Annotated in this window: 204 protein-coding genes and 2 pseudogenes (2 of these 206 running past the window's edge); 115 read left to right on the forward strand and 91 right to left on the reverse strand. The window is 64.1% G+C overall.

The features are described from left to right. The 3 genes from ABC729_RS18325 to ABC729_RS18335 form a co-directional block, all read right to left on the reverse strand. Positions 1-83, reverse strand: the beginning of a protein-coding gene (locus ABC729_RS18325) for a CpsD/CapB family tyrosine-protein kinase (RefSeq protein ID WP_495609045.1). Its footprint begins 904 nt before the window's first position; 83 of the gene's 987 nt are visible here — the first part of the coding sequence; the start codon lies at positions 81-83; its stop codon lies beyond the left edge, outside the window. 235 nt (positions 84-318) lie between these two features. Next, positions 319-1,863 (reverse strand): sensor histidine kinase, encoded by a 1,545-nt coding sequence (locus ABC729_RS18330; RefSeq protein WP_495609046.1) that lies wholly within the window; start codon positions 1,861-1,863, stop codon positions 319-321. Then, the gene (locus tag ABC729_RS18335) at positions 1,826-2,581 is read right to left on the reverse strand and encodes a response regulator transcription factor (protein ID WP_495609047.1); all 756 of its coding nucleotides are present in this window, start codon (positions 2,579-2,581) and stop codon (positions 1,826-1,828) included. The genes ABC729_RS18330 and ABC729_RS18335 overlap by 38 nt, the downstream gene beginning before the upstream one ends. A 1,040-nt stretch (positions 2,582-3,621) precedes the next feature. Here ABC729_RS18335 and ABC729_RS18340 point away from each other — a divergent pair. The 3 genes and pseudogenes from ABC729_RS18340 to ABC729_RS18350 all read left to right on the forward strand — a co-directional run. Continuing rightward, positions 3,622-3,750 (forward strand): annotated as a pseudogene (locus tag ABC729_RS18340) (CBS domain-containing protein); the annotation flags it as partial. A gap of 63 nt (positions 3,751-3,813) precedes the next feature. Then, positions 3,814-4,032 carry a CBS domain-containing protein gene (locus ABC729_RS18345; protein WP_495609524.1) on the forward strand — a complete coding sequence of 73 codons (219 nt, stop codon included), beginning with the start codon at positions 3,814-3,816 and terminating at the stop codon, positions 4,030-4,032. A gap of 30 nt (positions 4,033-4,062) precedes the next feature. Then, positions 4,063-4,389, forward strand: a complete 327-nt coding sequence (locus ABC729_RS18350) for a DUF6496 domain-containing protein (protein ID WP_495609048.1) — start codon at positions 4,063-4,065, stop codon at positions 4,387-4,389. Between the two features lie 138 nt (positions 4,390-4,527). Here the strand turns inward: ABC729_RS18350 and ABC729_RS18355 are convergent, their stop codons facing one another. Beyond that, positions 4,528-5,496, reverse strand: coding sequence for an ABC transporter substrate-binding protein (locus ABC729_RS18355; protein ID WP_495609049.1), 969 nt, complete (start codon positions 5,494-5,496; stop codon positions 4,528-4,530). A gap of 177 nt (positions 5,497-5,673) precedes the next feature. Here ABC729_RS18355 and ABC729_RS18360 point away from each other — a divergent pair, with 177 nt between their 5' ends. Further along, entirely contained in the window at positions 5,674-8,481 is a 2,808-nt protein-coding gene (locus tag ABC729_RS18360) for a TonB-dependent receptor (protein WP_495609050.1), read from the forward strand. Positions 8,482-8,538: 57 nt separating this feature from the next. Here ABC729_RS18360 and ABC729_RS18365 read toward each other — a convergent pair whose 3' ends face one another. Then, positions 8,539-9,267 carry an SDR family oxidoreductase gene (locus ABC729_RS18365; protein ID WP_495609051.1) on the reverse strand — a complete coding sequence of 243 codons (729 nt, stop codon included), beginning with the start codon at positions 9,265-9,267 and terminating at the stop codon, positions 8,539-8,541. A 102-nt stretch (positions 9,268-9,369) separates the two neighbouring features. Between ABC729_RS18365 and ABC729_RS18370 the strand changes: the two genes are divergently transcribed. After that, complete coding sequence (locus tag ABC729_RS18370; protein ID WP_495609052.1) at positions 9,370-9,837, forward strand: YkgJ family cysteine cluster protein; 468 nt, start codon at positions 9,370-9,372, stop codon at positions 9,835-9,837. Here ABC729_RS18370 and ABC729_RS18375 read toward each other — a convergent pair. From ABC729_RS18375 to ABC729_RS18395, 5 genes are all read right to left on the reverse strand, one after another. Continuing rightward, positions 9,834-11,243, reverse strand: a complete 1,410-nt coding sequence (locus tag ABC729_RS18375; RefSeq protein ID WP_495609053.1) for an aldehyde dehydrogenase family protein — start codon at positions 11,241-11,243, stop codon at positions 9,834-9,836. The genes ABC729_RS18370 and ABC729_RS18375 overlap by 4 nt on opposite strands. 178 nt (positions 11,244-11,421) lie before the next feature. Beyond that, positions 11,422-11,763, reverse strand: a complete 342-nt coding sequence (locus tag ABC729_RS18380; protein WP_495609054.1) for a carboxymuconolactone decarboxylase family protein — start codon at positions 11,761-11,763, stop codon at positions 11,422-11,424. Between the two features lie 14 nt (positions 11,764-11,777). After that, positions 11,778-12,632 (reverse strand): p-hydroxycinnamoyl CoA hydratase/lyase, encoded by an 855-nt coding sequence (locus ABC729_RS18385; protein ID WP_495609055.1) that lies wholly within the window; start codon positions 12,630-12,632, stop codon positions 11,778-11,780. Between the two features lie 14 nt (positions 12,633-12,646). Next, positions 12,647-14,779, reverse strand: a complete 2,133-nt coding sequence (locus tag ABC729_RS18390) for an acetate--CoA ligase family protein (RefSeq protein WP_495609056.1) — start codon at positions 14,777-14,779, stop codon at positions 12,647-12,649. 1 nt (position 14,780) lies between these two features. Beyond that, positions 14,781-15,569 (reverse strand): HpcH/HpaI aldolase family protein, encoded by a 789-nt coding sequence (locus tag ABC729_RS18395; protein ID WP_495609057.1) that lies wholly within the window; start codon positions 15,567-15,569, stop codon positions 14,781-14,783. Positions 15,570-15,848: 279 nt separating this feature from the next. On the opposite strand from ABC729_RS18395, the gene ABC729_RS18400 reads away from it, so the two are divergent. From ABC729_RS18400 to ABC729_RS18425, 6 genes are all read left to right on the forward strand, one after another. Beyond that, the gene (locus tag ABC729_RS18400) at positions 15,849-16,733 is read left to right on the forward strand and encodes a hypothetical protein (protein ID WP_495609058.1); all 885 of its coding nucleotides are present in this window, start codon (positions 15,849-15,851) and stop codon (positions 16,731-16,733) included. 52 nt (positions 16,734-16,785) lie between these two features. Further along, the gene (locus ABC729_RS18405; protein ID WP_495609059.1) at positions 16,786-17,700 is read left to right on the forward strand and encodes a DUF6282 family protein; all 915 of its coding nucleotides are present in this window, start codon (positions 16,786-16,788) and stop codon (positions 17,698-17,700) included. A gap of 47 nt (positions 17,701-17,747) precedes the next feature. Next, the gene (locus ABC729_RS18410; RefSeq protein WP_495609060.1) at positions 17,748-19,076 is read left to right on the forward strand and encodes an MFS transporter; all 1,329 of its coding nucleotides are present in this window, start codon (positions 17,748-17,750) and stop codon (positions 19,074-19,076) included. A gap of 38 nt (positions 19,077-19,114) precedes the next feature. Next, on the forward strand, positions 19,115-19,987 hold the full coding sequence (locus ABC729_RS18415) for an amidohydrolase family protein (RefSeq protein ID WP_495609061.1): 873 nt from the start codon (positions 19,115-19,117) through the stop codon (positions 19,985-19,987). Positions 19,988-19,989: 2 nt separating this feature from the next. Next, entirely contained in the window at positions 19,990-20,787 is a 798-nt protein-coding gene (locus ABC729_RS18420; RefSeq protein ID WP_495609062.1) for an amidohydrolase family protein, read from the forward strand. 154 nt (positions 20,788-20,941) lie between these two features. Continuing rightward, a complete protein-coding gene (locus ABC729_RS18425) occupies positions 20,942-23,785 on the forward strand; it encodes a TonB-dependent receptor plug domain-containing protein (RefSeq protein WP_495609063.1) in 2,844 nt (947 codons plus the stop codon). 105 nt (positions 23,786-23,890) lie between these two features. Here the strand turns inward: ABC729_RS18425 and ABC729_RS18430 are convergent, their stop codons facing one another. Next, positions 23,891-25,489 (reverse strand): GMC family oxidoreductase, encoded by a 1,599-nt coding sequence (locus ABC729_RS18430; protein ID WP_495609064.1) that lies wholly within the window; start codon positions 25,487-25,489, stop codon positions 23,891-23,893. A gap of 142 nt (positions 25,490-25,631) precedes the next feature. On the opposite strand from ABC729_RS18430, the gene ABC729_RS18435 reads away from it, so the two are divergent. Beyond that, positions 25,632-27,125 carry an aldehyde dehydrogenase family protein gene (locus ABC729_RS18435; protein WP_495609065.1) on the forward strand — a complete coding sequence of 498 codons (1,494 nt, stop codon included), beginning with the start codon at positions 25,632-25,634 and terminating at the stop codon, positions 27,123-27,125. On the opposite strand, the gene ABC729_RS18440 is transcribed toward ABC729_RS18435, so the two are convergent. Continuing rightward, positions 27,122-27,880 carry an IclR family transcriptional regulator gene (locus ABC729_RS18440; RefSeq protein ID WP_495609066.1) on the reverse strand — a complete coding sequence of 253 codons (759 nt, stop codon included), beginning with the start codon at positions 27,878-27,880 and terminating at the stop codon, positions 27,122-27,124. The genes ABC729_RS18435 and ABC729_RS18440 overlap by 4 nt on opposite strands. Before the next feature lie 131 nt (positions 27,881-28,011). Here ABC729_RS18440 and ABC729_RS18445 point away from each other — a divergent pair, with 131 nt between their 5' ends. Together ABC729_RS18445 and ABC729_RS18450 are read left to right on the forward strand one after the other, a co-directional pair. Continuing rightward, positions 28,012-29,220: an FAD-dependent monooxygenase gene (locus ABC729_RS18445; protein WP_495609067.1), complete on the forward strand. Its 1,209-nt coding sequence runs from the start codon at positions 28,012-28,014 to the stop codon at positions 29,218-29,220. A gap of 92 nt (positions 29,221-29,312) precedes the next feature. Beyond that, the gene (locus ABC729_RS18450; RefSeq protein ID WP_495609068.1) at positions 29,313-30,452 is read left to right on the forward strand and encodes an alpha/beta hydrolase; all 1,140 of its coding nucleotides are present in this window, start codon (positions 29,313-29,315) and stop codon (positions 30,450-30,452) included. Positions 30,453-30,539: 87 nt separating this feature from the next. Here ABC729_RS18450 and ABC729_RS18455 read toward each other — a convergent pair whose 3' ends face one another. Beyond that, complete coding sequence (locus tag ABC729_RS18455; RefSeq protein ID WP_495609069.1) at positions 30,540-31,067, reverse strand: VOC family protein; 528 nt, start codon at positions 31,065-31,067, stop codon at positions 30,540-30,542. Between the two features lie 78 nt (positions 31,068-31,145). Here ABC729_RS18455 and ABC729_RS18460 point away from each other — a divergent pair, with 78 nt between their 5' ends. Then, positions 31,146-31,922 (forward strand): helix-turn-helix transcriptional regulator, encoded by a 777-nt coding sequence (locus ABC729_RS18460; RefSeq protein WP_495609070.1) that lies wholly within the window; start codon positions 31,146-31,148, stop codon positions 31,920-31,922. Here ABC729_RS18460 and ABC729_RS18465 read toward each other — a convergent pair. Continuing rightward, positions 31,906-32,784 carry a LysR family transcriptional regulator gene (locus ABC729_RS18465; protein WP_495609071.1) on the reverse strand — a complete coding sequence of 293 codons (879 nt, stop codon included), beginning with the start codon at positions 32,782-32,784 and terminating at the stop codon, positions 31,906-31,908. The genes ABC729_RS18460 and ABC729_RS18465 overlap by 17 nt on opposite strands. Before the next feature lie 124 nt (positions 32,785-32,908). Here ABC729_RS18465 and ABC729_RS18470 point away from each other — a divergent pair, with 124 nt between their 5' ends. The 5 genes from ABC729_RS18470 to ABC729_RS18490 are packed head-to-tail and all read left to right on the forward strand — an operon-like array spanning position 32,909 to position 36,806. Continuing rightward, the gene (locus tag ABC729_RS18470) at positions 32,909-33,730 is read left to right on the forward strand and encodes an alpha/beta fold hydrolase (protein WP_495609072.1); all 822 of its coding nucleotides are present in this window, start codon (positions 32,909-32,911) and stop codon (positions 33,728-33,730) included. Between the two features lie 12 nt (positions 33,731-33,742). Then, positions 33,743-34,933, forward strand: coding sequence for an LLM class flavin-dependent oxidoreductase (locus ABC729_RS18475; RefSeq protein ID WP_495609073.1), 1,191 nt, complete (start codon positions 33,743-33,745; stop codon positions 34,931-34,933). A gap of 13 nt (positions 34,934-34,946) precedes the next feature. Then, complete coding sequence (locus ABC729_RS18480) at positions 34,947-35,909, forward strand: alpha/beta hydrolase (protein ID WP_495609074.1); 963 nt, start codon at positions 34,947-34,949, stop codon at positions 35,907-35,909. Further along, positions 35,906-36,295, forward strand: a complete 390-nt coding sequence (locus ABC729_RS18485) for a carboxymuconolactone decarboxylase family protein (RefSeq protein WP_495609075.1) — start codon at positions 35,906-35,908, stop codon at positions 36,293-36,295. The genes ABC729_RS18480 and ABC729_RS18485 overlap by 4 nt, the downstream gene beginning before the upstream one ends. Continuing rightward, complete coding sequence (locus ABC729_RS18490; RefSeq protein WP_495609076.1) at positions 36,285-36,806, forward strand: flavin reductase family protein; 522 nt, start codon at positions 36,285-36,287, stop codon at positions 36,804-36,806. The genes ABC729_RS18485 and ABC729_RS18490 overlap by 11 nt, the downstream gene beginning before the upstream one ends. A gap of 314 nt (positions 36,807-37,120) precedes the next feature. On the opposite strand, the gene ABC729_RS18495 is transcribed toward ABC729_RS18490, so the two are convergent. Next, positions 37,121-38,122 carry an ornithine cyclodeaminase family protein gene (locus tag ABC729_RS18495; protein ID WP_495609077.1) on the reverse strand — a complete coding sequence of 334 codons (1,002 nt, stop codon included), beginning with the start codon at positions 38,120-38,122 and terminating at the stop codon, positions 37,121-37,123. A 148-nt stretch (positions 38,123-38,270) separates the two neighbouring features. On the opposite strand from ABC729_RS18495, the gene ABC729_RS18500 reads away from it, so the two are divergent. Further along, entirely contained in the window at positions 38,271-38,972 is a 702-nt protein-coding gene (locus ABC729_RS18500; RefSeq protein ID WP_495609078.1) for a TetR/AcrR family transcriptional regulator, read from the forward strand. A gap of 179 nt (positions 38,973-39,151) precedes the next feature. Beyond that, positions 39,152-39,853, forward strand: a complete 702-nt coding sequence (locus tag ABC729_RS18505; protein ID WP_495609079.1) for a TetR/AcrR family transcriptional regulator — start codon at positions 39,152-39,154, stop codon at positions 39,851-39,853. A 2-nt stretch (positions 39,854-39,855) separates the two neighbouring features. Here the strand turns inward: ABC729_RS18505 and ABC729_RS18510 are convergent, their stop codons facing one another. Further along, positions 39,856-40,680 (reverse strand): M55 family metallopeptidase, encoded by an 825-nt coding sequence (locus tag ABC729_RS18510; RefSeq protein WP_495609080.1) that lies wholly within the window; start codon positions 40,678-40,680, stop codon positions 39,856-39,858. 105 nt (positions 40,681-40,785) lie between these two features. Here ABC729_RS18510 and ABC729_RS18515 point away from each other — a divergent pair, with 105 nt between their 5' ends. After that, entirely contained in the window at positions 40,786-42,024 is a 1,239-nt protein-coding gene (locus ABC729_RS18515; protein WP_495609081.1) for an MFS transporter, read from the forward strand. A gap of 98 nt (positions 42,025-42,122) precedes the next feature. Here the strand turns inward: ABC729_RS18515 and ABC729_RS18520 are convergent, their stop codons facing one another. Beyond that, the gene (locus ABC729_RS18520; protein WP_495609082.1) at positions 42,123-43,943 is read right to left on the reverse strand and encodes a CocE/NonD family hydrolase; all 1,821 of its coding nucleotides are present in this window, start codon (positions 43,941-43,943) and stop codon (positions 42,123-42,125) included. Beyond that, entirely contained in the window at positions 43,943-46,150 is a 2,208-nt protein-coding gene (locus ABC729_RS18525) for a TonB-dependent receptor (RefSeq protein WP_495609083.1), read from the reverse strand. Before ABC729_RS18525 ends, ABC729_RS18520 begins: the two co-directional genes overlap by 1 nt. A gap of 142 nt (positions 46,151-46,292) precedes the next feature. On the opposite strand from ABC729_RS18525, the gene ABC729_RS18530 reads away from it, so the two are divergent. Further along, positions 46,293-47,864 (forward strand): peptide ABC transporter substrate-binding protein, encoded by a 1,572-nt coding sequence (locus ABC729_RS18530; protein WP_495609084.1) that lies wholly within the window; start codon positions 46,293-46,295, stop codon positions 47,862-47,864. 90 nt (positions 47,865-47,954) lie between these two features. Here ABC729_RS18530 and ABC729_RS18535 read toward each other — a convergent pair whose 3' ends face one another. The 6 genes from ABC729_RS18535 to ABC729_RS18560 all read right to left on the reverse strand — a co-directional run bounded on the left by ABC729_RS18535 (position 47,955) and on the right by ABC729_RS18560 (position 55,862). After that, on the reverse strand, positions 47,955-48,422 hold the full coding sequence (locus ABC729_RS18535) for a MaoC family dehydratase (RefSeq protein WP_495609085.1): 468 nt from the start codon (positions 48,420-48,422) through the stop codon (positions 47,955-47,957). A 17-nt stretch (positions 48,423-48,439) separates the two neighbouring features. Further along, the gene (locus tag ABC729_RS18540) at positions 48,440-49,558 is read right to left on the reverse strand and encodes an alanine racemase (RefSeq protein WP_495609086.1); all 1,119 of its coding nucleotides are present in this window, start codon (positions 49,556-49,558) and stop codon (positions 48,440-48,442) included. After that, a complete protein-coding gene (locus ABC729_RS18545) occupies positions 49,558-51,789 on the reverse strand; it encodes a TonB-dependent receptor (RefSeq protein WP_495609087.1) in 2,232 nt (743 codons plus the stop codon). Before ABC729_RS18545 ends, ABC729_RS18540 begins: the two co-directional genes overlap by 1 nt. A 124-nt stretch (positions 51,790-51,913) precedes the next feature. Further along, positions 51,914-53,509: a class I adenylate-forming enzyme family protein gene (locus tag ABC729_RS18550; protein ID WP_495609088.1), complete on the reverse strand. Its 1,596-nt coding sequence runs from the start codon at positions 53,507-53,509 to the stop codon at positions 51,914-51,916. Between the two features lie 5 nt (positions 53,510-53,514). After that, entirely contained in the window at positions 53,515-54,591 is a 1,077-nt protein-coding gene (locus tag ABC729_RS18555) for a serine hydrolase domain-containing protein (RefSeq protein WP_495609089.1), read from the reverse strand. Positions 54,592-54,602: 11 nt separating this feature from the next. Beyond that, positions 54,603-55,862 (reverse strand): D-amino acid dehydrogenase, encoded by a 1,260-nt coding sequence (locus tag ABC729_RS18560; protein WP_495609090.1) that lies wholly within the window; start codon positions 55,860-55,862, stop codon positions 54,603-54,605. 108 nt (positions 55,863-55,970) lie between these two features. Between ABC729_RS18560 and ABC729_RS18565 the strand changes: the two genes are divergently transcribed. Genes ABC729_RS18565 through ABC729_RS18600 form a run of 8 tightly spaced genes read left to right on the forward strand, consistent with a single transcriptional unit; the run spans position 55,971 to position 65,508 of the window. Then, positions 55,971-57,875, forward strand: coding sequence for a serine hydrolase domain-containing protein (locus tag ABC729_RS18565; RefSeq protein ID WP_495609091.1), 1,905 nt, complete (start codon positions 55,971-55,973; stop codon positions 57,873-57,875). 27 nt (positions 57,876-57,902) lie between these two features. Further along, the gene (locus ABC729_RS18570) at positions 57,903-59,357 is read left to right on the forward strand and encodes a M81 family metallopeptidase (RefSeq protein WP_495609092.1); all 1,455 of its coding nucleotides are present in this window, start codon (positions 57,903-57,905) and stop codon (positions 59,355-59,357) included. Beyond that, complete coding sequence (locus ABC729_RS18575) at positions 59,354-60,355, forward strand: ornithine cyclodeaminase family protein (protein ID WP_495609093.1); 1,002 nt, start codon at positions 59,354-59,356, stop codon at positions 60,353-60,355. The genes ABC729_RS18570 and ABC729_RS18575 overlap by 4 nt, the downstream gene beginning before the upstream one ends. An 18-nt stretch (positions 60,356-60,373) precedes the next feature. Then, positions 60,374-61,663: an amino acid deaminase gene (locus ABC729_RS18580; protein ID WP_495609094.1), complete on the forward strand. Its 1,290-nt coding sequence runs from the start codon at positions 60,374-60,376 to the stop codon at positions 61,661-61,663. Between the two features lie 15 nt (positions 61,664-61,678). Further along, positions 61,679-62,602, forward strand: coding sequence for an oligopeptide ABC transporter permease OppB (gene oppB, locus ABC729_RS18585; RefSeq protein WP_495609095.1), 924 nt, complete (start codon positions 61,679-61,681; stop codon positions 62,600-62,602). After that, on the forward strand, positions 62,595-63,464 hold the full coding sequence (locus ABC729_RS18590) for an ABC transporter permease subunit (RefSeq protein WP_495609096.1): 870 nt from the start codon (positions 62,595-62,597) through the stop codon (positions 63,462-63,464). The genes oppB and ABC729_RS18590 overlap by 8 nt, the downstream gene beginning before the upstream one ends. A gap of 13 nt (positions 63,465-63,477) precedes the next feature. Continuing rightward, positions 63,478-64,488 (forward strand): ABC transporter ATP-binding protein, encoded by a 1,011-nt coding sequence (locus ABC729_RS18595; RefSeq protein ID WP_495609097.1) that lies wholly within the window; start codon positions 63,478-63,480, stop codon positions 64,486-64,488. Positions 64,489-64,506: 18 nt separating this feature from the next. Beyond that, positions 64,507-65,508, forward strand: coding sequence for an ABC transporter ATP-binding protein (locus ABC729_RS18600; RefSeq protein WP_495605627.1), 1,002 nt, complete (start codon positions 64,507-64,509; stop codon positions 65,506-65,508). A gap of 33 nt (positions 65,509-65,541) precedes the next feature. On the opposite strand, the gene ABC729_RS18605 is transcribed toward ABC729_RS18600, so the two are convergent. Continuing rightward, on the reverse strand, positions 65,542-66,327 hold the full coding sequence (locus tag ABC729_RS18605; RefSeq protein WP_495609098.1) for an enoyl-CoA hydratase-related protein: 786 nt from the start codon (positions 66,325-66,327) through the stop codon (positions 65,542-65,544). Between the two features lie 232 nt (positions 66,328-66,559). On the opposite strand from ABC729_RS18605, the gene ABC729_RS18610 reads away from it, so the two are divergent. The 10 genes and pseudogenes from ABC729_RS18610 (at position 66,560) to ABC729_RS18655 (ending at position 80,985) form a co-directional block, all read left to right on the forward strand. Continuing rightward, positions 66,560-67,129, forward strand: coding sequence for an RNA polymerase sigma factor (locus tag ABC729_RS18610; protein ID WP_495609099.1), 570 nt, complete (start codon positions 66,560-66,562; stop codon positions 67,127-67,129). Continuing rightward, on the forward strand, positions 67,126-68,109 hold the full coding sequence (locus ABC729_RS18615) for a FecR family protein (RefSeq protein ID WP_495609100.1): 984 nt from the start codon (positions 67,126-67,128) through the stop codon (positions 68,107-68,109). Before ABC729_RS18610 ends, ABC729_RS18615 begins: the two co-directional genes overlap by 4 nt. A gap of 125 nt (positions 68,110-68,234) precedes the next feature. Beyond that, entirely contained in the window at positions 68,235-71,078 is a 2,844-nt protein-coding gene (locus tag ABC729_RS18620) for a TonB-dependent siderophore receptor (RefSeq protein ID WP_495609101.1), read from the forward strand. A 112-nt stretch (positions 71,079-71,190) separates the two neighbouring features. Continuing rightward, entirely contained in the window at positions 71,191-72,696 is a 1,506-nt protein-coding gene (locus ABC729_RS18625; RefSeq protein ID WP_495609102.1) for a tryptophan halogenase family protein, read from the forward strand. Between the two features lie 47 nt (positions 72,697-72,743). Beyond that, positions 72,744-74,777 carry a hypothetical protein gene (locus ABC729_RS18630; RefSeq protein WP_495609103.1) on the forward strand — a complete coding sequence of 678 codons (2,034 nt, stop codon included), beginning with the start codon at positions 72,744-72,746 and terminating at the stop codon, positions 74,775-74,777. A gap of 6 nt (positions 74,778-74,783) precedes the next feature. Continuing rightward, positions 74,784-74,915: pseudogene (locus ABC729_RS18635) on the forward strand (IS3 family transposase); the annotation flags it as partial. A gap of 149 nt (positions 74,916-75,064) precedes the next feature. Then, complete coding sequence (locus ABC729_RS18640; RefSeq protein ID WP_495609104.1) at positions 75,065-76,015, forward strand: LysR family transcriptional regulator; 951 nt, start codon at positions 75,065-75,067, stop codon at positions 76,013-76,015. A gap of 64 nt (positions 76,016-76,079) precedes the next feature. Then, positions 76,080-76,247: a hypothetical protein gene (locus ABC729_RS18645; protein WP_495609105.1), complete on the forward strand. Its 168-nt coding sequence runs from the start codon at positions 76,080-76,082 to the stop codon at positions 76,245-76,247. Positions 76,248-76,440: 193 nt separating this feature from the next. Beyond that, positions 76,441-77,610 carry an efflux RND transporter periplasmic adaptor subunit gene (locus ABC729_RS18650; protein WP_495609106.1) on the forward strand — a complete coding sequence of 390 codons (1,170 nt, stop codon included), beginning with the start codon at positions 76,441-76,443 and terminating at the stop codon, positions 77,608-77,610. A gap of 195 nt (positions 77,611-77,805) precedes the next feature. Then, on the forward strand, positions 77,806-80,985 hold the full coding sequence (locus ABC729_RS18655) for an efflux RND transporter permease subunit (protein WP_495609107.1): 3,180 nt from the start codon (positions 77,806-77,808) through the stop codon (positions 80,983-80,985). Positions 80,986-81,037: 52 nt separating this feature from the next. Here ABC729_RS18655 and ABC729_RS18660 read toward each other — a convergent pair whose 3' ends face one another. Continuing rightward, the gene (locus tag ABC729_RS18660; protein ID WP_495609108.1) at positions 81,038-81,664 is read right to left on the reverse strand and encodes a DedA family protein; all 627 of its coding nucleotides are present in this window, start codon (positions 81,662-81,664) and stop codon (positions 81,038-81,040) included. Between the two features lie 369 nt (positions 81,665-82,033). On the opposite strand from ABC729_RS18660, the gene ABC729_RS18665 reads away from it, so the two are divergent. Next, complete coding sequence (locus ABC729_RS18665) at positions 82,034-83,479, forward strand: methyl-accepting chemotaxis protein (protein ID WP_495609109.1); 1,446 nt, start codon at positions 82,034-82,036, stop codon at positions 83,477-83,479. A 14-nt stretch (positions 83,480-83,493) separates the two neighbouring features. Here ABC729_RS18665 and ABC729_RS18670 read toward each other — a convergent pair whose 3' ends face one another. The 6 genes from ABC729_RS18670 to ABC729_RS18695 all read right to left on the reverse strand — a co-directional run bounded on the left by ABC729_RS18670 (position 83,494) and on the right by ABC729_RS18695 (position 88,290). Next, positions 83,494-84,768 (reverse strand): MFS transporter, encoded by a 1,275-nt coding sequence (locus ABC729_RS18670; protein ID WP_495609110.1) that lies wholly within the window; start codon positions 84,766-84,768, stop codon positions 83,494-83,496. Between the two features lie 104 nt (positions 84,769-84,872). Further along, positions 84,873-85,229, reverse strand: a complete 357-nt coding sequence (locus tag ABC729_RS18675) for a group III truncated hemoglobin (protein WP_495609111.1) — start codon at positions 85,227-85,229, stop codon at positions 84,873-84,875. A 101-nt stretch (positions 85,230-85,330) separates the two neighbouring features. Then, positions 85,331-86,455, reverse strand: coding sequence for a glycoside hydrolase family 130 protein (locus ABC729_RS18680; RefSeq protein ID WP_495609112.1), 1,125 nt, complete (start codon positions 86,453-86,455; stop codon positions 85,331-85,333). 4 nt (positions 86,456-86,459) lie between these two features. Next, a complete protein-coding gene (locus ABC729_RS18685) occupies positions 86,460-87,212 on the reverse strand; it encodes an SDR family oxidoreductase (RefSeq protein ID WP_495609113.1) in 753 nt (250 codons plus the stop codon). Between the two features lie 26 nt (positions 87,213-87,238). Beyond that, positions 87,239-88,057, reverse strand: a complete 819-nt coding sequence (locus ABC729_RS18690; RefSeq protein ID WP_495609114.1) for a mechanosensitive ion channel family protein — start codon at positions 88,055-88,057, stop codon at positions 87,239-87,241. A gap of 5 nt (positions 88,058-88,062) precedes the next feature. Next, positions 88,063-88,290, reverse strand: a complete 228-nt coding sequence (locus tag ABC729_RS18695) for a hypothetical protein (RefSeq protein ID WP_495609115.1) — start codon at positions 88,288-88,290, stop codon at positions 88,063-88,065. Positions 88,291-88,475: 185 nt separating this feature from the next. Between ABC729_RS18695 and ABC729_RS18700 the strand changes: the two genes are divergently transcribed. Beyond that, positions 88,476-89,384 (forward strand): hypothetical protein, encoded by a 909-nt coding sequence (locus ABC729_RS18700; protein ID WP_495609116.1) that lies wholly within the window; start codon positions 88,476-88,478, stop codon positions 89,382-89,384. Beyond that, positions 89,365-89,874, forward strand: coding sequence for a YciE/YciF ferroxidase family protein (locus ABC729_RS18705; protein ID WP_495609117.1), 510 nt, complete (start codon positions 89,365-89,367; stop codon positions 89,872-89,874). Before ABC729_RS18700 ends, ABC729_RS18705 begins: the two co-directional genes overlap by 20 nt. A 54-nt stretch (positions 89,875-89,928) precedes the next feature. Here ABC729_RS18705 and ABC729_RS18710 read toward each other — a convergent pair whose 3' ends face one another. The 4 genes from ABC729_RS18710 to ABC729_RS18725 form a co-directional block, all read right to left on the reverse strand. After that, a complete protein-coding gene (locus tag ABC729_RS18710) occupies positions 89,929-91,227 on the reverse strand; it encodes a glycoside hydrolase family 130 protein (protein WP_495609118.1) in 1,299 nt (432 codons plus the stop codon). Between the two features lie 101 nt (positions 91,228-91,328). Next, entirely contained in the window at positions 91,329-93,521 is a 2,193-nt protein-coding gene (locus tag ABC729_RS18715) for a glycosyltransferase family 4 protein (protein WP_495609119.1), read from the reverse strand. A 90-nt stretch (positions 93,522-93,611) separates the two neighbouring features. After that, positions 93,612-94,430, reverse strand: a complete 819-nt coding sequence (locus ABC729_RS18720) for a sugar phosphate isomerase/epimerase family protein (RefSeq protein ID WP_495609120.1) — start codon at positions 94,428-94,430, stop codon at positions 93,612-93,614. A gap of 87 nt (positions 94,431-94,517) precedes the next feature. Next, positions 94,518-95,417, reverse strand: coding sequence for a LysR substrate-binding domain-containing protein (locus ABC729_RS18725; RefSeq protein WP_495609121.1), 900 nt, complete (start codon positions 95,415-95,417; stop codon positions 94,518-94,520). A gap of 105 nt (positions 95,418-95,522) precedes the next feature. Here ABC729_RS18725 and ABC729_RS18730 point away from each other — a divergent pair, with 105 nt between their 5' ends. Both ABC729_RS18730 and ABC729_RS18735 read left to right on the forward strand, forming a co-directional pair. Continuing rightward, positions 95,523-96,287: a phytanoyl-CoA dioxygenase family protein gene (locus tag ABC729_RS18730; RefSeq protein WP_495609122.1), complete on the forward strand. Its 765-nt coding sequence runs from the start codon at positions 95,523-95,525 to the stop codon at positions 96,285-96,287. Positions 96,288-96,475: 188 nt separating this feature from the next. After that, positions 96,476-97,627 (forward strand): iron-containing alcohol dehydrogenase, encoded by a 1,152-nt coding sequence (locus ABC729_RS18735; RefSeq protein ID WP_495609123.1) that lies wholly within the window; start codon positions 96,476-96,478, stop codon positions 97,625-97,627. Position 97,628: 1 nt separating this feature from the next. Here the strand turns inward: ABC729_RS18735 and ABC729_RS18740 are convergent, their stop codons facing one another. Beyond that, on the reverse strand, positions 97,629-98,540 hold the full coding sequence (locus tag ABC729_RS18740; protein ID WP_495609124.1) for a LysR family transcriptional regulator: 912 nt from the start codon (positions 98,538-98,540) through the stop codon (positions 97,629-97,631). Then, positions 98,537-99,937, reverse strand: coding sequence for a coniferyl aldehyde dehydrogenase (locus tag ABC729_RS18745; RefSeq protein ID WP_495609125.1), 1,401 nt, complete (start codon positions 99,935-99,937; stop codon positions 98,537-98,539). Before ABC729_RS18745 ends, ABC729_RS18740 begins: the two co-directional genes overlap by 4 nt. Before the next feature lie 156 nt (positions 99,938-100,093). Between ABC729_RS18745 and ABC729_RS18750 the strand changes: the two genes are divergently transcribed. Genes ABC729_RS18750 through ABC729_RS18760 form a run of 3 tightly spaced genes read left to right on the forward strand, consistent with a single transcriptional unit; the run spans position 100,094 to position 102,114 of the window. Continuing rightward, complete coding sequence (locus tag ABC729_RS18750) at positions 100,094-100,510, forward strand: hypothetical protein (RefSeq protein ID WP_495609126.1); 417 nt, start codon at positions 100,094-100,096, stop codon at positions 100,508-100,510. Between the two features lie 22 nt (positions 100,511-100,532). Further along, a complete protein-coding gene (locus ABC729_RS18755) occupies positions 100,533-101,537 on the forward strand; it encodes a sterol desaturase family protein (protein WP_495609127.1) in 1,005 nt (334 codons plus the stop codon). After that, complete coding sequence (locus ABC729_RS18760; RefSeq protein WP_495609128.1) at positions 101,518-102,114, forward strand: hypothetical protein; 597 nt, start codon at positions 101,518-101,520, stop codon at positions 102,112-102,114. The genes ABC729_RS18755 and ABC729_RS18760 overlap by 20 nt, the downstream gene beginning before the upstream one ends. On the opposite strand, the gene ABC729_RS18765 is transcribed toward ABC729_RS18760, so the two are convergent. Both ABC729_RS18765 and ABC729_RS18770 read right to left on the reverse strand, forming a co-directional pair. Further along, on the reverse strand, positions 102,066-102,368 hold the full coding sequence (locus ABC729_RS18765) for a type II toxin-antitoxin system RelE/ParE family toxin (protein WP_495609129.1): 303 nt from the start codon (positions 102,366-102,368) through the stop codon (positions 102,066-102,068). The two genes, ABC729_RS18760 and ABC729_RS18765, sit on opposite strands and share 49 nt — an antisense overlap. Then, a complete protein-coding gene (locus ABC729_RS18770; RefSeq protein WP_495609130.1) occupies positions 102,365-102,700 on the reverse strand; it encodes a type II toxin-antitoxin system ParD family antitoxin in 336 nt (111 codons plus the stop codon). Before ABC729_RS18770 ends, ABC729_RS18765 begins: the two co-directional genes overlap by 4 nt. A gap of 17 nt (positions 102,701-102,717) precedes the next feature. On the opposite strand from ABC729_RS18770, the gene ABC729_RS18775 reads away from it, so the two are divergent. Genes ABC729_RS18775 through ABC729_RS18790 form a run of 4 tightly spaced genes read left to right on the forward strand, consistent with a single transcriptional unit; the run spans position 102,718 to position 107,557 of the window. Beyond that, the gene (locus tag ABC729_RS18775; protein ID WP_495609131.1) at positions 102,718-103,110 is read left to right on the forward strand and encodes a hypothetical protein; all 393 of its coding nucleotides are present in this window, start codon (positions 102,718-102,720) and stop codon (positions 103,108-103,110) included. A gap of 37 nt (positions 103,111-103,147) precedes the next feature. Further along, the gene (locus ABC729_RS18780) at positions 103,148-104,716 is read left to right on the forward strand and encodes a glycerol-3-phosphate dehydrogenase/oxidase (RefSeq protein WP_495609132.1); all 1,569 of its coding nucleotides are present in this window, start codon (positions 103,148-103,150) and stop codon (positions 104,714-104,716) included. 2 nt (positions 104,717-104,718) lie between these two features. After that, positions 104,719-106,119 (forward strand): FAD-binding oxidoreductase, encoded by a 1,401-nt coding sequence (locus ABC729_RS18785; RefSeq protein ID WP_495609133.1) that lies wholly within the window; start codon positions 104,719-104,721, stop codon positions 106,117-106,119. Further along, on the forward strand, positions 106,112-107,557 hold the full coding sequence (locus ABC729_RS18790) for an FGGY family carbohydrate kinase (RefSeq protein WP_495609134.1): 1,446 nt from the start codon (positions 106,112-106,114) through the stop codon (positions 107,555-107,557). Before ABC729_RS18785 ends, ABC729_RS18790 begins: the two co-directional genes overlap by 8 nt. A gap of 4 nt (positions 107,558-107,561) precedes the next feature. Here ABC729_RS18790 and ABC729_RS18795 read toward each other — a convergent pair whose 3' ends face one another. Together ABC729_RS18795 and ABC729_RS18800 are read right to left on the reverse strand one after the other, a co-directional pair. Continuing rightward, positions 107,562-108,785, reverse strand: coding sequence for an MFS transporter (locus tag ABC729_RS18795; RefSeq protein ID WP_495609135.1), 1,224 nt, complete (start codon positions 108,783-108,785; stop codon positions 107,562-107,564). Positions 108,786-108,907: 122 nt separating this feature from the next. Continuing rightward, complete coding sequence (locus ABC729_RS18800; RefSeq protein WP_495609136.1) at positions 108,908-110,932, reverse strand: alpha-glucosidase; 2,025 nt, start codon at positions 110,930-110,932, stop codon at positions 108,908-108,910. A gap of 163 nt (positions 110,933-111,095) precedes the next feature. Here ABC729_RS18800 and ABC729_RS18805 point away from each other — a divergent pair, with 163 nt between their 5' ends. Continuing rightward, complete coding sequence (locus tag ABC729_RS18805; protein WP_495609137.1) at positions 111,096-112,721, forward strand: long-chain fatty acid--CoA ligase; 1,626 nt, start codon at positions 111,096-111,098, stop codon at positions 112,719-112,721. A gap of 68 nt (positions 112,722-112,789) precedes the next feature. Here ABC729_RS18805 and ABC729_RS18810 read toward each other — a convergent pair whose 3' ends face one another. Then, positions 112,790-115,090, reverse strand: a complete 2,301-nt coding sequence (locus ABC729_RS18810; protein WP_495609138.1) for a TonB-dependent receptor — start codon at positions 115,088-115,090, stop codon at positions 112,790-112,792. A 176-nt stretch (positions 115,091-115,266) separates the two neighbouring features. Here ABC729_RS18810 and ABC729_RS18815 point away from each other — a divergent pair, with 176 nt between their 5' ends. After that, positions 115,267-116,718 carry an NAD-dependent succinate-semialdehyde dehydrogenase gene (locus ABC729_RS18815; protein WP_495609139.1) on the forward strand — a complete coding sequence of 484 codons (1,452 nt, stop codon included), beginning with the start codon at positions 115,267-115,269 and terminating at the stop codon, positions 116,716-116,718. A 129-nt stretch (positions 116,719-116,847) separates the two neighbouring features. Then, positions 116,848-117,564 (forward strand): GntR family transcriptional regulator, encoded by a 717-nt coding sequence (locus ABC729_RS18820; RefSeq protein WP_495609140.1) that lies wholly within the window; start codon positions 116,848-116,850, stop codon positions 117,562-117,564. Here the strand turns inward: ABC729_RS18820 and ABC729_RS18825 are convergent. The 8 genes from ABC729_RS18825 to ABC729_RS18860 all read right to left on the reverse strand — a co-directional run bounded on the left by ABC729_RS18825 (position 117,551) and on the right by ABC729_RS18860 (position 126,587). Beyond that, on the reverse strand, positions 117,551-119,137 hold the full coding sequence (locus ABC729_RS18825; RefSeq protein ID WP_495609141.1) for a glycerol-3-phosphate dehydrogenase/oxidase: 1,587 nt from the start codon (positions 119,135-119,137) through the stop codon (positions 117,551-117,553). The genes ABC729_RS18820 and ABC729_RS18825 overlap by 14 nt on opposite strands. Beyond that, a complete protein-coding gene (gene glpK / locus ABC729_RS18830; protein ID WP_495609142.1) occupies positions 119,134-120,636 on the reverse strand; it encodes a glycerol kinase GlpK in 1,503 nt (500 codons plus the stop codon). The genes ABC729_RS18825 and glpK overlap by 4 nt, the downstream gene beginning before the upstream one ends. A gap of 35 nt (positions 120,637-120,671) precedes the next feature. Continuing rightward, positions 120,672-122,003 (reverse strand): spinster family MFS transporter, encoded by a 1,332-nt coding sequence (locus ABC729_RS18835; protein WP_495609143.1) that lies wholly within the window; start codon positions 122,001-122,003, stop codon positions 120,672-120,674. A 45-nt stretch (positions 122,004-122,048) separates the two neighbouring features. After that, a complete protein-coding gene (locus tag ABC729_RS18840) occupies positions 122,049-123,068 on the reverse strand; it encodes a YeiH family protein (protein ID WP_495609144.1) in 1,020 nt (339 codons plus the stop codon). Next, positions 123,065-123,991, reverse strand: coding sequence for a hydroxyacid dehydrogenase (locus ABC729_RS18845; RefSeq protein WP_495609145.1), 927 nt, complete (start codon positions 123,989-123,991; stop codon positions 123,065-123,067). The genes ABC729_RS18840 and ABC729_RS18845 overlap by 4 nt, the downstream gene beginning before the upstream one ends. A gap of 121 nt (positions 123,992-124,112) precedes the next feature. After that, complete coding sequence (locus tag ABC729_RS18850; RefSeq protein WP_495609146.1) at positions 124,113-125,114, reverse strand: Ldh family oxidoreductase; 1,002 nt, start codon at positions 125,112-125,114, stop codon at positions 124,113-124,115. Beyond that, complete coding sequence (locus tag ABC729_RS18855; protein ID WP_495609147.1) at positions 125,111-126,286, reverse strand: UxaA family hydrolase; 1,176 nt, start codon at positions 126,284-126,286, stop codon at positions 125,111-125,113. Before ABC729_RS18855 ends, ABC729_RS18850 begins: the two co-directional genes overlap by 4 nt. 13 nt (positions 126,287-126,299) lie before the next feature. After that, positions 126,300-126,587, reverse strand: coding sequence for a UxaA family hydrolase (locus ABC729_RS18860; protein WP_495609148.1), 288 nt, complete (start codon positions 126,585-126,587; stop codon positions 126,300-126,302). Between the two features lie 187 nt (positions 126,588-126,774). On the opposite strand from ABC729_RS18860, the gene araD reads away from it, so the two are divergent. The 8 genes from araD (at position 126,775) to ABC729_RS18900 (ending at position 137,589) form a co-directional block, all read left to right on the forward strand. Beyond that, positions 126,775-128,517 (forward strand): L-arabinonate dehydratase, encoded by a 1,743-nt coding sequence (gene araD, locus ABC729_RS18865; RefSeq protein ID WP_495609149.1) that lies wholly within the window; start codon positions 126,775-126,777, stop codon positions 128,515-128,517. Between the two features lie 8 nt (positions 128,518-128,525). Continuing rightward, positions 128,526-129,329: an HpcH/HpaI aldolase family protein gene (locus tag ABC729_RS18870; protein WP_495609150.1), complete on the forward strand. Its 804-nt coding sequence runs from the start codon at positions 128,526-128,528 to the stop codon at positions 129,327-129,329. A 2-nt stretch (positions 129,330-129,331) separates the two neighbouring features. After that, complete coding sequence (locus ABC729_RS18875; RefSeq protein WP_495609151.1) at positions 129,332-130,219, forward strand: aldose 1-epimerase; 888 nt, start codon at positions 129,332-129,334, stop codon at positions 130,217-130,219. Then, complete coding sequence (locus ABC729_RS18880) at positions 130,216-131,088, forward strand: SMP-30/gluconolactonase/LRE family protein (RefSeq protein ID WP_495609152.1); 873 nt, start codon at positions 130,216-130,218, stop codon at positions 131,086-131,088. The genes ABC729_RS18875 and ABC729_RS18880 overlap by 4 nt, the downstream gene beginning before the upstream one ends. Next, positions 131,085-131,834 carry an SDR family NAD(P)-dependent oxidoreductase gene (locus ABC729_RS18885; protein ID WP_495609153.1) on the forward strand — a complete coding sequence of 250 codons (750 nt, stop codon included), beginning with the start codon at positions 131,085-131,087 and terminating at the stop codon, positions 131,832-131,834. Before ABC729_RS18880 ends, ABC729_RS18885 begins: the two co-directional genes overlap by 4 nt. 231 nt (positions 131,835-132,065) lie before the next feature. Further along, positions 132,066-134,693, forward strand: coding sequence for a glycosyl hydrolase 115 family protein (locus ABC729_RS18890; protein ID WP_495609154.1), 2,628 nt, complete (start codon positions 132,066-132,068; stop codon positions 134,691-134,693). Between the two features lie 22 nt (positions 134,694-134,715). Further along, positions 134,716-135,960 carry an MFS transporter gene (locus tag ABC729_RS18895; RefSeq protein WP_495609155.1) on the forward strand — a complete coding sequence of 415 codons (1,245 nt, stop codon included), beginning with the start codon at positions 134,716-134,718 and terminating at the stop codon, positions 135,958-135,960. 3 nt (positions 135,961-135,963) lie between these two features. Further along, on the forward strand, positions 135,964-137,589 hold the full coding sequence (locus ABC729_RS18900) for a glycoside hydrolase family 43 protein (RefSeq protein WP_495609156.1): 1,626 nt from the start codon (positions 135,964-135,966) through the stop codon (positions 137,587-137,589). A 48-nt stretch (positions 137,590-137,637) separates the two neighbouring features. On the opposite strand, the gene ABC729_RS18905 is transcribed toward ABC729_RS18900, so the two are convergent. Then, positions 137,638-139,050 carry an amino acid permease gene (locus ABC729_RS18905; RefSeq protein WP_495609157.1) on the reverse strand — a complete coding sequence of 471 codons (1,413 nt, stop codon included), beginning with the start codon at positions 139,048-139,050 and terminating at the stop codon, positions 137,638-137,640. A 227-nt stretch (positions 139,051-139,277) separates the two neighbouring features. Here ABC729_RS18905 and ABC729_RS18910 point away from each other — a divergent pair, with 227 nt between their 5' ends. Next, entirely contained in the window at positions 139,278-139,988 is a 711-nt protein-coding gene (locus ABC729_RS18910; RefSeq protein ID WP_495609158.1) for a cyclic nucleotide-binding domain-containing protein, read from the forward strand. A 2-nt stretch (positions 139,989-139,990) separates the two neighbouring features. On the opposite strand, the gene ABC729_RS18915 is transcribed toward ABC729_RS18910, so the two are convergent. Next, positions 139,991-140,896, reverse strand: a complete 906-nt coding sequence (locus tag ABC729_RS18915) for a LysR family transcriptional regulator (protein WP_495609159.1) — start codon at positions 140,894-140,896, stop codon at positions 139,991-139,993. A 102-nt stretch (positions 140,897-140,998) separates the two neighbouring features. Here ABC729_RS18915 and ABC729_RS18920 point away from each other — a divergent pair, with 102 nt between their 5' ends. Together ABC729_RS18920 and ABC729_RS18925 are read left to right on the forward strand one after the other, a co-directional pair. Continuing rightward, complete coding sequence (locus ABC729_RS18920; RefSeq protein WP_495609160.1) at positions 140,999-141,655, forward strand: type 1 glutamine amidotransferase domain-containing protein; 657 nt, start codon at positions 140,999-141,001, stop codon at positions 141,653-141,655. 33 nt (positions 141,656-141,688) lie between these two features. Beyond that, positions 141,689-142,702 (forward strand): aldo/keto reductase, encoded by a 1,014-nt coding sequence (locus tag ABC729_RS18925; RefSeq protein WP_495609161.1) that lies wholly within the window; start codon positions 141,689-141,691, stop codon positions 142,700-142,702. Positions 142,703-142,709: 7 nt separating this feature from the next. Here ABC729_RS18925 and ABC729_RS18930 read toward each other — a convergent pair whose 3' ends face one another. Continuing rightward, entirely contained in the window at positions 142,710-143,381 is a 672-nt protein-coding gene (locus ABC729_RS18930; RefSeq protein WP_495609162.1) for a helix-turn-helix domain-containing protein, read from the reverse strand. A 157-nt stretch (positions 143,382-143,538) separates the two neighbouring features. Continuing rightward, a complete protein-coding gene (locus ABC729_RS18935) occupies positions 143,539-145,758 on the reverse strand; it encodes a TonB-dependent receptor (RefSeq protein WP_495609163.1) in 2,220 nt (739 codons plus the stop codon). Between the two features lie 360 nt (positions 145,759-146,118). Here ABC729_RS18935 and ABC729_RS18940 point away from each other — a divergent pair, with 360 nt between their 5' ends. Next, complete coding sequence (locus ABC729_RS18940) at positions 146,119-147,258, forward strand: NAD(P)/FAD-dependent oxidoreductase (RefSeq protein WP_495609164.1); 1,140 nt, start codon at positions 146,119-146,121, stop codon at positions 147,256-147,258. Positions 147,259-147,261: 3 nt separating this feature from the next. Next, positions 147,262-148,740 carry a M81 family metallopeptidase gene (locus tag ABC729_RS18945; RefSeq protein WP_495609165.1) on the forward strand — a complete coding sequence of 493 codons (1,479 nt, stop codon included), beginning with the start codon at positions 147,262-147,264 and terminating at the stop codon, positions 148,738-148,740. A gap of 324 nt (positions 148,741-149,064) precedes the next feature. On the opposite strand, the gene ABC729_RS18950 is transcribed toward ABC729_RS18945, so the two are convergent. The 6 genes from ABC729_RS18950 to ABC729_RS18975 all read right to left on the reverse strand — a co-directional run bounded on the left by ABC729_RS18950 (position 149,065) and on the right by ABC729_RS18975 (position 157,084). After that, positions 149,065-149,415 carry a RidA family protein gene (locus tag ABC729_RS18950; RefSeq protein ID WP_495609166.1) on the reverse strand — a complete coding sequence of 117 codons (351 nt, stop codon included), beginning with the start codon at positions 149,413-149,415 and terminating at the stop codon, positions 149,065-149,067. Between the two features lie 77 nt (positions 149,416-149,492). Further along, on the reverse strand, positions 149,493-151,475 hold the full coding sequence (locus ABC729_RS18955; RefSeq protein WP_495609167.1) for a serine hydrolase domain-containing protein: 1,983 nt from the start codon (positions 151,473-151,475) through the stop codon (positions 149,493-149,495). Positions 151,476-151,510: 35 nt separating this feature from the next. Then, the gene (locus ABC729_RS18960) at positions 151,511-152,851 is read right to left on the reverse strand and encodes an MFS transporter (RefSeq protein ID WP_495609168.1); all 1,341 of its coding nucleotides are present in this window, start codon (positions 152,849-152,851) and stop codon (positions 151,511-151,513) included. A 205-nt stretch (positions 152,852-153,056) separates the two neighbouring features. Continuing rightward, the gene (locus ABC729_RS18965) at positions 153,057-155,438 is read right to left on the reverse strand and encodes a TonB-dependent receptor (protein WP_495609169.1); all 2,382 of its coding nucleotides are present in this window, start codon (positions 155,436-155,438) and stop codon (positions 153,057-153,059) included. Between the two features lie 12 nt (positions 155,439-155,450). After that, positions 155,451-156,440, reverse strand: a complete 990-nt coding sequence (locus tag ABC729_RS18970; protein WP_495609170.1) for a FecR family protein — start codon at positions 156,438-156,440, stop codon at positions 155,451-155,453. Between the two features lie 80 nt (positions 156,441-156,520). After that, complete coding sequence (locus tag ABC729_RS18975) at positions 156,521-157,084, reverse strand: RNA polymerase sigma factor (RefSeq protein WP_495609171.1); 564 nt, start codon at positions 157,082-157,084, stop codon at positions 156,521-156,523. Positions 157,085-157,251: 167 nt separating this feature from the next. Here ABC729_RS18975 and ABC729_RS18980 point away from each other — a divergent pair, with 167 nt between their 5' ends. The 4 genes from ABC729_RS18980 to ABC729_RS18995 are packed head-to-tail and all read left to right on the forward strand — an operon-like array spanning position 157,252 to position 161,560. After that, positions 157,252-157,968 (forward strand): thermostable hemolysin, encoded by a 717-nt coding sequence (locus ABC729_RS18980; RefSeq protein WP_495609172.1) that lies wholly within the window; start codon positions 157,252-157,254, stop codon positions 157,966-157,968. Further along, on the forward strand, positions 157,965-160,094 hold the full coding sequence (locus ABC729_RS18985; protein ID WP_495609173.1) for an AMP-binding protein: 2,130 nt from the start codon (positions 157,965-157,967) through the stop codon (positions 160,092-160,094). Before ABC729_RS18980 ends, ABC729_RS18985 begins: the two co-directional genes overlap by 4 nt. Continuing rightward, entirely contained in the window at positions 160,084-160,905 is an 822-nt protein-coding gene (locus ABC729_RS18990; protein ID WP_495609174.1) for an SDR family NAD(P)-dependent oxidoreductase, read from the forward strand. Before ABC729_RS18985 ends, ABC729_RS18990 begins: the two co-directional genes overlap by 11 nt. After that, positions 160,895-161,560: a tetratricopeptide repeat protein gene (locus tag ABC729_RS18995; RefSeq protein WP_495609175.1), complete on the forward strand. Its 666-nt coding sequence runs from the start codon at positions 160,895-160,897 to the stop codon at positions 161,558-161,560. Before ABC729_RS18990 ends, ABC729_RS18995 begins: the two co-directional genes overlap by 11 nt. Positions 161,561-161,645: 85 nt before the next feature. Here ABC729_RS18995 and ABC729_RS19000 read toward each other — a convergent pair whose 3' ends face one another. Both ABC729_RS19000 and ABC729_RS19005 read right to left on the reverse strand, forming a co-directional pair. Then, entirely contained in the window at positions 161,646-162,125 is a 480-nt protein-coding gene (locus ABC729_RS19000) for a peptidylprolyl isomerase (protein WP_495609176.1), read from the reverse strand. 109 nt (positions 162,126-162,234) lie between these two features. Then, complete coding sequence (locus tag ABC729_RS19005; protein WP_495609177.1) at positions 162,235-162,846, reverse strand: peptidylprolyl isomerase; 612 nt, start codon at positions 162,844-162,846, stop codon at positions 162,235-162,237. Between the two features lie 101 nt (positions 162,847-162,947). Here ABC729_RS19005 and ABC729_RS19010 point away from each other — a divergent pair, with 101 nt between their 5' ends. Together ABC729_RS19010 and ABC729_RS19015 are read left to right on the forward strand one after the other, a co-directional pair. Beyond that, positions 162,948-165,134, forward strand: coding sequence for an intermembrane phospholipid transport protein YdbH family protein (locus ABC729_RS19010; RefSeq protein WP_495609178.1), 2,187 nt, complete (start codon positions 162,948-162,950; stop codon positions 165,132-165,134). 36 nt (positions 165,135-165,170) lie between these two features. Beyond that, positions 165,171-166,028: an exonuclease domain-containing protein gene (locus ABC729_RS19015; protein WP_495609179.1), complete on the forward strand. Its 858-nt coding sequence runs from the start codon at positions 165,171-165,173 to the stop codon at positions 166,026-166,028. Here the strand turns inward: ABC729_RS19015 and ABC729_RS19020 are convergent, their stop codons facing one another. The 12 genes from ABC729_RS19020 to ABC729_RS19075 form a co-directional block, all read right to left on the reverse strand. Beyond that, complete coding sequence (locus ABC729_RS19020; protein ID WP_495609180.1) at positions 166,029-168,491, reverse strand: MGH1-like glycoside hydrolase domain-containing protein; 2,463 nt, start codon at positions 168,489-168,491, stop codon at positions 166,029-166,031. It lies immediately after the preceding gene. Positions 168,492-168,579: 88 nt separating this feature from the next. Continuing rightward, positions 168,580-169,602 (reverse strand): LacI family DNA-binding transcriptional regulator, encoded by a 1,023-nt coding sequence (locus tag ABC729_RS19025; RefSeq protein WP_495609181.1) that lies wholly within the window; start codon positions 169,600-169,602, stop codon positions 168,580-168,582. Between the two features lie 83 nt (positions 169,603-169,685). Further along, complete coding sequence (locus ABC729_RS19030; RefSeq protein WP_495609182.1) at positions 169,686-170,657, reverse strand: PDR/VanB family oxidoreductase; 972 nt, start codon at positions 170,655-170,657, stop codon at positions 169,686-169,688. Positions 170,658-170,675: 18 nt separating this feature from the next. Continuing rightward, positions 170,676-171,407 carry a GntR family transcriptional regulator gene (locus ABC729_RS19035; protein ID WP_495609183.1) on the reverse strand — a complete coding sequence of 244 codons (732 nt, stop codon included), beginning with the start codon at positions 171,405-171,407 and terminating at the stop codon, positions 170,676-170,678. Between the two features lie 9 nt (positions 171,408-171,416). Next, positions 171,417-172,460 carry an aromatic ring-hydroxylating dioxygenase subunit alpha gene (locus ABC729_RS19040; protein ID WP_495609184.1) on the reverse strand — a complete coding sequence of 348 codons (1,044 nt, stop codon included), beginning with the start codon at positions 172,458-172,460 and terminating at the stop codon, positions 171,417-171,419. Between the two features lie 127 nt (positions 172,461-172,587). After that, the gene (locus ABC729_RS19045) at positions 172,588-173,118 is read right to left on the reverse strand and encodes a MerR family transcriptional regulator (RefSeq protein ID WP_495609185.1); all 531 of its coding nucleotides are present in this window, start codon (positions 173,116-173,118) and stop codon (positions 172,588-172,590) included. Between the two features lie 8 nt (positions 173,119-173,126). Next, positions 173,127-173,438 (reverse strand): integration host factor subunit alpha, encoded by a 312-nt coding sequence (locus tag ABC729_RS19050; RefSeq protein ID WP_495609186.1) that lies wholly within the window; start codon positions 173,436-173,438, stop codon positions 173,127-173,129. 115 nt (positions 173,439-173,553) lie between these two features. Next, positions 173,554-174,528: a beta-ketoacyl-ACP synthase III gene (locus ABC729_RS19055; RefSeq protein WP_495609187.1), complete on the reverse strand. Its 975-nt coding sequence runs from the start codon at positions 174,526-174,528 to the stop codon at positions 173,554-173,556. Further along, on the reverse strand, positions 174,528-175,616 hold the full coding sequence (gene plsX / locus ABC729_RS19060) for a phosphate acyltransferase PlsX (RefSeq protein ID WP_495609188.1): 1,089 nt from the start codon (positions 175,614-175,616) through the stop codon (positions 174,528-174,530). The genes ABC729_RS19055 and plsX overlap by 1 nt, the downstream gene beginning before the upstream one ends. 49 nt (positions 175,617-175,665) lie before the next feature. Next, the gene (rpmF, locus tag ABC729_RS19065) at positions 175,666-175,854 is read right to left on the reverse strand and encodes a 50S ribosomal protein L32 (RefSeq protein WP_054166525.1); all 189 of its coding nucleotides are present in this window, start codon (positions 175,852-175,854) and stop codon (positions 175,666-175,668) included. A gap of 98 nt (positions 175,855-175,952) precedes the next feature. Next, entirely contained in the window at positions 175,953-176,537 is a 585-nt protein-coding gene (locus ABC729_RS19070) for a YceD family protein (RefSeq protein ID WP_495609189.1), read from the reverse strand. Positions 176,538-176,587: 50 nt separating this feature from the next. Continuing rightward, positions 176,588-177,370, reverse strand: coding sequence for a ubiquinol-cytochrome C chaperone family protein (locus ABC729_RS19075; RefSeq protein WP_495609190.1), 783 nt, complete (start codon positions 177,368-177,370; stop codon positions 176,588-176,590). Between ABC729_RS19075 and ABC729_RS19080 the strand changes: the two genes are divergently transcribed. Beyond that, on the forward strand, positions 177,356-177,826 hold the full coding sequence (locus ABC729_RS19080; protein ID WP_495609191.1) for an outer membrane protein assembly factor BamE: 471 nt from the start codon (positions 177,356-177,358) through the stop codon (positions 177,824-177,826). The genes ABC729_RS19075 and ABC729_RS19080 overlap by 15 nt on opposite strands. Before the next feature lie 72 nt (positions 177,827-177,898). Here the strand turns inward: ABC729_RS19080 and ABC729_RS19085 are convergent, their stop codons facing one another. The 3 genes from ABC729_RS19085 to ABC729_RS19095 form a co-directional block, all read right to left on the reverse strand. Beyond that, positions 177,899-179,242 carry a glutamine synthetase family protein gene (locus tag ABC729_RS19085; protein ID WP_495609192.1) on the reverse strand — a complete coding sequence of 448 codons (1,344 nt, stop codon included), beginning with the start codon at positions 179,240-179,242 and terminating at the stop codon, positions 177,899-177,901. 165 nt (positions 179,243-179,407) lie between these two features. Then, positions 179,408-180,166: an SDR family oxidoreductase gene (locus ABC729_RS19090; RefSeq protein WP_495609193.1), complete on the reverse strand. Its 759-nt coding sequence runs from the start codon at positions 180,164-180,166 to the stop codon at positions 179,408-179,410. Continuing rightward, entirely contained in the window at positions 180,166-180,522 is a 357-nt protein-coding gene (locus ABC729_RS19095) for a hypothetical protein (RefSeq protein WP_495609194.1), read from the reverse strand. Before ABC729_RS19095 ends, ABC729_RS19090 begins: the two co-directional genes overlap by 1 nt. A gap of 110 nt (positions 180,523-180,632) precedes the next feature. On the opposite strand from ABC729_RS19095, the gene ABC729_RS19100 reads away from it, so the two are divergent. The 9 genes from ABC729_RS19100 (at position 180,633) to spbR (ending at position 189,109) form a co-directional block, all read left to right on the forward strand. Continuing rightward, entirely contained in the window at positions 180,633-181,391 is a 759-nt protein-coding gene (locus ABC729_RS19100; RefSeq protein ID WP_495609195.1) for an ABC transporter ATP-binding protein, read from the forward strand. Further along, positions 181,388-182,167 (forward strand): ABC transporter permease, encoded by a 780-nt coding sequence (locus ABC729_RS19105; protein WP_495609196.1) that lies wholly within the window; start codon positions 181,388-181,390, stop codon positions 182,165-182,167. The genes ABC729_RS19100 and ABC729_RS19105 overlap by 4 nt, the downstream gene beginning before the upstream one ends. 135 nt (positions 182,168-182,302) lie before the next feature. Further along, positions 182,303-183,100, forward strand: coding sequence for a hypothetical protein (locus tag ABC729_RS19110; RefSeq protein ID WP_495609197.1), 798 nt, complete (start codon positions 182,303-182,305; stop codon positions 183,098-183,100). A 108-nt stretch (positions 183,101-183,208) separates the two neighbouring features. Continuing rightward, positions 183,209-184,348, forward strand: coding sequence for an ABC transporter permease (locus ABC729_RS19115; RefSeq protein WP_495609198.1), 1,140 nt, complete (start codon positions 183,209-183,211; stop codon positions 184,346-184,348). Between the two features lies 1 nt (position 184,349). Further along, entirely contained in the window at positions 184,350-185,117 is a 768-nt protein-coding gene (locus ABC729_RS19120) for an ABC transporter ATP-binding protein (RefSeq protein ID WP_495609199.1), read from the forward strand. A 3-nt stretch (positions 185,118-185,120) separates the two neighbouring features. Continuing rightward, entirely contained in the window at positions 185,121-186,059 is a 939-nt protein-coding gene (locus ABC729_RS19125; protein WP_495609200.1) for an MlaD family protein, read from the forward strand. Further along, complete coding sequence (locus tag ABC729_RS19130) at positions 186,056-186,745, forward strand: ABC-type transport auxiliary lipoprotein family protein (protein ID WP_495609201.1); 690 nt, start codon at positions 186,056-186,058, stop codon at positions 186,743-186,745. The genes ABC729_RS19125 and ABC729_RS19130 overlap by 4 nt, the downstream gene beginning before the upstream one ends. A gap of 16 nt (positions 186,746-186,761) precedes the next feature. Continuing rightward, entirely contained in the window at positions 186,762-187,733 is a 972-nt protein-coding gene (locus ABC729_RS19135; RefSeq protein WP_495609202.1) for a TAXI family TRAP transporter solute-binding subunit, read from the forward strand. A 269-nt stretch (positions 187,734-188,002) separates the two neighbouring features. Next, positions 188,003-189,109, forward strand: coding sequence for a SpbR family protein (spbR, locus tag ABC729_RS19140; RefSeq protein ID WP_495609203.1), 1,107 nt, complete (start codon positions 188,003-188,005; stop codon positions 189,107-189,109). Between the two features lie 21 nt (positions 189,110-189,130). Here the strand turns inward: spbR and ABC729_RS19145 are convergent, their stop codons facing one another. After that, positions 189,131-190,501, reverse strand: a complete 1,371-nt coding sequence (locus tag ABC729_RS19145) for a glutamine synthetase family protein (protein ID WP_495609204.1) — start codon at positions 190,499-190,501, stop codon at positions 189,131-189,133. Between the two features lie 190 nt (positions 190,502-190,691). On the opposite strand from ABC729_RS19145, the gene ABC729_RS19150 reads away from it, so the two are divergent. The 5 genes from ABC729_RS19150 (at position 190,692) to ABC729_RS19170 (ending at position 195,175) form a co-directional block, all read left to right on the forward strand. Next, positions 190,692-193,085: an ATP-binding protein gene (locus tag ABC729_RS19150; protein ID WP_495609205.1), complete on the forward strand. Its 2,394-nt coding sequence runs from the start codon at positions 190,692-190,694 to the stop codon at positions 193,083-193,085. After that, positions 193,085-193,477, forward strand: coding sequence for a response regulator (locus ABC729_RS19155; protein ID WP_495609206.1), 393 nt, complete (start codon positions 193,085-193,087; stop codon positions 193,475-193,477). The genes ABC729_RS19150 and ABC729_RS19155 overlap by 1 nt, the downstream gene beginning before the upstream one ends. Before the next feature lie 12 nt (positions 193,478-193,489). After that, positions 193,490-193,897: a response regulator gene (locus ABC729_RS19160; protein ID WP_495609207.1), complete on the forward strand. Its 408-nt coding sequence runs from the start codon at positions 193,490-193,492 to the stop codon at positions 193,895-193,897. A gap of 96 nt (positions 193,898-193,993) precedes the next feature. Continuing rightward, positions 193,994-194,785: a DUF4394 domain-containing protein gene (locus ABC729_RS19165; RefSeq protein WP_495609208.1), complete on the forward strand. Its 792-nt coding sequence runs from the start codon at positions 193,994-193,996 to the stop codon at positions 194,783-194,785. A 39-nt stretch (positions 194,786-194,824) separates the two neighbouring features. Beyond that, complete coding sequence (locus ABC729_RS19170) at positions 194,825-195,175, forward strand: plastocyanin/azurin family copper-binding protein (protein ID WP_495609209.1); 351 nt, start codon at positions 194,825-194,827, stop codon at positions 195,173-195,175. Here the strand turns inward: ABC729_RS19170 and ABC729_RS19175 are convergent, their stop codons facing one another. Further along, positions 195,176-196,051 carry an EamA family transporter gene (locus tag ABC729_RS19175; protein WP_495609210.1) on the reverse strand — a complete coding sequence of 292 codons (876 nt, stop codon included), beginning with the start codon at positions 196,049-196,051 and terminating at the stop codon, positions 195,176-195,178. 183 nt (positions 196,052-196,234) lie between these two features. On the opposite strand from ABC729_RS19175, the gene ABC729_RS19180 reads away from it, so the two are divergent. The 3 genes from ABC729_RS19180 (at position 196,235) to ABC729_RS19190 (ending at position 199,129) form a co-directional block, all read left to right on the forward strand. Next, positions 196,235-197,731: an aldehyde dehydrogenase gene (locus ABC729_RS19180; protein ID WP_495609211.1), complete on the forward strand. Its 1,497-nt coding sequence runs from the start codon at positions 196,235-196,237 to the stop codon at positions 197,729-197,731. 89 nt (positions 197,732-197,820) lie between these two features. Continuing rightward, positions 197,821-198,435, forward strand: coding sequence for an ATP-dependent Clp protease proteolytic subunit (locus ABC729_RS19185; protein WP_495609212.1), 615 nt, complete (start codon positions 197,821-197,823; stop codon positions 198,433-198,435). A gap of 70 nt (positions 198,436-198,505) precedes the next feature. Beyond that, positions 198,506-199,129, forward strand: a complete 624-nt coding sequence (locus ABC729_RS19190; RefSeq protein WP_495609213.1) for an MOSC domain-containing protein — start codon at positions 198,506-198,508, stop codon at positions 199,127-199,129. A gap of 6 nt (positions 199,130-199,135) precedes the next feature. Here the strand turns inward: ABC729_RS19190 and ABC729_RS19195 are convergent, their stop codons facing one another. After that, a complete protein-coding gene (locus ABC729_RS19195; protein ID WP_495609214.1) occupies positions 199,136-199,519 on the reverse strand; it encodes a Crp/Fnr family transcriptional regulator in 384 nt (127 codons plus the stop codon). 124 nt (positions 199,520-199,643) lie between these two features. Between ABC729_RS19195 and ABC729_RS19200 the strand changes: the two genes are divergently transcribed. The 6 genes from ABC729_RS19200 to ABC729_RS19225 all read left to right on the forward strand — a co-directional run bounded on the left by ABC729_RS19200 (position 199,644) and on the right by ABC729_RS19225 (position 205,950). Further along, positions 199,644-200,240, forward strand: a complete 597-nt coding sequence (locus tag ABC729_RS19200; protein ID WP_495609215.1) for a TetR/AcrR family transcriptional regulator — start codon at positions 199,644-199,646, stop codon at positions 200,238-200,240. Between the two features lie 94 nt (positions 200,241-200,334). After that, complete coding sequence (locus ABC729_RS19205; RefSeq protein WP_495609216.1) at positions 200,335-201,219, forward strand: alpha/beta fold hydrolase; 885 nt, start codon at positions 200,335-200,337, stop codon at positions 201,217-201,219. 56 nt (positions 201,220-201,275) lie between these two features. Next, positions 201,276-201,668 (forward strand): MAPEG family protein, encoded by a 393-nt coding sequence (locus ABC729_RS19210; RefSeq protein ID WP_495609217.1) that lies wholly within the window; start codon positions 201,276-201,278, stop codon positions 201,666-201,668. A gap of 110 nt (positions 201,669-201,778) precedes the next feature. Further along, positions 201,779-202,189, forward strand: coding sequence for a DUF2946 family protein (locus ABC729_RS19215; RefSeq protein WP_495609218.1), 411 nt, complete (start codon positions 201,779-201,781; stop codon positions 202,187-202,189). A gap of 88 nt (positions 202,190-202,277) precedes the next feature. Then, positions 202,278-204,569, forward strand: coding sequence for a TonB-dependent receptor (locus tag ABC729_RS19220; protein ID WP_495609219.1), 2,292 nt, complete (start codon positions 202,278-202,280; stop codon positions 204,567-204,569). Positions 204,570-204,573: 4 nt separating this feature from the next. Further along, positions 204,574-205,950: a PepSY-associated TM helix domain-containing protein gene (locus ABC729_RS19225; RefSeq protein WP_495609220.1), complete on the forward strand. Its 1,377-nt coding sequence runs from the start codon at positions 204,574-204,576 to the stop codon at positions 205,948-205,950. Between the two features lie 18 nt (positions 205,951-205,968). Here ABC729_RS19225 and ABC729_RS19230 read toward each other — a convergent pair whose 3' ends face one another. After that, positions 205,969-206,850 (reverse strand): helix-turn-helix domain-containing protein, encoded by an 882-nt coding sequence (locus ABC729_RS19230; RefSeq protein ID WP_495609221.1) that lies wholly within the window; start codon positions 206,848-206,850, stop codon positions 205,969-205,971. Between the two features lie 125 nt (positions 206,851-206,975). Here ABC729_RS19230 and pobA point away from each other — a divergent pair, with 125 nt between their 5' ends. The 10 genes from pobA to ABC729_RS19280 all read left to right on the forward strand — a co-directional run bounded on the left by pobA (position 206,976) and on the right by ABC729_RS19280 (position 216,421). After that, positions 206,976-208,145: a 4-hydroxybenzoate 3-monooxygenase gene (gene pobA / locus ABC729_RS19235; protein ID WP_495609222.1), complete on the forward strand. Its 1,170-nt coding sequence runs from the start codon at positions 206,976-206,978 to the stop codon at positions 208,143-208,145. 25 nt (positions 208,146-208,170) lie between these two features. Beyond that, a complete protein-coding gene (locus ABC729_RS19240) occupies positions 208,171-208,893 on the forward strand; it encodes a CoA transferase subunit A (protein WP_495609223.1) in 723 nt (240 codons plus the stop codon). 3 nt (positions 208,894-208,896) lie between these two features. Beyond that, on the forward strand, positions 208,897-209,547 hold the full coding sequence (locus ABC729_RS19245) for a 3-oxoacid CoA-transferase subunit B (protein WP_495609224.1): 651 nt from the start codon (positions 208,897-208,899) through the stop codon (positions 209,545-209,547). Beyond that, a complete protein-coding gene (gene pcaF / locus ABC729_RS19250) occupies positions 209,544-210,749 on the forward strand; it encodes a 3-oxoadipyl-CoA thiolase (protein ID WP_495609225.1) in 1,206 nt (401 codons plus the stop codon). The genes ABC729_RS19245 and pcaF overlap by 4 nt, the downstream gene beginning before the upstream one ends. 14 nt (positions 210,750-210,763) lie before the next feature. After that, positions 210,764-211,468: a protocatechuate 3,4-dioxygenase subunit beta gene (pcaH, locus tag ABC729_RS19255; RefSeq protein ID WP_495609226.1), complete on the forward strand. Its 705-nt coding sequence runs from the start codon at positions 210,764-210,766 to the stop codon at positions 211,466-211,468. A gap of 3 nt (positions 211,469-211,471) precedes the next feature. Next, on the forward strand, positions 211,472-212,113 hold the full coding sequence (pcaG, locus tag ABC729_RS19260; protein ID WP_495609227.1) for a protocatechuate 3,4-dioxygenase subunit alpha: 642 nt from the start codon (positions 211,472-211,474) through the stop codon (positions 212,111-212,113). Positions 212,114-212,275: 162 nt separating this feature from the next. Next, positions 212,276-213,628, forward strand: coding sequence for a 3-carboxy-cis,cis-muconate cycloisomerase (gene pcaB / locus ABC729_RS19265; RefSeq protein ID WP_495609228.1), 1,353 nt, complete (start codon positions 212,276-212,278; stop codon positions 213,626-213,628). Beyond that, entirely contained in the window at positions 213,628-214,413 is a 786-nt protein-coding gene (gene pcaD / locus ABC729_RS19270; protein ID WP_495609229.1) for a 3-oxoadipate enol-lactonase, read from the forward strand. Before pcaB ends, pcaD begins: the two co-directional genes overlap by 1 nt. 4 nt (positions 214,414-214,417) lie before the next feature. Next, on the forward strand, positions 214,418-214,810 hold the full coding sequence (gene pcaC, locus ABC729_RS19275) for a 4-carboxymuconolactone decarboxylase (RefSeq protein ID WP_495609230.1): 393 nt from the start codon (positions 214,418-214,420) through the stop codon (positions 214,808-214,810). A gap of 72 nt (positions 214,811-214,882) precedes the next feature. Further along, complete coding sequence (locus ABC729_RS19280; protein WP_495609231.1) at positions 214,883-216,421, forward strand: ribonuclease J; 1,539 nt, start codon at positions 214,883-214,885, stop codon at positions 216,419-216,421. Between the two features lie 45 nt (positions 216,422-216,466). Here ABC729_RS19280 and ABC729_RS19285 read toward each other — a convergent pair whose 3' ends face one another. Beyond that, positions 216,467-217,357, reverse strand: coding sequence for a DMT family transporter (locus tag ABC729_RS19285; protein WP_495609232.1), 891 nt, complete (start codon positions 217,355-217,357; stop codon positions 216,467-216,469). Positions 217,358-217,448: 91 nt separating this feature from the next. Between ABC729_RS19285 and ABC729_RS19290 the strand changes: the two genes are divergently transcribed. Beyond that, on the forward strand, positions 217,449-218,363 hold the full coding sequence (locus ABC729_RS19290; RefSeq protein ID WP_495609233.1) for a LysR substrate-binding domain-containing protein: 915 nt from the start codon (positions 217,449-217,451) through the stop codon (positions 218,361-218,363). On the opposite strand, the gene ABC729_RS19295 is transcribed toward ABC729_RS19290, so the two are convergent. From ABC729_RS19295 to ABC729_RS19315, 5 genes are all read right to left on the reverse strand, one after another. Then, the gene (locus ABC729_RS19295) at positions 218,332-219,141 is read right to left on the reverse strand and encodes an isocitrate lyase/PEP mutase family protein (RefSeq protein WP_495609234.1); all 810 of its coding nucleotides are present in this window, start codon (positions 219,139-219,141) and stop codon (positions 218,332-218,334) included. The two genes, ABC729_RS19290 and ABC729_RS19295, sit on opposite strands and share 32 nt — an antisense overlap. Continuing rightward, entirely contained in the window at positions 219,138-220,199 is a 1,062-nt protein-coding gene (locus tag ABC729_RS19300) for a bifunctional transcriptional activator/DNA repair enzyme AdaA (protein ID WP_495609235.1), read from the reverse strand. The genes ABC729_RS19295 and ABC729_RS19300 overlap by 4 nt, the downstream gene beginning before the upstream one ends. Before the next feature lie 73 nt (positions 220,200-220,272). Then, entirely contained in the window at positions 220,273-220,998 is a 726-nt protein-coding gene (locus tag ABC729_RS19305) for a hypothetical protein (RefSeq protein ID WP_495609236.1), read from the reverse strand. A gap of 107 nt (positions 220,999-221,105) precedes the next feature. Continuing rightward, positions 221,106-221,681, reverse strand: coding sequence for a glutathione peroxidase (locus ABC729_RS19310; protein WP_495609237.1), 576 nt, complete (start codon positions 221,679-221,681; stop codon positions 221,106-221,108). Positions 221,682-221,747: 66 nt separating this feature from the next. Further along, on the reverse strand, positions 221,748-221,981 hold the full coding sequence (locus tag ABC729_RS19315) for a hypothetical protein (RefSeq protein ID WP_495609238.1): 234 nt from the start codon (positions 221,979-221,981) through the stop codon (positions 221,748-221,750). A gap of 114 nt (positions 221,982-222,095) precedes the next feature. On the opposite strand from ABC729_RS19315, the gene ABC729_RS19320 reads away from it, so the two are divergent. After that, positions 222,096-222,647: an isochorismatase family protein gene (locus ABC729_RS19320; RefSeq protein ID WP_495609239.1), complete on the forward strand. Its 552-nt coding sequence runs from the start codon at positions 222,096-222,098 to the stop codon at positions 222,645-222,647. A 49-nt stretch (positions 222,648-222,696) separates the two neighbouring features. Here the strand turns inward: ABC729_RS19320 and ABC729_RS19325 are convergent, their stop codons facing one another. Further along, on the reverse strand, positions 222,697-224,868 hold the full coding sequence (locus ABC729_RS19325; protein WP_495609240.1) for a malate synthase G: 2,172 nt from the start codon (positions 224,866-224,868) through the stop codon (positions 222,697-222,699). Between the two features lie 138 nt (positions 224,869-225,006). Here ABC729_RS19325 and ABC729_RS19330 point away from each other — a divergent pair, with 138 nt between their 5' ends. The 3 genes from ABC729_RS19330 to ABC729_RS19340 all read left to right on the forward strand — a co-directional run bounded on the left by ABC729_RS19330 (position 225,007) and on the right by ABC729_RS19340 (position 228,214). After that, on the forward strand, positions 225,007-225,804 hold the full coding sequence (locus ABC729_RS19330; protein WP_495609241.1) for an IclR family transcriptional regulator: 798 nt from the start codon (positions 225,007-225,009) through the stop codon (positions 225,802-225,804). A 132-nt stretch (positions 225,805-225,936) separates the two neighbouring features. Then, positions 225,937-226,323: a response regulator gene (locus ABC729_RS19335; RefSeq protein ID WP_495609242.1), complete on the forward strand. Its 387-nt coding sequence runs from the start codon at positions 225,937-225,939 to the stop codon at positions 226,321-226,323. Further along, entirely contained in the window at positions 226,313-228,214 is a 1,902-nt protein-coding gene (locus tag ABC729_RS19340) for a response regulator (RefSeq protein WP_495609243.1), read from the forward strand. The genes ABC729_RS19335 and ABC729_RS19340 overlap by 11 nt, the downstream gene beginning before the upstream one ends. A gap of 119 nt (positions 228,215-228,333) precedes the next feature. Here the strand turns inward: ABC729_RS19340 and ABC729_RS19345 are convergent, their stop codons facing one another. Further along, complete coding sequence (locus ABC729_RS19345) at positions 228,334-229,218, reverse strand: heme-dependent oxidative N-demethylase family protein (RefSeq protein ID WP_495609244.1); 885 nt, start codon at positions 229,216-229,218, stop codon at positions 228,334-228,336. Positions 229,219-229,277: 59 nt separating this feature from the next. After that, positions 229,278-229,802, reverse strand: partial view of a TonB-dependent receptor gene (locus ABC729_RS19350; protein ID WP_495609245.1) — the 3' portion only. It continues 1,614 nt past the right edge of the window; only the last 525 of its 2,139 coding nucleotides appear in the window; its start codon lies beyond the right edge, outside the window — the gene reads right to left on this strand; it ends in the stop codon at positions 229,278-229,280.

The raw sequence follows: 229,802 nt of genomic DNA on the forward strand, positions 1-229,802 counted from the left end.
GACATAAGGCTGGGCGACAGCAGGGTGAGGATGACCAGACCGACGAAGGGGGGGAACAGCAGCACGCCCGCCAGGATCAGCATGCTCCTCCGCCAGAACGGTTTGGGTGACCGCGTTGGCGATATGGTGGTGCGGGACGGCGTTTCGCCGCCGCGCAGGGGAAGGGCGATTCTGCTCATGCGGGTCGAGCGGGGAGGTTGAGAAGGCACCTCTTCGACGGGCGCACGTGGCAATGACGGACCTCCCTTGTCACATCATTGCAATGAACCTTGCGTTGCCGGGGTCCTGGATGCCAGTGACCATGCGGTGACGCCGGGCCTACCAGTCGATGCGCGGGAACCTGACATGAATGCGCAGGCCACCTTCCGCACGGTTGCAGGCCGTCACCCGACCCCCCAATGCTTCCACATGGTGGCGGACGATCCACAGGCCCAGGCCAGCATGGGCAGGTTCGCCCTTCTTGCCGTGGGCACCATTCGGGCGGAATGAATAATGCCGGTCGAAAACCTGATCGATGCGGCTGGGATCGATACCCGGTCCTTCATCATCGATGGTCAGGTCGATCCCCTGGGCGGACCCGGTCAGGCGGGTGCTGATCGTCCCGCCGGGCCGGCAAAAGCCGATGCCATTGTCCAGGATGTTTTCGACGATGATGTCCAGGATGCCGTCCGGTGCCTGAACCTGGACATCCTCATCCAGATGCCGGACGAAGCGGATTTGCTTCTCCATCGAGATGTCGCGGGCATTGTTCAGAACATCGGCCACGACATGGGTCAGGTTGATGCGCAGCTTCGGCGCCTCTATGAAATCCGCCGTATCATTGCCAAGGCTCTGAGCGGCGGAAATCAGCGCGGAAAGGCGACCCAGCGCCGTTTCGATCAGTTGCGTGGCACGGCGAGATCGCTGATCCTCTGCCGGCACGGCCGCCTTCAGCGGCTGCAACGCCGAGCGGATGACCGCCAGCGGTGTCTTGACGGCATGGGCATTCTCCTGCGCGGTACGCCGGATATTGGCGGCGGCCCGATGCAGGTCTTCCACCAGCCGGTCGAAATCCGCCGCCACGCTGGCCAGTTCCGGTAGGGTGTTGCGATCTGCGAAGGTGGCGGCACCGGCGCCGCCGCTGCGGATTTCCCGTGCCACCTTGCGGAAATGGCGCAGAGCACCCCTGATCCGCCAGGCCACCAGCAGCGCCAGGGCGGCGAAGGCCAGATAGATCAGCGCCGCCATCCGTACATTTCCGGTCTGCCAGTAAGGGCGGCCAAAGGCGGAGTTCAACAGCGCGGAGCTGTCATCGGCTGATACCAGCACCCAGCATCCCTGCCGTCCTTGAATGGGAATGATGGAGGTGATGATCTCCTCCGCCCCATCCATCTGGCGATGGCGGATTTCCACGGGCTTGTCCCAGGTACAGGTTTGCGACAGCGATTGCAGGATGCCGCGCTGGGCCAGCATATCCAGGTCGTGGCTTGTCTGATCCGTCGGCACGCGTGGAGAGGCCGCGATGAAGTAGAAGCCGCCAGCCGCGGCACCGGCCTTGGGCTGGAACATCAGCTTCAGGATGGTGCCGTCGCGGGCAAAGAGATCCAGTGCGGCGTTCAACTCGGCCGCCGACATGGTCTCCCGATCCTCCAGCTTCGCCGCCAGCGCCTGGCTCACCAGCCATCCGTTACGGCGCAGGCTTTCCGCCACCAGATTGCGGCTTTGTCCGTCGGCGCGTTCGAATTGCCCGTACAGGATGATCGGTAAGGCCGTGAAAATGCCGATTAGCAACAGCAGCTTGATGGTCAGCGACGATGCGAACCGGATGACCAGCCATCTGATCCGGTCAAATCGCAGCCGGCGGCTTGCGCCAGCAATATCCAAAAGCGGCGAAATTTTCGATTTCCTGGAAATCGGCGTCGATGGCGCGGAACTTGTTGCGTATGCGCTTGACCGAGGATCGGACATTTGTTCGATACCCATCTTCCCCGCTCCCCGCGATAAAGCCGCAATGATGCACGCAGTCGTAAATGGCGCGGTAGGTGACGTGGTCCCCCGCATTTTCAACCAGCTTCTTGACGATGTTGAACTCCGTCACCGTCAGATCCACATCGGCACCACGCCAATAGGCGCGGCTGAGGCGCTGGCGCAGCGTCAGGGGACCAAGTTCGATCTGCTCCTCCTTCGGGGTGCCGGGGGGCTGCCTGGCGGCTTCAGCGATCAGTTGCGCGCGCCGGGCTAGCACGGGGACGCCGCGCGATTTGTCGATGAAATCCAGGGCGCCGCGGTCAAGGGCGGCCATTTCGAAGCTGGTGCCGGAGAGGGCCGTCAGAATGATGACGGGGATGGCAACCCCTTGCCGACGTAGTTGCGGCAACACATCGATGCCGTTCGTGGTGGGCAGGTTCCAGTCCAGAATGATGACATCCACCTCATTTCCCGCCGCGAAATAGGTCAGCAGCGGCGGCCCGTCGGTGAAGGTGGTGACGGAGAAGCCATGGTCCTCCAGTTCGGCGCTCACCACCTCCCGGAAATCATCATCATCATCCACCAGGGCCAACCGCAGCGGCCCGTCGCTGGTCCGGTTGCTTGTCTGCGGCATTGACTGGATCGCCGTCGGGGACAAGGCCGAACCGGGCGTGGCAGAGTGCTGTTGACTGGACGTCGTGATCATCGCTGGTCACCTCGTAGGACAGGGTTCGGAAGACCCGGGTTTCAACGTCTGGATAAAGGGTAAGGTTCAGCACGCACGCGCTGCGGCGGAAGGAAAGCAGCCTTCCCGGCGCTTCGTCCCGGCTGGTGCTGGGTGCACCCAGCAAGGCCCGCAGCCGTCCCTCATCCATACCAATGGGTTGAAGGGGGGGCGGTTGCGGCGGGGCTTCCCTGGCCTGGGGGGCCGGTGGTGCTGGCGGTTTCTGCCGTTTTTTGGATGCCGGTTGTGGTGCGGGTGCTGGACGGGCGGGGGCCTGGACCGTTGGCGGGGCGGGGGCGGGGTCCTTGCGATGTGCCTCGGCCACGGGCGGCGTCACGCTTGCGCATCCCGATAATAACAACAAGACCAGCATTCCCACCCACAAATCGGCACGGGACATATCCGCTTCCTTCATCGTGGCACGCCGCCGGAACGGGCTTGCTGCACGGTGTATGGTGGGGGCCGGGAAAGGCGATACTGGCCTGACAACCAGGAAGTGCCACCCCCATCCGTCAGTGCGACTATCCCTGGATCATTTGCATCGAAATGGTAAACGCGCACGGGCGAATAAGGATTATCCGCCGTAATGGTGTCGGGCCGGACCATTCCCTTCAATGCGTTAATCAGCATGAGCTACCACGCTGACCGATTGCCGGATTGGCTTCACGGAACTCTGTTTTCTGGGCCAGAGTGGCCATGAACCTTCACCATGTTTGTGCATATCCGTCGTCCTGGGCCGGTAACGGCAGGAACGGCGGGGGGTTCCGGGCCAGGAAACCCAGAACCCGGAGGGAACGCGGGGCATGTTGCCCGCGTTGACCTTGTACGACCCCCGCAAGCCTTCGGTTTGCGGGGGCGTTTCTCCAGAGAGTGGTTGGTGTGTGGAGGGGGCACAGGTCTTGCCCCGGTCCAGAAGATCGATGGAGGTCGATATGAAAGTCAGCGAGGCGATGTCACGGGACGTTCGGATCGCAAACCCTACTGAAACTATCGAAGATGCCGCCAGAATGATGGTGGATCAGGATCTGGGGTCGCTTCCGGTCGGTGAGGGGGATCGACTGGTGGGAATGGTAACGGATCGCGACATTGTGGTCCGGGCCGTTGCGAGCGGTCGGGGGCCCGGTACCAAAGTCCGGGACGTGATGAGCACCCGGGTCAAATATTGCTATGAGGATGAGGAGATCGACATCGTCTCCCGCAATATGGGTAATATCCAGGTGCGCCGCCTGCCGGTTCTGAGCCGCGAAAAGCGGTTGGTTGGCATCCTGTCGCTGGGCGACATGGCCGTGAACGATCCCCATGCCGCCGGTCGTGCGCTGGGTGGTGTCTCCAGGCCCGCTGGCGGCCATAATCAGCGCTGATCCGAAGCCACGGCAGGGAAGGAGCAGGCCATGGCCAAACAGTCGGGAGAACAGAAAGAAATAATTCGGGAGATAATGCACGAATACAAGCATGGAGAACTGAAAAGCTCCAGCGGTGCCCACGTGAAGAACCGAAAGCAGGCTGTCGCCATTGCTCTGCATGAAGCAGGTGCTTCTCAAGAGGAAAGCCCAGCTAAGAACCGTGAGAACATGCGTCGGACCAGCCAGCGCAAACGGGGAAAGTCGGATGAGGCCGGTCTTACACGCCACGAGCTTTATAATGAAGCGCAGCGGAAAGGCGTCAAAGGCCGGTCGCGCATGTCAAAGGCGGAACTTTGCCAGGCACTCGGCCATTGAGCCGCCGATATTGTTCTTCCCCTCGGGTACCGAAACTGGGCGGTGGCCATTCGTAGGTCACCGGCTTTTTGCTTCACAGTGTCGGACGTAGAGACGGGTGCCATGCCTCGTTGCTCCTTTGCCCCACAATTGACTGCGTCAAGGCGCCAAAACCTCGCGCAGCACCGACCGGTCGATCAGTTTTTCCAGCTGTGCAGCGTCGCGGGGTGGGCGGTTGGCCTGGGCTGCCAGCCAGGTTTCCTCTGCGACCATCACCCCCAGAAGATCGTCGGGCAGGCCGGCGGGGAACCGATGGTGATGCCAGGAGGCACCCACCAGATCCGCCGGATAGCCGCTGGAACGGGCCACCAGGGGCCATATTTGGGCCGGGTCGTCCGTCGCGACCTTGGCCGCCGCGATCAGACGGCGCACGAAATCCACGATCTGCGCCCGGCGTGCGGGATCGGCCAGGGCCTGCGCCGTGGTGTTCAGGTTGTAGAGTTCGCGATAGACAGACGGGTCAGACAGGCTGACCGCGTCATCGCCCAGCGCCATCAGGCTGCGCTGACTTTCCGGTTCCCAGATGGCCACGGCATCGACGGTGCGCGCCGTCAGGGCCGGTTCCATTTCCCGCGGGCGCAGGGGCACCAGCACCACCTCCTGCGGGGTGATGCCGGCCTTTGCCAGCAGCCGGTCCAGGAAATAGGCGGCGGAGGTGCGTTCGAAAACCCCGATGCGCTTTCCCCGCAAATCCGACGCTTGGGTGATCCCGGCTGACCGGCGGGCGACGACGCGGTACAGCCCCTCCGTCACGGTCAGGATGATGCGCAGGTCGGGATTGGCGACGGAGGCGCGCAGGGCCTGGGTTTCCGCCTGGGCCGCCAGATCGGCCCGGCCCGGCGCATGGTCGAAGCCGCCCGTGGGGGCCGCCCCCTCTACCTTGAACAGATTATCCACACCGCCACTGGTGAATTGGGCGATGCCCGGCCCGGCCTGCTGGATCGCGAACAGCACCGGCCCCACCTCCATCACATCATGGCGGCCCACGACGCGCAGGGGTTCATCAGCCCGCACGGTGCCGGATGCGGCCAAGATGGCGGCCAGGATCAGGCCCTTGATCACCCGCATGAGTTCCCCTGTTTCCAACGATCAACATTAGTCAATGTATAATGTCATTTGCTATCATGCCGCAAGAGTATCGGTTCGGTCCAATTAAACGATTGGACGCCCCCCATACCCTTCATGGGAAGGTGCTGCAAAAGCAAGGTCCGGCAAACGGTTCGCGACCAGAACGGGAGGGCAGAAATGCATTTCAATAAAAACACCCTGATTGCGTCTGTCGCCGGTCGCCGGCGGTTGGGAATGACGGTCGCGCTGTCGGCCGGCCTGCTGGTCCCGACCGGCGTTTTCGCACAGGAAACTCCGGCGGAAGAACCGGAACTGCTGGAAATCATCGTCACCGGCACGCGCGTCAGCGGGTTCATGGCGCCGACGCCGGTGACGTCCATCGGGCAGGCGGACCTGGAATCCCGCGCCATCCGCAATCTGGCCGATATCATGTTCGACACGCCGACCCTGAAGCCGGCGCAGAATACCGGGCAGTCGAGCCAGCCCATCGGCGCCAGCAATTTCGACCTGCGCGGCCTGGGGCCGAACCGCACGCTGGTGCTGGTCGACGGGCGGCGTTTTGCGGCCACCGATCCGACGGGCGGCATCGACGTCAATGTCATCCCGGCAGCGCTGATCAAGCGGCTGGAGATTGTGACGGGCGGCGCGTCCGCCGCCTATGGTTCCGACGCGGTGTCGGGCGTGGTCAATATCTTCCTGGATGACCGGTTCGAGGGCGTGAAGGGCTCCGCCCAGTACAGCCAGTCCAAATATGATGACCACCATAAGCCGGCGGCATCAGTGGCCGTGGGCAAGGCGTTCGGTCAGTTCCACCTTGTCGTCTCCGGCGATTATTTCAAGGATGACGGGCAACTGGCGCAATCGTCCCGCCCCTGGGCGCGCGGCAATTATGCCGTGATGACCAACCCGGCCTATCCGGCGACGGCGGGGCAAACGCGTCTGGTCGTCGCGCCGGACGCGCGCTTTTCCCAGATGACGCTGGGCGGTGTGACGGCATCCAACAGCATCGCGGCGCTGCGCAACCTGCAGTTCGGGCCGGGTGGCACGGTCCTGCCCTTTACCCGTGGCACCTATGTCGGCAGCACCTTCATGTCGGGTGGCGACGGGGCCAGCCTGTCGGAAACCTCTAACATCTCGCCGGAGATCGAGCGCGGCACGGGCTTCGCCAAGCTCAGCTTCGATGCGACGGAGGATATCAGCTTCTATGCCGACGCCCTTTATTCGCGCGCCGACATTTTCTCCGACGGTACGACATCGACGGATAATGGCAATATCACCATCCAGCGCGACAATGCCTTCCTGCCCAACCAGATCCGCAGCATCCTGGTCGCCAATAACCTGACCCGCTTCTCCATCGGCCGTGTCGGCGCGGAGGAGGGGGCGTTCTTCAATACCGTGGAGAACGAGGTGCAGCGCTACGGGCTGGGCGTCAGCGGCCGGTTCGGCGAGGGTTGGCGCTGGGACGCGTCGGGGCAGTTCAGCCGCGTGCGTTATTACCGTGAGGATGGCAATAACCGCAATAATGCCCGTTTCAGCCTGGGCGTGGACAGCGTCATCAACCCGGCCACGGGGCAGCCCATCTGCCGCGCGCTGCTGACCAATCCCAACCCGACGGCGGCACAGGACCCCTATGGCGATATCCGCGCCTGTGTGCCCATCAACCTGTTCGGCGCGGGCTCCGTCTCGCAGGCAGCACTGGATTATATCGGCGGCACCGCCTTCCTGGACAGCCGGCAGGAGCAGGATGTCTATGCCGTGAATATCGAAGGCTCGCCCTTTGCCACCTGGGCCGGCGATGTCTCCATCGCGGCGGGTGCGGAATATCGCCGGGAGAAGGTGCGCGCCACAAATGACGATGTCTCCAAACGGTCGGGGTGGAAGACCGTGAACCCGCAGGCGCTGCGCGGGTCGCTGAATGTCAAGGAAGCCTATGCCGAACTGGTGGTGCCGCTGCTTATCGATCAGCCCCTGGCGCAGTCGCTGGACCTGAACCTCGCCGGTCGTGTCACCGATTATTCCACCAGCGGGCGGGTGGAGACCTGGAAGGCCGGGGCCAACTACCAGCCCATCGAGGATATCCGCCTGCGCGCCACCCTGTCGCGCGACATCCGGGCGGCAAATATCAACGAACTGTTCTCCGGCCAGAACCAGCTTTTCAACACCATCACCAACCCGGTGAGCAATGTTGCCCTGACCACGCTGCAATTGACGGGCGGCAATCCCAACCTGCGGCCGGAACGCAGCAAGAGCTTCACCGGCGGTGTGGTGTTCCAGCCGGAATGGTTGCCGGGTTTCCGCGCTTCGGTCGATCATTTCTCCTTCAAGATCAAGGATGCGATCACCTCGCTGACCGGTCAGCAGATCGTTGATGGCTGTCTGGTCCTGAAACAGGATAATCTCTGTTCCGCCATCACCTTTGACGCCAGTAATGTGATCACGCGGGTGCAGGCGACGCTGGTGAATGCCGCGCGGTCCACGGCCAAGGGCCTGGATTTCGAGGCGATGTACAGCTTCGATCTGGACGAGGGCAAGCTCTCCATCCGGGGGCTGGCCACCTATATTGATGAACTGACGATCACCAGCAACGGCGTCACCACCAATTTCGCCGGCACGGTGGGCAGCACGGGCACGCTGGGCCCCGCCGGCGGCATCCCGAAATGGCGCGGCACCCTGTCCGCCGACTATGCGGCCGGGTCCTATGCGCTGGGGGCCGTGCTGCGCTATGTCGATGGCGGCAAGCTGAACGTTACCTATGTCGAGGGCGTGGATGTCCCCGACAACAGCGTGCCGTCACGCACCTATGTCGATATCAATGGCAAGATCAGCGTCACCGATGCAGTGGAAATCTATGGTGCCATCGACAATCTGTTCAACAAGACACCGCCCCTGACCCCCAACGCCATCACGGCACCCAGCTATGCCTCCTCGGTCTTTTATGACCGGATCGGGCGCACCTACGCGCTGGGCGCGCGGTTCAAGTTCTGAACCGTCAGGTCATGAGAAAGCCCGCCAACTGCTTGAGGTTGGCGGGCATTTTATTGTCTACCCCCGGCCCAGGAAGGGCTGGCCGATGGGCAGGATCACGCTTTCCAGCACATTCACCTCCGGCGGCATCGCGGCGATACAATGGACCAGGTCGGCCACCTGTTCGGGGCGCATCGATTGTTCAGCGCTCATCCGGTCCAGGCCCGGCACGAAATTGGTGATGGTGGAGCCGGGATGGATAATCCCCGCCGTGATGCCATGGTCGCGCCCGTCCAGGGCGATGGAGCGGGTCAGGCCGTCCAGCGCGAATTTGGTGGTCGTGTAGGCTGCCGTATGTTCGCGCGGTACCAGGGCAGAGATGCTGCCCACCAGCAGGATACGCCCCCGGCGGCGGGGCTTCATCAGGCGCACCGCCGCGCGGCAGCACAGGAAGGCGGCGGTCAGGTTGACATCCAGCACCTGCTGCCAGCGCGTCAGGCTTAGATCCTCCAGCGGGGTCTTGTCGGCGATGCCGGCATTGCTGACCAGAAGGTCGGGCGGACCGAATTCACGGGCCACCGCGGCGAACAGGCCGTCCACCTGTTCCTCGCGCGTCACGTCGGCGGCATGGACGCTGGCCGTGCCGCCGGCATTGCGGATGTCCGCCGCGATGGAAGCCAGCGTGTCCCGGCTGCGCGCGACCAGGGCCAGCTTCATGCCCGATGCGGCCAGCCGGCGGGCGACGGCCTCGCCAATGCCGGAACTGGCGCCGGTCACGATGGCCACCTGTTGGGAGAGGTCCTGCATCGTTATTCCTCGTTGCTGATGGTGATGGTCACTCTCGATCTGCCGACTAGAATGTGACATGATCGAATTATATACAGCATGGACAAACGATTTGGGGGCCGCATGCCGGTGGATCAGAACGCCATCCCGTGTGATGGCTGCATTCAATGCTGCAAGAATGATCAGGTGATCCTGCATCCCGAGGCGGGGGACGATCTGTCCTTCTACCGCTGGGAAGCCATCGCCTCGGCCCTTTATCCCGGCCGGACCATGGCCGCGCTGAAGCGCGATCCCATTACCGGCCATTGCACCTATCTGACGGCGTCAGGCTGTTCGATCCATGAGCGGCGGCCATCGGTCTGCCGCCGCTTCCATTGCGCCCGCACGGCCCTGGCGCTGGAAAAACTGTCCCACCGGACCCGCAAGATATTGCGCCGGCGGGGTGATGTGTTTGACGCGGAACTGCTGGAACGCGGTCAGGACCGGCTGCGGCGGGCCCGCGAACTGGGACTGGAACAGGTACTGGACACCGACCAGCAGGTCGCGGCGTTTGAGCGGATCGCCGCGATGCCGGGGCCGAAGGGCGGTTAACCCCCCGCCCCATGCGTGACCCTGATTTCGGTGTAGGAGCGCAGGCCGGCCAGCCCCATGCCGCGCCCGATCCCGGATTCCTTGAAGCCGCCGAAGGGCAGGTCGGGGGCGGCACCGCCATGGCCGTTGATCCAGACGGTGCCGGCCTCCAGCCGCTTTGCCAGCGCCTCCGCCCGCGTGCGATCACCGCTCCACACCGACGCACCCAGGCCGAAGCGGGTTGCGTTGGCGCGGGTTACCGCTTCCTCATCGCTGTCGAAGGACAGGATGGGCAGGACGGGGCCGAACTGTTCCTCATCCACCAGCCTAGAGCCTTCGCGCAGGCCGGTGATGATGGTGGGGGCGATGAAATAGCCGGGGCGGTTCAGGGCATGGCCGCCGGCCAGGATGGTGCCGCCCTGGGCGCGGGCATCGTCGATGATGGCCAGCACTTTCTCGAACTGGGGGCGGTTCTGTATGGGGCCGTAATCGACATCCGGTTCGAAGCCGCCGCCGACACGGGCCTTCCGCGCCTCCGCCGCCAGCGCGTCGGCCAGGGCGCCGGCGATGGGGGCCTGGACCAGGACGCGCTTCACCGCCATGCAGATCTGGCCGCTATTGACGAAGGCGCTGGCGAACAGGCGTGGGGCGATTTCCGTCACATCGACATCGTCCAGCACGATGGCGGCGTCGTTGCCGCCCAGTTCCAGGGAAACACGCTTCAGGCTGGCCGCCGCCGACGCCATCACCTTCTTGCCGGTGGCGGTGGAGCCGACAAAGGCGATCTTGTCGATGCCGGGATGGCTGGTCATCCACTGGCCCAGGTCGTTGCCACCTGAGAGCGTATTGACCAGACCGGGGGGCAGGGTGCGGGCCGCCAACTCGCCCAGGCGCAGGGTGGCCAGGGGCGTGAAGGGGGAGGGTTTGACCACCACGGCGTTGCCGGCGGCCAGCGCCTGCGCCACCATCTGCATGGCCAGGATCAGGGGCGCGTTCCAGGGCGCGATCACGCCCACCACGCCCATGGGCACATAGTCTAGCCGTACCGGTCCCAGCGGTCCGTCGCGCATATAGCCGCCGCCGATGTTGAGTGCGGCCACACCCGCGATCCGGTCAGCGGCGAAGGCCACCTCCCGCCGGGCGACGGAGAGCGGCTTGCCCTGTTCGCGGGTCAGCAGTTCGGCCAGCGGTTCGGCGTCATCGCGGATGGCATCGGCGAAAGCGCCCATGGCGGTGGCACGGATGGCGGGGGTCAGGTGCCGCCAGCTGGCGAAGGCCTTTCGCGCGGCGGCGACGGCACGGTCCAGATGGGCCTCATCGGCATCGGGGGCCAGGGCGAAGGCTTCGCCCGTCGCAGGGTCGATGACGGGGAAATGCGCGGCAGCGGGCACGGCCTCGCCGCCGATGGACAGCAGGAAGTTCGTCATGGTGGCGCACCCGTGTGTGGGATGTTGGGAACCACATATTTCGTCATCCCGGCGAAAGCCGGGACCCAGGGGCCAAGCGCCCGACCTTTCAGCTGCTCCGATTAAGGCGGCGGACAGGATTGAGCCTGTGGCCCCTGGGTCCCGGCTTTCGCCGGGATGACGAGAAGAGAAGGGGATTTTACTCCCCCTTCGCCCTCGCCTCCCGCTCCTCCACCACCTCCAGGAACTTGCGGCTGGCGGAGATGGCGGATGGCCAGGAGGCGTAGAAGGCGAGGTGGGCGATGGCTTCGCCGATCTCTTCCTTGGTCAGGCCGTTATCCAGCGCCAGGCCCAGATGCGCCGGCAGTTGTTCGGGCCGGTACATGGCGATCAAGGCGGCGATGGTGACAAGGCTGCGGTCGCGCTTGGACAGGCCCGGCCGCTCCCACACATCCTCGTACAGCACGCGGTCGGTCAGTTCCACCAGGGTCGGGACCACGGCTTTCAGCTCGTTGCCCTTCTTGGCGCTTGGGCGCTTCATCGACTGTCTCCACCTTATTCAGGACGATTGTAGGCACCCATGCCGGGGCGGAAAGTCTTTTCGTCCAGGAACTGCTTCAGGCCCTGTTCCTTGCCCTTTTCCGGATCCACGAAATTGGTCTGATCAACCTTGGCCGTCAGATATTCCGAGGCCTGTTCCCAGTTCATGTCGCGTGCGTATTTATAGGCCAGCTTGGCCTGACGCAGCACAGTCGGGTTCTTGCCCAGCAGCGTGCGGGCGATTTCCGTGGTGCGGGCGCGCAGCCGGTCCTTGGGCACCGCCTCGTTCACCAGACCCATGGACAGGGCCTTGGCACCGTCAAACTGTTCCCCCGTCATCACGTAATAGAGTGCCTGACGGTCGCCCATGACGGTGGCGATGGCCTTGGACACGGCCCCGCCGGGGATGACGCCCCAATTGATCTCCGACAGGCCGAAGACGGCCTTTTCATCGGTGATGGCCAGATCGCAGGCGATCAGGGGCGTGAAGGCACCGCCGAAGCACCAGCCATTGACCATGGCGATGGTCGGCTTGGCATAATGCATCAGGTTGCGCCACTGCCAGGCGCGGGTGGAGCGATAGGCGCGGTGGCGTTCGATATCGCCCAAGCCATCGGTGGCGCGGAAAAAATCCTTCAGGTCCATGCCGGCGGAAAAGGCCTCGCCCACGCCGGTCAGGACCAGGACGCCACAGCGCGGATCGGTTTCCAGCGCGTCCAGCACCTCGTTCATTTCCTTGGCCAGACCGACGCTCATGGCGTTGCGCTTGGCGGGGCGGTTCAGCTGTACCCAGGCGATGCCGTCTTCGAATTCGACCAGCACGTCGTTGCCGCCGGGGATGGGCCGCTCATTGGCTTCGGTTGTCGTCACGTCCGATGTCCTTTTCATTCGGTGATGAATAATGCGTCGAGCGCCATGACCCCTTCGCCCCTGGCGAAAACCGTCATTGGATTGACGTCGACTTCCCTGATTTCAGGATGGGCGCGCAGGATGGCACCGAGCGCCAGAATGGCGTCGGCCACCGCCTCCACATCGCGGGCCGGCTGACCCCGGAAGGGTCCCAGCAGCTTGGCCCCGCGCATGTGGTGCAGCCGGTCCAGGATTTGCGCACGGCCGGCATGGGCCGGCAGCATCTCCACCGCGTCCAAGGCCTCCACCCACACGCCGCCCAGGCCGAAGACCACGAACGATCCCCATTCCGGGTCGTTGCGACCCCCCAGGACCAGTTCCAGGCCGGGGGGGGCCATTTTCTCGATCAAGATGCCGTCTAGGCCGCCTTCGGGGATATGAAGCTGTGCGGCATCCATCAGCCGCTGCCAGCCGGCGCGCAGCGCCGCCTCATCCTTGATGCCCAGGATGACACCGCCAACATCGCTTTTATGTGTCAGGCTGGCGGCCTGCAGCTTCATGGCCACGGGGTAGCCGAAACTGGCCGCCAGCTGTGCGGCGGAATCCACGTCGCGGAAGACCAGCACGCCCTTGGGCACGCGGATGCCATATTCCGACAGCAGGGCCTTGCCCTCATATTCCGGCAGCGGACCACGGCGAGGCAGTTTCGGGCCGGGCAGGGGCGGGCTGGTGCGGGTGCCGACACGGGCCAGGGCGTCGGCATAGTGGCGCACCGCCCGGAAGGCGCGCAGCGCGCGGTCGGGGGACCTGAATAACGGCGTATCGGTGTCGCGCAGCGGCTTCACGCAGCCGGGGTCCAGCGGCGCCTCATCCCCGATGATGGCGACAGCCACGGGTTTCGGGGCGGTGCGGGCCAGGGGGGCGATCACCTCTGACTTGGCCCGCTGCTGCCAGGGGCCGCCACCTGCCAGCGAAAGCAGCACGGCCCCCACGGAGGGGTCGGCCATCATGGCGTTGGTGGTGTTGGCGAAGACCGACGCGTCGGAGAAGCCGGCAATGCCGACATCCAGCGGGTTCGACGCCTCGCATTGCGGGGGCAGCATGCCCCGAAAGGCGTCCAGTGTCTCGTCACTCAAGGACGCCACCGGCAGCCCCACCTTCTCGCAGAAATCCAGACTGAGTCCGCGCACAGCACCTGAATTGGTGACGATGCCCATGGAACCCTGGCTGGGGGCCGGGAAGCGGTAGAGGATGGAAGCGGTGTCGAACAGTTCGTCCATGGTTTCCACCAGGACCACGCCTTCATCCTCCACCGCCGTCCGCATGGTGGCGTAATCGCCAAGCATGGCCCCGGTATGGGACTGGGCGGCGGCACGGCCAGAGGCGCTGGAACCTGGATGAACCATCACGATGGGCCGCCCGGCCTCCCGCGCCATGCGGGCGGCGTCCAGAAAGGCAGCGGGATCGCGGATCTGTTCGACATAGACGGCGATCAGGTTCGCCCCTTCCTCCACCAGATGGCGGATGACATGGTCGATACGGACTACGGCCTCGTTGCCGGTGGAAACCACATGCGAGATGCGGATGCCGCGCGCCAGCAGGGCGGAACGGATGTTCGACGCCATGGCCCCGCTCTGCGCGATCACGCCCATATGCGGGCCGCTGGCCGCCGGCTGAAAGGTCAGCGATTCAAAGCTGAGGGCCGCGCCGCTGAGGTAATTGGCGAAACCCATGCAGTTGGGGCCCAGCAGGGCGAGGCCGCCCGCGTGGCAGAGGCGGGCGATTTCTTCCTGTTCCGCTGCCCCTTCCTCACCCGCTTCCCGGAAGCCGGCGGCGAAGACCACAGCCCCGCCGACGCCGCGTTCGATACAGGCCTCGATGGCTTCCTTCACCGCCTTGCGCGGCACATTCAGGACGGCGACATCGACGCCATGCGGCAGGGCCTGGATGGTGGGCAGGCAGGGGATGCCATTGATCTCTGCCCGTGTCGGGCTGACCAGATGCAAAGGCCCGGTGAAGCCGGAGCCGGCAATATTCTTCAGGATGACGCCGCCCACCGAGGCCGGGTCCGGCGAGGCACCGGCGACCGCGATGGAGCGGGGACGCAGCAGGCGTGCGAGATCGATACGGGAAGCGGATGCCCCCGTTTGCACATCGGATGTCGGCACTTCAGACCTCTTGTCTGTTGGCGCGGAAGGGGGCGAACCGATCCGCCGCGTTTTTCAGCGCGTTCTTGTACATGACCATATCGGACTGCCAGGCGATGTAGCGGGATCCCCGTTCCACCGCCTGTTTCAGGGCGTCGGGATTGCTGGCCACCATGCCGAAATGCTTGCCGGCGCGTTTGCAGGCGTCGATCACCCGGTCCACGACCTTCTGCACCTCCGGGTGCTCCGCCTCTCCCGGATAGCCCAGCGACTGGCTGAGATCGCCGGTGCCGATGAAGGCCACGTCCAGATGGTCCACCTGGCACAGGGCCTCGATATCGGCGGCCATGCGGGCATTTTCGACATGGACGGCGATGGTCGTGTCGCGGTTGGCGCGTTCGATATAGGTCTTGGGCGGGGTGAAGGCATAGTCACCGGCCCGGCAGCCGGGTGCCCAGCCGCGTTCACCGATGGGATGATATTTGGCACGGCGCACGACGGCGCGCGCCTCCTCCGCAGATGACAGCGAGGGGACCTGGATGCCGCTGGCACCGCTGTCCAGCGCGTGCAGGATATTGGCCTCGCCGGCATCGGCGGTGCGGACGATGGCGGCCATGCCCACCAGCTGCGCGGCGCGGATCAGTTCCTCGATCTCGCCATGCGTCAGGTTGGCATGTTCGCTGTCGATGATGATGAAGTCGAAACCGGACATCCCGATCATCTCGACAAGATTTGGCGAGGCGAATTTGACGAAGGTGCCGAACACCGGTTCGTCATTCTCCAGGCGCCGCTTGATTAGACTGTTGATCACAAGGCACCTCCCGATGGCGGCGTCGCTTTTGTTCCGGGACGCCTGCCGCCTGTCCATCCAATGCAATCGCCCGGTGGGAATCAAATGCTGATTACGGCCTTGTCCGATAACAATGCGGTATCGGAGCGGTTGGCCGGAAAACCAATGCCGTGGCGGCATCAGTTGCCGGACCAAAAAGAATTAGACGCAAGCCTTCATTGCCTTCCTACTGTTCCAATCGGCAAGTGCCGGAATATAAAGAATTTGTTTCCGGGAGGCTGCGTGTACGGAAAGAATGACTTGCGGGCTGCATTGGCGCCAGTGGCGACGAAGCCTGCGACAACCCCCTTCAAACCCGCTTCTTATGGGCGCTTCTATGCCGAAGCACCGGCAGAAGAAGGGCCGCTGGCCCGTACCTGGCTGGCGCGGGGCCAGAATTTGATCGTTGCCTACAGCCGTGTGTCTCCTGGTGCTGTATTGTCGCGGACCGATCAGATCGATGAATATGCCGTCGTGCTGCCCGATGCGGGCCTGTCGGTGGAGATCACGGCGGGTGAGCAGACGGAGATGGCCCATGGCCCCTGCGTCGCCTTCGTGCCGCCGGGCGGCAGCGTTGTGAAGGCGCTGGGGGAAGGGGACCTGTACCGGTTGATCACCGTGCGGTCCACCGATCTGGCGGGACGCTGTGCCAATGCCGGCGATTATGCCACGCCGGACCCCAATGTCCCGGAATTCCAGGCCTGGCCCGACCCCGTCGGCGGGTTCCGTATCCGCGTCTATTCCGGTGATGTGCCGGCACAGCAGGGGCGGTTCGGCCGGCTGTACCGCTGTTCGACCATCATGGTGAACCTGACCAGCGGCCGGCCCGGTCCCCGTGACCCAGCCGACCTGTCGCCGCATCACCATGATGATTTCGAGCAGTACTCCATCGCCACCGCGGGTGAGTTCATCCACCATCTGCGCTGGCCCTGGACGGGCAACAGTGCGCACTGGCTGGACGACCAGCATGAATTCTGCGCCAGCCCGTCGGTCGCGGTGATCCCGCCGCCGGCCACGCATACCTCGCAAGGGGTGGCGAACGGGTTGAACCGCCTGCTGGACGTGTTCTGCCCGCCGCGCAGGGACTTCTCGGCGCGCGAAGGCTGGGTGCTGAACGCAGCCGATTACCCGGCCCCCGAACTCTGACCAAAGCCGAAGAACCGCCCCCAGGCGGCACCATATCAGTATGGAGGAAAAGATGACGGACCCCAGGATCGATGCCCTGCTGATCGGCGCGATTGACCTGCATTGCCATAGCGGCCCCTCGGTCATGCCCCGCAGCCTGAACCATGTGCAGGCCATCCATGAGGCGGAGGCCGCCGGCCTGCGCGCCATCCTGTTCAAGGATCACTATTACTCCGTCACGCCGGTGGCCGAGCTTCTGAAGGAGACGATGAAGCCGAAGATCGAGCTGCTGACGGGCGTACCGCTGAACAATACCTCGGGTGGGCTGAACCCCTATGCGGTGGAGCATGGATTCAAGCTGGGCGCGCGGCTGGTCTGGATGCCCACATTTTCGGCGGCCAACCATATCCGCCATTCGCATCGCCGCCAGTTCCTGCCCACCAAGGAAAAGATGCTGCCGCCGACGGCGCTGAGCGTGGTGGATGCCAAGGGTGCCTTGCTGGATGAGGTAAAGATCATCCTGGACCAGATCGCGGATTACGACGCCATCCTGTCGGCGGGCCATCTGCATATCAGCGAAATCTGGCCCCTGTTCACCGAGGCGAAGAAGCGCGGCGTGAAGCGGCTGATGGTCAATCACCCGACCTTCCTGATCGACTGCAACGCCGCCGACATGAAGGAACTGGCCGCCATGGGTGCCTTCCTGGAGCATTCCTGCTGTATGTGGGCCGGCGTCCAGGGCAAGCATTACACGCTGGAAAGCCTGGATGTGGTGATCAAGGCCGGCGGCGTGGACAGCACCATCATCGGGTCCGACTTGGGCCAAGTGGGTAATCCCAGCCCCGTCGAAGGCTTCCGCCATGTCATCGGCATGTGCATCGAACTGGGTTATTCCGACGATGACATCCGCAAGATGATCAGCACCAACGCCGCCCGCCTGGTCGGGCTGGACGAGCCCAGGCAGGCACGATCCGCCGCAGCCGAGTGATCAGCCCACCATAACGACGAAAAGTCGGAATTCAGGGAGAAACGAGCATGCCGGCCAGTCCCTTGGACGTCCTTGCCAAGATGCCGATGCGCACGCGGCAATATGTGATCATCGCGCTGTGCTGCCTGATCAACATCACCGAAGGCTATGACATGATGTCGGCGGCCTATACGGCCCCGCTATTTTCCGCCGAATGGGGCGTGCCGCGCACGGCGCTGGGCATCCTGTTCTCCATGGGGTCGCTGGGGCTGGCCATCGGTGCCTTCGCGGCGGCACCCATTGCAGAGCGGATGGGACGGCGCGGTGTGACCTTCGTGGCGCTGGCCGGCATCACCGTCTCCCACGTCTTTTCAGCCTTTGCCAATTCCATGGAGATGCTGACGGTCCTGAAGTTCCTGATGGGTGTCGGTCTGGGCATGCTGGTGGTCAGCCTGAATGTGCTGGTCTCCGAATATGCCAATGACGACCGCCGCAATCTGATGCTGTCGATCCTGCATACGGGCTTCAGCATTGGCATGACCTTGAGCGGTGCCATCGCCGGCTTTCTGCTGGAACCGTATGGCTGGCGGTCGGTCTTTGTCGTGGGGGCCGGCATCAACATCACGCTGCTGGCGCTGCTAGCCGTGTTCATGTGGGAATCCCCGACATATCTGGTTACCGCCCAACCCCGGAATGCCCTGCCGCGCCTGAACAAGATCCTGACCGGCCTGGGCCACCAGCCGCTGGACGCGCTGCCGCCCCGGCCGGAACGGCAGGTCAAGCAGAACAAGGCCGCCGCCCTGCTGTCCGCCGACGTGCGGCGCCTGTCGATCATCATGTGGGTCGCGTCCTTCGTCTACGCCGTCGTGGGGTATTTCCTGCTGAACTGGAAACCGACCGTGCTGGTGGAGGCCGGGCTGACCCCAACCCAGGCCAGCTATGCCGGGGTTTTGCAGGGTATCGCGGGCTCCTGCGGTCATCTGGTCTTCGGCCTGTTCGCGCGCCGGATCGGGGAGGAGCGGATGACCGCTGTCTTCTTCCTGGTCATGGGCGTGGTGCTGGTGGTGTTCGGCGCCGGCCATGCCAGCCCGGTGGTGATGATCGCCCTGGCCTGCACGCTGACCTTCTTCACGGTCGGGTCCTATACCGGCGTGTTCCTGACCACCATCGCCCATTACCCGCCGCACCTGCGCAGCTTCGGTGTCGGCTTCGTGGTGGGCTTCGGCCGGGCCGGGGCCGTACTGGGGCCGCTTATCGGCGGGATGCTGCTGGATGCTGATATCGGACGGGCCATGGCCTTCGTCTTCTTCGCCGCCATGTGCATCATACCCGCCGTCGCCATGTTCGTGCTGGGCCGCAGGGCCGAGCCGGGCACGGCCGCGCCGGCCTCGACCTGAGGGGTGCGGCAATGGGTCAGGCAACCAGCCGGGAACCGTTGTACGATTCCCACGCACATGTCTTCACCACCGACGAGGCGCGCTATCCCATGGATACGCGCAACGCCAGGGAGGGGGAGGAGAACCTTCGCCGGCGCATCGAAGCTGACCCGATGACGGGGGAGCGGCTGCTGCAACGGTGGGAGGCCACCGGCATCATCGGCGGCACCGCCGTGCAATACAACACGGTCTATAAGAAGGATAACCGCTATCTGCTGGATATGGCGGATGCCTATCCCGGCCATTTCTCCGCCGTTGTCATGCTGGACGCCCAGGACCCGGAAAGCCCGGCCAAGATCGACCGGATGGTGGCCGATCACGCCATCGTCGGCCTGCGCCTGTTCGGATATCCGGACGCGGAGGGCAACTATCCCTGGCTGGACAGCGACGCCGCCCTGAAAAGCTGGGCGGCGGCTGACCGGCATGGGCTGACCATGGTGGTCATGTATGCGCCGGGCGTGCCGTCGGCGGCGGCGCTGGAACGTATTGCAGGTCTGGCCTGCCGGTTCCCGCGGCTGCGCATCGCGCTGGATCATTTCGGCTGGCCCGGCGGGGGGGAGCCCGGTTCGATGGGGCTGGTGCCGGAGCTGCTGGCCATGCGCCGGTTCCGCAATGTCTATTTCAAGCTGACGACCATCAATTTCCAGATGTTCGACAAGGCAGGCGTTGATCACGCGGCCTTTGTGCGGCGGGCGGCGGACCTTATGGGGGCCGACCATATCATGTGGGGGTCGGATGTGGGCAACACGCCCGACAGTTATGAAAGCATGGCGGCGCAGGCGCGGGCATCGGCCTTCCAGCTGACCCCGGAAGAGCGCCGTCTCTATCTGCGCGCCACGGCCCGCAGCCTTTTCCAGCGGGGAGTGCGGTAGGAATGCTGGCCGATCCGCCCATTGTCGATGCCCACGCCCATATCATGACACGGCGCATGCCGTTCCGGGAGGATGCCTGGACCCGGCCGGATTATGAATATACGGCCGAGGATTTCGTGGCCGATCTGGACCGGCACGGCATTGCCTTCGGCATCGTCACTGCCGCCAGCCTGTATGGCGATTATAATGACTATACGCTGGCGGCACTGGCCCGGTACAAGCGCCTGCGCGCGACCGTGATGTTGGAGCCGGAGACGGACGCGGCATCGATCCGGGCGCTGGCCGACCAGGGCGTGGTGGGCGTGCGCATGCAGTGGAAGCTGGATGCCGCCCCGCCGGACCTGACCAGCTTCCGATACCGGAAATTCCTGAACCGTCTGGCCGATTGCGGCATGCATGTCGAGTTGAACGCCAGCGCCGATCAGCAGGCGGTCGTGCTGCCGGTCCTGATGGCGCACGGCATCAATGTCGTCGTCGATCATTTCGGCCTGCTGCGCGCCCCCGATGGCATGGAGGGGGACGGGTTCAAGGCGATCCTGCGCGCGGTCGCCACGGGACGCGCCTGGGTGAAAATCTCCGCCGGGTTCCGCCTTGATCCCGCGCTGCGGCAGGCGGCGACGGCGAGGCTCCTGTCGGAAGCGGGCGGCGAAAGGCTGCTCTGGGGCAGCGATGCGCCCTTTGTTGGCAAGGAAGGGGCGGTGTCCTATGCCGACACCATCGCCCTGTTCCACGAACTGGTGCCTCATGCCGCGACGCGCCGCCGCATCTCCGACGCGGCCCTACGGCTCTGCTTCTTTTGACGTGCGCCGAACCATGCGGGTTGGCCAAGGTTTGATGCCGGAACGGTATTGATCGCGCCAAGAGTAGCATTGGATTTTCGTTATCAACGAATTCAGTATGAAAATAACAAACAATACAGTGCCGGATCGAAGCCGTCCGGTCAGGGAGGAACAGATGGTTCAAGAGCTGCGTCGCGGTTCCCACATGCCTGTATCGAAATTCGGTCCGGTTAGCCTGATCGCCCTGGGCGTCGGCTTGCTGGCCCCCCAGATGGTAGAAGCACAGGAACTGGAGCTGGAAGAGATCGTCGTCACCGGCACGCGCATTTCCGGCTTCACTGCCCCCACGCCCCTGACATCGGTCGGGGCGGCGGAGCTGCAGGACAAGGCGATCAGCACGGTTTCCGACCTGCTGCAGGAGGTGCCGCAGCTGAAGGTCAACCAGAATATCGGCAAGTCGAGCGAGCCCATCGGGGCGTCCAACGCCGACCTGCGCGGCCTGGGCACCCAGCGCACCCTGGTACTGATGAATGGTAACCGGGTGGGCGTGACCGATCCCGCCGGCACCATCGATACCAACATCATCCCCATCGCCCTGATTAAGAGCGTGGAGATCGTTACCGGCGGCGCGTCCGCCGCCTATGGCTCCGACGCGGTGGCGGGTGTCGTCAATTTCGTGCTGGACAAGGAGTTCGAGGGGGCTAAGGCCGACGTGTCCTATGGCGTCTCCGATTATGGCGACTTCCAGCGGCCATCGGTGAATTTCGCCGTGGGCCACGGGTTCCTGGACGGCAAGCTGCACGCCTCGGTCGCCGGCGATTACATGCATAATAACGGGCAGACCAGCCAGGCCAGCCGTCCCTGGGGCGATGATCGCTGGGTACAGCTGACCAACCCTGCCTATACGGCGACCAACGGCCAGCCGCGCCTGCTGATCGTCAATAATGGCGTCTTTTCGCAGATGACGCCGGGCGGCGTGGTGGGGCTGCAGGGCGGCAACAATACGCTGGCCCGCAATCTCGCGGCCCGCCTGGGCTTTGCCGCCGGGACCGGCGTGCAGTTCGGGCCCAACGGCGTGCCCATGCCGTTCGAATATGGCACCAATATCGGCACCACCTACATGCAGGGCGGCGGCAACGGCGATCAGGCGGTGGATGGCGGCAATCTGCTGCCCAAGATCGAACGCAAGAGCGCCTATGGACGCGTCGATTTCGAGCTGACAGAGGATGTCAGCCTGTTCGCCGACATGCTGTATTCGGAAGTGCATGCCAAGTCGGATCTGGTGCCGAACCCGGACACGGGCACGCTGACCATCCGCAATGACAATGCCTTCCTGCACAGTTCCGTGAAGGCGGCCATGGCGTCCCTGGGCCTGACCAGCATTCCGTTCGGCCGGTACAATGTGGAAGATGGCAATTCCATTTTCGAGACGACGACCAAGGCCCGGCGCGCCAGTTTCGGCGCGGAGGGCAGCCTGGGCGGCACCTGGGCCTGGAGCGTGACGGGACAGCTGGGCCGAAACACCTATGATCAGGCGGCCTATAATAACCGCATTTCGCAGCGCTGGACCTATGGCATCGACAGTGTCATCAACCCGGCCACGGGTCAGGCCATCTGCCGCGTGCTGCTGAACAATCCCAACCCGACGGCGGCGCAGGACCCCTATGGGGATATCCGCAACTGTGTGCCGATCAACCCGTTCGGCGCCGGGTCCATCACGTCGCAGGCGCTGTCCTATTACCACGGCACCTCCACCACCTTCGCGGAGATGGAACAGCAGGTTTACGCGGCCAATATCTCCGGTTCCCCCTTCTCCACCTGGGCGGGGCCTGTCTCCATCGCGGCGGGTGCGGAATACAGGACGGAGAAGACCACCCAGACGGCGGATGCGGATTCAGCCGCCAGCCGCTGGCGCTCCATCAATTCGCAGCCCTTTGCCGGCAAGTATAATGTGAAGGAAGCCTATACCGAGGTGGCGGTGCCGCTGGCCGATGGTGCCGCCTTCGCCAACAAGCTGGAACTGAACGCGGCGGCCCGGTACACGGATTATTCGACCAGCGGCGGCGTCTGGAGCTGGAAGGTTGGCGGCAATTACGAGCCGATCCCCGACCTGCGGTTCCGGGGCACCCTGTCCCGCGATATCCGCGCGCCCAACAATTTCGAGCTGTTCTCCAAGGGTAATCAGGTGATCAATTCGATCATCGACCCCAACGACAATATCGCCCGGCAGACGACGCTGATCACCGGCGGCAATCCCAATCTGCTGCCGGAAAAGGCCGATACCTATTCGGTCGGCGTCGTGGTGCAGCCGGAATGGCTGAGCGGGTTCCGCGCCTCCTTCGACTATTACAATATCAAGGTGAAGGACGCGATTTCGGTGGTGGCGGGGCAGGATATTGCCAATTTCTGCTTCCGTGGACAGGCGCAGTTCTGCCCCAGCATCATCCGCACCAACGGCATCATCACCCGCATCAACATTGTGCCCTTCAATGCCAATGCCCAGGAAGTGGCGGGGCAGGATTTCGAGGCGGTCTATTCCTTCCCGCTTGATCTGGCCGATGCCGGCGGCACCATGCAACTGCGCCTGCTGGCCAGCCATGCCGACAAGCTGAGCACCACGGCCAATGGCCGCACGGATGATTATGTCGGTCTGGCCGGCATTTCGCCCCCGCCGCAGGGCGTGCCGGAATGGCGCGTCAATCTCAGCGCCAATTACAGCATCGATGACTGGAAATTCGGCCTGGCTTACCGCTATGTCTCCGGCGGCAAGATCGATACGCGGTTCAACCAGACGCGACTGGACATCGCCGACAACAGCATCGACGGCATCAACTATTTCGATGCCAATATCGCCTATGACATCACGGAAAACCTGACCATCTATAGTTCGGTTGAAAACCTGACCAACGAAGCGCCGCCGATCACGCCGAACGGCATCGTGCAGCCAACCATCGCCAATTCGCCCTTCTTCGACAATCGCGGGCGCTACTGGGTGTTTGGCCTGCGCGCCCGGATTTGATTTTCCCCCAGCAACTGACACCGGAGCGGGCGACCGTTCCGGTGTTTTTTTGTTTGGGGGATGGACGGATGACGCATGCAAAAGGGGCGCATGCGTCATCACATTTCAGGCTCGGATCAAATCCGCCGCCTTTTCCGCGACCATGATCACGGGCGCATTGGTGTTGCCACCGGGAACGGTGGGCATGATGGAGGCATCGACGACGCGGAGATTTTCGACCCCGATGACACGCAGGTGCGGATCAACCACCGCGTCATCGCCGCTGCCCATGCGGCAGGTGCCGACCGGGTGCTGGGTGATGCGCAGATTGGTGCGGATGAAGGCGTCAAGCTCGGCGTCGGTCTGGCGATCAGCCCCCGGCTTTGTCTCCCACCCCGCGATTTCGGCCAACGGGCCGGCGGCGAACAGGGCGCGCAAGGCCCGGATGCCCCGGCGCAGTTCGGCATAGTCGCGTTCATGCGACAGCAGGTTCAGCTGCACCCGCACCTTGTCTGCCGGATCGGCCGAACGCAGACTGACGCGCCCCCGGCTTTCGGGATGCAGCTGGATCACCATGACGGAGAACATGTCGGCCAGCCGCTTGCCCAGGCCCGGCGTCCAGATTTTCGCATCCAGGCGCACCGGCATCACCATCAGCTGAATGTCGGGCCGGCTGAGTTCCGGCAGTGTGCGGATCAGGGCGGCGCAGCTGGTCACCTGCGACGCGAACGGCCCGCTGCCCAAAACGGCCCAGCGCAGCACCGAAAGGGCGGCGCGGTCCAGGCGCAGTTGCCGCAGGAACGTGTCACCCGTCACTGCGAATTCGCCATAGACCAGGGGATGTTCGGACAGGTTACCGCCCACGCCGGGGCTGTCCACCCGCACATCGATCCCGTGTTCGCGCAGATGGGCGGCGGGTCCGATGCCGGACAGCATCAGCAAGTGCGGGGAATTGTAGGACCCGCCCGACAGGATGATTTCCCGCCGCGCCCGCACCTGATGCGGGACGCCGTCGCTGCGATATTCCACGCCCACGGCGCGGTTGCCGTCGAACAGGATGCGCGTCACCTGCGCATGGGTGACCAGATGCAGGTTGGGCCGTTTCAGGGCGGGGCGCAGATAGGCGCGGGCCGCACTGGCGCGCCGTCCGCGCAGGTCCACCGTCACCTCGCTGAGCGCGAAACCTTCCTGCCGCTCGCCGCTGAGATCATCGCTCATCGGGAAGCCGGCGGCGGCGGCCGATTCCATGATCTGGTCGATACGCAGCCACGGATGGCTGACCGGGTTGACCGACAGCGGGCCGTCGTCGCCATGATAGGGGCCGGCCCCGCGCCAGCTTGTCTCCATCTTGCGGAAATAGGGCAGGACATCCTCATAGCCCCAGCCAGGACAGCCCAGATCGCGCCATTCATCATAATCGCCGGAATGGCCGCGCATATAGATCATGCCGTTGGTGGTTGAACAGCCGCCCAGCACCCGACCGCGCGGCAGGGGCACGCGACGGCCGTTCAGATGCGGTTCCGGTTCCGTGGCATAGCCCCAGTCCTTGGCCGGGTCGGCCATGGCGGCCATGAAGCCCAGCGGCATGGCGTGGAACGGGCTGGCATCGGAGCCGCCCGCCTCAATCAGCAGCACGCGGCGTGTGCCGTCCTCGGTCAGCCGATTGGCCAGCACGCATCCGGCCGATCCGGCACCGACGACGATATGGTCGAATTCCTGCGACAAGGTCCCTCGCACAATCTTGAAAGGAGCTGTTGCACAATAACGGAAGATGTTCAACAATAGCAAACGAAGAGACGCCCCCGATGCGGCGTCTCTGTGGCATTGCGCCGAAACCATCCCATCCATCATAGCCAGACGGTGACACATGCCGGATATCGCAAAGGATAAACTCGCCCTGGACGGCGCATTGCAATTCGCGGGCAGGGAGCATGGCCTGTTCATCGACGGGGAGTGGCGCGAACCACGGTCGGGTTCCAGCTTTGAAACCTTCAATCCCGGCGACGGATCGCGCATCGGCCGCGCGGCGGCGGGCGGGGAGGCGGATGTCGATCTGGCCGTCCGTGCGGCGCGGGCGGCCCTGGACGGACCCTGGGCCACGATGAAGCCGTCGGAACGCGCCCGCCTGCTGTGGCGGCTGGCCGACGCGATTGAGGCGCATGCGGATGAGTTCGCGATGCTGGAAACGCTGAACAATGGCAAGCCGTTGCGCGATGCCCGCATGTTCGACGTGCCGCATGCGGTCGAGGTGCTGCGCTACAATGCCGGCTGGCCCACCAAGCTGAATGGGGAGAGTGTGAACCTGTCCGGCCCCGGCACCTGGCACGCCTATACGGTGCGGGAACCGGTGGGCGTGGTGGCGGCCATCGTGCCCTGGAATGCGCCGCTGGCCATGGCGGTGGCCAAGACGGCACCGGCACTGGCCGCCGGTTGCACCATCATCCTGAAGCCCGCTGAACAGACGCCGCTGACGGCGCTGCGCCTGGCCCATCTGATGGCAGAGGTCGGGTTCCCCAAGGGCGTGTTCAATCTGGTGACCGGGTTGGGCGAAGCGGCGGGGGCCGCCCTTGTGGCACATCCGGGCGTGGACAAGGTGACCTTCACCGGCTCCACCGAGGTGGGGCGCCTTATCGTCAAGGGCGCCACCGTCAATATGAAGCGCGTGACCCTGGAACTGGGCGGCAAGACGCCGGTCATCGTCATGCCCGATGCCGATATCAACCGCGCCATTGAGGGAGCGGCCCGGTCGATCTTCACCAATGCCGGCCAGATCTGCAACGCCGGCTCCCGCCTGTTCGCACATGAAAGCGTGTTCGATGCGCTGGTCGAAGGGGTGGCAGACTTTGCCGGAAAGCTGCGTGTCGGACCCGGTCTGGACCCCGATACGCAGATGGGGCCGGTGGTGTCAGCGGAACAGAAGGCGCGGGTTCTGTCCTATATCGAGGCGGGGTTGCGCGACGGGGCGACGATCAGCGGCCAGGGCAGTGCAGCCTCCGGCCCCGGCTATTTCGTGCCGCCCACGGTGCTGACCGGCACCAATCCGCAGATGTCGGTAGTGCGGGAGGAGATTTTCGGCCCCGTCCTGTGCGCCATGTCCTTTAGCGACGCTGATCTGGACCGGATCGCGGCTCAGGCCAATGACACCGATTACGGGCTGGGCGCCATCGTCTGGACCCAGAACCTGAGTGCCGCGCACAAGCTGGCCCGCAAGATCAAGGCCGGCACGGTGCGCGTGAATGGCGGCGGCCTGGACCCGGCGCTGCCGTTCGGCGGGTTCAAGCAATCCGGCTGGGGCCGGGAGAACGGGCGGGAAGGGATCGAGGCCTATACGGAGGTGAAGTCGATCGCGATTGCCCTTTAAGCCCGTAACCGCCCCCCCATCTTCACCGTCACGCGCCCTGCGGCGGCCAGGACCTGATCGATGCTGGACTGTGTACGCGCACCGGTCAGGTATTTGTCGGGTCCCAGCAGGGTGAGCGCTGCGGCCAGACCGTCGCTGTAATCGAAGATGGGGGCGGAGATGGCGGCGAAATTGGCGTTGATCAGGCCGCTGGTGGTGGCATAGCCCCTGTCGCGCACCTCGGCCATCAGCGATGCCGCCGGCATTTCTGCGTCGCGGTCGGCAGCCAGGGTGGTCTGGGCCTGCGGCAGGAAGGCCAGGAAAACCAGGCCGGTGGCGGAACTGGCCATGGGCAGGACATGGCCCAAGCGGACCGTAAAGGCACCCTGGCGGTTGCCATCCACCTTGGACACGATGGCCGGGCCATATTCGGTGAAGACGGACAGATAGGTGGCGCAGCCGGTCTGCGCCGTCAGTTCCGCCATCTCCCCGTTCGCGGCCTCCACGACCGACAGCTGCCGGATGGCCGACAGGCCCAGTTCGGTGGCGTAGGGGCCAAGGGAGTAGCGCGCGGTCTGCGGGTTCTGCGCCACCAGCCCTTCGCGCATGAAACTGGTCAGGTAGAGATGCGCCTTGCTGGCCGGCATGTCGGCGTCCCTGGCGATGTCGCGCAGCGCCATGGGTTCATGGGCCTGTTGCAGGACGCGGATGACGCGGAACCCGACCTCAATCGACTGGACGCGTCGCTTCTGGTTCAGGGCGTCATCGGGCGGCATCGGCGGTTTTCTCTCTCTGGTTTGTCTCATGCGTAACAGAGGAGCGGGGGTGCCGTCACCTGTGCATTGCGCTGTGGTCAGGATTTGAGTCTTGTGTTATTGACGAACACTATTCAGAAATAGCAAACAACATGAAGCGCAGCGAGGATCAGATGCGGATAGCGATTGTCGGGGCGGGCATGGGCGGATTGACGGCGGCCCTGGCGCTTTTGCAGCGCGGGTTCGACGTCACCGTCTATGAACAGGCGGACGAATTGCGGGAGGTGGGGGCCGGGCTGCAGATCAGCGCCAATGGCACCCGCGTCTTCGCGGCACTGGGCATCCTGGATCAGGTCCTGGCCCAGTCCTTCTGCCCGGTGGGCAAGGAAATAAGGCTGTGGAGCACGGGGCAGACCTGGAAGCTGTTCGACCTGGGTCCGCAATCGGTCGAACGCTATGGCGCGCCGTATATCACCATCCACCGCAACGACCTGCATACGGTGCTGGCCCAGGCAGTACGTGCCTTGAAGCCCGACGTGATCCAGCTGGGTGCACGCTGTGTGGATGTGGAACAATGGTCGGGCGGGGTGGTGCTGTCCTTCGCGGCCAAGCCGGCGCAGCGCCACGATCTGGTGATCGGGGCCGACGGGGTGCATTCCATCATCCGGCAGAAGCTGTTCGGGGAGATGCAGGCAAGCTTTACCGGCATTGTCGCCTGGCGCGGCGTCATTCCCATGGACAAGCTGCCGCCCCATCTGGTGCGCGATGTCGGCGTCAACTGGATCGGGCCGGGCGGGCATATCGTCAATTACCCGATCCGGCGCGGCGAACTGATGAATTTCTCCAGCGTCGTGGAAAACCAAGACTGGAAGACCGAAAGCTGGTCCAGCCCGTCAACGGTGGAGGCCTGTCTGGCCGATTATCCCGGTTGGCATGAGGATGTGCAGGATTACATCCGCGCCATCCCGCAACCCTTCCGCTGGGCGTTGCTGTCGCGCCAGCCGCTGGAGAGCTGGACGGCGGGCCGTGTCACGCTGCTGGGTGATGCAGCGCACCCGATGCTGCCCTTCATGGCATCGGGTGCGGCCATGGCCATCGAAGACGGGTTCGTCCTGGCCCGCGCGCTGGAAGCCTATGGCGATGATCATGCCCAGGCGCTGAGCGCCTATCAGGGTGCCCGGATCGAGCGGACGACGCGGGTGGTGCAGGGGGCGGCATCCAATGCCGGTCGCTTCCACAATCCCGCCCTGGCCAGTGCGGAGGGCGCGCAAGCCTATATCGACCGGGAATGGGACCCGCAGAAGGTCGCGGAACGCTACGAATGGCTGTTCCGCCACGATGTCACGACGGTGCCGCTGTAACGCCTTCGGGTGCTGGGCACCATTACTAAGTAGAACATATAGAGAGGGATCAGATGTCGGAACGGACGTCTTGGGTCAGGCAGCCGCAGGTGGTGAGCTTTCCCGATAACAAGGGGTTCAGCGAGACCTATGGCTTCGCGGGCAACTCGGGAAAGGTCAATCTGGAGGGGCAATTGCTGTGCCCCGCCGGGGAGCGGGCGCGGACGGTCTATGTGTTCATGCACCCGACCTCCACGCTTCAGTTGCTGCCCATGCCCCTGGCGCTGGCGGATCGGGGCCTGCATGTGCTGTGCGCGGCCAGCCGCTATCCACGCAATGACAGTGCCCTGATCATGGAGAAGGTGGCCATCGATCTTGGCCGCTGGATCGCGCATGCGCGGGACGTGCTGGGCTATGAACGGGTGGTGCTGGTCGGCTGGTCGGGCGGCGGGTCGCTGTCGCTGTTCTACCAGGCGCAGGCGGAGAAGCCGACCATCACCCATACGCCGGCGGGGGATACGGTGGATTTGACCACCGCCGACCTGTCGCCCGCCGATGGGGTGATCTTCATCGCGGCGCACCTGTCGCGGGCGGAAACGCTGACCGAATGGCTGGACCCCTCGGTGATTGATGAGCTGGACCCCGACCGGCGCGACATCGAATTCGACATCTATGCCGAGGAATGCCCCAACAAGGCGCCGTTCAGCGCCGATTTCATCGCGGCATTCCGCGCCCGGCAGGTGGCCCGCAATCGCCGCATTACCGCTTGGTGCCAGGAACAGCTGGAACGCTTACGCGCCAGGGGTGGGGCAGAGCAGGAAAGAGCCTTCGTCGTCCACCGCACCATGTGTGACGTGCGCTGGCTGGACCCGACCATCGAGCCCAGCGAACGGCGGCCGGGCTGGTCCTATATGGGCGATCCGCGTACCGTCAATGTCGGTCCGGTGGGGCTGGCCCGGTTCTGCACCCTGCGTTCATGGCTGAGCCAGTGGAGCTATGACCTGTCCAACGCCAAGGGGCCGATGAATGCCGCCAAGATCAACCGCACGCCGGTGCTGCAGATCGAGAATACGGCCGATGACGCCGTGCCGGCGGCGCATAATCCGATGATCCATGCGGCCCTGGCGACGCCGGACAAGGAATATCACCGCATCGTGGGGGCCACGCATTACTATATCGGCCAGCCCGAGCACCTGGAGACCTGCATGGGTCTGATCCTGGACTGGAGCCGGAAGAAGGGGTTTCTGGCGTAGGTCAGGTCGAGCCGCAGGCGAGCCCTGACAGGCGATGGTACCATGTCAGGGCTCGGGCTTCGCCCTCGACCTGACCTACGCAATATCTCAACCCGCCCGTGCCGCCAGCCGCGTCGCCTTGTCAGCCGTCCATTTATCCAGGTCGGCGCGGGCGTTGCGGGCGGCCTCGGCGACATAGCCGGGCGGCTCGGTGCGGGTGGTGACTTCCAGGCGCAGGCCGTTGGGGTCGAAGAAATAGATGGATTTCACGAATTCGTGATCGACCAGCCCTAAGACTTCCACCCCATGCGCCTTCAAGCGGTCGCGCATGGCAAGCACGTCCTCCACCGACCCGGTCTCCATGGCGAAATGCTGGACCCAGGCGGGGGTGTTGGGGGAGGGTTCCGGCATCTGGTTTTCGCCCAGGTCGAAGAAGGCGATGTAGGACCCGTCCTGCATGGCAAAGAACATATGGGCATAGGGCTTTTCCTCGCCCGTGCTGGGCACGCGGTCGGCGGTCATGCAATTGACCAGCGGCAGGCCCAGGATGTCCTCGTAGAAATGGCGTGTTTCCTCCGCGTCGCGGCAGGGATAGGCGTAATGGTACAGGCCCTTGATCGGCGGCGGCGTGGACATGGCGGGTCTCCCTTGGTTTGGTTGATGGCATCATAGGGCGGGGGAAGGGCGGTTTCGTCCCCCCGGCGGGAGGACAGGATGGTGATGCGCAACGATATCGGCATGCTGGCCGGCATGGTGGCCACGGTCGGGTCCCCGGAATTTCCGGCCCGGTTCCTTGCGACGCTGGAAACGCTGTGCGGGGCGCGGCTGTTTTCCGCCTTCTGCTTCCAGGGGGCAGACGCCCTACGGACCCTGTTCGCGGAAGGGGAATGCCGGGGCGCGCCCGACTTCGCCCGTACCGCCTCCACCGCCTATTCAAGGCGCTATTGGCGGCAGGACAGCGACGTGCGGCGCGCGGGGGCAGGGGTTCGCGTTGTGAGGACCTGTGCCGGCGATATCGCCGACGCCGATTATCGCCGCACCTGTTACGAGAATGGCGGCATCGGGGAACGGCTGAGCATCCAGGCCGCAGGGCGGCAGCCGCTGATCGCCAATGGCTATCGCGCGGCCAGCGATGGCGGCTTCCGGCCGGGTGATATCGCACGGCTGGAGGAACTGGCGCCGCTGCTGATGGCCGCCCTGTCGCGCCATGTCGAACTGTCGGCCAGCCGTCCCGGCGACGAGACACCGGCGGCAGTGCGGCAAACCCTGCTGTCTGCCGATGCGGGTCTGAGCGCGCGGGAAGCGGAAGTGGCGGCGGGTTTCATCCTGGGCCGGACCCAGGGGGAGATCGGGATAGAGACCGGCCTGACCCTGTCCAGCGTCATCACCTACCGCCGCCGCGCCTATTGCAAGCTGGGCGTCATGGACAAGCAGGAACTGCTGGCGGCTTATCGACAGTTGCGGTTGGGTGGACCTACCGCATCGCGTTGACGAAGCGCAGGACGGCGGGTGAGGGGTCGGATTTGCGCCAGGCAAGATGCAGGCGGAAGGACACTTCCAGGTCCTCTACCTCACGCAGCACCACGCCCTGACGCGGGGTGCCGCCGGTTTTCTGGGTGAAGCCGATGCCCATGCCGACGGCGACAAGGGACAGCAGGATGCTGTCGGTTGCCGTTTCCTGCACGATGTTGGGGGAGAAACCGTGCGACAGGCAGGCCTGCATCAGCCGGTCGAAATAGCGCGGCTGCGGCTTGCGGGCCGGGAACAGGAAACGTTCGTCGGCCAGATCCTTCATATGGATCGGGCGCTGTGCCAGGGGATGATCCTCATACAAGGCCAGCACGATCTCACTGCTGCCCAGTTCGCAGCTGTCCAGCAGGCCCAAATTCTCGTCCGACAAGTGAATGTCATAGACGATGGCCAGATCGACGGTACCGTTGCGCAAGCCATCGATCTGGTTCATCGAACTCATCGGCAGCAGGTTAAGTTCCACCAGCGGTTCGTCCAGGCGAAACTGCAACAGCTTGGCCGGGATTTCAGGGTGGCGGGACGCCAGCTCGCTGAACCCGATCTGGACGGAGCCGACCTGACCCGTGGCGTAGCTTTTGGCCCGCGCCACGGAGCGCTGCAGCTTCTCCAGGATGGCGTTCGTATCCTCCAGGAAGGCGCGTCCAGCCGGTGACAGGCGCACGCCGCGCGGCAGCCGTTCGAACAGCTGTACGCCCAGTTCATCCTCCAGATCACGCACCTGCCGTGTCAGGGCCGGCTGGGCAATATGGATGGCCTGCGCGGCGCGACCGAAGTGCTCCTCGCGTGCAACTGCTTGAAAATAACGGAGATGCCGAAGTTCCATGGGCAATTGATACCGCGCCGGCATCGGTTCTGCAAGACAAAGAATTGGACGGTTAAGCCTTGCCCCGGCCAGTAATTGGGCATCGTCAATCATGCGCAAAAGCGTTCAAGAAAGGTCATGGCGGATGAACAGTGAAGTGGCGGATGCCCTTTCCCCTTCCGGAACGCGGTTCCTGCATGTGGGCGGTGTGCGCCTGGAAATGCTGGTGAAAGGCGAGGGCCGGCCCCTGCTGCTGCTGCACGGCATGGATGGGGTCGAGGGTCTGCCCCCCCTGATCGACCTTCTTTCCGCCCGCTACAAGGTCCATGCCCCCTCGCATCCGGGTTTCGGGGGGTCCGATCTGCCCCGGTCTTTCTCCACGGTCGATGATCTGGGCTATTTCTATCTCGACCTGCTAGAGCAACTGGACCTGCGCGATGTTGTACTTGCCGGCTTTTCCTTTGGCGGCTGGATCGCGGCGGAGATGCTGGTCAAGAATAATGGGCGTATCGCCCTGTCGGTGCTGGGCGCGCCATTCGGGATCGAGACGGCGGACCGCAAGACGCGCCGGGTGCTGGATATCTTCACCCAGGATAGCCGCACCGTGGAGGCCAAGTCGCAGGTGACCCCGGCCCCGAAACTGGACCTTGCCGCCCTACCGGACGAGGTGCTGGAGCGGCGCGTGCGCAATGCCGAGGCGACGATGCTGTTCGGCTGGTCGCCCTATATGTGCAATCCCAAACTGCGACACCGCCTGCACCGCGTCACCACGCCGACGCTGGTCCTGTGGGGGCAGGAGGATGCCATCGCGTCGCTGGATTATGGCCGCGACTATGCCGCCCTGATCCCCGGCGCGGGGTTTGAGACCATCCCGGATTGCGGCCACCGCATCTATGTCGACCGGCCGGACGTGGCGGCAGCGAGCATTGAAGCCTTTGTTCAACGCGCCGTTTCCGTGGCCGCTTGAAGGAACAACATCATGAAAGTCTGGCAATTCAGCGAACAGGCCTATCATCCCGCCTTCGAGGTGCCGGGGCCGATGCGCATCACCCTACCGCAGCATCATTGCGATCCTGTCGAGGCGGGAAGGCTGATCAACCGCTATCTGGATGAATATGTCCTGGCCGATGAGCTGGGCTTCAACATCATGATCAATGAGCATCATGCGGCGGCGACCTGCATGTCGACGTCCTGCATGACGACGCTCGCCATCCTGGCGCGGCAGACGCGCAATGCCCGCCTGCTGGCGCTGGGCATTCCCATCGGCAACCGGGCCAACCCGGTGCGCGTGGCAGAAGAGATTGCCATGGCCGACGTCATCTCCAACGGGCGTCTGGAGGTGGGGCTGGTCAAGGGGGCCGCCTATGAGGTGTTCATGTCCAACCGCCAGCCTGTCCGCTTCATGGACCGGTTCTGGGAGGCGCATGACCTGATCAAGGAGGCGCTGAGCAACCAGGGTGAGAATTTCTCCTGGGATGGCGAGTTCTTCAATTACCGGGCCGTCAGCCTGTGGCCGCGTCCCATCCAGCAGCCCACGCCCCCCATCTGGATGACGGCGTCCAGCGGCAGCAGTGCGGCACAGCAGGCCAGACTGGGCTATGTCTGCGCGACCTTCCTGTCGGGTGCCGTGGCGCGGTCGGTGTTCGACGCCTATCGCAAGGCCTATCAGGAGGCACATGGCAAGCCGGCGTCCGAAGACCGGTTGGGCTATCTGGGGCTGGTCTCCGTCGCCAATGACCGCAAGACGGCGTTCGAGCGGGCGGAGCAGATGAAGGCCTATTTCACCACCGCCGCCCGTCTGGACCCGCAATTCCGTAATCCAGCGGGCTTTACCTCCGTCAAGGATAATGTCCGCCTTCTGAAGGCCGGGCCCAACGCCATCCGCCCGCGCCTGCGCGATGGCAGCCCGCTGCCATCCGATGCGACCATCGAGCAATATATCGATGCCGGCCTGATGTTTGTGGGCACGCCCGATGACGTGTTCGGGCAGATCAGCCGCTTTTATGCCGATGTCGGTGGGTTCGGCAACCTGCTGATGATGGGGCAGGCGGGCACGCTGGGCCATGCGGAGACGGTGGAAAACCTGTCGCTGTTCGCCAAGGAAGTGATGCCCCGGCTGGCCGAACTGTCGGTCGCGGCACCCGACATAAGGTACGAGGCCTTTGCCTGAAACGGGGGACGCCATGGTGGATGCTCCCGTTTCGTTGGCGGAGGGGATGGAAGCCTATCTGGCCGCGTTCCGTGCGGCGCAGTCGCCGCCGGGCGGAACGCTGGCCGCTGCACGTCTGTCATCCGACTTAGGCGCCGATGCCTTTGCCCGGCCAGCAGCGCCGGCCCTGCGCCGCCATGTCAGCTTTATCGTGCTGCCGGGGCGGGAGGTCGCGGTGACGATCCTGCATCCGGGCCGCGCCGTGGTGCGGCCGGGCATCTGTTACTTCCATGGCGGCGGTTTCGCGTTTGGCAGTGTCGAGAGCTTCGACATCGTGGCCCAGGCGCTGGCGGAGGAGACGGGGGCCGTCGTGGTCAGCGTGCAGTACCGCCGCCTGCCGGAGAACAGCTACCGTGCCGCGCAGGAGGATTGCTTCGCGGCGTTCCAGTGGTTCTTGGCACATGCGCCCCTGCTGGGCGTCGATGCGCGGCGCATCGCGGTGGCGGGTGACAGTGTCGGGGCCTTGTTCGCCACCGTCACAGCCATGATGGCGCGGGATGCCGGATTGCCGGTGCGGCCCGTGTGCCAGTTGTTGATGTACGGGGCCTACGCGCTGGTGCCCGGTCGTTCCTCCTATCTGCGCGGGCGCGATCCGTTATTGAGCGCGCAGCGGGTGGAGGATTTCGTCCGGCTTTACCGGCAGTCGCAGGAGGCGGAACCTTGCCACCCACCGCCCTTATCCACGCCCGACCTGTCCGGCCTGCCGCCGGCGGTGCTGATCGGGGCGGAATATGATCCGTTGCGGGCGGAGGGTGATGAATATGCCGACCTTCTGCGCGCCGCCGGCGTGCAGGCGGAGGTAATGACGGCACCGGGCATGATCCACGGGTTCCTGCGCGCGGTCGCAATGTCGCCCGCCGCCGCCCGGGTCATGAAATCCGCCGCAAAGGCAATAGGGCCGCATCTGTGGCCCGACAATCAGGAGGAAACAGCATGAGTTCATCCCATGATACCGAGGCCGCCGAACGCGGCCGGGCCTTGCGGGAGCAGATTTTCGGCGCGGAAGGCATGAAAAGCCACATTGAGGCCGATGATTTCACCATGCCCCTGCAGGATGCCGTGACCCGTATCTGCTTTGGCGAAGTTTGGAGCCGACCGGCCCTGTCGCTGAAGATCCGGTCCATGCTGACCATTGCCATCCTGGTGGGCCAGACGCGGCCAGCGCAGCTGCGCAACCATGTGAAGGGTGCCATCGCCAATGGCGTTACCAAGGAGGAAATCCGCGAAATTCTGCTGCATGCCACGCTTTATGCCGGGCTGCCGGCGGGGGCGGACAGCTGGCGGGAGGCGGCGGCGGCGCTGAGGGAAATCGATGCCTACTGATATCGCTACGGCCACCGATCCCTTCCTGGTGGCGGCGGCCCTGCGCAGGGGGCTGCGCAGTCTGGCCAAGGCCGTCGTCGTCATCACGTGTCAGCAGGGCGGGCAGCGCCACGCCATGACGGCCACTGCGGTCAGCGAGCTGAGCATGGATCCGCCCTCCATGCTAATCTGTGTGAACAGGACGGCCAGCCTGTTCGCGCCGCTGTCGCAGGGGGCAGATTTCTGTATCAACATCCTGGCAGCCCATCAGGCCGATATTTCCAGCATGTGCGCCGGCAAGGAGAAGGGGGAGGCACGGTTCACGATTGGCGATTGGCGGCAATCACCGCTGGGTCATGCCTATCTGGCCGACGCGCAGGCCAGCTTTTTCTGCCGCAACGTGGCGAAGACGGAATATGGCACCCATGGCGTCTTCATCGGCGCGGTGCTGGAGGTTATTGATCTGACCCCGATCAATCCCCTGGTCTATATGGATGGACGGTATGGACGCTTTCAGGCGGGGGGTGCCTGAAGTCAATTTTCCGACTGCGGACAGCTGACTTGTGCTGGGGGGCAATTACTGACCACACTTCATCCGACAGCCAGAAATTGGCCTATAGTCAATCCTCCCATACATTTCCTGTCAGCGATGATCCCATCATCGTGCTGCCCGCCGTGGACGCACGACACCACCAATAGGGACGGGATCTCATTGTTGGAGCCAGAGTCTATCAAGCGCGCATAGTCGCGCCTGATAGACTTCGGGATTTTCTCCTATTGTTCACGCTTCAAATAAAGTCGCTTGAAGTGATAAAGCTCCGTGCAAGACCGTATTCGATCCGACATTTACAATGTGATCGACTGAACCAGCCCGCTTGCCATCGCCGCCGGGTCATTCAGTGCCTTGTTCAGCAGGTGCTGTGCTGCCACGAGGTCCTGTGCCACGATACCCACCGACTTGTAGAGGGTGATGTCCTCTGGGCTGGCGCGGCCCGGCGCCAGCCCTTCCAGCACGTCGCCCGTGCCGCCGATAATGTGGCTTTCTTCAATCAGGCCTTGGGCAAGGGCATCCTGATAGTCCCCGGCCAGTGCCAGGGTCGAGGGCTTGTAATCGACATAGAAGCGGCTGCGCACGACGGCTTCGGCATCGATCTCCCGGTTCTGCGGGAAGCTGGAGCCGACGACGTTCAGGTGGCAGCCCGCCGGCAGCCACGCCCCCCGCAGGATGGGATCGCGTGAGGCTGTGGTGGTGCAGATGATGTCAGCGGTGGCCACGGCTTCCTGCACGCTGCTGGCCGGCTCCACGGTGATCCCGTGCTTCTCCGACATACGTTGGCTGAAGGCGGCGGCCTTTTCGGCGGAGCGACCCCACACCGCGACATGGGTGATGGGGCGGACGACCTTCATCGCGGCGACATGCTGTTCTGCCTGCTCGCCATAGCCCAGAACGGCAAGACGGCTCGATTCCGGTCGGGACAGCAGGCGGGTGGCGAGCGCGCTGGCGGCCGCCGTGCGAATGCCGGTAATGGCCCCACCATCAAAGATGCCGACCAGGGCACCATGAACCGCTTCGAACAGCATCACCAGACCGCGATGGGAGGGGAGGCCGACATCGAAATTACCGGGGAAGACACTGACCACCTTGATGCCGAACGCTTCGGGTTCGTCGATCCAGCCCGGCATCATTGACAACAGATTGCCCGGAACGGGCAGGTCCAGGCGGCTGCGCGGCGGCTGGCGCGTGCCGCCACGGGCCGTGCGGGCCATGCCATGGGCCACGGCCTCGATACATTCGGACATGGGCAACAGGGCTTCAACCGCGTGGCGATCCAGAACGACGATGGACATCTTGTCTTTCTCCGTATTTTCAGTGACAGGGGGAGCGGTGGCATGCCTGAACCGGCATTTTCCAACCGACATTGGAATCAAATTCATTTATCCTGACGCGCGATACCCTGGGGGCCATCGCGGCAGCAGGCGGAAGGAAGAGGGAAGCGTGACGACGAGGCGCAGACGCAACGCCGTGCAACGGGACCCGGGTCTGCCCCGGACCCGCAAGGGCCTGGAGACGCGGGACCGGCTGATCGATGCGGCGACCAGCATGGTCAACCGCATCGGCTATCAGGATCTGCGGCTGGCCGACATCGCGGCAGAGGCAGAGGTGCCCTCCAGCCTCATCTATCGCTATTTCAAGGGGAAGGCGCAGATCGTGCTGGCGGCGCTGACGCGTTTGCGCGACGAGGTGCAGGACCTGCTGGCCGCCGATAGCACCGGCAGCGCCTTCGACCGCATCCTGGACAAGAACCGCCGGATTATCAGCCTTTATGCCGGCAATCCCGGCCTCCTGCGCTGCATCATCTCTTTCAGTGCGGATGAGCCTGAATTCCAGCAGTTGTTCCGCGACATGTCGCAGCGCTGGAACCAGGCCGTGGCGCGGTCCATCGCCCGGCAATTCCCGGACGCCCGCGTGACGGAGGGGGAGCAGCTGATGCTGGCCCATGCGCTGTGCAGCATGGTCGATAACTTCGTTTATGAATGCCTGGTCCTGCGCAGCCCAATCCTGGCACCCGTCTTTGCGGAAGACAGGGAGGATATGGCGCTGTTCGTGTCGCTGCTCTGGCATCGGGCACTCTATCTCCGCGATCCGCCCGCCGATCGCATGGGCCGCTTCGCTGGCCTGACCGGCTTCCATCTCTGATCGCGGCGGCGTCCTTGGGGACGGTCGGGATCACATCATGAATTGATATTGAAAACAACTTCATTTTACACCTCATTCAATCCAATGTCCAGGCCTGAACAGGTATGGCCGGGCCAACTAGGCAGGGGAAAGGTTGGGTGCTAGGCTGTCTTCCGCAATGTTCAGGGTACGGACGGTCAATGTCGCAGGGTGAAAATGGCGCTGTCGCCACCAGCCGGGGTGCGCGCAGCCGGCAGCGCATAAAGGACGCCTGCAAGCAGGTGCTGGAGCGTGACGGCTACCGTGCGCTGCGTCTTGTCGATGTCGCACAGGAGGCGGATGTCCCCATCTCGCTGCTGTACCATTACTATCCCGACCTTGAGAGCCTGGCCATGGAGGTGCTGCAGGAAGCGGTGACCGACATGATGGAACAACTGCGCCAATCCATGACGCAGGAAGGGCGGCAGCGCAGCGCGGACGGTTTTGATCCGCTGATGCGCGCCACCGCCGTGCTGGCCCGGCAATATGCCGAACGTCCCGGCATCATGCGCAGCCTGTTGCAGTTGGAGGATTCCGAACCGCGTTTTGCCGCCTTCTATCAGGAGGTCAGCGCCGCCTGGAGCCGGCGCGTGGCGGCCAACACCCAGCGACGCTTTGCCGATGCCGGCGTCGATCCGGCGATCCATGCGGCCCTGGCCCATACGCTGGGCGGCATGGTGGATCGCGCCCTGTTCGATCTTTATGTCCAGCCATTGCCGGAACTGGCCGAGGGCGGGCTGGACCCGGATCGCATCGCCCGCTTCCTGTCCATCCTCTGGTACCGTACCGTCTTCCTGGCCAACCCGCCTGCCGACCTGATGGGGGAGTTCGCGGGCATGGCCGATCTGAAGGCCCAGGGCTGAAATCAGGGCGACGGTGTGTAACTGGTCATGAATTTCAGGATGCGGGCCAGGGAAGGCGCGTCTTCCGCCGTAAAACCGACGGTGACCGCGTCCAGCCGGTGGAAGCAGGGCAGATAGGCCAGCAGTTCCGCGTTCCAGTGGTTCTTGAACTGCACTTCCACCGTCAGTGGCGTATCCACCAGCAGCGGCCTTGACGTGGCCCCGGCGCGGACCGCATCGGCGGCGGCAGCCCTGATACGCCGCCGCGCCTCTGCCGGCATTAGGGTGCGCGCCGACAGGCGGCCGTGCGCAAACTTCGTGGTGGCCGTCCGGACCGCCGGCCCCAGGACATCCGTGGCATGGGCGCAGGTGGCGTCGTCGCCTGTCACCAGGGTGACGGGCACCCCGAAATGGCCGGCGATGATACTGTTCACAACAATTTCCGACGCCGCCTGTCCATTCACCCGTAATCCGGCAATGGTCAGGCCCGCGAAAGTATGGGCCAGAACCCCTTCTGCCTGATGCACGCCCGTATGCTGGCCGATCATCAGGCAGGCGGCGAACGGGCCCGTCTCGATCCCCTGCATCATGCCCAGCGGGCGCGGCCAGGATCGCACGACCTGCACATGGTCGGGCAGGGCATCCAGCAGCAGGTTCTGCGCCTCGCCATGGCTGTCGGCGATGACGATCTCTGTGGCCCCGGCCTCCATGGCGCCCTCGCAGGCGGCGATGACCTCACCCGTCATCCATCCGCGCGCCTGTTGATATTCGAAGCCGCTGATGGCCGTCTGCTGGCGCGTCACGACGCCGGCCACCCCCTCGATATCGGCACAGATGAAGACGCGCATGGCTTTCGCTCCGGGTTGGTTGACAATAAGTGAAATAATATTCAAATTCATCTTTTGCAAGATATTGGATTGTACCCGCTGTGGCGGGCACGGGAAGGCATGATCATGAACGGGACGGGGAACAGCGGGCCAGCGCGGGCAACGGTCTTGGCCTATGCGGCGGGTTCGCTGGGGACGGGCGTGCTGTCGACCGTGCCGGCTGTGCTGCTGCTTTACTATTGCACGCAGACGCTGGGTCTGGCCCCGGGACTGATCGGTCTGGCGCTCTTGCTGGCCAAGGGCTGGGCCATTGTCTGGGACCCGCTGGTGGGGCTTTGGGTGGACCGCACGGGACGGCGACGCTTCTTCCTGTTGACCGGCGCCATCGGCACCTCCTTGTGTTTCGCCGGCCTGTTCCAGCCACCGATCACGGGTGCCTTTGTCTGGGTGGCCGGCTTCTATCTGGCGCTGACTTGCTGCAACGGGTTGTTCGCCGTGCCCTATGTGGGTTTGCCGGCGATGATGGAGGCGGATGCCGACCGGCGGTCGCGGCTGGTTGCGGCGCGTATGATTTTTTCCCTGACGGGGGTACTGGCCGGGGCCGCCCTGGCACCCGTGCTGGTGGCCAGTTTTGATGGCGGCCCGAAAGGGTATGCCGCCATGGCGCTGATGATGGGCGGCTTCTGTCTGGTCACCATGCTCCTGCCCTTGCTGGGTTTGAAGGGTGTTGCATCGGTCGCGGGCGGGTCCGGCCTGTCCCTGGCCGGCTCCCTGGGGCGTGCCTGGGCCAGCCGGCGGTTCCGCGCGCTTGCGTCTTCCTATCTGCTGCAAATGGCGGCGGCCAGCGGCGCTACGGCGGCGCTGCCCTATCTCGCGGCCCGGCTGTCCGGGCAGGGGGAAGCGGCGATTGGCGCGGCGATGGGCGTCATGCTGGGAGCCACGGTCCTGGCGACGCCCGCCTGGGCGCTGCTGGGGCGGCGCTGGGGGGAGGGGCCGTCTGCTGCGCTTGGAGCGGGGCTTTATGCTCTGCTTCTCTGCCTTCTGGGCATCGCGGGCCTGTCGGGCCTGGGCTGGAACCTGTTGCTGGGGCTGCTGGCCCTGTGCGGTGTGGCTTTCGCGGCCCTGCAGGTGCTGCCCTTCACCCTGCTGGCGGGCCTGACGCGGGAAGAAGGTGGCGACAATGTCGGCGTCTTCACCGGTGTCTGGACGGCCCTGGAGAAACTGGGACTGGCCAGCGGCCCCATGCTCCTGGGCCTCGCCCTGCAAGCAGCGGGAGAGGCCCAGGTCACAGGCGCTTGCCTGTTCATGGCCATCGCATCGCCGGCCTTGCTGGCCGGATCGATGGTTCTGATCCGGCGCTGCTAGAGTGAATACACGCTGATCGGAATCGCTTCTTCGTTCGTCATCCCGGCTTTCGCCGGGATGACGAACGAAGAAGCGATTCCAGTCTCAAACAAACCGGTCTAGTCCCGCCAGGGGCGAAGATCGACCTCGACCCGGCTGGGTGTGCCCGGCCCGGTCTGGATGGTGAAAACCTCGTCCTTGCCCCCGGAATGGCGGCGGAAGACCTTGGCATCTCCACCCGTGATGGCCAGACGCAGCCTGTGTCCGCGTTTCAGCAGGGCCGCCACGGGGAACAGGGCGAAGCGTACCTCCATCACCTGCCCAGGGACCACGGGCATGGCATCGGCCCGCCGGAAGGAATGGGGGGCGGGTCCCTGGTCATAGGGCAGGGTCGTGGGGTCCGCCGGCCGGCGATGGATGGCGCGCAGCATGCCTTCCGTCAGATAGGTGACGCGGCCATCGGGGGCCACATCTTCAAGATAGGCGAAGAAGGCCGGGTCTTCGGTGGCGCTGCTGGTGTGCAGCGTGACGGTCGGCGTGCCGGCCAGTTCCATGTCCGTCTCGAATGCCGGACTGTCGAAAACCCGCAGTTTCGCATCCTCCGCCCGCCGGTCAGGATAGGCGGGCGGGGTGCCGAACTGCGTCGACCAGCGGGTGGCATCGCCCGTGGTGGCCGTGAAATCCACCTTATGGGCGACGCTGCCCGTTGCTGCCGGTCCTGCGGACAATATCCCGTCGGGCGACAGGTGAAAGGAATGCACCTTTGTGCCCGCCGGCGGCCAGACATTGCTGTCACGGAACCGGCGCGCGCCCATCACGTAATAATGGATGATGCGCGGCGGCGCGGACCCGGTTCGGACCTTCTCCGTAAAGGCCAGATTGTGGGCAAACTGCGCCTCGACAGTGGGCATGGGGTCCCGCTGATCGGGAAAGAGAGGATCGGCACCGACATCATGTTGATGGCTGTTGGCGGTGATCCAGACCTCCATCGGTACTTCCGGGGCAGAGCGGAAACGGGCCAGTGCCGCCTCCGCCGTGCCGCCATCGACCCAGGACCCCCAATATTGCACGGGCTTGCGCTGCGCCCGGATGGAGGACAGGGCCGAGGCGGGGGAGGAATTGAACAGACTGTGGCCGTTCAATCCCGGATCGTCCCTGAACGACGCGTCCATATAGTCACCGGGTGCCCAGCGCTCCCGCCCGGTCACCGCCTGCCGCATCAACTGGTAATCATCATCCCCATCGACGGGTTGCAGGGCGGGGAACAGTTTTGGGCAATCGGCAGGCCGCACCACACAGTCGAAATCCTCCCGCCCAGCGCGACCCATATCGATACGCTGCGTGAAGCCGCCCCATTCGGTCAGGAACCAGTCGTTGGACACGCCACCTGGCATGAACAGATGCAGATAGGCGTCGAAATCCGTCTGGCGGGGCAGCGCGCCCGTCAGGGCCGGGGCGGGGCTGGCCGTCGACCAGTCCGACGTGTCAGCCATGTAGGAGACGCCATGGGTGAAGACCTCGCCGCTGGACCAGGGCTGGCTGGCCAGATGGGCGATGATCGCCGCCATATCGGCCTGTTCATCCGGCCCGATATCCACCTTACGCGTCCCGAAGGAGGCGGTGGACCCGCGCGTGTCGATGATGGCGACGACATAGCCTGACTTTCGCCAGCGGGCATAGTCGGGGTTGGAGAGATAGACGCCGGCCCGTCCATAGCGGGTCTGAACCAGCAGGACCGGCGATTTCTCCGCTGGCGGCCTGCCATCGGGGAAATACAGGCTGAGCGCCAACCGAACCCCATCCTGCATGGGCAGGTAATAGGATTGATCGCTCCAGCCGTCGGGTCTTTGCCCGGCGGCCAGAGAGGGGGCGGCGGCGCCCAGAAGGGCGATGCCGCTGGTCGCACCGGCGATGACCGCGTTGCGCAACGGCCCGCTCATCAGAAATCCACCCGCAGTTCGATGCCATAGGTCCGGGGATCGCCCAGCATCACCAGCTTCTGCCCGACCTCGTCCGTATTGTAGAGGTCGAACAGGCGGGTGTGATAGTCGGTATCTGTCAGGTTCTTGCCCCACAGGGCCAGTCGCCAGTCACTATCTGCTGCCAGGGTGATCCGGGCGTTGACCAGCCGGTGCGCGCCCACGCGGCCGTCGGCCTGATTATCCAAGGTCAGATAAGAGGTGCCGCGGGCCACCACCTCGCCCAGGAAGGACAGATCGCCCAGGCCCGTCAGGGGCATGGTATATTCGGCGAACAGGCTGGCCGTATAGCGTGGCGTCTGCGGAACCTTGTTCAGGCGGATCGGCTGGGCCGGGGGCCGGGCCGGGATCGTGCCTTCATCAAATTCCGCCTGTTGAAGGGAGGCGTTGAAGCCGATCCATAGCGGCTGCACCGGCCGTGCATTCACCTCCAGCTCAATCCCCTTGGAATGGGCGGCACCGGCATTGCTGATCACCGGATCGTAAAGCGGGGTGCGGGGGTCGTCCTGTGTGATCTGGATATCCTTCCAGTCCATGTAGAACAGGGCGATGTTGGCCGTGACGCGGCGGTCGAACAGGTCGGATTTCAGACCCAGTTCGTAGTTCCACAGCGTTTCCGGCCCAAACGCGATGCCATCAGCGTCGCCCAGCGCGTCGTTATAGCCGCCGCTCTTGAAGCCGGAACTGACGGTGGCATAACCCATGACATCGTCATTAAACCGGTAACGGGCGTTGAGGGTGGGCGTCAGGCGGGTCCAGTTGTCCGAACCCTGCAGGGACGAGGTGCCGCCCAGCAGGTCGATCGGATCATTCTGGGCATAGTTGATGGTCTTCTTGTCCCGCGTCAGACGGGCGCCGCCCGTAACATCGAATGCCGTGCTGGCTTTCCAGGTCAGGCTGGCGAAGCCGGCCAGGCTGGTGGTCTTCATTTTCGCATCCGACCCCGTGACCAGTCCGGCCAATTCCGGCGCTTCCAGCAGGGTGGCCAGATCAGACCCGACCTCGACAAAGCTCTGGTTGCGGGCGACCTGCCGATAATAATAGAGGCCCGTCATCCAATCGAACGTTTCCCCCTGGCGACCCAGGCGCAATTCCTCGGAGAAGCGGTCCACCTTTTCGGGATCGCCATCATAAAGGAACTGCACGGGCGACCGGTCGGTATCGGCCCGGCTGTAATAATCATGCCAGCGGTAGGAGGTGATGCTGGTCAGGTCCAGATCGTCGAAGCTGGTCTCCAGCCGCGCCGACAGGCCATAGGCGTCCAGCGTCTCCTTGTTGGCGTCATCCAGGAAGACGTGGCGGTCGTCCGGGTCGGTGTTTCGCGGATGGCCGAACAGGTCGATGACATTGGGCAGCGTGGTGGCGTTATTGTACCGCAACGTCTCATAGGCCAGGGGCCGCTGATCGACATTGCGATATTCACCGGTCAGCAGCAGGTCGGTCTCCGGCCCCAGTGCGGCCGCCACCTGTCCGCGCAGGCTGAGCGAGCCTTGGGTGTTGGCGTCGCGATCCAGGAAATCGTTCCGCATGGTGCCGTCGCGCCGTTCGCGGATCACCGACAGTTTGGCGGCTACGGTCTCGGCTACGCCACCGGAAACGGATGTAGCGAGGCGCAGGAAATCATAATTGCCATATTGCGCCTGGAATGATGCTTCCGGGTACTGTGTCGGCCGTTTCGTGGTCAGGCTGATGACGCCGCCGATGGTATTGCGTCCGAACAGGGTGCCCTGGGGACCACGCAGCACTTCCACCCGTTCGATGTCATACAGGTCCAGGTTGGCACCGGCCCCCTGACCCACAAACACCTCATCCACGTAATAGCCGACGGCAGGATCGGAGCCGGCGGAACCCGCACCGCCGATCACCCCGCGCAGCGTGGTGGGGGAGAGTTTGATATCGCCGAAATCGCCATATTGCAGGCCCGGCGTGCGCTTGGCCACGTCGGCGATATCCTCGATCCCCAACCGTTCCATGGACGCCGCGGTGAAGGCGGTGACGGAGACCGGGGTGTCCTGGATATTCTCCATCCGCTTGCGGGCCGTGACGATGATCTCCTCCAGAATGATCTCGCCACCCGCATCCTGGGCGTGGGCGGCCCCGGCAATGCCCTGCAACAATCCCAGAAGGCTGACCAGGGCTGTACGACGACCCGGGGACCTGAACCACATGAAGACCTCCATTGTTTTTATGAAATTGAAAGCAACTTCACTATTGAAACATTGACCGCGTTGGTGTGTCAATAAGGGCTGTCGACCGGACCTGTGTCATGAAGGCGAAGCGGTCCCGGCGAAACGGAGGGCGGAGGGGAAAATGCGCGTTGTGACTTTGGCGATGCTGGCGGCTCTGGGCCTGGTGGCTCCTGCGGCGGCGGGGGCGGAGGCCCTGAAACTTGGCAATGGGCCCGATATCTCGACGCTGGATTGGCAGAAGGCCTCCACTGTGTTCGAAATGCGGATCGCCAACGATATCTGCGAGGGGTTGTTGGCCTATGGCGCTCGGGGGGAGTCCATTCCCGGTGTCGCGACAGGCTGGACCCTGTCCAATGACGGCCTGACCTATACGTTTAAGCTGCGGCCGGATGCGCGCTGGTCGGATGGAAGCCCCGTGACCGCTGACGATTTTGTGGCCGCGTGGCGTCGGCTGGTGACGCCCGCCACGGCGGCACCGCAGGCGGACAAGCTGTTCAATCTGGCGAATGCGCAGGCCATTATCACGGGCAAGGCCGATCCGGCGACCCTGGGTGTCAAGGCGGTGGACGCCAATACCCTGGTCGTGCAGATGGCCCACCGCCAGGCGGATTTCACGGCCTATCTGCCCCAGGCCATGCTGTGCCCCGTTCATCGCTCCACCCTGAACAAGGGGGCGGATGACCGGGCGATGCCCGTTTCCAATGGTGCCTATATGGCGGCGGCGCGGGAACCGCAATCGCTGGTGCGGCTGCGCAAGAACCCTTATTTCTGGGATGCCGCTTCCGTCCCCACGGAGATCGTGGAATATCACGTCACGGAGGATCAGCAGACGGAACTGAAGCGGTTCCGTACCGGCGACCTGCATATGACAGTGTCAGTTCCGCCGGGGCAGCTGGATGCCATCAAGGCGGAATGGGGTGACGCGCTGATGGTCTATCCCAGCGCCGGTGTCCTTTATCTCAGCCCCAACCTGTCGCGGGAGCCCTGGGCGACGCAGGTGAAGCTGCGTCAGGCGATCAGTCTGGCCATCGACCGGGAGATGATTTCGCAGAAGGTGCTGCGGAGCGGTGAGACGCCGCTTTTCGCCTTCGTGCCGACCGGCATCCCCGGCTATGCGCCGCGTCCCTTGCCCTGGGCCAGCCTGTCCCAGGCCGACCGCGACGCCAAGGCGCGGCAATTGCTGGCAGAAGCGGGGTATGGTGCAGACAAGCCCCTGTCGATTGAGATCCTGCATCCCACGGGCGACCGGTTCCGGCAGATCAATATCGCCGTCGCGGCCATGCTGAAACAGAAGCTGGGCCTTACCGTTACCCTGCATAATGAGGAGACGAAGTCGGTCGTGGCGCATCTGCGGGCGCGCGATTACACCGATCTGGCCCTGAATGGCTGGAACTCCGACCAGCCGGTGACCTATCTGGACCTGCTGGATGGCGACCGTAGCGGTTTCGGGCCGGGTTACCGCAATCCCACCTTTAGCAAGCTGCTGGAGGTTGCGCGTGAACAGCCCGACCTTTCCCGCATGTATGACAAGCTGGCGGAAGCAGAAAGCCTGGCGATGGCGGACGCCCCAGTGATCCCGCTTTTGCAGGTGTCCCGCAAGCTCCTGGTCTCCACCCGTGTGCAGGGGATGCAGCCGGCACCAGGAACGGTCACCCCCGCTCGGTTCCTGCGGCTTGCGCCCGCGAAGCCCTGACGCCTCGAAGTAGAAGCCGCCCGGCGTATCCAGTACGCCGGGCGGATTTTTATTTGCCAGAATGAAGGGGAGGGAACGGCGGTGCCGCCCTCAATCCTCCCGCACCAGGACGCCCAGCCATTCCGCGACAATGGCGGGCTGATCGCTACCCTCGATCTCGATGGTGCAGTTATTGGTGATCAGCAGGCCCAGATTATGGTCACGCACCTCCGCCAGCGCCATGCGCAGCCGGACGCGTGATCCGACATGCACCGGGGAGACAAAGCGCACCCGGTTCAATCCGTAATTCAACTGATATTTCGATCCACGTGGCAGGCCGATATCATTGGCCAGATGGGTCAGCATGCCCAATGTCAGAAACCCGAAGATAATGGTGCCCCCGAACGGACCTTCGCGTCGTGCCCAATCGGGATCGATATGCAGTGGGTCTGGATCGCGGGTGGCGCGGGCGAACAGGTCGTTATCCTCCTGACCCAGCGTGATCCAGCGGGACACACCCAGCTCTGCGCCAATCAGGGTCGATAATTCGTCCATATTGGGACGCGTGGTGGTGGTCATTCCCTTATCCTTATTGTTCAGTGCCAGCCATTGACGCGCCGCCAGATGTCCGGCGCGGGGCTGTCGGAGCGGATGTGGTAGAAATCATGCGCGGCTGCCGTCATGCAGGCATGGTTGGGCAGAATCTCCACCCGCGTACCCACGGGCAGCAGCCGGGCAAGATCCAGCCCGTGCGGGCCACGGAGATAGCCTTGTTCCTGCGCCACCTTGGCGATGAACAGGCCGGGTGGAGCAACGGCGTTGCCGATGCGGGCGATAACCCCGTAATGGCCGGCGGCACCTGTGTCCTTTGACAGGGCCAGCGCGCCGGCATCGACAAGGGCATGGCCGCCGGGATGGTGGCTCAACACCTCCGCCACCACGCGCAAGGCAATGTCGCCGGGACCGCAGACGCCGATGGCGGCCTGGGTCAGATCCAGGAATTGATAATTGCCGGGGCGGATTTCGGTAACGCCGGTGAGGTCCTCCGCCACCAGGGCTGTGGGCGTCGATCCGATGCTGACGGTGGGCACGGGCAGGCCCATCTCACGCAGCAGGGCGGCGGCGGCCACCGTGGCCGCCACCTCCTGCCGTGCGACACGGCGGACGGCGTCGGCATCGCGGCAACCATAGGCTTGGCCGGCATGGGTCATGACCCCGGCCAGGGTCAGGCCTGGATTATCATGGAGCAGACGGCCCAGCACCGGCAGCTGTGGGTCGTCCGGGCGAATGCCCGATCGGCCATAGCCGCAATCAATATCGATCAGAACCGGCAGCCGCAGCCCGTGAGCCTGCGCCGCCGCCCCCACCGCCGCCGCCACGGTGGCGTCCTCGGCCAGGATGGTGACCTGCGCCCCCGTGGCCGCGCGCAGCGCCGCGATTTCCGCCACGCGCGCCGGGGTGGCGGTGATGGCGTAAAGAATGTCGCTGAACCCGGCATCGGCAAAATACCGGGCCTCACGCAGCGTGGAAACGGTGATGGGGCCGGCCTGCCCGCCATGGGCGGCAAGCGCGATCTCCACCGACTTCGTGGTCTTCATGTGCGGGCGCAACTGCACGCCATGCCGGGCGGCGATGGACCGCATCCTTTCCAGATTGCGATCCAGCACCGGACGGTCAACGACCAGATACGGGGTGGGCGGGCCGACCGTCTTCATCAGAAGCGCGCCTTGAATTCGACGCCCAGCAGACGCGGGTCGCCCAGGGTCACGCCCTTGGTGTCGGAGAACGGAATGCCCGTGCCACCGCCATTGATGTAGTGGCGGTTGAACAGGTTCTGCGCATAGACCGACAGTTCATAGGCACCGTCGTTGAAGCGCAGCCCCGCCTTGCCACCGACCAGGCCATAACCCGACTGCGACAGGTCCGGGTCCTGTTCCAGGGTGAAGAACTGCCCGGATTTATACGTGTAGTCGGCCCGGAAATAGCCGGTGATGCCCGCCGTCACCTCCCGCTCATAATCGGCAGTCAGGGTGGTGGTCCATTCCGGTGCGCGCAGCATGCGCTTGCCCGAAAGGTCGCAGGTGCGTGCCGCACTGCCGGCGGGGCAGGGGGCGTTGGCGAAATCATCGTAGCTGGCATCCAAATAGCCGGCGGATGCCTGCAACAGCAGTTCCTCCGTCGCCTTGAATTCCAGCTCCAGTTCCACGCCCTTGCTGGTGGCGCTGGCGGCGTTGGAGACGATGAAGCGGTTGGTGACGAAGGTGGAGACCTGCAGGTCGCTGTAATCGAGATAGAAGCCCGTCAGCGTGGCGTTCAGGCGGCGCGGGATCAGTGTGGATTTCAGGCCCAGCTCGTAATTCGTGGCTTTTTCCGACTTGAACTCGGTATCGGCGGCGTTGTTGATCAGGCCCGTACTGAACCCGCCGCCCTTGAAGCCCCGGCTGACCGTGGCATAGGCCATCGTGTCGTCATTGAACTTGTATTGCGCCGTCAGCTTGGGTGAGAGGTTGTTCTCCGTCAGCCCGGCGGTGAAGACCGGGATGGGCGGCGGGAAGCCCAGCGGCACGAACAGCGGGTTCACCTTCGACTGGTCGTGGCGGACATCCTTGGTTTCATGGCTGTAGCGCAGACCCGCCGTCAGGCTGAACTGCGCCGACACGTCATAGGTGCCCTCCGCATAGGCGGCATAGCTGTCAGTTTCGGTCCGCACAAAGGCAGGGGCCACAGACCCCGCCGGCACCACCAGCGCCCCACCCGTCAGCACGCCGGTCAATGTTGAGAAATGCGGGCCGACGGTGGCGACCTGATTGCCCTTCAGGATCTGATGGAAATAGTAGAGCCCAGCCGTGTAACGGAAATTGTCCCGCTGTGCCGCGACGTAGCGCAGTTCCTGGCTGACCTGATGCTGCTTCTCCCGCAGGCCCGACTGAACCAGCGACAGGGGCGTGAAATCATTGTCGCTCTGATTGTCGAAGGTGAAGCCGCGCAGGGCGGTGATAGAGGTGACCGTATCCTCGCCCGTGTCCCAATCGATGGTGGCGGCGGTGCCCCAGACGCGGCGGTTCTCATTGTTGGGGGCATCAAAGGCGGTGGTGCGGTCGAACAAAGGCGGCACCGTCAGGGGCACGCCCACGGCCTGCGCGAAGCCGCCGACCGTGCCGCCCAGCGTCAGGACCGACTTGCTGTCACCCGTGCCGTCATCACGGCTGCCATCGGCGGACAGGCGGATGGTCACCGTTTCCGACGGACGGGCCTCCAACGTCAGGCGCGCGGTTTCATTGTCGATGTCGTTGACCTTGCGACCCTGGAAGCTGTTGGTCAGCAACCCGTCGCGGCGTGTGACGGCGGCAGACGCACGGAACGCGAACGCCTCTCCCAACGGTGCTGAAACGGTGGCGCGGTAGCGTTGGGCGTCGTGATTGCCGAAGCGGATATCGGCCACGGCCTCCGGCTCCTTCGCGGGGCGCTTGGTGATGATATTGATGGCGCCGCCGGTTGTGTTTTTGCCGTAGAGCGTGCCCTGCGGCCCGCGCAGCACCTCGACCCGTTCCAGGTCGATCAGGTCGCTGTTCAGGGTGGTTGCCCGGCCCTGGTAAACGCCGTCGACAGAGACGGAGACGCTGCCCTCGGTGCCCAGATTATTCACATCCGAGGTGATGCCACGGATGGAGATGCGGCCCGAGCGCAGAGAATTATTGTTGTCCAGCGAGACGTTGGGGATCAGGCGCATGGCCTGATCCACGGTGCCCACACCGGCCCGTTCCAGCGCGTCGCCGGAAATGGCCGTGATGGACAAGGGCACATCCATCGGATTCTCGATGCGCCGCTGTGCCGTGACAATGATCTCCTCCAGCACGATCTCTTCCTGCGCCTGCACGGCGGTCGCCGCCGTCAGGACCAGGATAGAGGCGCATGCCAGCCGTACCCGTTTGCTTCCCCGTACCATTGAAACCCCCTTGTTCTGACTGGTGATGCCGGTGGTCCCGGCCCTTTCTGCGGTATTTTAGAAATCGAACACAATTTCACTTTTAAGGCAAGAGCTGTTGCGGCCGATGCGACGAGGAGGGGGGTTATCCCCCCGTCGGTCCTGTCGCCATGGTCGCCGCCTGTGCCTTCAACGCCTGCTTGTCCAGCTTACCGATGGGCAGCAGGGGCAGGGACTCGGTGAGGATGAAACGCTTGGGCACCTTGTAATTGGCAAGGTTGGCCCGGCAATGGGCGGCCAGTTCCGCTGTGTCCAGAAACGGGTGCCCGGCGCGCGGCTGAATGAAGGCATATCCCACTTCGCGGTAAAGCGGGTCGGGCACGCCGACCACGGCGGCCAGTTCCACGGCGGGGTGGGTTTCGATCACCTGTTCCACCTCACGCGGGTAAACATTATAGCCGCCGGATTTGAACATCTCCTTCAACCGGCCGACGATGCGCCAGCCCAGGTCCGGCACGATCTCTGCCAGATCGCCGGTTCGCATCCAGCCATCTGGGGTGAAACTTTCGGCGGTGGCCTCTGGCCGGTTGAAATAGCCTTGCATGATCCAGCCGCCCCGCACCTGGATTTCGCCCGCTGATCCGTCGGACACGGGATTGCCGTCAGCATCCGCCAGCCGGATGTCATAGCGCGGGTCGGGCCAACCGATGCTGCCGGCCAGGGCCGTGATGTCTGCGTCGGGACGGGTGAAGGTGATATTGCCCGTCGTTTCCGTCATCCCGAAGCCAGTGATCAGCCGCTTGCCCAGCGTCGCCAGCCGGCGCACCAGCGCCTCTGGTGCCGCCGCCCCTGACCAGACGATGTCGCGCAGATGCGACAGGTCAGCAGTGGCGAAGGTCGGGTCATCGATTACCAGCTGGAACATGGTGGGGATCTGGCCCCACACACTGACCCGTTCGGCGGCCAGCACGCGGACGGTGCCGGCGGGGTCGAAACTTTCCATGAAGATGATGGCCCCACCCTGCACCAGGGTGGCGCATGACACATCGCCGACGCTGCCAATATGGTTGATGGGCAGGTTGTTCAGCATGCGCATGCCGGGCCCACCGAAATGGTCGCCCTGGATCAGGGAACAATCGACCAGCCCGCGCTGACGCAGCACCGCCCCCTTCGGCTTGCCCGTCGAACCGGATGTATAGACGATTAGGGCCGGGCTGTCGGCGGTGACCAATTCACGCGCGGCGGCCAGCAGGGCAGGGGACAGGCTCTCACCCATGGCCAGATGCTGGGGGTGCAGATTGTCGCCCTGTACCTCCAGAACTGCGCGGATTGACGGCACCTCCTGTGCCAGTTCCGACAGTTCCGCCGGATAATCGCGTCCGCCGAAGCCGGGGACCGTGATGACCAGCGACGGTTGCGCATCGGTCAGCACATGGCGGAATTCCGCCGTGCGGTATTTGGGGTTCAGACCCGTCCAGATGCCACCAATGCCGCAGGTCGCCAGGAACAGGGTCCAGAAGGCGGGGCAGGGCGGGGCCAGCATCGCCACCCGGTCCCCCGGCCTCACCCCCAGCGCCAGCAATGCCCGCTGCGCCGCCGTCACTTCCGCATGCAGGGTGGCATAGGACAGGCGATGGCCGTTCAGAACGGCGGCATCGCTGTCGGGCGTGTGATGGGCGTAGTGTCCCAGATAGTCGCCCAGCCGGGGCAGAACAGGAATGTCGGGCGGCAGCAGGCTCATTGCGATCACTCCACCATATCCAGGCCGGCATGCAGGGCCAGCGATGCCACCGACTGGATCAGCATCATTGTGGCCGTCAGGTCGGCGGCCCCGGTTTCCGCAAGATTGGTCAGCAGCACCACCACGATGCCGCTTTCTGGCTCGATAAAGCCCGCCGACAGATAGCCCAACACCCGCCCGCCATGGCCCCAACAGGGTACACCCCCGAACATTCGGCATTCCAGGCCCAGCGCATAGGCTGTGCGCATGCCTTGGTTGGGATCGGCAACTCGTGTCGTCAGACAGTCGGCAAGGCCGATGCCGCCGGCGCTTCCGTCCCGCAGGCTTTGATACCAGCGCAGCAGGTCACTCAGGTCAGACACCATTGCCCCTGAGGCGCCGGCCCAATAGAGGTCGCCGCCATCGGCCATGTCAGCGAAATCCAGGGTGGGGTCGGGCCGGTACCAGCCCGACGCTATCGGTGTCGCCGGGCTGCCCGCCGGGCGACGGCCCAGCCGCGTGCGGTTCAGGCCCAGGGGGCCGAGGACTCGATCCCGCAGCAAATCGCCATAGGCCGTTCCCGTGGCGCGCGCCATGACATGGGCGGCCAGGGCGTAGCCGTAGTTGTTATATTCGAACCGCTCGCCCACCGGGAAATGCCGGCCATCGGCCAGGGACAGGGTTTCAAGCTCATCGAACCCGACCTCCCGATCCGGCAGCCGTTTGGGCGGGGTCAGCAGGGCATGACCATTGCCAAGGCCCGACCGATGGGTCAGCAATTGCCGCATCGTCACCTCGCCCCCGTGGCGAAGCTCGGCGGCGTAGTCTGCGATGGGCCGGTCCAGGTCCAGCAATCCGGCCTTGACCAGCGACAGGGCCGTGACGGCGGTGAAGCTCTTGCTCTGGCTGCCGATGCAGAACTGGTGGCCGGTCGTGACGGCCTGCGTCCGGGCGATATCGGCATAGCCCGCTGCCATCAACAGCGGCGCGCGGCCCGGCACGGCGAGTCCCAGCGCTGCCCCGATGGTACCCTGCCGATACAGGTCGGCCAGCGCCAGCGACAGCCGGTGCGGAATATCGCGAAGGGGATGGTCTGCACGCATCACAGAGTCTTTCATTCGGCGAAGGGGCGGGGCCAGGCATAGGGGGCGGCATCAATATCGGTGACATGCCCGTCCATGATATCGGCCAGCAGCCGGCCCGACCCGCACGCCATGGTCCAGCCCAGGGTGCCGTGGCCGGTGTTAAGGTAAAGGCCTTTTACGCCGCTTTCCCCGACCATCGGCACACCATTGGGCGTCATGGGGCGCAGGCCCGTCCAGAACTGGATCGCCGCCATATCGGCAGCACCGGGGAACAGGTCGGCAATCACATGACGCACCGTGTTGCAGCGTGCCGGGGTCAGCCGGTGATCCGGCCCCGCCAGTTCCGCAATGCCGGCGGCCCGGATACGGTCACCCAGGCGGGTGACGGCGATCTTATGATGATCATCCAGCAAGGTAGAAACCGGCGCACGGTCGGCTTCCACGATGGGCACAGTGGCCGAATAACCCTTTACGGGCAGCACCGGCAGATCCAGCCCCAACGGTCGCAGCAGCCGGACCGTTTCGTGGCCGGCGGCGATCACCACGGCATCGGCGGCATGAAAGCGCCCGCCCGCCATCGCGCCGGTGACCCGATCTCCCTCGCGCACGATCTGCGTCACGCTGGTATTCAGATGCTGGGCGACGCCATCCTGCCGCAACCGGTCGCTCAGCCCCTGGGTGAACAGGCGGCAATCCCCCGTCTCATCCCCCGGCATCAGCAGGCCGCCGGCCAGCCGGTCCACCATGTGCGCCAGTCCCGGTTCCCGTTCCACACATTCATGCGGCGTCAACAGGGCATGCGGGACGTTCAGTGCGGTCAGCACATGGCTGTCGGCGGCCGAGGCGTCCATGGCCTTCTGCGCGCGGAACAATTGCAGCGTACCGCGCTGCCCGTCATCATAGCGCAGGCCCGTTTCCGCGCGCAGGGCGGCGAGGGCCTGCTGGCTGTAACGCGCCAGCGACAGCATCCAAGTCTTGTTGCGGCGATAGCGGCCGGCGGTGCAGTTGCGCAGCATCCAGCCCAGCCAGCGCCATTGCCGCCAGTCGGTGGAGCCATGGATCAGCAACGGCGGATGCGCGCTGAACATCCAGCGCAGCGCCTTCAAGGGGATGCCGGGTGCCGCCCAGGGGCTGGCATAACCCCAACTGATCTGCCCGGCATTGGCGTGGCTGGCCCCTTCGGCAACGGCGGGTGCTGCATCAAGGATGCCGACCTCATGCCCTGCCTTATGCAGATAATGGGCACTGGTGACGCCAATGACGCCCGCCCCGATGATCAGGATGCGCATGGATGCAGCTCCGTCTATCACTTTCACTGACAATGCCAAAAACTGAACTTGAAAACAATATCATTTTATGGTGCCATCGGTGTATGAAATGAAGTGTGGGGAGGGGTCATGGCTTTGCTGCGTTCGATCACGGGGGCCGTCCTGCTGCTGACGGGTATGTCATGGTCACCGGCATTGGCCGACATGCCCGATCATCCGGCTGCCTTTGCGGCATTCGCTGAAAAGGCTTTGTTTGCTAAGCTGGCGGACCGCCCCGTGGCGGGTGCGGTGCTGATCGCGGTGAAGGATGGGCAGGTTTTCCATGCCCGTGCCCATGGTATGGCGGATCTGGAGGCAAAGGTGCCTGTGGATCTGGATCATACCATGTTCCCGCTGGCCTCCATCACCAAGACGTTTACGGCCACAGCGGTTGCGCAGTTGGTGGCGGAGGGGCGTCTGGGGTTGGATGACCCTGTGCAACAGCATTTGTCCTTTCCCCTGCGCCAGGGACAGGGTCGGGCGATAACGCTGCGCGATCTGCTGACCCATGCGTCAGGCATGCCTGACCGGATGATCGGCAGTTCCGCCTGGGATACTGACAGCCTTCTGCCGTTGAAGACCTATCTGTCCGACCGGCAACCGGCTCCGCTGTTGCCGCCGGGGCAGGTTCATTCCTACAGCAATTTCGGCACGGCCCTTGCGTCCGGCGTTCTGGAGCAGGTGACGGGGCGCAACCATGCCGCCCTGCTGCGTGACCGCATCCTGTCGCCCCTGGGCATGGACAATAGCCGCTTCAACCTTCCGGGGGCGGCAGCCGCCCCCGATCCCGCCGCCATTTCGGCGCGCACCTATGAACCGGGTTCGGACGGAAAACTGATACCTGTGCGGACCGAATATATGCTGAATATCGGCGCGGCGGGGATGCAGGCCAGTGCTGCCGACATGGCCCGCTATATGGCTGCCTATCTGGAGGGAGCGGCGGGGCGGGATACAGCACTGATACCTGCCGCCGGCTTTACGGAGTTGCTGCGGCGGCAGGGTGGCAATCCCGATATCGGCACCTCGCTGGGCTTGATCTGGCAACGGCAGATGGCGGGCGGCACCTTGGTTGTCGGCCATTCCGGCGGGCAGCGCGGCCTGTCCGCCGACCTGCGCCTGTTCCCGGAAAAGGGCTTTGGCTATTTCCTGGCCATCACCGGCGATGCGGGCTTCCTGACCGGCGACTTCCTTTCTGCCTTCCTGGATACTTATCTGCCCGATCCAGCACCTGTTCCGGTCCCGCTGCCGGATGCGGCGCGGCACGCGGCTGCCATTGCCGGCATCTATCAGGATTTCCGCTTCACCAATCCTGATCCGTTGCTGATGCTGTCGATGTTGAGCGAGTTCCGGTTGACGGCGGCAGCGGATGGGGTTCTGACCGTCGCGATGCCGGGTCTCTATGGCGGCACTGCCCCCCGTTTCATTGAAACCGCCCCCGACCGCTACAGCCTGTTGCCGGGGGATGAGGGGCGGCGCGTTGGCCCCACCTTGTCGGTGATCCGCGATGCAGCGGGTGCAGTGTCATCCATCCATCTGGACATTGCCGGTTACAACCTGTCGGCCCTGCCACAGCCCTGGTACCGGCAGGCGGGCGTGAAGCTGCCGCTGCTGCTGGTGGGATTGGGCGCGGCCCTTGCGACGCTTGTGCTGGCGCTGGCTTTGCTTTTCCGCCGCGCCGTGTTGCGGCCTGGTATCGCGGCGTTGGGGCTATCGGCCCTGGGCATCCTTGCCTTCCCGCTCTGGATAGGGCTGGTTCTGGCTGGTGCTTCGCAATGGGACCTGCTTTACGGCTTCGGCTATCTGGGCCTGCGGCCCGCCTTCCTGCTGCCCTGGCTGTCGGCGCTGCTGCTGACCCTGTCCGTTCCGGCCCTGTGGCGCGGGCGGGCGCATGTCAGTCCGGTGATACGGACTTTGCTGGCTGGCGGTGTCGTGCTGATGGCCCTTTATCTGGCCCTGCTGGCCGCCAACGGACAGTTCGTCCTGTCCGTTCCCTGATCCGGCCCCGCCCAGGAGATTGTGCTTATGCGTATTTTCATCGCCGGCGTCGGGTGCGAGGTGAACAGTTTCGTCACCGCCCGCGCCACCCTGGACGATTTCGCCGGCCATTGCCTCTACCGCGAGGGTTTAGATCCCCGCATGGCAACGCCGACCAACGGCCATAGCGATATGGTCGCCCTGGCGCTGGCCGACGGGCATCGGGTGCTGGGTGGCACGGTTGCCTTTGCCCCGCCGACGGGGCCATTGCGGCTGGATTGCTGGCATCATCTGCGCAACCGTATCCTGGATGATCTGCGCGCGGCGGGACCGCTGGATATTGTGCTGATGAACCTGCACGGTGCCACCCTGGCGGAGGATGGCAGCCATTGCGAGGCGGTGCTGATGGCCGATATCCGGGCGTTGCTGGGTCAGGATGTGGTTATCGGCGCTTTGCTGGATCTGCATTGCCACCTGTCGCGAGGGCTTCTGGAAAGCTGCGACCTGCTGGTTGCCTACAAGCATTATCCCCACACCGATATTGCCGCCCGTGCGGGGGAGCTTTACCGCCTCGCCCTGGCGACGGCGCAGGGGCAGATCAGGCCCCGCATGGCCATGGTGCCGGTGCCGGCCATCGGTGCCTTTCCCACAGTACGCCCGGCCATGGCCGCCTTTGTCGATTGGATGTCGGCGATGGAGGAACCCGATGGCGTCCTGTCCGTGTCATTGATCCATGGCTTCCCCTGGGGCGACCATGCCGACGCCGGTGTGCGGGCGCTAGCCATCGGAAATGGCAATCCTGCCCTGGCCCAGGCCGCCGCCGATGCCATCGCCCGGCGGTTCTGGCGGGGCAGGGAGGAACTGGCTCTACGGCCTCTGCCGCTGGATCAGGCGCTGGCCAGCGTGGCGGCAGCCCCACCCGGCCCCCCCTTCGTCCTGGCCGATGGCAGTGATAATCCCGGCGGGGGTGCGCCGGGCGACGCCACCCATATCCTGCACGGCCTGATCGCGGCCGGGGTGGGGGGAGCGGTGGTTGGTCTGCTGCATGACCCTGAAACCGTTGCAGAAGCCCGTGCCGCCGGGATCGGTGGGACTTTTCCGGCCCGGATCGGCGGCAAGCGGGAGTCCTGTTCGGGCGAACCGGTTACCGGCATGGCGACGGTCCTGTGCCTGCGTGACGATGCGATGCAGCGCCACTGTGCCCCGGAAACCCCGCTGCTGCCCATTGGGGGTGCTGCCGCTATCCGCATTGGCGGCGTCGATGTCGTGGTGACGGAGGGGCGGGGACAAACCTTCAGTCCCGATGTCTATTCCGAAATGGGCATTGATCCACTATCGAAACGAATTCTGGTGCCGAAATCGACGGTGCATTTCTTCAGCAATTTCATTTCGATAACGGATCGAATCCTTTATGTCGATACACCCGGCGCTATTGACCTGAGTTTCCGTGAGGTGCAGTTCCGGCATCTGGCCCGCCCCGTCTGGCCCCTGGACCCGTTATGAGCCGCTACTGCGACATGGTTGTGCTGGACGCGGCGGGGGTGGAGGCGTTGCTGTCCATGCGGGATGCGATCAGTGCCGTTGCCGGTGCCATGGCACGTATGGCACTCGGCGATGTGCGGCAACCGCCGCGCAGCCGCCTGGACCTGCCGGTTCCGGGCCGGCTGCTGGGCATGATGCCGGGCTTCATTGATGAACCTGCCTGTTTCGGGATTAAGGTTGCGACGGCCTTTCCCGGCAATGCTGCCGCCGGTCTGCCGTCCCATCGCGGGGCCGTGCTGCTGTTTGATGCCGATGATGGGGCGCCGGTGGCCCTGTTCGATGCCGGCGCCATCACGGCCATCCGCACGGCAGCGGCCAGCGCCGTCGCCACGGACATCCTGGCCCGACCCGATGCCACCCATCTGGCGGTGCTGGGCAGCGGCGAACAGGCACGGCGGCATGTGGAGGCCATGTGCCTGATCCGGCCCGTGTCGCGCCTGTCGGTCTGGGGCCGGTCACCGGCCAAGGTCACCGACTTCTGCGCAGAGATGGCGGAACGGCACGGGGTCGCGGTCACGCCCTGTCCGACGGTGGCGGATGCGGTCGAACAGGCCGACATCATCTGCACCACCACATCCGCCAAGGACCCGATCCTGCCGGGCGGGCTGCTGCCGGCGGGGGCGCATGTGAACATTGTCGGCGCGTCGTTCCCGCAGCAGCGGGAGGTGGATGGCGCGGTTCTGGCGCGTGGACGCCTTTATGTCGATCATCTTCCTTCGGCCCTGGCCCTGGGTGGCGACATTCAGGCGGCACTGCGCGACGGTTTGATTATGGAAAACCATATCCGCGCAGAAATCGGCGCCGTCCTGGCCGGAAAGGCCGAAGGCCGCACCGCTGCCGATCAGATCACGCTGTACAAATCGGTGGGCGTGGTGGCCCAGGATCTGGCCGTTGCCGCCCATCTGCTGACACGTTCTGCCGCCGCACCGCTCACAATCGTGCAAAAAATAAGAATGTAGAGAAGGGGAGAGAGCATCATGACGATGCCCGAAAACATGCAGATCGATGACCGCTACAAGGGTATCCCGGCGGGGACGCCGCCCTTCACGCTGGACAGGATCGCGGATAAGGGGTGGAACCTGCTGGCCGGTGACCTGCCCCTGCCTGCGGCGGTGCTTCGCCGGTCGGCGCTGGAGGCCAACAGCGCCTGGATGCGGGCGTTCCTGTCCCATACCGGCCTGTCCCTGGCCCCGCATGGCAAGACCAGCATGAGCCCGCAACTGTTCCATCGTCAGTTGGCGGATGGGGCCTGGGGCATCACCGCGGCCAGTGTCGGCCATGCCGCGATATATCGCCGCTTCGGCATCAACCGTATCCTGATGGCCAATCAGCTGCTGTCCCGCCCTGACATTGCCTGGGTGGCGGGTGAGTTGTCGCGTGACCCGGATTTCGATTTCTACTGTCTGGTCGACAGTCTGGACGGGGTCACCTTGCTGGTGCAGGGCTTGCGCGCGGCGGAGCCAACCCGTCCCGTGAACGTGCTGCTGGAGGTCGGACAGGCGGGCGGACGCACGGGCGCGCGCACTCTGGCGGATGCGATGGCCGTCGCTGCCGCCATCGCGCAGGCGTCGGACGTGCTGGCCCTGGCTGGGATCGAATGTTACGAGGGCATTCTGCCCGGCCCCAACGATGCCGCCATTGAGGCGCGGATCGCCGACCTGTTCGCCCTGATGACCGAAACCGCGCGGGCGGTGGAGGCCAAGGGCTGGTTCCGGCCCGGCCCCGTGCTGCTGTCGGCCGGTGGGTCGATCTATTACGACATGGCAGCGGCTTCCATGCGGGCCATCGGGTTGACGTCACCGGTACAGATCGTGCTGCGCTCCGGCTGCTACCTGACCCATGATCATGGCTGGGCGCAGCGGGCCTGGCACCGGCTGGTGGAACGCAGCCCACATCTGGCGGGGCTGGCGGCACCGCCGCGACCGGCCATCGAAGTCTGGGCCTATGTGCAGTCACGGCCTGATCCGGGCCGGGCCATCGTCACCCTGGGCAAGCGCGATGCCGGGAATGATATTGATCTGCCTGTGCCCGTGGCCTGGCACCGGATTGGCGGGCAGGGGACCCAGGCGTTGGGGTCCGATTACCGGCTGACAGGAATGAACGATCAGCATGGTTACCTGTCGCTGCCGGCGGACAGCCCGTTGCGGGTAGGCGACATGGTCTGCTTCGGCATCTCCCATCCCTGCACCACGCTGGATAAATGGCGGCTGCTGTCGGTGGTGGAGGATGATTACCGCGTCAGTGGCGGCATCCTGACCTTCTTCTGACCGGCGGGGAACCCCATGCTTTCCTACATCATCCGGCGCTTGCTGGAAGCGATCCCGACATTGCTGGTGATCGTGGCTTTGTCGTTCTTCCTGATGCATTCGGCGCCGGGCGGCCCGTTCGACAGCGAGCGCGTGCTGCCGCCCGAGATCGAAGCGAACCTGAAGGCCGCCTATAATCTGGACAAGCCGGTCTGGCAGCAGTTCCTGATCTATCTGGGCAATGCCGTACAGGGCAATTTCGGCCCCTCCTTCACCTATAAGGATTTCTCGGTCTCCGAACTGATCGGGACGGGTTTCCCGGTGTCGCTGAAGCTGGGCCTGTCGGCCATCACGCTGGCGGTGGTGATCGGCTGCACCTTGGGCATCCTGGCCGCCATGCGCCAGAACACGCGCACCGACTATTCCATCATGGGTGTGGCCATGGTGGGCATCACCATCCCGAACTTCGTGATGGCCCCGCTGCTAACCCTGGTGTTCGGCATTTATCTGGGCTGGCTGCCGGTGGCGGGTCTGGGTGACGGGTCGTTGCGCAATCTGGTGCTGCCGGTCATCGCCCTGTCCTTGCCGCAGATCGCCATCATCAGCCGCCTGACGCGCGGCGGCATGGTCGAGGTGCTGCGCTCCAACTTCGTGCGCACGGCCCATGCCAAGGGCCTGCCCGAACATCTGATCATCACGCGCCACACGCTGCGCGCGGCATTGCTGCCCGTCATCTCCTATCTGGGGCCGGCTATCGCCGGGCTGGTGACGGGGTCGGTGGTGATTGAACAGATTTTCGGCCTGCCCGGCATTGGTCGCTACTTCGTGCAGGGTGCCATCAACCGCGATTACACGCTGGTGATGGGCACCGTCATTACCTATGGCAGCCTCATCGTGCTGATGAACCTTCTGGTCGATCTGGTCTATGGTTTGCTGGATCCACGGGTGCGCTATGAATAGCGACATGGACATCCAGGGCCGTTCCCTGTGGCAGGACGCGCGCCGTCGGTTGTTTGCCAATAAGATGGCGGTGGCCAGCATGATTGTGCTGGGGATCATCACCTTCATGGCGGTGTTTGCCGACTTCCTCAGCCCGCATGCCTATGACGAGGTCTATTGGGACTATATCGGTGTGGGTCCGCAGTTGGAGGGCAGCCACTGGTTCGGGACCGATGCCAATGGCCGCGACCTGTTCATCCGCACGCTGTACGGTGCCAAGGTGTCGCTGGCCGTCGGTGTCGTGACCACACTGGTGGCCCTGATGATCGGAGTGGTCTATGGCGCCATGGCGGGATATTTCGGCGGGCGGATCGACAGCATCATGATGCGCATCGTCGATGTGCTCTATTCCATGCCGCTGATGTTCTTCGTCATCATCCTGGTGGTGGTGTTTGGCCGGCACATCCTGCTGGTCTTTGCGGCCATCGGCTGTGTCGAATGGCTGACCATGGCGCGCATCGTGCGCGGCCAGACCCTGTCGGTGAAGCGCAAGGAATATATCGAGGCGGCGCGTGCCGCCGGCGTGTCGACGCCCAACATCATCCTGCGCCATATCATCCCCAACGTTATCGGCCCCGTCATCGTGTTCGTCACCCTGCTGGTGCCCGTCGTGATCCTGGTGGAAAGCTTCCTGTCCTTCCTGGGCCTGGGCGTACAGGAGCCGATGACCAGCTGGGGCGTGCTGATCTCCGAGGGTGCCGCCCAGATGGAAAACGCCCCGCACATGCTGATCTTCCCGGCTGTCTTCCTGGCCGTGACACTGTTCTGCTTCAATTTCATCGGTGACGGTCTGCGCGACGCGCTGGACCCCAAGGACCGCTAAGGGAACGGACAAGATGACCGCAGTTCTGGAAGTCCGCGACCTCTCGGTCCGTTTCGCCACGCCCGATGGCGAGGTCAGCGCCGTCAATGGCGTTTCTTTCGACGTGAATGAGGGCGAATGCGTCGGCATCGTCGGCGAGAGCGGTTCGGGCAAGAGCCAGCTGTTCATGTCGGTGATGGGCCTGCTGGCCCGCAATGGTCGGGCGCTGGGGTCGGCAAAATACCGGGGCACCGAACTGGTCGGCATGCCGATCAAGGAGCTGAACAAGATCCGGGGCGACAAGATCGCCATGATCTTTCAGGACAGCATGACCGGCCTGACCCCGCATCTGCGCATCGGCCGGCAGATGACCGAGGTTCTGGTGCAGCATAAGGGCATGAGCGAGGCCCAGGCCGTCAAGCGCGCGCTCGACATGCTGAACCTTGTGCGCATCCCGGAGGCAGGCCGCCGTCTGGCCCAGTATCCGCATGAGCTGTCGGGCGGCATGCGTCAGCGCATCATGATCGCCATGGCGCTGCTGTGTGAGCCGGAACTGCTGATCGCGGATGAGCCGACCACGGCGCTGGACGTGACGGTGCAGGCCCAGATCCTGGACCTGATGTCCGACCTGAAGCGGGTGACCAGGGCCGCCATCGTCCTGATCACCCATGATCTGGGCACCGTCGCCGGCCTGTGTGACAAGGTGCAGGTCATGTATGGCGGGCGGTTCATGGAGACGGGCACGGTGCGGGATATTTTCTATGAGCCCGCCCACCCCTATGCCGCCGGCCTGCTCTCCTCCATGCCGCGCCTGACGGAGGACCGGCAGGAGAAGCTCTACGCCATTCCCGGCCAGCCGCCGAACCTGCAGCGCCTGCCCAAGGCCTGCCCGTTCCAGGAACGCTGCGACTTCGTGCATGAGCGCTGCCGGTCAGAGCTGCCGTTGCTGCGCGAGGTTGGACCCGGCCATGCCAAGGCCTGCCATCTGGTCAGCCTTCAGAACCCTGTTACCGACCCGGCGGCACCGTCGCTGGTTGTCGCCTGATCGTGCGGAGTTGATGCCATGTCCAAGGAACTGCTCCGTGTTTCGGACCTGAAGGTCCATTTCCCCATCCGCACCGGCGGGTTGCTGATCGGCCAGTACACGCCGCTGAAGGCCGTGGACGGTGTCTCCTTCACCCTGAATGAGGGCGAGACGCTGGGGATTGTGGGGGAAAGCGGCTGTGGCAAATCCACGCTGGGCCGCGCCATCCTGCAACTGATCAAGCCCACCGATGGCCAGGTAGTGTTCATGGGGTCCGACCTGACGGGTGTCGGGGCGGAAGTGGTGCGGCAGAAGCGGGAGGAGATGCAGATCGTCTTCCAGGACCCGCTGGCGTCCTTGAACCCCCGCATGACCGTGGGCGACATCATCGCCGAGCCCTTGACCGTCTATCGCCCCAAACTGTCGAAGGATGAGCGCAAGGCGCTGGTGCGCGACATGATGGCCAAGGTCGGCCTGCTGCCGCAGATGATCAACCGCTACCCGCACGAATTCTCTGGCGGCCAGTGCCAGCGCATCGGCATCGCGCGCGCCATGATCCTGAAGCCCAAGATGGTGGTCTGCGACGAGCCTGTCTCGGCCCTCGACGTGTCGATCCAGGCCCAGATCGTCAATCTGCTGATGGACCTGCAACAGGAAATGGGCCTGTCGCTGCTGTTCATCAGCCACGACCTGTCCGTGGTCCGCCATGTCAGCCACCGGGTGATGGTGCTGTATCTGGGCCGGGTCATGGAAATCGCCACCCGCGACGCCATCTATGCCGCCCCCCTGCACCCCTACACCCAGGCCCTGATCTCCGCCGTGCCAGTGCCCGACCCGGATGTGGAGAAGAACAAGGAACGCATCGTGCTGGGCGGCGACCTGCCCAGCCCGATGAAGCCCCCCTCCGGCTGCGTCTTTCGCACAAGATGCCCCAAGGCCACCGACATCTGCGCCAGCGACGTCCCCGTCCTGGAGGAAAAGGCACCCGGCCACAAGGTCGCCTGCCACCATTGGGGGCCGCCGGAGAAAAAACTGGTGTGAGGCACCAATGCCTCGGCGGTTGAAATGACGGCATCACCCGAAGGTGAAGCCAGGCTTACGCTTGTCGCGGAAGGCGTTGCGACCTTCGATGAAATCCTCACCCTCGACAGCGTCCAGGAACTCCGCCACCGTCTCATCGCTATCGACAGTCTGTCCCGCCAGGACACGGGCGATCATCCGCTTGGTGGCGCGGGCGGAATATTGGCTGGCCGCCGTGATCTGTGCGGCATGATCCAGGACAGCAGCCTCCACCGCGTCGGGGGCCGTCACACGGTTGACCAGTCCCATGGACAGGGCTTCGTCGGCGTTCAGCAGGCGGCCCGTGTAAAGCAGGTCCTTGGCATGGCTGGGCCCGACAAGCTGCACCAACCGTTTCGTGTCGCCCAGCGGATAGACCAATCCCAATTTGCCCGGTGTGATCCCCATGCGGGCATCAGACGCGGCGAAGCGCAGGTCGCAGGCTAGCGCCAAGCCCAACCCACCTCCCACGCAGGCCCCTTGGATCAGGGCGACGGTCGGCTTGATGAAATCGGCCAGCCCGTCCATGGCCCGCGCGATATCGCCAGCATAGATGGCCGTACTCTCCCGCGTCGCATAGGCTGCTTCGAATTCGGAAATGTCGGCCCCGGCGGCAAATGTGCCGCCCGCGCCCTGTACCACCAGCACGCGGATGGCCGGATCGGCGGCGGCCTCCGCAAGCCGCGTGGGCACCAGCTGCCACATTTCCTGGGACAGGGCGTTGCGTCTGGCCGGTTGGTTCAAGATCAGGCGGCCGACACCGTTTCCGTCACAGCGCAGAATGACTTTATCGGGCATCATTTCCTTTTCCGCCGGACGGGGTCTGAACAGGTTGGCAACCGTTACGGCTTTATCAGCATCTTCGCTGTCATGTACAAGATCGCCTTTGACCCAATCCACAGTGATTGGCTCAAAAAAATCTTCCGGCGCGTATGGGAAAAATCACGGCAATTCGTCCTGACAGGAAAGCCCCGCCGCAAAGGCGTGGGAGAAAAGAGCCGGGGAGGTGCTTTTTGTTGTGAACAGGAACGCGGTGGACGAATGGTTTGTCGAAAAAATCCTGCCGCTGGAGGCGGAACTGACCCACTATCTGCGGCGCAGATGGCGGGAGCAGGCGGAAATCCCCGACCTGCGGCAGGAGGTCTATGCCCGCGTTTACGAGGCGGCGACCGTGACCATTCCCGATCTGGCGCGGCCCTTCCTGTTCACCTCAGCCCGCAACCTGCTGATCGACCGCGCACGGCGGGCGCAGGTCGTGTCCATCGAAACCGTGATGGATATGGATGGTCTGGATATTGCCCACGATCAGCCCGACCCGGAACGCAATGCCGCCGGCCGTCAGGCCCTGCGTCTGGTACAGGCCGCCATCAACCATTTGCCGCCGCGTTGCCGGGAAGTCATCCTTCTGCGCAAGGTGCATGGCATGGCGCAACGCGACGTCGCCCGCCGCATGGGCATCAGTGAGGGCACCGTGGAAAATCAGGTCGCCAAGGGGGTCCGGCTGATCGTCGATATGATGGCCGACATCACCGGAACAAGCCATTCGGGTGGAACGACAACCGGGCCGTTGCGGCGCCAGGGACGGAGCGCTGGCCGGCCATGATCCACAATGATCTGCGACAGGACCCGATAGAGGCTGAAGCCGCCGCCTGGCTGGCGCGGCAGGATGCAGGCCCGCTTGATGCCTCGCAGCAGCAGGCGTTCGACATCTGGATCAACGCATCCACGCTGCACCGGGTGGCCTTTCTGCGGCTGGAGGCTGCGTGGCGGCAGGCCGATCAGCTTCGTTTCCAGATGCCGTTGCCAACGGTCAACCGCGAGCCGGTTACGCCATCCGTCTGGCGTCGCTGGGTGCCCATGGCGGCTGCGGCGGCCATCGTCCTGGCTGTGCTGGTGCCGCCGCCGGGCCGGTGGGACTGGCCCCTGGCCCGTGGCCAGGCCTTCAGCACCGGCATCGGCGACCGCTATTCCGTCAGCCTGCAGGACGGTTCCAAGGTTGAATTGAACACCGATACCCGCCTGCACGCCTCGGTCGATGACAGCAGCCGGGAGGTTCGCCTGGAAAAGGGCGAGGCCTATTTCGAGGTGGTACACGACGAAAAACGGCCCTTCGTGGTGGTCAGCGGCGATCTGCGCATCGTGGATGTGGGAACCAAGTTCCTGGTTCGTCGCGACAAGGGAAAACTGGAAGTCATCGTCACCGAGGGGGCCGTGCTGGTGGAAAACATGGCCGACCCCACCGGCATGCCGCCGGTCCTGGTGCATCAGATGAACGGCATCGTGGCGCGGGATGCCAAGATCGAAATGACAGGCCGCAGCGAAGGTCAGGTGATGGACGCGCTCGGCTGGCGGCGCGGCATGCTGATCTTCGCCGAACGCCCCCTGCGGGAGGTGGTGGCGGAGTTCAACCGCTATAACCGCAAGCAGCTGGTGGTGCCCGATGACGGTCCGCTGGGCGATATCCGCATCGGCGGCAGCTTCGAGGCCACCAATGTCGATGCCTTCGCCCGGCTGTTACGCACCGGCTTCGGGCTTTCCGTGATCGATGATGGGAAAAAAATAAAAATATCAAATAAACAATAGGGGATTTTATTAGATTGTTCGTCCTGGTCGATACAACAACACAATAAAACGGGGGTATCGTGCCAAATCCCACTATCAAGAAGACCGTTTCCGCCGTGCTTTTGTCCAGCGTATGCTGGCCTGCCATGGCTGTTGCTGCTGATGTCACGCCTGCCAGCTATTACATGCAAGCCGCAGCGCAGACGAAGCCCGGCAATGCCGTCATCGATATTCCGGCGGGCGACCTGCGTGCAGCACTGGATACCTACATCCGTGAAACGGGGTCACAGCTGATCTACCGCGCCGACGATGTCAGCGGCATCAGCACCAAGGGCGCACAGGGACAGTTGTCGGCACAGGAGGCGCTGGACAGCATCCTTGCCAATACCGGTCTGACGGTACATCGCGACCCGTCGGGCGCCATGGTTGTGACGCGCAAGACCGACCGCCGCGCCGGCGTGGTGCCCGCCCTGCATAATGCTGTGGCCGACGGCACCGCGACGCCGTCCGGCATCAGCCCGTCTGCGCCTGTAGGGCCGGCGGCAGCGGCGGCCAATACGGTCTCCGACGGTCTGGATTTGCAGGAAATCGTCGTCACGGGCTTCACCTCGCGCAATCGTCCGCTGATCACCTCTTCCGTTGATGCCACCTATGCCGATGAGGCCGATCTGGCCCGCAAGGCACCGCGATCCCTGGCGGAAACGCTGGAACTGATCCCCGGCATCTTTGTCGAAGGGACGGCGGGCAATGTCTCCAACAACTACTCCGTCCGTGGTCTGGCCGGCGGTGGTCAGCGCTTCATCACGCTGGAAGAAGACGGTATGCCCGTCATTTATGGCGGTGGCGGCGCTGACGAGTTTCTGGCCCAAAACCTGACGATTGACCGGATGGAGGCCGTGCGCGGCGGTACGTCGGGCATTCTGTCGGTCAATGGTGCGGCGGCGACCGTCAATTTCATCTCCCGCCGGCCCAATTTCATTGGATCGGAAGGGATCGCACGGGTCACCGGCTCGTCCTATGGCAACCGGCGTGTCGATCTTTATTATTCCGCCCCCATCGAGAAGGATCTGGCCTTCAATATCGGTGGCCATATGGAGAGCAATCCGGGTATCCGCAAGTCCTCCTTCCGCTACGACACCTATCACATTAAGGGTGCTGTGGAGAAACAGTGGGACGATGGTACCTGGCTGCGTGTGACGGCAAAATATGGCGATCAGCACGACGCCTATTATGCCGGCATGCCGCACCGTGTCGGTGCCAATGGCAAGCCGACCAGCGTGCCCGGCATGGACATTCTGGAAGACAATATCGGCGGTCAGGCCTTCGGCCATATTGAGGTGCCGGTCAGTTGCGCCACGGGTCAATGCCTGCGTCCGTTCCGTCTTTCCAAGGGGATTGAGGCGAAGACGGCCCAGGTCCGCGCGGACTTTGAAACCCCGATCAATGATGATTTCCGCCTGTTCGCCAAGGCGCGTTATCTCGACCTGAAATGGGACTTTAACGGCCTGTTTCCGGGCAGTGGCTCCGGCAATGCCGGTCTGGCTCCGGCGACCGCCTATCTGAATGGCGGTGCTGCCTCGCCCATCGCCGGTCTGCTTACGGCAGGACGGGCGGCATTCCCCAATGCCGCACGCTTCGGTTTCATGGATGTGACGACGGGTCAGGTCATCGCCTCTAACAACACCGCCGCCCTGAATGCCCTGAACGGCAACGGTCTGATGCAGCAGACATGGCTGAACCATGATCAGGTGGCTGGCCATGATTTCGGCAGCAATTTCGGCGGCACCTATGACGCCAGTTGGGGCGAGATTGACAATTCGCTGACGGTCGGCGGCATGTATTATCATGTCGAACGCCGCAAGAATCAGTCGGCGGTGACCCATGTCATCAATGATGTGCGTAACAATTCCCACATCTATGACGTGGTCGCGTTGGATGCCACCAACAATGTTGTCGGCCTTTTGACCAACAATGGCATGATGTCCTATGGCGATTGGGGCACCGGCATCTGGAACGATTATATCCGATCCTTCTCAATCTACGGCAATGATGAGATGAAGATCGGCGACAGCCTGCGTGTCGATTTCGGTCTGCGCACCGAATTCTTCCATGATAAGGTTGATATCGGCAATACAGCCTCCGCGAACCAGCCGGTTCCCGCCGGGACCGTTGGTCTGGCCCGTGACGTCGGCAGCACGTTCGACGGCACCTATACCACGAAGAAGGGCAGCTACACCTCCACCTCCTCCACGGTGGGTGCCAACTACCTGTTCACGGATAACCTGTCGGTCTATGCCCGCTATGCACACGGGTTCCAGACCAATGGCGGTGATCCGGGTGGCACGCATAAGCCGGTGACGCTGGACCTGTATGAAGCCGGCGTGCGGTTCCAGAACAAGTATATCGTGGCGTCTGTCACGGGCTTCCGCACCGACTTCGCCAATCAGTATTACAACTTCATCGATCCCGATAATCAGGCGGTCCAAGGCTCTTTCCTGGCGGATATGAGCACGGATGGCCTGGAGATCGATCTGAACCTGAAGCCCGTCGATTTCCTGACCATCGACGCCATGGGCGTGTTCCAGAGCCCGAACCTGTCCAAGGTCCGGCTGAATGGCGTGGCGACCCCGGCCTATAATGGCAAGGTGCCGGAACGCACGCCACAGACGCTTTATACCATCACCCCGTCGTTCCATCTGCCCAATGACCTGGGTGAGGTCTATTTCCGCTATAAATATATCGGCAAAATCTATGCCGATGCCGGTAACGGTCTGGCCTTGCCCAGCTACACGGTGTTGAGTGCGGGTTTCAGCGTCAATGTGACGCCGGAACTGAACATCAATGTCAGCGCTGACAACCTGACCAATGAGGTCGGGTTGACGGAGGGCAACCCCCGCCAGGGCCAGACCCAGTCGGTCGTGGGCGGTTACTTCTACGGTCGCGGCATTGCCGGTCGCAATGTGGTGGCCAGCGCCACCTTGCGGTTCTGACCTTGTCTGATACCGGGATGGCACCTTGCCATCCCGGCCTTTCCTCCTCACTCTCTCTCCCTGGGCGGCGGTCCCTCTCATCCCGCCGCCCGTTTTTTTGGAGCAGGCAACCTTGTCCGACCGCAGGATCAGGAAGATCGTTATTCTGGGTGGTGGCACCGCCGGCTGGATGACGGCCGCAGCCCTGGCCAAGGTCAACAGCCCGCCGCAGTTTCAGGTGACATTGGTGGAGTCCGACGAGATCGGCATTATCGGTGTTGGCGAGGCGACGATCCCCACCATCCACTGGTTCAATCGCCTGATTGGTCTGGACGAGGCGGAGTTTCTGCGGGAAACCCGTGCGACCTATAAGCTGGGCATCGAATTTGTCGGCTGGAACGGGGCAGGGGCGCGCTATTTCCATCCGTTTGGTCAATATGGCGGGCCGGGCGATGCACAGATGTTTTTTCATCGCTGGATACGCGCCCAGTTGCAAGGGGCCATCAGCGACCATCAGGATTTCTCGCTGACCACGCGTGCGGCGATGACGGGCCGGTTCGCCCCGCCGGCGCCCGATCCGAAATCCCTGTTCTCTACCCTGGGCTATGCCTTCCATTTTGATGCCGGTCTCTATGCCGCCTTTCTGCGCCGCCGGTCGGAGGCGCAGGGCGTGGCGCGCGTGGAGGGGCGGATTGAGCGGGTGGAACGCCACCCGGAAACCGGCTTCGTCACGCGGTTGACCACGCATCGCGGCGATGTTCTGGAAGGCGACCTTTTCATCGATTGTTCGGGCCTGCGCGCCCTGCTGATTGACGGCGCCATGGAAAGCGGTTTTGAGGATTGGGGCCATTGGCTGCCCTGCAACCGCGCCCTGGCCGTCCCCTGCGAACGGGTGGCCGATCCCACCCCCTACACCCGCGCCACCGCCCACGGCTTTGGCTGGCAATGGCGGATCCCGTTACAGCACCGCACCGGCAACGGCATGGTCTATTCCAGTGACTTTGCGACGGAGGATGAGGCGGCGCATCTGCTGCTGTCCAATCTGGATGGCAAGCCGTTGGCCGACCCGAAGCCCATCCGCTTCCGCACCGGCCGCCGCCGCCGCGCCTGGGTCGGCAATGTTGTGGCCATCGGGCTTTCCAGCGGCTTTCTTGAACCACTGGAAAGCACCTCCATTCATCTGATCCAGAGCGGGATCGCTAAGCTTTTGTCGTTGTTTCCCAGCCTGGATTTTCCCGCGGAAACAGCCGAACAGTTCAACCGCATTTTTGCCGCCGATGTGGAGGCGGTGCGGGATTTCCTGATCCTGCATTACCGTCACACCCAAGGCCGGACGGAGCCCCTATGGCGCCATTGTCAGGCCATGGATGTGCCGGACGAATTGATCACCAAGGAAAACCACTTCACCCGCACCGGCCGCATCGTCCTTTCCACGGATGAGCTGTTCCGGGAGGCCAGCTGGTTCGCCGTCATGATGGGGCAGGGGCTCCGCGCCTGCGACTACAACCCCCTCACGGACACAATCCCAGCGGCAGAGAACCAGGCCTATTTGCAGCATCTGCGTGCCCAGATTGCGCAGGCGGCGGGCAACCTGCCCAGCCATCAGGATTATATCGCGCGGATGCTGGCCCGGCATTGAACGTCGCCTCGTCCGTCCGCCCCAACCCGATCACAGGAAACCCGCCCATGACGCGCCTGCGTTCCCTGCTTTCCGTCTCCGCCCTGGCCCTGACCCTGGCATGCGGCCTGTCGCCGGCCCAGGCCGACAGCCCGGCCTTGTCCTATTCCCTGGTGGAGGGGCGCAATCTCAACGCCTTTGTGCGTGAGGGACAGGTGGCTGCCCATCTTCTGCTGCGGTCAGGAACGGACCCGCGTATCCTGGTGGCCTTTCCCGCCGGCAATAGCGGCGTCGGCCTGTGGCTGGACAGCCCCGACAACGCCACCTGGACCCTGGACGCACAACCAACACCGGTCAGCCAGCCCGACGCCAAGGGCCGCATGCTGCACGGCGTCCGTTTTGACGCTACCTTGAAGGCGAACAGCGTCACCCTGCGGCAGGGCGTGCTGTCCAATGTCCGTGTGCTGCGTGACTATGAAATCCTGCGCACCATGCCCGACGCGGTACGGGCCGCACCCATGCGGACCAAGGATGGGCTGAATTGGGTCCGCGATCGCATCGATGGCAAGCCGGGATATCGCCTCTCCGTCACGGTTACACGCGGTCGCCTGACGGAAACGGGGTTCCAGGCGGGACCGGACGGCACCATCGGTCTGCGTGTCCTGGCGTTGACGGGGGAAACGCCGTTGACCCCGCTGGCGGGCAGCCAATTGCTGAACGACACGGCTGCCCCCGACGTCACCGCCCGCAACGCCCTTACCTTCCTCAGCTATAAGGAAAAGATGCTGGCCGGGTCCTGGCGCTTCAACACCTATTTCGGGCGCGACACCCTGATGTCGGTGATGCTGCTGATGCCGGCCCTGGCCCCCGATGCTGTGGAGGCGGGCCTGGGCTCCGTTCTGGAGCGTCTGTCCCCCACCGGCGATGTCGCGCATGAAGAGGATATCGGGGAGTTCGCGGTCCTTTCCCACCTGAAGGAAGGCAAGGGCACGCTCGACACGCCCATCCACGATTACAAGATGGTGGATGATGATTTCATGCTGGCGCCCGTGCTGCGTGCCTGGCTGCTGGATGACCCGCGCGGCAAGGCGCAGGCAGCGACGTTCCTGAACAGCAAGCACGGTGATGGCGCTGCGGGTGCCGCCCTGGCCCGCAATCTCCGCCATGTCCTGACCCGCGCCGGCGCCTTCGCGGCGAACCCCACCGTCGGCAATCTTGTCCGCATTCAGCAAGGCCTCAAGGTCGGCCAATGGCGTGACAGCAATGAAGGGCTGGGCGGTGGCACCTACGCCTATGACGTCAATGCGGTTCTGGTGCCGGCGGCGCTGGAGGCGGCGGATGCCCTCCTGTCCAGCGGTTTGCTGGATCGCTGGCTGGACGCCGCAACGCGTGCGGAGCTGTCCAAAGCCGGGGCCATGGCCAGGGTGTGGCGCGACAATGCACCTGACCTGTTTCAGGTGACGCTTGATGCCACCCAGGCCCGCCGGGATGTGGAGGCCTATGCCGCCAAGGCCGGTGTCCCCGCCGGTGCGGCGCTCGCCGCCATGTCCGCCGGCCCAACCATGTTCCACGCCATCGCACTGAACGATGATGGAACACCGGTTCGGGTGCTGCATTCGGATGAGGGGTTTGAACTGATGTTCGGACATCCGTCTCCCGCCGCACTGGATGCCATGCTTGCGGCGCTGATGCGGCCATTCCCTGCCGGCCTGATGACCGATGTCGGCCTGCTGGTCGCCAATCCCGCCCATGCCCCGGCCTCGGTACAGGACCTGTTTCCGCGCAGCGCCTATCACGGCACCGTCGTCTGGTCATGGCAGCAGGCGCTGTTCGCGGCAGGCCTGAAACGGCAATTGTCCCGCCCCGACCTCCCGTCTGCCACGCGACAGACCCTGCTGTCGGCGCAGCGCCGCCTCTGGTCGGTCATCGCCGCCATGAAGGGGGTGCAGAGTTCGGAACTCTGGTCCTGGTCGTTCCAGGACGGACGCTACACCATGGTCCCGTTCGGTGCTGGCGGTGCTGATGCCGATGAATCCAACGCCGCACAATTGTGGAGTACTGTATATCTGGCCGTTCAGCCAGCCGGTGGCGTCCAACCCTGACGCCCCGAGATCACGTCCCTGGAATGGATCGACTGGTTCAACAACCGACGCCTGCTCCAGCTTATCGAAAACATTCCGCTCGCGGAAGCCGAGGCCAACTTCTACGCAGCTCTGGAAACTAAAGCCGTGGCCGCGTAACTATTGAATTCAAGCCTCTGGCAAACTCGGTGCGGTTCAGGGGGCTTTTTGTTGCGGCAACAAAACGGCTGGTGTGACGGGCGGCATAGCGATGGCTGGCTTCCCTGGTCTATGACAGCCTGGGTGATCATATCCAGGCGGTGGGGACCATGGACAAGCTGCTGGCCATGCAGGTTTTCGTGCAGGTGGTGGAACTGAACGGCTTTGCGCGCGCGGCTGACAAGCTGGGCCTGCCGCGCGCGTCTGTCACCACCATCATCCAGAACCTGGAGGCGCATCTCGGCACCAGCTTGCTGCAACGGACGACGCGGCGGTTAAGCCTGACCGCCGATGGTGAGCTGTTCCACGAACGCGCCCTGCGCATCCTGGCCGAGGTGGAGGAGGTGGAAACCAGCTTCATCGAGGGCCGCCGCCATCCCAAGGGGCGGCTGCATGTCGATATGCCCACTTCCATTGGGCGGCTGGTGGTGATCCCCCATCTGCATGAATTCCACGCCCGCTATCCTGATATCGAACTGAAACTGGGCATGAACGACCGTCAGATCGACATTGTGCAGGAAGGGGTGGATTGCGTGCTGCGCGTCGGGGACCTTGCCGACAGCTCCATGATTGCACGCCGTCTGGGCCTTGTCTCCCGCATCACCTGCGCCAGCCCGGCTTACCTGGAAAAACATGGCGTGCCGCAAACCCTGGAAGATTTGGCGCATCACCAGGGTGTGCGCTATTTCTCCCCCAACCTGGGCAACCGCTCCTATCCGTTCGAGTTTGTGAAGGATGGGGCGGAGATCGACATCCCCCTGAAAGGCGTCGTCGCTGTTAATGACAGCGAAGCCTATATCGCCTGCGGGGTTCTGGGCTATGGGCTGGTGCAGCCGGGGCTATTCATGGTGCTGGATCAGTTGCAGCGTGGAGAGCTGGTGGAGGTTTTGCCGGAATTCCGACCGCCCTCCATGCCCATTTCCGCTGTCTATCCGCCCAACCGGCAACCGTCACAGAAGGTCCGGCTTTTCATTGATTGGGTAATCAGCCTGTTTGATCAATGCCCCATCCTGCAGGGTGCGGACAAGCCGTTCTCCTGCTATCAGCATGTGGCAGCCTGATTGTTCGGATTTTCCGAATTCTGTTGTCGGAAAATCGGTATTTATTCATTGCGGCGGATGGGTGATGCTGCGACTGCTCACTGACCTGCGGACGCCCGTTCGCGGGCCGCTTTGTATTAAAGTCGTGAAAGGTATTGCTTTCCAAGCCCTTGCGAAATTTGCATGGGTGGCAGATGAAAAAAATTTAATCCCTGCGACGGCCATCACAGCGGCGATGCAGCAAATCCGATAAACCTGACAATTGAGGGGACTTCATCCGATCGGATGCGGTTCCAAACCCGAAACAAAGGTGTTGGACAAGGGGCCCGGATCGCCGGGCATCCAAGGGCGGCGCTGTCACTGAACAGGCCCCTTTGCGTGATCCCCCGTCGATGGGCGGCGGCGGGAAACCCTTTTCTGCACCCTTCTGGCAAGGAGTGGTACCCATGTCGATGACGCGATCCAAGCTGGCCTGGATGATGGCGGCGGGTGTGTCGCTGCTGGTGATCTCGCTGGCGACGTTGCAGGGGCAGGCGGAAGAAAAGCCGGTGGCCGTGGCCGCCATGCCCGCCGTGGAGGTGGATGTGGCCCCCGTGGTGGCGCGCAAGGTCGTGGATTGGCAGAGCTATTCCGGTCGCCTGGAAGCCGTGGAGCGGGTGGATATCCGCCCCCGCGTCTCCGGCACCATCACTGAGGTCCACTTCAAGAATGGAACCCAGGTGAAGAAGGGCGATGTCCTGTTCACCATCGATCCCGCCCCCTACCGGGCCGAGGTGGCGCGGGCGGAGGCACAGCTGGCGGCGGCCCAGGCCCGCGTTCGCTTCACCAGTGCTGAACTGGACCGCGCCGCCAAGCTGGTGGCTGACAGCACCATCCCCCGCCGTACCCTGGATGAACGGGAGCATAATGCCCGCGACGCCCAGGCCAGCCTGCGGGCAGCGCAAGCGGAACTGGACGTGGCGAAGCTGAACCTATCTTACACGGCGGTAACGGCGCCGATCTCCGGTCGCGTTTCCCGTGCGGAAATCACCGTGGGCAATGTCGTGGCCGCCGGTGCTGTCGGCACGCCGTTGACCACGCTGGTTTCCGTCTCGCCCATCTATGCGTCGTTCGACGTGGATGAGCAGACCTATCTGCGCCATATTGCGTCGGTGAAGGATCAGACCGGTGTTCCCGTGCAGCTGGGCCTGGCGAACGAGGCCGAGTATTCCCGCGCCGGCACCATCGATGATGTCGATAACCGGCTGGACCCCGTGTCGGGCACCATCCGCGTCCGCGCCCGCTTCGACAATGCCGATGGCTTGCTGGTTCCCGGCCTTTATGCTCGTGTGAAGGTGGGCGGGTCCTATCCGCAGGCCGCCGTGATGGTCGATGAACGGGCCATCGGTACCGACCAGGACAAGAAATTCGTGCTGGTCGTCGGCGATGACAACAAGGTTTCCTACCGTCCCGTCCTGCTGGGCAGCCGTCAGGAAGGCTTGCGCATTGTCACCGGCGGTTTGCAGCCCGGCGAACGCATCATCGTCAACGGCATGCAGCGCGCCCGTCCTGGCGACGTCGTGAAGCCCAAGGCGGTGGCCATGGAGCGGTCGGTCACGCAGGTGGCGACGCGGTAAGCTTCTCTCTTTCTCTTCCGTCACCCCGGCGAAAGCCGGGGCCCAGCGTGAGGCGCGGTCAGCGCCGATATTACTCTTATCGCGGCAGACACCGCTCTGCGCTGGGTCCCGGCTTTCGCCGGGATGACGGGAGAGTGCTGTTCTTCGGTCCAAGCCCAACACATTCCGCACCCGCATGCGGAGCCCGAGGCTATCATGAACATCTCGCGTTTCTTCATCGACCGCCCGATCTTTGCGGGTGTGTTGTCGGTGATCGTCTTCCTGGCGGGGTTCATCTCCCTGTTCCAGCTCCCGATCTCTGAATATCCGGAGGTCGTGCCGCCTTCCGTCGTCGTGCGTGCCCAGTATCCGGGCGCCAACCCCAAGGTCATTGCCGAAACTGTCGCCTCCCCGCTGGAGGAACAGATCAATGGCGTTGAGGATATGCTCTATATGCAGTCCCAGGCCAACAGCGACGGCAACATGGCGCTCACCGTGACCTTCAAGCTGGGCACTGACCCGGACAAGGCCACGCAACTGGTGCAGAACCGTGTGGCCCAGGCGCTGCCGCGCCTGCCGCAGGATGTGCAGCGGCTGGGCGTGACCACGGTCAAATCGTCGCCTACCCTGACCATGGTGGTGCATCTGCGTTCGCCCGACGACCGCTATGACATGACCTACCTGCGCAACTACGCCGTCCTGAATGTGCGCGACCGGTTGGCGCGCATTTCCGGGGTGGGCGAGGTGCTGCTCTGGGGTTCGGGTGACTATGCCATGCGCGTCTGGCTGGACCCGCACAAGGTGGCCGAACGCGGCATGACGGCCAATGATGTGGTCAACGCCATCCGCGACCAGAATGTGCAGGTGGCCGCTGGCGTCATCGGTGCCAGCCCGTCCGTGCCCGACGCGCCCCTGCAGCTGTCGGTCAATGCCCAGGGCCGTCTGAAGTCGGTGGAGGAATTCCAGGACATCGTCCTGAAGACCGATGGCGGTGCCGTCACCTATCTGCGCGATGTGGCGCGGGTGGAACTCGCCGCCTCGCAATATGGTCTGCGGTCCCTGCTGGATAACCAGCCGGCGGTGGCCATCGCCATCAATCAGGCGCCGGGTGCCAATGCGCTCGCCATTTCCGAAACCGTGCGGGAAACGATGGCCGAGCTGCAGGCCGACATGCCCGATGGTGTGGAATATTCCATCGTCTATGACCCGACCCGCTTCGTGCAGGCCAGCATCGATGCCGTGATCCATACCCTGCTGGAAGCCATCGCGCTGGTTGTGCTGGTGGTGATCGTCTTCCTGCAGACATGGCGCGCTTCCATCATCCCGCTGCTGGCCGTGCCCGTCTCCATCGTCGGCACCTTCTCCCTGATGCTGCTGTTCGGCTTCTCCATTAACGCCCTGTCGCTGTTCGGCATGGTGCTGGCCATCGGCATCGTGGTCGATGATGCCATCGTGGTGGTGGAGAATGTGGAGCGTAACATTGCCGAGGGCTTGTCACCCAAGCAGGCCACCTACAAGGCCATGCAGGAGGTGAGCGGCCCCATCATCGCCATCGCCCTGACCCTGGTGGCCGTGTTCGTACCGCTGGCCGCCATGTCGGGCCTGTCGGGTGAATTCTACAAGCAGTTCGCGATGACCATCGCGATCTCCACCGTCATCTCCGCCTTCAACTCGCTGACCCTGTCGCCGGCTTTGTCGGCCCTGCTGTTGAAGGGCCATCACGACAAGCAGGATTGGCTTTCCCGGGCCATGAACAAGCTGCTGGGCGGCTTCTTCCGGGGCTTCAACCGCGTGTTCCAGCGCGGGTCCGAAGGCTATGGCAAGGGCGTCAGCGGCGTGGTGCGGCACAAGGGCGCCATGATGCTGCTTTATGTGCTGCTGCTGGGCCTGACCGTGGTTCTGGGCCGTGCGGTGCCGGGCGGTTTCGTGCCGGCGCAGGATAAGGAATATCTGATCGCCTTCGCCCAGCTTCCCACCGGTGCCTCATTGGACCGGACGGAAGACGTGATCCGCGCCATGACCGATGTCGCCCTGAAGCAGCCCGGCGTTGACCATGCCGTCGCTTTCCCCGGCCTGTCGGTCAACGGTTTCACCAATTCGTCTTCCGCCGGCATCGTCTTCGCCACCTTGAAGCCGTATGAGGAGCGGCAGAAGGATGGCCTGTCGGCCAATGTCATCGCCATGTCCCTGCAGCAGCAGTTCAATGGTGTGAAGGAAGCCTTCGTCGCCGTCTTCCCGCCGCCGCCCGTCATGGGCCTGGGTACGCTGGGCGGGTTCAAGATGCAGTTGGAGGATCGCGGCTCGCTGGGTTACGAGGCGTTGGCCAAGGCCGCCAATGATTTCGTGATGAAGGCCCGCCAGACCCCGGAACTGGGGCCGACCTTCAGTTCCTACGAAATCAACGTGCCGCAGCTGGATGTGAACCTGGACCGCGTGAAGGCCAAGCAGTTGGGCGTGCCCGTCACCGACGTGTTCGAGACGATGCAGGTCTATCTCGGCTCCCTCTATGTCAACGACTTCAACACCTTTGGCCGTGTCTATCAGGTGCGGGTGCAGGCGGACGCCCCGTTCCGCGCCCATGCCGATGATATCGGCCTGCTGAAGACCCGCAACGACCAGGGCGTGATGGTGCCGCTGTCCTCGCTGGTGCAGGTGACGCAGAGTTACGGGCCCGAAATGGTGGTGCGTTACAACGGCTACACTGCCGCCGATATCAATGGCGGCCCGGCCCCCGGCTATTCCTCCGGCCAGGCCGAGGCAGCGGCGGAGCGGATCGCGGCGGAGGTGCTGCCGCGCGGGATCAAGTTCGAATGGACGGACCTGACCTATCAGCAGATCCTGGCGGGCAACGCCGCCCTGTGGGTGTTCCCGATCTCCGTCCTGCTGGTCTTCCTGGTGCTGGCGGCCCAGTATGAAAGTCTGACCCTGCCGCTGGCCATCCTGATGATCGTACCGATGAGCCTGATGTCCGCCCTGGCTGGCGTCTGGATCACAGGCGGAGATAACAATATTTTCACTCAGATCGGCTTCATGGTGCTTGTCGGATTGTCGGCGAAGAACGCGATCCTGATCGTGGAATTCGCCCGCGAGCTGGAAATGCATGGCCGCACCGTGGTCCAGGCTGCGATTGAGGCCAGCCGCCTGCGTCTGCGTCCCATCCTGATGACCTCCATCGCCTTCATCATGGGCGTGGTACCGCTGATCACCTCCACAGGTGCGGGGGCGGAAATGCGTCAGGCCATGGGTGTCGCCGTGTTCGCCGGTATGCTGGGTGTGACTTTGTTCGGACTGCTACTGACCCCGGTCTTCTACGTGCTGCTGCGCTTCATGGTCGGGGCACACCGCAAGCAGCCGGAATCGGCCCTTCCGCACGGCATGGTGGCGGCGGGGGATTAACTGCCCCCAAAAGCAAAACCCCCGCCGGCGCGATCCGGCGGGGGTTTTTGTTTCAGGCATTCCGTTTATGCAGCTTGTGCCACAGGAACAACCCGCCCAGCCCCAGGATGGCCAGGATGATCAATGCATCGAACCGGTGCAGCCAGGTGCTCAGCGTCGGGTTGGAATGCCATTCATTGCCCAGCGCCGTACCGACATAGGCCAGGGCGAAGCACCAGGGCCAGGAGCCCAGGAAGGTGTAGATATGGAACGGCACCTTCTTCATGCCCACGATCCCGGCGGGGAGCGCAATGAAGGTGCGGATGACGGGCAGCAACCGGGCGATGAACACGGCGGCATTGCCGAACCGGGCAAAGAACCGGTCGGCCATATCCAGGTCCGCCGCGTCCAGCAGCACATAACGGCCCCAGCGCAGGATGGCCGTGCGTCCCCCGTGCCGCCCCACCAGATAGGCCACTTCCGATCCCAGGTTGCAGCCGATGGCCCCCGCCGTCGCCACCAGCATCAGGTTCATCGACCCGGTGGACACCAGATATCCCGCGAACGGCATGATGATTTCTGACGGCAGCGGGATGCAGGCGGACTCGATCCCCATCAGCAGGGCCACGCCGGCATAGCCCATGGCGTCGATGACCGTGATGATGCCTACGGCCAGGAATTCAATGATATCGCTCAACATTTATGCGTCCGTTTGCAAGGGCCACGCCCACCCTCGCGATGGACTGGCCGCGCTTATATACCTTGCGCCGTGGCGCTGCCAGGGCGCGCGCAGCACAGGGGAAGGAGGCGGTTGCAGGACGCCGGCATATTTCTGCCGCGTGCAGTGTGGTCTGCGACCTGTACGAATGGATAGAATGTCCGCAAATGAAATTGATAAAAAGCAAGCGCAAAGCATAAATTAACTACTTTGATCCCAAAAATTATAACCTTCTGGTCGGATGATTATTTAAAATTTTCGACGTATGTTCGCTACAGATCGATGTGTCCACCGTATCATGTCTGGAGGATGGCGATGTTGTTCGGAAATAATTCCGATGCGGAAGCAGTCATGGCCGCGCTGAGCAAGGCCCAGGGCATGATTGAATTCTCCCCAAAGGGAGAAATCCTGAATGCCAATGACAATTTCCTGAAGCTCATGGGCTATCGGCTGGATGAAATAAAGGGCCGGCACCATTCGATCTTCGTGGATGACGCAACGCGCGGCAGCCGCGACTATGCCGATTTCTGGCAAAGCCTGCGCGACGGCAAGGCGGGGCAGGTGCAGATGATCCGCCGGCTGGCCAAGGGCGGGCGTGAGGTCTGGATACACGGATCCTACAACCCCGTCTTCGACCGGCGCGGCAATGTCTGCAAGGTGGTGAAGCTGGCCAGCGACGTGACGGCGGAACATCAGCGGGCGCTGGATGTGCAGGGTCAGCTGGAGGCCCTGAACCGTGCGCAGGCGGTGATCAGTTTTGCACTGGACGGCACCATCCTGGATGCCAACGACAATTTCCTGAAGGCCATGGGTTACCGGCTGGACCAGATCCAGGGCCGCCATCACAGCATGTTTGTCGATCCGCAGGAGGTGGCGAGCGATGCCTACCGCGCCCTGTGGGCGGGCCTGCGCGCCGGTCGCTTCAGTCAGGCCGAGTATAAGCGTCTGGCCGCTGGTGGCCGTGTCATCTACATCCAGGCCACCTACAACCCGATCCTGGACGAGAATGGCAAGCCCGTGAAGGTGGTGAAGTTTGCCACCGACGTCACCGCCGCTGTCGAGGCGCGGCAGCGCAATGAGCAGACCCTGTCGGCTGTTCAATCCTACCTGGGCGATATTGTTTCGGCGGTGGAACAGTCAAACAGTCAGGCGGAAAACGCCACACAGGCATCGGAACGCACATCGGCCAGCGTCGCCGCAATCGCCAGCGGGTCGGAGCAGCTGGACGCTTCCATCCAGGAAATCGCCCGCTCCATGAGCAATTCCAAATCCGCCACGGAAAAGGCCTTTGAAGAGGCGACGGTGGTCGATGCCGCCACCCAGCGCCTGCTGAACAGCACACAGTCCATGGATGGCATCGTGAAGCTGATCCAGGATATCGCCGGACAGATCAACATGCTGGCGCTCAACGCCACCATCGAAAGCGCGCGGGCCGGTGAGGCTGGACGTGGTTTCGCGGTGGTGGCGGGCGAGGTGAAAAGCCTGGCACGGCAGGCCGCCAACGCCACCGCCAGCATCTCACAGGAAATCATCAGCCTGCAGGGTGCGGCCGGCGACGTGGCGGAGAAGATGGACGCCATTCGGGGCGCTATCGACGCCGTGCGCGGCTATGTCGTCGGCACCTGCTCCGCCGTGGAGGAACAGAGCGCGGTGGCCCGTCTGATGAATAGCACCATGCGCGGTGCCTCGGGCGATGTGGAGAAGATCCACCATTCCATGGACGAAATCGCCCACTCCACCCGCGCCGCCAATCAGCGCATCGGCAATGTCCGCGAGGCCCTGCGCCTGATCGCGTAGGTTACGAAACCGGCTCACACCGTATGGTGTGGCCCCCGCTTCAGGGCGAGGCCCGTCACGGTGCCGACAATGCCGAACAGCAGGACATAAAGCGCCGGGGCCAGCGGGCTTGCCTGCAGCATCATGGTGACGGCAACGGGTGTCAGACCGCCGAAGACGGCATAGGCCAGATTATAGGATGTGGAAAGGCCGCTGAACCGCACGGAGCCGGGGAAGACATGCACCATGGCGTGCGGTACCGCCCCGATCACCCCCACGCACAGCCCCACCAGGGCCGATGCGGGAAACAGCCAGGACGGATCGGCCCGCAGCAGGCCGAACATCAGCAGGGCTGACAGGCCCAGCAGCGGGCTGAACCACGTAAAGAACCGCGCCGACCCGATCCGATCCACGATCAGGCCCGCACTGATACACCCCAGCGACAGAAACAGCGTCGCCACGGAATTGGCGCGCAGCGATTCCGCCGCCCCGAACCCATAGAATTTCTGCAGCACCGACGGCATCATCAGGATCAGCACGATGATCCCCGCCGACAGCAGGCCCGTCAGCGCCATGGAAATGGCGACCCCGCGCCCATGATCACGTGCCACCACCCGCAGCGGCAGTTCCTGCGACAGTTCTTTGCGCTCCTGCATGGCACGGAAGACCGGCGTTTCGGCCAGCCAGCGCCGCAGATAGACGGAAATCAGCCCGAACACCCCGCCCAGCAGGAACGGCCCGCGCCAGACATCGTCCAAAACCTGCTCCGGCGTGAACAGCGTATTCACGCCCGTCGCCGCCAGCGAACCCAGCAGGATGCCCAGCGTCAGGCCACAGGTAACGGTGCCACAGGCAAGGCCGATGCGGTGGGCCGGCACATGTTCGGCCACGAAGACCCAGGCGCCCGGCACCTCACCCCCGATGGCCGCCCCCTGAAACACACGCAGCAGCAGCAGCAGAACCGGTGCCGCCAGCCCGATATCGGCATAGGTGGGTAACAGGCCCATGCCCAGCGTCGATACCGCCATCATCAGGATGGAGAAGGTGAACATGCGCTTGCGGCCCATCCGGTCGCCGAAATGCGCCATGATGATGCCGCCCAGGGGCCGGGCGAGATAACCCGCCGCGAACACGCCGAAGGTCTGAAGCTGCTTCATCCAGTCCGGCAGTTCGGGCGGAAAGAACAGCTGCCCGATGACCGTCGCAAAATAGACGAAGATGATGAAATCATAGAATTCCAGCGCCCCACCCAGGGAAGCCAGGGCCAGGGTGCGCACATCCTGGCGGGACATTGCATGGGGTGACTGCATTCCGGTCGCATCCTCCGACAGCCCCGCCAGTACCGGCGATCGGTCGGCAAGGGCTTGTTTTCATATGCTATCCGGCGATGCCGCCGCTTCTGTCAAGTCCGCGATCAGGCGGCGATATATTGCATGCCCAGTTGCAGGCTGCGCGCGATGCGCCCGGCGGTGGCCCGCACGGCGGCCGCGTCCGCTGCCGACAATGTCGCTTCCGCTGTTTCCTGCCACAGCGACAGCCAGCGGTCGAACCTTTCTTCCGTCATGGCGGCGCGGTGGCGCAGATGGGCTGCCATCGGGTTGCCCTTGTACCGCCCGCTGCCCGTCATCACCGACGACCAGAAATCGGACAGCAGCGCCTCGTGATGCCCCCAATCGCTGATGGCGTTGTTGAACCAGGGGCCCAGTTCCGGGTCCTGCCGGACCTTCGCATAAAAGGCGCGCACCAGTTGGCTCAAAGCGTGATCGTCCATAATCGGTCCCTATACAGCAAGACGGGGGCAGGATGGCGATCAGACACAAAAGACGCAAATCAAATATAGCTTTATGGACGCTATGTCGCGGGTCGGTATCCCTACGGCACGAACAGCGCCTTAGGGATATGGGTAATGCGGCAGGCCAGATCATTCTCCCCGGACGCCACGATATAATGATCACCCGCCTCCACGATCCCCGTCGTGAACACGACATCGCGCACATAAAGTTGATGTTCGATGGGCGTGGTCAGCGCGGGATCGGGTTCCAGCAACGGCTCGACCGGGCTGTGCAGGATGCGGCTGGGGTCCTGCCGGTCCAGCAGTGACCAGTAGGTGCGGTAGATACCCACAATCTCTTTCGGCTCCACCCCGTGCCACAGGGTCAGCCAGCCATGGTCAGTCAGGATGGGCGGCGCGCCCCCGCCCATGCGCGCCGTCGCCACTGTCCCTGACCGTGGCCGGATGCCGGGCCGGCGGCAGGGTTTCCAGTGCCGCCCGTCGGGGGAGGTGGCAAGGTTGATCGATGGCCCCGCCCGCCAGGGGCTTCCCGGTGGATAGGCAAAATAAAGGTCGCCCAGCGGTCGCGTCTGCGCCCAATAGCGTCCTTCGATCAGCCCTTCAAAAATCAGCATGTCCTTGTTCTGATGATCCAGGACGATATCATCGAAATCCCAGTTCACGCCGTCATTGGAACAATAGAGCGTGGTTGAGTGCCGTTCCGGACTGACCGAACAGCTGGTCATCATGTAAAGCTCGCCGACCTTGGAGATACGCGCATCCTCCACCCCGTAACATTGGAAGGGCGCGCGTGGCGTGATGGCGCGGTCATAATGGATGGCGACGAGGTTCAGCCCCTCGGCATCCAGCTCCACCGGCAAAAGCCAGGACAGGGAGGTCAAGGCCATGATGCGCCAGCCGCCGCCATGAACCAGGAACTTGCGTGGATCGGCGGTATCCACCAGTTCCAGGGGCCAGGCATCCAGCACGAAACGCCCGCTGTCATCATCCCAGCGGATCGTGTGGGCGTGGCCGTCACGGATCGGTTCACGCAAGGCCTCCGCCACCCGCACCATCATCAGCAGGTTGCCATTGGGCAGCCGCGTCAGGCCTGGATTGAAGGCACCAAGGATATAGGTTTCCGCCTCCACCTGCCCGGCAAGCGGGGACAGTGACAGATCGATATCGTCAGGCGTCAGCACCAGCCGGTCGATGGCAAAACCCATGATCTCAGTCCTTCAGTCGGGGAACGATGGTCAATTGCTGGATCACCACCCGGTCGGGCTGGGTCAGCAGATACCGCACGCCGACGGCAATATCTTCGGAACGCAGCATCTTGTGCTCCTGGATCAGGTCACGCTGCTTGTCGGCGGGCAGGTCGGGATAATGCAGGTCGGCCTGGGTAAAACCCGGTTCCAGTAGCGACACCTTGATGCCCTTCGGCCCCAGTTCCTTGGTCAAGGCCTCCGCGAAGCCGGCGATGCCGGCCTTCATCCCGGCATAGACCGTGGATCTCGGCGACAGGGAATGCGCGCTGGTCGATCCGATCAGGATGATATGCCCCTTGTCGCCCATCAGGTTGCGAGCGGCATGCGCGCTGGTGATATAGGCAGTGAAATCGGTGGCGATGGCATAGCGCAATTCATCCGCCGACATCTGCGACAGGCCCGACGCCGATATGGCGGCATTGATGACGGCAATATCCAGTCCACCCAGATAGGAAGCGGCGGCGGAAAGGAATTTCGCGGGATTCCCATCCTCCGCCAGATCGATGGCGATGCCGTCGCCTTCTCCCACTTCCCGGATGCGGTTCAGGGCATCATGCAGATGCTCCGGTGTGCGGCCGCAGATGAAGACCTTCACGCCATAGCTGGCCAGCAGCACGGCTACGGCCCGGCCGATACCCGTGGTGCCACCCGTGATAGCGGCCCGCTGGCCCGCCAGATCAGGTTCGCTGGTATGGGCGTCGTTCAGATCGGTCATGGGACAGGCTCCTGTATTGCTGCGGGTCAGGCGGGGCGGGATGCCACGGGGCCGCCATCGTCGTCGGTCTCCGTCGTCTCCCGGCGCAGGTTACGCAGGTGACGGATCATGTCTTCTTTGGCGCGCACTACATCCTGCGTCCGGGTCCAGGCCTGGACCGTCAGTTCCACATCCACCGCCCCCAGCGCCGTGACAGTGACGCTGGGGGGCGGGTTGGGCAGCAGCAGCCGGTCGCGTGCCATCTCCCCGCGCAGAAGGGCGGCCGTCGCCTCCGGGTCATCATTCATGGGGATGGCGATGGTCAGGCTGATGCGGCGGGTAGGATAGGCGGACAGATTGGTGATGGCGGCGGTGCCCCAGACCTGACCGTTGGGCACCAGCACCTTCACATTCTCCCCGGCGGCGATTTCCGTCATGAAGACGTTCAGGCTGACGACGATGCCGCTCTTGCCTGCCACCTCAATCATGTCGCCGATGCGAAAGGGCCGGAAGATCAGCAGCATGACGCCGGCGGCCAGATTGGACAGCGTTCCCTGCAGGGCCAGACCGATGGCCAGCGACGCTGTCCCCAGCACGGCCACCAGACTGGTCGCCTGCAACCCCGCCACCTGCAGGATCAGAACGATGGTCACGGCCAGGATGCCGTAATAGACCAGACTGGCCAGAAAGGCTGTGACGGTGGCGTCCACCTGGGTCGCGGCCTCCAGACCCCGGCGCACCATGGCGGCGGCGATCATGGCGATCCACCGCCCGATCAGCAGGATCACCACAGCGGCAATCATGCGCAGACCATAGACGATCAGGATATTCTCCAGATGCGCCAGCTCCGGGATGCCGCTGTACATGGCCGTCACCGTCCCTGATAGCCACCCGTAAGCATGAAGGCGAGGATCATCGCCGCAATCGCCAGCGCGATGCCCACACCCAGGACATAACGCATGGGCTTCACATCAACCGATTGCCGCTCTGGCGGCACCGATGTCATGATCGGCCCCGTCTCCTTCATCTCCAGATGCTGTTCAGACACCTGCGGTTCCTGCTGGTCGGGATCGCGGTCCGGGTCGGGGGGCGATGGCATGGCCTTTTCCTCCATGGTCTTCACAAGGGAACAACGGCCTGATCGGACTGGTGTTCCAAACGGAAACCGGTCATGGCGGTGGTGGCATCGGGTGTACCGCCGATGCCATTTCGCCGGTTTCTATATTGGCAATGTATAAAGTTCGCGTATCAGCAGTAAAATAATATGTGCCGTTCGGGGGAAACATGTCCATCACCAGGCACGATATGGAGCCGCATCTGGCCCGCCTTCGCCACCACGCCCGGGCCATGACCGGTAGTCAGTCGTCCGGCGATGCCTATGTGACGGCCATGTTGGATATCCTGCATGACGATGCCACGATCCTGCCCGCCGTCTCCTGCCTGCGCGTCGCCCTGTTCAGGCTTTACAGCCTGTTGGCCACCACCAGCTGGGGCGACGGCACTGAGGCTGGCCCTGCCGATCTCTGGCGACCGCCAGCCCCCGATATGTTGCCGCAGCGCATACGTCAGGCGCTGCTGCTGATCTCAGTAGAACGCTTTTCCGTGGGCGAGGTCGCGGAGATCATGGGGATTACGACGCAGGGCGTATCCGCCCTGATCGACGCCGCCGGCGACAGCCTGACCCGTCTGGGCGGGGCGGAGGTGATGATCATTGAAAGCGAGCCCCTGATCGCCATGAACATCGTGCGGATCGTGGAGGATCTGGGTTTGCGCGTGAGCAGTATGCCGCAGACGCACGCCAAGGCCATGCTGATCCTGCCGCGCGACCGGCCCGACCTGATCATCGCCGACGGTGGCAGCCATGTCGGCATCACCGACGGCCTCTACACCCATATCAAGCCGCCTGTGGTCTTTATTACCGCCTTCTCCGAAATGCTGCTGACCGGCAACCGCCCGGAACCCGTCTTTATTGTCCGAAAGCCGTTTGAGCATGCGGAAATGAAGGCTTTGATTTTCCAGGCGCTGTTTTTTGCTCAAGCGGATAAGGGGTATGGGTCGGTTCTTTTGGGAGGGCCGGGAACCCCGGCTCACTGGAGCCGTTTCTCAATGAGAGACGATGGGCGCTTCATTGCACGCCCTCTCTCTCGACAGCCAACCCGACAGGAGAGCCGCCATGGGCCTGTTCACCCGTGACATCCAGACCCTGGATGATCTGTTCGTGCATACGCTGCGCGACATCTACTATGCCGAAAACCAGATCATGAAGGCCTTGCCCAAGATGATCAGCAAGGCCAGTGCCTCGGCCCTGAAGCAAGGGTTCGAGACCCATCTGCTGGAAACGCGCGGCCAGATCCAGCGTCTGGAGCAGGTGTTCAAGCTGCATGGCGTTGATATCAAGGGCGTGGATTGCCCCGCCATCGACGGCATCATCAAGGAAAGTAACGAAATCGCCGGCGAGATCGACGATCAGGATGTGCTGGATGCCGCTCTGGCCGCCGCCGCCCAAGCGGTGGAACATTATGAGATCACCCGCTACGGTACCCTGGTGGCCTGGGCTAAAAAGCTGGGTCGGGCCGATTGTGCGGAACTGCTGCAACAGAATTTGCAGGAAGAGGAGGATACCGATCGTAAGCTGACAATGCTGGCGGACAATATCCTCAACCCACGGGCTGCCAGCGTGTAACTGAAGGCCGGGACAGGCCACCCACCGGTGGGTGGCCTGTCCAGTTGTCGTTTCTCAACACTCCATGGCCGCGACAAGATCATCGATATTCAGGGTCGCGAAACCCGTGATCGTGTCGGCAATGCCATAGGGAATGACCAGCAGCTTCTGGTGCAGCAGCGCCCCGCACGTATAGACGACATTGGGCACATAGCCCGACCGTTCCGCCTGTTCAGGCCGCAGCAGCGGCTCGGTCAGCCGACCGATCACCTGCGACGGGTCATCCTTGTTCAGCAGTACCGCACTGATGGAATAGCGCCGGACCGCGCCAACGCCATGGGTCAGCAACAGCCAGCCATGGTCCGTTTCAATGGGCGGGCCGCAATTGCCGATCTGCACGAATTCCCAGGGCTGGGTGGGGCGCAGGATGGGCTGTCCGTCATCCCAGGTATAAAGGTCGTCGGAATAGATCAGATACAGGTTCTCATTATCCTGCCGCCCGATCATGGCATACCGGCCATTGATGCGTCGGGGGAACAGGGCCATGCCCTTGTTGCGCACGGCGACGCCGCGCAGCGGGCACATACGGAAATTGTCGAAATTCCGGGTTTCCATCAGTTCGGTTCGGATGGAATGGCCGCTATAGGCGGTATAGGTGGCATAGAAGGTCTTGTGCCCGCCATCCACGAATTCCACGAAACGCGCATCCTCGATGCCATTGGCCTGCGAGCTGGTGACGGGGAAGATGACGCATTCGCTGATGTCATCTTCCGGTCGGAACGCGATCTCCACCTCTTCCCCGTCGGGACCGGGGCGGCGGTTGGTGATGCGGGGGATGGAGGCCAGATGCGATTTGGGGTCCATCAGGATGCGCCCGTCCGGGCTGATCATGCCCGTCAGGAAGGTGAGGGAGGAGATATGCCCCTCACCAACGGCCCGCAGGCTGAGGATGAAGCGCAAGCCCCCCTCAATCACCCCCGTCTGATCGGGATGGCGGACGATGGACGGGTTGAACAGGGCCGACGCCTCGAACGAATATTCGTGCAGGAAATAGGCGCCGACCAGTTGCCGCTGTGTCGGCGTGAAGGGGTCGTGGCTGTCCAGCGCCTCTTCCATCTCATCGGCACGGGCTTCGAATATCTCCAGCAATTGCCGGTGCCGGCCCCGGAAATTCTCCAGGATATCGGTCAGCTGGCTGGCCGTGCTGTCCGGATCCAGCGACAGCACCCGGTCAACGATCCGGTTGGCGCGGGTTTTGTCGGTGGATTTCAGGTCGCGCGGCTCGGTTGCCGGCTTGAAAGGACGCACGACGACGCGCGACGGGTCTGGCCGCAGGTGCAGGGCCAAGCGGGTCAGGCTCGGGATGGGGGGCACGTTTCACTCCTTTCCAACTTTATGCCGTCAGGCGCGGATGGCCTGGATCTGAACGGGGGCGCGGCGGGCGGCTTCGGCCGCCACCATGCGCCGCAGGTCGATCAGGGCCAGAAGATAGGACAGGACGGATTCTCCCCCCGATTCTGGTTCAACCCATCGGGACGCAACCCGTCACGGCTCGCCCCATCTTCGTCCAGCAGCGGCTGGCCCTGGTCGTTATGCCCCTCGAACCAGCGATAGGCGCGGTTCGCCTCGCGCAGCCAGAACGGATCATCATCGACCGTGGAGGCCACCTCGCAGGCCGCGACCATGGCGGCGGCTTCCAGCGGTTGCTGATCAAAGATGCGGGGCCTTGCGCGGGTATCGCCGAAGCTTTCCGACCCCACGGGCCGGAAATGCCCCTGCGGCGATGTCTGCATCCGCGCCAGCCAGCGCAGCGAGCGCAAACCGGCATCCAGCATGCAACTGCTGCCCATGGCCCGCCCGGCCAGGATCAGGGCCTGGCACAGGCGCGGATTGTCATAGGACAACCCATCCTCGAACCAGCACCAGTCCATTGTCGCATGGCTTTTGAACAGGCCCAGAAGGTGGGTGGCCATCCGCTCGCGCAGGTCCAGTGCCGCACCGTCGGTTGGATTGGCCGCGCACCAGGGGTCCAGACCCAGCAGGGTGAAGACCTGCGCCCGCGTTGCCGGAAATTCCGCCGCTGTCGGCAAGGCCATGCGGAACAGATTGCGCGCCCATTCCCGCCGGGCCGGGTGCGGGTCGCTGCCGGCGGCCACGCCCAGGGCCCAGAGCGTGCGACCGTGACTGTCCTGCGATCCGCGCGGTTCCAGCCATTGCCGGCTGAAGCCCATGAAATTGCGGAAATGCTGAGTGTCCGGGTTCCAGGCATGCTGGATGAAGGCGGCATAGCGCGACACCATCAGGTCCGGCAGACGCTGCCCCGCATGCTGCGACAGGTGGCAGGCCAGCAGCAGGGCGCGGGCATTATCATCCACGCAATAACCATGCGCCCGATCCGGGATGCACCCGACCGCATGCTGATACAGGCCCGTATCATCGCTCATCTGTTCCAGATAGGTCAGGTTGGGTTCCGGCAGGTCCCGCACGCGACGCGGCACCATCACGGCCGGCAGCGGCCGGGGCCGCCACGCCCGGACCACATCCTCAAACATGTCCAGATACCGTTCCGCCACCCGGTTCCAAACCATGTCGCGGCTATAATCATAGGCGTCACGGCGCAGCCGGTCGCGTGCCTCATCATCGCTCAGCAAGGTCCCGATGGCCTCGCCCATGGCGTCCGGTTCATTGAACGGCACCAGCACGCCGCGCCCATCGGCCAGCAGCTCCGCCGCATGCCAATAGGGGGTGGAGACGACGGCCCGGCCCAGACCGAAACTCTGCGCCAGGGTGCCCGACGTCATCTGCGCCTCGTTCAGGTACGGCGTGACATAGACATCCGACATGGCGATATGGTCCAGCAGGGTGGACCGGTCCACGAACTGGTTGGCGAAGATGACGGCATCTTCCACGCCCAGAAGGCGGGCCCGTTCCAGCAGCTGTTCGCGATATTCCTCGCCCTGGCTGCGCAACAGTTGCGGGTGCGTGGCGCCCAGGATCACATAGGCGGCATCGGGCCGGCGCGCCAGGATGGCGGGCAGGGCGTCGATCACCGTCTCCAACCCCTTGTTGGGCGACAGCAGGCCGAAAGTCAGGATCACCGACCGATCCTGCAAACCCAGCTTGCGCTTGAACGCGTCCGGCTCCTCAAAGCTGACGCGGTGGATGCCGTGTGGGATGACGGCGATCTTGTCAGCCGGTGCACTATAGATGCTGCGCAGGAACTGACGGCCCTTTTCCGCCATGACAACGATCTTGGCCGAGGCATCGATGATGGCCGACATCACACGCCGCTGATCCGGGTTCGGGTCGGCCAATACGGTGTGCAGGGTGGTCACCACCGGCACCCGCAGCGTTTTTAACAGCCACAGCAGATGTCCCCCCGCGTCGCCGCCGAAAATCCCGAATTCATGCTGGATGCAGACAAGGTCGAAACCACCTTCGTTCAGGGCTTCCGCCGCATGGATATAATCGTCAATGACATCATCCCGGATTTCCAGGCGCACAATCTCCGGATAGGGATAGCTCTGGTCCTTGTCCGTGATGGCGACGATCTCGGCGGCCAATTGCCGATCCACCGCCCTTATCGCGGCATGCAGGTCGGTCGTGAATGTCGCGATTCCGCAGCGGCGGGGAAGGGCGGTACCGATCAGGGCAATGCGGCGCAGCATCTTCATATCCATTCCTGGGGGGGGAGGGGTTCCCAATGGAAACGCCAGCCCGGCGGAATGGTTCCACGCCCTTATACGTTCTGCTGCCGTTCAGGCCCAAAGCCCCCGGACCAGCGCCATCATCCGCTGTGCCTCCTGCCATCGGTCGGTCAACTCACGCCCATCCGTATCGACCACGGCATAGGGTGGCGGCCCCAGTTCCACCATGAAGCTCAGACTGTCATCGGGCGCCGCCTGTTCCCGCCAATGATCAAAACCCTGCCGCCACCAGCCCAGGAAAAGGTCCAGCCAGGGCTGGTGATGGCCGCCAATCGGGGCCTGTACCTGATGCGCAGTGGCGACGCGGCCATGAAAGGCGCGGGCCTGACGCAGGACGCGGATAATCGCGGCATGCTTGGCCGCGTCCACAGGCAGGTCCCATTCCCCGGCCACGACATAATGGCAAAGGTCGGCGGTCAACGGGATGTCCGGCAGGGCGTCCAGCATACGCAGGAAGAAGGGCAAATCCTGGGTCAGCCGCGCGCGATGCGTCTCGTAGAAGATGGGAACGCCCGCCCGTTCCCGTACCCGCTCCATGCTTTCCACCAGCCGCACGGCGTCCGCCACCCGGTCCATCGGCCCCGCGATCTGCACATTCAGATGGTGGGCCGACAGGGATGCCGCCTCATCCGCGAACCGGTCCAGCTCGTCCGCGGTCCGGGCCAGTACCTGCGCCTCCCAGGCCAGCCCGCGTTCATTCATGAAGCGCGACGTGATAGCGGTACGTTCCTTGCGCACCAGATTGGTGCCCGCCCCGTCGAACCCGGCATCGACCACGGCCTGCAATGCCGTTTCCAGATCGTTCCAGACATCAAAGCCGGGACATTGATCCATCCCCCAGACGGATTGCAGGATCAGAAGACGGGGCATGGAACCCTCCCGGTGGCCGATGCTCCTGCTTCGTCCCTTCCGGCTTTGGCGTCCAATCACAATCGCTCAACAGCTCATGCGTGGATGCTATGACCCGGCCAGACAGGAAGCCGCCTCCTGCCGCACCGCATCGGACAGCCACGCGACGGGCGGCGGTGTGGGGCCGATGTCGGGTTCCAATAGGGTGAAGTCAAAACCGATGGCGGGTTGCACGGGCCGTATCTCAACACCTAACCGGCGGAACAGCCGGGCCGAAAATGGCTCAACAATCGCCAGACCCAGCCCCGCCTCGACATAGGCATAGATGGGCAGCGACTGCTGGCACTCCAGCAGCCGTTCCACCACCACCCCATGTGCCGCCAGGGCGGCGTCGATCCCGTTCCACAGGGCATCGGCCTCATGCATCGGGCCGATGAAGCTTTCCCCGGCCAGATCACCTATCTGCAAACTGTCCTTCGCCGCCAGCCGGTGACCGGGCGGCAGGGCACAGACATAATCGGCGCGGATCAGGGGCGTGACGCGGATGCCCTCGCGCGGGGCCGATGCCACGCCGATGCCCAGGTCGGCCTGACCCAGGAACACCCGATCCTCGATGGCCCGCTGGCCCAGCGCCTCCACCGTCACCTTCACGTCCCCATGCTGTTCCCGGAACCGGCGCAGCACGGGCGGCAGAACAGAGGTGGCAATGGCCGACAGACAGGCGACACGGACTGTTCCGACGGGATGCGCCCGGATGCGCCGCGCCGCCTGGGTCAGCAGGTCCAGGCCCGTGAAGGACCGCTGCACCGCCTCGAACAGCGTCTCCGCCTGCGCCGTGGGATGCACCCGCCCGCCCCGCCGTTCGAACAGGGGGAAGCCAACGGAATATTCCAGATCGGCGATCAATCGGCTGACCGACGGCTGGGAGATGTTCAGCATGGATGAGGCGGCGGTCACCCCGCCGCTCATCATCACCGCCCTGAACGCCTCTATCTGTCGCATCCGCATGGGGACATAGTATTCACGAATGAAGTCGTGATGCAATTCGATTGGATGCGATGGCTGATCCGGCGGCAGAATGGTTTCAACAACAGCCCATAGCCGGAGGAAACCATGAAGTACGAACAGCAGCGCGAACAGTTCCAGCGTGAAGGCTACGCGGTTTTCGAACGCGTGCTGGAAGGAGAATTGCTGGACATCCTGCGCGCCCAATGCGGCCGCATGGTGGAGCGGGAGGATGCGCGGCTGGACGCGCTGGGCGTGGATGTCGACGGCATCACCCATCGCGGCAACCGCTATTTCGCGGGCGAATGCCAGCGGGTGCAGCCGGAACTGCGCGAAATGTTGTTCTCCGAGGTCATGGCCGACATCTGCCGCGCTACCATCGGCGACGATGCCTATTTCTTCTATGATCAGTATGTGGTGAAGGGGGCCGGCGGCGGCATGTCCTTCAGCTGGCATCAGGATAGCGGCTATGTCGTGGGCAATGGCGGCCCGCCGGATCACAAGCCGTACCTGACCTGCTGGTGCACCCTGGACGATACGACCATCGAAAACGGCACCGTCCGCGTGCTGCCTTTCAGCCAGGTTCCCGCCACGCGTGAAGGCATCGTCCCCCATGTGCGCCAGCCCGGCACCAACGATCTGGTCGGCTGGACGGGGGACGAGGAAGGCGTGGTGGTGGAGGTGCCGGCGGGCAGCATCGTCGCCTTCTCCTCCCTGCTGCTGCACGCCACGGGTGCCAACCGCACCGACCGTATGCGCCGCGTCTATCTGGCCCAGTACAGCCCCGAAGTGATCCTGAACCCCGGCACGAAGCAGCTGCGCCGCAACGCCATCCCGGTGCTGCGCAACGGCAAGCAGGTGACGTTCGCCTGAGGGGAAAGACGGCAGGATTGCTGACTTCCCGCCCCGTCTTTGTTATGCTGCTATCATCAAAGCCATCTTCGCGTCTTCCCCCATTCGTAGCCTCGGGCTGTCGAGGCCGGTAAGGCATGAACCGTGAAACACACCCTTGCTTTGTGTTTCACTTGGTTGCACAGGCTCCATTCAGAAGGGATCCATTCATGTCCAGCCCCGCCTTCCGTTTCCATTATGGTCCGCGTGTATTGAGCGGGCCCGGCGTGGTGGAACAGGTTGCCAATCTGCTGCCGCCCGGTCCGTGCCTGCTGGTCACCGACCGGGGGGTGCGGGGCCTGGGATTGCTGGATACGGTCCTGGCCGCACTGGACAGGGCCGGTGTGCCGATCGCCATTTTCGATGGTGTGGAGCCCGACCCGTCGCGGGAAACGGTGCTGGCCGCCGTCGCGGCGGGGCTCAAGGCGGGGGCCGTTTCCGTCCTGGGTTTCGGTGGCGGTAGCCCGATGGATGTGGCCAAGCTGGCAGCCTATCTGCTGGAAGCCGATGATGAGCTGGATGCCATCTGGGGTGTCGATAATGCGCGCGGTCGCCGGCTGCCGCTGCTGCTGGTGCCGACCACGGCGGGCACCGGGTCGGAGGCCACACCCGTCACCGTCATTTCCGTCGGCAATGGCGAAAAGCGCGGGGTGAGCAGTGCCGTGCTGCTGCCCGACGTGGCGATCCTTGATCCGCTGCTGACCCTGGGCCTGCCCCGGCCCGTGACGGCGGCCACCGGCATCGACGCCATGGTCCACGCCATTGAGGCTTTTACAAGCAAGCGCCTGAAGAATCCGATGTCGGATATGCTGGCGCGCGAGGCCCTGCGGCTTCTGTCCGCTAACCTGCTGCGCGCCTGTACCGTGCCCGGCGATGCCGATGCGCGCGGGGCCATGCTGCTGGGCGCGCATCTGGCGGGCGTGGCCTTTGCCAATGCGCCGGTGGCGGGCGTGCATGCGTTGGCCTATCCGCTGGGCGGGCTGTTCCATGTGCCGCATGGCCTGTCCAATGCCCTGGTGCTGCCGCATGTCCTGGCCTTCAACATGCCGGCGGCGGCCCCCCTTTATGCTGAACTGGGCCCCATCCTGAACCCGTCCCTGACCGGTCAGGGGGAGGGGGCGCGGGCCGAAGGTCTGGTGCAGGCCATGGTGGAACTGTCGCAGGCCAGCGGTCTGCCGCAACGTCTGCGCGATGTCGGCGTGGGGGAGGGTGACCTGCCCCGTATGGCGTCGGACGCGATGTTGCAGCAACGCCTGCTGATCAACAATCCCCGCCCGATCACAGAAGCCGACGCCCTCTCCATCTACCGGGCCGCTTGGTAAGTTACACCACCAGAAGCGACTGCGCTGTCTCCCGCAGGGCCTTCACAAAGGCGGTGACGGCGGCACTCTGGCTGCGGTTGCGCAGCAGGTGGATGCCGTCATTGGTCTGTTCGCCCGCCGCCATGGCGTAACAGGTCAGCGCCCCGTCGGCGCTGGCGGCCAGGGCCAGCGACCGGGGTACGACGGTAATGGCCGGCCCCTGCCGCACCACCTCCAGACAGGCCAAGGTGCTGTCCAGCTCATAATCGGGAAAGCTGCGCTGGGCGATGCGGGTGCGGATGGCGGGGGCGAAGCGGTGCTCGCTGCCCGGTGCCGGGCGCGGCAGGGCCCAGGGCCGCTGTTCCACCGCCTCCCGCCGTCCCCGCCCCTCCGGCAGGGGGTGGGATGCGGCGGTAACGATCATCAGCGGCTCACGCGGCAGGGCCGTCACCACCACCTCATCGGCATAGGCGGACCCGTCGAACTTGCTGATATCACAGACGACAAGGTCCAGCGACCGGTCAACCAGCCCGTGCAGCAGCACATCCGCCGTTCCGCCCGTCACGGTGACCCGTACCCCGTCATGCGCCGCCCCGAACCGACCGATGGCGCGGGTCAGCAGCGGGTTCATGGGATAGGGACCGGCCCCGACCCGGACCGTGCCCGACCCGGGCCGTGTCAACTGGTTGGCGGCACTGTCCAGGTTGCCAGCGGCGGCCAGCACATCCTGTACGGGCCGGATCAACCGGTCGCCGGCATCGGTGGGCCGGACATAATGGGTGGTGCGGTCGAACAGGACGGTGCCCAGCTCCTCCTCCAGCTTCTGGAGGCTGCGGCTCAACGCCGACTGGGTGATGGCCAGTTCGTCTGCGGCCCGCGCAAAGCTTTGCAGACGGTACAAGGCCTCGAAATGTTGAAGTCGGCGGAGGTTCATGACGCCCCTCCGATGAACAATCTGGTGATCCAGCCTGTCAGCCTCCCATAGGGGGCGGCGACAAGATGGGATTGGTTGAAGCGGCCCATACGCAGCACGGCACGGGCATGTGACAGGCGCAGAAAGCCTTCACGCCCGTGATAGGCACCGGTCCCGCTCTCACCCACGCCGCCAAAGGGCAGATCCTCCTGCCCGACATGCAGCATGGTGGCATTCACCGTCACCCCGCCTGATCGCGTGCCATCCAGCACCTCCGTCATCAGGCGGGCATCATCGGAATAGCAGTAAAGGGCCAGCGGCTTGGGCCGCGCATTAATGAAGGCCAGTGCCTCCTCCACCCGGTCATAGGGCAGGATGGGCAGGACCGGCCCGAAAATCTCCTCCCGCATCGCCATGCTGTCGACGGGCGGGTCGATCAGCAGGGTTGGCGGGAACAGGCGCTGGGCCGCGTCGCCGGCGTCGCGGTGGCGCAGTACCTGCCCACCGGCCTCCGTTACCATGGAAGACAGGCGGGCATAATGGCGGTCGGTGATGATGCTGGTATAGTCGGGATTGCCGGTAATAGTGGGGTACATCGCCTCTACCCGCTGCATCAGGACTTGCGCGAAGGCCTCCATCCGATCGCGCGGCACCAGTACATAATCGGGCGCCACGCAGGTCTGGCCGGCATTGAAGAACTTGCCCATGGCGATGGTCCGGGCCGCCTTGTCCAGTGGGTAGTCTGGCAGGACCAGGACCGGCGATTTGCCACCCAGTTCCAGGGTGACGGGCGTCAGATTGCCCGCCGCCGCCTGCATCACTGCCCGCCCCACGCGGGTGGACCCGGTAAAGACCAGATGATCGAAGGGCAGGCGGGAGAATTCTGCTGCCACCTCTGCCCCGCCCGTCACCACTGCCACCCGCTCCTCCGGGAACAGGGTACCCAGCAGGGTGCGCAGTAGTTCTGCCGTCCGGGGTGCCAGTTCCGACGGCTTGATCATCACCCGGTTACCCGCCGCCAGCGCATCGACCAGCGGCCCCAGCGTCAAGAAAATCGGATAGTTCCAGGGCGACAGGATGCCGACCACGCCAAGCGGCTGATACTCCACCCGCGCCGTGGCCGGCTGGAATGCCAGCCCCGCCACCCGCCGCTGGGGCCGCATCCAGCCCTTAAGGTGGCGGCGGACATGCCGGATGCCGTTCAGCAGCGGCATCAACTCGCCCAACTCCGTCTCCTGCCGGGCGCGGTTACCGAAATCGGCACTGACGGCGGCGACCAGTTCGCCTTGATGCCGCCGGACGAGGCTGGCAAGGCCGTCAAGGGCGGCCAGACGTGCCTTCAGGTCCGGCGCGCCGTGACGCCTTGCCACCTCTTGCTGGCGCGCCAACAGGCCCTGCAGGTACGGTACCCCGTCCATCACATTCCCTCAGACGTCGTTCAATTGCTTATCCCCAACATACATGACCAAGTGCATTTTCATGCATCTCTGGAAGTCATCAGGTGATGATTTTTTGGCAAGATCGCCATCATGCGGCCCCGAATATCATCACCCCGTTTGCAAGGGCGGAACCCGATGACACTTCCATATCTGATTGTGGGCAGCGCGCTGTTCATCCTGTTCATCATTCTGTTGCACCATCTGCTGGGCCAGACCGCGCGGGAGCGCATGCCGGACCGGGACGCGGCCTTGAACCGTTTCCGCGACCTCCTGCCGGATGTGCCTGCCGCCGGTGCCGCCCTGTCCCGTGACGGGCTATCGGCCCTGATCGATCTGGGAACGACCGGCCGCTTCGGCCTGCTTCTGACCATGGGCCGTTACGCCACGGCGCGGGTGGTGGGGGCGGAGAACGTGACCGGCTGGCACCTGCAAGACAGTGTCCTGACCTTGTCGCTTGCCGATTTCACGGCCCCGTCTTTCCGGCTTTCCTTCGCCGATGGGGCGGAGGCGGCCCACTGGCAGGCGCTTCTCGAAGCGCTGCCCAATAGATAACGACAATATCTGGGAAGAAACGATGCCGGACACTCTGAGTTATCCCGATGTCGCCACCCTGGCCAGCCCGCTCTATCTGCTGCTGCTCGTCCTTGAACTGCTGCTGATGCGCCTGAACCTGCTGCGCGCGCATTACGAGACGCGGGACAGTGCTGCCAGCCTGTCCATGGGTGTCGGCTACGTCATTACCGGCCTGTTCTCCGGCCTCCTGATCGGCGGCGGCATATCGGCCATCATGTTCTGGGTCTATGACCACCGGCTGTTCGATATCGGCACGTCCGTCTGGGCCATCGTCGCCTGCTTCCTGATTGATGACATGCGCTATTACTGGGCGCACCGTTTCATGCACCGCATCCGCTGGCTGTGGGCCAGCCATGTCGTTCATCATTCCAGTCAGCATTTCAACTTCGCCACGGCCCTGCGCCAGCCCTGGACAGGGGCCATCATGGGCTTGTTCGTGCTGAAGCTTCCCTTGGCCTTCCTGGGCTTCCATCCGGCCATCCTGATCTTCGCCTCCTCTCTCAACTTGCTTTACCAGTTTTGGATCCACACGGAATCCATCCGCCGCATGCCGGGATGGTTCGAGGCGGTGATGAACACCCCATCCCATCACCGTGTCCATCACGGCTCCAACCCGCGTTATCTGGACAGCAATTATGCCGGCACCCTGATCATCTGGGACAAGCTGTTCGGGACCTTCGTGCCGGAACAGGACCATGATCCGGTGCGGTTCGGTCTGGTCCGCGACCTGGGTACCTTCAATCCCCTGCGCATCGCCTTTCATGAATTCGTGGGCATCGCCAAGGATCAGGCGCAGCGCGGGCTCTCCCTGCGCGATCGCTTCCTCTATCTGTTCGGCCCGCCGGGGTGGAGCCATGATGGCAGCCGCGACGACACTGACAAGATCAAGGCTGCCTTTCTGCGCCGGAACCCGGAACAGGCCGGCACGCCCGGTCTTCCCCCGACTGGCACCCATGAAATGCCCATGATGGCGCGGGAGGTGGCCGATGCTGCTGGCGGCAAGTGATGCGATCCTGGCGCTGGCCTGCCTCTGGGCCGGTTGGACCCTGTTGACTGAACAGGCGACGGGTCCGGTACGGCTGCTGGCTGCTGCGGTCCTTGCCCTCGCCATACCGTCCGCCCTCGGTACCCTGCACTTTGCCGGGTGGGAACCCGAATGGCTGACAATCCTGCATCAGGATTCGTCGGAGATTTTCGCCCTTCTGGGCTTCACGATCATCGCCGTCGCCCTGTTCCTGCTGCCCAGCACACGGCGCGCGCCCTGGGTGGTGGGGGGCGCGGTCCTGTTGGCCGGCGGTCTCACTCTGGCAGGGCAGAAGGCCCTGGTTGGGCCGCTATCCAGCCTATTCATCCTGGCCGGCACCCTGCGCCTGCTGACACGGGCAACACGGCTTTGGCTAGGCCTGTCGATGCTGGGCTTAATTCTGGCGGCGGTCACGCGGGTGCCGGGATTGATGGGGCCGGATGCCCGTATCATCGGGCTGCATGTGGGGCTGGCGCTCTGGGTCGCGACGCTGGCGATGGGGGTGCGGGGCTATTCTCCCTCGGCCGATAGGATGGTCTCAATGTCCCGTGCAGAGTGAAGGATATGGATGATGATCACATCGGCGCCATCAAAACGGTAAAGAATGGCGTAGTCGCGGTGGATACGACGTCGGATGCCTTGGTGTTCGTATCGTTGCAGCACCGGAAAGGCACGGGGGGATTGGCCAATGCCGACGGCCTTTATGCGAAGCTCTTTCACGAACGAGAGCGCCCGCGCAGGATTCTCTCTTGCGATGAAGTCCGCGATGTTCTCCAGGTCCTGTTCGGCTTGGGCGACGAAACGGACAATCAAGGTTTCGCACCGTTGGCGGTTATCGCCGCATATTTTGCTTCCAGACGGTCAAAAACTTCCTCGGCAGGACGCATTCGTCCGGCAGCAAGGTCCGCTAGGCCAGCTTCGATAGCCGTATCCATCCTGGTCAAAGCTGCCGCATGATCTTGCTGCGTCTGATCCCGCCGGATCAGGTCGCGGATATAGTCGCTGGCGCTGGCATATTGGCCGCTGTCGATGCGGGATTGGACCCAGTCGCGCATGCGGTCGGGCACAGAGACATTCATGGTCGCCATCACGGCCTCCCTCTCAAACCTTCTGGCATCATGCCATTTTTTGCCAAAGCCTGCCAAGACGGAGACCCAGCCCCATGTCCCATGCCGCCCTGTCATTACGTCTGTTCGCCCTGTATCTGGGGGCGAACGGGCTGATCCTGCTGCTGGTCCCCAACCTGCTGTTGACCCTGCTGGGGTTGGCCCCGACGGAGGAACCGTGGATACGGGTCCTGGGGATCATCGTCTTCAATCTGGCGCTCTACTATCACGCCGGTGCCGATGGGGTGGCGTTCCAGCGGGTCACCGTGGTCACGCGTGTCATCGTGCTGGCGGGCTTTTCGGGTCTGGTCCTGGCGGGTCTGGCGCCTGGCCTGCTGATCCTGTTCGGGCTTGTGGATTTCACGGGTGCTGTCTGGACGGCGCTGGCCATGCGGCGGGACCGGGCTGTTTCCCAGAACGCATCACCACAGGCGTCGCAATTCCCCTAACGTCTGACAAACACAGACCAGGGACGGAGGGAAAGCGATGGGGAAGGGGGCCAGCCTGAATGCGGGTGAACGCGCCGCCAGCTTTACCCGGCTGGCGGCGGAAACGTTCGATCTGGCCATCATCGGTGGCGGCATCACCGGGGCGGGCATCGCCCGCGACGCTGCTCTGCGCGGCCTGTCGGTGGCCCTGCTGGAGGCGCAGGATTACGCATCCGGCACCAGCAGCCGGTCATCCAAGATGATCCATGGCGGCCTGCGTTACCTGGCACAGGGCGATGTGGCCCTGGTAAGGGAAAGTGCGTCGGAGCGGCAGGTGCTGCGCCGCATCGCCCCGCATCTGGCCCGGATCACCCCCTTTGTCATCCCCACCACCTCGCTGGCGACCCAGGCCAAGCTGCGCGCGGCTCTGTGGAGCTTTGAGAAACTGGGCGGGGTGCCGGCGACAGAACAGCATGAAGTCTGGAGCCTGGATGAACTGGCGCGGCGGGAACCGCATCTGCGCCGTGACCGGCTGAACGGGGCCGTCGCCTATCCGGAGTTCCTGACCGACGATGCGCGCCTGACGCTGGCCAATGTCCGTTCCGCCGCCGCCGCCGGGGCCGTGGTCCTGAACCATGCGCGGGTGGAAAGCCTGCTGGAGGAGGGGGGTAGAGCCGTCGGCCTGATCGCCCGCTCCACCCTGTCGGGCGAAGAGGGCGCAGCCCGCGTCAAGGCGCGGGTCATCGTGAATGCTGCCGGTCCCTGGGTGGACAGGGTCCGGGCGCTGACGGTGGGAGATGGCGACCGGCGGCTGGCCATCTCCAAGGGCATTCATCTGGTGCTGCCATGTGGCATATTGCCGGTATCATCCACGCTGATCCTGCGCGCGCCGGACAAGCGTAACATCTTCGCGGTGCCGCGCGGCGGCTTCACCTATCTGGGCACCACCGACCAGTTTCAGGAAGGTGCCGATTACTGGCCGGAGATCGGCCGCGCCGACATCGACTACCTGCTGAACGCGGCCCAGGCCGCCATGGATGTGCCCGCGATCGGGGACCAGGATATCGTGGCCCTGTGGGCTGGCATTCGGCCCTTGATCGGGGAAGCCGGCAAGAAGGCGACGGAAGTATCGCGCAAGGATGAGATGTGGGTGGGGCCCAGCGGCGTCATTGCCATCGCGGGCGGCAAGCTGTCGGCCTACCGCGCCATGGCGTCCCGTATCGTGGACGCGGTGGAAGGGCGTCTGGACCGTCGCCCGTCACCTTGCCGCACGGCCGATCTTCCCTTGCCGGGCGGTGAGCAGACGTTGGATGGCGATGACCGCCTTGATCGGCTTTACGGCACGGAGGCCACGCTGATCCGCGCCGGCGGCGGCGATGTCGCGGCGGAGGCCCGGCACGCCGTCCTGCATGAAGGGGCCGCCACGCTGGAGGATTACTGGGTCCGGCGCAGTGCGCGGGCCTGGTTCGACAGACAAGCGGGCCGCACGTCCCTGGCCCCGGCGGCAGAGGCCATGGGCCGCCTGCTGGGCTGGGATGACCGCCGTGGGGCCGCCGAAATCCATCATTGCCTGCAACTGGACCGGAACAGCCGGCGGGCCCTGACGCCCGGACCGGGAGGAGAATGAAGATGAATATCGCCACCCGACTGGCCGAACGGATCGGCCGCGACAAGGTGCTGGGCGACGCCGACACGCTGCGCGCCCGCCGCTATGACCAATGGTGTGTGAAGCATCTGCGCGACTGGCGGGGCGAGCATGTGCCCGCCCCCGGCATCGTGGTGCGGCCTGAAAGTGTGGCCGATGTCCGCCAGGTCGTACTGTTCGCCAATGAGCACCATGTCCCCCTGATCCCCTTCGGTCTGGGCAGTGGCGTCTGCGGCGGGGTGGAGCCGACGCCGGAAGCCATCCTGCTGGATATGGGCGGTATGGCATCGGTGCGTTTCATTGACGAGACCAACCTGCTGGCCGGCTTCGATGCCGGCATGAACGGGCTGCTGGCGGAAGAGACGGTGGCGTCCCACGGCCTGACCATCGGCCACTGGCCGCAATCTATCGGGATCAGCAGCGTCGGTGGCTGGGTCTCCACCCGCGCCTCGGGCCAGTTCTCCACCGCCTATGGCAATATCGAGGACATGATCTATGCGGTAGAAGCGGTGACGCCCAATGGCGACATCGTCACCCTGGGCAAGGCACCGCGCGCGGCGGCGGGGCCGGACTTGCGCCACCTGCTGATGGGGGCGGAGGGGACGATGGGCGTGGTCACCGGCGTCACCCTGTCGCTACGCCGGGCGGCCCCCTTCCGCCAATGCTCCATCTTCTTCGCCAAGGACATGGAGGCGGGGTTCGAGGCACAGCGTCGCATCATCCAGGCCGACTGGAAGCCGCCGGTGATGCGCCTGTATGACGGGCGGGAAGTGCGCCGCCTGTTCAAGGATTTCCAGCGCGACGGCAAGTCAATGCTGCTGATGGTGCATGAAGGTCCGCGCGAACGGGTGGAGGCGGAGATGCCCGCCATCGCCGCCATCGCGGCGGCGGCGGGGCTGGAGCCGGGTGACCCGGCGGCGGCCGAACAATGGCTGCTGCGCCGTAACCATGTGCCCACCTGGAAGGACATGTTCGAGCGTGGCTATGTCGCCGACACCGCTGAAATCTCCGGCACCTGGACGCAGATTGGCGATATCTACAATGACGTTATCCGGGACTTGAACGAGGTCGAAGGCGTCATCAACGCCTCGGCGCACAGTTCCCATGTCTACCGTTCCGGGATTAACCTGTATTTCTCCTTCGCCGCGACGTTCGAGGATACGGCCTGCATGGAACCCGCTTACTTCGAATGCTGGCGTCGCATCATGGAGGCAACGGCCCGCCATGGCGGCGGGGTGGCGCACCATCATGGCGCGGGCAGGTTGCGCAAGCCCTATCTGGCCCATGATCTGGGGTCTGGCGGCGTGGCCCTGCTGCGCCGGTTGAAGGGGGCGATGGACCCGAACGGCATCCTGAACCCCGGAAATCTGATCCCCGATGCCTGAACTGCTGCTGGCCCTTGATTGTGGCACCACGGGTGCCCGCGCCCTGCTGATTGATGCGGGCGGCACGGTGCTGGCGGGGGCCAAGCAGCCTATCCCCTCATCCTTTCCAGTTCCCGGAAGGGTTGAACAGGATGGCGAACAGGTCTGGTCCATCTGCCGGTCGGTCATCGCGCGGGCATTGGATCAGGCCGGGCGATCCATGCAGGACGTCGCCGCCATCGGCGTGACGACGCAGCGGTCCAGCACGGTCCTGTGGGACCGCGCCACGGGGCATCCCGTGGCACCGATCCTGGTCTGGAGCGACCTTCGCGGCATGGACCGTTACAAGCAGCTGCGCGCTGCCGGCTTCACGCTCTGGCCACAGGTGCCGGCGGCGAAGCTGGAAGCCGCACTGGATCTGGTCCCCGATGGCCGTGCCCGCATGGCGCGGGGGGAGCTGTGCTGGGGTACGCTGGACAGCTACCTGATCTTCCGCCTCACGGGCGGGGGCGCGCATGTCACGGATATCGGCTCGGCCTGGCTGTCGGGCTATATCGGCTATCCCGATCATCCCGGCTGGAACCCGGCCCTGATCAAACATCAGGGGCTGGAACCCGGCCTGTTTCCCGCCATCGCCGACAGCTGGGGGCCCATCGGGCAGACCAACCCATCATTGTTCGGCGTATCGGTGCCCGTTACAGCGGTGATCGCGGATCAACAGGCGGGCATGCTGGCCCATGGGCGGCTGTCGGCGGGGGCCTGGAAGGCCACCTATGGCACCTCTGGCGTCTTGATGGCCTCCACCGGTGCCATCCCCATCAGTCCCCATCGCACCATCCCCATCCAGGCCATGACCAAGGCGGGGGAGGATATTTCCTGGTGCGTGGAGGGTATGGTGATCAGCTGCGGTGCCTTCCTGACCTGGCTGTGCCAGGACATGGGGATGTTCGCCGATGCCGCCGCCTTGTCGGATGCCGCCGCCAGCGTGCCGGACACGCGCGGTGTTATTGTCCGTCCGTCCCTGCAGGGGCTGGGCGCGCCGCATGGACGGTTTCATGAACGCGCCCTGATTTCCGGGCTGGATGCGGGTGCCGGACGGGCGCATGTGGCCCGCGCGGCCCTGCAGGGGCTTGCCCTGCGCATGATGGAGATTGCGCGCGCCGTGGCCGCCACACCGGGCCTCTTCACCCCCGACCACCTGCCTGTGGATGGCGGCGTCAGCGCCAGTGAACCGTTGTTGCAGATGCAGGCGGATGCGTTGGACCTTCCCGTCCGCCGCCATCACGTGAAGGAGGCGACGGCCTATGGTGCCGCTATCGCCGCCGGCCTGGGTGTCGGCGTCATCGCCGTGGCCGATCTACCCCGCTTCGCCCGCTATGACGCGGAATTTACGCCGCGCATAGGCCGGGACGAAGCGGAAGCCGCCTATCAGGCCTGGGCGAAGGTGGCCCTGGCCTGATCCATCACGCCGCCTCCGCCGGCTTCAGCACCGGCTGCAACAGATGCAGCCATCCCAGCGCCAATAGGTAGGACACCGACACCAGCGCGAACATGGGGGAATAGGACCCGCCGGTTGCCAGCACCCAGCCGGCGGCTTGCAGGATTGCCATGCCCGCCAGATTGCCGCACAGCGCGCCGATGGAGATGACGGTGGCGATCCGCCCCTGCGGGATGATGTCGGTGGCGGTGGCGAACAGGTTGACGGAGAAACCCTGATGGGCCGCCAAGGTCAGTCCCAGCAGCGCCACGGCCAGCCAGTAATTTTGCACCAGCAGCACCAGCGGCACCGGCAGCACCAGAAGTGCGCAGATCAACAGGGTCAGCTTGCGTGCGCGGTTGATGCTCATCCCCGCCGCCAGCATGCGGCCAGAGACGTAGCCGCCGGCGAGAGACCCGAACGCCGCGACGGCATAGATGGTGGCCAGCGGCACGCCGAAGCTGCGCATGTCCAGCCCGAAGACGCGGGTGAACAGATCCGGCATCCACATCAGAAGGAACCACCAGACCTGATCGGAAAACACCTTGGCCCCAGCAAAGGCCCAAGTGCGCCGGTCGGTCAAAACAGTGCCCCAGGGCACCTTCGCCCCACCCGTTGCGGCGGCGAGGGTGGGGGGCGTCTGGAAATAGGGCAGGCGGGTCAGCGCCCACCAGGCGACAACCCAGACCAGCCCCAATCCGCCCATGATGTAAAAAGCCCAACGCCAGCCATAAGACAAGGCGATGACGGGCACCAGCAGGGGCGCGATGATGGCCCCGATATTGCCCGCCGCATTGACGAAGCCCAGGGCCAGGGAGCGCTCATTGGCCTGGAACCAGACGGAAACGGTCTTGATGGCCGCCGGCGTGCCCAACGCTTCCGTCGCGCCCAGGGCCACACGCACCAGCTTGAACTCCGTCAGGGTCGTGGCCATGCCATGAACAATAGCGGACAGGCTCCATGACCCGACGGCGACGGGATTGCCAACCCGCCAGCCCATGCGGTCGATCATCCAGCCGGCAAAGACGAAGGCAAAGGCCGCCGCCCCCTGGAACATGGCGACCAGCGTGCCGTAATCGGCGTCGCTCCAGCCCAGTTCCTTTTCCAGCATGGGTTTCAGCACGGCGATGATCTGCCGGTCTGTGTAATTCAGGATACCCGCCATCATGACGAGCGCCAGCAGCAGGGTACGGTGAATGCCGAAACGCATGGGGGTGTCCTTGTCGCAAATACGTAGGTCAGGTCGAGCGCGCCGCGCGAGCCCTGACGGAGAAGGCTCTCAATCCAATGCTGTCAGGGCTCGCCTCCGGCTCGACCTGACCTACGAACACTTCAGCTTACCGCCGCAATGCCCGCGAACAGCCCCGCCCACGCACTGCCCTGGCGATAGAAGAGCGGCGGCTTGCCCAGCGGCGCATCCACCGTTACCGTCTGCCCGCCCGCATGCATGCCACCCGTCCAGACCTCCACCCAATCGGTCCCGGCGGGAAGATAGGTGCTCCACCGCTCCACGCCCGACTGAATGACGGGGGCGACCAGCAGTTCGGTGCCGTAGAGATAGCTTTCCTGCAGGGCATAGGTGGCGGGATCGTCAGGGAAATGCAGGAACAGCGGGCGCTGCACCGGCAGGCCCGTCGCCACCGCCTCGTCCGACAGTGCCCGCAGATAGGGTGCCATATGGGCGTAGATGCGGGTCATACGGGCGAAATGCGCCAGGACCTGTTCATCCTCATCGATCTGCACATTCTCCCGCGGGCGGTTGCCCTCGTGCCCGCGCATCACGGCGGTGAAGGCTGCCATTTCCGACCAGCGCATGACCAGTTCCGGCGTGCGGACATTGCCGAACAGGCTGGTGTAGCCGCCAATATCGCTGTGGTGATAGGCATTGCCCAGCAGACCCGATGACAGGGCCGCCGTGATGACGGTGCCGATGCCGTCATGCCGGCTGAAATCCACGGACTGGTCGCCCGCCCACAACAGGGGGCAATGTTTCTGCACCCCGCTATAGCCGGCGCGCATGAAGAACAACGCCTCGCCCGTCTTGCCCCGGCTAGCCACGGCGCGGGCATTCACCTCCGCCCACAGGACCGGCCAGGCATTATGGGCCAGCATGCCGGGTGTGCCATCATGCAGCCGAACGTCGGTCGGCAGATATTCCCCGAAATCTGCCATCCAGCCGGACAGCCCGAAATCCAGCATATTCTGCCCGATCACCCGTTCCGCAAACCATTCGGCGGCGGCGGGGTTGGTGAAATCCACCACACCGCAATCGAACTCCCCGAAATCGACCGTATAGGTCTCGTCGCTATCCAGTTTCTTTGCCAGATATCCGGCGGCCTCCGCTTCCGGGAAGAAGCTGCCATCAACGCAGAGATAGGGGTTCACATAGCCGAGGAACCGGATGCCGCGTTCATGCAACTCCCTGATCTTCCTATCCAGACCCGGATAGCGCGCAGCATTCCATTTCCAGTCCCAGAACAGGCGGTTGCCGAAGCTGGTGATACGAAGTCCCACCCAATCCTCACACCACAGGCCGGATAGCGCGGCCCCGGACGCAGCATATTTCTCCAGCCGGTCAAAGCTGTTCGCCCCATCCTTCAACCCGACGATGGCGCCCTTCAGCACCCAGTCGGGCAAGGGTGGCTGCCGCCCGAACCGGTCGGACAGGGCTGTGACCAGATCGGTGAAGGCATCGCGCGCCCACAGCTCAATGGTCGCCGGTGCCGCCCAGATCTCCAGCTCGTGCCAGTCCCCCTTGCGGAAATCAAAGGCGCTGTAGGCTGTGGTGTCGATATGCAGGGCATAGCGGCGTGACGACATGTATGTCGGCTGCGGATAATTGGTCTTGTAATAATCGCCACCGGCCTTGCCCTTCTGATCGGACTGGAAGGTCAGCAAGGTGGACTTATCCCGCCCCACGCCAGGTTCCGATGTCCAGAGCGGGAAACGGCGACCGCGCATGTCGAAATAGGAAAGCTGTTCGCCTCCACCCCAGACATGTTCCCCCTTTTCCGCCACTACGCGCAGCCACAGACGGTTCAGGCTGTCATCCATGGCGTCGATACGGATACGCGCATCCTGCGCCCCGCCCGACAGGGTCAGGGTGACCAGGGGCGGCAGGGAGGGGGCGATGGACAGGGCGATGCGTGCACTACCGTCGCTGTCACGGGTCATGGCCGCATGGCGCAGGCCGACCCGTTCCTCGACATTATCCTCGATATCGAAATGGCCGTGATACATCTCTACGCGCGGGTCGCCCCGGCCGACATAGAGGCACGGCGCATCGGACCGGTGGCGCAGGATGCTCCGACCTGCCAGGATCAGGTCGAAGCCGCCATCCGTCTCAACCAATTGCATGTCGTTCCCTTCCCTCAATAGACCATGCACGGCGGGATGGACCCGGCGGCCGGCTTTCTATTTCTCCATACTCTTATGTCTAATATAAGACTTAAGAAGCCGCCCTGTCCAGCCATCGGGTTGGGAATGAGGAAATGAGGGCGCAAAGCATAGGGAGAAACGCATGTTCGGGCTGATGCAGGACTGGCCGCTGACGGTAAACCGGATCATCGACCATGCCGCGCGCTGGGATGGAACGCGGCAGATCGTGTCACGGCGGGTGGAGGCTTCGGCAGACGGGGCGCTGTCCGTCACCGATTACGCCACCCTGCGCGACCGTGCCCGACGCCTGACCACGGCCCTGCGCGGGCTGGGTGTGGGGCTGGGCGACCGGGTGGCGACGCTGGCCTGGAACGGCGACCGGCATCTGGAGGCGTGGTTCGCCATCATGGGCATGGGGGCCGTCTGCCATACGCTGAACCCACGCCTGTTCAAGGATCAGCTGCGTTTCATCATCAATCATGCCGGCGACCGGGTAATCCTGGTCGATCCGGTCTTCGCCGGCCTGGTTGCAGACCTGCTGCCCGATTGTCCGACCGTGATCCAGGTCGTTCTGCTATGCGGGGAAGGGGATGTGGACCGCGCCCTGCTGCCAAACGCCATCGCCTATGAGGATTGGATTGCGGCGCACGGTGATGACGGGCACCCCTGGGGGGACTTTGACGAACGTCAGGCCGCCGCCCTTTGCTACACCTCCGGCACCACGGGCAATCCCAAGGGTGTGCTTTACTCCCACCGTTCCACCATGATCCATATGTGGATGACGTTGCAGCCCGATGTCATGGGCCTGTCGGTGCGCGACGTCGCCCTGCCCATCGTGCCCATGTACCACGCCAATGCCTGGGGCATTCCGCTATCCACGGCGGCGGTGGGGTGCAAGCTGGTGCTGCCGGGATCGCGGCTGGACCCGGCCTCGCTTCTGGACCTGATCCAGGGGCAGGGGGTGACCTTCGCCGCCGCCGTGCCCACCATCTGGCAGGCGATCATCCAGCATCTGGAACGCTATGGCGGGGATTTCGGACCACTGCGCCGGGTCATCATCGGCGGGGCCGCCTGCCCGGAAGGGGTGCTGCGCCGGCTGCACGATTATGGGGTGGAAGCGCGCCATGCCTGGGGCATGACCGAAACCTCCCCCATCGGCACGCATTTCAAGCTGGTGCCCGAACTGGCGGGGACGGGATTCGAAGAACAGATGCAATATCGCATCCGTCAGGGCCGCCCGCCGTTGGGCATCGATCTGGCCTTGCGTGGTCAGGACGGTGCCTGTCTGCCCCATGATGGGCAGCAGATGGGGCGGCTGCAGGTTCGTGGCCCCGTGGTGGCCCGTGGCTATCTGCATGGCGACGGCGGACAGGTGCTGGACGCCGATGGCTGGTTCGATACGGGCGACATCGCCGATATCGACGGTTACGGCTTCATGCGCATCGCTGACCGGGCCAAGGATGTGATCAAGTCCGGCGGCGAATGGATCAGTTCGCTGGAGATCGAGAATATCGCTTCCAGCCATCCCAAGGCCGCCCTGTGCGCCGCCATCGCCATTCCCGATCCCAAATGGGATGAACGCCCGCTGCTGGTGGTGCAGCTGAAGCCGGAAACGGACGCCACGGCGGCGGAATTCTTGGCCCATTTCCACGGACGCCTGTCGAAATGGCAGATCCCCGACGATGTCTTGTTCGTGCCCGCCATGCCGCTGGGTGCGACAGGCAAGATCGACAAGAAGGTGCTGCGCGCCATGCTCGCAAATCGTTGATAAAAAATCCCCCGGTGCCAGGGACGGCACCGGGGGTGGAGAAGGCAGGTAGTTGGGACAGCCCCGGATCAGAAATTGACCCGGGCGGAGGCGCCGAAATAACGCTCGGCGTCGCGCGGGGTGATCTGGCGCATGAAGGCGGTGCCGTTCGGAATACGCAGGATCACATACTGCTTGTCGGTGATGTTCTTGGCGATCAGCGACACACGATACATGTCATCGTCCGACGTCCAGGCCAGCACGGCATCCCAGGTGGAATAGCCGCTCTGGACAGCGTTGGGGTTCTGGTTGATGTCGAAGCCCAGCTTGGACGTGAACTGCACCGTGTTGGACAGGTTCAGATCGCCATTGGGCAACTCGACGGGCAGACGCCAATCGGCGGTGACCGATCCCTTCCACTTGGCGGAGAAGGGCAGCTGCTTGCCATTGATGGCGTCGGCGCAGGTGGGGTTGGTGGTTGGGCATTTGAACTTGTCGATGCGCGCCTTGGTGTAGGAAACGCCGCCATTGAACTCCAGGTCGCGGCTGGCGGCCCAGGTAAAGTCGGCTTCCAGACCGCGGGTCGACACCGAACCGGCATTGGTCAGGCGGGTCACCACCTGTCCGGCCACCAGCTCCAGGTTGTTGGCCTGATATCCGTCATAGATGGTCTTGAAGGCCGCCAGGTTCAGCATCAGACCCGCCTCGGGGAAGCGGGTCTTCAGGCCGGCCTCATAGGCGTTGGACGTTTCCTCGGAGATGGGCAGCGTGTCGGTGGCCACCATGTTGAAGAAGACGTTGAGCGCCGGACCCTTATAGCCACGGGTATAAGTGGCATATCCGATGATGTCGTCGGCGAAATCATACTGGATGCCGGCATTGCCGGAGATGCCGTCCTGCTTGGTGGAACCGGTGGCCGCGAAAAAGGGGCGGACGCCCGGGAAGGCGGCGGTGGAGGTGGAGCGGCGTTCGAAATCAAAGGACACCTTGTCCTCCGTATAGCGTCCGCCCAGGATGGCCCGGAAATCATCCGTGAAATTCACGGTCGCCTGACCGAAGGCGGCGTAGTTCTTCAGCTTGGTCGTGAAATCGGCATTGCCTTCATTGGTGGTGAAGGTCGATGCGCCGGCCCGGCAGGGCAGCAGCCCGTTCACCGCCGCCAGCGTGGTGGCGGTACAGGCCGTGACGGTACGGTTGAAGAAATCCACTTCCTTGGTGGTGTAGTAGTACAGGCCTGCGACGTAATCGATGAAGTTCTGCCCCGTGGAGGCGACGCGCAGTTCCTGCGTAAACTGGTCAAAGCTCAGATCACCCCGGTCATGCGAACGGACATCGCTGGCCGCCGCACCGGTCGCCACATAAAGCGGCGAGTCAGAGCGGAAGTCGCCGTCACGCTGCTGGTAATTGTACCAGTGGCGATAGGCGGTGATGGAGGTGATGGACGCACTGCCCAGATCGATATCGGCCTGCAAGGAGACGCCGGAATTCTTATCCCGCGTCTTGGGGTCCAGATCGTTATCGATATCCTTGTTCTTCGCCCCCGGCGTCAGCGGGGCCAGCGACGGCTTAAAGATCTGGTCCTGATAGGCACCGGGGAAAACCGTACCGATACTGTCGGCATAGCCATTGTCGTTGCCCTTGGCATAATCGGCGATGGCCGTGAAGGTCACATTCTCCGTGGCGTCCAGCACCAGCTTCATGCGGGCGCCATAGCGTTCATAGCCATTGACGTCATGGCCATTGAACACGTTCTTGCCGTTTCCATCGAAATGGCTAAAGAAACCCGTGACCAGACCGGACAGCTTGTCCGATATGGGGCCGGAGACGCCGGCCTTCAGACGGTATTCGTTGCCCTCATAATATGACGCCTCGGCAAAGCCCTTGGGCGTGGAGGCAGGGGAGCGGGTGGTGATGTTCACCACGCCGGCTGATGCGTTCTTGCCGAAAATCGATCCCTGCGGACCGCGCAGCACCTCAACCCGTTCCAGGTCCAGGAAGTCGGCCGTCTGCTGCCCGGCACGGGCATAGACGACGCCATCGATGACGGTCGATACCGACGGCTCCACGCCAGACGCGAAGGAGATGGTGCCGACGCCACGGATGGAGATGGCACTGTCCTTGTTCGTGTTGCCCTTGCGGAACGTGATGGTCGGCACGCGCTGGAACAGCTGTTCAGCCGAATTGATATTGGCCTGTTCCAGCTGCTCACCCGTCACGACGCTGATGGCGACGGGCACGTCCTGCAGGTTCTGGACGCGCTTCTGGGCGGTAACAATGATTTCTTCCAGAAGAATGCCGCCGCTGTCCTGGGCCATCGCGGCGCCGGACAGGCCCAAAACCGCCATGGCCGTGCCGGCCGCGAGCCGTGTCAGATGCTTTGCATGCTGCATGTCATTTCCTCCCTGTTCAATTGTCGGCTCCCCTTGTTGGCGGGGTTGCATCATTCCTACCGCATGGTCTTGGGTAAGACAAGAGTTGTATCTTATATAAGAGTTAGAATAGATACTCGTCCAGCCCGAAAATGGGGCGCTGTGACGCCCACAACACGGAAGAAGGAACCCCGGAAATGCCGATTTCCCACCCGCTGCTGCGTCAGCAATGCCTCATCGACGGTGCATGGCAGGATGCCATGGACAGCGCCAGTATCGCTGTTTCCAATCCATCAACAGGTGATGTGCTGGGCTCAATACCGCGCGGCGGGCGGGCGGAGACAAAGGCCGCGATCAATGCGGCCCACCGCGCATTTCAGGATTGGCGCACCTGGACGGCGGCCGACCGCGCCAATCTGATGATGAAGCTGCATGACGCTATCATGGCCAACAAGGCGGAACTGGGCCGTTTGCTGACCCTGGAAATGGGCAAGCCGCTGGCCGAGGCGGTCGGGGAGGTGACCTTGGGTGCCGCCTATATCCGCTGGTTCGCGGAGGAGGCGCGGCGCGTCTATGGCGATGTCATCCCGTCCCCCTGGAAGAACCGCCGCCTGCTGGCCGTGCGGGAACCGGTGGGCGTGGTGGGTGCCATCACGCCCTGGAACTTCCCCAACAGCATGATTGCACGCAAGCTGGGGGCGGCGCTGGCCGCCGGTTGCACCATGGTGGTGAAGCCTGCGACCCAGACGCCCTATTCGGCCTTGGCCATCGGGGTGCTGGCCGAACAGGTGGGGTTCCCGCCCGGCGTGCTGAACATCGTCACCGGTTCGGCGACAGAGATCGCGGCGGAGATGTGTGAGAATCCGCTGCTGCGGAAGATCACCTTCACCGGTTCCACTACCGTGGGCAAGGCGCTGGCGTCCAGGGCCATGGCGCATATGAAGCGGGTTTCCATGGAACTGGGCGGCAATGCGCCCTTCATCGTGTTCGACGATGCTGATCTGGAGGCGGCTGTTGCCGGCGCCATGCTGGCCAAGTTCCGCAATACCGGCCAGACCTGCGTCTGCGCCAACCGCATCCTGGTGCAGGCCGGCATCCATGACGCTTTCGTGGAGCGTATGGCGGCAGCGGTATCAGCCATGAAGGTCGGTGACGGGCTGGAGGACGGGGTGGTCCAGGGTCCCCTGATCGATATGGGCGGTGTACGGAAAATCGAGGAACATATCGCCGACGCCCTGGCCAAGGGCGGGCGCGTGGTGACCGGCGGGGCGCGGCATGCGCGCGGCGGCAGCTTCTTCCAGCCGACCCTGATCGCGGGGGCAACCGCCGATATGCTGGTGGCGCGCGATGAAACCTTCGCCCCCCTGGCCCCCATCTTCCGGTTTGAGACGGAGGCCGATGCCCTGCGCATGGCCAACGACACCGAGTACGGCCTCGCGTCCTACGTCTATACACGGGACCTGGGCCGCGCCTTCCGGATGATGGAAGGGCTGGATTACGGTCTGGTCGGCGTCAATGAAGGGTTGATCACCACAGAGGTGGCACCCTTTGGCGGGCATAAGGAATCCGGTGTTGGCGTGGAGGGTTCCCGTCACGGCATTGATGATTACACGACGTTGAAATATGCCTGCATCGGAGGGTTGGGTTAAAATCGCGGTGGCGGGGCAGGCCATGGAGCTCTCTGCCCCGCCAACGGTCCCAAAACCCTTGATGAAATCCTTCAGAACTGTTTTATCTTATATAAGTCTCACCGATGCAGCACAGGATGCCTCCACCGCATGGAAGCCCCCGGTTACCGCCCCCTTTATCGACAAGTGTACGACATCATTGTCAACAAGGTGGCAGAGGGTGTCTGGCGGCCGGGCGAAGCCATCCCCAGCGAACACGCGCTGGCCCGTGAACTGGGCGTCAGCCAGGGCACCATGCGCAAGGTGCTGGACGCGCTGACGGCGGAAAAGCTGCTGGTCCGGCATCAGGGCAAGGGGACCTTCATCGCGGAAAATACCCAGGAACGGTCGCTGTTCCGCTTCTTCCGCATGGTGCGCCCCGGCGGGGAGCGTGTCACCCCGACCATGGGCGAACAGAGCGTGCGGGTCCGCGTGGCGCGCGTGGCCGATCAGCAGAAGCTGGATCTTGCCAAGGGTGCCAAGGTGGTGGAGATCAACCGCGTCCGCCTGGTCGATGGCAAGCCGACCATCCGCGAAACCATCATCCTGCCCTCGGCCTTGTTCCCGAAGATCGAGGACCGGATGCCGCTGCCAAACACGCTCTATTCACTTTATCAGACCGATTTTGGCATCAATATTGTCTCTGCGAACGAGGAACTGCGGGCCGACCTGTCGACACCGGACGACCAGCGCCTGCTGAATGCACCCGCCGGTGCATCGATCCTGTGTATCGACCGTGTGGCCCTGTCCCTCCAGGACCGCCGCGTCGAATGGCGCCTCAGCCGCGTCTACGCCCGCGACCTCACCTATTCGGTCACGTTGAGCTGACCTGTACCCTGTAAACCCCCGCCAGGGCCGTGAACTCGGCCACCTGCTTGTCGATCCATTCGGCGTCCCGGCCCAGCTCCGCGGCCAGGACCGCTGCCACCGCCGGTGCGGCGGCTACGGCGGCATCGGCATTGAGCAGCAGGGCGCGGGTGCGGCGGGACAGGACATCCTCCACCGTGCGGGCCATCAGGTGGCGGGCGGCATAGGCGGCCTCGCCCAACGCGTAGGGCAGGTCGGGATGCATGGGTGCTTCCCAGCCCTTCTGTTCAGCCAGAACCGCGCGCACCTTGGGTGCGTCGGCGCCATAGGCGGCCAGCGGGTCGTTGGCGTCGATGCGCTCGCGCGGGGTCCAGCCATGCAGGCGCAGGTCCTTCGTGGAGCATGGCGCGGTGGTAAGGCTGCCGGCCTTGGCAGCGGCATCGACCGTCTGTTCGGCCATCTCGCGATAGGTGGTCCATTTACCGCCGGTGATGGTCACCAGCCCGCTGTCCGACACCATCAGCACATGGTCGCGCGGCACGGCGGACGTGCCTGATGTGCCCTTCACCTTCACCAGCGGGCGGATGCCGGTAAAGACCGACAGTACGTCCGACCGGGCCGGCGCGCGGGTCAGGTAGTGGGCAGCATGGTCCAGCAGGAACTGGATTTCTTCCTCCAGCGCGCGCGGCTCCATGCTGGCGGTTTCGATGGGCGTGTCGGTGGTGCCGATCACGGTCCGGCCCAGCCAGGGCAGCACGAACAGCACGCGGCCATCATCGGTCTTGGGGATCAGGATAGCGTCATCGCTGGAAAGGAACCCCGGGTCCAGCACCAGATGGATACCCTGGCTGAGCGACAATCCCTCGGCCAGATCGGGCCGGTCCATGTGCCGGATCTCATCCATGAAAATCCCGGCGGCATTAACCACGGCCCTGGCCTGGATGCGGTAATCCGTGCCCGTTTCCATGTCCTTGGCGGTCACGCCCGCGATGCGGCCTTCCGCCTTCAGCAGGCCCGTGACGCGGACATAGTTCAGCAGGGTGGCGCCATGATCGGCGGCGCTGGCCGCGATGGTGAGGGCCAGTCGGCTGTCATCAAACTGCCCGTCATAATAATGGATGCCGCCCACCAGACCGTCGGTCTTGACCGTCGGCAGCCGCCGCATCACCTCGCCCCGCGACAACAGCCGCGACCGGCCAAGGCCCAGTTTCCCGGCCAGCAGATCATAGGCGAACAGGCCCGCGCCATAGAACGCCATGTCCCACCAGCGATAGCAAGGCACGACGAACCCCTGCCGCCGCGTCACCTGCGGCGCATTGGCCAGCAGCCGACCGCGTTCATGCAGGGCGTGGCGGACCAGGGGAATGTTCCCCTGCGCCAGATAGCGCACGCCGCCATGCACCAGCTTGGTGGCGCGCGAGGAGGTGCCCTTGGCGAAATCATGCCCCTCCAGGAGAAGCGTGCGATACCCGCGCGCGGCGGCGTCCAGCGCCGTGCCCAGGCCCGTGGCCCCACCGCCGATGATCACCAGATCCCAGGGCGTACCATCCGCCAGGGCCGCGATGCCGCCCGCCCGGTCCAATCCGTTCGTCATGCCGCCCATCCGCGGGATTTCTCCACGGCCCTTGTCCATTGTGTGTAAAGCCGCTCGCGCTCGGCGGCGCTCATGCCCGGTTCAAACCGGCGGGCCAGTTTCCAGGTGGCGCGAATCTCATCCCGGTCCTGCCACATGCCGGTGGCCAGCCCCGCCAGATAGGCCGCCCCCAGGGCCGTCGTCTCCGACACGCGCGGCACCTCCACGGGCACGCCCAGAAGGTCGGCCTGGAACTGCATCAGGAAACTGTTGCCCACGGCCCCGCCATCGGCGCGCAGCTCGGTCAGCGCGATGCCCGTCTGCGCCTCGATGGCGCGGGTGACGTCGCGGGTCTGATAGGCCATGGCCTCCAATGCCGCCCGCGCCAGATGCGCCCGGCCCGTGCCACGTGTCAGCCCGGCGATCAGGCCTCTAGCATAGGGGTCCCAATGTGGGGCGCCCAGCCCGGTGAGGGCGGGCACGAAATAGACCCCGTCATTCTGCGGGATGGAGCGGGCCAGTTCCTCCGTCTCCGCCGCCGCCGCGATCAGGCCCAACCCGTCGCGCAGCCATTGCACGGCAGCACCCGTCACAAAAATTGCGCCTTCCAGCGCATATTCCAGTGGTTGATCCCCGATGCGCCAGGCCACCGTGGACAGAAGCGGGCCGGGATCGCGCAGCGTACTGCGACCGGTATGCATCAACAGGAAGGACCCGGTGCCATAGGTATTCTTGGCCAGACCCGGCCCGTGGCAGGCCTGCCCGAACAGGGCCGCCTGCTGATCCCCCGCCACACCGGCGATGGGAATGCCGCCGGCACCTAAGAACCCGTCCGCCGTGGTATGGCCCAGCACGGCGGAGGATGATCGCACCTCTGGCAATCCCCGCGCCGGCACATCCATCAGGGACAGCAGCTCATCATCCCAGACACCGGCATGAATATCGTAAAGCTGTGTGCGGGCCGCATTCGACGGGTCGGTGACATGGGCGGCCCCGCCCGTCAGGTTCCAGATCAGCCAGGTATCGATGGTGCCGAACAGGATGTCGCCCGCCTCCGCCCCCGCCCGCAGGCCCGGTACATTCTCCAGCAGCCAGCGCAGCTTGGTGCCCGAAAAATAGGGATCGATGACCAGACCGGTCCTGGCGCGCACCATCTCCGTCACGCCCGTGCGCGACCGCAGATCATCACAGAAACCGGCGGTGCGCCGGTCCTGCCAGACGATAGCGCGGTGCGCCGGCTCCCCCGTATGCCGGTTCCAGGCCAGTACCGTCTCGCGCTGGTTGGTGATGCCGATGGCCCGCAAATCCCGGGCCGACAACCCGGCCGACGCCAGCGCACGACCCGCCGTCTCCAGCGTCACCCGCCAGATCTCCGCCGCGTCATGCTCAACCCAGCCCGCACGCGGATAAAACTGCGTAAACTCCGCATAGGCGCGGCCAACAATATGTGTTTCGCGGTCAAAGATAAGGACGGTCGTTCCCGTCGTCCCCTGGTCAATCGCCAGAATGTGGTCGGTCATGGTTGATCCTCCCCTGTCGCCGGTCCCTTATACGCTTAACTTACCGTTTCTTCCCGCAGGGTCTTGCGCGCCATCCAGAACAGGGTGGAGGCCAGGAACCCGAACAGGGTAAAGATCACCAGCGACCAGCGCACCCCCTCCGCCTTGCCCAGGCCCATCGGCCCGCTCAATAGGTCGGAGATGGCCCCAACCCCCAGCGGTCCCAGACCCAGCCCGACCAGATTGATGATCAGCAGCAGCATGGCCGTGGCGGTGGCCCGCGTCTGCGGCCGCACCAGCCCCTGCACCGCCGCATAGCCCGGCCCGTACCACAGCGTGTTCAGCACGGGCGGAAAGGCCAGCATGATCAGGGCGAGAGTCGTATCATCCACCGTCAGTCCGACCATGTAGAAAGGGATGCCCAGCGCTGTTGAGACGGCAGGGATGGACATGTAGGCGCGCAAATCCTTGGCCCCATGTTTGTCCGCCAGGAAGCCGCCCAGCCAGGTGCCGACCGCCCCCGTCAGTCCCAGGATCAAACCCAGGGCCACGCCCAGAAAACCTGCCACACCCAGCCCGAAGGCTTCCGCCATCTCTGCCAATGGGGCGGCATGGTTGCGGAAGAAGAAGGGACCCAGGAAGGAGGCAGCACCATAGCCGATAAAGGCCTTGATGGCGGCCCCGAAGGCGATCAGCCAGAAAGCACGCTTGCCCTTCAGCTCTACCAGTGCCTCGCGCAGGCTGGGTGCCGATGCGCGCCGGGCGGCAAGGTCGGCAGCCAGCATCTGCCGGCGCGGTTCGCGCAGGGTCAGGGCGGCGATAATGGCCATCATGATGCCGGGTGCCCCCGCCACCAGAAAAGCTGTGCGCCAGCCCCAGGCATCACCGATCAGACCGCCCAGCACCATCCCGAACAGCCCGCCCAACGGCGTACCCAGCGAATAAAAGGCCAGGGCAGAGGCGCGGCGTTCGCGCGGCGTGTAATCGCTGATCAGGGAATGGGCGGGCGGGGTGCATCCGGCCTCTCCCACGCCAACGCCGACACGGCACAGCACCAGTTGTACGAAGCTCTGTGCCATGCCGCACAGCATGGTGAAGCCGCTCCACGTCCCCACCGCCGCCGCGATGATCAGGGGCCGGTTGCCGCGTTCGGCGACCCGCGCGATGGGAATGCCCAGGAACGTATAGAACAGGGCAAAGGCCAGCCCCGTCATCACGCCCAGCTGCCAATCCGCCAGATGCAGTTCCTGGCGGATGGGTTCAGCCAGGATGGCGACGATCTGCCGGTCCAGGAAGTTCAGGATATAGATGATCAGCAGCACCCAAAGCGCGTAGCGCCGATACCCGTCGCTGACGGGCGGGGGCCCGGCCTGTTGGCTCTGCTGCACGTTCCTGCCTCCCGATGATTTTTATTTGTATCGTTATGTCAAAGTTCAGCCGACCAGCTCGATCCAGCCCAGCACGAACAAAGCGATGAAGGCGGTTTCCGCGACCACCATGGCGATGGCGGCGCGGCCGACCTCCATGATGTCCTTGGCCGATGTCTTCATGCCCAGTGCCGCGACGGAGATCAGCAGCAGCCAGCGCGACAGCTCCGTCAGGACCGACGTGACAGGCCCCGGCACCCAGCCCATGCCGTTCAGGAAGGCCAGCACGACAAACCCGATCAGAAAGCCGGGCAGGGGCGTCACCTTGGCCTCTCCATCATCGGCGGTGCGCCGGCGGGCGGCCAGCAGGGTGATGGCGACGACGACGGGCAGCAGCATGGCGACCCGCATCAGCTTCACTACCGTCGCCGTATCGCCGGCCTGCGGCGATTGGCTGTATCCCGCCCCCACCACCTGCGCCACATCATGGATGGAGCCGCCGAAGAAACGCCCCGCCTGTACCGCATCCAGGCCCAGCCAGCCACCGATGGCCGGATAGGCCAGCATCGCCATGGTCGACAGGCTGGTGATGCAGGCGATGATGACGACGGTATCGCGCTCTCCCTCCTTGCGCGGCCAGGCGGCAGCGATGGCCATGGCGGCAGATGCACCGCAGATACCCACGGCCCCGCCCGACAGCACCCCGAACCGCCCGCCGACCCCTGTCAGTTTTGACAAAGCCCAGCCGAAACCGATGGTCAGCGGCACCGCGCAGACCACCATGGCCGCCGTGGACCAGCCCAAGTCCCCCACCTGCGCGAAGGTGATGCGCAGTCCCAGCAGCGCCACCGACAGGCGCAGCAGGGTGCGGGCAGACAAGGCGATACCGGGCGCATAGCGCGGCTCCCCCGGCAACGTGTTCAGCGCCATGCCCAGCAGCAGGGCGAAGACCATCGACGGCGCGTTGTAATGGTCGGACAGGTAGGTGGCCGCCAGTGCCACGACGATGGTGGCGATCAGGCCCGGCAGGACGCCCCGCGCCCATTCCAGCCGGTTACCGGGGGCCGGGGCGGCGGCAAGGCTCATACCCCCAACTCCTCCAGCACCGCACGCGCTGTCACTTCACTGACGCGCGCATTGCTTTCGTCGGTGACGCCGGCAATATGGGGGGTGAGGATCAGGTTGGGCACATCCTTGAACAGGGCACCCGATGCCGACGTGACCGGCTCGGTCGCGAACACGTCCAATGCCGCCCCGCCCAGCTTTCCGGCTTTCAGTGCGGCGCACAGGGCTGCTTCATCCACCACACCGCCGCGCGCGGCATTGATCAGGATCGCATCCTTCTTCATGCGCGCCAGGGCGGCTTCGTTGATGATGTTGGTGGTGGACGGGGTGAGGGGAACATGCAGGCTGACCACATCGGACGTGGCCAGCAGGGTTTCCAGCGACTGCCGCTCCACCTGCACCCAGGCCGGATGCTTTTCCGGCAGATGCGGATCATAGGCGGCGACCGAGAAACCCAGGCCACGCGCCTTCTGCGCCGTCAGCCGGGCGATGGCGCCATAGCCGACCAGACCCAGCCGCTTGCCCGCCGCTTCCCGTCCCATCAGGTCGGTACGCGGCCACTCGCCCGCCGCCACGCGGGCAGAGGCGAACCAGGACCGGCGCAGCAGCATCAGCGCCGCCGTGATGACATATTCCGCGACCGCCAGATCATTGGCACCCGTGGCCGGGCGTACCGTGATGTTGCGGGCGGCACAGGCGGCCATGTCGATATTGTCCAACCCCACACCCAGCCGCCCCACGACCTTCAGCTTCGGTGCCTGATCCAACAGGGCCTGACGCACCTGCGTGCGGTTGCGCACCACCAGCGCGCGGGCATCGGTCAGGGCGGCGGCCAGTTTTTCAGGCTGATCCACCAGCTTGGGATCATAGAGGACGTCATGGCCGGCCAGCACATTGGCGATGGCATCCTCGTCCATGAATTCCGTGATGACGATGTCAGGCATCTTCGCCTCGTGTTCGGGTAATCCCCGTGTCAATCCAATTGCGTAGTGCGGATTAGGCAAAGCCGTAATCCGCGGAAACCCAAGTGCCGCTGCTCCGCGGATTACGCTTCGCTAATCCGCGCTACACCAGCCCCAAAATCTCCGCATGCAGCACCGCCGGAATGGTCACCCCATCCGCCGCCGCCTTCTGCCGCAGCGCCAGCCGCCGGTCACCCGGCAAGCGGGCCGGGGCCTCGCCAGCCACTGTCAGCAGCAGATGCGCCATATGTGCGGCATAGCCATCGCCACCGAACCGCGCCGGGTCCAGCACGATCAGCAACTGCCCCAGGTCGGGCGGGCCACCATCGCCATCGAAGAAGCCGCTGGCATTCCAACCGAAATTGCCGCCGACCAGGGCCGCACAGATCACTTCGATCATCAGGGCCAGCGCCGCACCCTTCGCCCCGCCGATAGGCAGCAGCGAGCCGCCCAACGCCGCCTTGGCGTCCGTGGTCGGGTTGCCATCGGCATCCAGTGCCCAGCCCTCGGGGATGGGCTTACCCGCCTTCGATGCCGCCATGATCTTGCCGCGTGCTGCCACCGACAGGGCCATGTCAATGACCAGCGGTGCCCGGCCCGGCACCGGGGCGGCAAAGGCGATGGGGTTGGTGCCCATCAGCGACCGCCGCCCGCCCAGCAGGGCCATGGCGGCGGGCGTATTGGCGAAGGCAAAGGCTACCAGCCCCTGTTCCGCCAGCCGTTCGACATGCCGCCCGGCCTGTCCGAAATGGTGGGAACGGTGGATGGCCGCCGCCGCGACGCCGGTCCTCGCCACCAGCGGCAACAGCCGTTCAATGGCCAGATCGACGGCGGGATAGGCGAAACCGTGGCCCGCATCAATGCGGACCCCGGCCTCTCCCGCCGCGACGGCCACAGGCACGGCATTGCCATCCACCTTTCCGACCCGCGCATGCAGCGTGTAGGAGGGGACGCGGGACATTCCGTGCCCGGCCTGCCCATCCACTTCCGCCGCCACCAGCGCGGATGCCGTTGCCGCCGCACTGGCCGGGGCGACGCCGGCCTTGACCAACGCCCCCATGGCCAGACTGTGGGCTTCTTCCAGGCTGAGCGTGACCGTGCTCATGCCGACCGGTACAGCTTGGTCATCACGAACTCCTTGTGCCCCAGCGCTTCCGCCGCTGTCAGGCGACCGTTGGAGGTCCGGGCAATCATGTCGATCAGGGCGTCGCCCGCCTGATCGATGGTCATATCACGGCGCACGATGCCGGACACGTCCACGTCCACATGCTCGCTCATCAACCGGACCGTGCGCGGGTTGCCGGTGATCTTGATGACGGGCATGATCGGGTTGCCGATGACATTGCCCTGGCCCGTGGGGAAGCAATGGACGACATAGCCGGCGGCGGCCTGCAAGGTGCAGCATTCGGCGGCAGCGGAAGACGTGTCCATGAAGTACAGACCCGGCCCCTTGGCTGGTGCCTCCGCCGGTTCCAGCACGTCGATAAAGCTGGTCTTCTTGCCGATCTTCTCCAGGTTGCCCAGGGCCTTTTCCTCGATCGTCGTCAGGCCGCCGGCAATGTTGCCCTTGGTCGGCTGGCTGTCGGACAGGTCGGAGGTCTTGTGCGCCTCGATCACGTCATCCTGGTAGGATTGCCAGGTCTTCATGAACTTGGCGGCGACTTCCGGGTTGGCGGCACGGGCGGCGGCCAGATGCTCGGCCCCCGTCAGTTCCGACGTTTCGCCAAAGCAGCCATAAAGGCCCAGCTCCACCATCTTGTCATACATATTGCCGACGGTGGGACAGGAGGCCAGACCCGTGGTCGTGTCGCTTTCCCCGCACTTGGCGGCGACCCACACCTCCGACAGGGGACATTCGGTGCGTACCCGTTCAGAGGCCCATTGGGAGAATTCCTTGGCCTTGCGCGATGCGGCGGCGACGGTGGCGATGTCGCCATTGCCTTCAATCCAGAAACCGGCAACCGGCTTGCCCGTAGCAGCGATGCCGTCCACCACCTTCTGGGTCCAGCCTTCCTCAATCCCGATCACGACACAGGCCGCGACATTGGGATTGGCGCCGGTACCGATGATGGTGCGGAAATGCAGGTCCAGGTCGGCGCCGAACTGCAAACGGCCATAGGAGTGGGGCAGGGCGATGGTGCCCTGGATATGGGCGGCCACGGCCTCGCACGCCGCGTTGGAGATATCGTCCAGCGGCAGGATGGCGACATGGTTGCGCACACCGACGCGGCCATTTTCGCGGCGATAGCCCCAGATCTTGAGATCAGCGTAATTCATGATCCGGGTTCCCTTACCAGCGCTTGGTTTTCAGATTGTGGGTATGGACATGGGCGCCCTTGGCGATGGGCTGCACCACCTTGCCGATATCCTCGCCATATTTGGTGACGGTATCGCCGACCGCGAAGTCGCGCAGCGCCACCTTGTGTCCGATCTGCACGTCCTGGTTCACGACCGTGCGGAACTCGCTGTTATCCTCGGTCACGACGCACAGCATATCGGTGCCGGCTTTCAACCCCTCCACAACGACGACGCCGACATTGTCGCGCCGGTCATGGACCAGAAGATGTGGTGCGCCCACTTGGAGCCTCCCTTTGTTTGTTGGAAGTCTGAAGTCTTATATAAGACACATAAGCTCACAACGTTCGGCTCTTGGCAAGATGGGTTTTTAATGAATTTCAGGAATGGCGGTATTCCGCCGATTTTCGCATTGACTTTGCCCTGGAAAGCGTCCCTTCTGTCAGCGGTCTTATATAAGAGCTGGTGACATGACCAACCCGCCATCCGACCCGAAACGCCCCCTGCGCAGCGCCCGCTGGTTCGCGTCCCCCGATATGCGCGGCTTCGCGCACCGGCAGCGGACGCAGCAGATGGGATTGCGACGGGAGGAGTTCATGGACCGCCCGGTGATCGCCATCGTGAACACCTGGAGCGAGATGAGCCCCTGTCACATCCATCTGCGCGATGTGGCGGAGGCGGTGAAGCGCGGGGTGCTGCGGGCCGGTGGCTATCCGGTGGAACTGCCGGCCTTGAGCGTGGGGGAGGTGATGGTGAAGCCCACCACCATGCTCTACCGCAACTTCCTGGCCATGGAGGTGGAGGAACTTCTGCGCTCCCACCCCATTGACGGGGCGGTTCTGCTGGGCGGGTGCGACAAGTCCACGCCAGGGCTGCTGATGGGCGCGATCAGTGCCGGGCTGCCCGCGATCTATTGCCCCGCTGGCCCCATGGCCAATGGGCAATGGCGCGGAACCAAGACGGGGGCGGGCACCCATACCAAGAAATATTGGGATGAGCTGCGGGCGGGAAACATCACGCCGGCCGACTGGCTGGACCTGGAATCGCGGATGACGCGGTCCATCGGCACCTGCAACACTATGGGCACGGCATCGACCATGACGGGGATCGCCGATGCCATGGGCATGACCCTGCCCGGTGCCTCCTCCATCCCCGCCGTGGATAGCGGCCATCGCCGCATGGCGTCGCTGTGCGGGGAACGGATCGTGGCGATGGTGGCCGACGATCTGACGCCGCAGAAGATCCTGACCCGCGATGCCTTCCTGAATGGGGTCACCGCCTATATGGCGCTGGGTGGGTCCACCAATGCCGCCGTGCATATGATGGCCATGGCCGGTCGTGCCGGTGTGGCGCTGTCGCTGGATGATCTGGCCGCCGCCGCGCGGTGCATCCCCGTCTGCGCCAACCTGTTCCCGTCGGGCAATGCCCTGATGGAGGATTTTTTCTTCGCGGGCGGCATGCGGGCGCTCTTGTGGAAGCTGCGGGACCACCTGTCGCTAGATTGCCTGACGGTGACGGGCCGAACCCTGGGGCAGGAGATTGCGGACGCCGAATGTTACGATGATAATGTCATCCGCGATGCGCCCAACCCCGTCGTGCCGCTGGAACGGGGGGCCACGCTGGCGCTGCTGCGCGGCAATCTCTGCCCTGATGGCGCGGTAATGAAATCCAGCGCCGCCGATCCCCGCCTGCTGCGCCATACGGGCCGGGCCATTGTCTTCGACAGCAATGAACAGATGCTGGCCGTCATCGATGACCCTGACCTGGATGTCGATGCCGACAGCGTCATCATCCTGCGCAATGGTGGCCCGGTGGGCGCACCCGGCATGCCGGAATGGGGCAACCTGCCCATCCCGAAAAAGCTGCTGGCCCAGGGGGTGCGCGACATGGTGCGCATTTCCGATGCGCGCATGTCGGGCACCCATTACGGTGCCTGCATCGTGCATGCGGCACCGGAGGCGGCGGTGGGCGGCCCCCTGGCCCTGGTGCGGACGGGTGACCTGATCCGGCTGGACGCCGTCGCCGGCACGCTGGACATGCTGGTGGATGATGACGAACTGGCTCGCCGCCGTGCCGCCTGGATCCCGCCCGCCAATCTCTATGAACGCTCCTACGCGGCCCTGTACAAGGCGCATGTGACCCAGGCGCCGCTGGGCTGCGACTTCGATTTCCTGGCCGGCACCGCCAAGGTGCCGGAACCGCCGATCTATTGAGGGACCTGATGCACGAACCCCTGAACCCGCTGAAGCGGCAATTGGCCGACACCTCCCGTCTGCTGACGGGCACCTGGCTGATGTCGGGCGCGCCCAGCACGGCGGAAGCGATGGGCCATTGCGGCTTCGACTTCCTGGTCGTGGATATGGAGCATGTGCCCATCGAAATGCCGGATCTGGCCAACCTGCTGCGCGCCATAGAATGCACGCCGGCGCAGGCCATTGTGCGGCTGGCCTGGAATGATCAGGTGCTGGTGAAGCGCGTGATGGATGCCGGTGCCCGCACCGTGATGCTGCCCTTTGTGGAGACTGCGGAGGAAGCGCGGGCCGCCGTGTCCTACACCCGCTATCCGCCCGATGGGGTGCGCGGCGTGGCGGCGGTGCATCGCGGCTCGCGCTATGGCCGGGTGCCGGACTATCTGAAGCGCGCCAATGACGAGGTTGCGGTCATCGTGCAGCTGGAAACGCCGGGGGCCGTGTCGCGGGTGGCGGAAATCGCGGCCGTTCCCGGTGTCGATGCCCTGTTCCTGGGGCCGGGCGACCTCTCGGCCTCCATGGGTCTAATCGGACAGGTCGGGCATGAAGCGGTGCAGACTAAGATCGCGGAGGCGGCGACCCTGGCCAAACAGGCGGGCAAGCCCATCGGCATTGTCGGTCCCAACCCGGAGATGGTGGGCCGTTTCATCGGCTACGGCTACAGCTTCGCCGCCGTGGCGTCGGATATCGCCATGATGACGGGCCGGGCCGTGGAATGGCAGGCGGCCCTGCGCGGTCAGGCACCGGTGGTCCCGGTCGTGACGGGGCCATACTGAGCATGGCAGCGGTCGTTACCCTGGCGGCAGGCCCCATGCGGGCGGCGGTGGCGCCCGGCACCGGCGGTGCGCTGCTGTCCCTGTCCTGTGGCGGGATCGACATCATGCGGCCCACGCCCGCCGATGCCGTCGCGGAAGGGCAGGTGCGCCGTACCGCCTGCTACCCCATGCTGCCCTATGCCAACCGCATCGCCGATGGCCGTTTCCTGTTCGCGGGGCAATGGCATCAGATTCAGCGCAACACGCCCGACATCGCCCACCCGCTGCATGGGCTGGGCTGGCTGCGCGGCTGGGACGTGGAGGAACAGGGCGACACCCATGTCCGTCTGCGCCTGTCGCATCAGCCGGTGGCGGATGGGCAGGGTGACTGGCCCTATGCCTTTACGGCGCGCATGGAATATCGGCTGGACAACACCGGCCTGGAAATCACACTGAACCTGACCAATGACAGTGCCGGCATGGCCCCTGCCGGCATGGGCCTGCACCCGTTCTTCCGGCGCGGAGCCGGGACGATGCTGCGCTTTTCGGCCCTGTCCTATTGGCGTAGCGGGGCCGATGGATTGCCGGAAAAGGTCATCATGCCGCCCGACCCGGATTTCCGCCATGGCAGGCATCTGGATGACAGCGTCGTGGACGGCGATTTCCCCGGCTGGGCAGGCATTGCCCATATGACAGGATCGGCACCGGGCCTGCTGGTCAGCCTGCGCGCCGACCGGATTTTCGGAACCCTGCGTGTCTATACGCCAGCTGACCGCGACTATTTCGCGGTGGAGCCAGTGACCCATGGCGCCAACGCCCTGAACCAGCCGGAATTGCCGCCCATGGCCATCCTGGCCCCCGGCGACAGCCTGTCCGGCCTTGTTCGTATCAATGCGGAGCCTTTGGCATGAGCGATTTCACCCCCGTGCTTCCCCTGCGTACCCGACTGGGCGAATGCCCGGTCTGGGACGGGGGGGCGGGCATCCTGTCATTCGTGGATATCCAGGGCCGGCAGCTTCACCGCTACCACCCTGCCGACGGGACCCTGTCCAGTCTGGACCTGCCTGAACATCCCGGCTGTGTGGTGCCGCTGGCCGGCGGCGGCTATGTCGCGGGAATGCGCACGGGCATCTACCGGCTGGATGCGGATGGGCAGGTAGGGCCGATGCTGGCCGCCAACCCGACCGACCCCGCCGACACCCGGTTCAATGATGGTCGGGTCGATCCGGCGGGTCATCTGATCATCGGCACGATTGATGAGCCGAAATCCGGTTCGCGCGGCGGTCTCTACCGGCTGGAAAAGGGGGGATTGCGACTGCTGTTTAGCGGGTTGCTGACCTCCAACGGTCTGGCCTTCTCCCCCGATGGTCGCACGCTGTACCATTCGGACACCCCGCGCTTCGCCATCCATGCCTATGATTATGATCCGGCCAGCGGTCAGGTCGCCAATAGGCGGCTATTCGCGCAACTGGACCCCGACGCCCCCGACCGGGGTCGCCCCGATGGGGCGGCGGTGGACGACGACGGCTGTTACTGGACCGCCCTTTATGCCGGCGGGCGGGTACAGCGCTATGACCCCGACGGGCGGCTGATGGCGGAATACCGCACCCCCGCCCGCTGCCCCACCATGCCCTGCTTCGGTGGCCCTGACCGCAAGACGCTGTATGTCACCAGCGTCGCCGCCGGCTTTGACGGGCCGATGGATGGCGCGCTGTTCGCCATGCCGGTCGATGTGCCCGGCCTCCCCAATATTCCTTGCAGCCCGGAGAGCCTGCCATGAATGTGCGCTATCACAGCCTGGAGGGCCGGTCCGTCCTGATCACCGGCGGCGCATCCGGCATCGGCGGGGCGATGGTGGAGGCGTTCGCGGCGCAGGGGGCACGGGTCAGCTTCATCGATATCGACGCCAATGCCGGGGCTTCCATGGCGGACCGCACCGGCGCCCGTTTCGTGCCCTGCGACATTACCGATATTGCCGCCCTGCGCGCCGCCATCGCCGAAATTGAACAGGTCAGCGGCGGCATCGACACCCTGATCAACAATGCCGGCAAGGATGACCGGCAGGTGGTGGGGGAGGTGGAGCCCGAAAGCTGGCGGCGCATGCTGGCGCTTAACCTGGATCACCAGTTCTTTGCCAGTCAGGCCGCCGCCCCCGCAATGATGGCGCGTGGGCAGGGTTCCATCATCATGCTGGGCAGCATCTCCTGGATGCGGGGCCGTCCGGGCATGGTCAGCTACACCACGTCAAAGGCCGCCATCAACGGCCTGACCCGGACCCTGGCCCGTGAATATGGACCGGGCGGCGTCCGGGTGAATTGCATCGTGCCGGGTGCCATCCTGACCGACCGGCAGGCGGCCCTCTGGCTGACGCCTGAACTGAACCAGCAATTCATCGACCTGCAGGCCCTGAAATTCCGCCTGACGGCAGACCACGTGGCCCGCATGGCTCTGTTCCTGGCCTCGGACGAAAGTGCCGGCTGCACCGGCGCCAATTTCATGGTCGATGCGGGCCTGACCCAGAACTGAACAGGGCGCTTCACGGATGACGCGCGCAAAACGGCCGGGGATATCCCCGGCCGTTTTGCGTTTATGCGACCACCAAAAGCCCATTGTCCTCACCTGACATGTATACTACCATACCAGTTGAGTGGGCGCCTTTTCGGTCAAAAATGATAGCGCTACTATATCGTAGAGACGCCGCCCGGCAGAACCAGACGACCGATGCCCAATATCGGCGCGAAAAATCGAGGATACGCCTTGTTTCCCAAAGCCAACACCGCCCCGTCCCGCCTGCCTGCCTTTATCGGTCGGCATGCGGCAACCGCCCTGACCATTGCCCTGCTGTCCACTACCGTGGCGCCGGCGGCCTGGGCCTGCGATACACCGATCAGTGCCTGTGACAAGCCGACATCGGGTGGCTTGGCCCTGATCCGGTCGGGGCAGCCGGTGCCGGTGCTGGTCGATCCCGGTGCCGACCCGGCGGTTCGCCACGCCGTGGCCAGCCTGCGTACCGATATGGGCCGCGTGGCCGGCCAGGAACCGGCTTTGTTGTCCGCCCTGACGGATGCCAAGGGACCCGTGGTGATCGTCGGTGTCCTGGGCGCCAGCCCGACCATCGACGCCCTGATCAAGGCCGGAAAACTCAAACTCGATGGTCTGGCGGGAGAGTGGGAGGGATACCGGCAGGTGATGGTGGACCGTCCCGCGCCCGGCATTCCCAAGGCGCTGGTCATTGTCGGGGCCGACCGCCGGGGGGCCGTCTATGGTGCCTACGACCTGTCGGAACGGATCGGCGTTTCCCCCTGGGTCTGGTGGGCCGACGTGCCGGTGGTGCGCAAGCGTGACCTGTATATTGCTCCCGGATCGCGTGCCGACCGTCCACGCGTGAAATATCGCGGCTTTTTCATCAATGATGAGGACCCGGCCTTCAGCGGCTGGGCCAAGGCGAAATTCGGCGGCATCAATGCCGATCTCTACGGGCATGTCTTTGAACTGTTGCTGCGTCTGAAGGGCAATTACCTGTGGCCCGCCATGTGGGCGCCCAAGGCCTTCAACGATGATGATCCGCGCAACATGGTGCTGGCGGACGAGATGGGCATCGTCATGGGCACCTCCCATCATGAACCGCTGACGCGGGCACAGCATGAATGGCACCGCAACAAGGATAAGGGCGTCACCGGTGGCCGCTGGGATTATGCCACCAATGCCGACAATCTGCGCGCCTTCTGGCGCGGCGGCATCGAACGCATGATGTCGAAGGGTGACGGCAAGGGCTATGAATCCCTGCTGACTGTCGGCATGCGCGGCGACGGGGATGAGCCGATGTCGGAGGAAACGGCCACCCAGATGCTGGAAACCATCGTGGCCGATCAGCGCAAGATCATTGCCGACGTCACGGGCAAGCCCCCGGAACAGACGCCGCAACTCTGGGCGCTGTATAAGGAAGTGCAGGATTATTACGACCATGGCATGCGGGTGCCCGACGATGTGACCCTGCTGTTCGCCGACGATAATTGGGGCCAGATCCGCCGCCTGCCCGTGGCGGGGCGCGACCCGCTGAACCGGGCCGGCGGCTATGGCGTCTATTACCATTTTGACTATGTCGGCGCCCCCCGGAACTACAAGTGGCTGAACACCAATCAGATTTCCAAGACCTGGCAGCAGATGGACCTAGCCTATGAAAGCGGGGCGCGGAACATCTGGATCGTCAATGTCGGCGATATCAAGCCGGTGGAATATCCCCTTGATTTCTTCCTGGACATGGCCTGGAACCCGGAGGCGATGACCCTGGACGCCCTTTCCAAATGGCCCACGCGCTGGTCCGCACAGATGTTCGGGAAAGAATTGGGGGCGGAGATCGCGCAGGTGATGGAAACCTACGCCGCCTATGCCTCGCGCCGGAAGCCGGAACTGATCGACCAGGATACGTTCCCCCTGGGCGAAGGCATGGGGCCGGTCCTGGATGGCGGTCCGTTTGGTCAGATGGTGGAGGATTGGCGCGTCCTGGTGGCGAAGATGGAGGGAATCAAGGCCCGCCTGCGCCCCGACCAACTGGACGCCTATTTTCAGCTGGTCGAACACCCGGTCCTGGCCCTGTCGAACTTGTATGAAATGTATTACGCGGCGGCGTGGAACAAGCGGCTGATGATGCGCAACGACCCGCGCGCCGACTTTTTCGCGAACGAGGTGGAACGCACTTTCAAGCGCGATGCCGACCTGACGGCGCAATATCACAGTATTAATGGCGGCAAATGGGCCGGCATGATGAATCAAGTCCATATGAGCTATGTGATCTGGCAGACGCCCACCAAGCAATCCATGCCCAGCATCAGCCGCGTTTCCGCCGACACCCCGCCCGACCGTCTGGCAGCCCAAATCAAGTTCACGACGGAGCGGAAAGCCGATCCGGCGGTTATCACCCTGCCAGCGTCGAAGTTCGATCGCAGCGTGGCGGGCAAGGGCCTGTCCTGGCAGGTGGTGCCGCATCTGGGGCGCGGCGACGCCGTTGTCGCCCTGCCGCAGGGGCGGGCCTCGACCTCGCCTACGGACGGTGTACGCCTGGACTATGGCGTCACGCTGCCCGCCGATGGCCCGGCCACTGTCTCGCTGCGGCTGGCCCCGACCCTGGACACCAAGGGCGGGCAGGGCATCCGTATCGGCGTGTCCCTTGATGACGGCCCAGTGCAGACCGTCACCTCCCACCTGATCCCCACGCCGGGCGCCGTCAGCAGCCCCGAACAGGCCGCCTGGGTGGAGGCGGTGAAGAACCATGCCCACCATGTGCAGGCCCGGTTCGACGGTATCAAGGCGGGCCGCCATACCGTGAAACTCTGGCGTATCGACGACAATGCCGTGATTGAAGCGCTGACGATCAGCCAGCGCTGACCGCGAACCGGGGAAAAGATCGATGGCTTCGCGGACAATCAAGGCGCTGCGCTGGTGGATGATCGGGCTGATCATGCTGGGCGCGGTCATCAATTACCTGACACGGGCGACGCTGGGGGTGGCCGCGCCCACGGTTCTGACCGACCTGAACATCACGTCAGAGGAATATGGCTGGATCACCGCCGCCTTTCAACTGGGCGTGATGATGCAGCCGCTCTGCGGCTATGTGCTGGATGTGATCGGTCTGAAGATGGGTTTCGCCATCTTCGCCACGGCTTGGTCGCTGCTGACCATGGCGCATGGGCTGGCCCATAACTGGCCCATGCTGATGGGGCTGCGCGGGCTGCTGGGTCTGGCCGAAGGGTCGGCCAATCCCGCCGGCATGAAGGCTGTGGCCGAATGGTTCCCGGCGCGGGAGCGTGGGCATGCCGGTGGCGTCTATAATATCGGTGCCTCGGTCGGGTCCATGCTGGCCCCGCCGCTGGTGGCCTGGGCCATCCTGTTCTGGAACTGGCAGATGGCCTTTGTCATGGCCGGGGCTTTGGGGCTGGTCTGGGTGGCGGCCTGGCTGAAATTCTATCAGTCGCCGGCCACGCACCCGGCTTTGTCGGATGAAGAACGCGCCCATATCGCCGCCGGTCAGGAAAGCCATTTGACGGGCGATGGTGCCCGGCCCGATTTCCGGCAGTTGTTGAAGCAGCGTAATTTCTGGGGCATCGCCCTGCCGCGTTTCCTGGCCGACCCGACCTGGGGCACGCTGGCCTTCTGGGTGCCGCTATACCTCACCACGGTGCGCGGTTTCGACCTGACGGCCATCGCCATGTTCGCCTGGCTGCCCTTTGTCGCCGCCGACCTGGGCTGCATGTTCGGGCCGACCGTGGCCGCCTTCCTGCACCGGCGCGGCCTCAGCCTGCTGAACGCGCGGCGCGGGGCCTTCACGGTGGGGGCCGTTCTGATGGTGGGGATGGCGTTTGTGGGGCGGGTGGAAAGCGCCTATCTGGCCATCGCGCTCCTGTGCCTGGGCGGCTTCGCGCATCAGACGCTGTCCGTCACCGTCATCACCATGGCATCCGACCTGTTCCGCCGGAATGAGGTGGCGACCGTGGCCGGCATGGCGGGCACCATGGGCAATCTCGGTGTGCTGATTTTCTCGTTGCTGATCGGCGGGCTGGTGGCCACGGTCGGCTATGATCCGTTCTTCCTGGCGCTGGGCGTGCTGGACCTGCTGGGTGCCGTCCTGCTCTGGACCCTGGTACGGGAAAGGTAAGCCATGATCCGCAACCCGATCCTGCCGGGCTTCAACCCCGACCCGTCCATCGTCCGTGTTGGGGGCGATTACTATATCGCCACTTCCACCTTCGAATGGTTTCCGGGGGTGCAAATCCATCACTCCCGCGACCTTGTGCATTGGCGGTTGCTATCCCGGCCCCTGAACCGTCCTGCGCAGCTGAACATGCTGGGCGCGCCGGACAGCTGCGGTGTCTGGGCACCCTGTCTCACATATGCCGACGGCCTGTTCTATCTGATTTACACCGATGTGAAGCGTTATGGCCGCACCACCGTTGGCGGGGCGTCGGGCGCATCGCTGCGCGATTTCCACAATTATCTGGTCACCTGCGACCGGATCGACGGCGAATGGTCCGATCCCGTCTATCTGAACAGCAGCGGCTTCGACCCCTCGCTGTTCCATGATGATGACGGGCGCAAATATCTGCTGAACATGCTGTGGGACCACCGGCCCGGTCGCAACCGCTTTGCCGGCATCGTGGCCCAGGAATATTGCCCGAACACCCGCACCCTGATCGGAGAGCGGCAGTTGATCTTCAAGGGCACGGCCCTTGGCCTGACCGAAGCGCCCCATCTCTATAAACGCGACGGCTGGTACTATCTGCTGACGGCGGAGGGGGGGACCGGCTGGAACCATGCCGTCACCATGGCTCGGTCGCGCTACCTGACCGGCCCCTATGAACTGCACCCCGACACCTACATCCTCAGTTCCCGCACCCGTCCCGACGCGCCGTTGCAGCGGGCGGGCCATGCCGATCTGGTGGAGACGGCGGATGGCGATACCTATGCCGTCTATCTCTGTGGCCGGCCCTTGCCCAATCGGGGCCGGTGCATAATGGGCCGGGAAACGGCGATCCAGCGCATGGTGTGGGGTGATGATGGCTGGTTGCGGACCGTGGGCGGGCAGGGCCTGCCCAGCCTGACCACGCCGTCACCCGGTCTGCCATCGCATCCGTTCCCCGCCACACCGGCCCGCACGGACTTCGACGGACCATCATTGCCCGTTGATTTCCAATGGCTGCGCAGCCCCTATCCCGACGACCTGTTCAGCGTGACCGCCCGCCCAGGCTGGTTACGTCTTTTCGGTCGGGAAACGATTGGCAGCCTTTATCGTCAGGCTCTGGTCGCCCGCCGGCTGCAATCCTTCTGCACCAGCATCAACACCCATATGGATTTCGAACCCGGCCATTTCCAGCAGGCGGCGGGCCTCGTCTGTTACTATGGCGGAACGAAATTCCACTATCTCCATATCAGCCATGAAGATGGGGTGGGCAAACATCTGCGCGTCATGTCCGCCCTGCCGGACAGCACTCAGGCCGACGCCTTCACCGATCCCATCCCCTTGCCCCCCGGTCCCGTCACCTTGCGGGCAGAAATTGACTATGAACGGCTGCGCTTCGCCTACCGGCTGGAGGGGGGGGACTGGGTCTGGCTGCCACAGATTTTTGACGCCAGCATCCTGTCGGATGAGGCGACAAGCCCTGGTGCGCCGAACTTTACCGGCGCTTTTGTGGGCATGGCCTGTCAGGACATGGCGGGCACGGCGCATCCGGCGGATTTCAAATGGTTTGAATATCGCGAACGGGACTATCTGCCCGCCCCTTCCTGATGCGGGCCCGTGGTGACCCCTGGGTCACCACGGATACCGCGGGAAGGCTCAGCCGGCCTGGGCCAACAGACTGCGCCGCCTTCCATAGGCCAGATAGACGGCCACGCCGATCAGGTTCCAGATGGCGAAGCGCACCAGCGTGCCCGTGGGCAGGCTGATCATGAAATAAAGACAGCCGATCACCGCCAACGGTGCCACGACCCACACGGCCGGGCAGCGGAACAGGCGGGGCAGGTCTGGCCGCGTGCGGCGTAGGACCATGACGCAGACCGACACGGCGATAAAGGCCGTCAGGGTGCCGGCATTCGACAGTTCGGCGATCTGGTCCAGCCGGAAGAAACCGGCCACCAGCGCCACGAACCCGCCGACCAGGAATGTCAGCCGCAACGGCCCCCGCCGCTGCGCGTCCAACTGGCTGAGCGAACGCGGCAGCAGCCCGTCACGCGCCATCACAAAGAACACCCGCGTCTGCCCGAACATCATCACCAGGATGACCGAGGGCAGGGCGATGATAGCCGCCGCCCCGATGCCAAAGGCCGCCCCCGGATGCTCCAGCCCGCGCAGGATGAAGGCCAGCGGCTCACCACTGGCCGCGAACTCCGCAAAAGGCCAGGCACCCACGGCGCAGGCGGCGACCAGCATATAGATCAAGGTACAGACCACCATGGACCCGATAATGCCGATGGTCAGGTCCCGCTCCGGGTTCTTCACCTCCTCCGCCGAGGTGGAGACCGCGTCGAAACCAAAAAAGGCGAAGAACACGATGGCGGCGGCTGCCATCACCCCGCGTACATGCCCGTCAACGCTGTGCGAGGCGAAGCCATAGGGCATGAAGGGCGTGAAATTCTCCGGCATGATGGCGGGCGCGGTCAGGCCCACGAACACGGCCAAAGCCAGGATCTTGATGGCCACCAGCACGATGTTCAGCGTTGCACTTTCCTTGGCCCCACGCGCCAGCAGCGCCGTCACGGCCAGCGTAATCAGAACGGCGGGCAGGTTGATGATGCCGCCGCCATGCGGACCCGACACCATCCAGGCTGGCAGATGCACGCCCAGGCTTTCCAGCAAGCCCACCATATAGCCGGACCAGCCAACCGCCACAGCGGAACAGGTGACGGCATATTCCAGGATCAGGCTCCACCCCACCAGCCAGGCCAACCCCTCGCCCAGCACCGAATAGGTGTAGGTATAGGCGCTGCCCGCCGCCGGCATCAGGGTCGCCATCTCCGTATAGGTCAGGGCCGCGAAAACGCATAGGATGCCGCAGGCCGCGAAGGCCAGGATCACCGCCGGGCCTGCGCGTTCCGCGCCGATACCGGTCAAGGTATAGATGCCGGTGCCGATAATGGCGCCGATGCCCAGCGCCACCAGATGCGGCCAGCTCAGCGTTCGTTTCAGTTGCCGTGACTCGTCAACATGCCTCAGCGCGTCCAGCGCCTTGCGCCGCCCCCAGAAACTCATTCCCCTGTTCTCCTGTTGCGGTATGGCCGGCTTGGGCCAGCCTTTGTATGGATTTGCAGGTTTCCTTTACCATGAGGGACCGGGCAGTTCGTAGCGTTTCCATGAAGGATGATGGGCGGTTGCTTCGCGTGATGCCGGTGGTCTGTTGACGGCGGCGGGCTCCTTCCCGTACCAACAGGGACCTGTTTGCGGGTGGTCGAAACCCGGCGCTAATTCGGACTCCGATTATGAAGCCTGAAGACCTGGCCCTGGTACACAGTCTTCCCATGTTCCGGCAGGTCGATGCGGGGCAGCTGGCGTCCCTGGCCGCACGCGGTTCCCTGCAGCGCTACCCTCGCGGCACCCTGCTGTTTCAGGAGGGGGACCGTGCCGATTTTCTGATGGTACTGCTGGAAGGCGGGGTGGAACTGTTTGCCCGCGATCAGGCCGGCGGTGAGGCCGTGGTGGAAACGCTTTTCCCTGTGGACAGCTTCATCCTGGCCGCCGCCCTGACCGGCGCCCCCTATTTGATGTCGGCGCGTACCTTGTTGCCGTCGCGGGTGCTGCTGCTGGATGCGGAGATTTTCCGCCACGCCGTTGCCGCCGATCCGGTCCTGTCGGCCCCCGTATTGGCGGAACTGGCACAGCATTTCCGCCGGCTGGTCCGGCAGATCAAGGATCTGAAGCTGCGCACCGGGGTGCAGCGCCTGGGCTGCTACGTTCTGGGTCTGGCGGGGGAAGGGCAGGAGGTCGTGCTGCCCGTCGACAAACGCATCCTGGCCTCGCGCCTTGGCATGACGGCGGAAAACCTGTCGCGCGCCTTCTCTACCCTGCGCGACCATGGTCTGTCGGTCCAGGGCAACCGGCTGCTGATCCAGGATCGGGAAAAGCTCATGGCCTTTTCGAAACCCGACCCGCTGATCGACGCCACGGACGGACACTTGTCCCTGACGGAATAGGATCACCCCGCCGATATCTCCCGCGCCACATCGGCCACTAGGCCCCGCAGCCAGCGATGGGCCGGGTCGTGGCGATAACGGACGTGCCATGCCATCTCCACTGGAAAAGTCCCCAGATCGACTGGGGCCGGCACCACCTTCAACCGCGTGTCGCGTACCAGCTGCCGGCAGATCAGGCGGGGCAGGGTGGAGCAGTAATCGGTGACGGCCACCAGTTCCGGTACCGCCAGGAAATGGGTGACTGAAACCGCCACCTCCCGCTTCAACGCCTGCTTCTGCAACGCCTGGAACAGACCGGCGCGCAACCGGCCGGGTGGCAGCATGTTCACATGTTTCAACGCCTCATATTGTTCGCGCGACAGGCTGTCCCCGACAATCGGGTGGTCGGCACGGACAACACAGGCCAGACCGTCATCCATGATGTGCTGGACCACCAGATTGTCGGGCGGGTCGGTGATGCGGCCGATCACCATGGCGGTATTGCCCGACACCACGCCTGTTTCCGCCAGATCGGTGCCGAACGGGGTCAGGCGCAGCTTGATCCCCGGCGCCTGTTCGCGCAGCCGCGTCACCACCGCCGGCATCAGCACATATTCCACGTAACTGTTGGGTGCGATGGTGAACAGTCGGTCCGCCTGTGTCGGGTCGAATTCCTGCTGCCCCAGGACGATATCGTCCAGCGTGGCTAGGGCGGCGGCAATCACCGGGGCCAGTTCCTGCGCCTTCTCCGTCGGCTGCATGCCATAGCGTTCGCGGATGAATAGCGGATCGCGCAGCATCACGCGCAACCGGTTCAAGGCGTTGGACAGCGCCGGCTGCGTCATGCCCAGCCGTTCGGCGGCACGGGTCACGTTACGCTCTTCCATCAGCGCGATGAAGGTGGGCAGAAGGTTCAGATCGTAACGCATGAGTTATAATGTCATGTGAATATCTGAAATAGGAAGGATAAATTTCCGGAATATATCTGGGCAAGGCATGATCTGGACATCCCAAGCCACGGAGCTGACCCAATGTCCAAGATCCTCTTCATCCTGACCAGCCATGGCCGCATGCTGAATGGCGAGCCGACGGGCATCTGGCTGGAAGAACACGCTGTTCCCTATCTTGCCTTCACCCGCGCCGGCCATCAGGTCACCGTAACCTCCATGGCCGGTGGAAAGGTTCCCGTCGATCCGAAAAGCGCGCCGACCGTGGAACAGGCCAATGGCTGGGAACCGGCGATTGCCACGCTGTCCGACACGCCTTCCTTTGATGCGCTGGATAGCGATGGTTTCGACGCCGTCTATATGCCGGGCGGCCATGGCACCGTCTTCGACATGCCCTATAACAAGAAGCTGCACGACCTGCTGTTCCGCTTCGACGCCACGGGCCGGGTCATCGCCGCCCTGTGCCATGCCCCCGCCGTCTTTGCCGGTATGCGCCGCCCCGACGGTACGCCCTTCATCGCGGGCCGCACCGTCGCCGCCTTCACGGATGCGGAGGAACGGGCTGTTGATGGGGTGGAAAAGGTACCGTTCCTGCTGGAAACCCGCCTGAAGGAACTGGGCGCCATCCATCACGGGGCCGCCGACTGGACCTCCAACGTCATTCTGGATGGTAATCTGGTCACCGGCCAGAACCCGCAATCCTCCGCCGCTGCCGCCACCTTGCTTCTGGGCCTGCTGTAAGCGCCCTGACCTCGGACCTGAAAGGCATTGATCATGAGCCTCAAGAATATCCTGACCAGCCGCCTTGGCTTCGGTGCCGCCCCTCTGGGCAACATGTTCCGCGCTATCCCGGAGGAGGAGGCATTGGCCACCGTGGAGGCCGCCTGGAATGACGGCATCCGCTTCTTCGATAACGCCCCCTTCTATGGCGCCGGCCTGGCGGAAATCCGCATGGGCCAGGCCCTGGCCGGCAAGCCGCGTGACGAATATGTCATCGCCACCAAGGTTGGCCGCCTGATCCTGGACGAGGTAGAGGATGTCTCCGCCCGTGACCTGGGCGAAAAGGGCGACGTGTTCAAGCACGGCCTGCCCAACCGCATCATCAATGACTATTCCGCCGACGCCACCCTGCGTTCCATCGAGGACAGTCTGGAGCGGCTGCAGACTGACCGCATCGATATTGTCTGGGTGCATGACGTGGCCCAGGATTTCTATGGCGATGAATGGCTGGGTGTCTTCGAAACGGCCCGCAAGGGCGCGTTCAAGGCGCTGGACCGGCTGCGGGACGAGGGCGTGATCAAGGCCTGGGGCCTGGGCGTCAACCGGGTGGAGCCGATTGAGCTGCTGCTGGGTCTGGAGGGCAACCGTCCTGATGGCTTCCTGCTGGCCGGTCGCTACACGCTGCTGGACCATGACAAGGCGTTGCAGCGGGTGATGCCGGCGGTGGCTGAACGCGGCCTGGGCATCGTTGTCGGTGGTCCCTACAGCTCAGGCGCGCTGGTCGGCGGCCCGAATTTCGAATATGCCCCGGCCACCCCCGCCATCCTGGACAAGGTGGCGCGCATCAAGGCCTTGGCCGACCGCCATGGCATCAGCATGAAAGCAGCAGGGCTTCAGTTCGCGCTGGCTAATCCGGCCGTCGCCGCCGTCATTCCGGGTGCCAGCCGCCCCGACCGCATCGCTGAAGACAGCGCCGCCCTGGCGGAGGTTATTCCCGCCAATTTCTGGCGCGATCTGCGCGCCGCCGGTCTGGTGAACCCGGCTGCCCCGCTGCCCGCTGCTGTTTAGGCGCGGGTCACACCTTCTCCGACTTTTTCAGGCTGACGGTGGGTTCATTCACCATCAATGCCCGGGCCAGCGCCGGTTCCGGGCTGGAACAGACGGAAAGGGTGCGGCACGGCCCGTCGGATGCTGCCAGATAGGCATGGCCCATGGTACTGTCCAGATAGATGCTTTCCCCGGCCTTCACGATGGTAGGTGCATAGAATTCGGTATGCACCTCAATCGCGCCCTCCATCACATAGATGAATTCCTCCCCCGGATGGCGGACCAGGGAACCGAATTCCTCCATGGTGCGGGCGCAATGTTCCACCAGGATGGGGATCATCTTCTTGTGCGTGATGTCGGTGTTCAGATAGCGGTGGCGGTAATTCTTGGTGGGAACCTCCGCATCCTCCCCGCCGCCCCGGTCCACGCTGCGCCGTGTCATCATGGCGACAGGGGCAGACGAATGGGCGACCGGTTCGCTTGCCGGGGCCGGATCGCCCGTGAACAGCGTGCCGATATCGACGCCCAGCCCCTCGCACAGGCTGACGATCTTGTCGAAGGTCAGCGACATACGGTCATTCTCGACCTTTGACAGGGTGGACACGGCCAAGCCCGTCCGTTCCGCTACATCGGCCAGGGTCCAGTCGTTCTGAAGACGCAGCCGGCGCAGGGCCTTGCCGATCGGTGCTCTCCGCGTCATCTATTCACAACCCCCGGTTCACCCCGCATTTTCCGTTCCTGCGGGTTTGGTTAGCGCTTCGGAAAATAAAAAATGCCACAGGGGCGGGGGAGAATGAAACCCCTTTCCCTGTGGCAAGTCACAGCAGTCAAAAACGGAAGCGACAACAGCCTGTAAATCAGTAGGTGAAATCGAGGCTGAGACCGATGGTGCGCGGCTGCAGGACCGTCCGGTCGATCTGCACCGGGCTGCCAAGCGCACTAGTAATCAGGTCGGCGGTGGTCGTCGCATGGGAATTGGCGGCGTTGCGGATATAGAACCGGACGGCCACATTGTCATTCCGGACGCCCGCATTGATATCCAACACGCCATAAGCCTTGGTCCGCACGAATTCGGGCGAGCTTTCGGGATCGCTGTGAACCGCCCCCGTCCAGCGATAGCCGGCACCGGCATTGGCATTCCAGTCGCCGGACAGGCTCCATTCATAATCGGCGGTCAGGGCGAAGGAATATTTGGGGATCAGCGGCAGACGGTCCCCATCCTGCGCGCCGACCTCCGGGATGTCGCCCTTGAAGCTAGCGTCGGTGTAGGCACCGTTGGCGCCCAGACGCCAGCCTTCGACCGGCACGAACACGGTCTCGAACTCCAGCCCCTTGCTCTGCGCCTTGCCACCATTTTGCAGAAAGGAAACCCCGCCATTGGAACCGGCGATCTGGATATCCTTCCAGTCGATATAGAAAACCGACGCATTGGCTTGCAGCCGCCCGTCCAGCAGCGTGGATTTCACGCCCGCCTCATAGCTGACCAATGTATCGGCATCCACACTGGGCGGGACATTGGGCAGGGCCACGTTGGGTCCGCCGGGGCGGTAGGAACTGGCGACCCGGCCATAAAGTGTTACATCCTCATCCAGGCGCAGGCGCGGGCTGGCCATGAAGGTCAGTACATTCTCCGAGGACTTGCCCGGCACCCGCTGCGCCCCGCCCAACAGAGCACCGTCGGAAATCTGGGCGAAGTCCTGGTTGTTGTGGGCCCAGCGCAGGCCGGCGGTGATGTCGAACCGGTCGGTCAGGGCGACGGTGCCATTGCCGAACACCGCCACTTCCTCATAGGTCGTGGGCAGGCTGGCGATGGCCAGCGGGTCCAGGCCGGGGATGGAGCTGCCGCTCATGGTCTGTGCGCTGGCCGCCTGAAGGTTGGTGCTGTCCTCCCAGGTATAGAACCCGCCCAGCATCCATTCGAACCCGCCGCCGCTGGGCGATGCCAGCCGCACCTCCTGCGTGAATTTCTCATGATCCAGCAGCAGATCGAACCGCGACAGGCCCGCCGGGACAGCCCCGCCGGTCAGCGCCGGAAAGGCGACGCCATAGACAGCGCTGGCGTCCTGCACCGTATCGACCTTGGCCGTGGAATAGGAGGAGGCCGACGTCAGGCTGGCGAAATCAAGGTCCCAGTCGATGGTGGCGGTATAGAGGTCCAGGTCCTTGCTGAAGGGCTGGTCCATGTAATATTGGCTGTCCAGCTTGCCGGCGATGGGCTGGTCGGTGATCGTGTCATAGGCGACGACGGCATTATTGCGGCTGTCGACCTTCTGGAACAGGGCCTGCAGGCGAACCGTCACCGGTTCCGCCGGACGCCACAGCAGGGCGACGCGGGCACCCTTCTGCGTGTTGTCGTTGATGTCAGTGGCGCCGCTGCGCGAATTGTCGATATAGCCCTGGTTCTTCTGCTTATAGACACTGGCCTGCACCGCCAGCCGATCCTCGATCAGCGGCAGGTTCACCTGTCCGCGTATCCCCCAATTGGCCCCCCCGGCACCGCTGGTGCCCGACATGTCGCCACCCACCCGCATTTCGGTATCGTTCAGGTCGGGCTTGCGCGTCACATATTTCAACAGGCCGCCCATGGTGCTGGCACCATAGAGCGTGCCCTGCGGCCCGCGCAGCACTTCCACCTGCTGGATGTCATAGGGGAACAGGTCCAGCGCATAGATGGCGGCACGGGCGTAATTGGCGCTGGAACCCAGCGGCGTATCGTCGATATAGGTGCCGACCGTGGCACCCGGTCCCACCGGTGCCACACCGCGCAGGGCCAGCGACACCTGTCCGGGCGTACCGCCGCTGCTGATGGCCAGGCCCGGCATATAGGCGGCATAATCGGCAACGCCGGTCGGACTTGACCGGGCAATGCGTTCTCCGCTCAACACGGAAACCGAGGCCGGCACGGTCTGGAGATTTTCCAGACGCTTCTGCGCCGTCACGATGATCTCTTCCAGCAGCAGCGGTTCCGTGCTGGCCGCTTGTCCCGCCGCCGGCAACAGCGGCAGCGCCGAAAGGGCGATGCCGGCCAAAAGTCCCTTGCGCGCCTGCCGACGCGGCGTCTCACACCTGAAAACCATGGAAATTGCCTTTCCTGTCCGAGGCTGGGGCCGTTGGCCGACCCCTTGCGTTGGGACGCACGAACCGGTTCCGGCCCTGCCCAGGGGGCGGCCGGTCGCGGAGGCACGTTTCATTGATTACCAGAAAATTAAAACAGGGTTCCCGACGGGGGTCAACAAGGATTATTCCTATGCGAAAAATTTATGATGATGCCAAGCAAATGCATTCGTCAGTCATCTGTGCGTCATCGTTACAAGTCTGGATGTGCCATGGTTTCTGCCCCAGGGGTGGATGAGCATTGCTTAGTGACATTTACTATACGAAAAATATTTGACATATCCGCCAAGAATGCCGACCATGGCGGGCAAGGGAGGTTCCAGATGCAGGAATTCGACATCGCGATCATCGGTGCCGGTATTGGTGGCGCTTCGCTGGCTTCCATGCTGGCGGATGCGGTTCCGGGCCGGCGCGTTCTGCTGGCGGAACGGGAAAGTTTCCCCGGCTATCACACCACGGGCCGGTCGGCGGCGCTCTATTCTGTCCTTTATGGAAATGGTACCGTCTGTGTCCTGACGGCGGCCAGCCGTGCCTTCTTCGACGATCCGCCGCCGGGCTTCGCCGAACATCCGCTGCTGACCCCGCGCGGCGTGCTGTATATCAGCGATCAGCCGGACAGCGACGCCGTGCGGGAGGTGCGGGAATCCGCCGCCCGCACCGGCACCCGCGCCCTGCCGCTGACCCCGGGCCAAGCGCGCGACATGGTGCCCATCCTGCAGCCCGGCCCCCTGTGCGAGGCGCTGCTGGAACCCGATGCCATGGACATGGATGTCCATGCCATCCATCAGGGTTTCCTGCGTCGGGCCAGGGCCGGCGGGGTGGAATTGCGCAGTGACGCCGCCCTGCAGGCGGCATCCTGGGATGGTTCCGCCTGGACTTTGACCTTCCCGGATGGGCCCGTGCGTGCCCGAAAGCTGGTGAATGCCGCTGGTGCCTGGGCGGATGAGGTGGCGCGCATGGCGGGCGTGCCCACCATCAGCCTGATGCCGTTGCGGCGCACGGCCATGATGCTGGACCCGCCACCCGGCTTTGACATCCATCGCTGGCCTGCCGTGATCGATGCGGGCGGTTCCTTCTATTTCAAGCCGGATGCCGGGATGATCCTGGCCTCTCCCGCCGATGAAACCCCGTCGCCGCCCTGTGACGCGCAGGCTGATGAATGGGACATCGCCGTTTGCATCGACCGTGTGCAGAACGCCGCCGACCTGCCGGTGCGCCGCGTGTCGCGCAGCTGGGCCGGCCTGCGCAGCTTTGTCGCGGACCGCAGCCCTGTGGTGGGATCACCCGCCGGTCATCCCGCCTTCTTCTGGTTTGCCGCGCAGGGCGGCTACGGTATCCAGATGGCACCGGCGTTGGCGCGGGTGGGTGCCAGCCTGCTGGATCATGGCGTGCTGCCGCCCGATATTGCCGATGCCGGCGTCACCATCGCCGACCTGTCGCCCGACCGCTGCCAGGGGAATTGATCCATGCGCCTGTTCATGGCCGTTGTGGCCACCGAAACCAACAGCTTCGCGCCTATGCCAACCGGTCTGGGCAGTTTCCAGGAATATGGCATCTATCATGGCGACGCCTCGCGCCAGCCGGATACGGAGGGCGGGGCCTTCCTGCGCCACTGGTACCGCCGGGCCGAAGCGGCGGGAATTGAGGTGGTGGAGGGTCTCTGCGCCTATGCCCAACCGGCGGGCCGCACCCTGGCCCCCGTCTGGGACGGGTTCAAAGCGGAGATATTGGACGGCATAGCCACGGCCGGGCCCGTCGATATGGTCCTGCTGCTGCTGCACGGCGCCATGATGGCCGTGGGTCAGGATGATTGCGAAGGTGACCTGCTGGCCGCGATCCGGGCACAGGTGGGGCCGGATGTGGTGATCGGGGCGGAACTGGACCCACATTGCCACCTGTCGCCCGCCATGCTGGACAGTGCCGATATCCTGATCGCCATGAAGGAATATCCGCATACTGACGGGGTGGAACGCGCGGATGAGCTGTTCGACCTGTGTCTGCGGACGGCGCGCCGTGAAATCCGCCCCGTGATGCGCGATTTCGACTGCCGCATGATCACCCTCTACCCCACCACTGTGGAGCCGATGAAAAGCTTCGTCGCCGATATGAAGGCGGCGGAGGGGCAGGACGGTATCCTGTCCGCCTCCCTGGCCCATGGTTTCCCCTGGGGCGACACGCCCTGGACTGGCACGCGCATGTGGGTCGTGGCCGATGGTGACGCGGCAAAGGCCGCCGCCACGGCCCGTTCCTTCGGCGAACGGCTTTACCGGCAGCGGGAAAGCCTGCGCCCCAATGTCACCGGTATCGACGCCGCCCTGGACAAGGTTCTGGCCGCGCCCAGGGTGCCGGGCCGCCCGGCGGTGCTGGCCGATGTCGCCGATAATCCTGGTGGCGGGGCCTCGGGCGACAGCACCTTCATCCTGCGCCGCCTGCTGGACCGGGGCGTCGGCAATGCCGCCATCGGCTGTTTCTGGGATCTGGGTGCCATCAATATCTGCGTGAATGCTGGCATCGGCTCGCATTTCGATCTGCGGCTGGGCGGCAAATGCGGCCCGGCCTCGGGCGATCCCGTCGATCTGCCGGTCACCGTGCGCAACATCGTGCACAATCATGTCCAGACGGGCCTCGACAAGGAACCGACCTCGCTCGGCCTGTCGGTCTGGCTGGAGGGGCCGGGCGGCCTGCATATCGTGCTGGCCAGCCAGCGCGGCCAGGTGTTTCAGCCCGATGCCTTCACGGGTCTGGGCATCGACCTTTCGGGCCTGGACCTGATTGTGGTGAAATCGACCCAGCATTTCTATGCCGGCTTCGGCCCCATGGCATCGATGGTTCTGTATGTCTCCACACCCGGTGCCATCGCCCCGGAATTCACCAGCATTCCCTATCGCACGCGCACGCTGGATTTCTGGCCGCGCGTGGCCGATCCGTTGGGCCTGGACACCTGACGGTAGTTCGCTCCAGTTGAGGGACTTGACCCCGGACGGTTCGCCGTCCGGGGTTTTTCTTTATGGGGCGCGTATTGGTTGGAGGGGGCGATTGCTGACTTCCCCCTCGATCCTTGCTATGATCCGTTCCATCAACGCCGCACCTGCGCCCACATTACCCGACGCCTCTGGGTTTTCGGAATGGGAGGGCGCGAACGGTGAAACATCCCTGAATTTTATGTTTCACTTGGTTACACGAGATCGATTTTCGGTCGGTTCGGATGCAGGAGCACCTCCGAATTCCGATTTTTCAGCGCACTTGTATTTTGATGCGGCGCAGGCAGTTCACCGCCGCTTGGCCACCGCCTCGATCTCCACCCTTGCACCGGGCAGCATCAGGTCGGCCCGCACCGTGGACCGGGCCGGGCGGTGGCTGCCGAAGCTGGCGGCATAGGCGGCGTTGAAGACCGGGAAGTCGGCAGTGTCGGTCAGCCAGATTGTGGTCTTCACAACATCCGACAGGTCCAGCCCGAAGCTGGTCAGCACGCGGTTCAGGTTGGCCAGCACCTGTTCGGTCTGCCGGGCCACATCGTCGGGGGCAACGATGGCGCCATCGGCACCAAAGGCCAACTGGCCCGACAGGAAAATCAGGTCCCCGGCACTCACGGCGGGGGAAAGGGCAGGGGCGACGGACATGGGCTCAGAACTCCGAAAGGGCCAAAGAAAACCCCCGGACGGCAGGGGCCATCCGGGAGCAGGGCACTTGAAACGGCTCAGTAATCCAGCGCGAAGCTGATCAGGTGGAACTTTTCAACCAGATAGAGGAAATAAGCGAAGACCAGGATCATCAGGCTGGCCCGGATACGCGCCCACCATCCGGCTGCCGGATCGGTCCACAGCTTCCAGGCGCGCCATCCCGCCGGCAGCAGGCCCAGCACACCCAGCAGCCCCGCCAGTTGCAGCAGCCGCAGGATCAGATCGATCTCCCCGAACATCAGCGGGTCGATGGCCAGCGTCATGACCAGGGCAAAGCCGGTCAGGCAGGTGACCATCATCACCGCCGACCCGCGCACCAGCCGGTCGGCCAGCAGATGCTGACCCGACAGCGGATGCGGACGGCCATAACGGCGGCGGACCAGAGCCGCCACCGGCCACCAGATCACGGCCAACAGGGCGATGGCCATGGCGATGCCCAGGGCCGGCAGGTTCCAGTCCTTGGAAATGCCCGTCGGCACGGGCTGGGCGATGAAGATGGCGGGGTAATCATCCGTGGTGATGCCGGTAACGCGGCCATTCTCATCGGTCTTGGTATGCATCAGGCTGTCGGTGCCCACCTCCTGCCAGCGGTCGGGCGCCACCTCACGCCAGCGCTTGGGGATGCCGGCATAGTCGCGGAACAGGGTGAAGGTGGCGGTGCCATCCTCGTTGGTGATCAGGTCGCCCTGGCCGAACAGGTTGATCAGGCTGACCAGCGTGCCCTCAACCCGGCGCGACATGTAGAAAGTACCCGACACAGGCACCTTGCGCGTCACCGGTTCGGCCTTGGCCGGTTCCGCTGCCGCCTTGGCTGGGAAGTAACGGTCGGCAAACATCCGGTGCAGTTCGTTACGGATTGGCCCGCGCGACATGTCATCGCCCGTGCTGTTGAAGGAGATGTAAAGGCCGACCCCTTCGTCCAGCCACATGGCAAGGTCGCTGTGGAACAGGGTCGTGTCGCCGCCATGGCCCATGATGCGGTAGCCATTGCGGTTCTGCTCATAGAAGCCCAGGCCCATGGCCAGTTCCTGGCCGGGCAGGGGCCGGTATTGCGGTTTCCACATCTGCGCCAGGCTTTCCGGCTTCAGGATGCGGCCACCCGGCCCCTCGCCCTGGTTGAGCAGGGCGATCATGAACCGGCCCATATCGGTGCCGCTGGCTGACAGCGATCCCGCCGGGGCATGGTTCACCACCTCAAACGCCTGCGCCGGCTCGCGCGAGGAGACATAGCCCTTGGACATCAGCGGGACTAGATGCGCGGGCAGGGGCTGCGCCATGCTGGAATGCTTCATGTTGGCCGGGGCCAGGATATGCTTGTCGATGTAATCCTCGAACTTCTCCCCGCTGACCCGCTGCACGATCAGACCGGCGAGCGCCGTGGCATAGTTGGAGTAGGCGGGCACGGTGCCCGGCTTGTAGGCCCGTTCCGGGACCCAGCGTGACAGCAGCTTTTCAAGTTCCAGCGGATGATCCTGACCACGCACGATCAGGTCGCGCACCGTCTCGGCAAAGCCCGCCGTATGCGTCATGACATGGCGCATGGTGATGGGTTCGGGCCAGGTATTGGGGATCTTGAAGTCCAGATACTGGTTGATATCGGCATCCAGATCAATGCGCCCCGCCTCCACCTGCTGCATCACCGCAATCCAGGTGAACAGTTTGGAGATGGAACCCGGCCTGAACAGGTGCTTGTCAGGGTCCACCGGCTCATTCGTTTCTCGGTCGGCAACGCCGTAGCCCTTGGCAAACAGGATCTGCCCGTCCTTGACCACCGTCACCACGGCCCCTGCGATGTCTCCGCGCTTCAGCGCGTAGGGCAGGAAGCCATCGACCATCAGTTCCACATCATCTTTGGTCAGGGGATGGGCGGCGGGGGCGACCGTCTGTGCGGTGGCCGCGGCACTGGCGGCGGGGGCCGGATCCTGTGCCATCACCGCCGGTACAGCGGATAGCCAGGTTGCGGCCAGAAGCGGAACTATTAGGCTTTTGCGCAGTGTCATGGATCTGATCCCTGTTCGTTGGTTTCTGTTTTTATTCAAGTATTTACGGCGTTGGCCAACCTCTGGCGAACGCAGCGGTAATGGGGCAGCGACCGCCACATGGCGAATGCGGAGAGGGCCAGCAGCGGAATGCCCGTCACACTGATCGAAAGGCCGACCGCCAGCGGATCGGCAAAGACATGGTCGGTGGTGACCGCCACCAGGGTCGGTCCCATACCAAGGCCAAAGGCCGTATAGGCAAAGGCCTGCACCGCCGTCGTCATGCCGCGCAGTTCTGACGGCACCAGATCCAGGATGGCGGCAATGCCGACACCCGCCCCGATGGCCAGCAGGAAGGCATAGGCCGTGAACAGGACCAGCGTCAGCCCTACTCCCGGCATGACCCCGAACAGCAGGCACGGCACGCCCAGGCTGACGGCGGCGGCGGCGACCATGGGTTTGGCCGTGGAATATCCGCGCGCCTCCAGGAAGTCGGCCACCATGCCACCGACAATGGTGCCCAGCCCGGCCACGCCGATCAGGATGGAGCCCAGGGCCGTCCCCGTCTCCGACGGCGTGAAGCCATGGACCCGCATCAACAGCGACGGTGTCCAGCTATTGGCCCCATAATCCACGATCTGGGTCAAGGTCAGCCCGCCCAGCAACAGGCCGAACGCCCCGCGATTATCAACCAGATAGCGGCGCAGTGTATCCAGCCCAGGCTTCACATCACCGCCCAGGCTTTCCTGCCGCGTCGGCTCCGGGATGGTGGCAACCAGCAACGCCAGAACGACACCCGCCAGCCCCAGGGTCAGCAGAACCGCCCGCCAGGGGGCCACGCCGGCAGCTTGCGCCAGACCGGACAGGGCACCCAGGCTGAACACATCAATCAGGATGCCGCCGACCAGCGTCGCCATGCCTGCCCCCATCACCATGCCGCCAATGAAGATGGCAACCGCCGTGCCGCGCCGGTGCGGCGGGAACAGGTCGGGCACCATGGACAGCACGGCGGGTGCCAGGGCCGCTTCACCGATCCCCACCAGGATACGCGCGCCGAACAGCTGTCCATAGGACTGGGCCAGACCGCAGAGCGCGGTCGCCAGGCTCCACAGGCCGATACCGGCCAGGATCAGGTTACGCCGCCCATGCCGGTCGGCATGCCGGCCCATCGGTAGGCCGGCGAAAGCATAGATGATGGCAAAGGCAGCGCCTTGCAGGAAACTCACCTGCGTATCGGTGATCGCCATCTCCGACCGGATCGGGGCAACCAGCAGGTTCAGGATAAGGCGGTCGGTATAGGAAAGAACGGCGGCCAGCGCGAAGATCACGATGGCGTACCAGGCGCGGGCATCGACTTCCCGCTTGGGTCCCGGATCGGGTGGTGATGAAAGGGTCATCCCAGCTCTCCCTGTTATTCTTTTCTTATATGAAAAAAATTTCCGAAAAGATAGTGCCAGTTTGCCTACTTGAAAGCTGGTGCCAATCGCACCCAAAGCCTATCGCGCCTTCTGCTATGACCGACCGGCTGGCAAACCGGCGACGCTGGCGGCCCTGGGGATGCAGAAATAATATTGATGATAAGAAAAATGGAGCGATTTGCCCCTAACCGGACCAGCCGACACTGAATCCGATGCTCCGGGGCCGGGGCGGGGTACTTTGCGGGCCGGCGGACAGGGTGAAGGGGTTGCCATAGGCAAACATATTGGCGCGGCTGTTCAGCGCATTGTCCAGCGTCAGCCCCGCCGACCATCCACCCGGCAGCATGAACCGCACCCGGCCATTCACCAGATCGACTGGTCCCTGCCGGATACCATCGGTGAAGGTCAGGTGGGTGCGGCCGGTATGGGTATAGTCCATAGCCGCCAGCGCGCCGATACCGTCGGCAACCGCCCCCTGCCAGGACAGGCTGACGCTGCCGCTGACATGGGCGGCACCAGGCAGGCTGCCGTCGGGTGCCGCGCTGAAACCCGGGTCGATACGGCTCAGTTCGGGGTCGTTCAGGGTCAGTGTGGCATCCAGATGCCATGAGCCCAGACGAAGCCGCGACCCGACCTCCACCCCCGTATTGTTTCCGTCCCCGGCATTGGTGGTGAAGGTCAGGCCGTCAGGCCGCAACTGATCGGTCTGAATATTACGCCAGCGCGCATGAAAAATGGCGGCATCCAGGGCAAGCCGGCCCTGCCACAGAGACAGCTTGGTACCCAGTTCATAATTCCACAGCTCATCCGTATCGAACCGGGCAGCGCGGTAATCGTCGCCAGTGACTGTCCCGGCCTCTTCAATATTGATCCCGCCGGGCCTGTACCCCTCCGTCATCTGGGCATAAAGGCTGGTATCGTCCCTGGGCTGCCAGGTCAGGGCCAGTTTCGGGGTATAGTCGGTTTCGTTTGCATATCCTTCCGCCTCGGCGGCGTCGCGAACGGGTGCAGTCGCCACCGCCTCCACCTCCTGCGCCACATGGAACAGGCGCCCGCCGGCGGTCAGCGTCCATTCGGGGGCGAAATGCCAGGAAACCTCGCCGAAAAGCGCGGCTTCCTTCACGGTATCATCCCGCTCGCGCTGCCAGAGCGTGGCCGACGCATCACCATAGGGCGCCAAGGTCCTGTCCGACCGCGCCACCTGCCGCGACAGATAAAGGCCCGACAGCCAGTTGATTCCGTCATTGCCATCGGCATCCTGTGGCCCCATCCCGCCGCTCAACCGCGTTTCATGGGTCCAAAGCCGTGACAGCTGCCCCTCCCGGAACCGGGCCGGTTGCACCGGCAGACCGGCCAGATCGGGCAACGCGCGGCTGGCATCGTAGAACGTGTCCAGTTCGTGTCGAACAAAGGCGGTGGTGCTGTGCAGGTCGGCAAAGGGAAGGGTGCCCGACAGGGTCAGGTGCGCCTCGTCGAAATCATTGTCATGCGGCTCCGGCAACTGCGCGACACGGGCGCAGCAGCCCCGCCGGCCCTGGATATAATGGCTGTCATCCGTGTCGATCAGTTGATAAGTGCCGCCCAGTTCCAGACGCCAGCCTTCAGCGGGAATGAAGGCCAACAGCACCCGCCCGCCCTGAATATCGGTACCGTCAATATTTTCGCGGCCATCGGTGCTGTCGATGACGCCACCCTGCCGATCGGCGTACAGGGCCAACCGCACCCCCAAACGGTCGGCCAGCAATGGCTGGTTCAAAACCGCCTCTACCCCGCCGCCCATCGCGCCCCCGCGCGTCAGGGTGCCTGATATGCCCCCTTCTGCCGTCTGCTGGGACAGGTCGGGGGCCACGGGAACGATACGCAGAATGCCGCCGATGGAGCCGCCGCCATACAGCGTACCCTGCGGCCCGCGCAGCACCTCCACCCGCTCTACATCGATCAGGCGAAGATGCGGGTCGGGTGCATTGTAATTGACCTTGGCATTGTCGAGATAGAGGCCGACCGTCGCCTGTGTCTGCCCGGTGAAGGCGCTGTCGGACAGGCCCCTTATCGACAGTTTGTTCCGGCCCGGCCCCAGATGTGTGCTACTGACCCCGCCCAGCAGCGGCACCGCCGCGTCGGTGTCCTGCACGCCCATGCGGACAAGATCGGCCGCCGTCAGAACGCCCACCGACACTGGCAGGTCCGCCGGATTGGCCCCCCGCTTGGTTGCCGTCACGATGATCGGGTCCAGCATATCGACCGTCGCCCGCTCGGGCGTCGCCCACGCACGGATCGGCGGCAGGGGTACCAACCGATAGGTGCCGGTGCCAACCTGGCGGAACCCCAGACCTGTACCGGCCAGTATCCGTGTCAGCGCCTGTTCGGGGCTTAGCGGGCCATCGGCTCCAGGACTGTGCAGGCCCGTCAGCAACTGATCCCCGCCGATGGAAATGCCGGCCTGCCGCGACAGTTCCGACAAGGCATTGGTCAATGGCCCCGCAGCAACCGAAATGGCCTGTTCCGCCGCCAGAACGGGCGGGGCCGACAGGATCAGGGCCAGGGCGGACGCAGGGAGAAGACGCAAGATGCAGGACCGTCAGGGGCGCTTTGTCAGCACGAAGCTATCACCCTGACGCGTCACCGCAACGGGAAGCAACCCTTCCAGCACGTTCAGAACCGCCGCCTGATCCGGCCCCAGGCGCAGCACGCCGGAGAAATGCAGGTCCATCGCCGCCCCCTGCGCCCGCATGGGCACCGGGTAATGGCGGGACAGTTCGGCCAATACCTGCGGCAGCGGCGCGTTGTCGAAAGGCAGGCGGCCATCTGTCCAGGCGGTGGCGGCCTGGGCATCGACCTGACGGACAGGGCCGGCGGCCTGACCATGAATGGCGGTGATCTGCTGACCCGGCGTCAGGCGGACCTTGGCCGCCCCCTGATCATTGCCGACATCGACCAGACCGCGCGTTACGGTGACTGTCACGGCTTGGTCCAGATGGCGTATATTAAAGGCGGTGCCGACAACGGTCACCAGACTGTCACCCGCCGCCGCCGTGAAGGGCCGGGCTGGGTCCTTGGCGACATCGAACAGCGCCTCTCCCTTTTCCAGCACCACAGCACGGCGGTCGTCCGCCATGGCAACCGTCAGGCGCGTGCCGCTGTTCAGGATGATGCTGGACCCATCGGCCAGTTTCGCCGTCTGGCGCTGACCCGGGGCGGTTTCGAAAATCTGCGGTGCCGGCACATTCGTATATTGACCCGTCAGCGTAATCGCCAGGGCGGCAGCCGCAGCCGCGGCCCCCCCGAGGAACCAACGGCGGGACAAATTGGCCGGGGCAGGTAGCGGCACCGGTTTGCGCCGGCTGGCCAGATCAATGATCGCCGCCTTCTCTTCCGTCTGCACCCTGTCGAGCTGACGCCAAAGCTGCTCCACATGGTCATAGGCGGCGCGGTGGCTGGGGTCGGCTTCCAGCCATTCGGTGAAGGCCAGCCAGACAGCCTGACCGCCATCACCCAGCAGGCGCGCATGCCACTCGGCCGCCTGTTCCAGGCGGGGATCAAGGGGCGTTTCGGGCGGGCGGTTCACCATGTTGGCTGCTTCTGGTTCGGGCTTTGTCCTGTTGACGTCACGGAAGGGGCGGCACCCCACCCGTCTTTATGAATTATTTTTCATTCGAGCCGGCGGCCCAGCCTTTTCAACAGGTTCTTCATGGCGGCGGCCATGTGCTTTTCCACGGCACTGCGCGAAATGCTCAGGCTGGCCGCGATTTCCGCATGCGGGCGGCCTTGCAGCTTATGCATTTCGAAGACGCGCTTGCCCTGCGGGGGCAGGGCGTCGATGGCGTCGCGCAGCAGGCGCAGTTCCTGCCGCCCACCGACCACATCCTCTGCCGTCGGCGTCTCCGCAATCGGCTCCGGCCCTTCAACCAGGGCGTTGGCCGATAACCATTCGCCATCGCGCGTGGCTGCCCGTGAGCCGCTGCGTTGCCGGTCAAAGGCCAGGTTCATGGCCATGCGGTTCAGGAAGGCAGGCACATTCTCCACCCCCGCCCCCCCGTCGGGCAGGGTGGCCAACCGCTCATACATCTCTTGCACGATATCCTCCGCCTCCGCCGCACTGCCCGTGCGCGCCGTCAGCAGCCGCAGCAGAAAGGCGCGGTGTTCCAGATAGGCGGCGATCAAGGGCGGGGGCGGGGCGATGGCGGGACCCTGGGGAACTGCGGAGACTGTCATCCGATATAGACCCGGACCCGAAGCCGATCAATGCATCAGGTCACATTCGCCACAGGGCAAAAAAATTTTGCATTCGCACCTGCGGTTCACTGTGGGTGGTGTCGTCATGCAGTTGAAGGCCGCTGAAACCGGCCGATCCAACCGGCGGAGTGACGCCTGTGATTGAAATGCTGATGCGTGATGAGGAAGGGGTACGGGGCAGCCTGCGGTTCGATGCCGAACGGCTGGGAACCCTGACACGCTGCCGCCCGGCTGTTGTGGCCATCACCCACCATTTCGCCCCCGAACGGCGGCGGGTGGAGGCGATGATCCGCAACACCTATGCGCAGACCTATGGCGGTGACATCACCGTCACCCATCCGATGCTGATGAGTCTGCGCGATGCCGACGACCGTATTCTGGCGGGCGTGGGCTTCCGTCCGGCTGGTACCGGCCCTCTTTTCCTCGAAACCTATCTGGACCAGCCGGTAGAAACCCTGATCCCTGACCTGCCGCGGCGCGGTCAGGTGGTGGAGATCGGTAATCTGGCCGCCGCAGAGGCGGGTGCCTCCTACCTGCTGTTCATGGCGCTTGCCGCCTATCTGCATGGGCAGGGGTATGAAAAGGCCGTGGTGACCGCCACCCGTCCCCTGCGCCGCCTGTTCCGGCAGATCGGTTTCGATCCCGTCGAACTGGGTCGCGCGACACCAGACCGGGTCGGTCCCGCTGCCGCCGCCTGGGGCAGCTATTACGCCAACGACCCCCGCGTCGTCTGCGGCAATGTCGCCTTCGGCGCTGCAAGCCTGGATCGTTTCCTGGCCGGCGATGCGCGGCAGGCGCTGCCCTCATTCCCTACCTTTCCCCGTCTTCACGCCGCCCTTCCGGTGGCCGAGGTGGTTGCATGAGCCGTATTCTTTCTGCAATCCGCATGCAGGACCCGGCAAAGCCCGCCATCAATGACTGGACCTATGGCAGCCTTTCCGGCGCTATTGACCGGCTGGCCGCCGACCTGTGCGAGATCATCGGTCTTGACCGCCGGCCCGTGGCGGTGGACGCCACCAACTCCGCCGCCTGGGCCATTTTGGATTTGGCCCTGCTGGAACTGGGTCTGGTCAGCCTGCCCTTGCCCGGCTTCTTCACGGCTGATCAGCGCCAGTATGCTCTGGCCGACGCCGGGACCGGATGGGTGGTGACCGACAACGCGCAAGCCGGGGCGCAGACCCTGCTGGTGGGCACCGAGACCCTGTATATTCAGCGCCTGGATCATGCCCCCGTGCTGCTGCCGTTGGGAACCGCCAAGATCACCTATACTTCCGGCACGACAGGGGCGCCCAAAGGCGTGTGCCTGTCGGCCGCCGGCCTTGAAAAGGTGGCGACATCCCTGGTGCAGGTGATCGGCACCGACTATGCGGGCCGGCATGTCGCCATCCTGCCCCTGCCGGTCCTTCTGGAAAATGTGGCGGGCCTTTACAGCACATTGCTGGCCGGCGGCCATTATCTGGCGGCGTCGCCGGCAGAACTGGGGCTGGAGCAACCGTTCCAACCGGATTTCGCCCGTCTCTTCGTTGCCTTGTCGGCCTTGCGCGCCAACAGCGTCATCCTGGTGCCGGAACTGCTGCGCGGCCTGATGGCAGCCATGATGCAGGTCGGGCGCATCCTGCCCGATCTGCGGCTGGTGGCGGTGGGCGGGGCGCGGGTGGCGCCGGCCTTGCTTGCCCAGGCCGGAATGCTGGGCCTGCCCGTCTATCAGGGATATGGCCTGTCGGAATGCGGATCGGTGGTCGCGCTAAATACGCCCGATGCGAACAGGGTGGGGACGGTGGGACGCGTATTGCCGCACCTGACGGCCACTCTCGACCCTGAAACGGGGGAGGTCAGCGTCAATAATCATGCCTTCGTGGGCTATGTCGGCGGCGGTCCGGCCCCCGCCCGTATCGCCACCGCCGATCTGGGCAGTCTGGATTCGGACGGGTTCCTCTCCATCCAGGGCCGGTCGCGCAACGTCATCATCAACGCCTTTGGTCGCAACATCGCCCCGGAATGGGTGGAAGCCGACCTGACGGCGCAGCCGGAAATTCTCCAGGCCGTGCTGTTTGGTGATGGTCAGGCCGATCTGACCGCCCTGATCGTGCCCAGCCGGTTCGGCCAGGACCCGTCCGCCCTGTCGCTGGCGGTTGCGCGGGCCAACGGCGCTCTGCCGCCCTATGCCCGCGTTGCCCGCTGGCATGCGGTACCGGCCTTCACGCCGCTGAACGGACAACTCACCCCCAATGGCCGCCCCCGTCGCGAGGCCATCGCCGCCGCCCATGTCCCCCTTTTGTCCCGGAACGAGGATGAAATCCCCATGTCCCAACCCTTCTTCGACCGTCTGGTGACGGAGACGGAGCCGTCGCGCCTGTCGCTGCTGTCCGTACCGCAGATCCAGGATGGTCTGACCGGCCGTATCAGCCTGGAAACCTATATCGCCTATCTGACGGAGGCCTATCACCATGTGAAGCACACGGTACCCCTGATGCAGGCGGCACGTGCGGCCTTGCGCCCCGACCAGGAATGGCTGATCCCCGCCCTTGATGAATATATCGAGGAAGAGGAGGGGCACGAGGAATGGATCCTGAACGATATCCGCCATGCCGGCGGCAATGCCGAGGCCGTGCGTCACGGCACCCCGCGCGCTGCCACCCAGGCCATGGTGGATGAGGCCTATCGCTTCATCCGCCAGGAAAATGCCGCCGGCTTTTTCGGCATGGTCTATGTGCTGGAAGGCACCAGCACGGCCATTGCCACCCATGGGGCCGAGGCGGTGCGCAAATCGCTGAACCTGCCGAAAAGCTGCTTCACCTATCTGACCAGCCACGGATCGCTGGATATCCAGCATATGGAATTTTTCCGCACCCTGATTAACCGGGTGACCGATCCGGTGGATCAGCAGGCTATCATCACCATGGCGAATTGCATCTTCGGCCTGTTCGCCGGCCTGTTCCGCGCCATCCCCCACAGCCGCCACACGGATGAGGTGCGCCATGTTGCTTGAGGAAAGCCTGGAAGGCCGCACCATCCTGGTCACCGGCGGGGCCGGTGGTATCGGTTCGCCCCTGGTCAGCCTGCTGCGCAATCGCGGGGCCCAGGTCACCACCCTGGGACGGGGCGAGATGCCGGGCCGCCATATCCGCGCCGACCTGTCGACCCAGGCCGGGATTATGGCCGCCGCCGAACAGGCGCGGCTGCTGGCCCCGCAGATGCTGTTCAACATCGCGGGAAGGCAATATTTCGGCCCCGTGGAGGGGCAGCGTCCGTCCGACCTGCTGGGTGATTATCTGGTCAATCTGGTGGCCCCTGTGACCTTGACCCAGGCGGTTCTGCCCATGATGAAGCAGCGGGGGCGGGGCCATATCGTCAATGTCGGTTCCGTCTTTGGTTCCATCAACTTCGCACATTTCGCCGGTTACTCCAGTGCCAAGGCGGGCCTGAAGGGGTTCAGTCAGGCGCTGCGCCGGGAAGTGCGGGGGACGGGCATCACGGTCTGTCATGTGGCCCCGCGTGCGGTGCGTACCGGCTTCAACGGGCCGCTGGTGCAGCGTTTCGCTGAACTGACCGGCATGGCGCAGGATGAACCCATCCAGGTTGCCCGCCGCATCCTGGCCGCAGCGCAGGCGGGCAAGGCCGAAACGGTAATCGGCTGGCCCGAAGCCTTCTTCACCCGTCTGAACGCCCTGTTCCCCGGTCTGGTCGACCGGGCACTGGCCGGCAACGACGCCAAGGCCGCCAGCCTTTTCTTGCCTGCTTCTGCCCCCACGGGCGGTGCCACCATCACGTCACTCGGAGAGAAAAACCATGCGCGCTGACAAGAAACTGATCCTGGCCACCCTGTCCTTGCTGCTGGCCGGTTCGGCCTTGGCCTCCACAGACCCCGCCATGGATGCCAAGGTTGCGGAGCTTCAGGCCGGTTGGGCCCATGTGAAATACGAAGTGAAGGGTGAGGATGCGCAGCTGGCCGGCATGGAAGGTCTGGTCAACCAGGCCAAGGCCGTCACCGCCGCTTATCCGGGCAAGGCCGAACCCCTGATCTGGGAAGCCATCATCCTGTCGTCGGAAGCCGGGATCAAGGGCGGCATGGGCGCGCTGTCGCTGGTCAAGGAGGCGAGGGCCAAGCTGGAGACCGCCGAACAGATCGACCCCACAGCTCTGGACGGTTCCGTCAATACCTCGCTGGGCAGTCTTTACTATCAGGTGCCCGGCTTCCCCATCGGTTTTGGCAGCGACAAGAAGGCCAAGGCCTATCTGGAAAAGGCGCTGGCCCAGAACCCGGACAGCATCGATCCCAATTACTTCTACGGCGATTTCCTGTTCCGGCAGGGGGAATATGCCAAGGCCCGTGACGTGCTGAACCATGCCCTGGCCGCCGCTCCACGTCCGGGCCGGGAGGTTGCAGATGCGGGCCGTCGGGAGGAGATCAACGCCGTTCTGGCGCAGATCGAAACCAAGGTGGCTCGGCGGTAGCGCTAACGGTTGTCGTTTAGATGCAAAAAACGCCGCCCCGGTTGCCCGGTGGCGGCGTTTTGATCAGCGATGCGGTCGCAAAAGCTCAGGCGGCTTCGGCGTCTGCGGCAACGCTCATCTTCACGATCAGGTCGGGATCGCGGACCTCGCCACCACGGCCGGCACCGCGCTTGATCTTGTCCACATGCTCCATGCCGTCCACGACCTTGCCCCAGACGGTGTACTGACCGTCCAGGAAGCGGCTGTCGGCGAAGCAGATGAAGAACTGGCTGTCGGCGCTGTTCGGGTTCGACGCGCGGGCCATGGAGCAGGTGCCGCGCAGATGCGGCTCGCGGGAGAATTCCTGCGGCAGGTTCTGACCGGAACCGCCCATGCCATTGCCATCGGGGCAGCCGCCCTGGGCCATGAAGCCCTCGATCACGCGATGGAAGGTCAGGCCGTCATAGAAGCCTTCGCGCGCCAGTTCCTTGATCCGCGCCACATGCTTGGGCGCCAGATCGGGGCGCAGCTGAATGGTGACGCGGCCCGAGGCTAGGTCGAGATAGAGGGTGTTTTCCAGATCCATGTCAGTCATCCTTGCCAACCGGTTGCCCCGGTTCTCGGTTGCATGTCGGCCCGCACCATAACGGCATGTGGCGCGGTTGGGAACAGGGCCCGGCGGGATAGCCCACCCGCTATTTCGGCGGGGCCGCGGGCTTGGCCTGTGGGGCCGGCTGGGGCGGACGCGGCGGGTCGGATTGGACGCGCATGCTGATGATCCGGTCGGGATCCTTCACCCATCCTTCCTTTTTTTTGTCCCCGGCTTTCAGCTTGTCGATCAGGTCCAGCCCTTTGATCACATGGCCCCAGAGCGTGTAATTGCCATCCAGCGAGGGGTCCTGGCTGTGGGTCAGGATGAAGAACTGGCTGTCGCCGCTGTTCCGGTTCATGCCCCGCGCCATGGACACCACGCCGCGCACATGCGGTTCCTTGCTGGGTTCCAGTTCCAGCCAGCGGCCCGTGCCACCACGACCGGTCCCGCTGCGGTCCCCGGTCTGTGCCAGTGATCCGGCCACGACGCGGTGGAACGGAACGCCGTCATAGAATCCGCGCCGCACCAGCTGCTTGATGCGGGCTACATGGATGGGGGCCAGATCGGGCCGCATCTGGATGATGACCGTTCCGGTCTTCAACTCCATGATCAGCGTATCATCAGGATTGGCCGGCGGGCGTGCTGCTTGGGACAGCGGCACGGCCAGCAGCAGGCACAGCAGGACAAGAAGGCGGGACAGCATGGGCGTCATCATCTCTCAACCATTGCGCCCGCTACGATAGCGGTCGCATCCTTGCATGGAAAGATGCCGGAAGCCGCATGGGCGGCTGAATTTGCCGGACGGGGGAGCGTGGAGTGCGGGCACTGGGGTTGAAGGGGAGGTTTCTGCTGGCCGGCGGCTTGTTGGCGCTGGGGCTTGTGGCGCTGTGGCTGTCTTTGCCCGGCCTGCTGGCCGCGCGCTGGACCTCGCAGTTGCGGGCTCTTGGCTTTCCGCAGGCCGAGCTGGCTATTGATGATCTGGGCCTGACCCGCGCTACTGGTGCCTTCTCCCTGGGTCAGGAGGATGGGGCCGACCTTTTCATCCTGCGCTACACCCCCGCCGGCCTGTGGTCCGGCACGTTCACGGGGCTGGAGGTGCGGGGCCTGCGCTTGTCGCGCCCCCTCTCGGCCACCATGCCGGACCTGCCCGGCCTGACCTTCCCGGTGCAGATCAATCAGGCCCATCTTACCCTAGCCCTGCCGGGCGGTATTGGTACTGTTCCGCTGGTCATGGATGCGGCCATCAACCCGGTAGTTGGGGGATGGCATGCGGAGGGGCAGGGGACCCTGACATTGGGCCCAACCGGCATTCCCGCTCGTCTCGCCGCTGATTGGCGGCGCGATGGGCTTTCAGCCGCCAGCTTTACCCTGACGCCCGCAGCGGGCGGGCCGCGTCTTTCGGGGCAGGGTAGTATCCGACGCCTGTCCACCGGCGGCTGGACCGGCGACCTGGATGTCACCGCCAAGGCCCTGCCGCAGGGTTTGCCCGACATGCTGGTCCGCTGGAAGGCGGGGCAGGGCCAAGCCCTGCTGGAATGGCCCGGCATCGCTCGGCTGGACGCCCTGTTGGACCCCGACGAAACAGGCGGAAAGCGGCTGGCGGCCAGCCTGCGGGTCGATGATCCGTCCGGCTTCGCCACCCGTCTGGGCCAACCCGACCCCGGCCTGACCGGCGGCCCCGTGACCGTGACCCTGTCCGCCCGCAATGTGGCCCCGGACCTTCCGCCCAGCAACTGGCCCGATGTCACCCTGCGGATGGAGGCCAATGGTCTGGGCATCGGCAAGGGGCCGCGCGACAATACACTGACCCTTTCCGGCACGGCCCGGCGGATCGATGGCGAATGGTGGTTGTCGCCTGCCGGCGACCTGCCGCCCGGTACCCTGTCCATTCCCACGCTGGGACTGTCGGCAAAGGGACTGCTGCTGACGGGCCGGCTGGCATGGCCGCTGGACCTGGATGTTCGCGCCGCTGCTCTGCGGCTGCCCTGGCTGGCCCCATCAACCCTGGCGGCAAGGCTGCGCGGCGACCCGGAGCAGGATTTGCGCCTGGAATGGTCCATGGCAACCGGGGGTGGCGGGGCCAGCCTGACCGGGTCTGTGGAGTTGAACGCTGCCGGTGGCCGGGCGCTGGCGCGGCTGGCACCGCTGCGCCTGCAACCCGGTGATGCCCCGCGTCTGTTCCCTGGCACTCCGCTTCCCGACGCCTTGACTGGCACCATCGCCGCCCGCCTGACGGCGGCCTGGAACGGCGACGGTGCCGACGGCACCGCCGATATCCTACTGGAAGATGCGGGCCTGCGGCTGCGCGGCCTGCGTCTGGCGGGGGTCAGTGGCGTGCTGCGCTTTGATCGGCTGTCGCCGCTGTCCATGCCACCGCAAAACCTTGCCATCGGCCTGTTCGACCCTGGTATCGCGCTCACCGGCGGTGGGCTTGGCCTGTCGCTGCCGGCGGATGGTGTGCTGCGTCTGGCCCCGGAACCGTTTCGGTGGGCAGGGCAACCTGTGACCTTGCCGCAAGCCATGTTTCGGCTTGGCAATGATCATCTGGGTTTACGCCTGGATGTCCCGCCCACCCCCTTGCCCGATGCCCTGGCCGCGCTGGGCATCACAGAGGTGGAGGCCGATGGAACCTTGATCGGTTCGATACCGGTTCGGATTGATGGCAGTGGCGCGCATGCAGGTCCGGGCGGTCTGCAGGCCACCGGACCTGGCCGCATCGCCGCACCCGGCGGGGTGCTGCCGCCCTGGCTGGACCCGGCCCGCAATGACAATCTGGCGCTGGTGGCCCGCGCGCTTGCCGACTACCGGTTCAACGCTCTGGGTCTGGTCTTCACAGAGCAAGGGCCGCGCCTGACCCTGGACGGCACCAACCCATCTCTTTACGGCGGCTATGCCATGCCCATGAACCTTATCCTGTCGCGTCCGCCGGACCCCGTTCTTGCGGGCATGCAATCCGCCACAGTCGCCGCCGATATCGCGGCGTTCAAGGCGCGCAAGGATTAGGCTACAAGAGGAGGACGCCGACCGGAGCCTGCCCCTGTGATCGAACTGGCCATTGATTTTGAAACCGCAAACGCCAGCCGGGACAGCGCCTGTGCCGTCGGCGTGGCGGAAGTGTTCCGGCCGGACGCTCCCATCTTCCGCCGCCTGATCCGCCCGGAACCGGCGGAGTTTTCGCCCTTCTGTGTGGCGGTGCATGGCATCCGCGCCGCCGATGTCGCCAATGCGCCGACTTTTGCCGGTATCTGGCCCGACCTGTCGCGCCGGTTGGAGGGGGCAACATTGCTGGCCCATAATGCCAGCTTCGATTCTGGCGTACTGTCGGCCTGTTTGCTGGCGGCGGGTCTGCCGGTTCCCAATATCCGCTTCATCTGTACCGTGGAACTGGCCCGCGCCGCCTTTCCCGACCTGCGCAGCCATAAGCTGAATGTCGTGGCCCACCACCTGGGTATTGCGCTGGACCATCATGAGGCCGGCAGCGACGCCGCCGCCTGTGCGGCCATCGGCCAGCATGTGGCCATGATGGTCGGGGCCGGCAGCGTCGCGGAAGCTGCGGAGAAGCTGGGAATTGGACCGGGCAGGCGGCGTGCAGCCCGCCCCCCGGTGGCATTGGCCCGTGAACATCTGCCGACACCGACCCGCCGGGTGGACGGACAGGGTTTTGTCGTGACCGGCACCCTGTCCGCCTGTTCGCGCACCGATGCCGCCCGCGCCATCACGCGGGCCGGCGGGCGGTTTCAGACCTATGTCACCAAGGATACAGACTGGCTGGTCGTTGGCCTGTCACCGGGCCAGACCAAACTGAACGCCGCCCGCGCCCGTCAGGAACGCTATGGTCGCCTGCGTCTGGTCACAGAGGCGGAGTTCGTGGCGATGCTGGGGATCGGTGCCGCCTGATCACGGCAGCCGGTCCACCATCAGCGCCTCAATCCGCGCCTCGTTCACCGGCCCGGTTATGCCGCCGGGCCCGCCATAGCTGGCATTGGTGGATAGCGCACTCATGTTGAAGAAATCCTCCAGGCCGGCCCGATAGCGGCCAGCCGGCAGGTCGAAGATGGCGCGGGTGGAACTGCGCATGGAATAGCGGTCGCCGGCGGGATCGATATGCGGCATCTGCAAAATGGCGCTGTACCTCTTGCCCGCCTCATCCACCAGCACCAACCGCTTCACGGCATTGGTGACGCCGGTATTCACCGCAAATGTATGGTTCTCATAGGCTGTGGCCAGGGCGTGACGACCGGCGGTGCTCACCACCACCTGACCCAAGTCCAATGTCTGCCCCAGCCGTGCCATCTTACCCACCGCGATGGTCTGCGCCGCTTCCCCGCGCAGGCAGACAGGGGCCGACGGCTGCGAGGCGATGCGGGTGGAGACATGTACCGCGACGATGGAATAGCAGGCCGTGGCGGCAGCCGGTGGCGGGGCCGTGTCGGTCCAGCCGGACCCCGTCAGATCATCAGCCACCAGCACACCATCGCGCAGCACGCGATAACGTAGCGGGGTCTTGTCCTTGGTCGGCCCGAAATCCAGCGAAACGGCATCCGTGCTGCGCCGAGCAGCGGCGATGCCCGGTGTCCAGGGCATGAAGGCGCGCGGTTCGGCATGGCTGACCGGGTCGATGGCGGGCACCATGGTGACGATACCATCCGATGCCTGGGCCGGGCCGAACCGCACCTCGATCCGGTTGGCATTGGCCGTCAGTTGCTCTTCCCTGACCGGCCCGGTCACGGGCGCGCCATTCAGCGTGACGCTGGCCACGGGATAAACACCACCTGCTGCCGCCTTCCCGGGCAGGATCAGGGCGATTTCCACCGGCTTGCCCGCAAATGACAGGCGCGACAGCACGGCTTCCGGCTTCGTGAAGCGCGCGCGCGTGGCCGTCGTCAGATAGGGAGCAATACGGACGCCATCAGCCCCCGGCTGCCATCCGAACACATCCTGGACAATGGCCCCATAATAGGCGCCGACGGACCAGAGCTGACGGCGGGAATTGATCTCTGGCCCGTCATCAAACTGGGACCGGCCCGTCAGCCATTCCAGATTTTCCATGTTGGAGAGATGCAGGGCTGCCGCACGTTCCAGCGCTGCCAATCCCTGATCGACGGCGGCGACATGTCCTGCGGCCACTGCGGCGCGCACGGCATAGGCCGTGACGAACGGCCATTGTGCGCGGTTGTGATAGACGAATTCCCCCGGTGCCTGCGGCCAGACAACGGACGGCCCGAACGGGGCATAGGGATAGCGGCTGAAGATCGACTTGGCCCGTTCCGTCGGCACAATGCCCGACAAAACCGCCAGCGCATTGCCCAGCAGGTCGTATTTCTCAATCCGGGCCGGCGTCAGGTCCGCCATGGTAAAGGTGGCGTACATCCCGGCCTTCTCGTCCCAGAAAGTGGCGTTGATCGCCCGTGCCAGGGCGTCGGCCCAGCCATCATATTTTGCCGCCAGTGGCGCGTCGCCGGCTTCGCGCGCCAGACGGGCGGCCAGCCGCTGTGCGCGGTATTGCAGGACATTGGTGGACAGGGCCTTCGACTGGGCCATCGCGGGCAGATATTCACGGACCCAGCGCGCATAGGTCTGTTCGCGCCAATCCAGGAAACTATGCTCCCCGCCATAAAGCCCGCTGGCCGCATCAAAGGCGGCTACACGGTCAGCCTCCAGCGTACCGCGCAGCGCATCATAGGCCTTGCGCGCGAAATCGGTCCGGGCCGGTCCCTGCAGGTTCGCCAGCGCCGCCTCCGCCCCCAGCGCCCAGGCGGTGCGATCCGTGCTGATGGGCCAGGAGCCGCCGGAGCCGGTATCCTGCACAATCTGTGTGGACCCGACCGGCAACTCGGCGGGCACAACGACACCGGGGCGGAAACTGCCCGTCTTGAACAGCAGACTGTCCACGGCGCGCTTCGGGTCCAGCCCGGCCAGCCCCAGTTCCAGCGCGTAGGAAAGGTCACGGGTCCAGACATAGTTCCATTTTTCGCCCGTCTCGAAACAATTGCAGGCAATGGGCTGGCCGCCGTTATAGGACCCGTCCTTGATGGAACTGACGCTGGCCAGCGCCGCATCATCCACCGATTGCGCGAATAGCGCGTCGAAAAGCAGGTCGCCGGTCACGGTATAGGGGCCCTTTTCCGTGAAATCGCGCGTGCCGGGTGCATTCTCTCGCTGTGGGGCGCTGCTGGTCAGGTGGAAGGAGCGGGCACCGGGCTGACCCTTCGCCTCCACCGTTATGCGCGCCGGCTTGGCCCCGGGCTCCAGCGCATAGGCGGGAAACGTGTGGGTTTCAGCCGCCATGGCCATCGTTCCGGCCTCCAGGGCCAGAACCGACAGGGCGGCAGTGGCCAGCAGCAGCGCGCGCGGGGACATGTTTCCTCCAACTGTTCCGATGTTTCTTGGATGCTTGATGGGCAGCTAAAGTGACGATGACTGCAATTGCAACAAATAATCCGCAAACTCAGCCGCCGCAGGAATCCCTGACGATCAGGTCGGTATTCAGCCGTTCGGAAGAGGCTTGATCGCCGGCCAGCAGGCGTAACAGCTTGGCCACCAGCAGCCGGCCCGCCTTGGCCGTATCCTGACGGATGGTGGTCAGGGCGGGGTGGGTGTGGGCTGCGATTTCAATATCGTCATAGCCGACAACCGCCACATCGTCCGGCACCGAAAGACCGCGACGGTTCAAGGCGCGGATGGCCCCGATGGCCACCAGATCGCTGACCGCCACAATGGCGTCGAGCGCCACACCCTGATCGACCAGATCGTCAACGGCTTCTGCGGCCGCGTCGGGCACCAGCCGGCAACGGCGATGCAGGCGTGGGTCAGGCTCCAGCCCCATTTCAGCCAAGGCGGCCACATAGCCCTGATGGCGTTGCGACAGTTCGATCGTATGTACATCGCCCAGAAAGGCGATACGGCGGCGGCCTAGCCGGGCCAGATGGATGGCGGCACGATGGCCGCCCTTGAAATTGTCGCTACCGATGGAGCAATAGGCCTGATTCGCTCCCACCGCCCCCCAGACGACGAAGCGCCGCCCCTCCCGCGCGAAGCGGTTCAGCGCCTCGTGCAACTGGCTCTGGCCCAGGAAGATCAGACCGTCTGCCCGGTTTTCATCCAGATAATCGGCCAGAGCCCGTCCATCCGCTGGTGCGGCGTGGCTGATGGCCATATCCAGACCGCGTTCGCGCATGGCCAGACTGATCCCGCCGATAAGGCCCAGGCTGAACGGATCCACGCTCTGGCTGCCCTCATGGACCGGGGGCATCACAACGGTCACCGGGGCCATGCTGTCCCGCGACGGCAGCCGCGCCCGCCGGGGTGGCGCGTCATATTGGGCGGCATGGGCCAATTCCTGGATACGCCGTCTGGTCTTGGCATTGACGACGCCGCTGCCGCTCAACGCCCGCGACACGGTGGAGACAGACACGCCGGCCTGCCGGGCCAGATCCTCCAGGCGCAGGCTGCGTTCCTTGATTGCGTCCATGCGGCCCGTTCCGACAACAAGAATGGAGATGGCCCCCATTCTTGCTCAGATCACAATTTGCCGCAATTGCAATGGTGGTTGCCTCAGCCCCGATAGCCGGTATCGATCACGGCGTGCCCCCCCGCGATACGAGAGACGCAGGCGCAAAGCCGCTTTCCATTGGCCTTCTCCGCGTCCGACAGAAAGACATCGCGATGATCGATTTCCCCGTCATGTGACAGAATTTCCACCGTGCACAGGCCGCATTCGCCGCGACGGCAATCATGGATCATCGGGATACCCGCATCGTTTAGCGCATCAAGAAGCGACTGGTCGGGCGCCACGGCCACCTGTCCTGGGTAACCAGTCACGCTGACAGTGAAGGGGGCCTCGGTAAGGCGGCCCGTGTCGCCAAATACCTCATACCGGAAACGGCTGATCGGTCGGCCAGCCTTGGTCCAGGCGCGCTTGGCCGCCTCCAGCATGGGCAGGGGGCCGCAGATATACAGCTCACCCTCGGCGGACAGGCTGGCGATAGCCCCGTCCAGATCGATCATGGCACCCTGATCCTGCGGGTACAGCGCCAGTTGGTCACCCAGCAGGTCACGCAGCCGCGCAATGAAAGGCATCGCCGCCAAACTCTGCCCGCCATATTCCATGCGCACCTTGGCCCCGCGTGCCGTCAGCGCCTGCGCCATGCCGAAGATCGGCGTGACGCCAATGCCGCCGGCCAGCAGCAGATAATCCGGCGCCCGCCAGGACAGCTCAAACCTGTTCTCCGGCGTCGTTATCCGCACCTTGTCACCGGGCCGCAGGCCGAACATGAACCGCGATCCGCCCCGGCTGTTGGGATGTAGCTTCACGCCCACGGCCACATGGCCCGGCAAGGCATCGGGCAGGCAAGAATAGGTCCGAATGGCGTGACCAGTCGCTATGCTGGTACGGATCGCGATGTGGGAGCCGGGATCGAAGGCCGGCAGCGGCTGGGCAGCGGCGAATTCAATCCGGCGTACACCGTCTGCAATATCTTGGGCCGTGGTGACAACCGCGTCCAGCCAGATGGCATCATTTTTCATGGATGTTCTCCGAACTCTTCAGCCGGCGACCAGCGCCAGGGCGGGGAACCGGCGGCGTGCGTCACCATCGCCGTCCATCACCTGTTCCAGATTGCGCCGCGCCAGCCGCGCATGTTCACGCGCCACCGCCTCGGCCCGTGATCCTTCGCGCAGGCTGATGGCCTCCACCATGGCGCGGTGCTGCGCCTGGGCGAGGGCCAGCGAATGCGGCACGACCACCGAGCCCGGCTTGTCCAGAAAGGCGCTGGGCGAGGCGAAGGGCAGGCTGGTGATGCGGTCGATCTCCCGTTCGATAGTCTCACTGCCCGACAGGCCGGACAGCAGGGTATGGAACTCCGCATTCAGCGCCATATAGCGTTCCAGCGGCGGGTCGGACGGGTTGGGGGCCAAGGCCGCGTCAATGGCGTCCAGTACCCGGTTGATGGCCAGCATCCGGCGCGGTTCCACACCCCGTTCAGCGGCCAGCCTGGCTGCTGTGCCCTCAAGCACACCGCGCAGTTCAATAGCGTCGATGGCCTCCGCCAGGGTGAAGCGGCGGGGAATATGCCCACCTGCCGGTACGCGCTCCAGAAGCCCTTCCTGTTCAAGCCGGGCCAGTGCCGCACGGATCGGTGTCCGGGAAATACCCAGCCGTTCCGCCAGCCCCGGCTCTGACAACCGCTCTCCCGGCACCACATCGCCCCGTAGGATCAGGTCACGGATGCCGGCCAGTGCGCGCACCGTCTGCGCCGCCTCCTTGTTATAGCTCATGACAATCCCTCACTCCGCGGCCAGGGCGGGGCGGTTCTCCCGCTCAATCATCTGGTCAATCAGGCGGCGTGCCCACATCGACCCGGCATCAATATTGAGGTTGTAGAAGACATGGCCGGGATTGGCGTCGATGGCCTTTTGTTGGGCCTCCAGGATCTGTTCATCCTCGCGGAAGATGCCGGCCACGCCCTCGCGGATTTTATGGGTGCGGGCCTGATTGTGGATGTCGAAATTCCGCGCGAAGGCCCAGAAATAATGGCAGGTGGTCTCCGTTTCCGGCGTCAGGCAGTTGATGACCCGGCCATCCACCCCTTTGGACCTGTCGCCTTCGGGCGCGCCCGTACCGGTGGGAGCCACACCGACCTCGATAATGATGGTAGACGGAGCGGTGAAATTGATGATCTGCCAGCGATCCACATGGTCCTTGCGGCCCAGATTGTCGGCCCAGAAGGGCGGAGCCTCTATATCCACCATCCATCGGGTGATGGTGGCCGTGCTATCGGAATGGGTGGCGGTGAACGGTGCCTCTGCGACCGCATGATTGCCGATGGAACTGCCATGCACGAAGGTTTCGTGCGTCAGGTCCATCAGATTATCGACCACCAACCGGTAATCGCACTTGGCATGGATGACCTTGCCGTCGGCGGCCCAGGTCGGATCATTGTTCCAGTGGATGTCAGGGATCAGGGCGGGATCGGCCAGCGCCGGATCGCCCGGCCATATCCACAAGAAGCGGTAACGTTCAACCAGCGGATAGCTTTTCACGCATGCCGACGGGTTGATGGTGTGTTGCGACGGCATGTATACACATCGCCCCGTATCATCATAGGCAAGGCCGTGATAGCCGCAGACCACCCGGTCTTCCTCCAGCCGGCCCAGCGACAAAGGCAGTAGACGGTGCCAGCATGCATCGGCCAGCGCCGCCGCCGTCCCATCCAGTTTTCTATATAAAACAACCTGTTTTCCGCAGATGGTGCGGGGCAGGAGCTTTCGCCCAACCTCCACGTCGTAGGCAGCGACATACCAAGCGTTCAGGGGGAAACTCGCGCCCATCGACCGCCCTCCCAATGTTATGTTTCATAATTCAATTATCTGTATACAGCTCATTCGGATGTGAGTCGATGGGCAAATGATGGGGGAGGTACATGAAAAATGGAGCAGGATCCCTCCGCTGAAACTCTCAGTCCAGCAGCCGGCGCAGGGCCGTCAAATCCATCAGGATTTCAGACAGAATTTCCCTGATCTCGGGCGACAGGGTCTGCTTCACCCGCCGCTTGTGTGTGGCCTTTTTTTCCGGAGCCGGAGTTTCATCCTGCTCCGCCTGCGCGACCATCAGGGCCAGTTCATCGGCCATGCCGTCGTCGCCCGCCTCATCCTCGTCGAACAGGCTGGGCATGCGGGTACCGGGCGGGGGGAGACCGGCCAGCCCCCGCGACTCGCGCAGAAGTTTCTGAACGCCTTTGATTGTATAGCCGTCCTGGTACAGCAGCGACTGAATCCGGCGCAGCAGCTCCACATCGTCGGGGCGGTAATAGCGACGGCCGCCACCACGTTTCAGCGGCTTGATCTGTGGAAACTTGGTCTCCCAGAAGCGCAGAACATGCTGCGGCACCTCAAGATCGACGGAAACCTCGCTGATGGTGCGGAAGGCCGAAGCGGATTTCGACGCCACGGACCTGGATCGCGCACCTTCGCCGGCTTCCTCGATCATTGACAGGCTCAGCCTTTCGCGCCGACTTCAAACCGCTCATTAATGCGGCTTTTCAGGACGTGGGAGGCGCGGAAAACCAGGACCCTGCGCGGCAGGATCGGCACTTCCTCACCCGTCTTGGGGTTGCGACCGATGCGTTGCCCCTTGGATCGGACAGCAAAACTGCCGAAGGAAGAGATTTTGACCATGTCGCCATTGGCCAACGCGTCGGAAATCTCGTTCAGGACGCTTTCCACCAGATCAGCGGATTCGTTCCTGGACAGCCCGACTTCCTGATAGACGGCCTCGCTCAACTGCGCGCGGGTGACAGTTTCGGTCATGTTCGTCCTCCCCGGTTATCAGGGAATGACGGTACCGGGACCGGAGAAATCCGTCAATTCAGATGGTTGGCGGTAAATGCTGATCCCACACCGCAGAAATGCGGGGCAGGGGGGATCAGAAGCGCACCAGCGCCCCACCCCAAGTGAAACCGCCGCCCATGGCTTCAAGCAGCATCAGGTCGCCGCGCTTGATGCGGCCATCGGCCACGGCCTCGGCCAGGGCAAGCGGAATGCTGGCGGCCGAGGTATTGCCATGATGATCGACCGTCACCACAACACGCTCTGCGGGCAGTTTCAGCTTGCGGCCCGTACCCTCAATGATGCGCCGGTTGGCCTGATGTGGCACCAGCCAGTCAATGGCATCGGCCGTCAGGCCATTGGCGGCCAGCGCTTCCTTGACCACATCAGCCAAGTTCACGACGGCATGCTTGAACACTTCCTGCCCGCGCATACGGACATGACCCACGGTCTGCGTGCTGGATGGGCCGCCATCGACATACAGCAGATCATGGTGATTGCCGTCGGAATGCAGATGGGTGGACAGAATGCCCTGATCCTCTGCCGTGCCCGCCCCGTCGGTGGCCCGTAGCACCACCGCCCCGGCCCCGTCACCAAACAGCACACAGGTGGTACGGTCGTTCCAGTCCAGGATACGGGAGAAGGTTTCAGCCCCGATGACCAGCACGGTCTTCGCCTGACCGGCCTTGATGAAATTATCAGCCACTGACAAGGCATAGATGAAGCCAGAACAGACGGCCTGGACGTCAAACGCCGCACCGCGCGTCATGCCCAGGCGCGCCTGCACCTTCACGGCGGTGGCGGGAAAAGTGTTGTCAGGCGTCGCGGTGGCCAGAACGATCAGGTCCAGTTCATCCGCCGTTACGCCGGCATGGGACATGGCGGCGACAGCGGCATTATAGGCGAGATCGGAGGTCAGTTCGCCATCTGCCGCGATGTGGCGCGACTTGATGCCTGTCCGTTCCGTAATCCATTCGTCGGAGGTATCGACGACCTGCGCAATGTCGGCGTTCGTCATCACCTTTGCGGGCAAATAGGACCCGCAGCCCAGGATCACAGACCGGATGGCCATTACTGCACCGCCGTTTCGCTGCCCGTTGCGCATTCGTCCTTGGCCCGATCGGCAGCGGCGGCGGCATTGAGGGCCGCCTGGAGCACCGCCAATTGGTCGCGGATCTTTTCGTTGAAACCGTGATTGGCCATGTTGGCGGCCACGGCAATGGCGTTGGAGAAGCCGACGGCATCGGTGCCGCCATGGCTTTTCACGCAAATGCCGCGCAGACCCAGGAACATGGCGCCATTATACCGGCGCGGATCCATGCGCTGACGCAGCTTGTTGAAGGCACCCGATGCCAGCACATAGCCCAGCTTGGCCAGAAGTGAGGACCGGAAGGTCCGCTTCAGGAACTCGGCATAAAGCTTTGCCGTTCCTTCTGCCGTTTTCAGGGCGACATTGCCCGTGAAACCGTCGGTCACCACGACATCGACGGTGCCCAGCGCCAGATCATTGCCTTCGATGAAACCGTGGAAGTAGGGGGCAAGCGGCGTGGCGCGCAGGGCGGCTGCCGCCTCGCGAATCTGCTCATGCCCCTTCTGTTCTTCCGACCCGACATTCAACAGACCGATGGTCGGGTTCAGCAGGCCCAGAACGGTACGGCTGAACACCGTACCCATCACGGCGAACTGCACCAGATTGTCGGCGTCGCATTCCAGGTTCGCACCCAGGTCCAGCATCACCAGCTCCCCCCGCTGTGTCGGCAGGATGGAGGCTATGGCTGGCCGGTCGATGCCCGGCAGGGTCTTCAGCACGAATTTCGCGATGGCCATCAGGGCGCCGGTATTCCCGGCAGAGACCACGCAGGCGGCATCGCCCGCAGCGACGGCATCAATGGCCAGCCGCATGCTGGAATTGCGCCCAGCACGAAGCGCCACCGACGGCTTGGCGTCCATTGCCACGAAGTCAGGCGTATGCTTGACCGTGGAAATGGGCTTCAAGGCCGGATGGCGCTCTAGCAGGGCGTTGATGCGCGCTTCGTCACCGACGAAGAGGAAATCGACGTTAGGGCAGCGCTCACGGGCAAGGTCGGCGCCGGCGACGACCATGTCAGGAGCATGGTCGCCACCCATGGCGTCCAAGGCGATGCGCAGGCGCGTTGTCACTTCCGTTCGACGTCCCTATAACCCGCGAAAACCTGGACCAGTCCGGCTATCAGGCAGCAGCCGGGGCGGTCGCGGTCACTTCGCGGCTGTCATAGTGGCCGCAGGAGCCGCAGACATGGTGCGGGCGCTTCAGCTCACCGCAATTGCCGCACTCGTTGTAGGCGGCGGCGGTCAAGCCATCGTGCGAACGGCGCATGTTGCGCTTCGACTTGGAGGTCTTCTTCTTAGGAACGGCCATGATCGTAACTCACAATGTTTTAAGGCGACCGCTAGGGCCGCCCGGACAGAGGCGCTTGAATACTGGATATGGTGTGCGAGGGCAAGTACGAAACCGGATCAAGAGGGCTTCTTTAAGCGGGACAGGGCCGCAAAAGGGTTCTGGCGGGGCGGTTCCGGGGGGGTGTCCTCGGTCAGGGACAGAGTATCGGGGCCCACATCCTCCAGAATCGGGGTGAATTCGACCCCTTCCTTGCGGGGATAAGGCTCCAGTGCCAGCGACAGGTTCTGTGCTACCAACTCACCGATATCGATCCTGCCACCCGGCATCGCTTCGGGGAAGTCTTCGTCACCGCCCAGATACTGGAAATGGTCGCTCTCGCCGTCCTCTTCCTCCTTGGGGATCAGATGGTCAGGCGCGTAGAGGGCGGAGAATTCCTCCTTAACGTGTGCGGGAACCGGCTCCAGCGTCACGACGCAGCGCTGGACGACATCGGCCTCCAACTCCCCGGTCACCTTCACAAACTCCGACCGCACCCGGCGCAGGCGCATTTTGGCCGTCAAGCCGGAAAGGGAGACCAGATCGAATCGTTCGGCGAGTGCAGCACATTCCGCGTCCGTTGCCTTCACAACTTCGAACCCGCCGGCTGTCGTCACCTTGTCGGCGATGATGATGCGGGACAGTTCGGGTAGGGGGGCCGTCATGGCGGGAAATCCTTCGGATGAGATACGTATATATAAGGACAGGCGACAGCTCAGGTCGAGGCGAACTCAACCTCGCCGGCCAACAGCCTTTCAATGGGAAAGGCCTCCAGATGCGCCAACTGGCGGCGGGTATAGTCCGCCATGGCCTTTACGTGCGTCGGATCGGGCAGGGTGGAGCCATAAAGATTTCGGTCCAGCGCCGATTCCAGAACCGACGGGTCATCCTTGGCCGCGATCCCGGCATCATAGGCGCCGACGCGGCCATAATAGTGGCTGGCCAGGTCCTTCACCTTGTCGCCCACCTTCATGTCGCCCGCACCCATTTCACGCAGGTTGAAATCCAGGTCAGCGAACATGAAATCGAACAGTCCCTGATTGAACTCGGCCGTGGCCTTGCCCCCCATGGCTAGCCGGCGCATGACCAGCCAGGCATGCAGCGACACGGATTCGAACCGTCCTTCCAGCGTATCGGGCACACCCCGTTCGCTGAAAAACACGGGCAGGCGCGATTGGGCCACAATGGCGCCATAGAGGGCGGCAATGGTGCGTTCACGCCGGGGGCGTTGGAACAGACGGCTGAACAAGGCGTGCCTTCTCCCATGGCTGGCAGGCTGCGGACATTGACATTGCGCCAAGGCCGGTGCCAATGTCACCGGCCAGATAGGGGGCGGCGGCCCCGTCGTCAAGCCATGGTGCATGCCCAACCGGGTCTGGACCAGGGCCGACGACAAATCGCCGCTGGTAATGGGGTATTTGCCCCGTGAATTGTCCGGCACCACGCCGTTGGTCACATCCAAGGTTCGAGAGACGTCACGTTGATGCGCAAGACCCATGCTACCGCCCTGTTGACCTTCGGCCTTCTGGGCCTTGCTCTGACCGGTTGCAGCCCCATCGTCGCCCAGCGTGGCAATCTGGTGGAAGATACCCGTCTGGCCCAGATTCAGACCGGTCAGACGACGCGCGAACAGGTCCAGTATGTGCTGGGCACACCGACCTCAACCGGCGTTGTTGACGGCTCCACCTGGTACTACATCGGTCGCCGCACCGAACAGACCGCCTTCCTGGACCCGGAGGTCACGGCCCAGCGCATCATCCGCGTCCGCTTCGATGAAGGCGGAACGGTCCAGGAAATTAAGGAACTGGACGGTGCCGCTGAGGCCGCCTATGTCGAACCCGTCGCCCGCGTCACGCCGACCGTGGGCCATGACCTGAATTTCTTCGAACAGCTGCTGGGCAACCTGTCCAAGCCGTCGCGCAAGAAGAAGGACGACAAGAAAAAGAAGAAGTGAGCGGTTAGAGCCGCTTCAAAATGTAAACGCCGCGTGAGGTTTACCCCACGCGGCGTTTTTCATTTTCATGCCTCACACGTTCAACAACAGGTTCTCACGCTCCCAGCTGCTGATCACACGCTGATAGGCGTCATATTCCGCCTGCTTCACATAGCTGACAGCGGAGATGAAGCGTTCGCCCAGGACTTCCTTCAACGGTTTGCATCCGTTGAACTTGTTCAGTGCGTCGGCTTGATGCCGGGGCAGGGAGAAGGCCAGACGGTGTGCCGAGCCCTTCACCGGGTCCGACGGCTCCAGTTCCTGCGTCATGCCGATATAGCCGCAGGCCAGGGAAGCGGCGAGCGCCAGATACGGGTTGGCGTCGGCACCGGCCACACGGTTCTCGACGCGCCGCGCCTCCGGCGGGCTGACCGGTACGCGGAAGCCCGTGGTGCGGTTGTCGCGGCCCCAATGCACATTGATGGGCGCGTCTGACCCCTGCACCAGCCGGCGGTAGGAATTCACATTGGGCGCCAGCAGAGGCATCGCATAGGGCAGGTACTTCTGCAGACCGGCGATGAAGCTCAGGAACAGCGGCGTGTCGGTGCCGTCCGCATTGGCAAACAGGTTCACGCCCGTTTTGGCATCCACCAGCGACTGATGGACATGCATGGCGCTGCCCGGCTCGTTCTGCATGGGCTTGGCCATGAAGGTGGCATAGACCTGATGCCGGATCGCCGCCTCACGCACCGTGCGCTTGAACAGGAAGACCTGATCGGCCAGTTCCAGCGCTTCGCCATGGTTGAAATTGATCTCGATCTGGGCTGCACCGGCCTCGTGGCTCATCGTATCCACGTCGATTTCCTGCTTCTCGCAGAAATCGTAGACATCCTCAAAGATCGGATCGAATTCGTTGACGGCGTCGATGCCATAGGCCTGACGCCCGCTCTCCTGTCGCCCAGAACGGCCTGTGGGCGGGACCAGCGGATAATCGGGGTCCTTGTTGACGGCGACCAGGAAGAATTCCAGTTCCGGTGCCACGATGGGCTTCCACCCGCGCGCCTCATACAGGGCCAGCACGCGCTTCAGCACCGAACGGGGGGATATATCGACGGTCGATCCGTCAGCGTAAAAACAGTCGCAAATGACCTGGGCGGTAGGTTCATTGTACCAGGGCACGACACGGACGGTGGCCGGATCGGGCGTCATATAGACGTCCCAGTTCTCCACGCTCGTCACATCCTCATCTTCCGGGTATTCGCCCGTAACGGTCTGGATGAAAATGGATTCGGGCAGACGCAGGCCCCGATCCCGCAGGATGCGCAGGAATTTTTCGGCGGGCACGATCTTACCACGGGCAATGCCGGCCATATCCGGCACCAGACATTCAACTTCGGTAATCCGCCGGGAGCGGATGAATTCTTCCAATGTACTCATGATAACGCCACGGGTTGGCGGCCCAGATGCACCCGTCGCAGCCGGAACCTTGTCCGGCATTCGGGGCTGGGAAATGGTGCTACGCCCGCAGCCCTCCACGTTGTTTCGGATATGCTGAGTATAGGCAGAGGTCAGGGGGGGCAGGCAAGCCGGGATCGGCAGCTTTCAATAGAAACTGATATCCCGGCCCAAACCGGCGAAGCGCAGTCCGGCGTCGATATAAAGCGTCTGCCCCGTAACGACCGGACTTTCCAGCAGATAAACACAGGCCTTGGCGATATCATCCGCCCCTGGCCCGACACCCAACGGGTTCTGCGCATGCAGCCGCTCAAATTCGGCCTGCGCCTGACCTGGGGCCGGCAGGATAAGTCCTGGTGCAATGGCATTCACCCGAAGGCGGGGCGCGCCGGCCCGCGCCAGCATCTCCCCCAACCCCATCAGCGCGTATTTGGAGAGCGTATAGCTCATATGGTCGCCATGTGGGCTGGCCAGCTTCTGGTCCAGGATATTGACGATGGCACCCTGTAACCCCTCCGGCAGCTGCGCCAGCAAGGCCTGCGAAAGCAGGGCTGGGGCGACCGTGTTGGGCAGGTAATGGGCCAGCATCCGTTCCGCCGTCAGCGTCGTGATGTCATCCCATTCGAAGATGGACGCGCTGTTCACAAGCGCCGTCAGGGGGCGACCCAGGGCCTTTGCCGCCTCTGCCACCACGCCTGCCACCTGTGCCGGGTCGGCCAGATCGGCGGCGACAGCGGCGGCCTGGACGCCCTTCGCACGGATATCGGCCAGCATCGAAGCCACTTCCGGCCCATCGGTGCGGTAATGCAGGACGACGTCCATGCCGGCATCGGCACAGGCCAGCGCCATGGCCGCCCCCAAGCGCCGCGCGCCCCCGGTGATCAGAACGGCATGCGGCGGGGTCATCAGGAGCGCTCCAGGTCGATCTGACAGGCAAAGCCGATATCGGCAGGAGAGGCCACGCTGATCTTCTGCGACAGGATGCGGCCATCGAAAGCGAAGATGAAGCGGCCCAGCGCCCTGGCAACCCCCTCGGCATCCGCAAACGGCCCGTTATCCCGGAACGGGCCAAGGATATGCCGCACGATCTGTGAATAATCGACGGTCATCGAAATATCATCCGGATCGCCCGTGAACGGTCCCGTGACATTGGTGCCCAGGCGGAGGTTGATGCGGCAATCCAGATCGTCCGCATGCCCCGCCACCGGCAGCATCACCGCCACCTCGCGTACCAATATCTGGAAATGGGGGGAGGGGATCATGGCAACGGCCCTGCGGCTCGACAAAACAACATGCCGGGCTAATATCAGCCCGGCAGCGAAAGAGGAACAGGCTGATGCATCGCCTTTGGCAAAAGATCGGAAACGGCTAAGTGACGGGTGATCTGTTCCGCCTGACCGGCCTGTCACTCACTTATCCCAACGGCACCCGCGCCCTTGATGGCGTCGATCTGTGGGTCGCGGCGGGGGAGTTCGTATCGCTGCTGGGCCCGAGCGGTTGCGGCAAAAGCACCATTCTGCGGCTGGTTGCGGGACTGATGAAGCCCACGGGCGGGCGGCTGGACTGGCTGCAGCCGGTGGCGCGGGGGGATGTCGGCTTTGTGTTCCAGGAACCGACGCTGATGCCCTGGGCCCGCATCATCGACAATGTCCGCCTACCACTTGATCTGGCTGGTGTACCAAAGGCAGAGGGCAATGCGCGTGCGGCGGAGGGTCTGGCCCACGTCGGCCTGGGTGATTTCGTGAAGGCCTTCCCGGCGGAACTGTCGGGCGGCATGAAGATGCGGGCGTCGCTGGCCCGCGCCCTGGTCACCAACCCGCGCCTGCTGCTGCTGGACGAACCGTTTGCGGCGCTGGATGAGATCACCCGGCTGAAGCTGAACGACGATCTGCTGTCGCTGTGGCAGGCGCAGCGCTTCACGGCCCTGTTCGTGACGCATTCAGTGTTTGAAAGCGTCTATCTCTCAGGCCGCATCGCCATCATGGGGCCCCGCCCGGGCCGGGTGGTGGCGGAGATGCCGGTTGACCTGCCCTTTCCACGCGATCTGTCGGTACGAACCGGTCCGGATTACGGGGCAATCTGCCGCGCCGTGTCTGATCGGTTGCACGCCGCGATGGAGGTGGCGGCATGAACGAGCTGTGGACAAGGCGTCTTTTACCGCCGCTGGTCGGTCTGCTGTTCGTGCTGGGCTGGGAGGGGGCCGTGACGGCGTGGGATATCCCACCCTTCGTCCTGCCCCCGCCCAGCGCCATTGCGAAGGCCTTGTGGAACGACGCACCGCTGTTGCTGGAATCCAGTTGGATCACCCTGATCATCACGCTACAGGCTTTCCTGCTGGCCCTGACCAGCGGCGTGGCGCTGGCGGTGCTGTTTAAACAGTCTCGGGCGTTGGAAGCGGCCCTTTACCCCTACGCGGTGATTCTTCAGGTTACCCCGATCGTTGCTATCGCCCCTCTGGTCGTCATCTGGGTGGGCTATGAACGGGTCAACCTGTCGCTGCTGATCCTGGCCTGGATCGTGGCGTTCTTCCCCGTCCTGTCGAACAGCACGGCGGGGCTAGCTGCCGTCGATCCCAACCTGCGCGACCTGTTCCGGCTGTATGGTGCCAGCCGCTGGCAGGTGTTGTGGCGGCTGCAATTGCCCTCGGCGCTGCCCTACATCCTGGCGGGGGCGAAAATCTCCGGCGGTCTGGCCCTGATCGGGGCGGTGGTGGCGGAATTCGTGGCCGGGTCGGGGACCGCGACGGGGCTGGCCTGGCGGGTGATCGAGGCGGGCAACCGCCTGAACATGCCGCGCCTGTTCGCGGCCCTCGCGCTGCTCTCCGTTCTGGGTATTCTGATTTTCGCCCTGCTGAGCTGGGTACAGCGCCTGCTGCTGCGTCGCTGGCACCCTGGCGCTACGGGGTAGGTGCTGCACCTCTCCGTCGGTACAGCGGCGCGGGTAACGCCATTGCCCTCGGCCCCCATCATCTCCGTCCGGCGTTAACGCCATGTGCCGCACCCCACAGGGCCTGCGGCCTAACAGAAACGACGGAGACAGGAAATGACGACCTACAGCCAGTTCAACCATGTCAGTGGTACGGCAGGCGCCGACAATCTGACGGGCGGCGTCGCGTTCGACCTGCTGGTCGGCGGAACAGGGGATGACGCGCTGGATGGCGCCGGTGGCCTGAATGCGGCCATCTTCACTGGCGTTTCGGGCGATTATGATATCGACGTCGAAAACGGCGTCGTCACGATCAGTGGCGCTGATGGCACCGACACCCTTCGCAATGTGCAGTTCGCGGTCTTTGCGGACGGTGTGAAACCCCTGTTCGAGGCAACCCCATTCCAGAACGGCTTTGACGAGGATTTCTACCTGCAGAGCAATCCCGACGTCCTGGCCGCCGTACAGGCAGGCCAGTTCGAAGACGGGGAAGCGCATTTCAACCTGTATGGCCAGTTCGAAAACCGCACCTATCAGGCGACGAATGGATTCGACGTGGCTTACTACGCTCATATCTATGGCGACGTCGCCGGCAGCGGCATGGCGGCGGTTGATCATTTCGCGGCTTATGGTGCGGCAGAGGGCCGGTCAACCCATCTCTATTTCGACGCCAACTACTATCTTGAGGCCAATCCTGATGTTGCGTCCGCCGGCATGGATGCCTGGACGCATTTTGACACTTATGGCTGGCAGGAGGGGCGCGACCCGTCCCCGTTCTTCGATGTTTCAGCCTATCTGGTCAGCAACCCTGACGTCGTCGCCTCCGGCCATAATCCCCTGGTCCATTATGTCAACTGGGGGCAGGAGGAAGGCCGTCAGGCCTATATCGATACGTCGTGGTTTGCCATGGCCTGACATGGTCATTGGTGACACACCGTTCACGGGCTGTTGACCCACCCTGTCCGGTAATGTCAATTGGCATGGTGCGTCGCCGTTCGATGCGGCGCACCATGGGCCAGAAACGTGCAGACCGGAACCTTAAGCGCCAATTGGGAAGAGAATCAGTTCGTGCTGGCAGCATCCGGCCGGTGGGACATTGTGTCCGCCGAACGGCTGGGCCCGATGCTGCGCGACCGTATGCCGGGCCGCAAGGGCGCACCGGTCTGTCTCGACCTCTCGGGCCTGACGGCCCTGGATACGGCCGGCGCGCTTCTGCTGGACCGGTTGATCAAGCGATTGCGCGGGCAGGGCCATGTCGTGGCCGTTGTCGGCGCCCGCCCCGACCTCTGCGCCCTGCTGAAGGACGTGCAGCGGGCGGCATCGGGGGCGGAGGCGAAGAACCCGGCGCCGGCTGAAAGGCGGCCTGCTTTCCCGTTGGCTGACCGGGTGGGCCGCGCAACGATCAACATCTGGCAGGATATCCTGTCGATGCTGAACTTCCTGGGTTTGGTTACCGTCACCGCCGCCCGGCTTCTGCGTACCCCTGGCCGTGTTCGGCTGAAGCCCCTGTTCTTCCATCTGGAACAGGTGGGGCTGAACGCGCTGCCCATCGTGGGCCTTCTCTCCTTCCTGATCGGCATCGTTCTGGCCTATCAGGGTGCGGATCAGCTGCGTCGTTTCGGGGCCGAAATCTATGTCGTGAACCTGTTGGGCATTGGTGTGCTGCGGGAAATCGGCATCCTGATGACCTCCATCATCGTCGCCGGTCGTTCCGGTTCCGCCTTCACGGCCCAGATCGGGACCATGAAGGTGAACCAGGAAGTGGACGCCATGCGCACCCTGGGCCTGGACCCGGTGGAAATGCTGGTACTGCCGCGCATGCTGGCGCTGTTGATCGCCCTTCCGCTGATCGGTTTCTTCGCCAATATGGTGGCATTGGCCGGCGGGGCCGTCATGGCCTATGCCTATCTGGACATCAATTTCGTGCAGTTTGCACGTCAGCTTCAGATCGCGGTCAGCACCACCACCCTGTTCGTGGGCCTGATCAAGGCTCCGGTCTTCGCGGTGGTCATCGCCTTGGTCGGCTGCTACGAAGGGCTGCGGGTCAGCGGGTCGGCGGAAAGCGTGGGCCTGCTCACCACCCGTTCCGTTGTCGTATCGATCTTCCTGGTGATCGTCCTGGACGCCATCTTCTCCATCCTCTTTTCCTATATCGGGATATGACATGACGGCACCCGTCATCCGTGTCCGGGGTCTTAAGACGCGCTTCGGCCAACAGGTCGTGCATGATGGCGTCGACCTGGAAGTGAACAAGGGGGAAGTGATCGGCCTTGTCGGCGGCTCCGGCACTGGCAAGTCTGTGCTGTTGCGGGAGATTGTGGGCCTGATGGTCCCGTCCGCCGGCCGGATCGAGGTGCTGGGTAAGGATACGGAAAATCTGTCGGAGTCCGAACAATTATCCCTGCAGGCCCGCTGGGGCATGCTGTTTCAGGATGGTGCGCTGTTCAGCTCGCTGACCGTTCTGGAAAATATCAAGGTTCCCCTCAAGGAACATACCAGGCTGCCGCCCGACCTGATCGAGGAGATCGCGCGGGTCAAGGTGGCGATGGTCGGCCTGCCCCCCGACGCTGGGGCCAAGTACCCCTCGCAATTGTCGGGTGGCATGCGCAAGCGGGCCGGTTTGGCCCGCGCGCTGGCCATGGACCCGGAGATACTGTTCCTGGACGAACCGACGGCGGGCCTGGACCCGATCGGGGCCTCCGCCTTTGACGATCTGATCGGGTCGTTACAGAAAAGCCTGGGTCTGACGGTTTTCATGGTGACCCATGACTTGGACAGCCTCTATGCCATCTGTGACCGCATCGCTGTCCTGGTGGACAAGAAGCTGGTGATCGGTACGATTGACGAACTGTTGCGCCAGGAACATCCCTGGATACGCGACTATTTTCATGGGCCCCGTGGTCGGGCGGCCAGTGCGGCGAAAGGGAGTTAGGGCATGGAAACACGGGCCAATTACACGGCTGTCGGTGCCTTCGTCCTGGCGCTGGCGGCGGCGGTGTTTGTCTTCGTCATCTGGCTGGCCAAGGTGCAGTTCGACAAGTCCATCCAGCCCTATTACATCATGGTCACCGGCACCGTGACAGGGCTGGTGGAAGGTGGGCCTGTGCGTTATCGCGGCGTCAATGTCGGCACCGTCAGCGATATCCGCATCAATCCAGAGAATGTCGAGGAAGTGCGCCTGACCATTGAGGTGCCGGAGGACACACCCATCAAGACCGATGCCATCGCGTCCCTTGAACCGGTGGGCGTGACAGGCGGCGTCTATGTGGAAATCCAGGGCGGCAGCAAGGATGCCCCCCTGCTGCGGGAGAAGGTCTCCGGCATTCCCGTCATCCCCTCGCGGCCCAGCTCTATCGCGGCCGTCCTGTCCAAGGCACCGGAAGTGCTGGAGAATCTGATGACGATCTCCAATCGTCTGACCCTGCTGCTGAATGACGATAACCAGAAATCCATCGGCACCCTGCTGGCCAATCTGGCGCAGGCCTCGGGCAATGCCAACGACACGATGCGCAACGCCAACCTGCTGATTGTCGATCTGCGCCGTCAGGCGGACACGCTCAGCAAACAGGCAACGGTGCTGATGGCGACGGCCAATGATACGGTCGGCAAGGTCGGGCGCGATACCACCGTCATCACGGCGGAACTGGCCAAGACCAGCAAGGAAATCAACAAGTTGTCTGCTTCGCTGGCCGGTATGATCGAGGAGAATCGGGAGCCGATCCGCGATTTCACGGCCACCGGCCTCTATGACCTGTCACAGTTGCTGATCCATCTGCAGGACCTGACCAATAATCTCAGCCGCGTTTCCCGCCGGCTGGAGCGCGATCCGACCGACCTTCTGTTCGGCGGCAACAGCGGAGTGAAAGCGGAATGACCGACAAGCCCCTGAACCGCCGCCGCCTGCTGGCACTGGCTTCCCTGATGCCGCTGGCCGCCTGTTCGCCGGCCACCCTGCTGACGGGCGGCAAGGTGCAAAAGGTTTATGTGTTGACCCCGGCGCGGGAATTTACGGCCGGTCTGGCCCGCGCGCCGTGGCAGCTGCTTGTGGAAACCCCGCTTGCCAACGCCGCCGTCGATACGCCGCGCATCGTGCTGGGCGAAACTTCCAACCGCATGACCTATTATTCAGGTGCCAGCTGGGCCGATACCGGCCCTGACATGATGCAAACCCTGCTGGTGGAAAGCTTTGAGAACAGCCGGCGTATCGTGTCGGTCGGGGTGGAACGGTCGGGCCTGCGCGCCGATTTTATCCTGAAGACCGACCTGCGCGATTTCCACGCCAACTACAAGGGCCATGACCCCAGCGATACCGCACCGGAGGCAACCGTGCGGATGAATGCCAAACTGGTGCGCATGCCGCGCCGGAATATTGTGGCCGGCGATACGTTCGAAGCCACCGTCCGCGCCGCCAGTCCGGTTTTGGACGACATCATCAAGGCTTTCGATCAGGCCACGGGTGCGGTCCTGCGGCGCATCGTCGAATGGACGCTGCAGCAGGGCATGGCCAATGTCGATGCCTATCCGCTGGCCTGGGTGGCAGAGCCTGCTACTTTCCGCTGATCCGGGACTTAAGCTGTTGATCCGTTTTGCTTCTCTATCCACCATCGCCCTGTCGCTTGCCCTGGTCTCCACGGCCCCGGGCCAGACACCCGCTGCAACCAAGCCGCTGGTCATCGCCAGTGGGGTTGTCACGGGCCTTTACTATCCCGTGGCCGGCGCCATCTGCCGGCAGGTGAACCAGGAGAGGGCCCGCCACGGCCTGCGCTGTCTGGTGGAGGCCACCGAAGGTCCGGTGCAGAACCTGACAGCCCTCAGGGCGGGCGAGGTGGATCTGGCCGTGGTGCAGTCGGACTGGCAGGCCGCGGCGGTGCGGGGGGAAGGGCGTTTCTCTGGTGCCGGCCCCTTCAAGGAACTGCGCGCCGTCGCCAGCCTGCATGCCGAGACGGTAACCCTGCTGGTCCGCCCCGACGCAGAGATCGATAGCTTGGCTAAACTGTCCGGCAAACGGGTCAATCTGGGACCCCGTGGTTCCGCCCTGCGCAACCTGTCGCAGCAGGTGGTGGATGCCGCCGGCCTGCGCATCAATGATGATGCCGGACAGGCCCCTGACACTGCCCTGACCGCACTCTGCGCGGGACAGCTGGACGCTGCCTTCTTCGCGGTCGGCCACCCCAATGCTGCGGTTCAGCAGGCCACATCCACCTGTGGCGCTGTCGCGCTTGCCGTGACCGGTCCCGGTATCGATAAGCTGTTGGCGGGCCGCAAAGACCTGACCCGCACCAACATCCCCGCCAACCTCTATCCCGGTGTGCAGGAGGATGTGGCAACCATCGGCGTCGCCGCGACCCTGGTCACCCGGGCCGAGGTACCCGACGCGGTGATCGCGGAGGTGGTGCGCGTGCTGCTGGAAGAACGGTCCGATCTGGCGGACCAGCATCCGGTTTTCCGCACGGTGCCGGTGGATGGCATGGGCGACCGGGCCCGGACCGCGCCGCTTCATCCGGCTGCGGAGAAGGCATTCGCGGCCAGCGGTCCCGCGAAGCCCTGACCCCAACGATTCGTTGAGAGCTGGCATACGGGCGCGTGCCGGCCAAGGCTACCCACGGTGTTCGGCGTGGACAGACCTATCCTTCCGGATGGTGGAGTTACGCCGCCTTGCGTGGCACGAGTGGATTGTTTCGATCTGTTCTTGATTTTGGCGTTCGCAATTGGCAGCGCCCTGCACTAAATGTTAAAGAAACAGATGCAATGCGACCCTGTTGGCCGTTGGCTGGTGGTTCCGTCGCATGGTCGTCCCAGGGAGGGTTTGTTCAACCCATGTCCGACAAGTTGACCACGCAGGATGTTCAGCGTCTGCTGACTGATCCGTCTCCAACGACCCGTGCTGAAATGGCCGGCAAGGTCGCGCAGCATTTTGCCGCGCCCAACCTGTCGGCCTCTGAACGGGTGCTGGCGGAGGATATCGTGCGCATCATGGCGCGCGATGTCGCCACGCGCGTGCGCTCCGCCCTGGCCGAAAGTCTGAAGGCCAACTCCACCATCCCGCGCGACATTGCCATGTCCATGGCCCGCGATGTGGAAGAGGTGTCGCTGCCTTTCATTGAGGTGTCGACGGTCCTGACTGACGATGATCTTGTGGAGATCATTCGCTCCGGCTCGTCTGAGAAGCAGACGGCGGTCGCCAAGCGCGCCAATGTTACCGAATCCGTGGCCGACGCTCTGGTCGAACGGGGTAGCGAGAAGGCCGTCGCCACCCTGATGGCGAACGATACCGCCGCCATTGCTGAAAGTGCGATGGTTAAGGCCCTGGATCGGTTCCCGGACAGTGAAGCCGTCGCTGGTCCGATGGTCAACCGCGCTAAGTTGCCGGTGACGGTGGCCGAGCGTCTGGTGGCGCTGGTGTCGGAACAGCTGCGCGAACGACTGGTCGCTAAGCATGAGCTGCCGAACGATATCGCCGCTGACATTGTTATCCAGACCCGCGAGAAGGCGACCTACGGTCTGGTCGGTGGTGCCGGCGATGCCGATCTGGAAAAGCTGGTGGTGCAGCTGCGCCGCAGCCATCGCCTGACGCCTTCACTGCTGCTGCGCGCCCTGTGCATGGGCGACGTGCCGTTCTTTGAGATGGCGATGGCGCAGCTGGGTCAGGTGCCGATCAATAATGCCCGCCTGCTGATCCATGATGCGGGCCGTCTCGGCCTGAAATCCCTGTTCGACCGCACCGGCCTGCCGCCGAAGCTGTACCCCGCCCTGCGCATCGCCCTCGACGTGGCCAGCGAGACGGATTTCGACGGTCTGGATCACGATCTGGAACGTCATCGTCGCCGCATGCTGGAACGCATCCTGACCCAGTTCGAGGAACTGGCCAGCGATGATGTCGATTACCTGTTGACGAAGCTGAGCGACCTGACGGCGGCGGCTTGACGCCGCCGCCTCTCGGCGCATTCACCCCCGCAGGTACCATTCCCATTCCAGCGGCGTGACCCGCTGGTTAAACTTGGCACGTTCGGCTCGCTTGGTGATGGCGTAGGTGTCCACGAACGCGTCGCCCAGCCAACGGCGCAGCACCGACGATCCCTGGAACAGGTCCAGCGCCTTGCCCCATTCATCAGGCAGGCGGGGAGCGTCAGCCTCATAGGCATTGCCCTCCAGCGCGGGACCGGGGTCGATCTTGCCCTCCAGCCCGTGCAGAAGTCCGGCCAGCATGCCCGCCAGCACCAGATACGGGTTCGCATCGGCGCCAGCAATCCGGTACTCGACCCGCCGGCTGTCCGGCCCACCTGCCGGAATGCGCAGCGGGGCCGTGCGGTTATTGACGCCCCAGGCGATGACGGTCGGGGCATAAGACCCGGCCTGGAACCGGCGCCAGCTGTTGGCGCCGGGGGCCGCCAGCGCCATGCAGGCGGGCATGGTCTCCGCCATGCCGCCGATGGCCTGGCGCAGCGCCTCTGACCCTTCCGGTGCCTCATCAGCGAAGATGTTGCGGCCATCCTTATCCAGCACGCTCATATGGATATGCATGCCGCTGCTGGCCTGACCGGTATAGGGTTTGGCCATGAAGCTGGCCTCATACCCATGCTTGTGTGCGACGCCGCGCACAGCCCGCTTGAACAGGACGGCGTCATCGGCAGCCCGCAGCGCGTCGGGGCGATGGGCCAGGGTGATCTCATACTGGCCCGGCCCATATTCGGCGATGGCGGTGCCCGCGGGGATACCCTGGGCCTGCGCCGCCGCCGTGATCTCGTCCAGCACCTCCTCGAAATCCTCCAGCTCCGTCAGGCCATAGACCTGAGTCCGGTTCTGAGGCAGGCCGCTGCGCTTTGAGATAGGTGGAACCGGCGGCGCATCGGCTGCACGGTCACGGTCGAACAGATAGAACTCCAGTTCGATAGCCACCATGGGCGTGAGGCCGCGCCGCGACAGCTCCGCCACCAGATTTTCCACCAAGGCACGCGGGGCATAGGGGAAGGGGGAGCCGTCACCATCGCGCATTGACAGCATGACCTGCCCCAGCGGCTTCGCGGCCCAAGGTACCGGCGTCAGGGTGCCGGCGACGGGTCGGCAGATGCGATCTGGCACGCCCTTTTCTGCCGACATGCCTGTCTCTTCCACCGTATCGCCGGTGATATCGACGGCGAAGGTGCAGCCGGGAAAGGCCACCCCGTCCTTCCAGACCTTCGACAATTCATCGATGGGTACACGTTTGCCCCGGAACACCCCGCACAGATCGGGTAGCAGCACATCCACGGCCGTCACGGCCGGGTGTTGCTGCCGGAACATCTCGATCTCACGGTACAGGTCAGGGCTGCTGGTCATTCCGGGGGCGATTCCTTGGCGCTGTTGAAACTGGGGGCATGGCAACAGGGGCGGTCGCCGGTGTCAAGGCGGGCCAGGGCTTGGGTGATCTGAAACAATTGTATCGACGGAATATGCGCTGCCTGCTTGCCGTCTTCAAACCGTTGCGCGCATAAAGGAACGGAAAGATATCGGCATGGGGCCGTCAGGCATGTTCAGGACCATCCGCTTCAAGCTGGCGGCGGCATTCGCGGTCGCGGTCTTGGCCGCCGTCACTATCGGCATCGTCGCGGTGCTGGTGGTGCGGTCCACGGGCGACCTTGTCATCCGCATGTACGACCAGCCTCTACAGGCCATCAATTATGCCCGGCTGGCGCAGACGAATTTCGTGACGCTGGACCTTATGGTGGACCGCGCCCTGAAATCGCCAGACGGTCTGCCCGACACTTTCCGCGAGGATCTGGAGATCAATGATGAGGATTTCCTGGCCAGCCTAGCGGTGGCGGAAGAACGCGGCCTAAACCCCGAAATCCGTAACTATATTGCCCGCATCCGTACTCAGAATCAGGCATGGATGGCGGTCGTCAGAAAACTGACGGATATGGCTGCCAATGCCCCCGATCACCAAGCCTATATGACCCATATGGAAGAGTTGGGTTCCGGCATCATCAACAATCTTGAGATCGTTACCCAGATGGCCGCTGAGGACGGCTACCGTTTCCGTCTTTCGGCGGAAGAAACAATTGAGCAGACCGCCGACCGCACGACTTTTCTGATTTTAGCCCTGTTCACGTTGGTGGTGGGCATCACCATCGCCCTGATCCGCAACATCGTGACCCCGCTGAACCGTCTGACCCGCGCCACAATCCAGCTGGCAGGCGGCGACATGGATGTCAGGGTTCCCCACACCACCCGCCGGGATGAGATTGGCAGCGTGGCTGGCGCGCTTGGCGTGTTCAAAGGTGCCATGGAGGTTGTGCGCGAGGCGCAGGAGAAGGCGGAAGCGGCCACTCGCGCCAAATCCGAATTCTTGGCTATGATGAGCCATGAAATCCGCACGCCCATGAATGGCGTCCTGGGCCTGACGCGCCTGCTGCTGCGGTCGGGCCTGAACGAGGAGCAGGCCAAGCTGGCGACGACCGTCCTGCAATCGGGACAGTCGTTACTGCGCATTCTGAATGACATCCTGGATTTCTCCAAGCTGGAGGCCGGGAAGGCCGATATCGAAATTCTGGATTTCGAACTGGTATCGCTGCTGGCCGGCACCACCATGTTGATGCGCAACCGCGCGGAGGAAAAGGAACTCTGGCTGCGGGAGGAGGTGGATGAAAATCTGCCCTCCTATCTGAAGGGTGACCCCAACCGCCTGCGGCAGGTGATGCTTAATCTGGTGGGCAATGCCATCAAGTTCACTGAAGCCGGCGGCGTTACCCTGCGCGCCCGTGCTCTGGCGGAGCCCGCCCGCCTGCGGGTGGAGGTGGTGGATACCGGTATCGGCATCTCCGATGCGGCGCGCGCCAAGCTGTTCGGCAGCTTTGTACAGGCCGACAGTTCCATCACCCGCCGCTTCGGCGGCACCGGCCTGGGCCTGGCCATCTGCAAGAAGCTGGTGGAGGCCATGGGCGGTGCCATCGGCGTTGACAGCGTCATGGGCCACGGCAGTACCTTCTGGTTCGAAATCCCGCTGGTGGAGGGCAGCCCTGTCACGGGCGATCCGGCGGGTGATTTCGACAGCAACATGGTGCGACCGCTGCGTATCCTTGTGGCAGACGATAATGCCGTCAATCGCAAGGTTATGGCTGGGGCGCTGGCCGAGCACGGCCATATGGTGGTGTTCGCAGAGGATGGTCAGGTGGCGGTGGATGTGGTCAGCGCCGCTGATCCACCATTGGATCTGGTGCTTATGGACGTGCATATGCCGCGCATGGACGGGATGAGTGCGGCCCGTGCCATTCGCGCCTTGCCGGGCCCGGCGTCGGGCGTGATGATCGTCGCGGCCACCGCCAGTGTGGGCACCAATGGCATCCAACGCTGTATGGATGCCGGCATGAATGCCTATGTCTCCAAACCCATTGATCCGGCCAACCTGTTCAAGGTTATCCAACGCCTGTTCCCGGACGGCGAGAGCGGTACTGGTGAATCGGCACGCGCTGCCGTTGACGCCAGCACCCTGCCAGTCCCCGACGACATGGACATGGCGGAAGCCAGGGGCACGGCCAACAGCCTTTTGACGGGAACGACGCCATTTATGGTCGAGATGCTGGACGAGATGGCGGACAGCATGGGTCCGGACATGGCGCTGGATCTGATCGACACCTTCCTATCCATCTTGCCGGAGGTGGAGCCGGACCTGTTCCCAATGGAGGGGGCACCCGATCCGCATCAGGTTGGAGAGGTGGCGCATTCCCTGAAATCCGCCGCCGGCAGTTTGGGGATGGCCCAGGTTTACCGCACAGCGGCTGCCGCTGAGGCGGCGGGACACGAGGGCGACGCCGCGGCGTTGGAGGAGATTCTTCCCGCCCTGAGGCAGGATTTAGATGAGGGTCTGGCGTGGCTTCACGCACAGCGCGAGCGCTTTGCTACGGCTATGGCGGGAGCCGCGTGATGAAGCTATTGCGCGACGCGGCCCGGTTACGAATCCTGCTGGCAGAGGACAATCTCTTCGAAGCGCGTCTTACCCTGGCTGTGTTGCGGCAACTGGGAGTGGGGGTAGTCAGTCATTACCGCGAAGGCAATGCTGCCATCGAGGCTCTGGCACCTGAGACGTCGCCTTTCGATCTGGTTATTTCTGATTGGAACATGCCGAACGGCACAGGCCTCGACCTATTGCGCCATGTCCGCACCGTGTGGCGACACACCCCTTTCCTGATGCTGACGGCCCATGCCAGCATTGAGTTTGTGTCGGCGGCTAAGGCCAATTCGGTTGACGCCTACCTCGTGAAGCCGTTTGCTCCGCGCGCACTGGCTGACCGGATCGCGCAACTTGTTGGTACCTGAAAAGAACCTGCCATGATGAACAAAGACCACATACCCGGATTTGAGAAACTGAACGTGCTGCTGGTGGAGGATAATGCCTTTGCACAGCGGCTGGCACGTCAGGTGCTTGTGCAGCTTGGCGTTCAAAATATTCACATTGTGCCGGACGGGCAGGCAGCGATTGATGCGCTGGAGGAAAGCGAGTTGCGGTATGACCTGATCATATCCGACTGGAACATGCCGAACGTCACAGGGCTTCAGCTATTGCAGCACGTTCGCAAGACGTGGGAGGGCATGCCTTTTCTCATGCTGACCGGCAACCAGACGGTGGATTTTGTACAGGCGGCCCGCGCTAACAAGGTGGATGCCTATGTCATAAAGCCATTCTCGCCTTTGCAGCTGCGCCAGAAAATCTGCGCGATTTTCAACATCAAGGCCTGACGGACTGTGCTAATGGACTAATGACAGCGGGCCGGTTTCACCTACCTTGTTCAATCGCGAAGGTGGCAGAACGCCACCGGTGGTTGGGAGGGGGCGATGAAGAAGACGGTCGCAACGATTGTCATGGGATTGGCGCTGACCGGCATGTCTATGCCGTCACAGGCGCTCGAAATTGCCGGCCTGAACCAGCGGAATGAGCTTTTGCTGTTCTCCGACCAATCACCGGGCACCGTGAAGGTGCTGCCCGTGACGGGCGTGAAGGGCAAGCTGCTGGGCATTGATGTGCGCCCGGCCAATGGCAAGCTGTACGGCGTCGCCACCGATAACAGCCTGTACACCATCGACCTGGAAACCGGTGCCGCGACAGCGGGGCCGAAACTGTCGGTCGCTTTGACCGCGATTGACCATGTGGTTGCGGACTTTAACCCGCAGGCCGACCGGTTGCGTGTTATAGCATCCGATGGTCAGAACCTGCGCGTCAATGTCGATACAGGTGCTGCCGCCGTGGACAAGCCGCTTTCCTATCACCCCAACGACAAGGTGAATGCTGGCAAGAAGCCTGCTGTCTATGCCGGGGCCTATATCAACTCCTTCGCCGGCGCGACCCAGACGCAGCTGTTTGACGTGGATAGCGGCACGGGTGCCTGGCTGTCACAGGACCCGCCCAATGACGGCGTGTTGCGCACCATCGGCCCTCTGGGCGTACCTGCGGGCACCATCGTGGAAGGGGTGGATATCTTCACGGATGCCCAGGATGAATATCATGGTCGCGCGGTGGCCGGCGGCACACTCTACGACCTGAATGTAATGCGTGGTGGTATGAAGAAGATGGGCCGTATCGGCGATGGCAGCGCGGTGATCGATATCGCCATCCTGGACAAGCGATAACGCCGTCGGCACGGAATAGACAGGAAGGAACCTAGGGAAATGACGGCGATGTCGCGCGTGTGGCGGAAATGGGTAATCACACTTGCACCCCTGATGGGCCTGGGCCTGCTGGCAGGGTCCAGTGCCGCGGAGGACCCGATCATCATCGCCCAGCGCGACATCTCCTTCGCCCCCCGTTCGGTAGTGATCAAGGTCGGCGATCAGGTCACGTTCCGCAACGAGGACCCGTTCGGCCACAATGTCTATTCACCCAGCATGAACGGCGTGTTCGATATCGGTTTGCAGGACCCCGGCACGGAAACGCCCGTGACGTTTACCGCACCGGGCGAGTTCATCATCCAGTGCCGTATTCATCCCAAGATGCGGGCGAAGGTTTTGGTGGAACCCTGATCAGGCCGTTACCGCCTGCCGCTTACGCAGCGGCAGGATGGTGATCACAATACCCGTGAACAGCAGCGCCATTCCCAAAAGGCGCAGCGGCCCGAACGTCTCCCCAAAGGCCAGATGGGCCGCGATGGTGCCGGTGACCGGAACCAGCAGGGAGAAGGGGGCCACAACGCCGGCCTTATATTCCCGCAGCAGCATCCCCCAGATGCCGAAGGCTACCAGGGTGGACAGGCAGACGATGTAAAGCAGCGACAGGCCGGCGGTCCAGCTGAAGCCCGTCAGCGCCGCCCAGACCCGGTCCGGTCCCTCGACGATCAGTGACAGGGCAAAGACCGGCAGGGGCGGCACCGTCGACAGCCAGACCATCAGGGGCAATGTCGGCGTGGGCGGCAGGCGGCGCATCAGCACATTGCCCATGGCCCAGCTGGCCGCCGCCAGCAGCGTCAGGATGAAACCGATCCAGGTGACGTCCAGCCCAACCGTGCTGCCGGTCACCGCCAGCCCGACCGCCGCCACCCCAGCCCCGGCCAGTTGCTGTGCCTTTGGCCGTTCACCCAACATGCCGGCAGCGAACAGCATGGTCAGAAAGGCCTGACATTGCAGAACGATGGAGGCCAGCCCCGGTGCCATGCCCCGATCCATGCCCATGAACAGGAAGATATAGTGGCCGGTGAACAGGAAGGTTGAAACCAGCGCCAGTTGCTTAAACCCGATCCCTGCCGGACGCGGGATGAACAGCACCGGCAGACAGGCCAGCGTGAAGCGCAGTGCCGTCAGCAGGATGGGCGGAAAACCGGTCAGCGCCAGCTTGATCACCACGAAATTGGCCCCCCAGATCACGGCGACCAGAAAGGCAAGGGCGATGTGAAGGGGGCGCATAGGGTGGTCATCCAGCTGGATGGTATCGGGATCATGATCGGAACACGTCAACATTACTGACGCAATTACCAAGATGTGGCGGTGACAATTGCCTGTCCGTTGGGGGTTGCCGCCGCCGGTGCCACGGGGCACTCTCTCACCCGACACGCAGTCAAACCTGCCCCAACGGGAGTGAGACCGAGAATGGACGCCATCGCCGCCACCAACTGGCAGGGCCGCGCCGCCCGGCTGCAATTCCGCACCCAGGCTTTCATTGACGGTGCCTATGTGCCCGCCGCCAGCGGCAAAAGCTTCGCCAATATCAGCCCGCGCGACGGCAAGGTCCTGACCCAGGTCGCCGAATGCGACGCGGAGGATGTGAACCGCGCCGTGGCCGCAGCCCGCCGCACCTTCGAATCTGGCGTCTGGCGGGATCAGCATCCGCGTGCCCGCAAGGCCGTGCTGCTGAAACTGGCGCGCCTGATGGAGGAGCATGCGGACGAACTGGCGCTGCTGGAAACGCTGGATATGGGCAAGCCCATCCGCGACAGCCGCTCCATCGACATTCCCCTGTCGATCCGCTGCGTCCAATATTACGCCGAAGCCATCGACAAGCTGTATGATCAGGTCGGGCCCAGCGGGCCGGAGGCCATGTCCCTGATCCTGCGCGAACCACTTGGCGTTATCGGCGTGGTCGTGCCCTGGAACTTCCCGCTGATGATGGCGGTATGGAAGGTGGCACCGGCCCTGGCCACGGGCAATTCGGTGGTCCTGAAACCCGCCGAACAATCGCCCCTGACCGCCATCCGCCTGGGCGAACTGGCGGTGGAAGCAGGCGTGCCGCCCGGCGTGCTGAATGTCGTGCCCGGTTTCGGGGAAACGGCGGGGCAGGCCATCGGTCGGCACATGGACGTGGACATGCTGGCCTTCACCGGCTCGACCGAGGTTGGCAAATATTTCATGCGCTATTCGGGGGAGAGCAACCTGAAGCGCGTGTCGTTGGAATGCGGCGGCAAGACCCCGCATATCATCATGCCCGACGCCGCCGACCTGGATAAGGCCGCCGCCAATGCCGCCGGCGGCATCTTCTTCAATCAGGGGGAGGTCTGCAACGCCGGCTCCCGCCTGCTGGTGCATGAAAGCATCAAGGATGAGTTCCTGGAACGGGTGATCCATCATTCACGGCGCTGGACCCCCGGCGACCCGCTGGACCCCACCACCAATATGGGCGCCATGGTCGATGCCAAGCAGCATGAACGCGTCCTGTCCTATATCGACAAGGGCAAGGCGGAAGGGGCGTCCCTGCGTATCGGGGGTTCCGCCGCGCGTACCGAAAGCGGCGGCTATTACATCGAACCCACCCTGTTTGACGGCGTGGACAGTTCCATGACCATCGCGCGGGAGGAGATTTTTGGCCCCGTCCTGTCCACCCTGACCTTCAAGACCACCGAAGAAGCGTTCAAGATCGCCAATGACACGATCTACGGTCTGGCATCGGCCATCTGGACGCGGGACATTTCCACCGCCATGAAGGCGGCGCGGACCATCAAGGCGGGGTCGGTCTGGATCAACTGCTTTGATGCGGGCGATATCACCACGCCCTTCGGCGGGTTCAAGCAGTCCGGCTTTGGCCGCGACAAGAGCCTGCATGCCCTTGAAAAATACACGGACTTGAAAAGCGTCTGGATCGACCTCTCATAAGTATGGAACTCCATCTAATGATGGGTTGAACCGCAGCCCATTTCCCGCTAGGTCAGTGAATGCAGAATACCAAATTCAGGAGTGCCGCCTTGCTCGTCAATCCGATCCGTCTTGAGGACGAAAAGCCGGAGTCCGATGCCCAGGAGGAGAAGGGCAAGGCCCCGCCCTCCATTGCGCAGAACCTGTTCAAGGCCCGCACCATCCTGCTGTTCGGCGAGATCAACCAGAAGGTGGCACAGGCTGTGACGGCCCAGCTGCTGGGTCTGGCCGCAGAGAATGACGAGCCGATCAAGCTGATCATCAACTCGCCGGGCGGCCATGTCGAATCCGGTGACACGATTCACGACATGATCCGCTTCGTGAAGCCGCGCGTGCTGGTGCTGGGTACCGGCTGGGTCGCCTCTGCTGGTGCGCACATTTTCCTGGGCGCTGCCAAGGAAGACCGGTTCTGCCTGCCCAACACCCGCTTCATGATCCATCAGCCGGCAGGCGGCGTTGGTGGTCCGGCAACCGACATCGCGATCGAGGCGAAGGAAATCATCAAGATGCGCAAGCGCATCAATGAAGAGATCGCCCGCGAAACCGGTCAGCCTTATGAGCGCGTTGCCGTCGATACCGACCGCAATTTCTGGATGTCGGCAGATGAAGCCAAGGAATATGGCATCGTCAGCCACATCATCGAAAACGCTGAGGCCTTCCAGTAAGCTCTGGCAGGTTCGAGTTTGAGAAGGGCCGGTCCATCGTGACCGGCCCTTTCCATATCCGGGGATGGAAATGCGACTGCTTCAGGTGAATATCGGCCAGGTCATCCCCCGAACCAACGCCAAGGGGCGGGAGGAGGGGACGGGCATCGGCAAGCAACCCGTGGCCGGCCCCGTCACCCTCGGTCCAGCCGGCCTGGAGGGGGATGAAAGCGCCTATCGCAGCCGGAAGGAAGGCGACACGGCGCTGCACGGCTTTGCGTCCGAGTCCTATACGGCACTGGAGGCCAGCCTGGGTCGGGCCATACCCCGCCCCAGTTTCGGGGAGAATTTGCTGTTCGAAGCCTACACCGATGCCGAAGCGCGCATCGGCGATCTTCTGTCCATCGGTACCGCCCTGGTGATGGTGAACCAGCCGGTGCCGCGTTGCTCCTGGCCCGGTGTGCTGACGGGCGTGAAGGCGCTGGGGCCGCTGGCCATGAAGGCCGGCACGCCCGGCTGGTACATGCATGTGGTGCAGCCGGGCGTGATCAGGGCCGGTGAAGTCGTGATACTGGCCGAACGTGGGGATGCGACCTGGACGGTGGCGCGGCTGAACGCCCTGCTGCTGGACAAACAACCCGATCCGGCCTTGCTCGCCGATGCGCTGGCGCACCCGGCCCTGGCGGAACGGTTCAAGAAGGAGTTGCGGGGCTAATTCGCCTCAAGGGACGTCGCCCAACTTGGCTTCAAGCTCGTCCAGGCGCTTGGCCATGGTGCGGATATTGTCAATCAACAGCTGCACCAGCTGCCGCAGCAGGGGGTCCGCCCCATAAAGCCCTTCACGCAGCACACTGGCGGGCATGCGCATCAGCACCGATTCCACCTCCGCACTGGCATGGGCCATGCGCGGTTTACGGTCGAAAATCGCCATTTCCCCGAAAATGCCGCTGGTTTCGACCCGACCGATCACCGTCGGATGGTCCGTATCACCCCGCCAGATGCGCACACGGCCACATTCCACCACATAAAGGCTGTCGCCAGGATCACCCTCCTTGAAGATCAGCTCGCCGGGTGCGAAAGTTCGGCGTTCGAAAGCGGCGGACATGGCGGCGGACCCCTTGGCAGCGGCGGTACCCGCGACAGGCGCAGGCCAGCCAAGCTTTACGCTGATTGCTTCCCATTTGCCATGGGCTTGACAATAGTACGACCGTTCGTATTATTTAGTCCTTATGAGCAAGGGCGAACGCACACGCGCCGCAATCCTGGACCAGGCGCTGGCTATGACCAGCACGGACGGATTGACCGGCCTGACCATCGGGACACTGGCCGACCGGCTGGGCATGTCGAAATCCGGGCTTTTCGCCCATTTCGGCAGCAAGGAACAGCTGCAGGCGGCGGTGCTGGAACGGGCGGCGGAACTTTTCGCCGATACCGTGGTGCGTCCCGCCCTGGCACAGCCGCGTGGCCTGCCGCGCGTACTGGCCCTGTTCGAGAACTGGATTGCCTGGACGATGGACCCGGTGCTGCCCGGCGGCTGTCCCATCCAGGCTGCCTCTATCGAGTTTGATGATCGCCCCGGTCCCATCCAGGACCTGATCGTCAAGCAGCAGGAGGATATGCGCCGCGTGGTCATCGGTGCCGCCCGCCGCGCGGTGGATGAGGGGCATCTGCGGGCCGACTTGGATGTGGAGCAATTCGCGTTCGAGGGGATCTCGCTCTGTTATGGTTTCACCCAGTCCTATCGGCTTCTGAAGAATCCGAAGTCTGAGGTCTGGGCCCGCAACGCTGTCCATGGTCTGGTCGACCGGGCACGTTTGCGACAGTAGAGCGTTCGTCCGGTCCCGCGTGCGGCGGGGCCGGACTGGTTTCATCACGGCGCCCGCCCGGATGGACGGACGCCCCCATCGGGGGGAAAGTTCCATGGCTTATTTTTTGTCTGAAAAAAGCACGAACGTTCGTAATAATGACCAGAACAGCCACTCCTGGCTGGAGGGTCTGACGGGGCTGTTCCACCCCTGGTCACGCGAACGCCACCTGCTGGCCGAGGGGCGGCGCATGTATCTGGAGCCGGAGCGCGCGGTGGCACCGCCCGCCCTTCCCGAACCCGCCGGTGCCATGGTGCTGGCCGTACCGGGCTTCACCCCCCACCTCGCCGCCCGGCTCTGGGGGGCGGAGCGGGGGGAGGCGGCACCGCTGGTGCTGCTGGCCCATGGCTGGGAAGGGCAGGTGCAGGACATGCTGGATTTCGTGCAGCCGCTGCTTGATGCCGGTGCCCGCGTCGTCGCCTTTGATGCGCCTGCCCATGGCCGCAGCACGGGCGATGAGACCAACCTGTTGGAAATGGCCCGCGCTATTCGGGCCGTGGCGGCGGCGGCCGGCGGCAAGGTGGCGGCGGTGATCGGCCATGGGCTGGGTGCCACGGCCCTGACCCTGGCCATCCAGGACGGGTTCCAGGCGGGCCGCGCCATCCTTCTGGCCCCACTGGCGGACCTGACCTTGCCGCTGCGCCAGATCGCGCATGTCCTGCGCCTGGACCTGGATAGCGAACATGCGCTGGGACGGGAGATTGACCGGGCACTGGGACAGCCGCTGGCCGCCTTGCATCTGCATGGTGACAAAGGCACACCTGCCCTGCTGATCCATTCCGTCGATGATCGCATCATGCCGGTGGCCGATGCCCTGCAACTGACGGCAACATGGCCGGGTTCTGCAACGCATCTGGTAGAGGGGCTGGGCCATCGCCGGCTGCTGTCCGATGCGGGTGTCATCGCGCGGGCCGTGGGCTTCGCGTTGCGGGGGGAATGATACCCCCGTATGCTGCCAATGACGAAATAACAATCGGGTATGGGGGAAACATGCAGATGGGTATCACCGCGCTTTATGCGGGCTTGCTGGGCGTGCTGCTGCTGGTCTTGAGCTATCGTGTGTCGATGTATCGCCGCCGGCATGGTGTGTCATTGGGCGATGGCGGTCACAAGGACCTGCATGCAGCCATCCGGGTCCAGGGCAATTTCGTAGAATATGTGCCCACGGCCCTGATCCTGCTGGTGCTGGTAGAACTGTCGGGCCGGCAGCCGGCCATCGTGCATGGGCTTGGCGCCGCCCTGTTTCTGGGCCGCGTCCTGCACGCCCAAGGTCTAACCGCCAATCCTGGCGGCAAGAGCCCTGGCCGCCTGATCGGTATCCTGCTGACTTGGTTGATGCTGCTGACCGCGTCGGTGCTGCTGATCCTGGGGGCGGTCGCCGGCCTTTGACGGGCGTAGACCGGGCTAGGACAGGTTCCCGGTCCGGTCTACACGCAAATGCCATTCGGTCGCATCTTTCAGCCATTGACCGCGCGGCGGCTTGGCGTCATTAACCCTTCATGGGCAAGGGCTTTCTCCTCTCCGCAATCGGTGTTGCACGGCGTTTCGCGCCGTGGCTGCTGCTGCTTGCCCTGTTGCTGCGCGGGATGATCCCCGGTGGTTACATGCCGAACATGAACCCGGATAATGGCAAGGGCTGGCTGGTCATCTGTACCGGTGCCGGTTCCGCCAGCATCCAGGTTGATGGCGATGGCGGGGATGACAATCCCCCCGCCGATACCGGCCATCAGGGCCTTTGCCCCTTCATGGCCATGACCCTGTTGGGTCCTGTCCTGCTGCTGCTGGCGCTGCTGCTGCCGGTGGTGGGGGATATTGTTGTTCTGCGTCCCTTCACGGGCACGCTGCGTCGTCGCCTGCTATGCGGGCCGACCTTGGGGGCGCGGGCACCGCCCCTGTCCTGGGCTGCTTGATCCAATCCGTCCCAGGACCATTCCCGTATTTGGCGCCCCCCGCTTGAGCATTGCTGGCTCGCGGGGCCGGTCGCCGGAGGACATTACAGTGCCCCGCACGCCTTTTCGCGCCCGCAGCCTGGCTTCGGTCGCCCTCATCGCCCTTTCCCAGCCGGCCTTCGCCCAGGACACCCAGGTGGCCGACGCCGCCCCGGTGCAGGAAGTGATCGTCATCGGCCAGCGTGACGCCCCCATCACCATCGTGCCGCGTGGCCTCTCCGTCTCGCTGGGGGCGGAACAGTTCGCGGCCATCAACGCCGTCAATGTCGAAGACCTGATGAAGTACGCGCCGAATTTCTTCGTGCGCAAACGCTTCATCGGCGATGCCAATGCCGTTCCCGGCTTCCGCGGCACCCATTCCACGCAGTCGGCCCGCTCGCTGGTGCTGGTGGACGGTTTCACCGTCTCTAACCTGCTGGGCAACAGCTTCTCCTTCCCCCCGAAATGGGGCGTTGTCGGGCCGGGTGAGGTTCAGCAGTTCGACATCGTCTATGGTCCCTATTCGTCCCGCTATCCGGGCAATTCGATGGGCGGCATCATCTCAATCACCACCAAGCCCCCGAAGGACGGGCTGGAGGCCTTCGCCACGGCCCAGTATTTCATCCAGCCCTACAAGCAGTATGGCACCGACCGCGACTTTGACGGCTATACGGGAGAGGCCGGTTTCGGCTGGAAGCAGAAGGACGGCCCGTGGAGCGCGCGCCTGTCCTATCGAAGGCTGGAGAACCAGGGCCACCCGATGCAGTTCTACCAGCTGACGTCCGCCACCGGCACGGCTGCATCGACTTTGGTGACCGGGGCCGTGACCGACCCGAACCTGATCACCAAGACGCCGGTGTCCGGTGCCTATTCGGTGGAGGATACGACGCAGGATCAGCTGCGGGGCCGCATCGGCTATGATTTCGGCGATGGCTGGAATGCCTCGCTGCTGGCCGTGCTGTGGACCAGCGACTATGGCGGTACGACCCCCACCACCTATCTGCGCGACGCCGCCGGCAACCCGGTCTTCACGGGCCGTGTCTCGGTGGAGGGCAAGCAATACACCATGCCCGCCATCAACCTGTCCCTGACCAAACGCCGGGAAATCCTGGGCGGGGCAAAGCTGGAGGGTCCCATCGGCGACTGGCAGGCCAGCCTGAACCTATCGCGTTTCGTGATCGACAAGCAGCGGGCACGCGCCTCCACCGGCTATCTGAACGGTATCAATAGTGGTGCGGGTACTGACACGCGTCAGGGCGATACCGGCTGGTGGACCGGTGACGGGCAGTTGGAGCGCACGCTGGGCGACCATGAACTGGCCATCGGGTTCAACAGCAGCCTCTATGAAACCGATCAGACCATTTATAGCGTCAGCAACTGGCGCACCGGCGCCACGCCAACCTTCACAACACAAACCGGTGGCCGTTCACGGCAATTGGGGGCGTTCATCGATAACGCCTGGCAGGTGACGCCGGGGGTGAAGCTGACCGGCGGTGTACGTCTGGACAATTGGCGGGCGTTCGATGGCCGCATCGGTACCCGCGTATCCGGTTCCCCGAAATATCAGTCTTACGCCGACCGTAAGGAAACCTCTATCAACCCGTCTGCCGGCATTCAGGCCGACCTTCCCGCCGACTGGGTGGGGCAACTGAGCCTAGCCACCGCCACCCGCTTCCCCACGGTGGGTGAGCTGTTCCAGGGCCGCCTGGACGGCAATGGCAATTTCGACATCAACAGCTTCGATCCCAACCTGAAGCCGGAAAAGTCGCGTGACGCCAACCTGATGCTGCGTCGTGGCTTCGACGCTATCCGCGTCACCGGGAGCGTCTTCTATCAGCGCGTAGAGAATGCGATTTTCAGTCAGCAGGGTTTCAACCAGTTCGGAATCGTCACATCCTCGTTCAAGAATATCGACATCGTGCGCCAATGGGGCGTGGAAGGCATTATCGAGGCCTCCGACGTCGGCGGCGTTGATGGCCTGAATGTCGATTTCAATGCCGCCTGGATCGATGCCCAGACGGTGCGCAACCGCTCCGTCCCGGCATCGGAAGGGGTGCAGTTCCCGCGCATTCCGAAATGGCGGCTGAATGGCAATGCCCGGTACAGGTTCGCCGATGACTGGCAAGTCTCCACCGGCTGGCGCTACGCCTCGCGCCCCAACACCAATCTGGAAGGGACGCAGCGCGGCGACACCTATGGCTACACCTCCGAACTGATGATCTTCGACGCCAAACTGTCCTGGGACGTGACCGCAGAAACGCAGCTCAGCGTCGGTGTCGATAATATCGGCAATGACAAGGCCTGGGTGTTCCACCCCTATCCGCAACGCACCTTCACCCTTGAACTGAAATGGAAGGGCTGACGCCATGACGGATCTGTCGATGAACGCGTCTCCGGCCAAGGGCTGGCTGGATTACCGCACCATCTGGCGCTGGCATTTCTATGCCGGCCTGTTCTGCGTGCCCTTCATCGTGGCCCTGGCCCTTTCCGGTTCGCTCTACCTGTTCAAGCCGCAGGTAGAGGCGTTGATCGACAGGCCCTATGACAATCTGGTCCTGACCGGGCCGGCGGCGGATGCCAATGCCCAGGCCCTGGCAGCATTGGCCGCCGTGCCGGGCGGGAACTTGAAGTCCTATATCCTGCCCGAAGAGGCCGACGACGCCGTGCGCGTTCTGGTCCGCGACGGGCAGGGGGCGATGTGGCGTGTCTATGTCCATCCCCAGACCCTGGAAATCCTGCACTCAATTCCCGAAGAAGACCGCTTGATGAACCAGATCAAGACCTTCCACGGCGAATTGCTGATGGGTGACCAGGGTTCCTGGTTTGTGGAACTGGCCGCCTGCTGGGGCATCGTCATGGTGGTCAGCGGTCTGTATCTCTGGTGGCCGCGCGGGGGTCAGGGGCTGGCCGGTGTCGTCTATCCACGGCTGTCGGCGGGCGGGCGCACCTTCTGGCGCGACCTGCATGCTGTCACCGGCCTGTGGATCTCCTTCCTGGCGCTGTTCCTGCTGCTGACCGGCCTGCCCTGGGCCAGTGTCTGGGGCGGTGCCTTCAAGGCGGTGCGGGAGGCGACAGGAACCGCCGCCGTCAAACAGGACTGGACCACCAGCCGCAAGGCTGAACGCGCCGGACACGACGCCCAGGAACATGCCGAAGACCATCCAATGGACCATGGCGGTCTATCCATGGACGATATGATGGTGGGGACCGTCACCCTGGCCGATGTCGTGACACAGGTGGCCCCCCTCAATCTTGCCGCACCCGTCCAGATCAACCTGCCGGCCAAGGCGGGCGGCAGTTGGGCAGTGCGGTCGATGACGGCCAACCGGCCCGATCGCGTCTCCATCGATCTGGATGGGGCCACCGGCACCCCGATCCGGCGGGAGGAATTCGCCGACCGTCACATCATTGATCGCGTCGTCGGCATCGGCATCGCGGCCCATGAGGGGCAGTTGTTCGGCTGGTTCAATCAGGCCCTTGGCGTCATCGCTGCCCTTGGCCTTGTCCTGCTGTCGGTCAGCGGGGCCGTGATGTGGTGGAAACGCCGGCCAAACGGCGCTCTGGGCGCGCCTCCACCCCTGCGCATGCGGGGCAGCCCGGCGGTCATGGGCATGATCCTGCTGTTCTTCGCCCTGTTCCTGCCGCTGCTAGGCCTGTCGGTGATCATCGTGGCCCTGATCGATCTGGCCATCCTGCGCCAACTGCCCACCGCGCGCCGCTGGCTGGGCCTGCGTACCGCCTGACAATGGGGCAGGGGGTGGCTATCCCGCCGCCCCCTGCCGGAACCGTCCTGGCGAGCAACCAACCCGGCCTGTAAAGAAGCGGTTGAAATAGGCCGGATCACTGAACCCCAGTTCAAACGCCACCTCCGCCACGCCCAAATCACTGTACAGCAGACTGCGTTTCGCCTCTGCCAGCAGCCGGTCATGCAGAAGGTCGATGGGCGGACGGCCTGTGACGGCGATGCAGGCCGCACGCAACCGGCCCGGCGTAACGCCCAGCGCGTCGGCGAACCGCGCCACGCCCCATCCGGCCCGATATTGTTCCTCAATCAGGTCGCGGTAGCGCGCCACCAGGGCCGCGCGTGGCCCGCGTGCCGCACCGCCACCGCCCGCCGACAGCCGCGCCGCCCGCCAGGCATGAACCAGCAGCGCCATCAGGGCCGCCTCCACCAGCAGCGACCGCCCGACACCGCCGCCCGCCATCTCCGTCTCCAGCAGCGCCGCCAGCCGCAGGCAATCCGTCCCGTCGTCTGCCAGCGGCACCGCCACCGCCCGCCCGAACAGTTCGCCCAATCCCGGTTCCCGCCGCGCCAGCCCGCGCAGCATCGGTTCGACAAAGGTGACCACAAGGCCCTGGCTGTCGGCGTTCCAGCGGAAACCATGTACCTCCCCGGCGGGGATCAGCAGCAGACACGGTGCCGTGAACGCCTCCCGCTCTCCACCCGCCAGCAGATCGCCGCCGCCACTGGCGATCACGAAGACATGGTTCAGGTCGGCATGGGCATGCGGCTGGATCTGCCAGCCGCTGGGCTGGCTGCGTCGTTCCAGGGTTTCGGCATGGATGAAATGTTCATCCGCCTTGGCCTCCGCCTCCCCGTACAGGAAGAAGCGGGGCACAGGATTGCTGGCTTTCCGGTTCATGCAGTGCAGCATGGCAAAGGGGCGATGAAAAATCCAATTTTTTGATGGATGCGTGTCCTGTGCCAATGGTTCGCTGACGCTATCATCCACCCAACAGCCAATAATTTCCTGGGAGGAAAGTGGTGATGCGCACACAGGTCGCCATCATCGGCGCCGGACCTGCCGGTTTGCTTCTGGCCCACCTTTTGTACAAGGCGGGCGTGGAATGCGTGATCCTGGAACGGCGTGACCGCGCCTATGTGGAAAGCCGCATCCGGGCCGGCATTCTGGAGCAGGTGACGGTTGATCTGCTGCGTCAGGTCGGCGTGCATGACCGCATGGACCGCGAGGGCCTGCCGCATGAAGGGTTTGCGCTGTCCACCGATGGCGACAATACCCGCATCGATATGAAGGCGCTGACCGGCAAATCCGTCATGGTCTACGGCCAGACGGAGGTGACGCGCGACCTGATCGACGCCGCCATCCGCCGCGACATCCCGCTGCTGTTCGAGGCGGAGAATGTGGCTCTGCATGACATTACCAGCGCGCGGCCGCGTGTAAGCTTTCAGCATGATGGCGTCGATCACGTCCTGGAATGCGATTTCATCGCTGGCTGCGACGGGTTCCACGGCGTTGCACGCGCCAGCGTCCCGGTTGATGTCCTGCGCACCTTTGAACGGGTCTATCCGTTCGGCTGGCTGGGTGTGCTGGCCGATGTGCCGCCCTGCGATCATGAACTGATCTATGCCAGCCATGAACGCGGCTTCGCGCTGGCCTCCATGCGCTCCAACACCCGCTCGCGCTATTACGTGCAGGTGGCGAACACGGAGAAGGTGGAGGATTGGTCGGACGAACGGTTCTGGAATGAGCTATGCCTGCGTCTGGGCGGCGATGTCGCCCCGCGGGTGACGCGCGGGCCCTCGATTGAAAAATCCATCGCGCCCCTGCGCAGCTTCGTGGCCGAACCGATGCGCCATGGCAACCTGTTCCTGGCCGGTGACGCCGCCCATATCGTGCCGCCCACGGGGGCAAAGGGCCTCAATCTGGCTGCCACCGACGTCGCCTATCTGGCGGACGGTCTGGCCGATCATTACCGGGGCAACAGTGCCGGGATTGACGCCTATTCTGCCCGCGCCCTGGCCCGTGTCTGGAAAGCCGAACGCTTCTCCTGGTGGTTCACCAGCCTGATGCACCGCTTCCCGGAGACCGACGCCTTCGGCCGCCGCATGCAGATCGCCGAACTGGGCTACCTGCGCGGCTCCCACGCAGCCCAGCAGTCGCTGGCGGAAAACTATGTGGGCCTGCCGCTGCACTGACCTTCTTCCATAGGAACCTACTGATATGGCTGGCAAGATTTATCCCGACGCCAAGTCGGCACTCGACGGTCTGCTGTTCGACGGCATGACCATTATGTCGGGTGGCTTCGGCCTGTCCGGCAACCCGGAACATCTGATCCCCGCCATCAAAGAGGCTGGCGTCAAGGGGCTGACCATCATTTCCAACAATTGCGGGGCCGATGGTTTCGGCCTGTGGCAGTTGCTGAACAATGGTCAGATCAAAAAGATGATCAGTTCTTACGTGGGGGAGAACAAGCTGTTCGAACAGCTTTACATCTCCGGCCAGCTGGAGCTGGAGCTGAACCCCCAGGGCACCCTGGCCGAACGTATCCGCGCTGGCGGGGCCGGCATCCCCGCCTTCTATACTGCCACCGGCGTCGGCACGGTCGTGGCGGAGGGCAAGGTGGTGGAGGAGTTCGAGGGCAAGCGCTATGTGCGTGAGACCTGGCTGCGATCCGACCTGTCCATCGTCAAGGCGTGGAAGGCCGATACCGAAGGCAACCTGATCTATCGCAAGACAGCGCGAAACTTCAATCCGGTGATGGCCACCGCCGGCAAGGTGACGGTGGCAGAGGTGGAGGAGATTGTGCCCGTCGGCAGTTTCGATCCCGACCATGTCCACACCCCCGGCATCTATATCGATCGTGTCATCAAAGGCACGCATTACGCCAAGCTGATTGAAAAGCGCACAACCCGGCCACGTCCGGCCGCCAGCCAGGAGGGCTGAACCATGCCCTGGACCCGTGATGAAATGGCCGCCCGCGCGGCGCGTGAGTTGCGCGACGGTTTCTATGTGAACCTGGGTATCGGAATCCCCACCCTGGTCGCCAACTATATCCCCGACGGCATGCAGGTGATGTTGCAGTCGGAAAACGGCATGCTGGGCATCGGCCCCTTCCCGTTTGAGGGGGAGGAGGATGCCGACCTGATCAATGCCGGCAAGCAGACCATCACTGAACTGCCCACTTCCTCCTATTTCAGCAGTGCGGACAGTTTCGCCATGATCCGGGGCGGCCATATCGATCTGACCGTGCTGGGCGCCATGCAGGTAGCCGGCAATGGTGACCTCGCCAACTGGACCATTCCCGGCAAGATGGTGAAGGGCATGGGCGGCGCCATGGACCTTGTGGCCGGCGTGAAGAAGGTCGTGGTGGTCATGGAACACCAGGACAAGAATGGCGGGTCCAAGCTGCTGACCGAATGCAATCTGCCGCTGACCGGGGCGGGTGTCGTGGACATGGTCATTACCGACCTGGGCGTCTTCACCATCGACAAGGTTGGCGATGGCGGCATGGCCCTGATCGAACTGGCCCCCGGCATCTCTGTGGAGCAAATCACCGCCGCCACCGGTGCCCCCTTCCGGGTGGAGCTTGCAGCATGAGCGCCGCCTATATCTGCGACGGTATCCGCAGCCCCATCGGCCGGTTCGGCGGCGGCCTGTCCCGCCTGCGCCCCGACGACATGGCCGCCCAGGTAATCCAGGCCCTGCTGGCCCGCCATCCCAGCCTGGACCCGGCCACCATTGAGGAGGTCTTCCTGGGTTGCGCCAATCAGGCGGGGGAGGATAACCGCAACGTGGCCCGCATGGCGGCGCTGCTGACGGGTCTACCCGTTTCCGTCCCCGGCACGACCATCAACCGCCTGTGCGCATCGGGTGCCGATGCCGTGGGCACGGCGGCACGCGCCATCAATGCCGGGGCCTTGGACCTTGTCATCGCTGGCGGCGTGGAAAGTATGACCCGCGCCCCGCTGGTCATGGGCAAGGCCGAAAGCGCCTTTCAGCGCAGCGCCCAGATCGAGGACACCACCATCGGCTGGCGCTTCATCAACAAGGCGATGAAGGAACGCTACGGCACCGACAGCATGCCGGAGACGGCGGAGAATGTAGCCGTCGAGCATGGCGTCTGCCGGGAAGATCAGGACGCCTTCGCGCTCACCAGCCAGCAACGCACCGCCAAGGCCCAGGCCGACGGCTATTTCGAAGACGAAATCACCCCCGTCACTGTCCTGGACGCCAAGGGCAAGCCCACCACGGTCAGCGTGGACGAGCATCCCCGTGCCGACACGACAGCCGACGCGCTGGCGAGATTGAAACCAGTGGTCCGCGCCGGTGGCACCGTTACAGCGGGCAATGCCAGCGGCGTCAATGACGGCGCAGTGACTTTGCTGATTGCTTCGGAGTCCGCAGTAAAAACCCATAATCTCACGCCGCGAGGCCGCATCCTGGGCATGGCGACGGCAGGCGTGGAACCGCGCGTCATGGGCATCGGCCCGGTCCCGGCCTCACAAAAACTGATGAACAAGCTGGGCCTGACCATCGGCGATTTCGACCTGATCGAGTTGAACGAGGCCTTTGCCTCGCAGGTGATCGCGTCCTTGCGCGCACTGGGCGTTGATCCGACGTCGGATAATGTGAACCCGCATGGCGGCGCCATCGCCCTGGGCCACCCGCTAGGGGCAAGCGGTGCCCGGCTGGCGCTGACGGCGCTGCGCGGGCTGGAGCGGCGCGGCGGTAAGCGCGCGCTGGTCACCATGTGCATTGGCGTGGGCCAAGGTCTGGCCCTTGCCATTGAGAAAATCTGAGGGAGGAAAACAACATGAGCCTGATCCTGCCCTATAACCGGGAAGAGGAGGGGGCCCATCCGTCCTTCCTGTCACCCGACTACAAAGCCACCATCAAACGCTCGCCGCAGCAGCCTTTGGTCCGCATTCCGCAGACCCTGACGGAACTGACCGGCCCCGCCGGTCGCTGGGAACGGTTGATGGGGCCTGCCGTTGCCGACCTGACCAAAATCGGCAAGGGCGAAGCCATCGGACAACGCATTGTCGTGTCGGGCCGCGTGCTGGACGAGGATGGGCGGCCTGTGCCGAACACCATCGTGGAGGTATGGCAGGCCAACGCCGCCGGTCGTTACATCCACAAGAAGGACCAGTGGAACGCCCCGCTGGACCCGAACTTTACCGGGTCGGGCCGCGTCATCACTGATGATCAGGGCCGTTACCGGTTCTACACGATCTCCCCCGGTGCCTATCCCTGGGGCAATCACTATAACGCCTGGCGTCCGGCCCATATCCATTTCTCGCTGCTGGGACCGGCTTTCGCCACGCGCCTTGTCACGCAGATGTATTTCCCCGGCGACCCGCTGATCCCGCTGGACCCCATCGCGAATGCCGTGCCCGCCCACGCTCTTGGCCGCATGATCAGCCGGTTCGACATCGAAACAACACAGGAAGCCTTTGCGCTGTCCTATATTTTCGACATCGTGCTGCGCGGGCGTGACGCCACGCCGATGGAGGATTGATCCATGACCGGACAGACACCCTGGCAGACCGTCGGCCCCTATTTCCACTATGCCCTGCCCTGGAAGGGTGGCGCCGATCTGGTGGAAGGCAAGGGGGATGCAGGTGCCCGCATGGACCTGCTGCCTGATGGCCATTATACCCTGAACCCCAATGATCAGCCGCGCGGGTCGGCCAAGGGGCAGGTAGTAACCATCACCGGCACAATCTTTGACGGCGATGGCGTGCCCATCCCCGACAGCTTCGTCGAACTTTGGCAGGCCAATGCCGCCGGCCGCTATGACAGCCCGGAAGATGCGCGGGAGGAATTGGCGCTGGACCCGGATTTCATCGGCTTCGGACGTGCATCCACCGATGCCAATGGTGTCTTCGTCATCCGCACCGTGAGGCCCGGTCGCGTCCCTGGCCCCGGCAACAGCCTTCAGGCTCCGCACATCGCCATTTCGGTGATGGCGCGCGGCATCATCAAGCGCATGGTAAGCCGCATCTATTTCGCGGACGAGGCCAGCAACGCCGAAGACCCGATCCTCGACCTCGTCCCACCCGCTCGCCGCGCCACCCTTCTGGCCATGCCTGTGGCGGAGGGGACTTACCGGTTTGATATCCGGTTGCAGGGCGAGGGGGAGACCGTGTTCTTTGATGTGTGACTTATGCGTCGTGCGTAGCGCGGGTTTGGCGTCAGCCGTAGTCCGCGGAAACCCGCGCCCTCCAGGCGTCGCTCCGCGGATTACGCTGACGCTAATCCGCGCTACGAACATCATGCTTTTCGGCTACCATTGCCACTTCCCCCCACCCAACCCGGCTCCCCCATGACCTCCGCCCTGTTCATGCCGCTGTTTCAGACACAAGCCATGGCGGCCCTGCTCGATGATCGGGCCGTGCTGGGTGCCATGCTGCGGGTGGAAGCGGCATTGGCCCGTGCGCAGGCCGGCGTCGGCATGGTGCCGACCGCCGCGCTGGCCGCCATCCAAGCGGCCTGTGACCCCGACCTTTATGACATCGCGGAACTGGGCCGTGCCACGGCACTGGCCGGCAACCCGGCCATTCCTCTTGTCAAGGCGTTAACGGCCAGGGTCGCGGAAAGCGACCCCGCCGCCGCCCGGCATGTGCATCGCGGGGCGACCAGCCAGGACATCATCGACACCGGCTTTGTCCTGCGCGCCCGCGATGCGGTGGCGCTGTTGTCTGCTGACCTTGACCGCGCCATCCATGCATTGGCCGACCTGTCGCGCCGCCACGCCCGCACACCGATGGCGGCCCGTACCCTGTGGCAGCAGGCCTTGCCCACCACCTTCGGGCTGAAGACTGCCGGCTGGTTGTCCCTGCTGCTCCGTAGCCGCGCCCGTCTGACCCAGGCCGGCAAGGCAGCCGAAACCCTGCAATTCGGTGGGGCCGCTGGCACCCTGGCCAGCCAGGGCGGGCAGGGGGTGATGGTGGCCCGCGCCCTGGCCGCCGAACTGTCCTTGACCCTGCCCGACACGCCCTGGCACAGCCAGCGTGACCGCATCGCCGATCTGGGGGCCGCCCTGGGCCTGCTGACCGGCGGTTTGGGCAAGATCGCCCGCGACATTGCCCACCTGATGTCGTCGGAAGTGGCGGAAGCGTTTGAGCCTGCCGCCGCTGGCAAGGGCGGGTCATCGGCCATGCCGCACAAGCGCAACCCCGTGGGCACCACTATCGCCTTATCCGCCGCCGCCCGCGCCCCCGGTCTGGTCGCCACCCTGTTCAGCGCCATGGTGCAGGAACAGGAACGCGGCGTCGGCGGCTGGCATGCCGAATGGCCGACCCTGGCGGAATTGTTCGCGCTCACCTACGGTGCCATGGCCCATATGGCCGATACCTTGTCGGGCCTGGAACTGGACCCCGCCCGCATGCGCGCCAATCTGAACCTGACCGACGGGTTGATGATGGCCGAAGCCGTGACCCAGGCGCTGGCAGAGGCATCGGGCCGCCATGACGCGGGCAAGATCGTGGAGGCCGCGTGCAAACGCGCCGTCGCCGCCGGCCACGGGCTGCTGGAGGAACTGGCCGCCGATGCCGCCATCACCACCCACCTGCCGCGCGAACGGCTGGTGGCCCTGATGCAGCCGGAAAGTTACTTAGGCTCGGCCACGGACTTCGTGTCCGCCGTGTTGAAGACCTATGAGCGGGAGATGAAGTAATGGCCGAGTATGTGACCCTGGCCGATGGATGCCGCCTGCACTGGCGCCTGGACGGGCCACAGGGTGCGCCGGTTCTGCTTCTGTCCAATTCGCTGGGCACGAACATGGACATGTGGGCACCACAGATGCCGGCCCTGACAGAGCATTTCCGCGTCCTGCGTTATGACAGCAGGGGGCACGGCCTGTCCGACGCGCCCACCGGCCCCTACAGCATCGACCTGCTGGGCCGCGATGCCATCGGCCTTCTCGACGCGTTGGGCATGGACAAGGTGCGTTTCGCCGGCCTGTCCAAGGGCGGGATGGTGGGGCAGTGGCTGGGGGCGAACGCGCCCGAACGGTTGTCGCATCTGGTCCTGTGCAATACCGCTGCCGAAATGTCCCCGCCGGAGCCATGGAATGCCCGTATCGCCCTGGTCAAGGCGCAGGGGATGGGTGCCATCGTCAATGGCGTGGTGGAACGCTGGTTCACCGAACCCTTCCGCACCGCCCACCCCGAGGCCATCGCCCCCATCACCGCCATGCTGCACGCGACCTCGGTCGAAGGCTACATTGCCTGCTGTGCCGCCGTGCGCAATATGGATCAACGGGCGTCGCTGCCGGGCATCAAAGTGCCGACCCTGGTGGTCGGCGGCCTTCAAGACCCGGCCACCCCCATCGCGAAAAGCCATGAGTTGGCGCGTCTGATTCCGGGTGCCCGTCTTGTGGAACTGGACGCCGCACACCTGTCGAATATTGAGCAGGCAAAGGCCTTTACCGCCGCCCTGCTGTCCTTCCTGAAGGATTGAGAACATGGATGAAGCCGAACGCAAGGAACGGGGCTTCAAGGCCCGGCGTTCCGTCCTGGGTGATGCGCATGTCGACCGCGCCATCGCCAACACCACAGAATTTACCGCCGAGTTCCAGGACCTGATCACCCGCTATGCCTGGGGGGAGATCTGGACGCGGCCCGGCATCGACCATACGACCCGGCGGCTGATGGTGCTGTCCACCATGATCGCCCTGAACCGGGAGGAGGAATTCATGATGCATGTCCGTGCTGCCGTCACCCATGGCGTGTCGCGCGACCTGATCAAGGAAGTGATCCTGCAGGCCGCCATCTATTGCGGTGTGCCAGCCGCCAACAGCGCCTTTCACGCCGCCTCGCGCGTGTTCAAGGAACTGGACACAGCCGCCGCATCCTGATCCAAAAACCCATGCCTGACCCGCGTGCGGCACCTTTGACTTGGGTGCTGCGATGCGGCATAAAGGTCAGGCATGAAAGAGACTGATTTCGACGCTTTGCATGAAAGCGCCACCGCGTTCCCCCGCATCGGGGCTGGCGCGGACATGGACCGGGCGGACGCCACGGTAATTCCCTTCCACCGCTATACCGATTATGACCGCCGCTGGCCCGTGCCGGGCAAGGGCGAAGTGCTGGTCGTGCCATTGGGCGGTCTTGGCCGTATCGGTATGAACTGGACCCTCTATGGTCATGATGGTGCCTGGGTCCTGGTCGATGCCGGCATCGCCTTCCCGGACCCGGAGACGACAGGCGTTGACTGCATCGTCCCGCACCCGGCCTTCCTGGCTCCCATCCGTGACCGGTTGCTGGCCCTGGTGGTCACCCACGCGCATGAAGACCACATCGGCGGTATCGACCGGCTGTGGCCGCAGGGCATCGACTGCCCCATCTATGCCACCCCGTTCGCGACCAAGCTGATTGCCCGTCGGCTGGATGAAGCCGGCGTGCTGGAGAAGGTGGAACTGAACAGCTACCCCGTGGGTGGGTCGTTCAGCATCGGCCCGTTCGGCTTCCGCTCCATCCGTATGACCCATTCGATCCCGGAGCCGGTGGCCCTGGCCATCGACACGGGTGCTGGCACCATTCTGCACACGGGCGACTGGAAGTTCGACGCGGAGCCGGGCATCGGCCTGCCCACCGATTTCGACGCCCTGCGCAAGCTGGGTGACGAGGGCGTGCTAGCCATGCTGTGCGACAGCACCAACGCCCACAAGGATTTGCCCTCGACATCCGAGGTACAAGTGCGCCGCGCCTTTGACCGGCTGTTCGCCACGCGCAAGGGTCAGATCGCCATCTGCTGCTTCGCGACCAATGTGGCGCGTGTGGCATCTGCTATCTCCGCCGCCGCCGATGCCGGCCGTCAGGTTGCCCTGGCCGGTCGCTCCATGCGCAATTGTGAGGAAGTGGCCCGTGACCTGGGCCTGCTGAACCATGTGCCGGAGCCGCTGACCGAACCCGCCCATCTGAAGGGGCTGGACCGTGACAAGGTTGCCCTGATCTGCACCGGCGGGCAGGGTGAAGAAAAGGCGGCCCTGGCCAAGCTGGCGCGCGGTGAACGCCGCTTCCCGCCCTTTGGCGCCGGTGACACGGTGGTTCTGTCCGCCCGTGTCATCCCCGGCAATGAAGAGTCGGTTGAAAAGGTCGTCTCCAAGCTGCGCGCGCGCGGCGTGGAGGTGCTGATGGGACATGAGCTGATGGGGGGCGAGCCGCTGCACGTCTCCGGTCATCCCGGTGCCAATGAACTGCGCGACCTCTATGCCCTGGTCCGTCCGCGCATCGCGCTGCCGGTGCATGGGACGGAGATGCATCTGGAGGCCCACGCCCGTCTGGCCCGCGCCGCCGGCTGTCAGGCCGCCATCATGGCGGAAGAGGCAGAAGTCATCCGCCTGTCGGACGGCGGCTCGCGCGTCCTTGGCCGGGTCACCGCCCCGCTTCTGGCGATCCAGAGCGAGCCGAACGGCGACCGCGCTACGTATGATCCCGGCAAGGTGCTGATAGCCGGTCAGGTGTGATGGGTTGCGCCAGGGCTTGGGGTCTGCCCAAGCCCTGGCATTCCCTTATCCTCGCCCTTTGGTATTCACCAGCGCCACCCCGCCCAGCGCCATGACACCACCGGCCAGCGTCGTCCAGACGGGTAACTCGCCCGTCAACGGCACCGCGACCGTGGAAGCCACGACCGGCACCATGTAGAGAAAATTCGCCCCCCGCGCGGCCCCGAAATGACCCAGCGCGTAAGTCCAGGCGGCATAGCCGATGGCCGCCGGGAACAGCGCCAGGAACAGCAGGGCCGCCTGCACCTGCCAGGTTGCGGCCAATGCCTGCTGCACCCCCTGACCCAGCCAGGGTGACAGCCACAGCCCGCCCGCCAACAAGGTCAGCGCGGAAGAGGGCAGGGCGCCATACCGCCCCACCAGCGGCCTTTGCAGCACGAAATAGGTGGCGGTCGCCAGCGCACCGCCGATCAGCAGCGTCGCCCCGCTGCCGAACCGCAGGCCACCCGGCTGTCCCGACGCGATCAGGCCGACGCCCGCCATGCTGACGCCCATACCGATCCAGGCCCAGCGCCGGAACCTCTCCTTCAGGAACAGGGTGGCGAAGATCACGGTCAGGACGGGGGCCACATTCACGATGAAACTCGCCGCCCCCGCCGCCACCGTCTTCTGCCCCGTATTCAACAGCAGATTATAAAGCGCGATCCCGATCCCGCCACAGGCCGCAAACCTCAGCGCATCGATCCCGCGCGGCAGCTTTGGCCGTGTTACCAGCAGGAAGATCAGGGCCAGTGTCCCCGCCATGGCGAAGCGCGCCGCCGCCAACGGCAGCGGGTCCATGCCCCCCAGCGCCACGCGGATGGAAGGAAAAGCCGAACCCCAGCTGACCACCGTCACCAGAACGGCAAGGGCGGGCAGAAAGCGGGAGCGGGGTAGGGGACTTGCAAGGGCCGTCATGGGAAGATTTCCGTTCAGGGGTGATATGGCGTCGATCCTGCCTTATCGCGGGTTGTTGACATAGCGTACCAGTGGTGTCACACCTGTACGCATGACGCACAGCTTATCTTTACCGCCACTGGAAAGCCTGACCGCCGTGCTCGCGGCCGGGCGCACCGGTTCCTTCTCCGCCGCCGCCCAGGAACTGGGCGTCACCCATGCTGCGATCAGCCGTCGGGTGCAGGCGGCGGAGAGTTGGCTGGGCGTTGCCCTGTTCGAACGGCACGGACGCGGGGTCCGCACCACGCCCGATGGCGAGCGTTTCATCGCGCGGGTGGGAGAGGCGTTTAATATGATCGCCCGCTCCGGCGACCAATGGCGTCAGCGGCGGGGGACGGAGATCGTGCGCCTGTCCATCCTGCCGGCCTTTGCCAAGCTCTGGCTGTTCCAGATGCTGGACAAGCTACAGGACGCACATTTGCGCTTTGACCTGCTGGTCGAACATCGTCTGGCGGACCTGGACAAGGGTGAGGTGGATATCGCCGTCCGCTGCGGCAACGGGCAATGGACCGGCGTCAACAGCACGCCCCTTTTCCAGGAAATGGTCTATCCCGTAGCCGCACCGTCGCTGGCCGCCCGCCTGGGCCCCAATCCTTCCGTGTCTGCCATCATGGCCGAAACCCTGGTCCATGACAGCACCGTCACCTCCTGGCGGGCCTGGCTGGCGGCCCATGACGTGCCTTACAGCAAGCCACGGCCCCAGGACATACGGTTTGAGGACTACGACACCGTGCTGGCGGCGCTGGAGGCGGGGTTGGGGATCGGCATGCTGCGGTCCCCCTTGGGCGATGCCTGGGTGGCCGATGGCCGGCTAGTGCCGCTCAGCCCGCTCTGGGTCCCTAACCCCTATCTCTACCACCTTGTCACCCGCACCGGCACCCCGCGCCCGGCTGTGGCGGAGGCGCGGGACCGCATGCTGGCGCTGGCGGCGGAATTCAGGCCGACACCCCCGCCATCAGGGCGTTGATCTCCCGATAGGGCATGGGATCGGCGCAAATCGGGTCGGACACGCCATCCTTCAGGAAGGCCCCACCGATGGCCGCCACCCGACCCCACAGATATTCCGGCAGGGCCGACCCTGCCGACAACCGCTTCACGCCCAGCGTGGCCAGTTCCGCCAGCGGCAACAGGCCGGGGCGCGCCATCGCATTAAGTGGTACCTTAATATTGTCAGCTATATATTTGATTTCGCTTGGATCGGTCACGCCTGCTGGGAATAGCCCCGACGCCCCAGCCTCTGTATACAGCTTCCCGCGTCGCACCACTTCTGCCGCACGTTCCCCCTGGGGTGCCAGCCCCTTCAGATAGACGTCAGTGCGGGCATTGATGAACAGGCCCGGCCCCACAGCGGCACGGATGGCCTTGATCTTGGCGGCCAGAAGCTCGGGCGTGCCCGCCCCATCCTCGATATTCACGCCCACGACCCCCGTCTCCACGATCCGACGGGCCAGGTCGGCAACGGCGGCGGGATCGTCGCTATAGCCGGCTTCCATATCGATGCTGACGGGCAGGTCGGGCACAGCCCGCACGATATTGGTGGCGGCATGCAGCAAAAGGTCCGCCGGCAGCTTGTTACCATCAGCCACGCCTAAGGCCCAGGCAAGGCCGGCACTGGTGGTGGCGATGGCTTTTGCGCCCAGATTGCGCATCATGCGCGCACTGCCGCCATCCCAGACATTGCACAGAATCAGGGGGGTATCGCCCCGATGCAGGGCGTCGAAAGTCTCAAACTTCGTCTTGCTCATGATGCCTTTTCCAGGGAAAGCGGGAAGTCGGAAAGGTTCAGGTGGCGGCAGGCATAGGCACCCCAGGGGTGCCATCGTCGTTCACCTTCATAAATCGGAACGGGTCCGTCCCATGGGGCCGGTACGCGCCGTCCGGGCCGGTCCGCCACCAGCGGGGCCAGGGCCGGGTCCTGGGCCAGATGGGCATTGATGGTCGCCATATCCGCCGACAGGTCGAAACGCCGTCGCAGCCGGGCTGCGATGCCTGACAGTGATCGGATATCGCCGGTACGGATCACAGCCTTCAGCGCATCCTGGCCGGGCAGGGCGGTAACGGTGACATCGCCGTCCGGCAGTCGCCGCCTCCATGCCCCATCCGCCACCTGCTCCATCGTATCCCCCTGCGCCGCGATTGCCTCCAGCAGATCAAGCCAATCCAGGGGCGGGCGGTAGCGCAGGCGCAGGATCACCCCATCCTGCGCCACGCTGCCCTCCGCCCTGTCCGACGCGAGCGCCTGCCGGCGCAATTCGCGCGGGGGCCGGCCGTAGAGCGACTGGAATGTCTCATTGAAGCGTCGGATGCTGCCAAAACCGGAGGCCAGCGCCACTTCCGCCATGGGCAGGGCCGTCTCATGCAACAGCTGTTTGGCAAACAGCACGCGCCGCGTCTGCGCCACGGCGATGGGGCTGGCCCCCAGATGCTGTTTGAACAGGCGGCGTAACTGCCGCTCCCCCACGCCCAACCGCCCGGCCAGCATGTCGACACTGGCATCGTCCCCGTCCAGCGCGCCTTCGGCAATCAGGGTCAGCCCACGGGAGACAGTGTTGGAGGTACCGCGCCAGACGGCCAGATCCGGTGCGGCTTCGGGCCGGCAGCGCAGGCAGGGCCGGAACCCTGCCTCCTGTGCAGCGGCCGCCGTCGGATAAAAGCGGCAATTCTCCGCCTTTGGCGTGCGCGCCGGGCAGATGGGACGGCAATAGATGCCGGTGGTCAGCACCGCCGTGAAGAAACGCCCGTCGAAGCGGGCGTCCCTGGTCTCAACAGCGCGGTAGCAGGCGGTGGGGTCGAGCGTTTCCATGTCCCGATCCTGCCACGGGCCGCCCCGCACGGCTCGCGGTTTTCGGACATGAACGGTGGGGCCATTCCGTCGCTTATGGGAAGCGGCAGACCTCGCCCGTCACTTCCACGAACGACCGGGCGCCGGCACCGACCGTCAGGCGCACTTCCTTGTCGCTGGATATGACATTGTGGGTCAGGGGCAGGACGCCATTGACCTCGTCCACCTTGCCATTGGCGTCCGTGAAGCGAATTTTTACGGGCTTGGTCGGGTCGTACCAGGCCTCGGGGCTGCCGCCATCATTACGGGCTGGCACACCCTCGCCCGTCACGATGATGGCGCCATCGGCAAAGGCCACCTGGGTGTTCGAGCCCTTATAGATCGGGGTAGGCAGCACGAATCGCTTCGTGTCCGGCCGTGCGCAGGAACGCGGATTGCTGGTCTGCTCAATGACGAAGGCCATGCGTTCGGGGTTCACCCCCTCCGCCAGCTTGCGCGCCACCAGTTCGGTGATCTTGGCCAGTTCGCCGCCCGGCACCTCGCGCTGCAGGCGGATTTCTAGCTCATTAGCGCGGATTTCCTGGGTCTGGGCGATCTGCTGCAATTGCTGGGCACGGCGTTCGGCCTTGTCCTTGGCCGCCGTCATATTCACCAGCTCCTCCTGGATGGAGCCTTCGCGCGATTTCAGCTGTTCCACGCCCACCAGATAAGAGAAGCCGGCAACCCCGCCCAGCAGGGCCAGGACAAGCGCAGCCTGGCCTACACGGCCCCAGATGCGACGGCGATAACGGCGGCGGTGGTCGTAGAGGCCGTAGCTCATCTCTTCCCAGGCAAATCAACAGGATGGGTCGGGCCCGCCCAAATGGACGGCATGCCCGACCCTAACCCAGCCTGTAAGACAATTACAAGGGGCGGGGAATGATCCTGTCAGCCCTTGGGCAGCGCCTTCTCAATGGCGGCGGTCAGCTCGGCATTGTCCGGTGTCACCTTGGAGCCATAGGCCTCAATCAGGTTGCCATCGGTGCCGATCAGGTACTTGTGGAAATTCCACTTCGGCTCACCCTTTTGTTCGGCCAGCCACTTGTACATCGGGTGGGCATTGGGGCCCTTAACCGGCTCTTTTGTGGTCATGGGGAAGTCGATGGCGAAATTGACTTCGCAGAACTCCTTGATCTCCTTCGTGCTTCCCGGCTCCTGACCGCCGAAATCATTCGACGGCACGCCCAGCACGACCAGACCCTTGTCCTTGTACTTCTCCCACAGCGCCTGGAGACCCTTATACTGGGGCGTGTAACCGCACATGGAGGCGGTATTGACCACCAGCACCGTCTTGCCGCGATAGGCGTCAAACTTCAGCGGACCACCTTCGATGGCGGTGAAGCCAAAATCATAGGCGTTGGCCGCCTGCGCGGTACCGGTCATGCCCATCACCCCCATCATCGTCAGACCACCAGCCAGCGCCAGCATGGCCCGCCGGCCCAGGGTCGTCACCTTGTCACCCATGATGCACCTGTCAAAGGAACGTTCATGGGGACAATGTAGTACGGGCACACCATCCGTCCAGGGTCATCAAAGCCTTGTGGCGACTTGTCGTGAATTGCCGTTACGTTCCAGACAGCGCTCAAGCGCATCGGCGCGCGCCTGTTCCGCACCGTTGGCCGGCATGGAAGCCTGGATATAGGCGGCGCAATTGGCGAAATGCGGATGCTCATCGGCCACGGCCAACGGCGGGCTGACAGCCTGCGGACCGCCACAGGCGGCCAGCATGAGGATCGGGATCAGAACCAGGATCAAGCGGCCCATCGCCGCCTCCTTTGTTGCGGTGCAAAAGCATGCGCAGGATCGGCGATCCATGCTTGCCGGAAAGTGATCCACCGCACATGCTGCGTCGCATGGCTGTCTGCAAAGGACCCTGTGATGACAGACACGGCACCCCCCAACCTACTTCTGTCCACCGACAGCCGGCTGGTGATCATCGATGTGCAGGACCGGCTGCTGGCCGCCATCGACGGTGCCGACGCCGTGGTGAGCAACTGTGTGAAACTGGTGACGGCGGCCAACCGTCTGGGCATCCCCGTGGCCGCGACCGAGCAGAACCCCACTGGGATCGGCCCCACAACGTCGGTCCTGGCCGCGCTGATCGCGCGTACCTTCGGCAAGTCGCATTTCTCCGCCGCACGTCAGGCTGATTTCCTGGCCTGGGCGGCAGCGGGGGGCACGGTGCTGCTGGCCGGAACGGAGACACATGTCTGCGTGCTGCAGACGGCCCTGGGGCTGAAGGCCCTTGGGTTGCGGGTCGCGGTGGCGATAGACGCCGTCGGCTCTCGGCAACCGGCCAGCAAACAGGCCGCCTTCGACCGCTTGCGCTTCCACGGGGTGGAACTGGTCACGGTGGAAATGGTGCTGTTCGAATGGCTGGAACGCTATGACCGACCGGAATTCAAGGAACTGCTGCGGCTGATCAAGTGAGCTGTGCAGGTCAGGGCGAGCCGGAGGCTCGCCCTGACCTAAGGCCGGATCACCCCCGCGCCTTCAGTGCCCGGCGGTGCTTGTGCAGCAGCGGTTCGGTATAGCCGCTGGGCTGTTCCACGCCCTTGAACACAAGATCGCAGGCGGCCTGGAAGGCGATGGAATTGTCGAAATCCGGTGCCATGGGGCGGTAGGCGGGATCCCCCGCATTCTGACCATCGACCACGGCGGCCATGCGCTTCATCACGGCCAGCACCTGCGCCTCGGTGCAGACACCATGCAACAGCCAGTTGGCGATATGCTGGCTGGAAATGCGCAGGGTGGCGCGGTCTTCCATCAGGCCGACATTGTGGATATCGGGCACCTTGGAACAGCCGATCCCCTGATCGACCCAACGCACGACATAACCCAGAATGCCCTGCGCGTTGTTCTCCAACTCCTCGTTAATCTCCGCCTCGGACCAGTTGATGCCGCGCGCCAGCGGGATGGTCAGGATATCGCGCAGGCTGGCGCGGGGCCGTGAGGACAGCTCGGCCTGACGGGCCGCCACATCGACCTGATGGTAATGCAGGGCGTGCAGGGTGGCGGCGGTGGGTGAGGGCACCCAGGCCGTATTGGCGCCCGCCATTGGGTGCCCGATCTTGACCTTCAGCATTTCCGCCATCCGGTCGGGCATCGCCCACATGCCCTTGCCTATCTGCGCGTGGCTCCGGAAGCCGGTGGCCAGACCGTTATCGACGTTCCAGTTCTCATAGGCCCCGATCCAGGCAGACGATTTCATGTCCGCTTTGCGGATCATGGGACCGGCCTGCATGGAGGTGTGCATCTCGTCGCCAGTGCGGTCCAGGAAGCCGGTATTGATGAAGCAGACCCGGTCCTTGGCGGCGCGGATACATTCCTTCAGATTGACGGTGGTGCGCCGCTCCTCATCCATGATGCCGATCTTCAGGGTGTGGCGGGCAAGGCCCAGCACATCCTCGATCCGGTCAAACAGATGGTTGGCGAAGGCCACTTCCTCCGGCCCATGCATCTTCGGCTTCACGATATAAACCGACCCGGCCCGGCTGTTGGACAGGCCGCCCGTGCGGCGCAGGTCGTGCAGGGCGATCAGGCTGGTGACGATGCCGTCCAGAATGCCTTCCGGCACCCAGCTGCCATCCTCAAACGTCACGGCATCGATGGTCATCAGATGTCCGACATTGCGGATGAACAGCAGCGACCGGCCATGCAGCGTCACCGTGCCGGCACCATCCGCAGAAATGTAGGTCCGGTCGGGGTTCAGCGCGCGTTCCATGGTGCGCCCGCCCTTCTCGAACGTCGCCGTCAGGTCGCCCTTCATCAGGCCCAGCCAGTTGCGATAGACGGTGACCTTGTCGGCGGCATCGACGGCGGCGATGCTGTCCTCGCAATCCATGATGGCAGTCAGGGCCGATTCCAAGACGATATCGGCAACACCCGCCGCATCACCCTTGCCGATGGCGTGCGAACGGTCGATGACGACGTCCAGATGCAAACCGTGATGGGTCAGCAGGATATTGGTGGGGGCGGCTGCATCACCATTATAGCCCTTGAACTGCGCCACGTCGGCCAGCCCCGTCACCGACCCGTCGGCCAGCGTCACGGACAGCGCACCATCGGCAACGCGGTAGCCGGTGGCGTCCTTATGGCTGCCGGATGCCAGCGGCGCGGCACGGTCCAACACCTCCCGCCCCTTGGCGATGACGGCAGCCCCGCGCACGGGGTCATAGCCCTTGACCCCCGCCGTGCCGACATCGCCCAGCGCATCAGTGCCATACAGCGCATCATACAGGCTACCCCAGCGGGCGTTGGCGGCGTTCAGGGCGAAGCGGGTGTTCATCACTGGCACCACCAACTGCGGGCCCGCCACCTGGCTCACTTCCGGGTCGGTATTGGCGGTGGTGATGGCAAAGTCCGGCCCCTCCGGCACCAGATAGCCGATATCCCGCAGGAACGCCTCATAGGCTTCCGCGTCGATATCCTGTCCGCGCCGGGCGATGTGCCAGCCATCGATCTTGGCCTGCAACGCATCACGCCGGTCCAGCAGCCGCTTGTTCACTGGGGCCAGATCCTTGAACAGCGCTGCGAAGCCGGACCAGAAGGTACCCGGTTCCACGCCTGAGCCGGGCAGAGCCTCGGTTTCGATGAAGCGGTGCAGTTCGGCATCGACCTTCAGGCCGTTGATATCGACGGTGGCGGACATGGACGCGGACCTTCCCTGGCGGCTGCTGTTGTTTATCCACCCCTATCAGCGCTCTTGCTGCCACGCAACAGAGAATGGAAGTCTTTCCACGATACGGAAAGATTGATAGGGTGGCGGCCCACAGCGACCGGAAGCACCATGCCCAAAACCACCACCGACGGCCCCGAACGCAACGGCAATGTCCAGGTTCTGGGCCGCGCCATCGCCATCCTGAACCATCTGGCCCAGGCGGATGGCGGGGCCAGCCTGACCGAGATCGGCAATGCCGTGGGGCTGGCCGCCTCCACCACGCATCGCCTGCTGACCTCTCTGGAGTCGGAGCGTTATGTGCGCTTCGACGCGGAAACGAAGCTATGGTCGGTGGGGGTGCAGGCCTTCATCATGGGCAATGGCTTCCTGCGCACCCGCGATCTGGTCCGTCTGGCCCGCCCGCATATGCGGGCGCTGATGGAAGCCAGCGGCGAGACGGTGAACCTCGCCATTGAGGATCAGGGGGCCGCCGTCTATCTGTCGCAGGTCGAATGCCGGGAGATGATGCGCACCTTCGCGCGGCTGGGGGCGCGGGTGCCCATGCATTGTTCAGGGGTGGGCAAGGCGTTGCTGTCTGCTTTGGACCGTGCGGCGTTGGCCCGGCATATCGACCGCCACGGCCTGACACGGATGACGGCACGAACCCTGACCGATGTGACCATGTTGGGCGCTGATCTGGCTGCCGCACGGGTACGGGGCTATGCGATTGATGATGAGGAACATGCCGTCGGCCTGCGTTGCGTGGCCGCACCGATCTTCAATGAACATGGCGATCCGGTGGGCGCTGTCTCGCTGTCCGGCCCCATGGCACGCATAACGGATGTGCGCATGCCCATGCTGGGTGATCTCGTTGGCGGGGCGGCCAGCCGTATCATGGCGGAAATCGGCGGCAGGCCAGGGGTTTGAACTGGGGCATAGAATACCTATGTCGTCCCTTATACCATTCGAGATAAGGCGAAACGCTTGGCGTCATTTCTGTGCGGACAGCGTTAAGCTGTCCATGGCTTATCAAGTTCACGATTGCGGGATTCCTTTTCGATGGGGCAACAGAAGCACATCCTGGTTGTGGAGGACGAGTTCCTGATCGCCATCCATGTCGCCGACATCATGGCCGACCTGGGATTCGGCGTGATCGGACCCGTCGGCGACATCCATCAGGCTTTGGCCCTGATCCAGGAGGAGAAACTGGACGGCGCGATCCTGGATGTGAACCTGTCAGGGCAACTGGTTTTCCCGGTAGCAGCGGCGCTGAGCGCGCATGGCGTGCCTTTCATCCTGACCAGCGGTTACGATGTGGCGGGCCTTCCGGTCGAGTGGCGGGACCGGCCCGTCCTTCGCAAACCCGTGGCGGAGCGGGATCTGGCCCGGTTGGCGCAGTCTGTTTTCCACTCTGGTGAATTGATGAGGACGGCGGGTGGCAGCTAGGCCTGAAGCAGAAACATCTCCTGGCGCCCGACGCATCCTGCTGGTGGAGGACAGTCCCACCCAGGCTTTGCGCCTGCAGATGCTGCTGGAGGATGAAGGTTACGCGGTGGAGACTGTTGACAGCGCAGAGGCGGCGCTGCCCGTTCTGAACCGGACCCTGCCGCATCTGCTGATTGTGGATCACCATCTGCCGGGCATGCAGGGGGGCGACCTTTGCCGCCTGATCCGGCTGCATGTGGCTACGCTGTCCATGCCCATCCTGATGCTGACAGCGGACGAGACGCCAGCCCGGCAGCGGGAAGGGCTGGACAGCGGCGCCGATGACTTCCTGCCCAAATCCACCGATTCCACGGTTCTGCTGCTGCGGGTACAGCAATTGCTGCGTCACGCCCGTCGCGACGATGATGTGGACGTACTGCCGCAGACGCAGTTCCGGCAGCCGCGCGCCATGCTGGTCGGGTTCGATCAGGTCCTGGAATATGCGCTGCGCGGCCTGCTGGTGGAGGAGGGGTGCCGTGTAACGTCGGTCAGCACCGCGACCCTGGCCCTGGCGCAACTGGCGCTGGAACCCCAGGATGTGATGCTGGTGGGAGAGCAATTGCCCGACATGGATGGGTTGGAACTTTGCCGGCAATGCCGGCAGAGCGTCGGCACGGCGACCGCCCTGATCCTGTCCCTACGCGGCAACCATGATCAGGATCGGGTGCAGCGGCTTCTGGCGGCGGCCATTGATGACCTGTTCGACCCGGTCGCCCCCCTTCCACCCTTGCGGGCGCGGCTACGCGCCATCCTGCGCCGCCGCTTTCTGGAGGAACAGAACCGCCGGTTGCTTGCTGATTTCCGGGAAAGGGAAGGGCGGGCGCTGCGGCTGGAGGCGGAACGCAACGCCGCCCGCACCCGCGCCATGCTGGCGGATCAACTGGCGGCCGTGAACCGGCGGTTGGCGGATCAGGCGCTGATCACCGCCACCATCACACGTAACGTGCCAGCCGCCCTGATCCTGACCGATCATGCAGGTATGGCGACCTACCTGAACCCGCCCGCCATCAGCCTGCTGGGCGCGGAACTGGAAGGCGCGTCGCTGTTCGAGAAGCTGGAGGTGGTGCTGGGCAAGGGGCCGCAGGCCATCCCGGCCGTCACCGAACGCGCCGCGACCCTGGAACGGCCTGACGGGCAGATGGTGCCCGTTCTTTATTCCATCACCCCCCTGGATGGGGATGAGGGACCATCGGGTGCGGTCGTGCAGATCATTGATGTGACCGAACGCCGTCAAGCGGAAGAACGGCAGGAACTGCTGATGGCGGAACTGTCGCACCGGGTGAAGAATACGCTTGCGACGGTCCTGTCGATCGGCAAGCAAACCCGCCGTCGGCATGCCGATGCGGAGAGTTTCTGGTCCTCTTTCGAGGGCCGGTTGCGGGCCTTGTCGGAAACGCATAATCTGCTGGCCGACCATTTCTGGGAATGGGTGCAGCTGTCAGACGTCATCCGGCATGAGGTGACGCCCTATGCCCAGGAACCCCATGACGTGCGCATAGAGGGTCCTGCCATTGACCTACGACCCAAGGCAGCTCTGGCCCTGGCCCTTGTCTTCCATGAACTGGCCACCAACGCCGCCAAATATGGCGCTTTCTCACAGGCAGGCGGGCATTTGGAAGTCCTGTGGACCCTGACGGATGGCGAACAGCCGCGCATCCGTCTCAGCTGGAAGGAAACCGGCGGCCCCCCGACCAGGGTTCCAACTGCTGCAGGCTTCGGCACAACGCTTATCCAGCGCTCCCTTGCCTATGAGTTGCAGGGCGCAACAGCGCTGCGTTTTGAGCCGAACGGCCTGCGTTGCGACATCGAATTCCCGTTCAGCGAGGTGATACGGCGACGCACAGGGGCGTGATCCGTTGCCACCCCCACCACCCTTATACTCATTAGATTGATAAGTTATCTTATGGAAATTATATCACTACCACCTGCAGCTTGGCGAGGCCGTGGAACTGGCATCGGGATGAAAGACGACTATCCCTCACAAAACGCCACTGCCGGGGGGCCGGTCCGCCGCAGCCCCTTGTACGCTGCCACATCGTCGGGTACGGACCGCAGCACCGCCGCGAACTGCCGCCGCTGCTCAATGCTTAATGCCGACAGCGCCCGTTGGTGGGTGCGGATGGTGAACAAAATCGCCCCGCAATCAGGCAGCTTAGTCAGCGTCTGCCGCTCCACCCGCAGCCAAAGCCGATCTCCGGCATTGCCCGCATGGATGTCGGCATCGGGCGGCACATGCGCCTTCGTCCCCGGCTGGAACAGGGTGGGATCGTCTGACAAGGTCCAGTTAACCCGCCACACCACCCGCCCTTGCGACAGCGTGTCGAAGAACCGGTCCATCGGCGTCGCCAGCACGGCATCATAGCGGGCGACGGGCCGATGGATACCCGGCAATGGCTTGCCCAACTTGTACGGAAGCATCCAGTGCGACGGAAAGCACACAACCCCGCCCGTCAATCGCCACCCACCGGGCGACGGTGTCATCAGGCACAGATCATCGGGCAGCAGATGGCCCAGCAGATGCAGCGGATGCTCAAAATCCGACGGGTCCAAGTGTGTGCCATCCACCCGGCTTTCCACGCCCTGCCCCCGTCTGGCGAACCAGTCCGGAAACTGTCCGGTCAGATGCGTGAACAGCAGGCCCATCGCCTCTTCGCCCGCCGCCCGCGCCTCCGGCATCAGGGCCATCACATCCCATTTACGTTCACGGATCAGGCGGGCCCGTTGGGACAGTTGCACTACCCAGCCCGCATCGGGCATCAGCCAGCGTTCCATCTCCTGCGCCCGCAACCCCAAGGCCATGCGCCAAACATCGCCATCGAAGGGCCAGGGAAAGGGTTCGGGCGGCAGGGTTGTCATTGCTCGGCACGTCACGGCTCGGGATGGCGCATCATGCCCCACCCCGCCCCGGATCGCGCTTAGAAATCGACCGTCGTAGACAGCTTCACGGTACGCGGCGCACCCTGCAACAGCGTGCTGCTAAAGCTGTCATAGGCCGACGCCCAGTAGCGCTTGTTGGCTACATTGTCGATGTTGAAGCGCAGGCTGACCGGCTTGTCATTCATCTCGAACACATAGCGCGCGCCAATGTCGAACCGCGTCCAGGACCCGATTTCCAGGGTATTGGCGGCGTTCACCTTCTGCTCGCCCGTGCGCACGACACGGCCCGTCAGGGTCGCGGCAGGAAGGAAGGGCAGATCCCATTCGACATTGCCGTTCATCGTATAGGACGGAACGCCGGGGGCCCAGTTGCCCTGATTCACACCGCCACCGGTCCGGCGCAGTTCCGCCTTGCCGACCGACAGGCCGCCGATCAGGCGCAGGCCGTCCACCGGCTCCCCATCCAGGCTGAATTCCACGCCCCGATTGCGCTGCTCGCCATCCAGGACATAGATCTGCTGCCCTGCCGGGTTGGCCGGGTCCACAGGCCTTGTGAAGGCGCT

The organism is Niveispirillum sp. CC-CTL257 (assembly GCF_059489915.1).

Bases quoted from the DNA above. Each gene is read 5' to 3' on its own strand.
- ABC729_RS18335 (WP_495609047.1), bottom strand. From the start codon at position 2,581: ATGCCGCAGACAAGCAACCGGACCAGCGACGGGCCGCTGCGGTTGGCC.
- ABC729_RS18345 (WP_495609524.1), top strand. From the start codon at position 3,814: ATGAGCACCCGGGTCAAATATTGCTATGAGGATGAGGAGATCGACATC.
- ABC729_RS18350 (WP_495609048.1), top strand. From the start codon at position 4,063: ATGGCCAAACAGTCGGGAGAACAGAAAGAAATAATTCGGGAGATAATG.
- ABC729_RS18355 (WP_495609049.1), bottom strand. From the start codon at position 5,496: ATGCGGGTGATCAAGGGCCTGATCCTGGCCGCCATCTTGGCCGCATCC.
- ABC729_RS18360 (WP_495609050.1), top strand. From the start codon at position 5,674: ATGCATTTCAATAAAAACACCCTGATTGCGTCTGTCGCCGGTCGCCGG.
- ABC729_RS18365 (WP_495609051.1), bottom strand. From the start codon at position 9,267: ATGCAGGACCTCTCCCAACAGGTGGCCATCGTGACCGGCGCCAGTTCC.
- ABC729_RS18370 (WP_495609052.1), top strand. From the start codon at position 9,370: ATGCCGGTGGATCAGAACGCCATCCCGTGTGATGGCTGCATTCAATGC.
- ABC729_RS18375 (WP_495609053.1), bottom strand. From the start codon at position 11,243: ATGACGAACTTCCTGCTGTCCATCGGCGGCGAGGCCGTGCCCGCTGCC.
- ABC729_RS18380 (WP_495609054.1), bottom strand. From the start codon at position 11,763: ATGAAGCGCCCAAGCGCCAAGAAGGGCAACGAGCTGAAAGCCGTGGTC.
- ABC729_RS18405 (WP_495609059.1), top strand. From the start codon at position 16,786: ATGACGGACCCCAGGATCGATGCCCTGCTGATCGGCGCGATTGACCTG.
- ABC729_RS18410 (WP_495609060.1), top strand. From the start codon at position 17,748: ATGCCGGCCAGTCCCTTGGACGTCCTTGCCAAGATGCCGATGCGCACG.
- ABC729_RS18420 (WP_495609062.1), top strand. From the start codon at position 19,990: ATGCTGGCCGATCCGCCCATTGTCGATGCCCACGCCCATATCATGACA.
- ABC729_RS18425 (WP_495609063.1), top strand. From the start codon at position 20,942: ATGGTTCAAGAGCTGCGTCGCGGTTCCCACATGCCTGTATCGAAATTC.
- ABC729_RS18435 (WP_495609065.1), top strand. From the start codon at position 25,632: ATGCCGGATATCGCAAAGGATAAACTCGCCCTGGACGGCGCATTGCAA.
- ABC729_RS18440 (WP_495609066.1), bottom strand. From the start codon at position 27,880: ATGCCGCCCGATGACGCCCTGAACCAGAAGCGACGCGTCCAGTCGATT.
- ABC729_RS18445 (WP_495609067.1), top strand. From the start codon at position 28,012: ATGAAGCGCAGCGAGGATCAGATGCGGATAGCGATTGTCGGGGCGGGC.
- ABC729_RS18455 (WP_495609069.1), bottom strand. From the start codon at position 31,067: ATGTCCACGCCGCCGCCGATCAAGGGCCTGTACCATTACGCCTATCCC.
- ABC729_RS18460 (WP_495609070.1), top strand. From the start codon at position 31,146: ATGGTGATGCGCAACGATATCGGCATGCTGGCCGGCATGGTGGCCACG.
- ABC729_RS18465 (WP_495609071.1), bottom strand. From the start codon at position 32,784: ATGGAACTTCGGCATCTCCGTTATTTTCAAGCAGTTGCACGCGAGGAG.
- ABC729_RS18470 (WP_495609072.1), top strand. From the start codon at position 32,909: ATGAACAGTGAAGTGGCGGATGCCCTTTCCCCTTCCGGAACGCGGTTC.
- ABC729_RS18475 (WP_495609073.1), top strand. From the start codon at position 33,743: ATGAAAGTCTGGCAATTCAGCGAACAGGCCTATCATCCCGCCTTCGAG.
- ABC729_RS18480 (WP_495609074.1), top strand. From the start codon at position 34,947: ATGGTGGATGCTCCCGTTTCGTTGGCGGAGGGGATGGAAGCCTATCTG.
- ABC729_RS18485 (WP_495609075.1), top strand. From the start codon at position 35,906: ATGAGTTCATCCCATGATACCGAGGCCGCCGAACGCGGCCGGGCCTTG.
- ABC729_RS18490 (WP_495609076.1), top strand. From the start codon at position 36,285: ATGCCTACTGATATCGCTACGGCCACCGATCCCTTCCTGGTGGCGGCG.
- ABC729_RS18495 (WP_495609077.1), bottom strand. From the start codon at position 38,122: ATGTCCATCGTCGTTCTGGATCGCCACGCGGTTGAAGCCCTGTTGCCC.
- ABC729_RS18505 (WP_495609079.1), top strand. From the start codon at position 39,152: ATGTCGCAGGGTGAAAATGGCGCTGTCGCCACCAGCCGGGGTGCGCGC.
- ABC729_RS18510 (WP_495609080.1), bottom strand. From the start codon at position 40,680: ATGCGCGTCTTCATCTGTGCCGATATCGAGGGGGTGGCCGGCGTCGTG.
- ABC729_RS18515 (WP_495609081.1), top strand. From the start codon at position 40,786: ATGAACGGGACGGGGAACAGCGGGCCAGCGCGGGCAACGGTCTTGGCC.
- ABC729_RS18520 (WP_495609082.1), bottom strand. From the start codon at position 43,943: ATGAGCGGGCCGTTGCGCAACGCGGTCATCGCCGGTGCGACCAGCGGC.
- ABC729_RS18525 (WP_495609083.1), bottom strand. From the start codon at position 46,150: ATGTGGTTCAGGTCCCCGGGTCGTCGTACAGCCCTGGTCAGCCTTCTG.
- ABC729_RS18530 (WP_495609084.1), top strand. From the start codon at position 46,293: ATGCGCGTTGTGACTTTGGCGATGCTGGCGGCTCTGGGCCTGGTGGCT.
- ABC729_RS18535 (WP_495609085.1), bottom strand. From the start codon at position 48,422: ATGACCACCACCACGCGTCCCAATATGGACGAATTATCGACCCTGATT.
- ABC729_RS18540 (WP_495609086.1), bottom strand. From the start codon at position 49,558: ATGAAGACGGTCGGCCCGCCCACCCCGTATCTGGTCGTTGACCGTCCG.
- ABC729_RS18545 (WP_495609087.1), bottom strand. From the start codon at position 51,789: ATGGTACGGGGAAGCAAACGGGTACGGCTGGCATGCGCCTCTATCCTG.
- ABC729_RS18550 (WP_495609088.1), bottom strand. From the start codon at position 53,509: ATGAGCCTGCTGCCGCCCGACATTCCTGTTCTGCCCCGGCTGGGCGAC.
- ABC729_RS18555 (WP_495609089.1), bottom strand. From the start codon at position 54,591: ATGCGTGCAGACCATCCCCTTCGCGATATTCCGCACCGGCTGTCGCTG.
- ABC729_RS18560 (WP_495609090.1), bottom strand. From the start codon at position 55,862: ATGCGCATCCTGATCATCGGGGCGGGCGTCATTGGCGTCACCAGTGCC.
- ABC729_RS18565 (WP_495609091.1), top strand. From the start codon at position 55,971: ATGGCTTTGCTGCGTTCGATCACGGGGGCCGTCCTGCTGCTGACGGGT.
- ABC729_RS18570 (WP_495609092.1), top strand. From the start codon at position 57,903: ATGCGTATTTTCATCGCCGGCGTCGGGTGCGAGGTGAACAGTTTCGTC.
- ABC729_RS18575 (WP_495609093.1), top strand. From the start codon at position 59,354: ATGAGCCGCTACTGCGACATGGTTGTGCTGGACGCGGCGGGGGTGGAG.
- ABC729_RS18580 (WP_495609094.1), top strand. From the start codon at position 60,374: ATGACGATGCCCGAAAACATGCAGATCGATGACCGCTACAAGGGTATC.
- oppB (WP_495609095.1), top strand. From the start codon at position 61,679: ATGCTTTCCTACATCATCCGGCGCTTGCTGGAAGCGATCCCGACATTG.
- ABC729_RS18590 (WP_495609096.1), top strand. From the start codon at position 62,595: ATGAATAGCGACATGGACATCCAGGGCCGTTCCCTGTGGCAGGACGCG.
- ABC729_RS18595 (WP_495609097.1), top strand. From the start codon at position 63,478: ATGACCGCAGTTCTGGAAGTCCGCGACCTCTCGGTCCGTTTCGCCACG.
- ABC729_RS18600 (WP_495605627.1), top strand. From the start codon at position 64,507: ATGTCCAAGGAACTGCTCCGTGTTTCGGACCTGAAGGTCCATTTCCCC.
- ABC729_RS18605 (WP_495609098.1), bottom strand. From the start codon at position 66,327: ATGATGCCCGATAAAGTCATTCTGCGCTGTGACGGAAACGGTGTCGGC.
- ABC729_RS18615 (WP_495609100.1), top strand. From the start codon at position 67,126: ATGATCCACAATGATCTGCGACAGGACCCGATAGAGGCTGAAGCCGCC.
- ABC729_RS18620 (WP_495609101.1), top strand. From the start codon at position 68,235: ATGGCTGTTGCTGCTGATGTCACGCCTGCCAGCTATTACATGCAAGCC.
- ABC729_RS18630 (WP_495609103.1), top strand. From the start codon at position 72,744: ATGACGCGCCTGCGTTCCCTGCTTTCCGTCTCCGCCCTGGCCCTGACC.
- ABC729_RS18640 (WP_495609104.1), top strand. From the start codon at position 75,065: ATGGACAAGCTGCTGGCCATGCAGGTTTTCGTGCAGGTGGTGGAACTG.
- ABC729_RS18645 (WP_495609105.1), top strand. From the start codon at position 76,080: ATGCTGCGACTGCTCACTGACCTGCGGACGCCCGTTCGCGGGCCGCTT.
- ABC729_RS18650 (WP_495609106.1), top strand. From the start codon at position 76,441: ATGTCGATGACGCGATCCAAGCTGGCCTGGATGATGGCGGCGGGTGTG.
- ABC729_RS18655 (WP_495609107.1), top strand. From the start codon at position 77,806: ATGAACATCTCGCGTTTCTTCATCGACCGCCCGATCTTTGCGGGTGTG.
- ABC729_RS18660 (WP_495609108.1), bottom strand. From the start codon at position 81,664: ATGTTGAGCGATATCATTGAATTCCTGGCCGTAGGCATCATCACGGTC.
- ABC729_RS18665 (WP_495609109.1), top strand. From the start codon at position 82,034: ATGGCCGCGCTGAGCAAGGCCCAGGGCATGATTGAATTCTCCCCAAAG.
- ABC729_RS18670 (WP_495609110.1), bottom strand. From the start codon at position 84,768: ATGCAGTCACCCCATGCAATGTCCCGCCAGGATGTGCGCACCCTGGCC.
- ABC729_RS18675 (WP_495609111.1), bottom strand. From the start codon at position 85,229: ATGGACGATCACGCTTTGAGCCAACTGGTGCGCGCCTTTTATGCGAAG.
- ABC729_RS18680 (WP_495609112.1), bottom strand. From the start codon at position 86,455: ATGGGTTTTGCCATCGACCGGCTGGTGCTGACGCCTGACGATATCGAT.
- ABC729_RS18685 (WP_495609113.1), bottom strand. From the start codon at position 87,212: ATGACCGATCTGAACGACGCCCATACCAGCGAACCTGATCTGGCGGGC.
- ABC729_RS18690 (WP_495609114.1), bottom strand. From the start codon at position 88,057: ATGTACAGCGGCATCCCGGAGCTGGCGCATCTGGAGAATATCCTGATC.
- ABC729_RS18695 (WP_495609115.1), bottom strand. From the start codon at position 88,290: ATGCCATCGCCCCCCGACCCGGACCGCGATCCCGACCAGCAGGAACCG.
- ABC729_RS18700 (WP_495609116.1), top strand. From the start codon at position 88,476: ATGTCCATCACCAGGCACGATATGGAGCCGCATCTGGCCCGCCTTCGC.
- ABC729_RS18705 (WP_495609117.1), top strand. From the start codon at position 89,365: ATGGGCCTGTTCACCCGTGACATCCAGACCCTGGATGATCTGTTCGTG.
- ABC729_RS18715 (WP_495609119.1), bottom strand. From the start codon at position 93,521: ATGCTGCGCCGCATTGCCCTGATCGGTACCGCCCTTCCCCGCCGCTGC.
- ABC729_RS18720 (WP_495609120.1), bottom strand. From the start codon at position 94,430: ATGCCCCGTCTTCTGATCCTGCAATCCGTCTGGGGGATGGATCAATGT.
- ABC729_RS18725 (WP_495609121.1), bottom strand. From the start codon at position 95,417: ATGCGGATGCGACAGATAGAGGCGTTCAGGGCGGTGATGATGAGCGGC.
- ABC729_RS18730 (WP_495609122.1), top strand. From the start codon at position 95,523: ATGAAGTACGAACAGCAGCGCGAACAGTTCCAGCGTGAAGGCTACGCG.
- ABC729_RS18735 (WP_495609123.1), top strand. From the start codon at position 96,476: ATGTCCAGCCCCGCCTTCCGTTTCCATTATGGTCCGCGTGTATTGAGC.
- ABC729_RS18740 (WP_495609124.1), bottom strand. From the start codon at position 98,540: ATGAACCTCCGCCGACTTCAACATTTCGAGGCCTTGTACCGTCTGCAA.
- ABC729_RS18745 (WP_495609125.1), bottom strand. From the start codon at position 99,937: ATGGACGGGGTACCGTACCTGCAGGGCCTGTTGGCGCGCCAGCAAGAG.
- ABC729_RS18750 (WP_495609126.1), top strand. From the start codon at position 100,094: ATGACACTTCCATATCTGATTGTGGGCAGCGCGCTGTTCATCCTGTTC.
- ABC729_RS18755 (WP_495609127.1), top strand. From the start codon at position 100,533: ATGCCGGACACTCTGAGTTATCCCGATGTCGCCACCCTGGCCAGCCCG.
- ABC729_RS18760 (WP_495609128.1), top strand. From the start codon at position 101,518: ATGCTGCTGGCGGCAAGTGATGCGATCCTGGCGCTGGCCTGCCTCTGG.
- ABC729_RS18775 (WP_495609131.1), top strand. From the start codon at position 102,718: ATGTCCCATGCCGCCCTGTCATTACGTCTGTTCGCCCTGTATCTGGGG.
- ABC729_RS18780 (WP_495609132.1), top strand. From the start codon at position 103,148: ATGGGGAAGGGGGCCAGCCTGAATGCGGGTGAACGCGCCGCCAGCTTT.
- ABC729_RS18785 (WP_495609133.1), top strand. From the start codon at position 104,719: ATGAATATCGCCACCCGACTGGCCGAACGGATCGGCCGCGACAAGGTG.
- ABC729_RS18790 (WP_495609134.1), top strand. From the start codon at position 106,112: ATGCCTGAACTGCTGCTGGCCCTTGATTGTGGCACCACGGGTGCCCGC.
- ABC729_RS18795 (WP_495609135.1), bottom strand. From the start codon at position 108,785: ATGCGTTTCGGCATTCACCGTACCCTGCTGCTGGCGCTCGTCATGATG.
- ABC729_RS18800 (WP_495609136.1), bottom strand. From the start codon at position 110,932: ATGCAATTGGTTGAGACGGATGGCGGCTTCGACCTGATCCTGGCAGGT.
- ABC729_RS18805 (WP_495609137.1), top strand. From the start codon at position 111,096: ATGTTCGGGCTGATGCAGGACTGGCCGCTGACGGTAAACCGGATCATC.
- ABC729_RS18810 (WP_495609138.1), bottom strand. From the start codon at position 115,090: ATGCAGCATGCAAAGCATCTGACACGGCTCGCGGCCGGCACGGCCATG.
- ABC729_RS18815 (WP_495609139.1), top strand. From the start codon at position 115,267: ATGCCGATTTCCCACCCGCTGCTGCGTCAGCAATGCCTCATCGACGGT.
- ABC729_RS18820 (WP_495609140.1), top strand. From the start codon at position 116,848: ATGGAAGCCCCCGGTTACCGCCCCCTTTATCGACAAGTGTACGACATC.
- ABC729_RS18825 (WP_495609141.1), bottom strand. From the start codon at position 119,137: ATGACGAACGGATTGGACCGGGCGGGCGGCATCGCGGCCCTGGCGGAT.
- glpK (WP_495609142.1), bottom strand. From the start codon at position 120,636: ATGACCGACCACATTCTGGCGATTGACCAGGGGACGACGGGAACGACC.
- ABC729_RS18840 (WP_495609144.1), bottom strand. From the start codon at position 123,068: ATGAGCCTTGCCGCCGCCCCGGCCCCCGGTAACCGGCTGGAATGGGCG.
- ABC729_RS18845 (WP_495609145.1), bottom strand. From the start codon at position 123,991: ATGCCTGACATCGTCATCACGGAATTCATGGACGAGGATGCCATCGCC.
- ABC729_RS18850 (WP_495609146.1), bottom strand. From the start codon at position 125,114: ATGAGCACGGTCACGCTCAGCCTGGAAGAAGCCCACAGTCTGGCCATG.
- ABC729_RS18855 (WP_495609147.1), bottom strand. From the start codon at position 126,286: ATGAATTACGCTGATCTCAAGATCTGGGGCTATCGCCGCGAAAATGGC.
- araD (WP_495609149.1), top strand. From the start codon at position 126,775: ATGACCAACCCGCCATCCGACCCGAAACGCCCCCTGCGCAGCGCCCGC.
- ABC729_RS18870 (WP_495609150.1), top strand. From the start codon at position 128,526: ATGCACGAACCCCTGAACCCGCTGAAGCGGCAATTGGCCGACACCTCC.
- ABC729_RS18875 (WP_495609151.1), top strand. From the start codon at position 129,332: ATGGCAGCGGTCGTTACCCTGGCGGCAGGCCCCATGCGGGCGGCGGTG.
- ABC729_RS18880 (WP_495609152.1), top strand. From the start codon at position 130,216: ATGAGCGATTTCACCCCCGTGCTTCCCCTGCGTACCCGACTGGGCGAA.
- ABC729_RS18885 (WP_495609153.1), top strand. From the start codon at position 131,085: ATGAATGTGCGCTATCACAGCCTGGAGGGCCGGTCCGTCCTGATCACC.
- ABC729_RS18895 (WP_495609155.1), top strand. From the start codon at position 134,716: ATGGCTTCGCGGACAATCAAGGCGCTGCGCTGGTGGATGATCGGGCTG.
- ABC729_RS18900 (WP_495609156.1), top strand. From the start codon at position 135,964: ATGATCCGCAACCCGATCCTGCCGGGCTTCAACCCCGACCCGTCCATC.
- ABC729_RS18905 (WP_495609157.1), bottom strand. From the start codon at position 139,050: ATGAGTTTCTGGGGGCGGCGCAAGGCGCTGGACGCGCTGAGGCATGTT.
- ABC729_RS18910 (WP_495609158.1), top strand. From the start codon at position 139,278: ATGAAGCCTGAAGACCTGGCCCTGGTACACAGTCTTCCCATGTTCCGG.
- ABC729_RS18915 (WP_495609159.1), bottom strand. From the start codon at position 140,896: ATGCGTTACGATCTGAACCTTCTGCCCACCTTCATCGCGCTGATGGAA.
- ABC729_RS18920 (WP_495609160.1), top strand. From the start codon at position 140,999: ATGTCCAAGATCCTCTTCATCCTGACCAGCCATGGCCGCATGCTGAAT.
- ABC729_RS18925 (WP_495609161.1), top strand. From the start codon at position 141,689: ATGAGCCTCAAGAATATCCTGACCAGCCGCCTTGGCTTCGGTGCCGCC.
- ABC729_RS18930 (WP_495609162.1), bottom strand. From the start codon at position 143,381: ATGACGCGGAGAGCACCGATCGGCAAGGCCCTGCGCCGGCTGCGTCTT.
- ABC729_RS18935 (WP_495609163.1), bottom strand. From the start codon at position 145,758: ATGGTTTTCAGGTGTGAGACGCCGCGTCGGCAGGCGCGCAAGGGACTT.
- ABC729_RS18940 (WP_495609164.1), top strand. From the start codon at position 146,119: ATGCAGGAATTCGACATCGCGATCATCGGTGCCGGTATTGGTGGCGCT.
- ABC729_RS18945 (WP_495609165.1), top strand. From the start codon at position 147,262: ATGCGCCTGTTCATGGCCGTTGTGGCCACCGAAACCAACAGCTTCGCG.
- ABC729_RS18950 (WP_495609166.1), bottom strand. From the start codon at position 149,415: ATGTCCGTCGCCCCTGCCCTTTCCCCCGCCGTGAGTGCCGGGGACCTG.
- ABC729_RS18955 (WP_495609167.1), bottom strand. From the start codon at position 151,475: ATGACACTGCGCAAAAGCCTAATAGTTCCGCTTCTGGCCGCAACCTGG.
- ABC729_RS18960 (WP_495609168.1), bottom strand. From the start codon at position 152,851: ATGACCCTTTCATCACCACCCGATCCGGGACCCAAGCGGGAAGTCGAT.
- ABC729_RS18970 (WP_495609170.1), bottom strand. From the start codon at position 156,440: ATGGTGAACCGCCCGCCCGAAACGCCCCTTGATCCCCGCCTGGAACAG.
- ABC729_RS18975 (WP_495609171.1), bottom strand. From the start codon at position 157,084: ATGACAGTCTCCGCAGTTCCCCAGGGTCCCGCCATCGCCCCGCCCCCG.
- ABC729_RS18980 (WP_495609172.1), top strand. From the start codon at position 157,252: ATGCTGATGCGTGATGAGGAAGGGGTACGGGGCAGCCTGCGGTTCGAT.
- ABC729_RS18985 (WP_495609173.1), top strand. From the start codon at position 157,965: ATGAGCCGTATTCTTTCTGCAATCCGCATGCAGGACCCGGCAAAGCCC.
- ABC729_RS18990 (WP_495609174.1), top strand. From the start codon at position 160,084: ATGTTGCTTGAGGAAAGCCTGGAAGGCCGCACCATCCTGGTCACCGGC.
- ABC729_RS18995 (WP_495609175.1), top strand. From the start codon at position 160,895: ATGCGCGCTGACAAGAAACTGATCCTGGCCACCCTGTCCTTGCTGCTG.
- ABC729_RS19000 (WP_495609176.1), bottom strand. From the start codon at position 162,125: ATGGATCTGGAAAACACCCTCTATCTCGACCTAGCCTCGGGCCGCGTC.
- ABC729_RS19005 (WP_495609177.1), bottom strand. From the start codon at position 162,846: ATGATGACGCCCATGCTGTCCCGCCTTCTTGTCCTGCTGTGCCTGCTG.
- ABC729_RS19020 (WP_495609180.1), bottom strand. From the start codon at position 168,491: ATGTCCCCGCGCGCGCTGCTGCTGGCCACTGCCGCCCTGTCGGTTCTG.
- ABC729_RS19025 (WP_495609181.1), bottom strand. From the start codon at position 169,602: ATGGACGCAATCAAGGAACGCAGCCTGCGCCTGGAGGATCTGGCCCGG.
- ABC729_RS19030 (WP_495609182.1), bottom strand. From the start codon at position 170,657: ATGAAAAATGATGCCATCTGGCTGGACGCGGTTGTCACCACGGCCCAA.
- ABC729_RS19035 (WP_495609183.1), bottom strand. From the start codon at position 171,407: ATGAGCTATAACAAGGAGGCGGCGCAGACGGTGCGCGCACTGGCCGGC.
- ABC729_RS19040 (WP_495609184.1), bottom strand. From the start codon at position 172,460: ATGGGCGCGAGTTTCCCCCTGAACGCTTGGTATGTCGCTGCCTACGAC.
- ABC729_RS19045 (WP_495609185.1), bottom strand. From the start codon at position 173,118: ATGATCGAGGAAGCCGGCGAAGGTGCGCGATCCAGGTCCGTGGCGTCG.
- ABC729_RS19050 (WP_495609186.1), bottom strand. From the start codon at position 173,438: ATGACCGAAACTGTCACCCGCGCGCAGTTGAGCGAGGCCGTCTATCAG.
- ABC729_RS19055 (WP_495609187.1), bottom strand. From the start codon at position 174,528: ATGGCCATCCGGTCTGTGATCCTGGGCTGCGGGTCCTATTTGCCCGCA.
- rpmF (WP_054166525.1), bottom strand. From the start codon at position 175,854: ATGGCCGTTCCTAAGAAGAAGACCTCCAAGTCGAAGCGCAACATGCGC.
- ABC729_RS19070 (WP_495609189.1), bottom strand. From the start codon at position 176,537: ATGACGGCCCCCCTACCCGAACTGTCCCGCATCATCATCGCCGACAAG.
- ABC729_RS19080 (WP_495609191.1), top strand. From the start codon at position 177,356: ATGCGCAAGACCCATGCTACCGCCCTGTTGACCTTCGGCCTTCTGGGC.
- ABC729_RS19075 (WP_495609190.1), bottom strand. From the start codon at position 177,370: ATGGGTCTTGCGCATCAACGTGACGTCTCTCGAACCTTGGATGTGACC.
- ABC729_RS19085 (WP_495609192.1), bottom strand. From the start codon at position 179,242: ATGAGTACATTGGAAGAATTCATCCGCTCCCGGCGGATTACCGAAGTT.
- ABC729_RS19090 (WP_495609193.1), bottom strand. From the start codon at position 180,166: ATGACCCCGCCGCATGCCGTTCTGATCACCGGGGGCGCGCGGCGCTTG.
- ABC729_RS19095 (WP_495609194.1), bottom strand. From the start codon at position 180,522: ATGATCCCCTCCCCCCATTTCCAGATATTGGTACGCGAGGTGGCGGTG.
- ABC729_RS19105 (WP_495609196.1), top strand. From the start codon at position 181,388: ATGAACGAGCTGTGGACAAGGCGTCTTTTACCGCCGCTGGTCGGTCTG.
- ABC729_RS19110 (WP_495609197.1), top strand. From the start codon at position 182,303: ATGACGACCTACAGCCAGTTCAACCATGTCAGTGGTACGGCAGGCGCC.
- ABC729_RS19120 (WP_495609199.1), top strand. From the start codon at position 184,350: ATGACGGCACCCGTCATCCGTGTCCGGGGTCTTAAGACGCGCTTCGGC.
- ABC729_RS19125 (WP_495609200.1), top strand. From the start codon at position 185,121: ATGGAAACACGGGCCAATTACACGGCTGTCGGTGCCTTCGTCCTGGCG.
- ABC729_RS19130 (WP_495609201.1), top strand. From the start codon at position 186,056: ATGACCGACAAGCCCCTGAACCGCCGCCGCCTGCTGGCACTGGCTTCC.
- spbR (WP_495609203.1), top strand. From the start codon at position 188,003: ATGTCCGACAAGTTGACCACGCAGGATGTTCAGCGTCTGCTGACTGAT.
- ABC729_RS19145 (WP_495609204.1), bottom strand. From the start codon at position 190,501: ATGACCAGCAGCCCTGACCTGTACCGTGAGATCGAGATGTTCCGGCAG.
- ABC729_RS19150 (WP_495609205.1), top strand. From the start codon at position 190,692: ATGTTCAGGACCATCCGCTTCAAGCTGGCGGCGGCATTCGCGGTCGCG.
- ABC729_RS19155 (WP_495609206.1), top strand. From the start codon at position 193,085: ATGAAGCTATTGCGCGACGCGGCCCGGTTACGAATCCTGCTGGCAGAG.
- ABC729_RS19160 (WP_495609207.1), top strand. From the start codon at position 193,490: ATGATGAACAAAGACCACATACCCGGATTTGAGAAACTGAACGTGCTG.
- ABC729_RS19165 (WP_495609208.1), top strand. From the start codon at position 193,994: ATGAAGAAGACGGTCGCAACGATTGTCATGGGATTGGCGCTGACCGGC.
- ABC729_RS19170 (WP_495609209.1), top strand. From the start codon at position 194,825: ATGACGGCGATGTCGCGCGTGTGGCGGAAATGGGTAATCACACTTGCA.
- ABC729_RS19175 (WP_495609210.1), bottom strand. From the start codon at position 196,051: ATGCGCCCCCTTCACATCGCCCTTGCCTTTCTGGTCGCCGTGATCTGG.
- ABC729_RS19180 (WP_495609211.1), top strand. From the start codon at position 196,235: ATGGACGCCATCGCCGCCACCAACTGGCAGGGCCGCGCCGCCCGGCTG.
- ABC729_RS19190 (WP_495609213.1), top strand. From the start codon at position 198,506: ATGCGACTGCTTCAGGTGAATATCGGCCAGGTCATCCCCCGAACCAAC.
- ABC729_RS19195 (WP_495609214.1), bottom strand. From the start codon at position 199,519: ATGTCCGCCGCTTTCGAACGCCGAACTTTCGCACCCGGCGAGCTGATC.
- ABC729_RS19200 (WP_495609215.1), top strand. From the start codon at position 199,644: ATGAGCAAGGGCGAACGCACACGCGCCGCAATCCTGGACCAGGCGCTG.
- ABC729_RS19205 (WP_495609216.1), top strand. From the start codon at position 200,335: ATGGCTTATTTTTTGTCTGAAAAAAGCACGAACGTTCGTAATAATGAC.
- ABC729_RS19210 (WP_495609217.1), top strand. From the start codon at position 201,276: ATGGGTATCACCGCGCTTTATGCGGGCTTGCTGGGCGTGCTGCTGCTG.
- ABC729_RS19215 (WP_495609218.1), top strand. From the start codon at position 201,779: ATGGGCAAGGGCTTTCTCCTCTCCGCAATCGGTGTTGCACGGCGTTTC.
- ABC729_RS19225 (WP_495609220.1), top strand. From the start codon at position 204,574: ATGACGGATCTGTCGATGAACGCGTCTCCGGCCAAGGGCTGGCTGGAT.
- ABC729_RS19230 (WP_495609221.1), bottom strand. From the start codon at position 206,850: ATGAACCGGAAAGCCAGCAATCCTGTGCCCCGCTTCTTCCTGTACGGG.
- pobA (WP_495609222.1), top strand. From the start codon at position 206,976: ATGCGCACACAGGTCGCCATCATCGGCGCCGGACCTGCCGGTTTGCTT.
- ABC729_RS19240 (WP_495609223.1), top strand. From the start codon at position 208,171: ATGGCTGGCAAGATTTATCCCGACGCCAAGTCGGCACTCGACGGTCTG.
- ABC729_RS19245 (WP_495609224.1), top strand. From the start codon at position 208,897: ATGCCCTGGACCCGTGATGAAATGGCCGCCCGCGCGGCGCGTGAGTTG.
- pcaF (WP_495609225.1), top strand. From the start codon at position 209,544: ATGAGCGCCGCCTATATCTGCGACGGTATCCGCAGCCCCATCGGCCGG.
- pcaH (WP_495609226.1), top strand. From the start codon at position 210,764: ATGAGCCTGATCCTGCCCTATAACCGGGAAGAGGAGGGGGCCCATCCG.
- pcaG (WP_495609227.1), top strand. From the start codon at position 211,472: ATGACCGGACAGACACCCTGGCAGACCGTCGGCCCCTATTTCCACTAT.
- pcaB (WP_495609228.1), top strand. From the start codon at position 212,276: ATGACCTCCGCCCTGTTCATGCCGCTGTTTCAGACACAAGCCATGGCG.
- pcaD (WP_495609229.1), top strand. From the start codon at position 213,628: ATGGCCGAGTATGTGACCCTGGCCGATGGATGCCGCCTGCACTGGCGC.
- pcaC (WP_495609230.1), top strand. From the start codon at position 214,418: ATGGATGAAGCCGAACGCAAGGAACGGGGCTTCAAGGCCCGGCGTTCC.
- ABC729_RS19280 (WP_495609231.1), top strand. From the start codon at position 214,883: ATGAAAGAGACTGATTTCGACGCTTTGCATGAAAGCGCCACCGCGTTC.
- ABC729_RS19285 (WP_495609232.1), bottom strand. From the start codon at position 217,357: ATGACGGCCCTTGCAAGTCCCCTACCCCGCTCCCGCTTTCTGCCCGCC.
- ABC729_RS19290 (WP_495609233.1), top strand. From the start codon at position 217,449: ATGACGCACAGCTTATCTTTACCGCCACTGGAAAGCCTGACCGCCGTG.
- ABC729_RS19295 (WP_495609234.1), bottom strand. From the start codon at position 219,141: ATGAGCAAGACGAAGTTTGAGACTTTCGACGCCCTGCATCGGGGCGAT.
- ABC729_RS19300 (WP_495609235.1), bottom strand. From the start codon at position 220,199: ATGGAAACGCTCGACCCCACCGCCTGCTACCGCGCTGTTGAGACCAGG.
- ABC729_RS19305 (WP_495609236.1), bottom strand. From the start codon at position 220,998: ATGAGCTACGGCCTCTACGACCACCGCCGCCGTTATCGCCGTCGCATC.
- ABC729_RS19310 (WP_495609237.1), bottom strand. From the start codon at position 221,681: ATGGGTGACAAGGTGACGACCCTGGGCCGGCGGGCCATGCTGGCGCTG.
- ABC729_RS19315 (WP_495609238.1), bottom strand. From the start codon at position 221,981: ATGGGCCGCTTGATCCTGGTTCTGATCCCGATCCTCATGCTGGCCGCC.
- ABC729_RS19320 (WP_495609239.1), top strand. From the start codon at position 222,096: ATGACAGACACGGCACCCCCCAACCTACTTCTGTCCACCGACAGCCGG.
- ABC729_RS19325 (WP_495609240.1), bottom strand. From the start codon at position 224,868: ATGTCCGCCACCGTCGATATCAACGGCCTGAAGGTCGATGCCGAACTG.
- ABC729_RS19330 (WP_495609241.1), top strand. From the start codon at position 225,007: ATGCCCAAAACCACCACCGACGGCCCCGAACGCAACGGCAATGTCCAG.
- ABC729_RS19335 (WP_495609242.1), top strand. From the start codon at position 225,937: ATGGGGCAACAGAAGCACATCCTGGTTGTGGAGGACGAGTTCCTGATC.
- ABC729_RS19345 (WP_495609244.1), bottom strand. From the start codon at position 229,218: ATGACAACCCTGCCGCCCGAACCCTTTCCCTGGCCCTTCGATGGCGAT.